This window comes from Rhizobium sp. WYCCWR10014, from assembly GCF_001657485.1.
Lineage (GTDB): Bacteria > Pseudomonadota > Alphaproteobacteria > Rhizobiales > Rhizobiaceae > Rhizobium.
On sequence record NZ_LXFU01000037.1, the window covers coordinates 1 to 224,324 of the forward strand.

Genomic DNA, 224,324 nt, shown 5'->3' on the forward strand with positions numbered 1-224,324 from the left:
GCTTGCAACAAATCGCTCATAAGCACGGTGAATCATCGACGATCATCACCGTCAAGACTAAGTTAGCGCCTATGGGGCTTGTCCCGAGCATCTGCCCACGTCGATGCGCAGCAGATCCTCGGCACAAGGCCGAGGATGACGTCGAGTGAAGGGCGCAGTTTACCAACAAACTGAGAGGGTTACGCCAACTCCTCAGATCTTGTAGATCCGCTTGCGTGTGCCTTCGAGGCGCGTCAGGATCGCCTTGCGCCGGTCGGGTTTGGCCATGAACTCCTGGAAGCCGACGAGACCGGCCTGCGCCATGTCGGGGTCGCTGTCGCGGTCGTAATATTGCGACGTGCCCTGCACCGTCTTCATCGTCTCGACAGCGACGTTGACCAGCGGGTCCTTGCTTGGCGGCAGGTCGTGGCGCGGCGGCACGTTGCCGCCTGGCTCCAGATAGGCCGCCAGATTCTCGGGCTTGTAAAAGTAGGCGAGGAATTCGCGCGCGCCCTGCTTATTCTTGGCCTTGGCGGGAATGTGGATCGAATTGACCGAGAATTCCTCGTAGTGGCCGACCTTCGCGTCGAGCACCGGGAAGGTCGCGTAAGAGAGCTGCGGCAGATCTTCGGCGGTGAAAGCCGAGCGCAGGAAAGCGCCGAGGTTCATCATGCCAGCCTTCTTCTGCGCCAAGAGCGCGGCGGCCTCCTGCCAGCCGAAGGACGTGTGGTTCTCCGTGAAGAACCCCTTCGAAATCATCGCCTCCCACTGATCAAAAACAGCCGTCAGCGAGGGATCGAGATAGCTCATCTCGCCGTTCATCAGCGCGATATGCTTGTCGAGGCCGTTGATGCGAAGGTTCATCTGGTCGAACCAGCCGGCCGCCGGCCACAATTCCTTGGTGCCGATCGCAACCGGCGTGATGCCCGCGGCCTTGCACTTGTCGCCGTAGGCCATGAACTCTTCGGCCGTCTTCGGCACGGTCAGGCCATGCTGCTCGAACACATCCTTGCGATAGAACATGCCCCAGAGTGTGCCGCCTGTGGGAAGGCCGTACTGCTTGCCGTCTTCGGTGACGGCCCCTGCCGTCGCGCCGAGCACGTCCTTATATTTCTCTTTCTCGAAAAGGTCGGAGATATCGTCGAACAGGCCGCGCTTGACGAAGGCGCGCATGCGGTTGCCCGAAAACCAGGAGCAGACGTCGGGCGCGCCGGCGACGAGATAGTTGCGAATGGCCGTCTTGTGGGCCTCGTGGTCCATATTGTTGATGACGACGTTGACGCCGGCTTCCTTGCTGAAGCCCGCGGCAATCGCCTTCAGCGCATCGAGTGCGGCACCATTGTTTTCGGCCGAGATCATCGTGACCTCCTGGGCCTGCGCGATCGCCGGGATCGGAAAGCTGCCGGTGACCGCTGCGGCGGAAACGAGCCCCGCGCCCTTCAGGAAGCGTCTGCGGGTGGTCGACGGAAATTGCTTCAAAAATGTCATTGAATTCCTCCCAGTTGATCGATCAACATCTCCCGACCGTCGCCTCCTCCATGAAACGACCGACCAGGCATTCAACGCTGCGATCCGCTCGGCGATTCCAGCGATAATCCGCCTGGCTGAGTTGATCCGCGGCCGAACTTATGCATAGATCTTTGCAGCCCGCAATAATTAATTTACAAAATTAAGGAACGCATCGTGAAGTTAAAAGGCGACCAAACCACGGCAAGAGCCATGAACCGACGCCTCATTCTCAACCTCCTCCGCCGCGAGGGGCCAAGGAGCCGCGCCGATATCGCCACCGTCATCGGCCTCAGCCCCGCCGCCGTCACCTTCGTCGTCGCCGACCTTCTGGAGGAAGGCATCGTCATCGAAGGGAAGACCGTACCCGGCCTCACCGGCCGCCGCCCGATCCCGGTAGATATCAACTACGAACACGCACTCGCCGTTGGCTTCAAACTGATGGTCGACTCGGTGGAGTGCGTGGCAACCGACCTTGCCACCAACCCCGTCGCCGCCATGCGAGTAAACCTCGACGGCCACGACCCCGATAAGGTCGCCGACCTGCTGGCGGGCACCGTTCCCGAACTGGTGAAGCTCGCCGGCCGGCCAGATGCGAAGCTCGCCGGCATCGGCATCTCCATGCCCGGTGTCATCAATCACGAGCAGACGGCTTGCGTGCGCAGCTACCGATTCAAATGGGACAACGTCCCCCTCGCCTCGCTCGTTGCCAGCCGCGTCCATGTGCCGGTCTGGCTGGAAGACGACACCAATGCCTATGCCATTGCCCAGCAGCTCTTCGGGCTCGGCCGCCAGCATCGCAACATGGCGGTTCTGGCCGTCGGCGTCGGCATCAGTTGCGCCCTCGTCATCGACGGTAAGCTCTATCGCGGCGCCAACGGTGCTGCTGGCAAATTCGGCCACACCCTCTACGAGGAGAACGGCCGGCTCTGCGAATGCGGCAAGCGCGGCTGCCTGATGGCCTATCACTCCGAAGCCTCGATGCTGAGACGCTGGCGGGAAGCGACCGGCCGCGACGAACTGGGATTGCCTGAATTGTCGGCTGCGCTCGCATCGGGCGATGCCGCCGCCCTCGCCCTCGTCGCCGATTCCGGCCGCGGCATCGGAACCGCCCTTGCCAATCTCGTCAACATCACCGATCCCGAAGTCATCGTCGCCGGCGGCGAAGCCGTCTCCCTCGGCGAGCCTTTCCTAACGCCACTGCGTGAAGCCCTCGCCGCCCGGACCTTCCGAACCGCCCCGCCCCTCTTGCCCGACTGGGAGGACAATTCCTGGGCTCGGGGTGCCGCTGCCCTCGTCACCCAGAAAATATTCGACTTCGAATCCTCCGGCGGCATCACGGACATCGCCAATCTCGCCGGCGTCAGACCCGTAGACTCGTCGTCGGCGGCGTAGTGATACACTGGATTACAAAAATGGGGGTTTTCGGACACATCCCTGGTTCAATCCTCGGGTGAAATCCGGACACGACCCAATGGTCGAGATTGGTTTAAATCCAGGAAGGATGACCACATGAAAATGATCCAGGCTATCGCGCTCGCCCTTGTTCTCGGCGGCGCAGCAACAGCACATGCAGAACAGCAGCTGCAGCGCAGCGATCTCATCAAAAGCGATATCGACGTGCCCGGCCACGAGGCCGTCCAGGTGCGCGTCGATTTCGCTCCGGGCGTTCTCGCCCCCAATCACTCGCATCCCGGCGAAGAGATCGCCTTCGTCATCGAAGGAACGCTGGAATACCAGTTGGAAGGCAGACAGCCGGTTACTCTTAAAGCCGGCCAATCCCTCTTCATTCCCTCCGGCGTTGTTCACTCGGCGAAGAACGTCGGCAGCGGCAAGGCTTCGGAATTGGCAACTTACATCGTCCGCAAAGGGGCGCCGCTCGTCGTGCCTGCCAAGTGAGCGGTTCATAGATTGGGAGCTTCGGCGGCAGGTCTCGGATCAAGGGACTGCCCTCGCATGGCAAGTCCCCTCGCTCCGCTTACGGAGAGAGGTTCAGGGCGAGGGGCGCCATCGAGCCGAACGGCGACGGACACCCACGCCGCTTGCGTTGGAGCCGCCGTTTCGCCCTTGCGGTCGGTTTCCATTCACGGCAGCATGTCCGTGTCCTCAATCACCTGAACCTCTCACATCAGGAGGATTACCATGGCAACGTCGGAGCGCCCCTCCTTTGTCGTCCATTGGAGCGAGATCGAACGGCCGGACGACTCGCACTATGACGATGACGACGAACTGATGAGCATTGGTGCGCCTTTCGGACGATATTTCAGCCTGGCAAAATTGGGCATTCATCACGAGCGATTGCCGCCTGGCCGGCGCACCTCCTTTCCGCATGCGGAGAGTGCCGAGGAAGAATTCGTCTACGTTCTCGAAGGCGCACCCGACGTTTGGCTCGATGGCCATCTCTATCGGCTGAAGCCCGGCGACGCCGTCGGATTTCCGGCCGGCACCGGGATCGCCCATAGTTTCCTCAACAATACGCAAGCCGAGGTGCATCTCCTAGTCGTCGGTGAGCGCCACAAGGCCGAGAACCGCATTTTCTACCCGCTCCACCCTCACCGCCGACCGCTGCATAATGATTGGTGGGATGACCATCCCAACCATGCCCTCGGTCCGCATGACGGGATGCCGGACCTGGTGCGGGAAGCAAAGGGCCGAGAAAACAGCGAATAGATCAGCCAGGGTGATTGCTTGTCGCAATGTCGGCGTCGCGCAAAGCGGAGACCAACGCCTGCTTGGAGCTTCGACGGGTCATAGCGGTGCCTCCGTCTGAATTCAGCAGGTGGATGGTGATCTCGCGAGAAATGCCGCGATCACCGCCATCGCAGTTTGCCACGGTCGACGAAAACTGGTGAGCGAAATTGTCGAGGCCAGCACCTGCCGCTGGCAGACCTGGCCTGGGGCCATAGCCATAAGAGCAACTCTTGCGCTTTCCCGACATTGAGAGAGCACGAGGACCCAGGTTACCGTCACAATGGATCGCTGACACCTATCAAAGAGAACTTGTCGAACCATGATGGATGGTATTCAGTCCGAAGCTCCGGCGCAGCCATGGCGGAACGGCATAGAGCTGTCATGGCAGGTGGATGACTCACGATGAGGGGCAATCCGCCGCGCCTAAGATTGCTCGCTTTCGCAGTGTGCCGACAGCAGTCATTGCGATCGCGGCGATAAGCCACACACATAGCAATCAATCGGAGCTCAGATGTCCACCGCCGCTTTGCCTGAACCGCCATACTATATGGTCAGTTTTTCCTCTCAACGAACAAAGCTTGACAACGGCTATGGCGAGATGGGTTATGCGATGACGGAACTTGCAAAACAGCAGCCAGGTTATCTCGGCTTCGAAAGTGCTCGCGGGGCAGACGGTTTCGGCATACTCATCTCCTATTGGAAGGATGAGGATAGCATTCGAGCCTGGAAATCAGTCGTCGATCACATTCAGGCGCAAAATCGCGGTCGGTCAGACTGGTATACTCGGTACGAAATCCGTGTCGCGCTCGTCACGCGAGCCTATGGATTCAATATTGAGGAGACATGAGTTGGCTTGTTGAAGAATCTTGCCCCCTAAAACGTATCCTCTGTAAAGCGACGGACAAGCCTACCGCGCAAACCTGCGGGCGCCGGCGACGCAGAGGATGACGGCGACCGTGACGGCGAGCATGGCCCAGGTCACGGGCTCGTGCAGCAGGGTTGCGGCAAGCGCCAGGCCGAAGAACGGCTGGAGCAGTTGCAATTGCCCGACGGCGGCGATGCCGCCCTGCGACAGGCCGCGGTACCAGAAGATGAAGCCGATCAGCATGGAAAACAGCGAGACATAGGCAAGGCCGAGCAGCGCCGGCGTTTCGATGCCGGTGAAGGTTGCCGGCCGATGGACAAGCGCGACTGCTACCGTCAGCGGCAACGACAGGACGAGCGCCCAGGAAATCACCTGCCATCCGCCGAGCGTGCGTGAAAGCCTGCCGCCTTCGGCATAGCCGAGGCCGCAGACAACGACTGCTGCCAGCATCAGCAGATCGCCGACCGGCGAGGCCGTCAGGCCCTGCGTCAGTGCGAATCCCGCCACCAGCGCGCTGCCGAGGACGGAAAATAGCCAGAAAGCCGGCTTCGGCCGTTCTCCCCCACGGACCACGCCGAAGATCGCCGTTGCGAGTGGCAGCAGGCCGATGAAGACGATCGAATGGGCTGACGTGACATGCTGCAGCGCCAGCGCCGTCAGCAGGGGAAAGCCGACCACGACTCCCAGCGCCACGACCGCCAGGGAGAGAATGTCACTTCGGCTCGGCCGCTTCTCCCTAAAAGCAATCAGCAGGCCAAGGGCGAGAAAGCCGGCGATCGCCGCGCGCGCCACGGTGAGGAAAACCGGATCGAACTGCATCACCGCCACGCGCGTCGCCGGCAACGACCCGCTGAAGATCACCACCCCGATAAAACCATTGATCCACCCCGATGCCATGCGGTCCATGATGCGCTGCACTCCTTCATTCTCTCACTCTTATCGGCCAACACGGATGGTCATTACAGTGACAGTCTGATACGATTTCGCGAAACTGTAATGGTCCAGGAAACAATACAGATGAACGAAGGACGCACACGCGTGGAGATGGTCGCCGCGACGATCAGGCAGCGCATCGCCGGGCGCAGCCTGACGCCGGGCGCAAAGCTACCATCTGTGCGGGGGCTGGCTGGGACGTTGAAGCTCTCGACTTCGACCGTCGTCGACGCTTATGAGCGGTTGGTCGCCGAAGGCGCGATCCTGGCAAGGCCAGGCTCGGGATTCTACGTCGCCAACCAGACAGCGCCCTTTGCGCTTGCCGAGACCGGGCCGAAGCTCGACCGCGCGGTGGATCCGTTCTGGATATCGCGGCAATCGCTGGAGGCCGGCGAGGCCGACCTGAAGCCCGGCTGCGGTTGGCTGCCGCCCTCCTGGTTGCCAGGAGACGGCATGCGCCGCGGGCTCAGGACGCTTGCCCGCGCCGACGGGCCGGCGCTCGCCGACTACGGCTCGCCGCTCGGCTTGCAGCAACTGCGCCAGCTGATTTCCCGCCGCATGGGTGAACGGGGGATCGAAGCGTCCCCGGATCAAATCATGCTGGCCGATTCCGGCACGCAGGCAATCGATCTGCTCTGCCGTTTCCTGCTGGAACCCGGCGACACGGTGCTGGTCGATGATCCTTGCTATTTCAATTTCCATGCGCTGCTACGCGCCCATCGGGCAAAGATCGTCAGCGTGCCCTACACCGCGTCCGGTCCCGATATCGAAGCGTTTGCGCAAGTCGTCGCCAATGAGCGTCCGCGGCTCTACATTACCAATTCCGCCATCCACAATCCGACCGGCGCGACGTTGTCTCCTGTTACCGCCCACCGCGTTCTAAAACTCGCCGACCAGTTCGACTTGACCATCATCGAGGACGATATCTTCGCCGATTTCGAATATACGCCGGCGCCCCGCCTTGCCGCCTTCGACGGGCTCGAGCGGGTCATCCATATCGGCAGCTTCTCGAAAACCCTGTCGGCCTCGGCCCGCTGCGGCTTCGTCGTGGCGAAACCGGAATGGATCGACGGCCTGACAGACCTCAAGATCGCCACCTCCTTCGGCGGCGGCCGGCTGACGGCGGAACTGGTGCTGAGTGTCTTGAGCGACGGCAGCTATCGCAAACACATGGAGGCGCTGAGATACCGGCTCTCTCGGGCGATGAGCGAGGTCTCGGCCAAGCTGAAGGGCTTAGGGATAACGCCCTGGCTGGAGCCCCAGGCGGGAATGTTCCTCTGGTGCTTGCTGCCCGACGGCATCGATGCAACTGATGTGGCGCGCGCCGCACTGGAAAAGAGGATCGTTCTGGCTCCCGGAAACGCATTCAGCCTGTCGCAATCGGCAACAAATTTCATGCGTTTCAACGTGTCTCAGACGCTCGATCCAAGGGTGTTCGAGGTGCTGAGCGATATCCTGGCACGAAGAGGATGATGGAAGGTGGGCGGAGCGGATCGAGCGCGCTCTTCTCGCTGCGTCCAACCCCTCTTTTGAGGGCGTCATCCACCAACGATGATTGGTTATGGGCGGCATTCACCAACGACCCTCATCCTGAGGCGCGTAGCCCACGGGGCGAAGCCTCGAAGGACACGCCGCAGCGCTGCTCCTTGCATCCATCTGACGTTTGCGCACCCGCCTCGCCCTTCGAGGCCCCTCAGGGTGAGGCTCTCTTGATCCCGCCGACAACCATCAGAACGACCGGTGAACCGCCTTGTCGTTGGCAAGGCGCGTCACGCAGCCTTCGAGCTTGGCGAGCAGCAGATCGAAGTCGAGCGGCTTCGTCAGATAGTCCGCCGCTCCGCCGCGCAGGCCGGCCAGCGTGTTTTCCCGGTCGGTCAGTGCCGTCAGCAGAATGAAGGGGATGTTGGAAAGCTCGGGGTGGTTGATCTGAATTTCCGCCAGAAGCTGGTGCCCATCCATGACCGGCATCGAAATGTCGCTGATGACGATATCGGGCCACTTCGACAGGATCATTTCCAGTCCCTCGGCGCCGTTCGAGGCCTCGAGCGTCTTGTAGCCGGCTTCGCTCAATTCTTCGACGAGGAGGTTCCGGATCTCGACTTCGTCTTCTATGCACAGAACTGTAACCATGAGCTCTTCCTTAAGCTGCGACTTGTTGATCCGACAATAGAAACTCCATTGGCAGAAGAATGGTGAATGTTGTGCCTTTGCCGAGCTCGCTCGTCACCTCGACGGTGCCGCCATGCAATTCGACGACCTGCTTGACGACGTTGAGGCCGATGCCCGTCCCGGCAATGCCCGTCGCGCTGCGGGCGCGATAATAGGGCTGGAACAGCTTCGGCAGATCCTCCGCATCCATGCCGATGCCGCTGTCGGAGATGGCGATCTCCACCGTCTTGTCGTCGGCCCGGGCGCGAACATGAATGTCAGGCGCGTTGGGTGAATATTTGACGGCGTTCGAAATCAGGTTGGTGAAGACCTGTTCCATGGCGCTGCGGTCGAACGTCAATATGTCAGGTATGGGCTCGAGATCGAGGTGGAACACATGCGAGCGGCTGAGGTGGCGCTGCCTGTCGCAGCAGCTGACGAGTAGGGCTTTCAGATCGCCTTCGCTCCGCTTCAGTGTGATCTGTCCGGTTTCGAGCCGGCCGCTGGCGAGGATGCTCTCCATCAGATCGACCATGCGCACGACAGCGCTGCGGATCACCCCGGCCTTTTCGTGAACGTAATCGCCGCTGACGTTGGTCGTCGAGCGGCAAAGCCGCTGAGCGGCGGCGTCGATGATGGCGAGCGGCGTGCGAAACTCGTGCGAGGCCATGGCGACGAACTGGCGCTGGAGCGCATTCACCTGGCGTTCGTGCACCAGCAGGCGGTCCAGTTCCTCCCTTTGCCTTTCGATCTCGGCCGTTCGATCGGCCACCATCTCTTCGAGATGGTTGCGGTGATGGGTGAGCTGCGCCTGGCTGTCCAGCAGGGTCAGCGAGGTACGATGCAGACCTCGTCCGAGCCAGAACACGACGGCGATCAGCAGCGCCAGGCAACCGAGCCCTGCCGGCGCGATCTGCTGCAGCAGCATGAAGCCGGGCCGGATAGGCGGCCACACGAAATAGCCGATCGTGCCGCCGTCATTAGACAACACCGGCACTTGCGCCCGCTCATCTTCACTTTTCGAAGACGCGAAATACAATCCTTCAAGCCGCGCATGATGGCCGATGTTTTCGGCAGCCTTTCCATCGATGAACTTGACCGAGATGGCGATGAACTCCCGGCTTGCCTCGATCTGCATCCTGGCCGAGCTCGGCAGAATGGGACGCGCGCTTGTTATCGCCGGCCTGTTGCCGATCATGATCGTCCGAACCGTGGCCAGTTGGCCAATCGCCTCGGCGCCCGGCTCTGCAGCCCGCTCGACGAGAGCGGCGCGCATCTCTTCGGCAAGAGCCGTCATTTCTTGGCCGTCGTCGTCACCAAGCCGCGGCGGCATGGCATCCGCGCCGTCACGGAAGGCGAACATCAGGCGATTGGTATCGTCGAAGATATAGGTTCTGTCGTGCCCGAAATACTGGCTCGTCCACCGGCCGACATTATCGAGCAGCCATTCATGGTTTCGCTGCTTGGCATAGAGGAAGGCATCGTCCCATTTGGTGACGCTTTCCTGCTCTCGGGGAAGTGCCGCCATCTGCTCTTCCAGTCCCTGCCGAATGAAGTCGGCCTGCCGACGGAGCGAGAGATCATCGACCTTCATGGCGGCGAGCCACGCAAATCCGCATAGCAACACAGCCGCCGCGCAGGTGAGCGTCACCAGGACGAATGTAATGTGGGATGTGAGCCCGACCTTCAATACCTGCAACCTTTTGATGCCGCCCGCTACCGAGAAATTGACACGCAAAGGTTGACGGACCGTGAATTATGCGCTCCCGTGCGGGTCTGCGGCAGGTCTCCCATAGGCATCGCAATCGTTGAAGGAGAAGCACATGGATGCAGCATCGTCGGATACGTCAGGCATCAGGATCGAGCCGATCGCTGCCGCCCACATCGACAGCTTTCATCATGCGCTCGACGTGGTCGCGCGGGAGAAAAAATACCTATCCATGCTGGAAGCAGCTCCTCTGCCGCAGACGCGTGAGTTCGTGATGGGCATGATTGCAAAAGGCAATCCGCAATTCGTTGCCACCGCTCAAGACCAGGTTGTCGGTTGGTGCGACATCAGCCGGCATTTTTTCCCGTCGCACGCCCATCGCGGAAACCTCGGCATGGGAATCCTTCCCGCCTATCGGGGCAAGGGTCTGGGACGAATGCTCATCGAGACGACCTTGAGAGCCGCACAAAAAAGCGGCTTTGCCCGGGTTGAACTCGATGTTTATGAAGACAACGCCCGTGCTATCGCTCTTTACGAAAAGATGGGATTTGCCCGCGAAGGCATCGTCCGGCGTGCGGCTCGCATCGACGGTCGGTTCATCGATGCGATCAGCATGGCGCTTTTGTTCGAGGAGCGCGGTGCGGCATAGATCCTGGTATCGTCGAGAATTTTGAACGAGTCCAGCTGACTCCCGTGCCCTGGACGCTCATCATTTCCACCGGGAGTTGGAACAAATGTTCTTTCACGCGATTAGTCCGATGCGAATCCGCCGCCATGCATCCGGCTCAGCGCGGAGGCAGCCATGCACATCACCTCTGGCGCGCCAAATCCCCCGCGAATGACCATGTGCTTTTCGGCTACGTGCGCATCCGCGCCGACACTTTTCCTGACATCGTGGCCGAGGGAAAACGCCTGGTCGATCAATCGAAGACGGTGCTGATCGACGTCAATCCCAGCCTCACCCTGTCGACCACCAAGTTCAAGAACAGCGATATCAAGCCCGTCTTTGCAGCTTTGACACCATCCGATCACGACGAGCTCAAAACCATCCTCTCGACATCTCCGGCAAAGGGAGCGATCGAAAAGCTTTCCGGTTTCGAGGCGAGCCTGCTGCTCATCGGCGAAGGGCAACATGTCTTCGGCCCCGACACACCGAGCATCGGCCTGGCGCTTGCAAATTACGGCGTATCGATCGGGCGCGACGTGAAGACGCTTGCCGCCGACGGCGAGATGCGGACCCTGCAGAAGCCGCTGACCCTGGAGACGGTCAATTCCGTCGGCTCCGACTCCATCAGCTATCTTCTCGACCTGCGCCGCCGGATCGGACCGATCGGCGCCTATTTCGACGAACTCTACAAGGCTCGAAATAGCGCAGAGATCGCAGGCCTGGGGGAGGAAATCACTGCCAAGGGTATCGTGACGCCCACCGATCTCACCGATGCGGACAAGTTGCGCGCGCTTCTGATCGGGCGGATCGCGAATCTGCCGGCAGGCACGAACGCTTTCATCATCCTGCCGATCGGCCTTTTGAACGGTCCTTACAGCATTCTCGGCGAACTCCGCTCCCGCGGCACCGAGGTGTCGGCAATCGGCTGAACCCGGTCTTGAGCATTTCCGGGGATCGCGACATGATTGCCCAGGCTCCTTTCACCTGACCGCCTCCCCTATCGGGCGAAAGCCTCGAACGGATTGTCGTGGGTCAGCCGCATCAGGGTGCCGTCGTCTATGCCCCGCCGTTTCAACTCGGGCAGCAAGACCGTGGAAAGATGGGTGTATGGCTTGGGTATCCCGCCCTTCGGCTGTGCCGGATCGAACCAGCCACGGTCATGGCTCAACAACAGGCGATCGCCGCAGCCCGCCTCCAGCGCCTTGATCACCAGCTCCGCCACCTCGTTATCCCCGCCCCGGCCGACATGGTCATACTCGATCCAGGCGCCTCGCTCGGCGACAGCGACATTAAGGGCGAAGTCCTCTTCTTCCTGCGTATGGATCGAGATGAACCTGTCGGCCCTGTAGCCCTCTGCCTCTATTACATCGAGCTGATCCATAACGACCCGTCCCCTGATCGTATGACTGCCGATAACGGCGTCCGTCTGCGCCGCCGCACGCGCGGCCGCCCGCAGGATTTTCGTCTCGAGCGCCGTCATGCCGTCATCGCCGGCGCTGAGCTTGATCCAGCCCGCCTGGAACCCGGTCTCGTCGATCTGCTCCGTCAGCTCGCGAAGCATCCACGCCTCCAGCTCCTTCTCGGAAGCATGGCGGACCCATTCGGGAATCCAGGGTTCACGGTAATTGCCGGTGGGCACGACGATCGGAAAATCCGTCGCGAGCGACACGGCAAGATCAATATCCGCACGGCGTCCAACGCCGCCCGTCGAGCATTCGACCAGCGCCGTCACCCCGAGCTTCTTGATCCGCTCGATTTCGGGGGCCATCAGACGGACGACGTCGTCGATGTCTGCCTCGGCATAACCGGGCTGGTCCGGCGTCCTGAGGTCGACGAAAACGTGCTCATGCGGGAGAATCATCCCGAGTTCGGATTTGCTCTTCGGTCCGAGCGTCGTGCGCAGATATTTCAAAGTCTCTCCCCCACGATCATACCGGCTTTGCGTAAAGGCCTCGACCGACACTGCCGCGAAAGTAGATCGTCACGTACCGAAATCAATCGCACGCTCGGTTGAAATTCCCACAACTTGCCCCTTGGTGTCGACTTCCAACTTAGCGCCCGGATTGTTGGCGAACTGACTGTCACTGGGAAGAGATATGCCGCCTCGGCCTCTTCGGCGTCGCATCGGCTACTTACCCTTCCCCTCCTTGCCCTGCGCCGGCCGGGTGATCGCGCGGACCTTGCCGCTGGCGCCGCCACCGCAAAAGAAGCAGTCCGCGCCGTCGGATTCGAGGCCGGAGACGCCGGTACCCTCGGGCATCTCCAGCCGCTCCAGCACCTCGCCGGTTTCGGGGTCGATGCGTCTGACGTCGCTGTCATCGCCCTCCCAGGTTCCGTGCCAGAGCTGGCCGTCGACCCAGGTGACGCCTGTCACGACGCGGTTGGATTCGATGGTGCGGAGGATCTTTCCGGTTTCCGGGTCGATCTGATGGATCCTGCGGCCGCGGTGTTGGCCGACCCAGAGCGAGCCTTCGGCCCAGGCAAGGCCGGAATCGCCACCATTGCCCGGCGCCGGGATGGTGGAAAGGATACGTCCGGACTTCGGGTCGATCTTGTGAATGACATTCTCGGCGATCTGATAGAGGAACTCTCCATCGAAGGCCGTGCCGGCATGGGATGCGACCTCGATCGAGCGCACCACCTCGCCGCTTGCTGGATCGAGCGCGTTCAGCCTGTCGCCCGAGGCGAACCAGACATGCTCACCGTCGAAGGTGACGCCGTTGACGCGCTCGGCGCCGGGAAAGGGTCCATATTCACGGATGATCGTCGCAGCCGATTTTTTCATCTCTTCCATCCTGTTCGCCCGTAGGGCCATCCTCATCAGTCAGGCCATACTAATCGCTCGGCAAGGGTCCCGGGAGTAACAAGATCGTCGGGAAACCGGGTAACGGCGGGCTCATCCAGCGTCGCGCCCGCCCGCGCCCGAAGGATTGCGTCTTGCCTTCATCGGCGAGCGAATCTAGCGCCCGCTGCACGGTGCGCGGACTGGCGCCGAGCGCAATCGCCAGCGCCGAGCTCGACCAGGCCTCGCCATCGGCGAGAAAGGCGAGCACCGCCCCGTGCTGGCCTTCGACCAGCGGCGCCAGCACGGCGGTCTCTCCGGCCCGACGCGGCGAAAGCGCAAAGCCGCGTTTCGTCGCCGAAACCTCCGCCAGTCCCCGCAGTTCGGCGCGCAGCCGGCCGATCTCGACGCGCAGCCGGGCACGATGCGATTCATCGGCATGTTTGCCGCGGAAGGCGCGCGCGATGAGCGTGCCGCGTGCCACATCCGCCGGCCAGGCTTCGGCAAGCGTCCGGGCGAGCGTGAAGAGCACGGGCCGTGTTGCCAGCGACACCGAAAGCTGATCGTCGCGCACGACATGGCGGCAGGCATCGACGACGAGCGTGCCCGAACCCAGCAGCTCTTCCACCTCCTCGAGCAGCAGCGGGCTTTCCCGCCAGCGCGAGATCAGCCGCGCCACCGGCGCGCTGAGCACGTGGGCGGCATTTTCCACCTCCGCCGTCAATACCGGCATACCGGCCTCGCGCGCAGCCTGCCTTGCCCGGTCGAGAGCCTGGTGCGCCGCATTCGTCTGCAGGCGCCGGATCGCGATGCCCGCGACCACCAGCTCATGAGCGGCCCTCGCCGCCGGCGGCAGCGGCGTTGGATCGAGCGTTTCCAGCGCCCGCTCGGCCTCGTCGAGCCGGCCGATCAGCACCAGCCGGCGAAGCTCGACATTCCTGGCATGGGCGGCATTGACCCTGTCGCCATGCGCTTCGAGCACCTTGCGCGCCGCCTCCAGCGCCTTGGGCGGCCAGGTAAGATCGCGCGAGACCAGCGCGATCTCGGCCTCGGCGACAAGGCAGCGGGCCCGGGCCACCGCCTCGCGCGGGCCGAAAGCACGCGCCGCACTCTTCAACAGCGCCTTGGCACGGACGAGATCGCCGAGCTGCGCCATCGCAATGCCGCGCAGAGCCAGCGCCGGCGCATCGTCGCGCAGCGCCACTCGCTTCAGCGCGCCGAGCGCATCTCCCACTGCCAGCGCTCGCGCCGCTGCCGTGATCAGCGAGTCCATTCAAATCCCGTCACACTTGTCACTCCCGCCATTTCCCCACCCGGCCTTAGATTTGTCGTCGACCGGCAAGCAAGCCTGCGCCGGATGCTACGACGAGAGACAGGCAAAGGAGAAGACCCATGACGGCACAGCTGAACGCAACACGCCAGCAGTGGCTGGCAGCAAGGCTCGATCTGCTCGAGGAGGAGAAGGAACTGACCCGGCAGAGCGACGCGCTGGCGATGAAGCGCCAGCAATTGCCGCGAGTGAGGATCGACAAGCAATACCGCTTCGACACCGACGGCGGCAACGTCTCGCTGAAGGACCTCTTCGGCGGCCGCTCGCAGCTTCTCGTCTATCACTTCATGTTCGGGCCGGATTATACCGCGGGATGCCCCTCCTGCTCGTCGATCGCCGATGGCTTCAACGGCTTCTTCGTTCACCTGGAGAACCACGATGTGGCCTTTTGGGCGGTCTCCCGCGCGCCGTTGTCAAAGCTCGAAGCATTCAAGCGGCGGATGGACTGGAGCTTTCCCTGGGCATCGTCCTTCGGCAGCGACTTCAACGGCGACTTCAGCGTCTGGTTCAGCCCCGACCAGCAGCGCCGAGGCGAGATCGAATACAACTATCGCCGCGAACCGCCCGCCCCCGAACCGCTCGCAGGCAAGACGGTCGCGGAGTGGCAGAGCCGCGACAGCGAGGCGCCGATCACTCAGATAGCCGCCATGACCGGCACCGATGTCCCCACCTATACCCGCGACCGGCCGGGTGTCAGCGCCTTTGAGCTCATCGACGGCGCCGTCTACCATAGCTATTCCAGCTATGCGCGCGGGCTGGACGGGTTATGGGGCATGTACCAATGGCTCGACCGCGCCCCCAAGGGCCGCAACGAAACCGGCATCTGGTGGCGCCACCACGACCGGTACGGCAGGGAGTGACGCCGATGCTGCTCTCCGCCCACCCTCCAGAGAGAGGCGACGGCAACGTCGCCGAATGGCTCTCGCTGGCCGCCTCAGCAGACGGATCAGCTGCTAAGCCGAGCGGTGGCATGGCTAGCCCAGGCAACCGGATCACCGGCCGCGCCGCCGATTGGCTGTCGCTCGCCGCCGCTCCGACATTCGCGCTCATGGCGCTGCTGACGGCCACTACCGGCAGCGCCGACATGATCTGCACGACGACGCCGGATGCCTTCCCGATCGGCGGAATGGTGCCCATGTACTTACTGATGAGCGGCTTCCACCTGGCGCCCTGGCTGCGGCTCGCCGCCGGCTGGAGGGGCTTGAGCCCCCGATAACGCTCCGCGACGCCGGCACCTCTTCTCCCCCCGGGAGAAGAGGAAGCAAGGCGCACGCCCGCTCGGGCGCCTCCGGTTTTACGGCCGTACGAAAGCGCCCAAATTCATGCCCTCACCTCGATAAAGTCGATCGGCCCGCCGGCAATCTCGTCATCGAAGACCGCGCAGGAAAGCTTGCCGCCGAAAACGCAGCCGCTGTCGATGTTGGTGCGGTTTCCTGTCGTCACCGGGTTGGAGAGCGACGGCGTATGGCCGTGGACCAGGTGCTTGCCCCAATAATCGCTGGACTCACCGGGAGAGAACCGTAGCCAGAGAAGATCGCGCTTGGTCTGCCGTTCCAGCGGAAATTCCGGAACAACACCGGCATGGACAAAGATGCGATGCCGATCGACATGCATGAGGGAACGATCGGCAGCCCATTGCAAATGCTGAGGCAGAACCCTGCCGTCATAGGACATTTCGGTTTCAAGTCCGCCGTTGCTGATCCATACGTCTCTGCTGTCGCCGTCGGCATAGGCAGCGACCATCATGTCCTCATGATTGCCTTTCAGGCAGATCCATCGCCACGAGTCCGATGGACCGGCGATGATCCGGTCGAGGACACTTTTGCTGTCAGGCCCGCGATCAATATAGTCGCCCAGGAAGACGACGGTCCCTTCAGACGCATAAGCCTCGATCTGATCGATCATCCTGTTCAGCGGATCGATACAGCCGTGGATATCACCTATGGCGAATGTGTAGCGCATGTTTCAAGCTTCTTGGTTGCAATGCGACGGCCCGCGGCCAAGGTTGAGACGCGAGGACTTGTGCGGAGGCTCACGCCGCTCGCCGTCCACCTCATCATAGCAAACGAAAGCCCGCCGCCATTGCGAAAACCGACTCATTCTCCAGCATTTGTGGCCATTGGCTCTCATCTGGCTTGAGTTCGGATATGATCATCGCACCAACCACTGAAGATGCCGATCCGCGGACGCGTGCGACCTTGCATTGTGCAATCGCCAACGGCTATGCCTTCATCATCATGAAGAAATACGGACGAACCTATCACCTACCGATTTCGCCCGGAGCGACAAGCGACGATAAGGTAATGGCGAAGCTTGACGGGCTGATGATTGGCGATCTTGTCATCACCGAGAAAATGGATGGTGAGAACACGACCATTCATCGGGGCGGGTCTCATGCCCGTAGTCCCGATAGCCGTTACCATCCATCCCGCGATTGGCTTAAGGCTTTTGCTGCCGGCATCAGTCCGCAGCTGGCAGATGGCGAACGCATCGTGGGCGAGAACCTCTATGCCCGGCACTCGATCGGCTATGATGATCTTCCGTCATACTTCCTTGGCTTTGCTTGGATTGTCGACGGCGAAGTTCAATCCTGGGATCTAACTCTGGCTCGATTCGAAGAACTGAGCATCGTTCCGGTGTCGACTCTGTATCGGGGGCCATACAAAACCGACCTGTTCGAGGATACCGCGGCCTCGCTGGATAGGACCAAGCAGGAGGGGTTTGTCGTTCGGATCGCTGATGCGTTCCTGGAGGCCGAAATGCCAGTTCGGATGGGCAAGTATGTGCGGGACAACCACATTCAGAGTGAAACGCATTGGATGCAGTCTGAACTCATCCCCAATCGCTTGGTAAATTCCTGACGGCCGCTCGCCTCTCCTCCGTCATTCCTGTGACAAGCACAGGAATGACGGAGGGTGGGGTGGCGCTTCTGCCAAACTTCACGCCGGCGCAATGCCGAAAAACAACCGCTATCACCCCTCCGTAAAACTCCGGCGGATCGCTTCCCAACTCTCGGCATCCGGTGCCAAGAGCAGCCGGCCCTTGGTCATCGTAGGACGATAGGCTTCGCCGTTGAGCAATGCCCCATAGCCGCCGGCTTCGTGATGGATCAGCACGCCGGCGGCGTGGTCCCAGGGTTTGAGCTCGGCGTTGAGCGAAAAGCTCATCGCGCCTGTCGCCACCGCCCGGTATTCATAGGCCGAGCAGCGCCATGTGGTGGTGCGGGCAAAGTGCAGCAGGCTCTGAGCGTAGACCGGCTGCTCCTCGGCAGGGAACATATGCAGCGGCACGAAGCCGTGCATTTCCCCGATCGGCCCCGGCGGCGCAGCGCCAAGCCTGGTCCGCGTGCCATCGCCGGCGATATGCCATGCCCCTCGCCCCAGCCGCGCGGCGAGGAAATCGCCGGTGACGGGATAGTGGATCAGCCCGGCCACGGTTTCTCCGCCGGAAACGATCGCCACGATCATGCCGAACAGCGGCAGGCCGTGGGCGAAATTCCAGGTGCCGTCGACAGGATCGATGATGACGGCGAAATCGGCGTCACCAAGCCGCGTCAGAATCGAGGGATCGGCGGAGACCGCCTCCTCGCCGACCAGCAGCGCCTCAGGAAAGTGCGCCGACAGCGCTTCAGTGAGCCGCCGCTCGGCTCCGAGATCGGCATCGGTCACCAGATCGTCGGGAGCGGTCTTGGTGCGAATGCCCTCGGCGGTGACACCAAGGAAGCGGGGCAGGATCTCTGCCTCCGCTGTCCGGCGCATATCATCCATCACGGCGGAGAATATGTCGTCCGACACTTCCCTCATGCCCGGCGCGCCTCGATATAGGCCTTGAGCGCCGCCGGCTGGTCGGTCTGGATGACGCTGATGCCGGCCGCCATCATCCGTCCCCAGATCGCATCGGGATCGGCAAGGGCGGCACTATCGGTCAAGCCGCAGCAGGAGACCGGATCGAGCGTGTTGACCCAGAGCGAGATTCCGGCGTTGCGCAGACGCTCATGCTGGCCGGCCAGCGTCTCAAGCTCATCGAACTTGGCTTCGCACATGAAGGGGCGCGCGGCGATGACTGCCTTTGCAGTCTCTTCGGCGCTCCCGATCCTGAAGAACGCCTGGCCCATGAACGGAATGCCGTCGATCCCTTTTTGCCTGGCGAGCCAAGCCAGCGCCTCCGGCGTGCCGGCACGGGCCTTGAGATCGACCTGGTCGGCCATGCCCATCTCTTTGACCTTGGCCGCGACGATGCCCATCATCTCGAGGTCCTTAAGATCGAGATCGACGAAGATGCGGCCGCGCACGGTTTCAAGCACCTGTTCGAGCGTCGGAACGGTCTGCGTCGTGAAAGGTTGTTCCCGCCCGCCATCGGCCATGCGGAGCCGCAGGCTGGTGATCTCGGCGATCGGCATCTCCTCGGGGATGCGATCGATGCCGGCCATGCGCTCGAGCGTGTCGTCGTGCAGGATGAACAGCACGCCATCGGCGCTCTGGCGGATATCCACCTCGACGATGTCATAGCCGCCGGCAATCGCGTTCTCGATCGCGGCAAGGCTGTTTTCAGGAGCATGATGCCAGGCACCGCGATGGGCGACGATGGCGCAGGAACGCGACGGGTCGGCAATGTGGTCGATGTATTTCATGGGGCTTCCTCTAGAATAATTCCAGCAAAATTGCGCAGCGATTTCGCGTCAGGAATTGTGTTAAAACAAATAGATAGAACATTTCCGTGTTTCGGAGAAAAAGCGGAAATTTTCTAGTTTGCGCCGAATGCGCCTGGTATGGCCTTGCCGCTCTCCGCATCGAAGAGATGCAGGCGGGAGGCAGGGAAATTGAGAGAGAGTTGGCTGTGATCCGGTATCTCGACACCGAAGGGCGTGGCGATCCTGACGACCGAGCCGCCAAGCTCGGCTGCCAGGATCGCGTGCGAGCCGAGATCCTCGCGAAACCGCAGAGCTGAGGTGACCACCTGTCCGTTAGCCGTGCCGCCGATCAGGATATCCTCGGGGCGGATGCCGAGCTGATAGGCGCCGGTAAGCCGGGCTTGCGCCACCACCTGCCCGTCCGCGAGCCGGAGGACGGCGCCGTCGCCGGTGACGGGCAGGATGTTCATTGGCGGCGCGCCGATGAATTTGGCGACGAAGACCGAAGCCGGCTGGTGATAGATCGCCTTCGGCGTGTCGAACTGCTCGATCCGCCCCTTGTTGAGAATGAGGATGCGATCAGCAAGCGTCATCGCCTCCACCTGATCATGGGTGACGAAGACGGTGGTGGCGCCGATGCGCCGGTGCAGCTCGGCGAGTTCGACGCGCATGTCATGACGCAATTGTGCATCGAGATTGGAGAGCGGCTCGTCGAACAACAGTACGCCGGGCTCGCGCACGATGGCGCGGCCGATCGCCACGCGCTGGCGCTGGCCGCCGGAAAGCTGCCCCGGTTTGCGGCCGAGGAAGTCCGACAGCCCGAGCATCTTCGCCACCGCACCGACCCGCTCGATGCGCTCGGGCTTCGCCATGCCTGATACCTTGAGGCTGTAGGCGATGTTGTCGAAGACGCTCATATGCGGATAGAGCGCATAGTTTTGGAACACCATGGCGCAGCCGCGATGTTTCGGTTCCAGATCCTGCACCTGCCGGCCACCGATGACGATCGTGCCGCCGCTCACCCGCTCCAGCCCTGCGATCATCTGCAACAGCGTGGACTTGCCGCAGCCCGAGGGACCGAGCACGACGGTGAATTCGCCGGCCCTGAGCTCGACATCCATCGGCGGAATGACGACGGTCTCGGCGTCATAGGCCTTGGTGACGCCTGACAGCGTGATGTTGGCGGCAGCGGCGCGGATGGCCATGTCGATGGCGTTCATGGCTATTTCTCCGTGAGAGCGAGGCCCTGGACGAGATAGCGCTGCAGGAGCGCGATCATCGCGAGTGGAATGATGGAAACGATGACGGCGCCGGCCATGATCATCGGGAAATCAGGGATCTCTCCCTCCGAATCCGGCACAAGCCGCGCCAGCCCGACGACGGCGGTCTGCATGTCTGACGTCGAGGCTGCGACCAGCGGCCAAAGATATTGCGTCCAGCCGCTGAGGAAGGTCAGCACGAAAAGCGCGGCGAAGCTTGTGCGCGACAGCGGCAGCAGGATGTCGAAAAGGAAGCGGATCGGCCCTGCCCCATCCATGCGCGCCGCCTTGAACAGATCCTTGGGCAGGGTGAGGAAGAACTGCCGGAACAGGAAGGTGCCGGTGCCATGCGCCACAAGCGGCGCGATCAGGCCGAAATGCGTGTTCAGCACGCTCCATTCGAGCTTCACCGGCGCGCCGAAATATTCGGCGATCACCACGTTCAGGCCGGTGACGTCGAGCAGCGCATTGACCGGCGAAAACACGTTCGACGCCATCTGGTAGGTGGTGATGACGCGGATCTCGATCGGCAGCATGATCGTCGCCAGGATCAGCGCGAAGGCCACGCCCGCCCAGCGAACACGGAAATAGACGATGGCATAGGCCGACAGAAGCGACAGGACGCAGGTCGCGAATGCATCGCCAAAGGCGACCACCAGACTGTTGAACATCTGGATCGGGATGTGCGTCTCGGTGAAGATGTGCGCCGCATTGGCGAAAAACTGGTCGCCGGGGTACCAGGCGAGCCCGTTGCGCAGCATGAATTCATAGGATTGCGAGGCTGTCGCCAACGTTAGGTAGAGCGGCCCGAGGATATAGACGATGCCGACGATCAGCACGAGGCCGGCTACGATGTTGAGGGAACGTGCGTTTTCGATCATGGGGTCACCGCTCGTAGTTGATGCGCCGGCCGAGAAAGAGGAACTGGGCGGCGGTGAGGAGGACGACGAAGACCATCAGGATCGCCGTCTGGGTCGAGGCGCCGGACAGATCGTATCCGCTGAAGCCGTCGGTGTAGATCTTGTAGACGAGCAGCGTCGTCGCGCCGCCCGGACCGCCATGGGTGATCGTATCGATCAGCGCGAAGGCCGAGGTGACGCTTTCGGTGAACTCGAGCACCAGCGTCAGGAAGAGCTGCGGCATGATAAGCGGCAGCTGCACGTCGAAGATGCGCCGCCACGGCCCTGCCCCATCCATCGCCGCTGCCTGGTGCATGGTCTTCGGGATCGATTGCAGGCCGGCGAGCAGGATGACGAAATTGAACGGGATGCCGCCCCAGACATGCGCTGCAATCAGCGTGATGAAGCCGTCTGTGCCGTTGATGCCGGGCGCCCAGATGCCGGGAAAGGCTGAGTTGAGTGGCGCGAGCACGCCGACGAAGGGATTGAAGATGAAGGCGAAGACAACGCCGATCGAGGCGCCGGCAACTCCCTTCGGCCAGACGAGCACATTGCGCGCCGGCAGCGACAAGCGGATCTTCCGGTCGGCCGCGACCGCAAGGATCAGAGGGACCACCACCGCGAGCGAGGAGGCGGTGAGCATGAAGACGATAGTGCGCCAACAGGCCTCCCAGAACTCCGGATCGGAGAACACGCGGGCAAAATTACCCCAGCCGACGAACATCGAGCCACCGCCGAAGGGGCGCTCAAGGAAGAACGACCAGTAGAAAGCCTGGAAGACAGGCACGTAGAAAAAAAGCGCGATCAGCAGCATGAGCGGCGCTACCAGCAGAAGCGGCAGCCAGCGATGGCTGAAGAGAGAAGATTCCGACATCATGGAAAAGCCCTGCATTAAAAGACCGGCACGGGCGTATGGGTCCCATGCCTGACGCACGGGAGCGCTTGGGACGCGCCCCGTGCGTGGGACACGCGGGACGTTCAAACGTCCCGCGCGTGAGATGTCGAGATCACTGTATCTTCACGCCCTTGTAGGTCTGCTCGAAGCGGCGCAGCAACTCGTCGCCGCGCTTCTTGGCGTTGTCGAGCGCCATCTGCATGGTCTCCTGGCCGGCAAAGGCCTTCTGCGTCTCTTCCATGAACACTTGACGGAACTGCACATAGAAGCCCAGACGGATGCCACGGGTATCCGGCGTGCGCGGCTGGTTCATCGACTCGATGCCGACGGCGGCTGTCGCATATTTCGGCGAGTTCGCCTCGCCGCTCTTGGCGATCGCATCCATCACGTCGTTGGTGACGGGCACGTAGCCGGTGGCGGCGGTCAGGAACATCTGTTGCTCGGGACGGCGCAGGAAGTCGAGGAAGGCCTTGGCGCCTTCGACCTCGGCCTTGTCGTGGCCCTTCATGATGTAGATCGAGGCACCGCCGACAAACGTGTTGTGGCGCTCGTAGCCCTCATACATCGGCGCCAGGCCGACTGACAGTTCGTATTTGCCTTCGAAAGCCTTGGCCGAGGCGGTATAGGAACCCGAGGAATTCTCCATCATGGCGCATTCGCCGGTGTTGAAGGCGGCGGTGAAGTTGCCGGCCTTGGTATCGGCATTCAGCTTGACGAGGCCTTCCTGGCGCCAGTCGATCAGGTTCTGCAGATGCTTGGCGGCGAAGGTCGTGTTGAACACATATTCGGCGTCGAGACCGTCATAACCGTTATGCTTTGAGGCGATCGGCAGGCCGTGGCGGGCGGAAAACTGTTCAAGCACGCGCCATGTATCGCCATCGGTGGTAAAGGGGCAGGCATGACCTGAAGCCTTCAGCTTGCGGGCGGCCTCGATGATCTCTTCCCAGGTCGCAGGCGTCTTGGTGATACCGGCTTTCTCGAGCTCGGTCTTGTTGGTGTAGAAGAGCAACGTCGAGGCATTGTAGGGCTGCGCGAAAAGCGCCCCGCCGGAGGTTTCGTAATAGGCCCGGGCGCCTGCGATATAATTGTCCCACTTGACCTCGGGCAGTTCCTCCTGGACAGGCACGACGGCATCAGACAGCATCAGGTCCAGCGTCCCGGCGTCGAAGAACTGGATGAGGACGGGGTGGTTGTTGGCACGGAAGGCAGCGATTGCCTTCTGCATCGACACTTCGTAGCTGCCCTGGCCGACGCAGGTGATGTGATGCTCCGATTGCGCGGCATTGAAAGCGCTGCACTGGTCCTGGATCGCCTTTTCGACGACGCCCGTATTGCCGTACCAGAATTCGATATTGGCAGCCTGCGCCGAACACGCGCCCGACATCAGCGCGGCCGCAGCCGCCAGAATGGAAATCTTCATTTTGCCCTCGCCTGATTTGATCGGCCGGCTTCAAGCCTGGCACCGGTGACGGCAATTTATTACACGTAGCGTGTAACAATTTAGTGACGACCGCAAGACACTTGTGACACGACAGGGTGGCTGCTATAGGACCCGAAAGGAAGTACCCGAGGCGACAGCAATAATTACTACACACCTCTGGTAATTATTGGCGACGGAAGTGTTGATATGGCCTATTTCCCGGAGCCGCTTATCGCCCAGCACTTCCTTCGCGAAGGCGGCGGCGTCGTCTCGTCGAACGAACGCGATCTGCTGAGATTGATCTGGCGTCATCCCGGCCTCTCGCGCTCTGAAGTCACCAGCCACACCGACCTCACCCAGCAATCCGTCTACCGGATCATCGACCAGTTGGAGGAACGCGGCATCATTTCCTTCGGCTCGCCGAAGCCCGGGGCCGGTCGAGGCCAGCCGAGCCCGACGCTCCGGCTGAATGGCCGCTATGCCTATTCCTGCGGCATCTCGGTCAATACCGACGTGATTGGCATCTGCCTGATGGATATATCAGGCAAGGTACTCGCCGAAAGCAGCATCACCTTGCGGGAACGATCGATGGCCCAGTCGCTCGATCTCGTCCTGAATCAGTTGGTCGAACATCAGAGGGAGAACGACCTCTCCGAGGAGACTTTCTTCGGGATAGGCTTTGCCATCGCCGGCTTCCACGTCAGCGGCACCCGCTACAATGCCCCGCTGCCGCTGCACGAGTGGTCGCTCATCGAACTCGGGCCACTCTTGACGGAATTCTTCGGCAAGCCGGTCTGGGTGCACAATGGCGGCAAGGCGGGAACGGTCGCCGAATCCATGTTCGGCGCCGGCCGCTACATCAAGCACTTCGCCTATCTGAGCTTCAACTACGGCTTTGGCGGCGGCTTGGTCAGCAACGGCGAGCTGCTGCATAACGGCATCGGCAATGCTGGCGAATTCTCGGGCATGTATGACGCCGAGGAGAATAAGCGTCGGCCGGCTTTGCAATATCTGATCGAGAATCTCAACCGCAATGGCGTCGACGTTCCCTCGATCAGCTACATGCGCAAGCAATTCGATGCCAAATGGCCGGGCGTCGTGGAATGGGTAGACGAGGTGACACCCGCCTATAGCCGCCTCATCAACGCGATCTGGGCGATCTTCGATCCGCAGGGGATCGTTTTCGGCGGCCAGATTCCGCCCGCCTTGGCGCAGATGCTGATCGACCGCACCGAGATCTTCGACCGCCCCCGCTACGGCGTGCCGCGACCCCGCCCGAAGCTGATCATCTCCGAGATAGCAAGCGACGCATCGGCCATGGGGGCCGCCATCGCCCCATTCAAGTCGGCCTACTATTGATTTCGGGCGCTTCGACGGCTCCGCCGAGCCAGAAACTGACTCGCGCTCAGCCGCTTACGGCTATTCCCTCTCCTTCCGCTTGAGGAAATCGACGCATGTGGCGCTGGGCGGGAGATGCCCGTTTTTCGCGCCGAAGCGACGCAGGCGATTTTCGCCCGGCCGGTCCTGCGCTATGATCTGATTCTGGCGCAGCCCACGCCTCCCCCCTCCATCGGGAAAGCAGACGTCATGTGGGGCCATCTGACACCGAACCGACTGTTCGAGCATCTTGCATAAGGAGGGATTGCGGAAACCGCTCGCAATAGGAGGTTTATGAATGAAGATGTCTGCGCCTATCTATCACCTGAAGCGTAAAGCCAGAAAGCTCTCCCGAGCCGAGAATATACCCTTGCACCAGGCGCTCGACCGCATAGCCCTGGACGAAGGCTACAGCGGCTGGAGCCTGCTTGCGGCAAAAGCAGCGGCGGAACCACCCGCCGGCAAGCTGTTTCAGCAATTGCTGCCCGGCGATCTCCTGCTCGTCGGTGCCCGGCCCGGCCACGGCAAGACCCTGATGGGCCTCGAACTCGCCGTCGAGGCGATGAAGTCAGGCCGTCCCGGTGTGTTCTTCTCGCTGGAATATACGGAAGAGGATATTGCCGATCGCTTCCGCGCCATCGGGGTGGATCGGGCGCAATTCGAACACCTGTTCGAATTCGACGGCTCTGACGCCATCAGCTCCGCCTACATCGCCGAGAGACTAGCGTCCGCGCCGCGCGGCACGCTTGTCGTCATCGACTACCTTCAGCTGCTCGACCAGAAGCGGGAGAACCCCGAGCTCTCCATCCAGGTCCGCACCTTGAAGGCTTTCGCCCGCGAGCGGGGCCTGATCGTGGTCTTCATCTCCCAGATCGACCGATCCTACGAGCGATCGCAAAAGCCCCTGCCTGATATCGCCGATATCAGGCTGCCAAACCCGCTTGACTTGAAACTGTTCGACAAGACCTGTTTCCTGAACAACGGCCAGGTGGCGTTTCAGGCGGCGCGATAGACACGACGATGAGCGCCCGGTCGCGAGTCTCTCCCATGACCCGCGACCGCGATCGCGCCCAACCCAAGCAACGTATTTTGTCAGATCGGCTTGATTTCGCCCCAGACAATCCTGGTACCTACAATGAAACTCAACTGATCCTCATCCGAATGGGAACGCAGCAGTTCGGAAAGTTCTGCGTCAAAGCTTGCGATGCGGTCGCCAAGTTTTGACGGTGCAAAAGTATCCCGCGAATGCTGGCAGGAGATGAAATCCGCGACGCTCTGCTCGAAGGGACGCTCTGATACGAAGTGTTCGCTGCCGCAGAGGTCGAGATAGCTCTGGTAGCTTCGCATGCCCTCGGACTTTTTGTCGTGATCGAAAGGCTGACCCGTCACCTCTGGCACCCACTTCCCCAGGAAAGAATGCCAATCCGATTGCCATGGAGGCTCGAACGGCTCGTCTCCGGAAATCACGGCCATGACATGGCCTGGCGCGGCGTTTGCCTGAAGATGCGGAAACAGTCTGCTATGATCCATCCAGTGAATGCTTGCTGCCGCGACCGTCAGATCGAAAGGTCCACCATTGGTCGAGAACTCCTCGGCGAAACTTTCTATCCACCGGATATTCCGCGCGTTACCGCCCGGCAGCGACCTGCCGAGAGCGATCATATGCTCAGAGGGATCAACTGCCGTAACACTTGTAAACGCACCCGCCAGCGGGCGAGAGATTTTTCCAGGCCCGCAACCAATATCCAGGAGATGCTGTAATCGCGGCGCAATTGCCAGAAGCTTTCGAAATACGGCATCGGGATAAGGTGGGCGATACCGGTAATTTGCGACAACGTCGGTTTCCGAAAAGGAGGAGCCCCTGCGCTGGTCCATCAAAACTCCATGCTCTCGCCGCATGAGCCGAGGCTGTAACACACGTTTATGTCAATGGGTTTTCATCGGTCCGGCCATCCGGTTCCGATTGTCTTCCAGGCCGAAACTGTGCCATGACCCATCGACCAAAGACACAACGGATCAAGGTGCGGCATCGGCATGAAGAAGATCGGTTTCCTCTCGTTCGGGCACTGGACGCCCTCGCCCCAATCACAGACGCGTTCGGCCGGCGATGCGCTGCTGCAGTCGATCGACCTTGCCGTCGCGGCCGAAGAACTCGGGGCCGACGGAGCGTATTTTCGCGTGCATCATTTCGCCCGCCAGCTGGCCGCGCCCTTCCCGCTGCTATCGGCCGTCGGCGCTAGAACCAATCGGATCGAGATCGGCACCGCAGTCATCGACATGCGCTACGAGAACCCGCTCTACATGGCCGAGGATGCGGGTGGAGCCGACCTCATCGCCGGCGGCCGTCTGCAGCTCGGCATCAGCCGCGGTTCGCCCGAACAGGTGATCGATGGCTGGCGCCATTTCGGCTATGCCCCGCCCGAAGGCCAGAGCGAGGCCGACATGGCCCGCCACCACGCCGAAGTCTTCCTCGAGGTGCTGCGCGGTGAAGGTTTTGCCAAACCGAACCCGCGGCCGATGTTTCCAAACCCGCCCGGCCTTTTGCGCCTCGAGCCGCATTCGGAAGGCCTGCGCGAGCGGATCTGGTGGGGCGCAAGCTCGAATGCCACCGCCGTCTGGGCGGCCAAGCTCGGCATGAACCTGCAGAGTTCGACGCTGAAGGACGACGAGACGGGAGAGCCATTCCACGTCCAGCAGGCCGACCAGATCCGGGCATACCGCGCGGCCTGGAAAGAAGCCGGCCACTCGCGCCAACCGCGTATCTCGGTCAGCCGCAGCATCTTCGCGCTGGTCGACGACCGCGACCGCGCCTATTTCGGCTACGGCAACGACGAGGGCGACAAGATCGGCTTCATCGACGAGAAGACCCGGGCAATCTTCGGTCGCAGCTATGCCGCCGAACCCGATGCCCTGATCAAGCAGCTCGCCGAAGACGAGGCGATTGCCGAGGCCGACACGCTGCTGCTCACCGTCCCGAACCAGCTCGGCGTCGATTACAACGCCCATGTCATCGAAGCGATCCTGACCCACGTCGCGCCTGCGATGGGTTGGCGCTGACGCGCTGTCATTGCTGCCGGGATCTCAAACCCGCGGATATCTCGCACGGAATTCGCGAGGGCTGCAGCCCTCGCGTTCGTGAAAGACCCGCGAAAAATAAAACGGGTCATCCAGGCCGATCATCGCAGCCACCGTTTCGATCTTTTCGTCGGTGGTTGCCAAGAGCTGTTTGGCATGGTCCATACGCGCCCGAAGCTGAAATGCCTTGGGAGGTAGTCCGGTTTCGAGCGTGAACCGCCTGCGCAGCGTGGCCGGCGACATGCCGTGCTCGGCGGCAAAGGCTGCGATGTCCAACGGTTGCATCGCCCGCCGCCGTAGCGTTTCCACGATGTCGGCCATATCTCGCCTTTCCTGGCGCCGATCGGCCGCACCGCTTGCCTGTCTGGCGGCTGATATGACGATGTGATGCAGCATCAATGCCGCCGACGCCTGCCCGAGGTTGGTGTCGTCAAGCAAATCGGCATGAAGCCTGCCGAAGAGCCGCACCATCTCATCGAGATGATGCAGGGCCACGACCGGATGTCGCTCCGCGATGATCCTCAGCCTCACGAAGTCCCGCGTGAACGACCCTTCGAAAAGCGCCCAGCGCTCATCCCAGCCGCCTTCGTCGGGGCCATAGGAATGCACACGGTTGGCAAACAGCCAGAACAGTGCAGGTCCGGTCAGGCTCAAACGGCCGCTGGCGGCGGTTTCCAGCCAGCCCTGCCCGCGCTCCACCAGCACGACGGCGAAACTCGGTAGTTTCCGGTCCGTCACCGTACGGCGGGCATGCTGCCTGCCGCTGCCGGTGACTGCCAGTCCGCCGGCAGCGGCATGCGGCGTTCTATAGATGGCTTCGGCGTCTCTCATGATGAGCGAAAAGTCCAGTTACGAATTTCCTCTATGTCAGTTGGCCTGTCGCATCAGGTAATTGATGACAAGCCAACTCAAGCCACGGAGGAGTGAAATGTCAATTGCTGCGGAGGTCATGCAGGTCCGAAAGCCCGAATTTCCCCTTGCCGCCCATGGCAAAACCCTAGCTGCGGAGCGGATTGGCTGGCTCACGCCGACCGATCCCGCCATCGGGGTCGACGCTATCCGCCGCCGTTACCAGGACGACGGCTATGTCTGGCTGAAAGGTCTTCTGGCGCGGGCCGATGTCATCGATTTCCGCCGCTGGGTCTTCGAGCATCTCGCCGAAACCGGACTGATCGACCCTGGCAGCGATTTTTCCCTTGGCATCGCGTCTGCCGGTGGCTTCGACAGGAGCCTGGCGGATCGGCGCCTGATGTCGCTCGTCCGATCTGCCGCCTATGAAGGCTTCTGTGCGCAACCGCCGCTCGCCCGCTTCATGGACGATTTCCTGCAGGGCATCTCGTATCTGCACAAGCGCAAGCTCATGCGTTTCGTCCAACCGGGATCACCGACGGCCACGCCCGCCCACTATGATCTCGTCTATCTCCGCGGCGGCACCAGCCGCCTGGTGACGGCCTGGATTCCAATCGGCGACATCCCCACCGAGATGGGCGGCCTGGTTTACCTCGAAGGCTCGCACGCGCTGGGCGTCAAGATGGAAGCCGAGTTCCGGGCCACAAGCGGCGATCTTTCTCCGGAAGAGCGAATCAATGCCTATAACAGCCACATGGCGGAAGGCGGCTGGGTCTCGAAGGATCTGCCTGAGATGGCGGAGCGCTTCGACACCCGCTGGCTCGCCGCCGATTATGAGGCCGGTGACGTGGTCCTCCACTCGCCCTACATGATCCACGCCTCGACCATCAATCAGGACCGCAGCCGGCGGCTGCGCCTCTCCACCGACATAAGATATCAGAATGTCGACGACGAGATCGACGTCCGATGGAACAACCACTGGAGCCTCGGCGATATGCTGTAGCCCGGCTTTCCGGTGCCCATCTTTGACCTGCGATCCGGTGCGATGGCTGCTATAGCAGGTTGATTGGCGAAGGGACGTCTACATAAAAGCGAAGCGTGGGGACCTTACTGCCGCGATGGGCGTTGATGGTCCGGGCCTTGAACGATCCCATGACTGCCCGACTTATTGACGTAGCCGAACCTCTCGAGTTGCCTCATGCCGCGTACGAACCTGAACGATATCCTGATCTTCATGGCCGTCGTGGATGCGGGGAGCTTTATCGCCGGAGGCCAGGCCATGGGCCTGTCCCGTTCGGCGGCAGGCAAGGCCGTCATCCGCCTTGAAGACCGGCTCGGCGCGCGCTTGCTCAACCGCACGACGAGGACGTTGAGCCTGACCGACGAAGGCCGGATGTTTTACGAGCGCGGGCTGCAGATCCTTGCATCGGTCGATGAGGCGGAGGCGAGCGTGGCAGGGCAGAACAGCACGCCGCGAGGCGTTCTCAGGCTCACCGTTCCCGATGCCTTCGGGCGGCTCGTCGTGCTGCCCCTGCTCGAAAAATATCTTCGGGCCTGGCCCGACATTCAGGTCGAAGTGAGCTTCACCGATCGCCCGGCCGACATCGTCGAGGAAGGCTTCGATCTGGCGATCCGGATCGGCGCGACGGCGATGGCGTCGGACACTCGCCTGGTCTCGCGCGTGATCGCCACCTATAAGGCGCGGCTCTGCGCCTCGCCATCCTACCTCGCCGAGCGCGGCGAGCCGCGCGATATCGACGGTCTCGCGGTCCATGACTGCCTGATCTTCGCCAGCCGCAATCAAAGACAGGGCTGGCGCTTTCGCGGTGAAGGCGGTCCCTGGGTCAAAGCGCAAGGGCGCAGCCGTCTGAGGCTCGACAGCGCAGAGGCGATCCGTGACGCAGCCCTGGCTGGGTTGGGCATCGCGCTGCTTCCCGATTTTCTCGTCACCGACGATCTCGCCGCCGGCCGCCTCCGGCAAATCCTGCCCGACCTCGAAACTGACGACGCAAAGATCGTTACGCTCTATCCCGATAAGCGCCTGCTGGAACCGCGTGTCCGCCGCTTCATCGATCTGCTGGTCGAGGAGCTTGGGCGCGACTAGAGCTGGACGCTTCAGGCGAGGCCCTGTCAAACCCGCGAAAGCTCTTCAGCGCCAGCGGCGCAAGCGTTGCCGCAAGATAGGCAATCCCCATCAGGAACAGCGCCGCGGCAAGGCCGAGCGCGCTGATCAGCGCGCCGCCGGCGAGGCCGCCGAAGGGGATGAGGGCGAAGCAGAGGGCGGTGTTCAATGCGGTGACGCGGCCAGTCAGCGGCTTGGGGATGCGCTCGAAGATGACAGCCGACAGGATCGGGTTGAGGAAGCCCGACGCGAATCCTGCGATGGCGAGCGTCGCAAAGACGAGACCGATGGGCGCGTCCAGCGCCGGAACGAGAAAGCGCGGAAAGCCGGTCAGGAGGAAGGCCACCGTATAGACCATCAGTCGCGGCATGCGCTCGCCGATTGCCGCAGCAATCGCCGCGCCTGCGATCGAGGCGCCGGCGAAGGCGGCGAACATCGCACCGAGCAGCTCCGGGCCATGGCCGGCATCCCGTGTCCAGACCGGCAGCAGCACGGCATGATAGGCCTGGTCGAAGAGATTGGTGACTGCCACCATGGCGACGATGCTGACGAGCACGGCATCGCCGCGCAGAAAGCGCCAGCCTTCGCGCAGATCCTCGAGATAGGACGCCCGTTCGACCGGTCGAGTTTCGGGCGCAGGCGCGCGCCGCGTCCCGGGTATGCCCGCGGCAACGATCAGCGCGGCGGCGGCGAAGGTGGCGGCATTGACGAGCAGCGCCTGGCCCGGGCCGATCAGCCCGATCAAAGCGCCGGCGCCGGCCGCACCCGCCGTCGAGGCCAGCCGCTCGATGGCGCTCGCAACGCCGGTCACTCGTTCGAGCGGTACATTGGCGAGTGTGGCGATATCGGGAACCATCGCCTGCTTGGCCGCATCGGAGGGGCCGCGCAGCACGCCCATGGCAAAGACGAGCGGCAGCAGCACCTGCATGCCAAGCATGCCGAAGAGATCAAGAAGCGGCACCAGAGCGACCACGAGCACCGAAGCCGTGTCGCAGATGATGGCGATGCTCTTGGCGCCGGCGCGGTCGATCAGCGGTCCGCCGAGCGCCTTAGCGATGACATAGGGCAGCATCTCCATCATTGCCGTCAGCCCTGTCAGCACCGGGCTGCCAGTCGTGCTCAGCACCAGCCAGGGAATGGCGATGGTCGAAAGCCGCGTGCCGGAGAGCGAGAATGTCTCGGCAGCCGCGAGCGCCAGGAACGGCCCGCCCCGTCTCACGGCTTATCCTCCCCTTCGCGATGCGGAACGCGGCCCGGATAGGGAAAGGCGTGCAACATGACATAGAAGGGAACCATGCCGGATTCCTGCGACGCCGCCTCCCCGAGCGGCGGGGCCGCCCGCATCGCCTCCAGGATGATGTCGCTCAGCCGTTTCGTCAGGGCCTCGGCCTGTGCCGCCGTCATCGGGATGATGATGTCGTCGGCAGCCGTCGCCTTGCGCCATTCAGCCGGCAGCTTGGCATATTCCTCCAGCGCCTGCTGCATCTGGCCGACCTGCAGCGAGAGTGCGGCCTGGTTGAAGGCGATGTCGAGATCGAGCGCCTCCCCTTCGGCTTCACTTGGCGGCACCGAGGTCAGCTCATGGCTGGCGCGCCACCAGCGGTCGCGCCGCGAGGCATGCGGCGCCTCCTCGATGAAGCCGTACTGGGCAAGCTGGCGCAGGTGATAGCTCGTCGCGCCGCTGTTCAGGCCGAGCCGCGCGGCAAGCTGCGTCGCCGTGGCAGGCCCATCGATCCTGAGCATGCCGAGCATGCTCAGCCGGACAGGATGCGTCAGCGCCTTCAGCGCGGTCGGATCGGGCACGACCCGGCTGAGGGTGCGGGGTGCGGTGAGGGATTGAGCAGGTTGCGGGCGCGGATTTTTCATGCCAGCAGCCTACTATTGCAAAGATATCTTTGCAAAGCTTTCTTTGCATAAACGAAGGCCGCTCACGGCGCCCTGCCTTGCGGCTCAATTCTCCGGCAGGGTGAAGACCGCGCAAGGCCGGGTAATGCCGCGCAAGCTGTGCTCTCCGAGCGGCACGAGCACCGTCGCCGTATTCGCCGCAACCGCGCCCGAGATCAGCACGCTTCGGCCGAGCGGCTTGCAGAGCCCTTCCAGCCGGCTGACGAGATTGACGGCGGGGCCGATGGCGGTAAAGTCCAGCCGGTCGGCTGCGCCGATATTGCCCCACAGGATCTCGCCGAAATGCAGCGCCGCGCCGAAGGGCAGCGGCGCCAGCCCCTGCGCCTGGCGTATCTGGTCGAGATGGACCATGCCGGCACGGCTGGCAGCAACCGCCCTGAGGGCTGCCTCGCAGGCTTCCCGGTCACCGCGGCCCACCCTTCCCGCGTCGTCGGAAGCGCCCATGACCGGAAAGATCGCCAGCACGCCGTCGCCCATGAATTTCAGCACCTCGCCGCCGAAGGCGTGCACCGCGCCTGCGACGCGGTCGAACCATGCGTCGAGCGTCGCGATCATCGCGTGCGGCTCCGTCACCTCCGAAAGTGCGGTGAAATCGCGCAGATCGGCGCAGAGAAGAGCGGCACGTATCGTCTCGCCGGTGCCGCGGGCAAGCTCGCCGGCCTGCACCCGGGCGGCACTGCGGCGGCCGAGATAGGCTTCGAGCAGGGCTGCCCGCGCCTCCCGCGCCTCGAGCGCTGCGAGCGGTGCGGCGGCAAAACGCGCGACCTCACGCAGCCGATCGGCTTCGGCCGGAGCGAATGCGCCGGCCCCTGCCCGGTTATCGATACCCGCCCAGCCGAGCATGGGACCATCCTGCGAAGGCCCTATTCGCTCCTCCCATACTGGCCCGAGCCCGGCCAGCCAGTCGCGCCCGGCCTCGCTCTGCGGAGCCGCGGCAAAGGCCAGCGCCTCGATGACAGCACCGGTCTCGGCCCGCCACAGCCAGGTGCGCCGCGCAATGATCGGATGCGGCACCGAAAGCGTCAGCGTGCCGCCGGAAAGCGGCAGTCCGTCGGCCAGCAGTCGGCGCCCGAGCTCGGCCAGAAACCGTTCGGGACCATGCGAGGCTCCGGCCTCGTCAATCAGCCAGGCAAGGGGAGACGGCAAATCCATGGCTTAACATCGCACGCTCCCCGGGGCGGCCGCAAGGACATCCCCGGAGTGACCGCTTGCGGTCATCCCCGGGTTCGAAAAAGGGACGTCCGCATCGCCTGTCGAAAACCATTCGGCGCGGTGGAAAACAAAAAATACACACTTTAAACTTGCGCGACTTTGATTCCATTATAGGGCCGTTCGTCATCGTGTGATTGAGGGGTACGATGGGCACGATATTCTGGCCGAAAGATCCGCTGGATGGGAATGACATGACGCTGCTGACGTCGATCCTTCGGCGATGGTGCGAAAGATATCAGGTCGAGCTGACGGCAGAGGAGAGCAGCCGCAAGGCGAAGGAACTCGTCGAATGGTTCGAATTCGGCGTCAAGGATCCCGTCGAACTCGAGGAGCTGATCGACGACAAGCACTGGCTCGTCGGCAGGATCTGACCCTCTCGGGCAAATCGGGAGAACGCTGGCTGTCAGCGTCGGCGAAGCTGTTTCATTAGAAAAGGCCGGGCGAAAATCGCTCCGGCCCTCGACCATCTCCATCTAAGCAAGACCCTTAGTCATCCCGCCAACGACGGTCGCGATCCCAACGCCGCTCATGGCGCCAGCGCGGGCCATCCCAATCCCGGTGACGCCGCTCCCAGCCCCAGCGGGGCGGACCACCGTAGAAAGCGACCGGCGGCGGGCGGCGCCAGTTTCGCCGGCATTCGCCCCAGCGCGTCAAATGCCAGCCGCGACCGCAGGCGTAGTCGACCGTTGTGATATTGCTCTGAACATTGATTGTCCCCATCGGCATCGCCTGCGCTGTGCCGAACGAGAGGCTGCCAGCGAGCAAGGCAGCCGCGATAGAAAGTGCCTTCATCGAGAACTCCATTTCAATCCAGCCGTCCACACCTTACGGCCGCCAAATTGAACTGGAGATGAACTGTGCGTTCATGTTTGCGGGAGAAAAAGAAGCGCTTCCGCACGGCCGGTCTGAGCGCTCGCCGACCGCTGTTGTCACAACGGCAAGGGCTTCGGAGCCGCGCCGCCGCCGCCAAAAATTGTTCATGTCCTGCCGTAAAAAGGATCGGGACCCGGATCACCCCCGGCGGCGACTTCGGTCAGCCGCCCGAGGTAATGGGCCCAGCCTTCCGCATGGCCGGCGCATTGATCGGCGCTGGGCAGACCGCTATGGGTGAGCCGCAACAGCGTTCCGCCTCCCTGTTCGATCAGATCGATCTCGACCAGGCTCGACCCCGGCGGCACCACCTCGCTGCCGTCCCAACCGAAGCTGTAGGCAAGGCGATGAACCGGCACCACCTCACGAAACGAGCCGCGCGCGAAGCGGGCGCCTGTAACGTTGACGAGATAGAGCCCGCCTGGCTGCGGCTCGACCTGCGCCTCCGTTCCCATCCAGCGCAGGATCTTTTCCGGGTCGGTCATCAACGCGAACACCGCGGCCGGCGGTGCGGCGATATGCGCCTCGCGGTGAACGACGAAAGATTCTGGCATCACTCTCTCCCATGGTTGTCACGGCCCCGCCCGGGCGGAGACAGCGCGTCCTGTCTTGTCGTGCTTCTGACGTGCATATCCTTACCGAGAGCATGTAGGCGCAAGCCCCTCCTCCGCAAGAGGGATTGCCCGTCGCCATCGACGAACGAGCGAAATCGCCGCTTGGGGAGCCCTGATCTAGCTCCGGCCGCGAAATCATTTCGACCTATTGCCAGCCCGTCACCTTCCCCCTATTGTTCGCGCCGTTCTCAGGGCGGGGTGCAAGTCCCTACCGGCGGTATGCAATTTAGATTGCGAGCCCGCGAGCGCCTTCTCCGGAAGGGTCAGCAGATCAGGTGAGATGCCTGAGCCGACGGTCATAGTCCGGATGAAAGAGAACGTGCGTTCCTGCCGCCCTTGCGGCTGTCGGGGACGTTCGTGATCGCCTTGGGTGATGTGTCTGTTCGCCAAAGGAGATTACTGTGACACCCACCCGCTACGCCTTCGTCAAAGCCAGCTGGCACGCCGACATCGTCGACCGCGCCCTTGACGGCTTCCATCAGCTTATTCCGCCCGAACAGGTCGACGTGTTCGATGTTCCCGGCGCATTCGAGATGCCGCTGCTGTCGCGCGATCTTGCGGCAAGCGGACGCTATGCCGCTGTCATTGCCGCCGCCTTCGTCGTCGACGGTGGAATCTACCGCCACGAATTCGTCGCCCAGGCCGTCGTCGATGGGCTGATGCGCGCCGGCATGGATACCGGTGTGCCGGTGCTGTCGGTTTCGCTGACGCCGCATCAATATCAGGAAACCGAGCACCACAAGCAGATCTACCGCGCACATTTCGTCGAGAAAGGCCGCGAAGCAGCAAAGGCGGCTCTGACGATCGGCAAAACCCGCGCTGCTCTCGCCGCGTAGGAACTTCCCGCAGGTGGCGGGGAACAGGCCCCGCCGCCTCATCGGATCGAGCTGACTTTTAGCAACCCGCGCGGATCGAGAGCGACGCGCCTTGCGTCGCAGCGCAATCCGCCAACACCGGCCAAATCAGACAGAATAATTGATTCGACGGCCTCACCGCGCTGTGGTCCACTGGCCGGCGACATGTATCGCCATTCTTAACGCATCCAAAACGCCAAGGAGCTGAAGATGAGCAATGCCATGCGCAGTGAACCCCCCATTGAGACCCCGAGAACACAGCCCGTCGACACCAAGCTCGAGGTGGTCGTCATCCCCGTTTCCGACGTCGACCGCGCCAAACGTTTTTACGACGGCCTGGGCTGGCGGCTCGACGCCGACTTCGCCAATGATGCCGATTTTCGGGTGATCCAGTTTACGCCGCCGGGTTCCGGCTGCGCGATCATCTTCGGCAAGAACGTCACGGCCGCCGCCCCCGGCTCCGCCCAGGGCCTCTACCTCGTCGTCTCCGACATCGAGGCCGCCCGCCGCGATCTGATCGCCCGCGGCATCGAAGTCAGCGAAGTCTTCCATGATGCAGCCGGCGTCTATGCCGGCAAGGACGAACCATACCTGTTCGGGCGGCTCCGCATTGCCGGCCGCGATCCCGATCACCGCAGCTATCGCTCCTTTGCCTCCTTCAAGGATCCCGATGGCAACGGCTGGCTGTTCCAGGAAGTCACCACGCGCCTGCCGGGACGCATCGACGCCGACGGGACGACATTCACCACCTCGACCGATCTCGCGTCAGCCATGCGCCGTGCGGCGACCGCGCACGGCGAACACGAGAAGCGAAACGGCGGCAAACACGACGAGAACTGGCCGGACTGGTACGCCGAATACATGGTCAGCGAACAGGCCGGCAAGCAGCTGCCCTTATAAGCAAGGGCGGCGGCATCACCCAGACGGTGACATCATTTGAGAAGCGTCTCGGCGGGCAACGGCGTGGCGCTTCATCGCGCCTTCTAGGCACACAGCGGTCACGCGTCGAGCCGATCCCGGTGACCGTTGATCGTCGAATTGGGCGTGGCACTGGCCGGCTTCTTGCCGGTTTGGCGACTTGTGTCTCCTGGGGCAGGCCCGAACGCGTCCCCCCGACAGATCTTCGCGAAGCCAAACATTAGACATCGAGCCATTAGACATCGACCGCGGCGGGATCTCAGCCGCCATACCACATCCGCCGCAACAGGTGATCGCCGCAGACAAACTGGTGATAGAGCGCGGCGCCGGCATGGAAAACCAGCAGGCCGACAAGCAGGAAGGCGCCGAACCCATGCGGGCCACGCGGCGGATAGGCGGTGAAATCAGGCAGCGTGGCGCCGGCTGCCCCGAAAACGGCGGAAGCAGCACCGCTGAGGATCATCATTCCGATGCCGCTGGCGACCATGCCAAGAATGAAGATGTAGAAGGCGACGTGAACAAAGCCCGCCAGCCGCTCCTGCCAGCGAGGCGATGCCGGCACCGGCGCAGGCTTGCGATCGAAACGCCACCACCAGACAATGCGAAGAACCGTCAGAAGCAGGATGACGAGCGCCACCGGAATGTGGAAGCGCAGCAGCCCGACCTTGGTCGCGGCATCCATGGCGTTGGCAGCCCGGAAGCCGGAGCCGAGCAGCGCCAGGATCAGAACCGCATTCAGCCAGTGGATCGAGACCGCTATTGCGCCATAGCGATCAGGCCTGCTCTTCAACATCTCCATTTCCTTCCAGTTTGCTGCGCAGCGCCCTCATGACGGCATGCGTGGTTTTGAGATCCTCGACCTGAAGCCCTTCCGCGAGCATGTCGACCCAGGGGGCCTGCAGGCGCATGGCGGTTTCATATGCCTGCTTTCCCCTGTCCGTCAGCACGACGAGCTGTGCCCGTCGATGGTGCGGGTTGGGCTGGAACGCCAGAAGCCCTTCCTTCTCCAGATCGTTGACGATGCGCTGCACGTTCTGGCGGTTGGCCCCGATGTCGCGCGCCAGCCATGCGACCGGTTGTGGCCGGCCTGATGTGATGACGGTGCCGAGGACATGCCAGCGGGCGCTCGTCAGGCCGAGCCCTTCGACGAGCTTGTCGCCCGCGTTGATCATCCGGTTATTGAGCCGGAAGAGATCCAGAATGAGGTCGGTCAAAGCTGTTCCGGCCGAGGTCCGTTGGGGTTCGCGCATTTGTCACCATGTAGCTATATTGACATCATAATGTCAAATTGAATATGTATCTGCATCACCAGATTGACATCATGTAACCAAATCAGATGGAGTCGACCATGTCGCTTATGCGCCCGATGGACCCTGCCTTCCCGATCGATCGTCAAATCGTGATCGATGCCTCCGCCATCGTCCTTATCAACCTCTTCACGCTCGACAAGGCCGACGAGCAGGCCTTCCTTGATGCCTGGCAGGCCGATGCGGCCTTCATGAAACGGCAGCCTGGCTTCATTTCGACCCAGATGCATCGCGCCATCGGCGAAAGCCCTGCTTATCTCAATTATGCCGTCTGGGAATCGACCGCCGACTTCCGGGCGGCATTCTCGCATCCGGAGTTTCGGGCGAAGCTCTCGGCCTATCCGTCCTCGGCAGTCGCCTCACCGCATCTCTTCCAGAAGGTCGCCGTGCCGGGCATCTGTGTGGCGTAAGCAAAGCGGCGGCGGTGGAGCATGACGGAGGAGTTCCCTTACCCAACGGGCTAAAGGGCAGGAACCCTGACGCCCGAGTCCTTGAGCGTCGGGGGGATCTCGGCCTGCGGCTCGCCGGAAGCCGTCATTGAGATGCGGGAGGAATCTGCGACGTTATCCAATCGGAAAATGCGAGCATGGCCGCTGTTGGCGGTCTCGATTGCAGTCGGGTTAGCCAGTAGCTCCCCAACGATATGGTCGCAGGAAAAGGCTGTTTTATAGCCCCCGAGGATAGATGTGTGGAAAACATCGACGGCGGCGCCAGAGCGATCCCCAGTCCTTGCAAGGCGGCCTCCATCATGGCGAGGGAAGAGTCGAAGACGATACCGGCGTTTATCTGCGCCGCCGGCGGAACGTTCGCTGCCGCAAACCAGGTGCTCCACTCGTCCGCCCTATAGCTCCGCAAAAGCGTCGCCTCGACCAGGTCTGCAGGCGACCTTAAACGCTCCCCCAATTTGGGCGTGCACAGAGGAGAGAGCGGAGCGTCGAACAGACGCAGCGCCTCTGTGCCGTGCCAGGAGCCGCTGCCGAAGCGAATGGCAAAGTCCAGTCCCTCGGCCGCCATATCGACGCGATTATTGTTTGTCGAAACGCGCACATCGATGAACGGATGCTGCTGTTGAAAATCCGAAAGCCTTGGCAACAACCAGCCGACGGCAAACGTCCCCACCACGCCCAGGAACAGCAATTCCCGAACCTGCCCGGCTTCAATCCGGTCCAGCGTGATCGCCATCTGATCGAAGGAGTTGGTCAAGGTCGGCAAAAGAGCTTCGCCTTCTGCAGTAATTTTCAAGCCTCTTGGGAGACGCTGAAAAAGGGCAGCCCCCAATCGCTTCTCCAGGCTTTTGACCTGTTGGCTTACGGCAGCCTGGGTAACGCAAAGCTCGATCGCGGCCCGGGTGAAGCTGAGGTGTCTTGCCGATGCTTCGAAGGCCCTCAAGCCATTCAAAGGGAGGAATTGCCGAACCATCTTAGCCCTAGATTCTCTTGGATCTCCTCCGAGATATCATCGTTTGCTGCCGCAAAACAGTGCCATTAAATGCCATCCTCATGCGCCTTTGCGCTGATGAAGCTGCTTTTAGAGGATGAAGAAATGAAGCGTGATTGGATAGGAATTCTATCGGCCGCACTGGTCTCGACATGCATTTCCACAAGTGGCTTTGCGGCTGACGAACTGAAACTGAAAACCATCTCGGACGCCGCGATAAAACCAATCATGGACAAATACGGCATTCCGGGCATGGCCGTTGCCATCACCGCTGACGGACAGAACCACATCTTCAACTACGGCGTCGAGTCGAAGGACACCAACAGGCCCGTCACGCCGGCGACCATGTTCGAACTGGGATCGATCAGCAAAACCTTTACAGTCACCCTCACCTCCTACGCGGATGTGACCGGCCGGCTTTCGCTGTCGGACAAGGCAAGCAAATATCTTCCGTCGATGAAGGGAAGGCCCTTCGGCGATGTCGTGCTGATGAATTTGGGCACGCACACGGCTGGCGGATTTCCGCTCCAAGTTCCCGATGAAGTCAAAACCGAAAAGCAACTGATGGAGTATTTCGCAAGCTGGAAACCATCATATGCCGCCGGAACGCACCGAACATACGCCAATCCAAGCATCGGCGCGCTCGGATATATAACGGCAAAAAGCATGGGCAAAGACTTCGCAGCTCTTATGGAAGACCAATTGTTTCCTTCTCTCGGGCTGACGAGCACGTATATCAATGTGCCGAAATCGAGAATGGCCGATTATGCCCAAGGCTACAAGCGAAGCGGTGAGCCGGCTCGGATGACACCCGCCACTCTTTCGTCCGAGGCCTATGGAGTGAAATCCACAGCAGGCGACATGATCCGGTTCATCGACGCGAACATGGGTCTGGTCGAGTTGGACGAGAAGCTCCGGCAGGCGATCACGAACACGCACACGGGATACTTCGATGTCGGCGCGATGACCCAAGACCTTATTTGGGAGCAGTATTCCTATCCCGCGACATTGACGACGTTGATGGACAACAATTCCAGCGCGATGCTCAAGACCATTCCCGTCAAGCAACTGACGCCCGCAATGCAACCCCGCGACGATGTGTGGATCAATAAAACCGGCTCAACGAATGGTTTCGGCGCCTATGTCGCGTTCGTCCCGAAAGAGCGGCTCGGCATCGTCATCTTGGCCAATAAAAACTATCCCAACGAGGACCGCGTCTCTGCCGCTTACCAGATACTGACCGATATAACTTCGGCGCGCTGACCCGGTAGAGCATGATGCCGAAAAGTGTGCGCGGTTTTCGGACGACATCATGCTCTAACTATCCAACTATGTAATTTAGAACAGGATTGAGATTTTAGGCCGACCCGGCCTAAAATCATCCTGTCCGGGCATCAGCGGTCGAAGATGTCCCGCCACTGCTTCTCACCGATCAGGCAATCAGTGCCCGCCTCAGCACCAGTGATCTTCTGCACCGTCGCCGGCGGGGATAGGTCGCTGATCTCCAGCACCAGCTTGCGGCGCACGGCAACGGCGAAATCCTCGATCTTGCGGACCGGCAGCACGAAGGCGCCGGGACCGCCGATCACGCAATCCGCATAATATTTGTCGAGCCCGTTCGGCGCATCGGAGGGCCGCAGCATGATGGCGAGGCCGTTGATGATCATGCCGGCTTCTATCGCCTTGTCGCGGGCGGGGGTGACGGGATCGCCGGAATTGTTCGGCCCATCGCCGGAGACATCGATCACCTGCCGCCTGGACTGAAACGGACTGGAAACGATCATGCTGGCGCCCTGGGCGATTGCGGTGGAGATCGATGTGCGCCGCTGCGTGGCAATCGGCCGGGCTTCGAGTTTATCGGCAAAAGCAATTGCATCCTCTTCCGTCTCGATCACCTGCCAGTCGATGACGGAATCCTGGACGACATAGCCTGCCCATTCGAAATAGCTGATGGCGATGCGGCCGGTCAGCCCGCCCTTCACCGCGTCGATGAATTCCTTGTGCTTGAGCGCTTCGACATAACCTTCGCGCTGGATGCCGATCTCCTCGAAGTCCATCGACCGCGAAGTGTCGACGGCAAGCACGAGGGTCACATCGACCTCGCTTCCCCCCGCCTGCGCGGCCGGGGTAATGCCTGTAAGCCCCATAAGCACCGCAAGTGTCGTCAGCATTGGCAATCCAATCCCTGCGCCATCCAAGCCAGCGAACTCTAACACAGCTTGGCCGAGGGAGGACGCTCGCCCACGCGCACGGCTTCAATTTTCGGTGATGGAATCGGAAGCTTTCAATGCAAGGGAAGCCACAAGGGGGTCTTCCATGCTTTCAACGCCTCGAGAAAGACCTGCAATCGGGCGGGCAGGAAGCGGCGCGTGGGATAGACGGCGTGCACGAAAATTTCCTCGGACGACCAGTCCGGCAGCAGGCGGACGAGTTCGCCTCTTCTGATCTGTTCGTCGCAACAAGTCGAAGGCAGCAGGCCGATGCCATGTCCGCGATAGGTGAAGGCGCTCACCGCATCGAAATCCCGGCTCGATACTGGCCCCGACACATGCAGGCGAACCGATTTGCGACGGCTCACGAGATGCCATTCCGCCTCGCTGTTGCGGCCGTTCAAGAGCACGCACTGATGGTCCTTCAGGTCTTCGGGCTTCAAGGGAAGCACCCTGCCCTTCAGATAGTCCGGTGCGGCGACCAGATAACGAACGCTCTTGCCGAGCCGCTGCGCCACGATGGAGGAATCCTTAAGTTCGCCGAAGCGGATGCCGAGATCGACATTCTCGGCGATCAGATCGAGAAACAGGTTGGTGACGAAGAGATCGATCTGGATATTGGGATAGGTCTTCAGGAAGGATGAGATGAATTCGTAGAAGACCTCCTGCCCGAAGATCACAGGCACCGAGATCTTCAGCAGACCTTCCGGTTTTCTCTGTGTCTCGGTGAGCGCCTGCTCGGCGTCAAGGAGATGGGCGAGCGGTTCGCTGCACCTGTCGTAATAGGCCCGGCCCTGCGCGGTCAGGCTCAGTTTGCGGGTCGTCCGCTGCATGAGCGTCACGCCGAGCTGCTCCTCCAGCGACGTCACCTTCCGGCTGACGGTCGATACCGGCATGCCGAGGGACTGGGCAGCGCGGCTGAAGCTGCCATACTGCGCCACCTTCACGAAAACGGCGATGTCATTCAGATCGGCCATGCACTCATTTTTGCATGCATGCAAAAGAGAATCCAGATATTTCCATCTAATCGGGTAATGGAGTTTTCGCCATATTCATCTTGCGAAAACAACCACAACCGATGGAGGCGCATTCGCAGCAGCCCCATCTCGAGCGACCCCGCCTTTGTAACCGCAAGGCCCGCGTTGCCCGAACCAGATTATGGAGATCAGCATGACTACGAGAAAAACAGTCATCGTCACCGGTGCCTCCCAGGGTATCGGAGCCGGCCTCGTCAACGCCTTCATCCAGCGCGGCTACAATGTCGTCGCTACCTCGCGCCAGGTCAGCGCCTCGGAGGCTTTCCAAGCCTCGGACAGACTGGCGCTTGTCGATGGCGACATCGGCGATGCCGAAACCGCAGCGCGGGTGGCAAGGACTGCAATCGATCGCTTCGGCTCGATCGACGCGCTCGTCAACAATGCCGGCATTTTTCTAGCCAAGCCATTCGTCGAGTTCACGATGGCCGACTTCGAGAAACTGTCCTCGACCAATCTCGAAGGCTTCATCCACTTGACCCAACAGGTCGTCAGGCAGATGCTCGCGCAGAAAACAGGCGGCAGCGTCGTCAGCATCACCACGCCATTGACCGATCATCCGATCGCCGGCTTCTCCGCCTCAGTTTCGATGATGACAAAGGGCGGCATCAACGCCATCTCCAAGAACCTGGCGATGGAATATGCGAACGAGAAAATTCGCTTCAACATCGTCGCTCCCGGCGTGGTGGACACGCCGTTGCACAAGGACAATCCGAAGGATTTCCTGAAGACGCTGTCGCCGATGGCAGGCATATCAAACGTCGAGGAGATCGCCGACGCAGTCGTCTTCCTCACCGAAGCGCCGCGCGTAACCGGGGAGGTGCTGCACGTCGACGGCGGCGCACATCTGGGCAAATGGTAGACCATGCGAAAGCCGAGGCAGCCGGCGCGGAACGGCGGCTGCAGGAACTCGGCATCACGCTTCCCCCGCCGCCCACACCCTTCGGTGCCTATGTCGAAGCGATAAGGACCGGCAATCTGGTCTTTTTCAGCGGGATGCTGCCCGTCGTCGGCCATGAGCCCCGCTATATCGGCCGCGTCGGCGGCACCTTGACGGCCGAAGACGGCCGGAAGGCCGCCGAAACGGCAACGCTGAGCGCGCTCGCGGCCGCCAGGGACTATCTGGGCTCGCTGAGCAGCGTCGTCAGGGTCGTCAAGCTCGGCGTCTACATCGCGACCGAAGGCGATTTCCGCGACCACCCGAAGGTTGCGGACGGAGCATCCGAAATGCTGCTTGCGGTCTTCGGCGAGGAAAAGCTTTCCGGCCGCGTCGTGCTCGGCGTCGCTAGCCTGCCTTTGGGTGTGCCGATCGAACTTGAACTTGTTCTTGAGGTCGACGATTAAAAGTAGCCGGGCACGTTTCTGCGTGCCCGGCGAAAGCATGCCTCGTCCTTCGGGCCCTTGCGGGCCAGCCTCTGGGCGAGGCTCTCTTGAGCCATATTGCGCTCACACCGCCACCAACAGCAGCACATAGGCGATCACACTCACCATCAGCCCGCGGAATGCGAAACTGACGCAGCGGTATTTGCTGCGGGCGATGGCCGAGAGGATGTTGGCGTTTTCGAGATATTGGTCGAAGAGATAGCGTTCGTCGCGCCGCAGCGCCGCCTCGAAGAACAGGTCGCGGTGGCTCTGCCAGGCGCCCCAGAACAGCGATGTTGATGTGTCGAGACGGCGCGGCAGCACGACGAGGATCGCCGACAGGATGGAAAAGACCGAAGCGGCGGCAAGCAGGCCGGAGAACAGCATGCTCCCTGGTGTCCCGCTCGCGTAGCGCGCCGGACTGAAGACTGCTCTGACCTCGCTTGAGCTCACCAGGAAGGCCAGCATGAAAGTAAAGATATAAGCGGCCTTCTGGTCGGAGATCTTGATCTGATCGTAGAATATGTCGTTGATTTTCTTGATATGGTCGAAATACCCGGAGCCAATATCGCCTGTCGACGGTTCGCTTGGCATAAGTTCAGTTGCACTCTCGAATTCGCTCACGTGATTACTCCACCCCACAAGTGTTTCCCTGATATTACACTTCACGGAGAATTCAAGAACACGTGTGCAATGTGCTTGACTTTTCTTTTCTACATGGACAAAGGGGAAGCGGGAGTTGGGGTTGGGGTCATGCTGGGTCGCTGGAAAAACATCTGTCGCGCCGGGGTGGCGCTTGCGCTTGTCCTTCCGGGCTTTTCGCCGGCGGCGGCCGACCCGGTGCAGCGTGCAACACCGGTGGCCGGTTCCGTCATCGCCCGCAAGACCGGCGAAGAAGTCCGCTTCATCGACGTGTCGAACTGGCGCGTCGTCGACATCAATCAGGATCTGCTGACCGGCGACGTGCTGCGCACCAACGCCAACGGCCAGCTCGCCATCGTCTTTTCAGATCACACCCAGGTTCGCCTCGGCCGCAATTCCTCGCTGCAGGTCAAGAAGATGGCCGCGAGCGGCGACACGACGCTGGAACTGCAATCAGGAACGATCTGGGCCCGCGCCGAGCGCGGCGGCCAGGGCCTGACGGTGGAAACGCCTGCGGCCGCAGCTGCCATCCGCGGCACCGACTGGACCATGACGGTCGAGGGCAACAAGACTTCGATGATTGTGCTCGAAGGCCGCGTGGCGCTCAGCAACCCGCAGGGCAGCGTCGAGGTGAATGAGGGCGAAGGGGCGGTCGCGACCATCGGCCAGGCGCCGAGCAAGATCATCAGCGTCAATCCCGATGACCGCGAACAGATGCTTTTCTATCTGGACTTGCGCGACGGCTTCGACCTGATGCCGACTTCGCCGCTACGGGCCGACCGCATGGCGACCGAACGCCGCCGCCTGCTAGCGCTGCCGCCGGAGCGCCGCACCACCGAAGACTGGCTGGAACTTGCCGAAGTGCAGAGCGCCTTCGACGGACGCCAGGCTGCAGCCGCAACGCTGCAGAATATCCGCGGCCGCAAACTGACGACGGCCCATCAGGCGCGCGTCGACCTGATCGACGCCACCATCGCCGGCTCCGAAAAGCGCTATGGCGATGCCGCCAAGCTCTTCCAGAAGGCCCTGCCGCATCTCGACCCGACACGCCGCAACATGGCCCAATATGGCGGCTATTTCGCCCGTTCGCTGGCCGACCCCGCCCATGCCGAACAGCCGCCGGCCAACACCACCGGCCCCTATGGCGCGATCATGGAGGCCTATACGACAGGCTTCCTAAAAAACCCGCGCGCGGCGCTCGAGATCATCAAGAAAGCAGAGCAGCGCTATCCCGATGATCCGACCCTGCCGGCGGTCCGCGCCCAGTTGGCGGAGCTCACCGACGACCGTGAGCAGATGAAGGAAGCGATAGAACGCTCGCTGTCGCTCGACCCTGATCATCCGATGGCGCTGTCGGCCCGTGCGGGTTACAAGGCAAGCTATGAAAGCGATATCAACGGCGCGCTTGCGGACCTGAACCGCGCCATCGCGCTTGCCCCCGGCGCATCAGGCACGCTGAATTCTCTCGGCCTGCTGCAAAGTTCGCGCGATGCCAATGGCGAAGCGGAAAAGGCCTTCAAGAAGGCGATCGAGCTCGATCCGCAGGACCCGCTGCTGCACGCGAACCTGGCGATCCTCTATCTCGATCAGGCGCGCATGAAGGAAGCCAAGCGCGAAATCGACACCGCGATCGCGCTTGATCCGTCCTTCGATCATGCCCTGCTTGCCCGCGGCCGCTATTACCTGCAGTCCGGCGAGCGCGACAAGGCGCTGCAAGATCTGCTTGCCGCCAGCACCGCCAATCCCGCGCATTCGCAGTCGCAGTTCATGCTCGCCGCCGCCCATTACGAAAAGGGCGACCGGCTTCCGTCCGAACAGGCGCTCGAAAACGCCAACCGGCTCGACGATGATGATCCGGTCATCTCGTCCTTCCGCACCGCGATCGATATCGATGATTACGATTCGGATGGCGCGATCCGCAACGCCCAGGAATTCCTGCGCCGCTCGCGCGCCCGAGGCGGCGATTACAATGGCCTCGGCGCCAATGCGAGCGCCGGCTCGACACTGAACGACGCCTTCCGCCTGCAGGGTCTGGATGCCTGGGGCCGCTATTACGGCGATGCCGTTTTCGATCCTTTCAACGGCACCGGATATATCGATCAGTCGATCAAGGGCAGCATCTTTCCTTTCGTCAACGCCACCAACTTCAGCGACGACAATATCATCCAAAACCGCGGCAACGCGTCGAGCTACTCATCCTTCATCCAGGGCCTGTTGCTTTCGCCGCACATGCTTTCCGGCCGCTCGCGCTCGGTAACGCTGTTCGACGTGCCCTTCATCGAAGGCTCACTCGGCGGCGGCATCAACAGCGTCGACGGCCATACGAGACGCATCGGCGAAGCCGATATCCAAGGCTATTCCAACGAGACCATCCCGATCAGCTTCTATGGCAACCTGACCTGGGAAGAGCTGGCGCTCGACCGCGACTATCGGGATTTCGGCGGTGTCCAGACGGATAACAAGCTGCTGAGCGCCAACGGTTATCTGACGGCAACGGTCACGCCTGATGATCGCGTGGTAGCCTTCGTCAACCACGGCAAGAATGACGGAACTCTAAACGCGTTATCGTCAAACACCGGGTTCATGGAACTCGTGTTCCGTGTCCCTATCCCGCTGCCTCTCTACACAACAGAGGAGACTGTACGAGAAAGCACATATGCCGGCATCGGCTTGAGCCACACGTTTGCCTATGAAAACGTGTTGAATGGAGCACTGCTTTATTCAGGAAGCAAATCGAATACGAGCAGCGTGCTTGATGTCGACCTGGACCCAGTGTTTATCGGCAGAGGGGTTCCCTTCATCATACCCTTTACCAACGTCACTCAGGAGACCGAATCCCAAACCTACATCGGCGCTTTGAGCCATTCCATAGGTGCCGGACCGCTGACATTTCGCTACGGCATCGAAGGCGGCTGGATGGATGCCAGCAGCACCGTCGATGCGACGCTCCTAGGCTTGACAGCTCCTACCGATCGTACCGAGAACACCATCGATATCGGCCGCGGCTATATCGATGTGCTGCATGAGATCACGCCCGACCTCAAGGGCGAATACGCCTTGTTCGCCACGCGCCTGGAGGGCGACGGCATCGACATCACCCGGCTGGAGCCGCGCTTCGGCCTCGCCTGGGCGCCGGTTCAAAACCACTGGCTGCGTGCTGCCTTCATGCGTCAGAGCTTTGATATTGGAATTCCGACCCTTGCCCCCATCGGCGTCCTCGGGCTTCAGGCCAACCAGTTTTCCGCCAATCCGCAGGGCTACACGGATACGGTTGCGCTGCAGTGGGATGCCGAATGGACGGATCGATTCTTCACCTCGGTCGAGTATCAGCACCAGGAACTGCATGATTTCTCGATCGATTTTCCGCTGATCTCGCTTCCCTCAGACACCAGCCTGCCGATCTCCCGCGGCAGCATCGATCGCGCTGCCGTCACAGCAAACGTCGTGCTCGGCCATGGTTTCGGCCTTTCGGCTACCTATGCCTATATGGATTCGGAAAACCGGGATCCGCTCGAGCCGATTTATGGAGGCCCTCTTCCGTTCATACCGCAGAATTCCGGACAGATTGCGCTGACCTGGGTCAACGAAGCCAAGGTCAAGGCGACGGTCGCCGCTAACTATATCGGCGAGCGCGACGGCGATCGGTTTGGCACCAAGCTCGACGATTACTGGAGCCTTGACGCTCACCTGGTCTGGGAACCGTTCGACAAGCGCATCGAGCTGGAGGCAGCCGCCTATAACCTGCTCGACGAGGACTTCGAGATCACCCCCGGTGTGCCCGGCTGGGGCCGCGCCTTCAAGGGCACGTTCAAAGTCCGCTTCTGATGCGGGTGCGGGACAATCCACGGCAGGCCAGGCAGATCAGGAGCCGCCATCTGAGGCTCTTGGTGCTGTCGTTGACGACGTTGATCGCCATCTCGCTGCTGTCGCGCCTGCCCGCCTGGTCACTGTTGGAGCTCCGAAGCTTCGACTATCTCTCGACCGTGGACGACCCCCGTCCGCCTCCCGGCGGCCCCGTCATCGTCGCGATCGACGAACCCTCGCTTGCCGATATCAACGCGCAATGGCCCTGGCCGCGCAGCCTTCATGCCCAACTCGTCACCCAGTTGCGCGCCGCCGGCGCCCGCGTCATCGGCCTCGACATCATCCTGGCCGAACCCTCGACCCCGGAGAACGACAACGCGATCACTCGCGCCGTCGGCCCGGATGTCGTTCTTGCCGGCGACGAGACGTTGATCGAGACGCCGCAGGCCTCGCAACTGATCCGCGCGACACCGCTGCCGCAGCTGACCGCGGCAGGTGCCGTGACTGGCATCGCCTCCGTCGAACTCAGCGGCGACGGCACCTTCCGGCGCATTCCGGGCTATGAGGACGGCTTTGCCGCCATGCTGGCCAAGGTCGCCGGCGCGGCCCCCGAGACTCTGCCCGCCGGCCGGCTCATCCAGTCCTTCGGCCCGGCCCGCAGCTATCCCACCGTCTCCTACTACCAGGCGCTCGACCCGAAGAACCTGCTGCCGCCGGATTATTTCAAGGACCGTGTCGTGCTGGTCGGCCTCAGCCTGCAGAATGCGCCGGCGATCGACAAGGGTGGCGTCGATGCCTTTGCGACGCCCTACACCGTTCATACCGGCAAGCTCGTCTCCGGCGTCGAGATCCAGGCGACGATCTACGACAATATCCGCAGCGGCCTGTCGATCGCGGAAGCCCGGCTGCCGACGGTCGCTGCCTGCATCCTGATATCGGTGCTGCTGGCCGCCACCACCGTCTGGCGCTCGACGGGATGGCTGACGATCGCGACGAGCGCGGCGGCCCTGCTTGCCTTCGCCGCCGTCAGTGCCGCCGGTATGCGGCTAGCCCATATCTTCGTCTCGCCGCTTGGCCCGACGGTCGCCTATATCTCTGTCGTCTTCGGCCAGGCCGCCTTCGATTTTGCCGAGGAGCGCCGCAACAAGCGCCAAATCACCCGCGCCTTTGCCCAATATATCTCGCCCGATCTTGTCAAGCGCCTGTCGAGCGATCCCTCGCAACTGAAGCTCGGCGGCGAGCGGCGCACCCTCTCGGTGCTTTTCTCAGACGTACGCGGCTTCACCACCATCGCCGAGACGCTGAAGGACGACCCAGAGCAGCTGACCGGCCTGATCAACCGGCTGCTGACGCCGCTTTCCGACGTGGTGATGGACCATGGCGGGACGATCGACAAATATATGGGCGATTGCATCATGGCCTTCTGGAACGCGCCGCTCGACGATCGCGATCATGCCCTGCACGCCGTCAAAGCCTCGCTTGCCATGCAAGCGGCGATATCGAGCCTCAACCGCGAGCTCGAGCAAGAGGCGGCGATGCGGGGCGGCAGGCCGCATGTGTTGAAGATGGGCGTCGGCATCAACACCGGCGAATGCATCGTCGGCAATATGGGCTCGACCCGCCGCTTTGACTATTCCTGCCTCGGCGACAGCGTCAACCTCGCCTCCCGCCTCGAAGGCGCCTCGAAGAATTATGGGGTAGCCCTGCTGCTCGGCGAGGAGACAGCAAGTCTGGTCGCCGGCACCTACACCGTCGTCGAGCTCGACCGCATCATCGTCAAGGGCCGCACCGTGCCCTCGCCTGTCTATACCGTCGTGCACGATGCCGACGTCGAAGCCCTTGACGCCCATCGGGCTTTCACGCAAGCGAAATACGCCGGCACGCTTGCGCCATCCGACCCAGCCTTCGACAGGCTGGCCGCCGATATCCCCGAACTGGCCCCCTATTACGCGATCGTCCGCGAGGCGCTGGCCGAATCCGGCGAGGAATGACCATCATTTTCAGGGAGCGAATGCCACCCGGCAGCTCTCCGTCCTAAGGGCGGCAAATCAGCTCGCCAAGGTCAGGCCGCCATAACGACTGACTTCATTTTCGATTTCGGCAACCAGCGTATCGAGCGCAGGATTTCGCGCCTTACGGGCCCGACGCACCACATAGGCCAGGGCGGGAGGCGTGGGCAGGCGGTTAGTGATGATATCCATCCCGGGGCGCAGATGGCGCCCGTTCAGAAGCGCCACACCCAGGGCTGAGGTGACCGCCGAGACGATTCCTGCGGCGCTGGCGCACTCAAACACCGTCTCGAGCAGCGTGTCGTCATCCTGGCCGATATCGAGTGCCCATTGGCGATAGAAGCATTCGTCGTCGAAAGACAGGAATGGAATCGGACCACTCGGTGGCAGAGCCAGGTCGGAATGTTTGACCCAGTAGAGCTGCTCCCGGAAAAGCACGATATCGGTCGGGCGAACCTCATGGGCAAAGATCTGCACGATCGCAGCGTCGAGCTCTCCTTGCTCCAGCATCGCCCGAAGAACCAAACTCATCCTGACCTTGGTGCGCACGGCGACATCAGGATGGAGGCGGCGAAACCGGCCCAATATGCGGGCGAGATCGGTACAGGTCGTGTCCTCGGTCAGCCCGAGGGCGATGCGTCCTGCGAGCGGCGTTTTCGTCAGGCTGAGAAGCGCTTCGTCATGGAGGCCGAGGATACGCTTGGCGTAATCCAGCAAATCCTCGCCGGCGGCGGTGAAGACAGGCGCTCCCGGCTTGCGGCTCAGAAGATCACAATCGAGGCTGACTTCAAGCCGCTTGATCTTGTGGCTGACGGCCGATTGCGACAGACCCAGCGCCTCGGCAGCGCGGGTGATGCCGCCATGACGGCGAACGGACCACAGGACCCGCAGCGCGTCTATTTCCAATCGTCGGCTGTTGACTTCGGTCAAGGCAGGCACTCTCCGCTGACTATGTTGCAAAGCCTATGCATGGATGTGGTGATGCTGGCAAGCCATCATCGATAAATCAATCATCCTGTCATGTGCTCATCGAAATTTGTCATGTGCGATGTCGATCTATTCGACCTATGGCTGAGCAGAACGAAATCAAAACGAGTATTGCATGACGGATGAAGTTCTCGCTCGGCCTGCGCCGCATCACCGTTTCCTATGGCCCGTGCTGGCGACGCTTCTGGTGATCAGTTGGAGTTCCGGTTTCGTCGGCATTCGCTACGCCAGCGAGGAGGCGAGCGTCATCCTGGTCTTGTTCTGGCGCACCCTTCTATCGGGAACAATACTGCTACCCTTCGCCTTGGCCATCGGACCGCGGATGCACCTGCGCGGCGTGCTGGGACAGATGCTGTTCGGCGTGATGTCAGTCTTCCTCTATCTCGGCGGATTCGCTCTCGCCATCGAGCAGCGCGTGCCGACGGGACTGGTCGCACTGATTTCCGACCTCTTGCCGCTGGCGATTGCGTGCCTGTCGCAACCACTCCTGGGCGAGCGGCTGACGCGGCGACAATGGCTGGGGACGGCGATCGCCGTGGCGGGCGTCCTGCTCGTTTCGCTCGAAAGCCTGAGTTTTGGCGAGGCCCCGCTCTGGGCCTACGGGCTGACGGCCGGCTCGATGCTGGTTTTCGCCCTCGCCTCCGTTCTCTACAGACGGCGGCGCACGGAGCATATGCCTGTCCACCAGAGCCTTTGCATCCAGACCCTAACCGGCTCGGCCTTGTTTTCGTTCTGCGCCTTCATGCAGGGCAACGTGATCCCGCCGATGACCGTCGATTTCGCCATCGGCATGACATGGCTCGTGCTGATTGCGACCTTCGCCGCCTATTCAGTCTACTACACCAGTCTTCGACTGTTCCCCGTGGCGCAAGTCAGCGCCGCGATCTACCTCAGCCCGCCGATCACTATGTTATGGGCCTGGGCCTTGTTTTCCGAGCCGCTGACTGCAACGATGTTCATCGGGCTGGCGGTGACACTGGTGGGCGTTTGGATGACCTCGCGAGCGTGAACGCTTGTGCGGATGCGATCAGCGTTGCCACTTAAATCCGGAAACTGCCGGTGGCGTACATGTTGGTCGGCGCCCCGTGCAACATCACCTCGCGCTCGAAGATGAAGCCACATTTTTCTAGAATGCGTTTCGAAGCGGCGTTGGCGGTGCGAACCAGTCCGATTACCCGATCCGCCTGCAGATCATCGAAAGCAAATGTCAGGGATTCCCTGACCAATTCCGTGGCATAGCCATGCCCCCAGCTTTCAGGTTGCAGATGATATGAAAGGTTGAGGCCGTCGAATTCCTTGGAAACGGTCACACCGCCGAACCCTATCAGCGCACCGCCCGACTCGACCGCCCAACGCCCGAACCCGTGATCTTTCCAATGCCCGATGTCGCGTGCAAGCCGCGCTGCGCTTTCCTCCGGCGCATCAGACCGGGGCACCGGTCGGTGTGCGACCAATTCCGGCCGTGAAAAAAGTAGGGTCAGGAAATCGGCATCGCCTTCCACGGGAGGCCTGAGGCGCAATCTGGCGGTGCGCCTTACTGCAGACTGCGAGGCACCCTTGAATTCATTCTCAAGCATCTTCCATCCAATTTTGAAAACGCGGCAATGTGACTGATAACAAATTATTCCAGGCGGCGCGCTTCCAGCGGCGCGTCCTGCCTGTATCCCTCGAAATAGCGGCCGCCATGGACGGCAAGCTCCCGATCGGCCAAAGCCAGAAATCTAGCGCCGTCGCCCGCTGCCGCCAGTATGAACGCCGCGTCGAATTCCGCTGCCAATTGTGCATCGAGCTTCCGCATCACGCGCGGCGCCCACTTCCCGCGGCCGGCCCATGCGCCGCGCCCGAGCAGGATCAGGTCGGTGAGCTTCTGGTAGAGCAGCGCGGCGATGGCGGCGATCTCTTCGGGCGAGCGGGTACCGCGCAGATCATCGGCCAGATCGGTGACCTGGTAGCGCAGCATGTCATAGCTTGGACCGCCGAGAGGCTTGGGTCCTGCCGCCAACATCTCCGTCGCCTTTGTCTGGATTGCGCGGGCGCTGTCGATATCCGATCCCAGGATTCTGCCCGTCGCAACCATGTTGGCCATGATGGGATAACCGCTGTCGGCGTCCTGATGGAGATAATGCGCCAGCGTCTGCGGATCATGGACGAAGGCCTCGACCGGGAAACCGCCTTCGGTGAACGATTCCCGCCAGGCTCTTTCGAGGGACGGGAACACGACGACCAGATCGATATCCGAAAAGGCGCTCCCTTCGCCGCGCATGATGGAGCCGGCGACATAGGCGAATGCGGCCCTGGGATAGCGGCTGGCGATGCAGTGGCGGGCGACGGCCAGCGCCCGCTCCGCAAGAACATGTTTCTGGATATCGTCCACGATCTCGTCCTCGAATACGGGAGACGAGCGGGAACAAAAAACCCGCTCGTTTCCGGCGGGTTGGTTCAGCAGCAATGAACGGAATTCAGTTCACGCGTCTACCACCCACCGCGGCGCGGTGGTCGTAGACATCGTCGAAACTGCAAAAGTCCTGTTCATGGCTAAGGTTAACCCGCGACGGTGACAGCGTCAATGCGCCGAAGCCGGACGCCAAGGACGGCTTTCCCGGCGCGATGTTTTGCGTCTAAGATGGGGCAAGACTCGCAAACAGGAAGAACCCGCCATGCCCCATCCCGCCACCGTCATTCCGCGTCCCGCACCGGTTTTGCTGCCGGTCGAAGGCAGTGACGAGCGCTTTCCGGTGCGCCGTGTCTATTGCGTCGGGCGTAATTATGCCGATCACGCAATCGAGATGGGCCATGATCCCAGCCGCGAGCCGCCCTTCTTCTTCCAGAAGAATGCCGACAACCTGCTGCCGGCGGGCAAGGCCTTTCCCTATCCGTCTCTGTCGAACGACGTGCACTACGAGGTCGAGTGCGTACTGGCGCTGAAATCAGGCGGCGCAAACATCGAGGCGGCGGACGCGCTCGACTGCGTCTACGGCTATGCCGTCGGCATCGATTTCACCCGCCGCGACCTCCAGGGCGAGGCAAAGAAGCTTGGTCGTCCCTGGGAGGTCGGCAAGGCCTTCGAACATTCCGCTCCTATCTCGTCAATCGTTCCGGCCAGCCGCCTCGGCCACCCCGCGGAAGGCAGGATCTGGCTGGAACATAACGGCAAGCGCGTGCAGGACGGCGATCTTAACCAGATGATCTGGAAGGTGCCGGAGATCATCGCCGAACTGTCGAAGCTCTTCACTCTGGCACCCGGTGATATCATCATGACCGGCACGCCCGCCGGCGTCGGCGCGGTCGGCAGAGGCGATCGCATCAACTGCGGCATCGATGGCGTGGCGACGCTATCGGTCGAGGTCGTCTGAGGAGAGAGCCATGTCCATCTACGCGCTTGGAGGATTGACGCCGAAACTGCCCGCCGCCGGGCTCTATTGGATCGCCCCGGATGCCCATATCATCGGCCAGATCGAACTCGCCGAGAATGTCGGTATCTGGTTCGGCGCCGTGCTGCGCGGCGACAACGAGCCGATCATTGTCGGCGAAGGCAGCAATATTCAGGAAGGCGTCATGGCCCATACCGACATGGGCTTCCCGCTGACGATCGGAAAAGGCTGCACCATCGGCCACCACGCCATCCTCCACGGCTGCACCATCGGCGACAATGCGCTGATCGGCATGGGCGCGACGATCCTGAATGGTGCGAAGATCGGCAACAACTGCCTCGTCGGCGCCAATGCGCTGGTGACCGAAGGCAAGGAATTCCCCGACAATTCGCTGATCGTCGGAGCACCGGCCCGGGTCGTGCGCACGCTCGACGATGCGGCAGTCGCGGCCATCCGCCGCTCGGCTGAAAGCTACATCGCCAACTGGCAACGCTTCGCCAGGGATCTCAGGCAGATCGGGTGATTGGGTAAACTCAGCGGCGGGTGGCGAAGCACTCTCTCCGCTCACCAGACTCCCGGAATCCAGCGCCAGCGCACACGCGCCATATACTCCGCATAGCCTTCGAGGCCCTTGCGCAGTTCGGCTTCCTCGCCGAGCGTGCGGCCGAAGAGGACGACGACGAGCAGGCCGGCGGGGATCAGCGCGTAGAGCGATCCAAGCGACAGCGCCATGCCGGCACTGAGCACGATGGCGGTTGCGTATCCGGGATGGCGGATTACGGCGTAGGGTCCGATGTCGATCACCTTGTGGTCGCGGTCGGTTTGAATGCGCACTGTCGGCTCGAAATGGCGGTTGACCGATTGCGCCCCGGTCAGGCCGAGATAACCTGATGTCATCAGGAGATAGCCGATAAACACGACCCAATCGGGCTGCGGCGCCCAGTGGAAACGTCCGTCGTCGAATGCGCCGACCGGAAGTATGGCGGCAAAGAGAATGATCGTCAGCGTCGCCACCACGGCGTCCCAGGGCTTGGTACCCTTCTGGTATCGGCTGCGCGCCGCAAACAGCTCCGGATTCGTCCGCCAGATCCAGATGATTGCGACAACAGTCAGCACAAGGAACAGGCCGAGAAAAATCCAGCCGCGCGGCCAGTCGAGCGTGCCGGCCGGCCAGAACAGCGCGGCAAACATGAGGGCAATGGTGATGGCGAGCGATCCGAGCGATGGCGCCGCGGCGAAAGAGTGACCAGGCCGGATGTCCCGCTGCGTCATGATCGCTCTCCGTTCCATTACAGCGCCGCGCGTCCTTTTAGACGCGCAGAAGGACGCTGCACATGGCGGATTTCATTGAAAAAATCGCCTTACTCGGCGGCTTCGAGAAATTGGCTGTTTCGTGAAGATGAGGCAAGAGCCTGAACCCTCGCTTCCGCCTTGGCGATCAGCTGATAGAATTCGTCTTGCGCTTCGACATCCAGCTGAATGACGGCATTGACGTCGTCGGGCGTATCGCAAACGCAGGCGACCGCAGAAATGGGACAGATACCGCCGGGATAGCGTCTTCCGGTGCCCGTATAGGCGCGACGTCCCCAACGCTCGGAATAGACCGTCTCTTCCCGCTCAAGCTGCAGGATCGTTCCCTTGCAGGCAGTCACGATAGCCGCCTTGCCGTAAGCGAACCAGTGATAGTTCAGCCTCCGGAGAATATATTTGCCGGTGATATCTTCGCCAGCCAGTTCGGCAGGGTTTTCAATCATTCTAATCATGACGGCTTCCTCAACGTCTAAACAATATCCGTCATGTCTTCGCGCGCAGCAAGTCAAAAAACGCTGCTTTTGGAGACACTTAGTCACAAAGTGTTTCCGATTCTTACATTAACCACGCGTCGAGCATCCCCTTATGCACACAATTCTTCGTCGAATTTCCCGCAACCTGCTACCGATTTCGTCATTGTCCGAGGTAGCAGGCACGTCAATGTACCCTTGTGTTTTTCGGCGCAGGCTCGATATGTCTCCCTGATTGGTCCGAACACCGCGCCGTTTTTCATCCCACGAAACGGCCGGCTGTTTCGCCAGTTGGTCACCGCAGGAGGATTTCATGGTCGACGCGATCAACCCCATCTCCGCCACTGCCCCGTCCGAACCCACCAAGGTCGGCACCAGCACGTCGATTGGCTCCGAACCGGACAATGCCTGGGTCGCCGCCCGGCAGTCGCAGATCACCGCCGATCAGCTGGCAGCGAAGAAGGCCGTGGAGAAGGAAGCGGCAAGCGATCTCATCCCGCACGCGAATCTGATCGTCGACGACGAGGCGCATCCGCAAAAGGGGCACGGGCATACGGCATCGGAAGAACGGGAAGAGGCCGGCGGACAGCCGGAACAGCCGGTCTTGTCAGGCGAAAGCGATCGGATTGGCACCCGGAATTTCGACGACGATACGCCCTTCGGCGAGCGCGTCGCCATCGTCTGATCGAAACGCAGACAGGAAACCGTCCACGCGGTCAATTCGACCCCGCAAGCTGGGCTTCGATTGCCACTTTGTCGATGACCGACCAGACCTCGACGATCTTGCCGCCGCGAAATTCGTAGATGACATTCTCGGTGAAGGAAAGGCGCCTGCCGTTCACATCGAGGCCGAGGAATTTTGCCCTCGGCCTACAATCGAAGCCGAGCCGGCAGGTAATGTATGGCGGATCGCAAAGCAGCATCAGCACCTTGAAATAGAGATCGGGAATCTCATCGAAGTCCTGCTCGAGCATGGCGACGTAACCCGGCAGCCCGAGCCGCCGGCCGTTATGAACCGCATCGTCGCCGACGAACTGCCCGAGATTGGGCCAGTCCTGCCTGTTCAGGCAGGCGATGTAGCCGCGATATATCTCCGCGAGTTCGGTTTTCGTCACGCGATCGTCCCTGGCTTTAGTTCTGCGGCAAAGATAGCGCCGGGATCTGCACTTGCCAGCGGCGAGCGTGCCGCCTCGAGAGTTTCAGTTCAAGAGAACTCAGCCTGCACGCCAGGCAAGGGCGGCAATGACGGTCCCGGCAAGGGCGGCTCTGGATCTAAGCCGGACGAACCCGATCGCTTTGTGATCGCGTCTAATACCGTCGGGACCCGGCGGGCTCTGCCATCGCAATAGTCCGCGAGGCGATCGTCTAGCGAACACGAGGAAGCTTACGCCGCGCAGGCCTCACACAATCCGCGGATCTCGATCGTCGTCTTTTCAGGCTTGAACTTCTGCCCGCGCACCCATTCCATCAGCCGGTGGTCGACCTCGTGGTCGTGGAACTCCGTCACCTGGCCGCAGCTTTCGCAGATGGCGAAGGCGACGATGCCGTGGCTGTGGCAGTCGTCGCCCGGATGGGCGCAGGCGACGAAGGAGTTGATGCTTTCGAGCCGGTGCACCACGCCATATTCGAGCAGCTTTTCCAGCGCGCGGTAGACCTGCAGCGGCGCGCGAAAACCGTGGTCGCGCAGCTTGTCGAGGATGGTATAGGCGCTGAGCGGCCCTTCGGCCTTTTCGAGCACGTCGAAGACCAGCGACTGGTTCTTGGTCAATTGCGGTGTCGTCATGAGCCTTGTCCTTGCATGATCGCGCGGTGGCGCCTGACGGGAAGCAGACTGAGAATGAAGAGGATCAGTGCCGCGACCACGATCGAAGGGCCGGAGGGCGTGTCGTAGGTGAGCGAGCCGAACAGACCGCCGACGACGGCCGCCGCCCCGATCAGCGAGGCGAGCACTGCCATGATCTCCGGCGTCGGCGAGAAGCGCCGCGCCGCAGCCGCCGGAATGATCAGCAGCGAGGTGATCAGCATGATGCCGACAATCTTCATGGCAATCGCAATGACGACGGCCATCAGCAGCATGAAGAACAGCCGCGCCCGCTCCGGCTTCAGCCCTTCGGCCTCGGCGAGCTCGGCATTGACGGTCGCAGCCAGGAGCGGCCGCCAGAGCCGGGCCATCGCCACGAGCACGAACAGGCCGCCGCCCCAGATCAGCGCGATGTCGGTGGTGGAAACGGCAAGGATATCGCCGAACAGGAAGGCGATGAGATCGATCCGCACCCAACTCATGAAGGCGACCATGACGAGGCCGATCGCCAGTGTCGCATGCGAGAGGATGCCGAGCAGCGCATCGGCCGACAGCGCCTGGCGCTTCTGCAGGAAGAGCAGCAGCACCGACACAAGGGCGGCGACGGCAAAGACAGCCAGTGTCAGATTGAGTTCGAAGAGCAGCGACAGTGCGACGCCGAGCAGCGCCGAATGGGCGATCGTATCGCCGAAATAGGCCATGCGCCGCCAGATGATGAAGCAGCCGAGCGGCCCCGTCGTCAGCGCCAGGCCGACGCCGGCAAGGATGGCGCGCACGAAAAAATCGTCAAGCATGGCGCTCTCCCGCTTCATGCGCGTGCGGATGGGCATGGTCTGGATGGGCATGGTCAGGATGATCGTGACCATGTTCGTGACCGGCATGCCCATGCTCATGCGCGTGATGGCCGTCGTCGGGGTGGCAATGATCGGTCACCGTGCCGTCGGCATGCTGCACGCGTCCATCAGGCAGATGCGTATGATCGTGGTGATGGCTGTAGACGGCCAGCGTCTGCGCCGCCCGGCTGCCGAACAGGCGCACATATTCCGGGCTGCGGCTGACGGATTCAGGTGTGCCGCGGCAGCAGACATGTCCGTTGAGGCAGATGACCGTGTCGGTTTCGGCCATGACGACATGCAGGTCGTGCGAGATCAGCAGGATGCCGCAGCCCGTCGCATTGCGGATCGACTTGATGAGGTCGTAGAGGGCGATCTCGCCGGAAAAATCGACCCCCTGCACCGGCTCGTCGAGGACCAGCAGATCGGGCTTGCGGGCAATCACCCGGGCCATCAGCGCCCGCTGGAATTCGCCGCCGGAGAGGTGCTGGACCTCGGCATCGAGCATATGGGCGATGCCGGCGGATTCGAGCGCCGAGAGCATATCACGCTCCGGAAGCGGTCCGGTCAGCGTCATAAGCCGGCGCACCGAAAGCGGCAGCGTCCAGTCGATCGTGAGCTTCTGCGGGACATAGCCGACCTTGAGGCCGGCTTTGCGCTCCACCCTGCCCTCGTCGGGCTTCAACACACCGATCGCCGCCTTGGCGCTGGTCGATTTGCCCGAGCCGTTCGGCCCGATCAGCGTAACGATCTCGCCGCGCGAGACGGAAAAATCGACACCGCGCACCAGCCAGCGGCCGTTGCGCAGAATGCCGACATCTTCAAGCGAAACCAGCGGTTCGGCCCTGATACCAGCGGGGGCCTTTGCGGGAGAGAGCATCAAATTTTCCGAAAGTGCTGTTGCGTCCTGCTATTGCACACGTTATAGCATAACGCAATTGATGTAATAACATAACAATTGCAATTCAAGCGGAGCATATTGATGAAACGCGCCTTGGGGCCCGCCCTCAAAATCTTGGCCCTCAGAATGCCGGCCCTCGCAATCCCGGTCCTGGCGATCCCCACCCTGCTCTTTTCCGGCACCATGCGGGCAGCCGATGCGCCCATCGTCGTCACCTCGATCAAGCCGATCCATTCGCTGGTTTCGGCGATCATGCAGGGTGTCGGCGAACCCGAATTGATCGTCGATGGCGCCGCCTCCCCGCATACCTACAATCTGAAGCCATCGAATGCCCGCGCCCTGCAGGACGCCAAGGTGATCTTCTGGGTCGGCCCCGGTCTCGAGGCCTTCCTCGAAAAGCCGTTGCAGGCGTTGGGCCGGGATGCCAGCATCGCGGCCCTCGACGATGCGCCCGGTCTCGTCAAGCTGCCCTTCCGCGAAGGCGGCGCCTTCGAGCCGCATGATGACGCCCCGGTGCACGAAAGTGCTTCCGGTCAGCACGACAGTGCTTCCGCCGCCCCGGAGCACGAACACGATCACGCCGAAGCTGACCACGACCACGGCGCCTTCGACACGCATCTCTGGCTCGACCCGATGAATGCCAAGGCCATGGCGGCAATGATCACCACGACGCTGGTTGCCGCCGACCCCGCCAATGCACTGACCTATCAGGGCAACGCCAAGGCGCTGGACGACAAGCTGGATGCGCTCGATACCGAGATCAAGGGCATGGTCGCTCCCGTCAAAGACAAGCCCTTCATCGTCTTCCACGACGCCTACCAGTATTTCGAGCACCGCTACGGCATCCGCGTCGCCGGCTCGATTACCGTCAGCCCGGAAACTATTCCCGGCGCCGAGCGCGTTTCGGAAATCCACCGCAAGGTCGGCGAACTCGGCGCAACTTGCGTCTTTGCCGAACCGCAATTCGAGCCGCGCCTCGTCAATGTGATCATCGAAGGCACGCGCGCCAAATCAGGCGTGCTCGATCCAGAAGCGGCAACACTGAAGGCCGGTCCCGATCTCTACTTCAACCTCATGCGCGGCATCGCCAACAGCATGAAGGACTGCCTCTCCAGCGCATGACACTCATGCGCCGCTCCGCGCGTCCTGCCGGACACGCGACGCTCCAGGAGAGCTGAGGCGGAAAAAGGCGGACAACCCCGTTCCGCCTTTTTTCGACACATCAAATGTAATGATATAACATTAAATACGAATCTGATGAGGTTCCCATGGACAACAGACTTCCCGTCACGGTGCTTTCAGGCTTCCTCGGCGCCGGCAAGACGACGCTGCTCAACCACGTGCTGACCAATCGCGAAGGTTTACGCGTCGCGGTTATCGTCAACGACATGAGCGAGGTGAATATCGATGCCGCCCTGGTGCGCGACGGCGGCGCCAATCTCTCCCGCACCGAGGAACAGCTCGTCGAGATGACCAATGGCTGCATCTGCTGCACGCTGCGCGACGATCTGCTGAAGGAGGTGCGCCAGCTCGCCGATCAGGGCCGCTTCGATTACCTCTTGATCGAATCGACCGGCATCGCCGAGCCCCTGCCCGTCGCCACCACCTTCGAATTTCGCGACGAGAATGGCCGAAGCCTTTCCGACGTCGCAAGGCTCGACACCATGGTGACCGTCGTCGACGCCGCCAATCTGCTTGCCGATTATGCCTCGGCCGATTTCCTCGCCGACCGCGGAGAAACGGCCGGCGACGGCGACAACAGAACCATCGTCGACCTGCTGGTCGAGCAGATCGAATTCGCCGACGTCGTGGTGCTGAACAAGATCGGCACGGCAACCAATGAAGAACGCGACGCCGCGCGCAAGATCATCACCGGCCTCAACCCGGATGCGAAGCTGATCGAGGCGGATTTCGGCAAGATCGCCCTGAAAGACGTGCTCGGCACCGGCCGCTTCGATATCGACAAGGCCGAGACCCATCCGCTCTGGTACAAGGAATTGCACGGTTTCCGCGATCACGTGCCGGAGACCGAGGAATATGGCATTCGCTCCTTCGTCTATCGCGAGAAGCGGCCCTTCCATCCGGCAAAGCTGCAGGCCTTCCTCGATCGGACATGGCCAGGCGTAGTGCGCGCCAAGGGCTTCTTCTGGCTGGCGACGCGCCCGCACCATGTCGGCGAGATCAGCCAGGCGGGCGCGATCGTGCGCACCGGTAAGATGGGTCTCTGGTGGGCGGCCGTACCCCGCGAACAATGGCCTGAGGAACCGGCCTTCATGCGCGCCATCGGCCCTTACCTCGACCCCGTCTGGGGCGACCGCCGCCAGGAAATCGTCTTCATCGGCGCCGATCCGATGGACGAAGCCTGGATCAGGAAGGAACTGGACGCCTGTCTTATCAGGACAGACGCCTTCGCGCCCGAGCGTTGGCGCCACCTGCCTGATCCTTTCGCCAACTGGAACAGGCAGGCGGCATGAAGGCGAAGGCAATCAAACGCTATCTCTGCGTCTGTACCGAATGCGAACCGCTGCCGCCGATCGAAGGGCTTCATCCGCTGACGCACGAGGAGGATACCGACGCTGAAATCGGAAGACCAAGAGGTTTTCTCGACATCATTGCTGAACGGGTCATGCCTTCACGCAGGCAATCCTAAAGCAGGTCATAACCGCCGCCGGCCCTTCCTCCTCCCTTTCATTCCTATGCTCGTCACAGGAATGAAGGAGGAGGAAGGGTGCGAAACGGCTACACGCCCTCCCAGAGTCAAAAAGGGCGGCCGAAGCCGCCCTTTCCCGATCTATCGACCGATCAGCGTCCGGCAATAATGCTGGAGATGATGCCGCTGGTGACGCCGATCAGCAGGTAGTCATTGTCGGCCCGCACCCAGCGATAACCGCGCGGCGGAGGCGCCAGCCGGTAGCGGCGGTAGTCGTTGACATTGGAGAACCGGCGACGTTCGCTGGCATTGACGCGGTATCCCTTCTTCCAATGCGACCGGACGACCGTCTTCTTGACGACCACCTTCTTCTGCACGACGACCGGCGGACGGCGATGATCGTCGGCGCTGGCCTGGGAAACAACCATCGGAGAAAGAAGGAAGGAGGCGGAAAGAAGAGCTGCAAAAATCTTTTTCATGTGGGGGTCCTCATGTTGGGCACGTGACCAAACTAGGGCCGAAAAGATGAACCGAAACTGAAATAAAAATTAAACTTTCGTAATGGAATCCAATAGCTACGGCTCGAAGCTTGTACTTTAGATTAAACTTATACTCAGCGCTCGAGGTTTTGGCGCCACCGGTTGGCTTCGTCTTCTGAAGCCCTTCGGCCTCTGCTGCTCATCGCCTGGAAGGCGCCGCCGTGGAGGGTTGTCCTGCTGCTGGCGGCAGGCGGCATCCTCTCTATTCGATCTAGTCTCGCCCAAAGGTGCTCAGCGCGCCAAGAGATGCATAAAAATTTGAAACGGGCGCATAATCGAGTTTCGAAGCGACGCATCTCGGGAACAGGAGAATTCTACATGTCCCGTGAGGGGACGATCAGATCAAGACAACGACGACCACAATGGAGGAAAACATGCCCGGTATCAGCATGCGCTACATCGTCGACGACGTCGACGCCGCGGTGGAATTCTACACGAGACATCTCGGCTTCTCCGTCGCGCTTCGTCCCGCACCGAGTTTCGCCATCCTGACCAGGGACGGTTTTCGTCTGTTCGTCAGCGGCATGACGGGACCGGGCGGAGCAGCTCAAGCAATGCCCGACGGGCGAAAGCCGGAGCCCGGCGGATGGAATCGTATCCAGATCGAGGTCGGAGACTTGGAGGCGAAAGTCACCGCCCTGCGCCAAGCCGGTGCGCGCTTCCGCAACGAGATCGTGCAGGGCATCGGCGGCAAGCAGATCCTGGTCGATGATCCGGCCGGAAACCCGATCGAGCTCTTCGAAGCGCCCAAGAGGTGAATGGGGCGACGTCGGTCGTGCGGTTCACCACGCGTTTTACGCTTCGCATCGCGGTTTGCCACGCATTTTGCGGCCAGCATCGCAACCCGACGCAGTATTTCGATTACGGCAGCCCGGCTTCGGCATCTCTCGCCCCAGGACTAGCCGGAACGCCTTGCCACCGGTGTGCGAGCGTGTAGTTTCAGATTCCCATCAATTCGAAGGCAGGGAAAACATGTCCGATTCCGCCGGCGGGCTCTCCGACTATGTTGGGATACTAGCCGTGTTTCTTCTCGTCGCCGCCAATGGCTTCTTCGTTGCCGCCGAATTCGCCCTGGTGTCGGTCAGGCGTAGCCGCGTCGCCGAACTCGCTGCGGCAGGCCGCATGAACGCCTCGGCACTTCAGCGCGCCGTCGACAATCTCGACTCCAACCTTGCAGCCACCCAGCTCGGCATCACCATCTCGTCGCTCGCCCTCGGCTGGGTCGGCGAACCGGCGCTTGCCCACCTGATCGAGCCGCTGCTGTCCTGGCTGCCCGGGCAATGGGCGACGGCGGGCGCGCATACTGTTGCCGTCGTCATCGCCTTCATCATCATCACGGCCCTGCATATCGTGCTCGGCGAGCTCGCACCGAAGAGCCTGGCGCTTCAGCGCAGCGAGGCCACTTCGCTTGCCGTGGTGCGCCCGCTCGGTCTGTTCCTGGTGCTGTTCAAGCCGGCGATCTTTGTCCTGAACGGCATGGGCAACATGGTGCTGCGGGGCGTCGGTCTTCGCGCCGGAACCGGGGAATCGTCGTTCCATTCGCCGCAGGAGCTCAAGCTGCTGGTCGCCGAAAGCCAGGAGGCCGGCCTACTCAACCAGGTGCAGCAGCAGCTCGTCGAGCGGGTGTTCAACATCGGCGACAGGCCGATCTCCGACATCATGACCCCGCGTCTCGACATCGAATGGTTCGACGCCGATGACAGCGAGGCCGAGATCCTGAAGACCATCCGCGAATGCAGCCACGAACAACTGCTGGTCGCCCGCGGCTCGATCGACGAGCCGATCGGCATGGTGTTAAAGAAGGATCTTCTCGACCAGGTTCTCGACGGCGGCAAGGTCCGGCCGATGGAGGTGATCAAGCAGCCGCTGGTGCTGCATGAGGGCACCTCGGTCGTCCGCGTGCTCGACAGCTTCAAGGCCTCACCCGTTCGCCTCGCCATCGTCATCGACGAATATGGCAGCCTCGAAGGCATCGTCACCCAGACCGACCTGCTCGAAGCCATCGCCGGCGACCTGCCGGGATCCAACGAAGAGCCCGACATCGTCGTCAGGGAAGACGGGTCGCTCTTGATCGATGCGATGATGCCGGCCTTCGACGCCTTCGAACGGCTGGGCCTGCGCGATCGTCCGGATGCCGATTTCCATACGCTGGCGGGCTTCGCGCTGCATCAACTCCAGCACATCCCCGAAGCCGGCGAAACCTTCGTCTTCGATAACTGGCGCTTCGAAGTGCTCGACATGGACGGCATGCGTATCGACAAGATGCTCGCGACGCGCATTTCCACGGATGGGGCGGAGGCCTAGCCGACCGCCAGGGTCCAGAGCATTCCCGCGGCTGCGCAGGCTAGCAGCGTCGCGATCACGGAAGCCTTGAAGCGGAAGATCGCTATCGCCGCGGCGGCAGACAGCGCCATTGCCGCCGGCACGGCCGATTGCAGCACGGGAATATCGAGCCGCAAGCCGCCAAGGCGGACGGTCGCAACCTCGGCAAACAGCGTGTGCAGGGCAAACCAGATAGCAAGGTTGAGGATGACCCCGACTACCGCCGCCGTTATGGCCGACATCGCGCCGGCGAGCGCAATGTTGCCGCGCAGTTTTTCGATGAACGGCGCGCCGAGGAAGATCCACAGGAAACAGGGCACGAAGGTGACCCAGCTCGTCAGTATCGCAGCAAGGGTTGCAGCAAGCATCGGGTTCAGTGCTCCCGGATCCCGGTAGGCGCCCATGAAGCCGACGAACTGAACGACCATGATCAGCGGCCCCGGCGTCGTCTCGGCCATGCCGAGACCATCCAGCATCTCGCCGGGTTTCAGCCAGCCGAAATGCTGCACGGCCTCCTGCGCGACATAGGCAAGCACGGCATAGGCCCCGCCGAAGGTGACGACCGCCATCTTGCTGAAGAACAGGCCGATCTCGGTAAAGACATTGTCAGCACCGAAGGTTGCGTAAAGCGCCGCAAGTGGAGCGAGCCAAAGGGCGATCAGCACGGCCGAGATGCGCAGCGACCAGGCGAGATTCGGGCGCGCATGCGCCGGTATGCCTTCGCCGAGCGCCGACTCGGCATCCGACAGCACCGGGCCGCTCCCGGCCTTGTGGCCGCCGCCCGTCTGGAAGGCGGCAACCCCGAACCTGCCGCCGAGGAATCCCGCAATGCCGGCCGCGAGTACGATCAGCGGGAACGGTACATGGAGAAAGAAGATGGCGATGAAGGCCGCGGCCGCGATACCGACCATGACGCGATTCTTGAGCGCGCGGCCGCCGATGCGGATGACGGCCTGCGCGACGACGGCAAGCACCGCTGCCTTCAGCCCGAAGAACAGGCCGGCGACGATGCCGACATTGCCGTAAGCCGCGTAGATGTAGCTGAGACAGAGGATCGACAGGAAGCCCGGCAACACGAACAGCAGGCCGGCGACGAGACCGCCCACTGTCCGATGCATCAGCCAGCCGATATAGATGGCGAGCTGCTGCGCCTCGGGTCCGGGAAGCAGCATGCAATAGTTCAGCGCATGCAGAAAACGGTGCTCGCCGATCCAACGCTTCTCATCGACGATGATCCGGTGCATGACCGCGATCTGGCCGGCGGGCCCGCCAAAACTCAGGGCGGCAACACGCAGCCACACCCTGAAGGCTTCGCCAAACGAAACGCCGTGATGATGCCCCGCGTCTTCCTCCGCCATTTTGCTGCCGGACGCATTATCCGTCATCTCGACCATCTCATGCTCTCTTCTTCGGCACCGGCCAGTTGTGGGTTTCCTCAGTCGCATCGCGGCACCAGCGGAAGAAGGCGTCGTAGAGAAGCATCCCGGCTTCGAGCTGTTCCAGATCGTCGGAATACATCCTGGAGAGGCCGAGCGAGGCGGCCAGCAGGCCCGCCGCCTCGGGCGCGAGATCGAGTCTTGCGGTATCCGCCGCCCTGACGATCCGCGCCAGGCGCAGGAGCGGCTCCGATGCCAGCCCGAACTCCTCGACCATGACATCAAAGGTGCAGAGTTCGCCGCGATGGCTCCAGAACACGTCATCGATATCGAAGGGCACCGCCCCGAAGCGCTCGCCGACGGCCAAAACCTCGGGCGCCGGCACGAACAGGAACACGGCGCTCGGATCGACGAAGCGCCGGATCAGCCAGGGGCAGGCGATGCGGTCGATCTTCGGCCGCGCCCGCGTCACCCAGACGGTGCGTCCCTCCGCGTCGCGGCGCGGCAGCTTTTTCTCGGGCACAGCCAGTCCACCTGTGATCCAGCCTTCGAAGCCGCCTTCGAGGCTCTCGGCGTCGATCCCGGCATGGCGGAGATAGGCGGCGACGCCATGGCTGAGCTTGCTGCCCTTCTGGCAGACCACGACGACGGAATCGCCATCGACGCTGCCCGCCCAGGACCCGACCTCGGCATGGCCCCGGCGGATCGAGCCAGGCACCAAACGCGGATCGAGCGCGAAGTCCTCCTCGGTGCGAACGTCGATAATGCAAGGCGCACCGGGGGTTCCAATGAGGCGGTTGAGCTTGTCAGGGGAAATTTCGAGAAATGACGGCATGACGCGTCCCTCCGTTGATCGGTTTTACTGGACGCGATTCTTCAGCATGACGCCTCGTGGGGTGATCGCGACCCCATGCAGAAATCATTCGCAAACAGACCCTGTGGTGTCAAGCGCATTGCGCCATGGCGGCTTGCTGTCCGATCAGCCGACAGCTCTACCATCGGGTCTCTGCCGGTCGACCGCAAGCAGATGAGGAGTGAACGGCAAAGCCCGCGAATGCACGGAGCGCCAGTAAAGCGAGAATAGTGAGTACGAAAACCCAGTCAGCACAAGCGCTTCGGCCCAGAACGGAACAAAATGCCCACTTCTGCATTCTTCTGTCACCGAAAGAGGAGAAAGTACCATGACGTACGACCCCAATAATGCCAACGACCCGAACCGCCCGCTGAACCCAAATCTGGATCTGCGCACCACGCCGAGCGCGCGCAGCAGTAATACGTGGGTCGTCTGGGTCGCTGCATTGGCCGTGATCGCTGTCGCTGCATTCGCCTATTCGCAGTGGAGCACCCCCGGCACATCCCCGGACACGACAGCCTCCACAACCCAATCAGAGCCGGCGCCGGCCAAGCCGATCGCTCCGACTGACAACAGTGCAACGCCGGCACCGGCACCGGCACCAGCACCGGCCACTCCGCCGGCTGCCCCTGCACAGCAGTAATCGCTGCTCGGTCAGAAGAAGCCGGCCCTGTGCCGGCTTCCTTTCTGCTGCGAGCTCTTGAAGATTTTTTAAGCAAACCCTATTTAAGGGATACTAAATCTGTCTCTGACGGCTGACCACGGAGGTACTGGCAGCCGTTATCGAGACTGATCGAGGAAGGTCGGTGCGAGTTTCGCCCGGCCTTTTTTCTTGACCTCGTCATCCATGCCGAACAGGCTGCTGGCAACGCCTGGATCGGGTATTATTTGGGAATCCTGTTATAGAAGGACTGCGGATCGTACACGCACTCGTAGTCGAGGAGGCAAAGCTTGCCATTGGCATCCCTCACCCTTGCGGTGTCGTACTTGTCGCCGAGATTGCACCTGGCCGGCGGATAACGGAAGCTGCGGCCACCAAAGCCCATCCGCACAAAAACCGCCTTGTCCTTGCGGATGATCTGCGCAAGCTCTTCGCAACTGTGGTCCCTGGCATTGATCTCTACCGCCTCGACGGCAAGAGCCACGGACGGAAACAACAGTGCGACGGCCAGAACAACGCTTTTCATGGAAACTCCTGAATGTGAGAGAGCGAAGTTAGGGCATAGCACCCCATGCCGCCAGTCCGGAAACCCTCCGAACTGTACGCCTGAGCGCCGCCGCATGCACTTCCCGCTCGCTCCCTGTCTCAACCGGAAGCGCTTAGAACGCCGTGCGTCCTTTCGAACGCACAAAACACGATGCGCTAGGGAAAATTATAAGGCGACGCAGGGTCAAAGACGCAGGCATAATCGAGAATGCACTGCTTTCCCTCGGCATCGCGCAAACTGGTCGTGGTGCGCTTATCCCCCATGCTGCATTGGGCGGGCGGATAACGGAAACTGCGGCCGCCGAAACCGACGCGGACAAAGACCTTTTTGTTCTGGCGGATGATCTGCGTAAGCTCGCTGCAGCTATGCTCGCTCGCTTTGACGTTCATGACGCCTGCGCCAAAGGCCGGTAACGGCAGAGACAAGGCAACGATTAGAATGACGCCTCTCATGGGACCCTCCCAGTGTGTGTGAGGGAAACTAGAGCGCGCAGATCACTGCGGCCAACCCTTTGGGCAAGGCTAGCGATGCCGCCTGCTTCCAGCAGGCCGGAAAATCCGGCCTGTATTCGAATACATCAATCTTTTCAAGAGATTTGGTGGGTGATGTAGGGCTCGAACCTACGACCCGCTGATTAAGAGTCAGCTGCTCTACCAACTGAGCTAATCACCCGTTCGCGCTTGGCTGCGCGGTGTGACGGGGCGTATAAACAGGATCGGCAGGCTTGTCCAGCGCATAGGCGAAATTTCTTTGGTTAATCGCGAAGATTTTTCGGCATGGCTGAAATGCAGCACATAACCCCGAAAATCGGAATCGATTTTCGCGAAGGATTATGCGCCAATTCAAAGTGATAGCGCGTCCTGTCGGACGCGCGGCGGTCTGGTGAAATCAAAGGTCGAGCGTGCCGCTGGCCAGCCGCACTGCCTGGCCGCCGATCCGCGCGTTGGAGATCGCCCCGCCTTCGACATCGATATGCAGGTGGATAAAGGATGGGCGGCCCATCTCGACGCCCTGCTCTATCATGATCGGGTGATGCCCGTCTGTCAGCCGGTCGAAATGGTGGATCGCGCCGGAGAGTGCGGCCGCCGCCGAGCCGGTGGCCGGATCTTCGACGATGCCCATGCCGCTTGCGAACATGCGCGCATGGAACTTTGCCACGTGGTTGACGCCGCCGCGGCAATAGACATAAGCCGAGGCAAGCGCGCCATCGACGAAGGGCACGATCTTTTCCCAGAGCTGCGGATCGAATTCCACCCGCTGCGTGGCTCCGACATCGTGCACCGGAATGAGCAGGAAGGGAACGCCGGCGCTCCAGACCGACGGGACGTGATTTTCGAAACCGATCTCGGTCACCTTCAGCGATAGCGCATCGGCGATGCCGAGCTTGTCGAGCGGCATGATGGCCGGCTGCGATTTGCGCGGCAGGTCGAATTCGGCAAAGCTCGCCTCGCCCTCTCTCAGCCGCACCGCGCAACGCACCGGCCCGACATTTTCCTCGAGCACCGTGACGAGATCGCGTGTCGCAGCACCGTGCGCTCGTTCGGCCAGCGCCACCGCCGTGCCGACCGTGGGATGGCCGGCAAACGGCAGCTCGCGCCCGGGCGTGAATATCCTCAGACGCGCCGCATAGGCGGGGTTGGTCGAAGGCTGCACGAAGACCGTCTCCGAGAGATTGATCTCCCGGGTGATCGCCTGCATTGCCTCGTCGCTGAGATTGTCTCCGTCGAAGATCACTGCCAGCGGGTTGCCCGCAAGCTTTCGATCGGTGAACACGTCATAGACGCTGTAGCTTCGCGCCACATCGGCCTCCTTGAATCGTCATCGCGGCCGCCAACCTGCCCGACCGGGCGAGCGAGTGCAAGGCGCTAAAACGCATCACGTCAACCGGATTCACATGACGCGCTTTCGATCTTTACGTGATGCATGTCGTTATCCCAAAACGCTACAGGGTTTTAGGCGGTATAGATCAACGCCGGTCGGCCTTGCCGAAATACCAGTCGATCACAGGCAGCATGGCGTTATTATAGGGGTGCGCCGAGTGATCGGCCGAGCGGATTCCCGCCGCACCCGCGATCTCCTGGTCCTCGGCGACGAGCATATGCCGCTCGATCCGCTCGATCATCTCGTCCGCCGTCATGTCGAAGCGGAAGAGCCGCAGCAGTGTCACCGTGCGCTTGTTATGGGTGGCGAACAGCCCCTCGCCCGCGACGGATTCGGCAAGATCGAGCCCGGTCTCCTCATGGACCTCGCGGCGCATGTTCGCCTCGATGTCGCAACGCCCGTCGACGATATCCTCCGGCTCCAGCGAGCCGGCAGCAAAATAGACCTGGCCGGGATTGGCGGTATGGGCGCCCATGCGGATCGCCACCAGTGCGCCGTCGGAGGTCTCGAGCACCGGATAAGCGAAGATGTGAATGCCGCCCTGGCGCTGCGGCTGCCGGCGCCACCACATGAAAGCGGAAAAGGGAATGACGTGGCCCTCGCCGGCAATCCCGTCTTCACCGAGCGATACCAATCGCTGGAATACCATGCGCCCGTCGAACAGCGCCGGATTGGCAGCAGTCTCCCTGCCCCAGTTCTCCCGGATCGCCGCTTCCTCGGCGGCGACCAAAGGATGAGGACCGGGCAGAATGCGCAGATCCACGCCGGCAATCGGGAAGACCGTCGCCTCCGGCGGCCAGCCGGCAAAATCATCGGAAAAATTGATGTTGGTGAAATTCGCGTTCAAATTTGCATTCATGGGAGATCCAGTGTCATGACGACGGGGCAGTGATCGGACGCCTTCGGCCTGTCCCAGCCGGTGCGCGGATAACGCTCCACCTCCTGCCCCGGCGGGAAGATGGTGCGGTAGGGCTGGCCGCTGCGGATGATTTCGGGCAGGCGGCCGGCATTATGGGCGGCAAGTGCTGGCGAAAGCCAGAGATAGTCGAGTTGGCAAAGCCACTGCTCCTGTGGCCCGCGGGCGTGATAGAGCGTCCAGCGGTCGAGGGGCTCACGGCGGCGCACGACATTTTCGGCAAAGCCGTCGCTACTGAAAACGTCGAGCGCGCTTTCGGCCTCGTTCTGATGTTCGAAGCGATAGCCGGTGCCCCGGCGGCCGATGACATCGACACGCTCCTGATAATCGTTCATGTCTCCGCAGATGGCGAAGCTCTTCGTGCCGGCTTGATCCGCACCGAAGCGATCCTCGATGATGCGGCGCACGGCGCGCGCCTCGGCGCGGCGGATCGGCATGGTCGATTGCCGCCCGTCCAGTCCGTCGCGCGGATTGCCCATCGACTTGAAATGCACGACGTAGAGCGAAAACGGCCGGCCGCCGATCAGAAGGTCGAGCTCCAGGCAGTCGCGCTTGAAGATCTTGTCGTCGATGCGGTTGGTGAGTGCCAGCTCCTCATTGAAGAGATCGAGATCGCGATAGGTCGTCATCGCATGGCTTCTGATATCCCGGAGTTCGATCTTCTGGCCGTCGCGCGTTTCCTCGCGCATCAGGACGGCAACATCAATGCCGCGGCTGTCATTGCCCTCGACCAGATATTTCTGGCGGTAGCCATTTCCGACCATGCGGAACAGATAGCCGTATTCGAAGGCCTGAAGGGCAGCCATGTTGTCGATTTCCTGCAGGCAGAGGATATCAGCGTCCGCGTCGGCGATCGCAAGGGCCGACATCTGCCGCGTGTCGTCGGTCGCAGCGATCACCCGCGCCTGCTCGAGCTGCTGGTACACACCCTCGCTCGACACTTGGAAAAGCTTGATGACGCGGTCCTGGCGCAGCTGGTTTCGGAAGCCGGTGAAATCGAAACGGGTGAGAAGATTTTCGACATTGAAGGTGGCGAGGCGAAGCGACATGGGAAGGATCCGGTTGCGGGCAGTACCTTATCCGGCAATAGCCGCGGGAAAAGATGGCAGGGCCGAGAAATATGCGAATAATCACTCCTCTTGGAGTCCCAGAGACGATTGCTTGTGACTTGGGCCGCAGACATTCCGCCGCAAGCCTCGGATAGTTCTCCGCAGAGGACAATCGTCGTTCCGGCGCGGGGGGCATTTCATGAAGCGGATTCTTGCATCGTTTGCGGTTCTGACGTCCCTCGCCGGCGTGCCCCTTGCCGACACCCACGGCGCCATCGCTTACTCGCCGTCGACCAGCGCCATCGGCTGGTCCTATGCTCATGCCAACCGCGGCGACGCCGAAACCGTTGCCCGGCGCAATTGCGACAGCAGCGCCAACGATTGTCGAATCGCTATCTGGTTCCGCAATGGCTGCGGCGCGGTAGCCGTCGGTCATCGCGGCGGCTGGGGCTCCGGCTGGGGTTATGATGGCCGCCAGGCCCAGCGCCAGGCAATCCGCAGCTGCAGAAAGCAAACCGGCAGCTGCCGTGTCATCCGCTGGCAGTGTTCGGAGAACGAATAAGCCGGCCAAGCCAAAGCAACGGCTATCCGAGCCACAAGGCAAGGCACGCCGGCGAACAGGTCGCCTCGACGCGTTTTTCAGCGGCGCTTAGATCCCGCCGGGCGGGCTTGAGGTGGCGCCATCGTGAGGTTGGCTGTGCCCGCCATCAGAACTGCTCGACGAGCTCCCGTTGCTCGAACTGCCATGTAATTCACTTGGCCTAAAGGTTCGGGTTTTCCATTCGTCGCCCCGTTTCTGCCGCTCTAAAGATGGGCAGCCCTGAAGAACGCTCCCGGCAGTTAAAAGAACTGCTGAAAGGACGAAAACGGATCGGATACGCCTTACTTGGATTGGCATGCGAGTATGGTCCCTCAATAAATGATTGTCGCGCGGGCTTTATTTGACCCATAGCGCTCGTCGTAATTTAACCGGTTGCTTCCATCACGGATTACCAGACCGGGGATATTCAACTTTTTGGCGATTCGAAAGAAGGCACCGACGACTTTCAACCTCATATCGTCGGGCTTCAACTGGTGTCACCGTGGAAGTCTAGCGCCTTCCTCAAAGCCGCCACGCGGTGCGGATGACAACACGAACCGCCTCGCCCGGCACGACAGCCACGCGGCTGAAGGCGCGCAGCGTTTGACTGTTGCCGAGCGTGAGTTTCACAGCATAACGCTCGCCCTCGAAAAGCACGGATTCGACGGTCGCGCGCGCGCCCTCGCCGCCGATGATCACATCTTCCGGCCGCACGAGAATATCGGCGCCATCGGTGTTGGCCGCCTGCAGCGTGTCCTCAAGCTCGTCCCATTCCAGATGGCGCTCGATGCCCATCACCGGCAGCGTCAGGATCGCGCCCCGCCCGATCAGGCCGCCGACGATGCGCCCTTCAGGCCGCGCATAGATCTCGGCGGGCGGCGCCACCTGCAGCAGCCGACCCTCCGACATGACGGCGACGTCGGTCGCAAGCGCCATCGCCTCGCTCTGGTCGTGGGTGACGTAGATCATCGTCGCGCCCGAGCGCTGGTGGAACTCGCGAAAAGTCTCCTCCATCTCCTGTTTCAAGTGCCGGTCGAGATTGGCAAGGGGCTCATCGAGCAGCACCACGTCAGGCGATGTCACCAGGCAGCGGGCGAGCGCCACACGCTGGCGTTGGCCGCCGGAGAGATCGGCCGGGCGCCGTTCGGCGTAGTCGGCGAGCCGGACGGTGCCGAGCGCGTCGCGCACTTTCGCCCGGTAGGCCTCGCCCGAGATGCCGCGCACTTTGAGAGGATATCCGACATTGTCGGCAACACTCATATGCGGCCACAGCGCGTAGGACTGAAAGACCATCGCCATGTTGCGCTTTTCCGGCGGCAGCGATTGCGCGGCATCGGCAAGCAATCTCTCGCCGAGATGGATCGAGCCGTCGCTCGGCGTCTCGAAACCGGCGATCATCCGCAGCACTGTCGTCTTGCCGCAACCGGAAGGCCCGAGCAACGCCAGGAAACCGCCCTCGCGTACATCGAGCGAAAAACCGCTGACGGCGGCGCGCCCGGTGCCGAAATCCTTGCCGAGCTGGTTGAGGATCAGCCTCGCCATGGGACCACTCCTTTCGGCAGTCGTTTTGCCAGAAGTTCGAGCAGTAGCATCAGCACGACGACCATAAGGACGACGAGCACCGAGAGCGCCGAAGCAAGGTCCGAGCTGCCGCTGTCATCGAGATTGTAGATGGCGACGCCGAGCGTCTGGGTGCCGGCAGACCAGAGCAGCGCCGAGATCGTCAGCTCGTTGCAGGCGATCAGGAAGACCAGGATGACCGAGGCGCCGGCGGCCGGCGCAATCAGCGGCACGATGATATCGGCAAGCCGGCGGAAGAAGCCGGCCCCGGAAAGCCGCGCCGCCTCTTCCAGCGCTGGATCGAGCTGGTGAAAGGCGCTGACCACGGGTTTCAGGCTGACGGCGAAGAACGAGGAGAAATAGGCGATCAGGATTATCCAGATCGTGCCGTAGAGCGAGACGTGGAGGATGGGGATCGGTGCAGCGAACACCAGGATGAAGCAGACCGCCATGACTATGCCGGGCAGCGAATAGGGTATCTCGATCAGACTGGAAACGATGCGGGAAGCTGCATCCTTGCGCCGCGTCAATGTGTAGGCCGCAAGCACTGTCACCACGAGGAGACCAAGCGCAGTCGCGGCGGCAAGCGACAGTGAATTGATAAAGGCGGTGCGCGTTACCGCCTGCCGGAATAGGATCTCCTCGAAGGCATGCAGCGACATGGTCTTGAAGGTGAGCGGCACGCCATATGCCGGCACCAGCGCGCCGGCGACAAGCGCGAAGAAGGGTGCGGCCAGCATGAAGAACAGGATCGTCCAGACGAGTGGTGTGAAGAAGAGGCGCCAGCCGCCGAGCTCGAAGGCCGCGCTCGCGCCAGATAGCCCGATGACGCGGTAGTCGCGACCGCGCAGCGCCCGGTCCTGGATCATTAGGCCGGCGACCGAGATGATGGCGATGATCGCCGAGAGCACGGCGACGTCGCCGAAGGTGCGGCTGGTGAAAGCGGAAAACTTCGTGAAGATCAACGTCGGCAGCGTGTAGATCGAGGCCGGAATGCCGAGAATGGCGGGAATGCCGAAATTGCCGGTGCAGGAGACGAAGGAGATTGCCGCACCCGCGATGATGCCGGGCAGCGAGAGCGGCAGGATGATGTCACGGAATACCCGCAAGCTGGAGGCGCCGGAAAGCCGTGCTGCCTCGACGCCGTCGCGCGGCAGCGTCATCAGCCCGGCCCGAAGCGCCAGATAGACCAGCGGCGCATGCTGCACGCCATAGAGCAGCGCGATGCCACCCACCGAATAGAGCGGCTGCGGCGAGCCGAGCGGCGGGGCGATATGCAGCGCCTTCAACAGCGGACTGGAGGGGCCTGACATCTGCACCCAGGCCAGCGCCGTCACCTGCGGTGGGATCATCATCGGCAGCACGAAGAAGAAGCTGAGCAGCCCCTTGGCGCGGATATCGGTCAGCGTCAGCAAGAAGGCAAAGAGACAGCCGATGACGAGCGAGATGATCGTGCCCAGAATGGCGGTGACAACAGTGTAATAGGTCGCCGACCAGAGCGAGGCTTCGCCGAGAACCGTCATCACCCCGCCATCGGCGAAGGCCGCTATCCCGACCATGGCGAGGCGGGCGAGCGGCAGCACGCTGAGGATCAGGACGATGATGACGACAAAAGGAAACAGCCAGGCGGGCTGGCTGTTTCCGGTTTTGATGTATCCGTGCATGAAAGGATCAGTTCGAGCCGTAGATGCCCGAGAAGGTCTTGAGATCCTGGTCGGTATTCTTCAATGCTTCGGCCGCCTTGATCGGCAGGAGTTTGATGGTGTCGCGCGCCGGAAAGCCTTCCGGCAGCTTCATGCCGTTGCGGGCCGGGATGTAGCCAAGCTTCAGGAATCCCTCCTGGCCCTTTTCGGAGAGCACGTAATCGACGAACTTCTTGGCGGCATCGGCGTTCTTCGTGCTGGCGAGGATGCCGACCGGCTCGGTGACGGCCGAAACGCCTTCGCTCGGGAAGACGAACTCGACGGGAGCGCCCTTGGCCTTCTCACGGATCGGCAGGTAATCGACAACCATGCCATAAGCCTTTTCGCCCGAGGCAACGGATTTCAACACAGCGCCATTGCCGCCGGCAGCGATCGCGCCATTTTCCGCAAGCGACTTGTAAAAGTCCCAACCGAGTCCGGGAACCGCGGCAAGCGTCTGTGCATGGATGAGGGCCGCACCCGAGGCAAGCGGGCTCGGCATGGTGACGAGGCCCTTGGCTTCCGGCTTGGTCAGGTCCTTCCAGCTCGTAGGCTTCGTCGCGGCCGAGGTGTTGTACATGATGCCGGTGGTGATCAGCTTGGTGGAATAGTAATAGCCGTCGGCATCATAAAGGGCGGCGTCGTACTCGGCAGCTTCCGGCGACTTGTAGGCCAAGAGCTTGCCGTCTTCCTTGAGACGCTCCAGCGTCACCACGTCCGCGATGAGGAGAATGTCGGCAACCGGGTTGCCCGCCTGGATTTCAGCCTGGAGTTTCGCCATGATCTTCGGCGTGCCGTCGCGCACCCAATCAACCTTGATATCGGGATTGGCGGCCATGAAGCCATCGACCGTCGCCTGCGCGTCTTCGTTCGGCTGGCTGGTGTAGAGAACGAGATTTGCGGCCGAAGCCGGAATGGCAAACAGGCTCGCAGCGACAAGTGCTGCGGCAGAGACGATCGTTTTCATGGGAGGGGTCCTCGATATTGCGTCGCCCTCCCATATTAGGAGTCGTTGACAGAGATGTGACAGGGCGCGGCGATTGGTCCACGCCCTGCACGACTACTTTGCCACCGACTGGTCGTGACCTCGCCACCCTCGCCTCGGTTGGTTCACTGAGGATCAACTAAAGCAGATGGCTGATCAGCGGGTACCTCCGCCGATACGTCGTGCAGGCAAAGCCGGTCATGGCCCGCGGACAAAACCTCCGCGGCGGCCGGCCACGGCGCTCACGCGCCGTGGCCCCTCGGATCGAATACTACTTTGCGGCCTCTTCGATCAATTCCGCCACCTTCTCGGGATGCGACACCATCACGACGTGGGAGGCGCCATCGACCACGACGGTCCGCTTGGAGCCTGCCCGCTCGGCCATGAAGCCAAGGGCTGCGGCCGGGATGTTCTTGTCGCCGGTGCCGTAGACAAACCACGACGGCAGTTTCTTCCAGGCGGGCTCGCCGGATTTTTCGGTCAGGGCAGCCTCGGTGACCGGACGTTGGGCAGCCGCCATCAGGGCCGCCTGTTCCGCCGGCACGTCGCTGGCGAACTGATCATGGAACTTGGCCTGATCGATATAGAGATCGACACCGCCGGCACTGAGCTTCACCGGGGCCGCAAGCGCTCCGCTCAGCGTACCGCCCGGAAACTTGCCGGCGAGATCTGCGACCGATTCTCCGGCATCCGGCGCGAAGGCCGCGACATAGACCAGCGACCTGACGTTGTCGTGGCCGTTGGCCGCGGTCGAAATGACCTGGCCGCCATAGGAGTGACCCACAAGGACCACGGGGCCGGCGATGCTGCCAACCACGTCGGAGACATAGGCAGCGTCGTTAGAAACGCTGCGCAGCGGATTGGCGGCTGCCACGACAGAAAAGCCGTCCTTGCGCAGGATTTCGACGACGCCGTTCCAGCTGGATGAATCGGCAAAGGCGCCATGGACGAGGACAACGGTCGGCTTGGCCGGCTGGGCCACGGCAGCACCGGAAAGAAGAGCGCCCGCCAGGGCGACGGCAGCAGCAAACTTGAACATTGGGTTATTTCCTTTCGTCGGTTGAGTTTCAAAGGAGCCGAATTGGGAGCCACAAGGGAATTTCACCTGCTTGCGCATCTGTTGATGCAGCAAACCACTCCAGCTTCCCGTGTTCGGTATATAATTTGTCAGCGATTTCTTTGTACACGATCTAATTAGGTCGCTTCCCGCGCCGAGTCAATAGCTTGCAAACAGATCGCGCACAAATTATATTGAGATCGAAGGAGAGCGTGATGAAAGACACCACATCAAATGATCTGGCTGACGTGCCCAAGATCGATGAAATGCTTTGCTTTTCGATCTATTCGGCAAGCCACGCCTTTAACCAGCTTTACCGTCCCCTGCTCGACGAGTTGGAACTCACCTATCCGCAGTTCCTTGTCATGACCGCCTTGTGGGCGCGCGACGACCGCACAGTGAAGGATCTCGGCGAGACGCTTTTTCTCGACTCCAGCACCCTCACTCCGCTGCTGAAGCGGCTGGAAAATGTCGGTTTCGTCACCCGCAACCGAAATCCCGCCGATGAGCGCCAGGTGCTCTTGCGCCTGACGCAGAAAGGACTGGCCCTCAAGAGCCGTGCCTCCCATGTGTTCGATTGCATCGGCAAGGCTGTCGATCTCGACGCCGAGGCTGTGAGCAAGATTCGAGACACAATCGCTTCGCTTCGCGACAACATTCACAAGAAAGACAAACACGAGAGCTGACGTGGCCTCCACCACGTCGACGCTGCGCCGAGACAATTTCCGTCGACAAGCCGATGACATATTGTACGATCTGCCGCTCGGCCCGGGATCGGCTATAGCCGCTAGATGGCCGGAAGATGCCGGCGCTCAGTATCTCGCCTAAGCCTCACGCAGCCGTGAATACGCACCCATTGCTATCTCGGAGCGTTGAGGTACGTCAGTCTTGTTTAAAGGGAGGAATTTCAATGGAATACCGTCTGCTCGGCCGTTCCGGCCTGAAGATTTCGACTTTGACCATGGGCACGATGACCTTCGGCGGCGTCGGCTGGGCGAAGACTGTCGGCGACCTCGGCGTTTCCGAGGCGCGCAAGATGATCGATATGTGCATCGATGCGGGCATCAATCTGATCGACACCGCCAATGCCTATTCCAACGGCGAATGCGAAAACATCATCGGCGATGTGCTCTCCGGCAAGCGGCCGCAGGGCGTGTTGCTCGCCACCAAGGCCCGCTTCAGCATGGGCGACGGCCCGAACGACCAAGGCCTGTCGCGCTACCATCTGATCCGCGAATGCGAGGCGAGCCTCAAGCGCCTGAAGACCGATGTCATCGACCTCTACCAAGTGCATGAATGGGACGGCCAGACGCCGCTTGAAGAGACGATGGAAGCCCTCGACACCCTGATCAGGCAGGGCAAGGTGCGTTATGTTGGTTGCTCGAACTATTCCGGCTGGCACATCATGAAGGCGCTTGGCATCGCCAACGAGCAGAGATACCAGCGCTTCGTCAGCCAGCAGATCCACTATACGCTGGAGGCCCGCGACGCCGAATACGAACTGCTGCCGATCTCGATCGACCAGGGCCTCGGCGTGCTGGTCTGGAGCCCGCTCGCCGGCGGTCTGCTCTCCGGCAAGCATCGCCGCAACCAGGCGGCGCCCGAAGGTACACGCCAGTTCGCCGGCTGGACCGAACCGCCGATCCGAGACGAGAACCGCCTCTGGAATATCGTCGAGACGCTGGTCGCGATCGGTGAGGAACGCAGCGTTTCCGCCGCACAGGTGGCGCTCGCCTGGCTGATCGGCCGCAAGGCGGTGACCTCGGTCATCATCGGCGGCCGCACCGAGGCCCAGTTCCGCGACAACATCGCCGCCGCCGAGCTGAAACTCACGGACGAGGAGCGCAAACGCCTCGACGCGGTCAGCCTGCCGCCGGTGATCTATCCCTACTGGCACCAGCTGAACACGGTGAGCGACAGGCTTAGTGAAGCCGATCTCGAGCTTTTTGGCCCGCATCTCCAGCGATAGGCGATCATGAATTAAGCATTGCGCGGCGAAAGAAAGGCGTCACAAAAGATGCACTTTCGCCGTGTTACCGTAAGGTCCCGCCACCCCTGCGAGGTTCTCCATGCTGAAGAATTACAAGGTCCTGAAGGGTACGGCGAGCGCACTCGCCCTCGACGACGACAACGATCCCCATATCGAAATCCGCATCGAGGCAAACGGCATCAGCTACCGTATCGCGCTTAACGTCCGCTCCAAGGAATCGCCGCACGACCTGCTCTACGCCAATATCGTCGATTTCAAGCACCCGGCGCTGACGGAGGCGCTCGAAGCCCTGCCGATGGGCCTGACCGATATCCGCAAGGACCGTCCGGAGCTTGCGATCGACTATGTCCGCGGCGGAATGATCGAACGCGAGGACATGAATGTCGCACCCTTCCAGCTATCCGGCCCGAAAAACGACCTGCGTGATTTCATCGAGCCGATCGTCCAGGAAGGCATTGCCGATTCCGACGTGCATTTCTACGCCTTCGGCGAGGCCTGGGGCCCCGAGAACAACAAGCCGGACCAATATTTCGACTTCGAACCGGGCAACGGCATCCACGACATCCACATGAACCAGGGCGACGGCGGCAGCTTCAAAGCCACCAACGGGCCGAACCAGGATGGCGCCCTTCTCGTCCATTTCAACGATACCGACGAATGGGCGGCGATCTTCCTCTGCTTCCAGTCGCAGAACTGGAATACCGATGCGGCAACCGGCCATCCGGTTTCCGACAGCCGCGGCGGCCAGGGCCGTGGCGAAGGCACGCGCCGGCCGCAGCCGATCGTCGCCTCGTCGCTGCGCATTGTCGCCGCGCTGATCAACCCGGTCAACGGCGAAGGCGGCACCGAGGCCGAAACGGTGACGATCATCAACCGCTCCGACATGGAGGCATCGCTCGAAGGCTGGAAGCTGGAGGACGAAAACGGCAGGACCCAGACGCTGTCGGGATCGCTGAGCGCAGGCGAGCTGCGCACCATAGCGCTCGATGCCGCAGCCGGCGGCCCGCAGCTTGCCAACCGCGGCGGTGACATCATCCTGCGTAATGCCGACGGTGCCGTTGCCGATCGGGTCGGCTACGGCAAGAGCGAGACGGCGAACGAAGGCTGGACGACGATCTTCTGATCGGCGCCTGGCCTTGATCTGCCAGCCGGGCGGCTGGAATCAGCCGCCGATTTCGGCCGAGATCAGCGCGCTCAGGCGGCCGATGCCATCCTCGATCATCTGCTCGTTGGCGCAGGAGAAGCTGACGCGGAAGGTGTTGGCGCCGGAACCGTCGGCGAAGAACGCCTTGCCGGGCACGAAGGCGACCTTGGCGGTTTCGAGCGATTTCGCCAGCAGCTTGGCGCCGTCCATGCCCTCCGGCAGCGTGATCCAGATGAACATGCCGCCTTCCGGCTTCGTCCAACTGGTGCCTTCAGGCATGTATTTCTCAAGCGCGGCCAGCATGCAGTCGCGGCGTCGGCTGTAGGCGGCCTTGATCTTGGCGACCTGCGCGTCAAAGCCGCGCTCGGCGACATCTGCGATTGCCATCTGGTTGATCGTCGAAGAATGCAGGTCGGCCGCCTGTTTCATCAGCACAAGCTTGCGGATGACGGGCGCATTGGCGACGATGAAACCGACACGAAGGCCGGGCGCCAGCGTCTTCGAGAAGCTGCCGCAATAGATCGTGCGCGTATCGTTGATATGGCCCTTCTCGGCGATTTCGAGCGCCAGGATCGGCGGGATCGGATCGCCGTCATAACGCAGCGACTGGTAGGCCGCATCCTCGATGACGGCGATGTCGAGATCTTCTGCCAGCGCCAGGACCTTCCTGCGGCCGTCAAGATCGACCGTTTCGCCGGTCGGATTGGAGAAGTCGGTGGAGAGATAGGCGAACTTCACCTTGCCGCCGGCAGTGGAAGCGGCCGCGCGGTAGGACTCGGGCGTCCGGTTGCCGTTCGGCGTCAGTTGGTCGTAGGCCGGTTCATAGGCGTTGAAGGCCTGCAGCGCGCCGAGATAGGTCGGCCACGTCACGAGCGCGGTGTCATGAGGCGACAGGAAGAGCTTGCCGAGATAATCGAGACCCTGCTGCGAACCGGACACGATGAAGACATTGTCGAGCTCGCAGGGGATGCCGAGAGCCGCCATCTGCCCGACCAGCCATTCGCGCAACGGCTTGTAGCCCTCGCTGACCGAATATTGCAGCGCCGAATTGACGGCGGCGCCGTCGAAGATATCGGCATAGGCCTGCTTGAATTCCTGATCCGGAAACAGCGCCGGATCAGGAATGCCGCCGGCAAAGGAGATGATGTCGGGCCGGTCGAGAAGCTTCAAAAGCTCACGGATCTCGGATGCGCGCATGCGCGACGAGCGCGACGCAAACATGGTGTCCCAGTTCAGCATGGGGTTTCCTCGTATTTTTCTATTCCCCCAGCAGACCATGTCGGAGAATTTATGTCAACAATACTGACCTATTTTCTTGTCCCTGTGACAAGTTTGAAGGTCTTATATTCCAAGCCTTGGTGGGAGATGAGCGAACGTCTTCGACAAGAATGAAACTTCCCGAACCAATCGAATCCGTTTGAGTGCCGCTGATATTCGGGATTTCACTGGAGGTGGATGCCATCCAATGTCGAAGGCGCTCAATCCGATTTTGCTGCTCGACGTCAGCTACATCAGGCGATTATTCCTCTGATCGATGCCGAAACCGGCTGATTCAGGCCTTTCCAAAACCAGCCCGGCGGCAGTAGTGTCGCCGCCACTATTCAATGTACTATCAAGGTGCCAGCAATGACCGCGACGACGACCTCTCCTGAAATCAAAATCGAATTGCACAAGTCTCCCGTCTCCGACGCCGACCGCATCCAGGCACTGGAGACGCCCGGCTTCGGTAAGGTCTTCACGGATCATATGGTCCTGGCACGATGGACTGCCGACAAGGGCTGGCACGATGCGAAGGTTACGCCGAGGCGCCCTCTGGAGCTCGATCCTGCAAGCGCCGTGCTACACTATGCTCAGGAAATTTTCGAAGGCATGAAAGCCTACAAGGCAGATGATGGCCGGATTCTGCTCTTTCGGCCCGAAGAGAACGCCCGCCGCTTCGCGCAGTCGGCGACCCGCATGGCTATGCCTCCTGTGCCCGAAGAACTCTTCCTGAAGGCGGTCGAAGAACTGGTCCGCGTTGACAAGGCCTGGATTCCATCCGGCGACGCCAGTCTCTACCTTCGTCCCTTCATGTTCGCCAACGAGGCGTTCCTGGGCGTTCGTCCCGCTCAGGAATATGTCTTCTGCATCATCGCCTCTCCGGTCGGCGCCTACTTCAAAGGCGGGGCGAAGGCGGTCTCCCTATGGGTCGAGACCGAATACACCCGTGCTGCCGCCGGCGGCACCGGCGCTGCAAAATGCGGCGGAAACTACGCAGCCAGCCTCGTGGCGCAAGCCGAGGCGGCGAAGAAGGATTGCGATCAGGTGGTCTTCCTGGACGCAGCAGAGCATCGCTGGGTCGAGGAACTCGGCGGCATGAACGTCTTCTTCGTCATGAATGACGGATCGGTGGTGACCCCGCCTCTTGGCGGCACGATCCTGCCGGGCATCACCCGTGCCTCGGTGATCGTGCTCGCTGGAGAAAAGGGCTTGCGCGTCGAGCAGCGTCCCTACTCCTTCGCGGAATGGCAGCAGGACGCAACCAGCGGCAAGCTCGTCGAAGCCTTCGCTTGCGGCACTGCCGCAGTCCTGGCGGGCATCGGCCTGGTTCGACATGCCGGTGGCGAGTTTCTGGTCGGAGACGGACAGACCGGCAAATTGACCAGCGATCTGCGCCAGCAGCTCGTCAGTCTGCAGAAAGGCGTAACGAACGATGAGCGCGGCTGGACGCGCCTTATCCCGGCCTGACCTCGCACATCCCACACGAACGGCGGCGTCAACACCGACATGGTGGGGGCGCCGCTCTCCGGCTCGCCGGCAAAGCCGCCGGGCTGGCGATCTATTCCGCTTGAGCTGTCCAAATGGCTGGCACGCGAAAAGGACGAGGAAGCCGTCGACAGCTTTATCGCTTATACCGCGACATGCATGGTTGTTTCTCTCGACACGACGCTTGCTCGCCGTGCCGCCGAAATATCGGCAGCCCACAAACTCGCCACCGCCGATGCGATCATTTATGCGACCGCGGAGCGCCACGATGCCGATATCCTGACCTGCGACGCCCATTTCAAGGATCTCGAACGCGTCATCTATATCGATAAAAAAGACTGATCCGCATGTGACCCAAGCCCTCGACGGCGCGGCACAACGCTTCTATCACAAACTGGGAAATGATAATCTGGCATCTGGAATGGCTGAAAACCGGCATGTGCAGGCGGCACCGAATCCAATGGCGAAAATGACGATCTCGCTTCCGGATAATCTGGCGGAATACGTCGAAAACCGTGTCGCAAGCGGCAGATACAGCAGTGCCGGCGCATTCCTGGCGGAGCTTATTCTGAAGGATCAGCTCCATCACAAGCTTGACGACGAAGAACTGCGCAACATTCTGAGGCAGGCTGAGGAAAGCGGCCCGAGCGAGCGACGCATTCCCGACATCCTGTCGGAAACGAAGGCAAAGCTGCGTGACAACCACCTATAGGCTGACCCGAACCGCGGACGCCGTGCTATCAGGCATCGACGAATATGCTTGCCTCAACTTCGGCGAGGCGCAGGCAGACGCCTATCTTCTCGACTGGGATAGGATTTTCGTGCTTCTTTCCCACGCTCCCTCCATGGGAGAAGAGTGCGACGAACTCGGCGCTGGCCTTCGCCGCCTCCTCCACATGCGCCACGTCGCCTTCTACCGGGTGACATCGGAAGGGATTGTCGTCATTGACATCATCGACGCCGACCGGCTCCCTGAAAGGTATCTTCAATCCAACCGACGCCCACGATCGGCCGAACAGCATGCCTCCTGACTGCACCTCCGCCTTCTATCAGGAAAATGCCGAGACATACGCCAAGCGGGCGCGCAGCCTGCCGAAGCAGCAGCTCGATGCCTTCCTCGCCGGGCTTGCGCCGGGTGCGGCAATCCTCGAACTCGGCTGCGGCGGCGGGCAGGACAGCGCCTACATGCTGTCGCAGGGTTTCGACGTGACGCCGACGGATGGCTCGACCGAGCTTGCAAGACAAGCGGAAGCTTTGATCGGCAGGCCGGTCAGGGTCATGCTGTTCCAGGAGCTCGACGCCGACAGCGCCTTCGACGGCGTCTGGGCGCATGCGAGCCTTCTCCATGTTCCTAGATTTGAACTACCCGACGTCTCCGCCCGCATCCGCCGCGCCCTGAGGCCGGGCGGCGTCCTTCATGCGAGCTTCAAGGCAGGCGATGCGGAAGGCTATGACAGCTTCGGGCGTTATTACAACTATCCCTCCGCCGAATGGCTTTCGGAGCTTTTGACGAAAGGCGGCTGGCGGAACATCGCCATAAGCGAATACGATGGCGGCGGCTATGACGGCAAGCCGACCCGCTGGCTCACCATCGGCGCAGAACGGTAAAGGCCGGAGCTTTCGCCCCGGCCTTAAACTATAACAGCTCAAAAACCGCTTAGTTGACCGACTTGTCGACCAGCTTGTTCTTGCCGATCCAGGGCATCATGCCGCGCAGCTTGGCGCCGACTTCTTCGATCGGGTGGCTGTCGTTCAGGCGGCGGATGCCCTTGAAGCGCGAGCCGCCTGCCCGGTATTCCTGCATCCAATCGGACGTGAACTTGCCGGTCTGGATGTCCTTGAGGACGCGCTTCATCTCGGCCTTGGTCTCGGCAGTGATGATGCGCGGACCGGAGACATATTCGCCCCACTCGGCCGTGTTGGAGATCGAGTAGTTCATGTTGGCGATGCCGCCTTCATAAATCAGGTCGACGATGAGCTTCACTTCGTGCAGGCACTCGAAATAGGCCATCTCAGGCGCGTAACCGGCTTCGGTGAGCGTTTCGAAACCGGCGCGGATGAGCTCGACGAGACCGCCGCAGAGAACGACCTGTTCGCCGAAGAGGTCGGTTTCGCACTCTTCGCGGAAGTTGGTTTCGATGATGCCCGAACGGCCGCCGCCGACGCCGCAGGCGTAGGAGAGAGCGAGTTCAAGCGCATTGCCGGAAGCGTTCTGGTGAACGGCAACGAGGCAGGGAACGCCGCCGCCCTTCTGGTATTCGCCGCGAACCGTGTGGCCCGGGCCCTTCGGTGCGATCATGACGACGTCGACCGAAGCCTTCGGCTCGATCAGGCCGAAGTGAACGTTGAGGCCGTGAGCGAAGGCGATGGCTGCGCCATCGCGGATGTTGCCGGCGATATCGGCCTTGTAGATGTCGGCCTGCAGTTCGTCCGGGGTCGCCATCATCATCAGGTCCGCCCAGGCGGCAGCTTCGGCAACCGTCATGACCTTGAAGCCATCGGCTTCGGCCTTCTTGACGGTCGGCGAACCGGCCTTGAGCGCGATGACGACGTTCTGGGCGCCGCTGTCCTTGAGGTTCAGTGCATGGGCACGGCCCTGCGAACCATAGCCGATGACGGCGACCTTCTTGGCCTTGATGAGGTTGAGATCGGCATCACGATCGTAATAGACGCGCATTTGAAGTTCCTTCCCTTTGCTTGTCTTGTTGACTGTCATTAAAGCGGAATCAGCCGAGAACCGGCATCTCCGCCAGAACCTTGTCCGTGCCATAGAGCCTGAGGAAGGCGGTCACCGCCCTCTCCGCCTGGCGAGCGGTATCCTTGAGGCCTGGTTCGCCGAGCAGCATGCGCACGTGCAGGTCGGAGACAACAAGGCCGTAAAGCGTGTGATAAGCCTCGTCGGCATCGGCAAAACGCAGGAGCCCTGCCCTTTTGCCGGCATCGATCAGCGCCATGGCGCGCCGGTCGATCTGGCGACGGCCGCGCTCGAGCAATAGTTTGCCGAGTTTCGAGCCGTCGCGGTTCGACTGGCCGATCGCCAGTCGGTTCAGCGCCAGCGAGACGTCGCCGGCAAGCACCTCCAGCAGGTCACGCGCAAAAATGACCACATGGTCGTGCAGGCTCGCCGCCGTCAACCGCTCGCCGTTGCGCTCGAAGGTGCGCACCTTGCTGGCCTGATAGGCGATCATCGCCGATAGCAGTCCGTCGCGATCGCCGAACCACTTGTAGAGGCTTTCCTTCGAGCAATTGGCGGCTCGCGCCACACCCGAGGTCGTCAGCGCCTTCTCGCCGCCATCGACGAGCAACTGCAGCGCCTGCTCCAGAACAGCGTTCTGGCGCGGCGAAAATTCGCTCGGCTCTGCGGTATCGACGGACACGGTTGCGGCTCCCATTCTACGTACCGTACGGTACGGTTCGCGAGGTTTATGCGATAAACCGATCAGGTCGTCAAGAAGGTTGGCTGGATTTTTTTAATACGTGAAACCGCGATGAAACACCAGAATTGGATAGGCGCGAATCCTCGGCGACCGCATAATGTCGCGCTACCATTTGCCCGGAGGCTTCGATTGTCACGCCTTTCTGCAACTCTTCTTCTGCTTGGAGCAATCCTCCTTGGCGACTCAAGCGCTCTCGCGCAGTCCGACAGCGACGTTTATAACCGCATCGAAGAGCTGCACGGCGATGCCGCGGGCTTCGACCGACCGCTGCGCCAGCTTGTCAAGGCGATGCGCTCGGACGAAGCCGAGACCATCGCCGGGCTTGGCGAATACCCGCTGACGGTCAAGGCCAATAATGAGACCTACGACGTCAAGAACGCCGAGGATTTCATCGACAATTTCGACGATCTCGTGACGCCGCAAACGCGCCGCGCCGTCGGACGCCAGCAATACAAGGATCTTTTCGTCAACAGCGACGGCGTCATGCTGGCCGGCGGCGCCGTCTGGATGGGCGCGGTCTGCGACGACAACGCTTGCGAGGCGAGCCATTGGGCGATCATCGCGATCAACAACTGATATCTGTCGAGGGGAAAAGGCAATGAGATACCAGATAGCCGCCGCGGTCATGACCGCAGCTCTTGTCGTCGCAGCCAATGCACGGGCCGCAGAGACCCGCTGCGGCTGGATCGAAAATCCGACGCCCGCCAACTGGTGGCTGGAGGACGCGGAGAACACTTGGACGATCATGACCCAGGGCGACGATGCCGGCGAGGTGGAAGGCATGGAGTTGATCTCCGACATCTCCGAACATGAGTATGTGAGAACCAACGGCAATTACGGCTATGCCTGCGCCTGCATGAGTGTGGAAACCGATGGCAAGCACCGCATCACCCGCATCCTCTCCTTCCGCCAGCTAAAGCTCGCCAAATGCCGTGCCGACAAAGCGCTGAAATTCCCCGGCTGACCAACTGATCGCCCGCATACCGGATGGTGGCCGCGATCATGACCCAATCTTCCAGAGGCAGTCGGTCCGCGAAGAGCCGCAGCCTATGACGCCCCGGCGCAACCAGAGGGGATCGAGAGAGGCTCCGCTGGCATCGTCTTGTCGATCGCGTAAAGCTTCGCAAAACCCGCATCTTCGACCAGCGTCAGGCCCGCCGGCATCAAGTTGCCGACATAGCGGTCGGGGATATCGGCATTGGCGACGAGGACGAAATCGAAACGTCTGCGCCAATCCGACAGATAAGGCGTGAAGTTTCTATATTCCTGCATCATTGCCGGGCATGAAAGTACGCCGATCGACACTAGATTGCCCTCAGGAACTGCGATCTCCGACCACGGCGGCAGAACGGAGAGCGGCTGCTTGCCTTTTGCCGTGAAAAGCGTCGGCACGAAAGCATGCGAGAAGGGCACGGCAAGCGTCGGCAAGTGCCGGAAAGTATCCAACCCCCAGGCAAAATGCCGGTTGGAGTGGGCAAGACCGCTCACTGTCTCGGGTTCATGGCCCAGAGGCAGCACGGCTGCACCGGCCGGCACTTTTTTAAGCGCAGTCTCGATGGCGGCAACATCCTTCTGCGCCAACCACCAGTTCCAGCCGATCCAGCCGGTGCGGCCGAAGACCGCGAGATTGATGGTGAGCGCCAGCAACAGCGCTTGCCGGCGCGTGAGATTGGCGAAGGGACACACCATCGCCATGGCGACGAGCGCTGCCATGATCGGAAAGCGCCAACTGATCCATCCGGTGCCGAGCATGTGGCGAGGCGAAACACAGGACAGAAGCAGCAGGCCGCACGCGGCGACGGCAAGCCCCGCATGGATGCGGATGTCGCCCGCGCGTACGGCACGCGTGCAGACGAGGATCAGTGGCAGAACCAGCACGACATCCACCACCGGCACATAGGTCGTGATGGCGGAGAGCAGATTTAGGGCGATCAGGACGATACCGTCGTTCCAGGCAAGGCCGAGACCGTTGCCACCGGCATTGGGCAAAGCCGCCGTATGGAGATAGAGCGCGAGCGGCGGCAGGACGCAGGCGCTAAGGGCCAGCGCCAACCGGCCGGCGAGCCGCATCAGACCGGCCTTCGATCGCACGATGTTAATGCGCCAGGAAAATTCGAGGCCGCAGACGATTGCCATATAGAAGCCGAGCGAGAAGATGTGCATCACCGTCAGCAGCAGCGCGGCGACAAGCCGCCAGGCAAAGACCACGGCGGGATTTCCGCCCTGCAGCCGCAGATCGACGCAGGCAAAGGCAAGCGCCATGCCGAGGCCGATCTGGAAGTTGATGAAGCCGCCGATCATGGTGGCGCACCAGCTAAGCGACAGCATGGCGGTCTGCCAATGGTGCCGGCCGCCGAAAAGCGCGCGGTGCAGGCCGATTGCCCCGAGCGGGGGCAGCACGATCGCCAGGAAAAGCAAAGTCCGCGCAAGCCTGTCGGCCCCGACGAGCGGCCCCAGCCAGGTGGCCAGAACGTCGATCCCGACATTGGTGAAGGTGCGGTTCCAATCGACCACATACATCTCAGGAAACGGCTGCTCGGCGATCCCGCCGGAAAGGAGCCAGATACGGGCGTAATGATTGGCGTAATCGAGAACTGGCGGAAAGGGAAACAGGAGAACCAGAGCCGCGGCAAGTCCGACGAATGCGACGATCGCAACGGTGGAATCCTGCCTGGCGATCGATTCCTCAGGCCCGGCTGCGGCCACAGCAGGCGCGGCAATCCGGTCCATTATCCGATCCGGCTGTTCTTTTGCGAGCGCGGCGGCTCTTCGGATGCAAAGGCCGCATCCAGCGCGGCGCGCTTGTCGCTGGCGCTCATCTCCGAGAAAGCGATCGACAATTCTGCGTGTTCACTGCCGCGCACGATCGTCTCGACCATGAACATCGGCCGCTTCTTGCTCTCCTGTACCAGACGGCCGAGATACTCGCCGATGATGCCGATGCAGATCAGCTGGATAGCGCTGAAGGCGCTGACCGCGGCCATGATCGACGACCAGCCGGTCACGGTCTCGCCCTGCAGCCAGCGAACGAAGGTGTAGACGAGCAACGCGATCGCGACGCCCGCGCTCATCATGCCAAGCCAAGTGCTGATGCGCAGCGGCGTCGTCGAAAAGCTCGTGATCGCATCCAGAGCGAAATTGATCATCTTTCGCAGAGGATATTTCGTCGTGCCGGCAAAGCGCGCGTCACGTTCGTAGGGGAGAGCCACCTGCCTGCCGCCGATCCAGCTGACCATCCCGCGGATGAAGCGATCGCGCTCCGGCATCGCCAGCAGGATATCGACGACGCGCCGGCGCATCAGCCGGAAATCACCGGTATCGCGCGGAATGGTCACGGAAGCGAGCTTGGACAAAGCGCGATAGAAAAGCGAAGCGGAGGCCAGCTTGAACCAGCTTTCGCCCTGGCGGCGCGTGCGCTGGCCGTAAACGACGTCGGCGCCGCGCTCCATGATCGGCATCATCATCAAAAGCAGCTCGGGCGGGTCCTGAAGATCGGCATCGATCAAAAGCACGCGCTCGCCCCGCGACGCGGAAAGGCCCGCCGTCGCTGCCAGCTGGTGGCCATGATTGCGCAGAAGACGAACACCGAGCACCTGCGGCACATCTGCCGCCAGAGCCGAAATGATCTCCCAGGTGCGGTCGGACGAGCCGTCATCGACGAGAATGAGCTCGAAGGCGTCGCCGGCGACACTACGACCGGCAGCGGCAGCGCGGCGGCAGAACTCGCGCAGCCCTTCTTCCTCGTTGTGACAAGGCGCGACGATGGAAAGAAATGGGACTTGCGCCATGCTGACGTCGGTGCCTGCTTGATGTTTGGCGCCAGACTAACGACGAAAGGTCAAACATCCTTTAACGATTGTCGTCGCTTTGCTTTTCGCCGATCGGACGACAACACCGTCCTTAGACGCGCGTTGCTCTATTCCGCCGCCATGATATCGCGGGCGCCGTCAACATCGCGGGCCGGCGAGGCGCCGTAGAGGCGGCTGTATTCGCGGCTGAACTGCGACGGGCTTTGATAACCGACGCGGTGGCCGGCCGTGCCCGCATCCAGGCGCTCCACGAGCATCAAGCGGCGCGCCTCATGCAGGCGGAGCTGCTTCTGATACTGCACCGGCGTCATCGCCGTCACCGACTTGAAATGATGATGGAAGGACGACACGCTCATGCTGACGCGGTCGGCGAGGTCCTCGATGCGCAGTGGCCGCGCGAAATTCTCCTTCAGCCATGCGACGGCGCGCGCGATCCTGTTGCTGTGGCTGTCTGCAGTAGCGATGTTGATCAGCCGGGCGCCATCCGGCCCGGTCAGCACCCGGTAGAGGATTTCCTGTTCGATCAGCGGCGCCATGGCAGGAATGTCGCCTGGACGATCGAGCAAGCGCAGCAGGCGGACGGCAGCATCCAGGAGCTCTGGCGGCGCGACGTTCACCGCCATCCCGCGCTGCCCGTCGGTATGGGCGGCCGGGCTCGGAATATCGATGCGACTGAGCAACTCCAGCAGCTTTTCCGAGTCGATTGCCAGCCCCAGGCAGAGATGCGGAACCTCAGGGCTCGCCTCCGTGACGCGCCAGGCGACAGGCAGGTCGAGCGAGGTCAGCAGATAGTCGCCAGTCCCGTAGCTGATAAGTTCCGTGCCGAGGCGCAGGCTCTTGGCTCCCTGCAGCACAAAGGCAAAACAGGGCCGGTAGCTGCTGTGCAGCGGATCGCTAGGCTTGGACCGACGGCTGATGTGAAGATTGCCGATATCAGTCGAAAACTCGCCGTCACCAGCCGCGAAACGCATCGCGATATCGACAATTTCCTGATAGGGGCTGAAGGGCAAAGTCATGCGGCAACTCTTTCTGTCAACTGTCTGACGCCGGCGATACCGCTCTTATCTAGAGTGCCTTGGCCATTTCACAAACAGGCCGGCGCCTCACTTTTGCAGGATCGTGCAAAAAGCTTAGAGGATCGCTCTAACCCTCTGACGCAGTTCCGGGCAATAGTCCACCATCTCTTTCAACCCCCACCACAATCGAAAAGGATGGTTCCCATGCCTATTGCAAGAGGCTACGCCGCGACCGACGCTTCCAAGCCGCTGACGCCTTTCACCTTCGAACGCCGCAACCCGAACCCCGACGACGTCGTTATCGACATCAAGTTTGCCGGCATCTGCCATTCGGACATCCACACTGTCCGCAACGAATGGAAGAACGCCGTCTATCCGATCGTGCCCGGCCATGAGATCGCCGGCATCGTATCGGCTGTCGGTTCCGATGTGACCAAATTCAAGGTTGGTGATCGCGTCGGCGTCGGCTGCTTCGTCGATTCCTGCATCGGCTGCGCCGAGCGCGACCTCGATCGGGAACAGTATATGCCGGGGCTCGCTGGCACCTACAACGACTTCGAAGCCGACCGCAAGACACGGACCCAGGGCGGCTATTCCGACTCGATCGTCGTCAGGGAAGGCTATGTCATGTCCATTCCGGACAATCTGCCGCTCGATGCCTCCGCGCCGCTGCTCTGCGCCGGCATCACGCTCTATTCGCCGCTGCGCCACTGGAATGCCGGCCCCGGCAAGAAGGTCGCGATCGTGGGCATGGGCGGTCTCGGCCACATGGGCGTCAAGCTCGGCGCCGCCATGGGCGCCGATATCACAGTTCTCTCCCAGAGCCTTTCCAAGAAGGAAGATGGGCTGAAGCTCGGCGCCAAGGAATATTACGCCACCAACGACCCGGAAACCTTCACGAAGCTCGCCGGCACATTCGACCTGATCATCTGCACGGTCAGTGCCGAGATCGACTGGAATGCCTATCTCGGCCTCCTCAAGGTGGATGGTTCCTTCGTGGTGGTGGGCGCGCCGGAAAACCCGATCCCCGTGCACGCGTTCTCGGTCATCCCAGGCCGCAAGAGCATTTCCGGTTCGATGATCGGCTCGATCAAGGAAACCCAGGAAATGCTCGACTTCTGCGGCGAGCACAACATCGTCTCCGAGATCGAGAAGATCAACATCCAGCAAGTCAACGAAGCCTATGAACGCGTCCTGAAAAGTGACGTCCGCTACCGCTTCGTCATCGACATCGCCTCGCTGGCAGCGTGAGAAAATGAGAGGCGGCTCGCGAGAGCCGCCTTTTTGCTAACGGCATCCTCCATCCGTCCTCATGCTGAGGCTCTCGTGGACTGCAGCCGCAGCAGATATTCGACTGGTTTGAACGGATCGGGGCCCGAGCGCTGCCGCGAACGTGGCAGGCCGGCCAATGGGGCATAACGGTCGAAAGAGGTTTCCATCGTCCCCGCCCCGCTTGTCAGGCCCGGCAATTGCTGCTGGACGCTCTGGATCATCGCGGACGCCATGGTGCCTTCCAGCCGAGCCATATCGTCGGCAACCACGGAATCCGTCACCGTCGCGGCAGATTTCGCAAGCAGGGTCAGCAAGCCGCTCAAGCTCTCCGCGGGCGCTTCGAGATGAAAGCGGTCGATCGGTTCGCATAAGACGGTTTGCGCGGCCGACAGCGCATCTGCCAGCACCCAAGGCGTCAACTGCCGGAAATCGGCGGCGGTGCTTGCAGGCGAGCTGTGCCGGGCTGCCGTCATCGCCACATGGCAATCGGTGACCTGCCAGCCGAAAATACCCTGCTTCAGCGTCTCGAACACAGTTTCTTCGACCGCCCTGTAAAAGCTGGCGGGCATCTGGCCCACGTCCACTTCAAGTGCAAAGCTGTTGCCTGCCCCTTCTCTACGCGGTTCGACCCGGAGGCCGACGGTAGCGAGAAACGGATTGGGCTCCTTGAAGAGGATCTGCAGGCCTTCCCCGGTTCCCACAAGCCTTTCCACTAAGATGACCGTGCTTTCCTCGAACTCAGCCTCGATACCGAAATCCGTCAGCAGGGTCGATTGGACGACCTCCTTCTGCACCTCGCCATAGAGCGATACGAAGACTTCCTCCGCATCATCGTCCCGGCGCAGATTGATCAATGGGTCCTGCTCGGCCATCTGGTTCAGAGCCAGCCAGAGCGCCGCCTTGTCGGAGGGCCTTCGGGCAAGGACGCGGGTTTCGAGACTGGGCGGGGCAAACTGCGGCCGCCCGCCCGCGAGCAGGTCGTCGCCCACTGCATCCCCGATGCGTGCGCCGGCAAGGCCGCTTACGCGCGCGATCTGCCCGGCACGGAAGCTTGCTGCGCCATGAACCCGGCCGGCCTCGAAAACGTCGATCGCGGTCACCCTATCCGGGCCCTTGGGTAAATCCAGATATTGCCGGACCCGGACCGTGCCTGACGTCAGATACATATAGGCCAGCTTTTCGCCACCCCAGCCGCGTTCGATCTTGAAGATTGTTCCGGCAATCGGTCCGTCCGGATCGAGGCGCCGGCCGGGCAATATCGTCGCAATGGCCGATGTGAGAGCCGGCACGCCGACGCCGGTCGTTGCCGCACCTGCGAAGACAGGATGCACCAGACCGCTCGCGACCTGATCGGTCAGGCAGCGTCCAAGCCTATCCGCCGTCAGCCGATCGGGCGCCAAGACGTAATCGTCGAGCAGCGCCTCGTCATTCTCCGCGAGCGCTTCGCAGAGCGGCGTGAAAAGTGGTTCGCATCCGGGAGCCAACGCCTCCACCCTGGCAAGCCTGTTGCCGGCATCGATCACGGAAGACACGGCGATGGGGCGAACTGGCAATTGGGCGGCAAGGGCCTTCAGCACATCCTCATATCGGGCGCCGAGACGATCGACCTTGTTGACGAAGAAGATGAAGGGAACGCCAAGCCGCCGCAGCGCCCGCACCAACACCCGCGTCTGGGCCTGCACGCCTTCGACGGCCGAAACGACGACGACTGCGGCATCCAGCAGTGCGAGCACCCGCTCGACCTCGGCGATGAAATCCGGGTGACCGGGCGTGTCGATGAGATTGACGATCTTGTCGCCGATCGTGAACGACACTACCGCGGCTCTGATCGTGATGCCGCGTTGCCGCTCGAGTTCGAGAGTGTCCGTCTGTGTATTGCCGGTATCGACGCTGCCGAGCTTGTCGATAACGCCGGCATCAAAAGCAGTCTTTCGGTAAGGCTAGTCTTGCCTGCATCCACATGGGCGAGGATGCCCAGATTCAAAGTGCGCATGAACCACCAACTTCTCAGAATTTCGAATGTGATTTTCGTGAGAAGTGAATCGGCGCATTGGAACCTCTACCCGCTGATAGCTACGGCTGGATGCGTAACCCCCAGTGGTCTCCGGAAGACGCCGGGCAAACCCTAAGGGCGGATCCGAAGATATGTCAAGCTTGGCTATATCGCTGCTTCGAGGCTTAGCCTTTGAGGACGGGCGAAGAGCTACTCCTCCTCCCGCATCGTCTCCCTCTGGGTGATCAGCCGGGCGCTGTGCTGGCCGCTCAGATAGATCCACAGCCAGCTCCAGGCGACGGAGAAGCGCGAGCGGGTGCCGATCAGGAAGTAGATATGGGCAAGACCCCAGATCCACCAGGCGATCCAGCCCTTCAGCTTGATCCGGCCGAAATCGATGATCGCGGCACTCTTGCCGATCGTCGCCAGGCTGCCCTGATGCCAGTAACGGAAAGGCGCCGGCGCGGGTTTGCCGGATATGCGGGCGCGGATGACCTTGGCGACGTAACCGCCCTGCTGCTTGGCGGCAGGCGCAATGCCGGGCACCGGCTTGCCGTCCTCGCGCATGACGGAGGCGGTATCGCCGACGACGAAGACGTCGGGCAGACCAGGCGCGCTCAGATCCTTCTCGACCACGACGCGCCCTGCCCGGTCGGCTGCAACATCTAGCCACCGCGCTGCCGGCGAGGCGGTGACGCCGGCTGCCCAGACGATCGTCCGGCTGGCAACGAAAGTCTCGCCGATCTTTACGCCGTCGGCGTTGCACTCAGTCACCGGCTTACCGAGATGGATTTCGACCCCGAGTTTCTCCAGCGCCTTCTGAGCATAGGCCGAAAGCTCTTCGGCGAAGGTCGGCAGTACCCGTGGGCCAGCCTCGACCAGCACAACGCGGGTCTTGCGCGTATCGATGTTGCGGAATTCCTTGGGCAGCGTGAAATGCGCAAGCTCGGCAATAATGCCGGCCAGCTCGACACCGGTCGGCCCGGCTCCGACGATGGTGAAGGTCAGAAGCGCATCGCGCACGGCAGGATCGGCCTCCATCTCCGCCTTCTCGAAGGCAAGCAGCACGCGCCGACGGATCGTCGTCGCATCCTCCAGCGTCTTCAGGCCGGGCGCCACCGGCTCCCATTCGTCGTGGCCGAAATAGGCATGCGTCGCTCCGGTCGCCAACACCAGCGTATCGTAACCAAGAGTCATGCCGTTGCGTAAGGAAACAGTCTTCGCGCCGCTGTCGACGCCGGTGACCTCTCCGAGCAGCACCGTCACGTCAGGCCGGTCGGCATAGAGGCGGCGGATCGGCCAGGCGATCTCCGAGGTGGAAAGAATGGTGGTCGCCACCTGATAGAGCAGCGGCTGGAAGAGATGGTGATTGCGCCGGTCGACCAGCGTGATCTTGACGCCGGCGCCCTTCAACCCGTTGACGAGCTGTAGCCCGCCGAAACCGCCGCCGACAACGACGACATGATGATCGCTCATGACCTACCCCTTTGCGCCACTTCGCTCAAAGCCAATGTGGCCTTCGCCGCGAAGGTTGCAACTGCCGTTTCGGCATACCTCCCCTGCATGCCGGTCGGTCGAGCTTGCTCAATCGGCATATCCAACGGGGATCGCCGTGCCGCCCTTCAGAAGCTCCATCGAGATCGACGCTGAAACATCGAAAAGCTCGATCTTCCGCACGATCTGCTTGTAGATCACATCGTAATGTTCGACGCGCGGCAGCACGATCTTCAGGATGTAATCGTGATTGCCGGTCAGACGGTGCGCCTCGACGATCTCGGGAATGTCGCTGATGATCCGGCGGAAGGTCTCCGTCCATTCGTCGGAATGGTGCGCCGTCTTGACCAGCGCGAAGACCGTCGTCGGTACGCCCATCTTTTCCCGGTCGAGCACGACGATGCGCCGGGCGATATGGCCACTCTCCTCCAGCCTTTGGATGCGCCGCGAGCAGGCCGATATCGAAAGCGCCACGCGCTCGGCAAGATCGGTCACGGATATGCCCGCATCCTTTTGCAATATATCGAGAATGCGCCTGTCGCGATCATCAAGCATGTGTCGAGCATATACCTCTCGCGTCTTTTTTGCAGGATTTCATAAAATGACGCAAAATCCTATCACATATATGACGCGAGAGACAAACAAAGCAAACACGTCGCGTCGGGATTGCGGCATCATTTTCGAAAGTTCAGAAGCATGGAGAGCATGAAGAGATGGAAACGATCGGCCTTATCGGCGGCATGAGTTTCGAAAGTTCGGCGGTCTATTATCGTGTCGTCAACGAGATGGTGCGTGACCGCAAGGGTGGCCTCGCCTCTGCCGAACTCATCCTGCATTCGGTCAATTTCGAGGAGATCGTCGCGCTTCAGAAGGCCGGCGACTGGGATATGGCTGCCCGCCGCCTCGCCGACGTGGCGCTGCGCCTGCAGATTGCCGGCGCGGGCTGCATCCTGATCTGCACCAACACCATGCATCTGATCGCCGACAAGGTCGCGGAGAAGATCTCCGTGCCACTGATCCACATCATCGACGAGACGGCGAAATCGCTGCATGCGGCCGGCCGCAAGCGCCCGCTGCTGCTCGCCACTCGCTACACGATGGAGCACGGCTTCTACAGCGACCGGATGAAGAGCCTTGGTGTTGATATCATGGTGCCCGATGCTGGCGACCGCACGACCGTGCATGACATCATCTTCAACGAACTCTGCGCCGGCAAGGTGCTCGACAGCTCTCGCGACAAGCTCATGGCGGTGATTGCACACGCCATCGACAACGGCGCCGACAGCATCATTCTCGGCTGCACCGAGATCTGCCTGATCCTCGATCCCGACCATTTGCCGCTGCCGGGCTTCGACACCACAGCGATCCATGCGCGGGCGGCGGTCGATTTCGCGCTCGGTGCAGACGAGACCGCGGAAGAAGAAGCGGCCTGACATCAGCGAATTAGTTGACTCAGTCCATTAAATGCAGGACAAGAACTCCATCTGGAGATTCTTGTCAGCTTGTTGACAAACCTCGTTCTTGACTCGGCGTCATCCTCGGCCTCGTGCCGAGGATCTGCTGCAGATGCTCGGGACAACCCCGAGCATGACGAGAGAGTAGTTGGCCGACTTTATCAGCGGTCTGACAAGATCTCCATTTGGAGATCATCATGTCTAACCTATCGCTCATCGAAACCGCCCGCGATTTCAACCGCTTCTATACGAACTTCCTAGGCCTCTTGAACAAGGCCTATCTCGACACGCCCTTCACGCTGACCGATGCCCGCATCCTCTTCGAGATTGGCTCGCATGGGGGCATCAGCGCTGTAACGCTTGCCCGCGACCTGCAGCTCGACCCGGCCTATCTCAGCCGCATCCTAAAGCGTTTTCGCGCCGAAGGGCTGATCGAAACCAGCCCCGACCCGGTAGATCTTCGCAGCCAGGTCATCACTGTCACCGATCGGGGACGAGAGACGTTCGAGGAACTCGGAAGACGCTCCAATGCGCAGATCGCCGCTCGTTTCGATCGCTTGGCGACTGGCGAACCGGAGGCCGCCGTCTCCGCCATGCACACGATCCGCGCCCTGCTCGACCCGGCGGCGAAGCCCGCCCCGGCCATCATCCGCGCCCACCGAGCCGGCGATATCGGCTGGATCGTTCAGAGCCAGGGCCGCTTCTACGCAGAAGAATACGGCTGGGATCTGCGCTTCGAGGCGCTGGTCGCCGAGGTCGCCGGAAAATTCCTCGCCAATTTCGATCCGGCCAAGGAATATTGCTGGATTGCCGAACGCGGCGGCATCAATGTCGGTTCGGTCCTCGTCACCAATGGCGGCGACGGCATCGCCAAGCTCCGCCTGCTCTATGTCGACAAATCAGCCCGCCGCCTCGGGCTCGGCAAACTGCTGGTCGACGAATGCATCCACTTCTCCAGGCAGAAGGGCTACCGCCAACTCTCGCTCTGGACCAACGACATGCTGGAGACCGCCCGCGCCATCTACGTCAAGGCGGGCTTTCGCGTTGTCTCCGAGGAGAGACATAAGATGTTCGGCCCCGAGGCGAACGGCCAGAACTGGGTGCTCGATCTCTGAATTTGCCGCGTCGCAAAATTTCACTTGATTTGGAAACGATCATTCCCTAATTAGGCACCATGACCGTTGCCACCCTCACATCAGAAGCAAAGCCCCGCAGCCGTGGCCGTCCGCGCGAGTTCGATATGGACGCAGCACTCGATGCGGCGCTGCGCGTCTTTTCCGAACGCGGCTACCACGCCGCCGCCATCAGCGAATTGACCGAAGCAATGGGCCTTGCTTCGGGGAGCATCTACAAGGCATTCAAGGATAAGCGCGGTATCTTCCTAGCTGCTTTTGCCCATTATCGAAAACTCGGCCGACGGCGCCTGGAAGCAATGATCGCGTCTGCAAAGACGGGTCGCGAGAAGGTCTTCCAGATGGTGATGTATTATACCGAGCTCTCCTATGGTGAAGCCGGCCGCAAAGGCTGTCTTGTCGTTGGCGGCGCCAACGACTTCGCCCTGCTTGACGAGGAAGCCGCTGCCCACGTCGTGACGGCTTTTGCCGCGGACGAAAAGCTGATGGCCGATCTCATCCGCACCGGCCAGGCAGACGGCACCATTCCGAAGACGGTAGACCCGGATGCCGCCGCCCTCGCCTTCCTCTGCTTTACCAAAGGCCTGCGCGTCATCGGCAAAACAGGACGCAGCAGGGAAGAGATGCTGTCTGCGGCCGAGGCCGCGATGAAGCTCGTGACCTGAAAAGTCCGCACCATGGACGAGAGAATACCGGCATTCGGTCAAAGATCGGGTGGCCGCAGCTAGCATATTTGCATTCATTCCTTCCAATCTTTGAATACCGGAGTTTCCGATGAGCATTTCGGCCACGACACCCGATACGGCCATTCCTAGGGCGCTATCCCCCTGGCTCACCTTCCTTTTTGCTGCCGCCTGCGGGTTAGTGGCCGCCAATCTCTATTACGGCCAGCCGCTCGCCGGCCCGATCAGCGCCGATCTCGGCTTCACACCTGCCGCCACCGGCTTGATCGTCACGCTGACGCAGATCGGCTACGGCCTCGGTCTGCTGCTGATCGTGCCGCTCGGCGACCTCACCGAAAACCGCCGTCTGGTGCTGATGCTGATCGCCGTATCCGCAGTCGCGCTCATCGGCGCGGCGTTGTCGTCGACGCCCACGGCCTTCCTCGTCGCCTCGCTCTCTATCGGTCTTTCATCGGTCGCAGTTCAGGTCCTGGTTCCCTTCGCTGCCAACATGGCGCCGGATGCAACGCGCGGCCAGGTCGTCGGCAACGTCATGAGCGGCCTTCTCTGCGGCATCATGCTCGCCCGCCCCTTCGCGAGCTTCGTCGCCGAAGCCTCTTCCTGGCATGTGGTTTACTATGTCACTGCTGGCGTCATGCTTGTGCTCGCCGTCGTGCTCCGCGCCAGCCTGCCGGTCCGCCGGCCGACGACCAGGCTACGCTACGGCGAACTGCTCGCCTCCATGGGCCATCTGGCGCTCACCTCGCGGGTGCTGCAGCGTCGGGCGCTCTATCAGGCCGGCATGTTCGGCGCCTTCAGCCTGTTCTGGACGACGACGCCGCTGTTGCTCGCAAGTCCCGCCTTCGGCCTGACGCAGAATGGCATTGCCCTCTTCGCGCTCGCAGGTGCTGCAGGCGCCGTCGCTTCGCCGATCGCCGGCCGGCTTGCCGACCGCGGCATGACGAAGATCGCCTCGACGCTTGCCATGCTGCTCGGCATGGCTGCCTTCCTGATCGGCCATTTCGCCAGCGATGGCTCGCTTGGCGCATTGCTGCTCTTGACGGCAGCGGCGATCCTTCTCGATTTCGGCGTAACGACCAATCTCGTCTGCGGCCAGCGCGCCATCTATGCGCTGAATCCGGAACACCGCAGCCGGCTCAACGGTCTGTTCATGGCAACCTTCTTTGCCGGCGGCGCGCTGGGCTCGGCGCTCGGCGGCTGGGCCTATGCGACCGGCGGCTGGACGATGACGGCTTGGATCGGCTTCTGCTTCCCGGCGCTGGCCTTCCTGCTGTTCCTAACGGAAGGACGCGGCAAGTAAGGCACCATTTGAATCCAGGATCGAACATCTAAAACCTTGACAGAGCCAACTTATAGATGTCGCTTCCAGGAAGCAGCGTATTCATCCGTTTGAGAGCTGCAGAATTTTCGGCTTTTTGCATGGGATTCCGACATGGAGATAGACGAAGAGAAAATCGACAATGCCGTTCTCGCATTGTTATGGCTGACGTTGCATGACGGGGATCGGGCCTGGAAGAGTTTTGACTGGGCCGTAATGGACCGTTTGAATCAGAAGGGTCTGATTGCAAATCCCGCAGGCAAGGCCAAGTCCGTCGTTCTGAGCGACGAAGGTTTGCGACGATCGGAGGAACTGTTCCGCGCTCTGTTCACGCGATCGACATGATGGTCGCTCTTCCGATTTATCAGCGGCACTAGCTGTTGTGAGAATCGAACTGAGAACGGGCGGCGCGAACGGCATCATGGTTCGCTTCCGCCCAGTTCAGAAGCTGCGACAGCGGCTGGTAGAGCGAACGTCCGAGTTCGGTCATCGAATATTCGACGCTCGGCGGCTTGGTCGGGAATACCTCGCGGTCGATATAACCATCCCTTTGCAGGTCGCGCAGCGTTTGCGTCAGCATGCGCTGCGAAATATCGGGGATCATTCGCCGCAGCTCGCCGAAGCGATAGGGCCGATCCGCCAGCACCTCGAGTAGCAGCGTCGACCATTTGCCGCCGATCTGCTGCATCATGTCCCTGACCGGGCAATTGCCGAAATCGAGGCCGGCGAGATCGATCTCGCGCCGCGCCCCCGGCACCCTGTTCTTCAGACTGACAACCGCACCGCTCATCTGCTGGTTCCCTTTTGGTAACGTAGAGCTGAAAAACTGCCTCCTTTACACCGCCAAGTCAATTCCTATTCTAGTGTTACTCTCTTTTCGAGACTACCTGCGCAACCCAGCGAGCAAAACACAGAAGGAAACGACGTATGAGCGAAACCATCCTGGTCACCGGCGCTGCCGGGCAGCTCGGCCAGCGTGTCATCCATCACCTCATCGAGACCTACAAGGTCGCCCCCGGCAACATCGTTGCCGCGACGCGCAGCCCGGAAAAGATCTCCGAACTCGAAAAGAAGGGCGTCGTCACCCGCAAGGCCGATTTCGATGACGCGGCAGGTCTGGAGAAGGCTTTCGCCGGTGTCGACCGGCTGCTGATCATCAGCACCGATGCGCTCGACACTCCCGGCAAGCGCCTCGCCCAGCACAAGGGCGCCGTTGCAGTGGCCGTGAAGGCTGGCGTCAAGCACATCGCCTACACCTCCATGCCGGCGCCGGAAGATTCGCTCGTCACCTTCGCGCCCGATCATCTCGGCAGCGAAAACGCCATCAAGGCAAGCGGCATCGCCTATACGATCATCCGCGATGCCTGGTATCACGACAATTACCTGCACGGCATGCCGCACAACCTGCAGGGCGGCAAATGGTATAGCGCCACGGGTGACGGCAAGGTCTCGACCATCTCGCGTGACGACTGCGCCCTGGCGATCGCCGCAGCCCTTGCCTCCGGCACCTCGACCAGCGCCACCTATACGCTGACCGGCGCGCAATCGCTGAACAACCGGCAGATTGCTGCCATCGTTTCCGACGTCGCCGGCAAGCCGCTCGAAGTGATCGACGTCACCGACGAACAGCTCGGCCAAGGCATGCGCGGCGCCGGCCTTCTGGGTTTCGTCGCCGACATGCTGGTGTCTGCCGACGCCAACACCCGCGCCGGCAAGTTCGACATCGTCACCGAAGACTTCACCAAGCTGACCGGCAAACAGCCGCAGCCACTGAAGGATTTCTTCGTCGAACACAAGGCGGCCCTAACCGCCTAAGGCGGGATAAGGCCGCCTGGAAAGCCCGCCTCGCACATCAGGGGCGGGCTTTCTTCAATGATCAAACCGCCTGCCCGCAAGCCCGGCAGAAGCGACGCACCGTTTCCGCCATGCCGTATTCCAGCGCATCGGCGGTCAGCCCGTGGCCGATCGAAACCTCGGCCAGAGCGGGAATGCGCTTCACCAGATCAGGCAGGTTTTCGACCGTCAGGTCATGGCCGGCATTGACGGCGAGGCCGATTGCGAGGGCCGCATCCGCGGTTCGTCCGAGCGCTTCTAGAATCGGGCTCGCCCGCTCCGGCGCGTCAAAGCAGCCGCCATAGGGACCGGTATAGAGCTCGATCCGATCGGCGCCCACCGCCTTGGCGATCTCGACCGCTTCTGCATCCCCATCGCCGTCGGCAAACAGCGACACCCGGCATCCCATCGTCTTCAGCCGCGCGACGGCATCGGTCAGGAACGCTTGGTGCTTGCGAAAATCCCAGCCGTGATCGGAGGTCGCCTGGGCGGGATCGTCGGGCACCAGCGTCACCTGCTCGGGTGCCGCCCCGGCGCAGAGTTCGAAGAATTCCTCGGTTGGATAGCCCTCGATATTGAACTCGGCCCTGGGGAATTCGTCGTCGATCAGGTTGCGGATGACAGGCAGGTCGGAAAAGCGGATGTGGCGCTGGTCGGGGCGCGGATGTACCGTCAGCCCGCTCGCACCGGATTTCAGCGCGATACGCCCGAGCGCTTCGACGCTCGGCCAAGGCAGGTCGCGTCGGTTGCGCAGCATGGCGACGGCGTTGAGGTTCACGGAGAGCTTGGCGGGCATGGCGAGATCCATCGGTCACGGAAATGGGAGGCCCTGCTTTTAAGCCAAGTGCTCCGCGATGGCCAACGAGATTCACAAATGAATGCGATGCCAATCGCTGATGGGCACCGAAATTACGCTGAGCATTTGCTGCACGCGTACCGCTGATAGTAAATCCCGTCACCTTTGAAGAGGACCGCCAGATCCCGCAGTGCAGCACATGTTTTTGTGCAACACACCCAAGAACCCGGCAAAATATGCCGGTAAAGTTGCTATCCCATTTAAAAGAGATTATTTTTAGCACTTATAAAAAAGATCGTTCACGCATAACGTGGACATCGTATCGCGTAGAGTACGCCGCGTACTGCTTCTTTCCCACTGAGAAGAACGCCTAGAGGAAACCCCACTCGTCGCGCATGGGAAGCAACTGGCAAAGCCGCATGAGGTGCAACAACATGCCCCAGGAGGGTTCATGCCAGACGGTTCCAAACGCCTGTTTGCCACCGCCGGTATCGCTTCGGAGGCCCGATCGAAATATCGGTTCCTGCCTTCAGCCGCGCTACCGCCGGATCTACCGGACGGTCCGGTGCCCATTGCCGACATGGCAAACGCATTCGGCGTCACGCACAGGACACTGCATTTCTATGAAGAGAAAGGGTTGATTTCAGCCAACCGCATCGGCCTGATGCGGGTCTACGGCCAGGACGATGTGATGCGCATGGCCGTCATTACAGTCTGCCGCGATACAGGCATGCCGATCGCCGTCATCCAGGAACTGATGGACGAACTCCGCAACGCCGATTCGCAGGAAACGGCCGAAGCGATGTTCCGCGAGGCCATGCAGGTACGCAAACGCGAACTGACGGCCGAGATGTCGACGCTGCATCGCCAGCTTCAGCAGGTCGGCGACCTCCTGGACTACGACGGCAACATCGAGGAACCGCCGTTAAACGACAATCAGGACAGTGCAAGCCTGACCCCGCAGGAGCGGCGTTGCCTGGAGCTCATGGCCGAGGGCTATTCCACCCAGCGGATCGCCCGGGCACTCGACCTGAAGCATGACGAAACCCGTGACCTGGAAGCCGGAATCATCCTGAAGTTCCGCGCCAACAACCGCTTTCAGGCCATCGCCAAGGCAGTTCTGCTCGGCATCGTGCAGGCCTGAATCACGCCCCTGACGGCCGCCACCGTCTCCTCTTTTTTCTGTCCGATTAGATGCATCTGGTCGCGGGTGCGACCGGGATCCATGGATGTAATCGGATCAGCGAACGATCGTCAGCGTCTCTGCCGCGCGCGTGATCGCGGTATAGAGCCAGCGTTCCCGCGTGTCGCGAAACGCCCAGCTCTCGTCGAAGAGCACGACATCATTCCATTGCGAACCCTGCGCCTTGTGAACGGTGAGCGCATAGCCGTAGTCGAACTCGTCATAGCGCTTGCGGGTGTTCCAGGGGATCTCGCCCTCGACGTCCTCGAAGGCCTGTTTCAGCAGCTTGATCTTGGCAGCCCCGCGATCCATGTCATCGTCTTCGGGACGGACGAGCAGATTGATGCCGGGCTTCGTCGTTTCCTTGGATGAGGTCATCACCTGCCAGAGCGAACCGTTGAGCAGGCCCTTGGCTGGATCATTCCGCAGGCAGACGAGCTTGTCGCCGGTCTGCGGATAATCGGCATTGAAGCCTTTCAGCTCGCGCAGGCGCTGATTGTAGCGCCGACGCGTCCTATTGGTGCCGACGAGCACCTGGTCGGCATCGAGCACGAGCTGCTGCGTCACCTCGTTCTTCGAGATCACCTTTGCCGTGCCGTAGTCACCGTACATCACCTCATTGCCTTCGCGCACCTGCATGGCGAGCTTGATGATCGGGTTGTCGCGCGCCTGCCGGTGGATATCGGTGAGCAGGTAGTCCGGCTCCTGATTGGTGAAGTAGCCGCCACCGGTCACCGGCGGCAACTGGCCGGGATCGCCGAGCACCAGGATCGGCGTGCCGAAGCTCATCAGATCCTTGCCAAGCGCCTCGTCCACCATCGAGCATTCGTCGACGATGATCAGCGCGGCTTTAGCGACCGGGCTTTGCCGGTTGATCGAAAACATCGGCGCGATCGAGGTCTTGCCCGTTTCCTCGTCTTCCACCGCCTCCTCGCCGCGCGGCCGGTAGATCAGCGAATGGATCGTCCGGGCGTTGGAGGCGCCGCGCGAGCGCAGCACCTGCGCCGCCTTGCCGGTGAAGGCGGCAAACAGCACGTCGCCATCGACATTTTCGGCAAAATGCTTGGCAAGCGTCGTCTTTCCCGTTCCGGCATAGCCGAACAGGCGAAAGAGCGGCGAGCGCCCTTCCTTCAGCCATTTCGAAACAGCCTTCAGGGCTTCGTCTTGTTGCGGCGCAAATTGCATGATCGCAGGACTTGGCAGGATTCGCGGGCTTTAGGCAAGGTGGAAAACGGCAAATCGCCCGGCCGGACGATCATCAGTTCCACTGCCGGTCCGCGCCGCTCGCGCACATCGACGGGTCCTGCGCCATAGCGTCAGTGAGAAAATCCAGAACCGTCTTGACGCGCAGCGGCATGTTGCGCCGCGAGGGATAGACGACGGTAACCGGCAGCCGGCTCGGCTGAAAATCCTTCATCACGGGGACCAGCCGGCCGGCGGCGATATCGGGCATAGCGATGATATGCGAAAGCACCGCAAGACCCGCTCCAGCAAGGGCTGCCCGGTGAATGGCGACGGCATTGCAGGCGGTCAGCCGCGGCGAGATCCGGACCAATATGTCCTCCGAACCGTTCGAGAAGGACCAGGTATTGGCCTCGCCTGCCCTGTTGTAGCAGAGGCATTCATGGTCCTTGATCTCCTTCGGTGCGCGGGGAGCCGCCCTGCGCGCGAGATAGGCGGGAGATGCAACGAGGAAGGCGGTCGTCCAGCCGATCCGCCGGCAGACGAGGCTGCTGTCGGCGACCTGGCCCAAGCGCACTTCGAGATCCAGGCGCTCCTCGATCATATCCGAGCTCTGCTCCCTGAAGATGAGTTCGACCGCGAGCTTCGGATGGGCGGCAAGAAGATCGCCGAGCCGCTCGCTGAGATAGAGGCCGAGTGGTGCTGGAACGCTGAGCCTGACCTTTCCCGAGGCCATGACTCCGTCCGATTCTGCCGCATCGCCAAGCTCCTCAACCGCTTCGAGAATCCGCAGCGCCATCGGCAGCATCCGCTCCCCCTCTGCCGTCAGCGACAGGCCGCTCGTCGTGCGATGCAGGAGGCGGGTGTTGAAATGGCCTTCGAGGGCTGCGACCTGTCGCGAGACCGCCGGCTGCGTCACATTGAGATCGTGCGCCGCCGCCGAGAACGAACCCGTCTCCACGACGCGCTGAAAGGTCCGCAATGCCGAAACGATATCCATCCCCCTGCCCCTCATACTTTTGTGCATAGGCCTTATGCAGCCAAACTAAGCGAGAATGGCTTTACAGTCCAGCAATTAAGGATATCTTTTATCCATAAGGATACTTAATATCCTTAATTGAAGGAGAGACACATGACCCAGCGACTGAACTACGCACAGCAGTCCCCCGAGCTTTTCAAGAAATTCATGGAATTCAGCATGGCGCTAAAAAGCAGCGTGATCGACGAGAAGCTGCAGGCCCTCGTCGAGATCCGCGCCTCGCAGATCAATGGATGCGGCTTTTGCCTCGATATGCATGTGAAGCAGGCAAAGATCCACGGCGAGACGGAACTGCGGCTCTACCACGTCGCCATCTGGCGGGAATCGAACCTGTTCATTCCACGCGAGCGCGCAGCCCTTGCCTGGACCGAAGCACTGACCAAGCTTCCCGAGGGCGGCGTTCCAGACGAGATTTACGAACGGGTGCGCGGCCAGCTTTCCGAGAAGGAAATCTCGGACCTGACTTTCGTCGTCATGGCGATCAATGCCTGGAACCGCGTCAATGTCGGCTTCAAGACCGTGCCCGGCACGGCCGACAAGGCCTACGGCCTCGATAAGGCCGGCCTGAACTAAACCACGCAATTCATTGAGAAGATTCACCTTTGACGCTGCCGCACCGCGGCAGCGAACGGAGATCCATTATGAAAATCGTTGTCATCGGCGGAACCGGCCTCATCGGTTCGAAGACTGTCGAACGCCTGCGCAAACGCGGCCACGAAGTGATTGCCGCATCACCGAACTCCGGCGTCAACACAATCACCGGAGAAGGATTGGCGGAGGCGCTCTCAGGCGCCAGCGTCGTGCTCGACCTCGCCAATTCGCCGTCCTTCGAGGATAAGGCCGTGCTCGAATTTTTCGAGACCTCGGGCCGCAATCTTCTCGCTGCCGAAAAAGTGGCCGGCGTCAAGCACCATATCGCCCTTTCCGTCGTCGGCACCGAGCGTCTGCAGGAAAGCGGCTATTTCCGCGGCAAGCTTGCCCAGGAAAAACTGATCAAGGCATCAGGCATTCCCTACACCATCGTGCATTCGACGCAGTTCATGGAATTCCTCGGCGGCATCGCCCAATCGGGAACGGTCGGCCAGACGGTCCGTCTGTCGCCGGCCTATGTGCAGCCGATCGTTTCCGACGACGTCGCCGATGTCATGGCGGATGTGGCTCTCGCACCGCCCGCTAATGCGACGATCGAGATCGCTGGTCCGGAACGGGCGCGCCTCAGCGAACTCGTCGCCCGGTATTTGAAGGCCATGAGAGATCCGCGCACCGTCGAGGCCGATGCGGAGGCGAAATATTTCGGCGCGAGACTCAACGATCAGTCGCTCGTTTCTGACAACAACCCGCGGCTCGGCTCGATCACCTTCGAGCAGTGGTTCGCAAAGTCCGCCCAACCAAAGTGATCCGACTTGCCCTGAGGACGCGGCCACTCGGGCGCATCCTGCCCCAACCCTGCAACCATGGAGATTCCGATGATCAGAACATCATTCCTCGCCGGTGCGCTCGCCCTTCTGGCAGCCACGGGCGCTAGCGCCGACGAGGGCAGCAAAGCTGCCAAGGTGACGCTCGTCTATGAACACGAACTTCCGAACGTACCGGGCAAGAGCATCAAGGGCGTGCTGGTCGAGTACGGCCCAGGCGGCTTCTCCGACGGCCACACCCATCCCGATACGGCCTTCATCTACGCCACCGTGCTCGAAGGAGCGATCCGCAGCCAGGTCAATGACGGCCCCGTCAAGGTCTATCAGGCAGGAGAGAGCTTCTCCGAAATGCCGGGCGACCGCCATGGCATCAGCGCCAACGGCAGCAAAACGAAGCCAGCCCGCCTGCTCGCCGTCTTCGTCGTCGACACCAAACAGAAAGAGTTGACCTATCCGCTCAAGAAGTGACGATCCGCATTACAGCGCCGCGCGTCTTTCAGACGCGCAAAGGACGCAGTAACAATTTGAATCTACGCATCGTGCTTTCCGAAAATCGGTTCCGATTTTCGGGCCGATGCGATACCGCCCGCGCATGCCCAATGCTTGCGCGGGCGGCCGAGATGCTGAATCATGTACGGCTCGCCCCATTCCGGAGACAGAGAAATGATTGACGACGCGCTCTTCGGCAAACCTCTGATATCCTTGATAACAGTCGGATTCGCCGGAATCGTCGTCTGGCATCTTCTCTCCCGCCAACGGCCGACGACGCGACTGGTGGTGCAAATCCTCTTCTTCGCGGCAATGACGTTGATCCTCGTCGTCAGCGGCATCGAACCCCACCGGTTTCAAGGATATGAGTCCGAAGATCCGCAGGCTTTGCTCGTCATCGTCGCGAAATCGCTCTGGTGGATCCATCTGGCATGGGCCGTCATCGGTTTCATCAGGCTCTATCTGGTGCTGGAGGGCAGTCCGCGAGAGGCTCGGCTGCTCCAGGATCTCGTCATCGGCGTCGTCTATATCGGCATGGCCCTGTCGGTTCTGGCCTTCGTCTTCGGCGTGCCGATCGGCACCCTGGTCGCGACCTCGGGCGTGGTCGCCATCATTCTCGGCCTGGCGCTGCAGAATACGCTGGCCGACGTCTTCTCCGGCATCGCCCTGACACTCGGCCGGCCATACATCATCGGCGACTGGATCCTTCTCAGCGACGGCACGGAGGGGCGCGTCGTCGAAAGCAACTGGCGCGCGACACACATCCTGACCAGCGCCAACAATGTCGTCGTTCTGCCGAACAGTTTTCTGGCAAAGCTCGGCCTGACGAATGTCAGCCGGCCGGACGAGACCCATCTCCTGGTCCTCACCATCCGCATCGCCCCGACGCGCATGCCGGCATCGGTCCGCCAAGTCATGGCAACGGCGCTGGCGGGCTGCAATTCGATCGTGCGCGAGCCGCCGCCGGTCGTAGCACTCAAGGGGCTGGATGCCACGGCGCTTGAGGTCGAGCTGCAGTTTCGGGTGACAAGCCCGAGCCAGCGGGTGCCAGCGCGGAACGAGGTGCTCGATCTCGTCTATCGCCATTGCAAATCCGCCGGCCTGCTGTTGGCCATTCCGCCGTCGGCGACGGTGCTGACCGCCGATCTGCCGACAGAAGAAAGCGCAAAGCCGCCGAGCGTAACGCCGCTTGCACTGATCGAGGCCATTCCGGTCTTTACGACGTTGACATCAGATGAAAAGCGCAGGCTCGCCGAAACCACGGCTGTCCGGGAGTTCCGCAAAGGCGATGTGATCGTACAGGAGGACGAAATGCTCCCCTCACTGATGATGGTGCGCGCCGGCATCATCGCGGCTAGGAACGCAGGCGAGGAACGCGGACGCCTCGCGCCGGGCGATTTTTTTGGCGAGACCGGACTGCTCGCCGGCATGCAGGAAGTCTGCACCCTGGAGGCTCTGACCCCCGTGACCGCCTATGAGATCGACCAGGAGGCCTTCGCGCCGCTGCTAAGCGAACGCCCGGCGCTGGCGGAAGAAATCGCCGAACACCTCGCCAGCCGCGCAGAGCGTTTCCGCAACGGCGCCTCCTTGCCCCCGGAACATGCCCGCAGTGCGCATGCCATCCTGAAGACCATCAGGACCATCTTCAAGGCGTAGAGATCGGCCCCCCGCTCAGCCGGCGCGCTTGAGCACCCATTCGAAGGTGCTGCGCCAAATGTCGGCCGGCACTTCCTCGGACAAGGTGCTGACCAGGTCGGAAAGCCGGACGCGCCTCAGCGTATCCCGCCAGGCCTCGTCGGCCTCCCACATGATGCGCGCGACGGCGCATGGTTTGCTGTCGCAATATCCTTCCGGCCGGCAGGGATTGTTCGCCCGGATGTTCGTACAGGTGAAGCTGCGGGCCTTCCCCTCGACCGCCTCGGCGATTTCGAGAAAGTTGATATCCGAGGGGGTCTTGGCAAGCCTGTAGCCGCCACTCGGACCGAGCGTGGTCTCGACCAGCGATGCCTGCGAAAGGCTCTGCAGTGCTTTGGAGAGATATTCCTTCGGCAGACCATGAAGCTCGGCGAGCGCCTTGGTGGAAAGATACCTGCCCTCTGGCAGGCCCGCGAGAATGGCGCAACAGTGAAGCGCCCACTCGACCTGGCTTTTCAGGATCATTCAGCAACTCGTGTGATGGCTGGCTCAGCCAATGGAATTAAGGACATATCATATCCGAAAACCGACACGATGTAAATGCGCTGCAAAAGCAGCGTGTTGTTGCTTGAACGGCGATGCGGGCTCCGATCTCCCCTCAGCCCGCCTTCTTGTCCTCTCCCCGCGCCTGCTCATTTTCAATTCCGGCGATCAGCTTGCGCAGCAGCGCAGCGAGCGCCTCGCGCTCCTTTCCGTCAAGAGCCTGCATAAACAAAGATTCGCTCGCCATGTCGGTGCGGAAAGCCTTTTCGGCGAGTGCCGCACCCGCCTCGCTCAATGCCACCAGCACGCTGCGCCCATCGCGTGGTGATTTCTCCCGGCGGATCAAGCCCACCTTCTCCAGCCGGTCGAGCCTGTGGGTCAGGCCTCCCGAGGAGATCATCAGCGCCGAATACATCTCCGTCGGGGTCAGGCGGTAAGGTGGTCCGGAACGGCGAAGCGTTGCGATCACGTCGAATTCGCCGCGGTCGAGGCCAAAATCGGCAAAGGTCGCCTCGATGCTGGGGCGCACCAGGTTCGACAGCCGAAAGGCCCGGCCCAGGATCGCCATCGGCTCCGTGTCGAGGTCGGGCAGTTCCACCGCCCATTGCCGGCGCAGCCGGTCGACATGGTCATCCCCAGGGCGGTGCGCGTCCCCCGGTCGGTCGCGGTCCCCTTCAGTTCCATTCATCATTCTCTGCCTCATATCAACACAAGCGAGACATACACCTTCCACCCCAGTCACGGAAGATATCTTGACAAGAAGATAGTTTTAAGAATATATCTTCTTGCGAAGATAGTTTGCGTTTATAAACAGAACGAGCGGGAGGCACGTGATGTTCAGGATTCTTCGCCACCAGGAAGTACGACCCGATCAGAGCCGCACTGTCCGCTTCGAAGGCCGCGACCATGGCGGCGAGATATCGCTCTTCCTCGTCGACAACGAGCCCGGCCAGGGGCCTGACCTGCACGTCCATCCCTATTCCGAGACATGGGCGGTCAGGAAGGGCGAGGCCGAGTTCACCGTAGGCGACGCCAAAAGCCGCGCCTTTCCCGGCGATATCGTCGTCGTAGCCGCCAACATTCCCCACCGTTTCGAGAATGTCGGCACTGGACGGCTCGAAATCGTTTGCATTCATGCCAGCGATACGATCGTGCAGGAGTTTGTGTGAGGCAAAGCCGCCTCCTGGAAGACAATCTCCGGAAGACAAAGGAAGAGGAGAGAACCGCAATGCCCAAGATGATCTTCGTGAACTTGCCGGTGAAAGATCTTGCCGCTGCGACCCGCTTCTATGAAGCGATCGGCTGCAGCAAGAACGAACAGTTCAGCGACCACCAGGCGTCGAACATGGTCTGGGCCGACGCCATCTTCTTCCATCTGCTGACACGCGATTTCTTCGCGACCTTCACGCCCAAACCCGTTGCCGAAGCGCAGAAGACGAGCGAGATGCTGATCGCGCTCACCATGGACAGCCGTGAAGAAGTGGATGCTATCGTCGAGGCGGCCGCAGCCGCCGGCGGCAAGGCCGATCCGCGCGCGCCGACGGACATGGGCTGGCTCTATAACCGTGCTTTCGAAGATCCCGATGGCCATATATTCGAAGCGGTCTGGGTCGAAATGGCGGTGGCGACCGCCACCGGAGAATAGCCGGCAAGGCGCCCGACGCGGCGTGCGAAACTGGCTTCGGCCCACCTCGCCCGGCATGAAAACTTTTGATGCGCCTGGAATAAAACCACCGCGCCGCGTGTCTCATCTCAGGTATCGCAAGATTGCGTGCCCAATCTGAGGAGAGACATCATGAAACCCGTGAAATTCCTGTCCGTCGTGGCCGCCGCCGCCCTTGCCGCGACCGCTGCTTTCGCCGCTGCTCCCGTCAAGGAAGTCGACTCCGCCAAGGGCAAGGTTCTTGCCGGCGAAAACGGCATGACGCTCTACACCTTCAAGAAGGACGTCAAAGGCGTTTCCAACTGCAACGACGATTGCGCCAAGAACTGGCCGCCGCTGATGGCCGCTGGCGATGCCAAGGCTGATGGTGCATATTCGATCGTCGATCGCAAGGATGGCACGAAACAATGGGCCAAGGACGGCATGCCGCTCTATTTCTGGGTCAAGGACACGAAGGCCGGCGACATCACCGGCGATGGCGTCGGCGGCAACTGGGATCTCGCCAAGCCTTGATCGCGAAGCCCCCGATCACAAGCGAGTTGCCGGCGTGAAAACACCTGCACCCGAAACCTTCGAGGGCCAGATCCTGGCCCTCCTGCCCTCGCTCAGGCGTTATTCACGCAGCCTGACGCGCTCGGATGCCGATGGCGAGGACCTGCTCCAGGATTGTGTCGAAAAGGTTCTCACGCGCCGCGGCCAATGGCGCGGCCTCAACCTGCGCGGCTGGGTCCTGACCATCATGACCAATCTTTACCGCAACGGCCGACGCGGCAAGGCGCGCGACGACCTTTTCGAGCTCGGTGCCGCAGAGCAGCTGGCCGCGCCCGAACCGCCGGCCGATCCGCTGGAACGCGCCCGGCTGGACGATGCGCTGAACAGCCTTTCGGAGGAACACCGCGCCGTGCTGATGCTCGTGGTCATCGAGGGATATACCTATGGCGAGGTTGCCGCCGCGCTCGATATCCCGATCGGCACCGTCATGTCCCGCCTGTCGCGCGCCCGCCGGCGCGTCGCCGAGCGGCTGAAGGCCGACAACATCATTACGCTTCGGAGACCGAAATGAACGAGACCAATCCGAGCGTCACCGAAGCCGACCTTCACGCCTATGCCGACGGCCAGCTGCCGGAAACGGCGCGCGCCCGCATCGAGACCTTCCTGGCCGACAATCCCGACGAGGCGGCGATGGTCGCCGAATGGCAGGCGCAGAATTCAGGCATCCGATCGCTGTTTGCCGGTTATGAGAAGGCGAAGGAGAACGATCCTCTGCTCGTCGTCCCCCCGCGCGTCGTTTCATCGGCCCCAAATCGCTGGGCGATCGCTGCATCAGCCCTCCTCGTCTTCACGCTTGGCGCCGTCAGCGGCCATTATGGCCCTGCACTTCTGGAAAAGCCGGAGCTGCAGCTTGCCGGCTCCGAAAGCCTGCCGAAACAGGCCCAGACCGCCTTCACGGTCTATGCCGCCGAGGTTCGCCACCCCGTCGAGGTCTTCGCCGACGAGGAGGCCCATCTTGCCACCTGGCTCGGCAAGCGTCTGGCAATCCAGAACCTCAAAATCCCGACCCTGCAGCCGCTCGGCTTCAAGCTGGTTGGCGGCCGCCTGCTGCCGGTCGACGGCAGGCCAGGCGCCATGTTCATGTACGAGAACCAGGCTGGCGAGCGCCTGACTGTCCTGGTCGGCCGCAACACGGAAAATAGCACGACGAGCTTCCGCTTCGCCTCATCAGGCAATATCGAGACCTTTTACTGGATCGACGGAGAACTCGGCTATGCCGTCACCGGCGAAATCTCCCGCGAGACGCTGCGGGAGGTAGCCGAGGAGTGCTACAGGCAGTTCCCGTCCTAGAGCAATTCCAGGAAAAGTGCGAAGCGGTTTTCCCAGGCAAAGCGCGAAGCGATTTTGCCGGGAATTACGTAAAAAAACAAATATTTAGAGCGGTTCTGCGCTTCTGTGAAAAGCTGAACCGCTCTAAGGATCAGCGTGAGGGATCGTTGCTGAGCTCGATCGGCCGTCCATGCGGCGTCGCTTCCGCCGCCCGCTGCCAGCTCTGCTGCAATGCCAGGATCGTTTCCGCATCGGCGATGCCGTTGTCGACGATGAGGTCGGAGAGTGCCGCCACCCAGCAGTCGAAATAATCGCTGCCATCTTCGGCCCGGCCAGGTTTGTGCAGTTGCGCGGAAAGCGTTTCAGCCCATTCGTTCCAGCTGAACAGGCCTTTTGCGTGCAGGTGCACGGTCATGGCAAAGGCTTCGGCCGCCCATGGCTCGGGAAAAACCGGCTCGCCCTCCGGCGACCTCGGCAGCCCGCACGATTGGGCCAGCGGCGATGTCTCATGCCGGCTCAAGATAGCTCTCCCAGGCATCGATCGACACGGTCAGCGTGGGATCGGCATCTCCGCCCCAGATCTCCGCGCCGTCGAAAACGATCGTATAGAGCCATTGCGGGTTTTCGCCCTTGCCATGTGCATTGTCGTCGGGAAAGACGAAGGCACCCTGCACTGCCTCGACCACGCCTGTTTTGGCACGGGCATAACGCGGCAGGCGCGTATGTGTTACCGGATTGAAATTCTTCGTCTTCACCATCTCGCCGACCGCAAAGAGCGGCGCGGTCTTAACAGGACGATCGCAAGGGCCGCCTTTCGCCAGAACGCCAGGCACCATGTCCGCCTTCAGCACCCGCTTCGGCACCGCGCCGTCTTGCAGTTTCCGCCCAGAAAGCAGCTCCTCATGCGTCGCAAAGCCGTGCCGTTCGAGCAGCTTGTCGATACCGCGGATCCAGATCTCGTAATAGCTGGCGGCGAGGTAATCGGCCGGCGAAATATTCTCGCGCGCATGCCGGCTTTCATCGATCGTCCATGCGCCGAAAGCGCCGCAGGAAAGGGTAATTCCGAGCGCCCGCTTTTCCCATTCGGCATGGAAATAGGGCTCGTCCTTTTCCGGCGCGACAGCACCGAAGCCCATCTGCCCGCCGAGATCGTGCGGTCCGTTCATGTGGCGCTCTCCGGCTTGCGGGCAACGGCCGTGCCGATCATCGCATCGCGGCTGACGAGGTCGGCGAGCGTCTGCTCGTCCATTCCCTCTGTCCCTTCGGGCCGCTCGGGAATGACGAGATAACGCAGCTCCGCCGTCGAATCCCAGACGCGGACCTTCTTGTCCTCAGGCAGCGTCAGCCCGAATTCAGCCAGCACGCCGCGCGGATCGATGACGGCGCGTGAACGATAGGCCGGCGCCTTGTACCAGACCGGCGGCAGGCCGAGCACCGACCAGGGATAACAGGAGCAGAGCGTGCAGACGACGAGGTTATGGGTCTCGGCGGTGTTGAAGACGGCGCGCATGTGCTCGCCCTGCCGGCCGGTGTAACCGAGGCTTGATATCGCCGCCGTCGCATCGCGTTTCAGCCAGTCGGCGAAATCGGCATCGCTCCAGGCTTTGGCGACGACATAGGCGCCGTTTCTCGGTCCCACCTTCGTCTCGTAGGTCTCGACGATCGCATCGATCGCCGCCGGATCGATCAGCCCCTTCTGCGTCAACAGCGTTTCCAGCGCCTTCACACGCGCCTGCATGTCGGAATAATGATTGTCATGATCATGCCCGTGGGCGTGCTCATCTCCGTGAGCATGGTCGTCGTCATGGTCGTGCAAGGCGAAGCCCTCCCGAAACTGCCCGCTCTTTCTAACATATGCCGCAAGCCCGCCAAGCCCTTCTATGTCTCACCCGCTTTTCCGCTAATCTCCTGCCATGAACATCCTGATTCTCGGCGCAACCGGCTTTATAGGCTCCGTCGTCGCGGCCCGGCTCGTCGCCGACGGCCACGTCGTAACCGGACTCGGCCGCAATCCCACGCATGCACGCCTGAAACAGCCGGCGATCGACTGGCGGCGCGCAGATCTCTCGCGCATGACGAAACCGGCGGATTGGGACGAGATCGTCAAGGACCAGCATGTCGTCGTCAATTGCGCCGGCGCCCTGCAGGACGGCCTGTCGGATGATCTGTCGGCCACCCAGGCAGAGGCGATGCTGGCGCTCTACTCCGCAGCAAAACGCTCGTCGCGCCCGCTGATTGTGCAGATATCGGCAAGGACGGCGGGAGCCGCTGGCGATCTTCCCTTCCTCGTCACCAAGCGGCGAGCCGACGAGGCGCTGGCGGCAAGCAGCCTGCCTTACCTCATCCTGCGACCTGCCCTCGTTCTCGGCCGCAATGCCCATGGCGGCTCGGCACTGCTGCGGGCGCTTGCCGCCTTTCCCTGCGTGCTGCCACTGGTCCTTGCCGAAAGTCCGGTCGAAACACTTTCGGTGGACGATGTGGCAGAAGCCGTGTCGCGGGCGGTCTCCGGCGGCATCTCCGGAGACATCGATCTTGCCGCCAACGAAGTACTTACGCTCGCCGATCTCGTCCGCCTTCACCGCCAGTGGCTCGGCCTGCCGCCCGCCCGCGTGTTTTCCCTTGCCCCCTGGCTTGCCAAGCCGGTGACGTGGCTGGCCGATATGGCAGGCCGGCTCGGCTGGCGTTCGCCGCTGCGCTCGACGGCGATGACTGTCATGTCCGAAGGCGTGCGGAGCTCGAAAACAGGGAGCGGCCTTGCCACGACACCCGCGGCAGTGACGCTCTCGGCCAGTCCGTCCGGCGTACAGGATCTCTGGTTTGCCAGACTCTATCTTCTGAAGCCGCTCGTCATATCGGGCCTATCCGCTTTCTGGCTGCTCTCAGGTTTGATCCCGCTGCTGACGCTGGAGAAGACGTCCGCGCACTTCCTGCCGTTCATGCCTGAAGCCGCAGCAACGGCGCTGACGTTTGCAACCTGCCTGATCGACATCGCTCTCGGCGTAGCCGTCCTCCTTCGCCCGCTGGCGAAACGTGCCCTTCTCGGCATGCTGGCCGTGTCGTTCGCCTATCTTGCCGGCGCCAGCCTGCTCGAACCGGCACTCTGGCTCGATCCGCTCGGTCCACTCGCCAAGGTGCTGCCATCGATCTTGCTGACGCTCACCGCACTTGCCACGCTGGATGAACGCTGATGCTTGAGGAATGGCTGCTGCTTGCCCATGTCATCGGCGCGACCGTGCTCTTCGGCACCGGCGCCGGCATCGCCTTCTTCATGGTGATGGCCCACCGGACACGCGATCCCCGTCTGATCGCCCATGTCGCCGGCACGGTTGTCATCGCCGACACCCTCTTCACCGCCACCGCAGCCATTCTTCAGCCGGTGACCGGCTATCTGCTGGCCCGGTCGATCGGTTGGGACCTGTCGGAGGGATGGATTGCGCTGTCGCTGCTGCTTTATGTCGTGACCGGCCTGTTCTGGCTGCCGGTCGTCTGGATCCAGATCCGGCTGCGCGATCTCGCCCGCGCCGCAGCCGCGGCGGGAAAAGCACTGCCACCAGCCTATTTCAGCCTCTACCGTATCTGGTTCGCCTGCGGTTTTCCGGCCTTCTTCGCCGTCATCGGCATTCTCTGGCTGATGCTCATGAAGCCGGCGATCACTCTATTTTAGCATCGGCCAGAGGCTCAGCACCAACAGCACCGCCATGCTGATATTGAACCATTTCAATCGCACCGGATCCGAAAGCCATTCCCTCAGCGCCGAGCCGAAGCCGGCCCAGGTCGAAACACTGGGCACATTGACTGCCGCAAAAGCGAGCCCGACGATCAGCACGCTGACGAGGTAGAGTTGCGGATTGGTGTACGTCGCCATCGCGGTGACCGCCATGACCCAGGCTTTCGGATTGACCCACTGGAAGGCGGCCGCCGCGAAGAAGGACATCGGCTCGACGCCGCTCCTGCCTTCGCTGAGCGAGCGCGACGAGGCGATCTTCCAGGCGATCCAGAGGAGATAGGCGCCGCCCGCAAATTTTAGCGCCGTATAGACCACGGGCACCGTGTGCAGCAGCGCGCCGAGCCCAAGGCCGACGCCGATGAGCAGCGAGAAGAAACCCACGCCGATGCCGAACATATGCGGGATCGTCCTGCGGAAGCCGAAATTCACGCCCGATGCGAAGAGCATCATATTATTCGGTCCCGGCGTGATCGAGGTCGTGAAGGCGAAGAGAACGAGGGCGAGAAATGTATCCAGCGGCATGCGACCTCCCGAAGCCAACTTTTCTGCGGCCTGTTTATTTAGGTCAGCATAACTGTCCTAAACTGCCGGTGCCATGACATCATTGTCATGGTGACAGGATTACTTGAAAGATGGCGACCCGGCCCAATCTCCTATCGAAGGGATAGAAAACCATGCAGGACGATCCGATTCCATCGATCACATTTCCGAACGGCACTGAGGTGCCGGCGCTCGGCCAGGGCACCTGGGCCATGGGCGAGGATGCCGGCCATGCCAAGGCCGAGATCGAAAGCCTCAAGGCCGGCATCGATCTCGGCATGACGTTGATCGACACTGCCGAAATGTACGGCGACGGCGGCGCCGAGGAGATCGTCGGTCAGGCGATCAGGGGACGACGCGACGAAGTCTTCATCGTCAGCAAGGTCTATCCCTGGAATGCCAGCCTGAAAGGTACGGTCGAAGCCTGCGAGCGCAGTCTCGAACGGCTGGGCACCGACCGCATCGATCTCTATCTGCTGCACTGGCGCGGCAACTATCCACTTACTGAGACTGTCGCAGCCTTCGAAACACTCAAGGCATCGGGCAAGATCGGCGCCTGGGGCGTCTCCAACTTCGACACCGACGACATGGAGGAACTGCTCCGAGTACCCGACGGCGCCAATGTCGCCGCCAACCAGGTGCTCTACAATCTCTCCCGCCGCGGCATCGAATTCGATCTGCTGCCCTGGTGCCAGAATCGCGGCATTCCCGTCATGGCCTATTCGCCGATCGAACAGGGAAATATCCTGCACCATCCCGAACTGATCCGCATCGCCAAGGCCTATCAGGCGACACCTGCCCAACTGGCGCTCGCCTTCCTACTGGAACGCGATGGCGTCATCGTCATTCCGAAGACCTCGAATGCCGAACGCACGGCAGAAAACCGCGACTGCGTCTCGCTCGATATCACCGACGACGACTGGAATGCCCTCGACGCCGCCTTTCCGCCGCCCACAAGGAAAAAACCGCTGGAGATGCTCTGATCTCCAGCGGCTTTCCCAATTATTGCAGCATCGGGCTCAGATGCCTAGGCGGTGATCTTTACATGCCCGGGCTGTAACATTTACATGCCCGGGCTGTACTATTTACATGCCCTGCACGCCGCGGTTCATCGCCGCAATGCCGGTACGGCAGACCTCGATGAGGCCGAGCGGCTTCATGATCGCCACGAACTGATCAATCTTCGACGATTTGCCGGTGATCTCCAGAATGAAGTGACCGACCGTCGCATCCACCACCTTGGCATGGAAGGCATCGGCAAGGCGCAGGGTCTCGGCGCGCATCTCGCCCTCGCCGATCACTTTGACCAGTGCCACTTCGCGCTCGATCGGCCGGTCCTGGCCGAGTTCGCGGGCGCGCACCGTCAGGTCGACGACGCGATGCACCGGCACGATGCGCTCGAGCTGCGCCTTGATCTGCTCCAGCACCTGCGGCGTGCCGCGTGTGACGACCGTGATGCGGGAAAGATGCGCCTGATGCTCGGTCTCGGAGACCGTCAGGCTCTCGATATTGTAGCCGCGGCCGGAGAACAGACCGATGACCCGGGCAAGAACGCCCGGTTCGTTGTCGACGAGAACGGAAAGCGTGTGGCTTTCGACGGCCGCCGTTTCCGGCGAAATGAAGTAAGCGGAGCCCGTGGGCTGTAGGTGAGCGTTCATTATCCTGGTTCCTCTTCCCTTTTTAGACGAGCGCGCGGCCCTTGGCGTCGATCGCATTGGCGACCGCTTCGTCGGTGGCTTCGTCCGGCAACAGCATTTCGTTATGAGCCTTGCCCGAGGGAATCATCGGGAAGCAATTGGCGAGATTGGCGACGCGGCAATCGAAGATGACAGGCTTTCTGACCTCGATCATCTCCAGAATGGTGTCATCAAGCGCATCCGGCTTTTCGCAGCGCAGGCCGACGGCGCCATAGGCCTCCGCCAGCTTGACGAAGTCGGGCATCGCCTCGGTATAGGAGTTCGACAGGCGGTTGCCGTGCAGCAACTGCTGCCACTGGCGCACCATGCCCATATATTGGTTGTTCATGATGAAGATCTTGATCGGCGCATCGTGCTGGATCGCCGCCGACATTTCCTGGATGCACATCTGGATTGAGGCATCGCCGGCAATGTCGATGACGAGGCTGTCGGGATGGGCGATCTGCACACCAAGTGCGGCCGGCAGGCCGTAGCCCATCGTGCCGAGGCCGCCCGAGGTCATCCAGCGGTTCGGCTGCTCGAAACCGAAAAACTGTGCCGCCCACATCTGGTGCTGGCCGACTTCGGTGGTGATGTAGGTATCGCGGTCCTTGGTGTGGGCGAAGAGCCGCTCCAGCGCATATTGCGGCATGATGACGTCATTGCTCTTCGTATAGGCGAAGGAGTTGCGTGCCCGCCAGCGGGCGATATCGGTCCACCAGTCGTCCAGTCGGCTCTTTTCCGGCTTCTTCGGCAGCGCCCGCCACAGGCGGACCATATCTTCGAGGACATGGCCGACATCGCCGCGAATGCCGATATCGACCCGGACGTTCTTGTTGATCGAGGACGGATCGATATCGATATGGATCTTCTTCGAGTTCGGCGAAAAGGCATTGAGACGGCCAGTGATGCGGTCGTCGAAGCGGGCGCCGATGCAGACCATGACGTCGCAATCATGCATCGCCATATTGGCCTCGTAGGAACCGTGCATGCCGAGCATCTTCAGCCAGTTCTTGCCCGAAGCGGGATAGGCGCCGAGGCCCATCAGCGTCGAGGTGATCGGGAAATCGGTGAGCTCGACCAGCTCGCGCAGCAGCTTGGAGGCCTCGGGGCCGGAATTGACGACGCCGCCACCGGAATAGATGACGGGACGGCGCGCATTCGCCATCAGCTCGATCGCCGCATGGATCTGGTTGAGGTCGCCCTGGACCTTCGGCTGGTAGCTCTTCTGGATCGAGTAATCTGCCGGCGGCGTGTAGGTGCCGGTCGCAAACTGCACGTCCTTCGGAATATCGACGACGACTGGGCCCGGACGGCCGGACTGGGCGATGCGGAAGGCCTCGTGAATAACGGCGGCGAGCTCGTTGACGTCCTTGACCAGCCAGTTGTGCTTGGTGCAGGGCCGGGTAATGCCGACCGTGTCGCATTCCTGGAAGGCGTCGGAGCCGATCAGCGAGGTCGGAACCTGGCCGGTCAGGCAGACGAGCGGGATCGAATCCATCAACGCGTCCTGCAGCGGCGTGACCGCGTTGGTGGCGCCCGGACCCGAGGTCACCAGCATGACGCCGACCTTGCCGGTGGAGCGGGCATAACCTTCGGCCGCATGGCCTGCCCCCTGCTCGTGGCGGACGAGGATATGCTTGACATCCTCCTGCTGGAAGATCTCGTCATAGATCGGCAGGACCGCGCCGCCGGGATAGCCGAAGATATGTTCGACGCCATTGTCCTTCAGCGCCTTGAGAACGATCTCCGCTCCCGTCATCCGATTGCCTGCCGCCTGATTGTCCGTGCTCATCTGTCTGTTCCGTTTGATGCTGGGATTGCGTTTGTGGCCGGAAGCCCGAATTTCGGGCATAAAAAAAGGCCCCTGAGGAGCCTGTCATCTAGCGCATGGGTGGCTATCGCCGGATGGTTACACCATCCTGCCCATGCGCTTTCCCACCACGATAAGAGCCGTTGCGATTTTCATGGTCGGAAGTGATAGACAGAAAATTTCGCAGCGTCAACGCATGCCGCAATAAAAAACTCCCGGCTGCCCGCATCCCTAAAATCCATGGCCGGAAGGATTTGTTAAAGGAAGGGCTATATTCTCGCTTCCCATTGCAGGAGTAGGCCCTTTGCTTAACAACGACTTGCACGCGTCTGGTAAGGCGGGTGAACAGGATCGCCGCGATGGCCATACACCGGGGAACCGCTTTCTCGGCCGCGTCGTTGCATGCAGCGGGTCGCGGGCGACCATCGCCGCCGTCGCCGAACAGGGCGGCACCGATCTGACGGAACTGTGGTCCGTGGGCCGGCTGATTTCGATCAGCGTCGGCCGCAACCGCGTCGTCGCGCTCGTCTATCAGATGAACACCGGCAGCCATGCCTGGGGCGAAGGCGAGGACAATACTTTCAGGATCGAGACCGAGCTGCTCGGCGAAGTCCGTGTCGACGAGGACGGGCGCGAGGAATTCTCGACCGGTATCTCGCGTTATCCCTATCTCGGCGCCATCGCCCACCGCATCCGATCCGCCGACCTGATGCGCATCTACGATGCCGGCCAGGGCACGACCGCCGTCATCGGCAAGCTGACACAGGACGAAAGCATCGACGCGGCGATCCATATCCCCTCGATGCTCTCCAAGCATTTCGCCGTCGTCGGCTCGACCGGCGTCGGCAAGTCGACGGCCGTGTCGCTGCTGCTGCACAAGGCGATTGCGGCGGACCCGAAGCTGCGTGTACTGATCCTCGATCCGCATAACGAATTCGCCGCCGCCTTTCCCGAGCACGCCGTCACCATCGATACCGATACGCTCGACCTGCCCTTCTGGCTGATGCGGCTGGAGGAGTTCGCCGAAGTCGTCTTTCGCGGCCGCCCGCCGGTGCCCGAAGAACTCGACATGCTGCGCGATATCCTGCCGGAAGCCAAGCGCGCCTTCCGCGGCAGCGACAACTCGCTGGTGCGCCGCACGACGGAAAAAAGCTCGATTACCGCCGATACGCCGGTTCCCTACCGCATGGCCGATCTGCTGGCGCTAATCGACGAGCGCATCGGCCGCCTGGAAGGCCGTTCGGAAAAGCCCTTCCTGCGGTCGCTGAAGATGCGTCTCATCGCTGCGATCAACGATCCGCGCTATCACTTCATGTTCTCCAACAACACGATCAGCGACACGATCACCGAAACCATCGCGCAGATCTTCCGAATCCCCGGCGAGAACCGGCCGATCTGCACCTTCCAGCTTGCCGGCATTCCCTCCGAGGTCGTCAATTCTGTCGCCTCCGTGCTCTGCCGCATGGCCTTCGAGGTGGCGCTGTGGAGCGACGGCGCCATCCACATGCTCGTCGTCTGCGAGGAAGCGCACCGCTATATCCCCTCCGATCCGAGCCTCGGCTTCGTGCCGACGCGCCAGGCGATCGCCCGCATCGCCAAGGAGGGCCGCAAATACGGCGTCTCGCTCGGCATCATCACGCAGCGACCGGGCGAGCTCGACCAGACGATCCTGTCGCAATGTTCGACGCTCTTTGCCATGCGGCTTGCCAACGACCGCGACCAGGAAATCATCCGCTCGGCCATCCCGAACTCGTCGATATCGACGACGAGCTTCATCTCCTCGATCGGCAATGGCGAGGCGATCGCCTTCGGCGAGGCGATCAGCGTGCCGATGCGTATGCGTTTTTCCCGCGTCGACGAAAACCTCCTGCCGAAGGCGAGCAGCGCCAACAGCAAGCAGAGCGAGGAAGATCCGGATACGGTCGATCTGCGCAAGATCGTCACCCGCATGCGGGCGGTGACCGTCGGACCCGACATTTCGAATTTCCAGCAGAATTATGCCGCGTCCGTCGCAGGTTTCGACGAGGCTGATGCAGCCGATGAGGATCTCGACGCGAAGCCCTACACGCCGCCCGCCTCTTCCGCCGCGCCGCTCGAATCCTACCGCCGCGAACTGCTGCCGCAGACGCCGCGGCTGGACCCGGCCACGTCACCCGCGATCGATCCCCGGCTGGACGCGCTCCGCCGTGAGATGCGCCGCGACGAGCCGGTCTTTCCCCGGCCGACACCCCCGGCGGACCAGCCCGCGGTCTCCCGTCGGGAGCCTGGCACGTCGCTGCGCGAAAGCATCCTGAAAAAACCGCTGAGCAGCCTCTACAACAAGGATTGACGCTTCAGCTCCCTCTCCAGAGCGATCAGAGGCTCGACGGCCTCGAGCACCCGCTGCCGGTCCGTCGGTCCAAGCGGCAAGAGAGGGCGTGGAAGCTCTGCCCTGGCGAGTGAGAGAAGGTCGAGCAGCGTGTAGATCACGCGAAGGCTTCCGAACGCCTTGAACGTTTGCCAGAGCGGCTCGAAAAGACCATCGAGCCGACGCACTTCGCCGTCCTCGCCCGCAATCGCGGCCTTGGTCAGGGCAAGGGCGACGTGCGGAAACACGCCACCGATGACGCTGTACCAGGCGTCGGCACCTGAAAGCAGCGCATCGGCCGCTCCCCAGTCGCCGCTGTAGCCGATCGCAAACCTGGTCTTCTCTCGCAACGCCGCCAGCTCGCCTGCGAAATCGCCGTCAACAGGCAGAGGCATCTTCACCGCCCTGATCGTCTCGATATCGGACAGGCGCTGCAAAAGATCCCGGCTGAAGGCGAAGTGGGTCGTGCCGGGATTGTTGTAGATACAAAGCGGCAGCTTCGCCGCCTGCGTGACCGCAAGGAAATGCTCATAGGCTTCGTCCTGGGTGAGCGGCGTATAGGACACCGGCGCAAGCAGAAGGGCATCTGCACCAGCGGCCTCGGCATCCCTCGCCAGGGTCCGGGCATGGTCTGTCCTCAGAGCACCGACCCCGACGACGAGAGGAATACGACCGCGAACGCACTCGACCGCAGCCTCGACGGCTCGCCGTCGCTCCTCGCGCGTGAGAAAGGCGTAGATCCCGGTGCTGCCGAGAAGGCCTATCGAAGCGACGCCTGCATCACACAAGCGTTCCAGCAGGCGGCCGAGAGCTTCGGTGTCAACCCGGCCATCCCTATCGGCGGGCGTGGGCGGAAAGGCCGAAAGACCATGAAACGGAGAAGCGACAGACATGATGCGATCCTGAAAATCCGGTCAATGTGAGAACAGCAGGCGCGATCCGGCGCCCGCGAAAAAGACGGCGAGACTGCCCTCGATCCACCGCCGCGCACGGGCGTAGCCGCGCACCATCGGTGCCGTGGAGAAGAGCACGGCATAGCCGGCAAATATCGAGATCCCCAAGAGCACGCAGCCGCCGAAAGCCGTGACGGCCATCTCCGGTGAAGCGCCGGGCTTGAGGCCGAGCGACATGATCGCCACCCAGGCCAGAACCGCCTTCGGATTGCCGAGATGCATGAGAACGCCGCGACGATAGAGCGCGCCGAATCGCGCGGCGGGTCGAACGACCTCGCTTGCCGGCATGTCCGACGCAACTGCCGAGCGGGCCGCCCTCCAGGCGAGCCAGAGGAGGTAAAGCCCGCCTGCGACTTTGAGGAACAGCAGCGCATGGGCATACCGGACCAGGAGTGTGGAAATGCCGGTGACAGCGACCAGCCCCCAGCATGTCGACATTGTTATGACCCCGGCAGCAAGGGCGAGCGCCGGTCGACGCCCTTGCCGCATCGCCACGTTCATGATGGCCATATTGCTCGGTCCGGGACTGCCTGCAGCGATTGCATAGGCGACGTAGACGACGAGAAGATCCTGCATTTGCGTTTTCCAGAAGTTTGCACCCGCGCACGGCACGACCCCGAAGACGAAGAATGCGCCTTTGGGAAGCCGCCAATCCGCTTCCTTTTCCTCGAAAATTGGTTCACCATGAAGCGCCATTTTTGAAGAAACTATATGGACCATTTTGCGATGTCCAAACGGCGCAGCATCATCGAGATACCATCGCTCAACGCGATCGATCGAACGGCCAATGTCGGTCGCCAGCTTGCACAGGCCCTGCGGAACGCAATCGCTCGCGGTGAGCTGAGGTCGAAAGAACGCCTTCCTTCGACGCGTAGCCTTTCGGCTTCGCTGAAAATCGCGCGCGGCACTGTCGTCGAGGTGTTCGATCAGTTGACCGCCGAAGGCTATCTCGAAGCGCGGGTCGGAGCCGGAACCCGTGTTGCCGCCGATCTGATGGACGCGACGCCGGCGTCCCTGCCTGCTCCGGCAGTGCCGTCTACCGCGGATGCCGTCGATCTGCCGTCCCAGGCTGCCCGGCTGATCGCTATCGCCCGTGCGCTCACCCCTCACCCGCCCGTTCCCTTCGCCATTGCCGTCCCGGCTTGCGGCATTGCGCCCGACGACAACTGGCGCCGTCTCGGCAACCGCGTCCGCGCATCGAGACAGGCCGCACCCTCGGGTTACCACGACCCCATGGGTCTGCTCGAGCTCAGGCTTGCCATTGCCGACCATGTCCGCCGGGCGCGGGCCGTTCATTGCGAGCCGGAACAGGTCATCGTCACGTCAGGCACTCAGCAAGGCCTCTATATGGCGGGCCGGGTCCTTCTCTCGCGTAACGATCCTGTATGGGCCGAGGACCCGGCCTATCCCGGGCTGGCGGCGGTGCTCGATGATCTCGGCGTCCAGACGCACCGCCTGCCGGTCGATGCACAGGGAATGAACGTCGAACGCGGCCTCGAGCTATGTCCACAGGCGCGCGCCGCATTCGTCACCCCTTCGCACCAATATCCGATCGGCATGCCGCTCAGCATGGCGCGGCGCAATGCCCTGATCGCCTGGGCCGACCACAATCGCGCCTGGATCGTCGAGGACGATTACGACAGCGAGCTGCGTTATGCCGGACACCCGTTTCCCTCAATGCAGGGATTGCGTCCGTCACGTGTCATCTATCTCGGCACGTTCAGCAAGGTGCTCTTTCCTTCCCTGCGCCTCGGCTACGTCATCGCCCCTCCTCGGCTCGCAGAAGCCTTTGCCGGCGCCCGCGCCATTCTCGACCGGCATTCGCCGATCGCCGAACAGCACGTTCTGGCGGCCTACATGCGGGAAGGCCATTTCGAAGCGCATATCCGGCGCATCCGCGGCCTCTATGCCGAACGCCGCGCTGTTCTGCTTTCGGCGCTCGAGCGGGCGTTGCCTGAGGGCTGCCGCGTCCAGGAGAGCGACCAGGGCATGCATATTCTTCTATGGCTACCCGAAGAGGTCGACGACGTGCAACTCGCAGCCCGTGCCCTGTCGGCCGGCCTCGCCATGCGTGCGATATCCCCGATGTATGCCGCCCAGCCGGCGCGCCCCGGCCTGATGCTGGGCTTCGGCGGATTTCTGGCGGACCAGCTACAGGCGGCGGTTGGCGAACTTGTCAAACTGTTGAGCCAGCAGATGTCTCAAGCAGGAGGCCCGCAACAAACTGAAACCTAAACTGTCAGCCGTTCCCAGCTATCGTCCATCTGGTTGCGGAACCATGTCATTTGCCGCTTGGCATATTGCCGCGTGGCCGCAGCTCCCTTCTCCAGCACCTCGTCGCGCGTCATCTCACCCCTGACCATCGCCGTAATCTGCGACACGCCGATTGCCTTCATCACAGGCGCCTCGGCCGGCAGGTCGAGTGCAAGCAGCGCCCTCACCTCGTCTTCCGCGCCTTGCTGCAGCATCTTTTCGAAACGCCCGTTGATGCGCTGATGCAGCACAGCCCGGTCCGGCAGCACAACGATCTTGCGGGCCTCAGCCGCGTCAATGATCACCGGTCCCGACCGGCCCTGGAAATCGGCGATCGACCGCCCCGTCGCCTTCATCACTTCGAGCGCCCGGACGATCCGCTGCCCGTCCTGGCGATTGAGGCTTGCCGCCATGGTGGGATCGGCCGCGGCGAGTTCGGCATGGAGCCCGTCAGGCCCCTCCTCCAGCAGCCGCGTCCTGAGTTTTTCCCGCAGCACCTCCGGTATCTCCGGCATATCCGAGAGACCGCCGGTCAGCGCCTTGAAATAAAGCCCCGTGCCGCCGACGAAGACCGGCAGCCGTCCCGCGTCCCTCAGCGCCGGCAGCAATGCCGAGACATCCCGCAGCCAGGCGCCGGTTGAATAGGCAGCACCGGCCGGTACATGGCCGTAGAGATGATGCGGCACGCCCTGCATCTCCTCTTCCGACGGGCGCGCGCTCAGCACCCGCAGCGTGTCGTAGACCTGCATGCTGTCGGCGTTGACGACCGCGCCGTCATGGCGCCTGGCTAATTCGACGGCGAGCGCGGACTTGCCGCTGGCGGTCGGCCCGGTTATCAGGATCGCATTCACTGTGCTCAGAAGGTTTTCCATCATGGCCCTCGTTGCCACGCTTGTTGCCAATCCGTCAAATCCCGTGCTGACCCCGGAAATCGCCGAACGGGCGGCCGAGGCCGTGAAAGCGTCCGGTCTCTACTGGCTGGCCGACGGCATCGCCTGTGACATCGCCCTACGCGACGGCACCGACGCGCAAGCGGCCGAGGCGAATATCCTTGCCGTCATATCAAGCGCGCCGATCGACCTCGTCATCCAGGAGCAGGAGACCCGCCGCAAGAAGTTGCTGATCGCCGATATGGATTCGACGATGATCGGCCAGGAATGCATCGATGAACTCGCCGCCGAAGTCGGCCTCAAGGAGAAAGTGGCGACCATCACGGCTCGCGCCATGAACGGCGAGATCGCTTTCGAGCCCGCTCTGCGTGAGCGTGTCGCCCTGCTGAAGGGGCTGCCGATATCAGTCGTCGACGAGGTCATCGCCAAGCGCATTACGCTCACCCCGGGCGGTCCGGAACTGCTTGCCACCATGAAGTCGAAAGGCCATTACACCGCGCTTGTCTCCGGCGGCTTCACCGTCTTCACCAGCCGTATCGCCGCCACCCTCGGCTTCGACGAGAACCGCGCCAACACGCTGCTCGAAGACGGCGGCATCCTCTCCGGTTTCGTCGCCGAGCCGATCCTCGGCAAGCAGGCGAAGGTCGATGCGCTGAACGAGATTGCGGCAACTCTCGGCATTTCGCCGGAAGAAGCGATCGCCGTCGGTGACGGCGCCAACGATCTCGGGATGCTGCACCTCGCCGGCTCCGGCGTCGCCCTCCACGCCAAGCCCGCCGTTGCCGCCGAAGCGCAGATGCGCATCAACCACGGCGACCTAACCGCACTGCTCTACATTCAGGGTTACCGGAAGACGGATTTCGTGACGGCATGAAGACCGACGGGGTACACCCTCTCTACCTCATTCCTGTGCTTGTCACAGGAATGAGGTAGAGTTGGAGACCACGGCGGCTAATTCGACCGCGCTAGCCCCCTTATTCCATCGGCACCGCCACAAACCGCAGATCGCCATTTGCCGATGCGATCATCAGTTGGGCGTTGCGGCGGCCCTCCTGTTTCAGCGCCTGCACCTTGGCGGCGACAGCATCCGGCGACTTCATGAACTCCTGCGCCACCTCGACGATCACGTCGCCGGGCTTCAGCCCCTTTTCGGCGGAAGCGGAGCCAGGCGTCACCTCTGTCACGACGACGCCGTCGACGCTCTCGGCGATGCCGAAAGCCTTGCGAGTCTCGGCGCTCAACAGTGACAGTGACAGCCCGAGCACGTTCTTCGGCGTTGCCGCATCCGGCGACACCTGGCCCTTATGCTGGTCGGGTGTATCAGGTGCGGGCTTTGCCTGATCGCCAGTGTCAGGCTGGTCCATATCCTGATTTTCGCCCGGGTCCGGGGTGATCACGCCGTCGTCCTGTGAACCATCTGGCGCCGCATCGTCGGATGCAGCCGCCTGATCGCTGTCCTCAAGCCGGCCAAGTTTCACTTTGACGGTCTGCTCCTTGCCGTCGCGCAACACCACCACGTCGACTTCCTTGCCGACCGTGCTTTCCGCCACGACGCGCGGCAGATCGCGCATTTCGCTGACGGTCTTGCCGTCGAATTTCAAAATGACGTCGCCCGCCTTGATCGAGCCGTCGTCGACCGGTCCACCCTTGATGACGCCGGCGACCAGCGCACCCTTTGCAGTGTCGAGCCCGAGGCTGTCGGCGATATCGTCGGTCACCGGTTGGATGCGCACGCCGAGCCAGCCGCGCCGCGTCTCGCCATATTCGCGCAGCTGGTCAACGACGCCGGAGGCAAGCTCCGACGGCACCGAGAAGCCGATGCCGATCGAGCCGCCGCTCGGCGAAATGATCGCCGTGTTGATGCCGATCACTTCACCCTTCATGTTGAAGAGCGGGCCGCCGGAATTGCCCTTGTTGATCGCCGCATCCGTCTGGATGAAGTTGTCGTAGGGGCCGGCATTGATGTTGCGGCCGCGCCCGGAAATGATGCCGACCGTCACCGAACCGCCAAAGCCGAACGGATTGCCGATCGCCATCACCCAATCGCCGATGCGCATCGTGCTGGAATCGCCGAATTTCACGGATTTCAGCGGCGCCTTCGGCTCGACCTTCAGCACCGAAAGATCGGTCTTCGTATCGGTGCCGATCAGCTTCGCCTTGAGCTTCGAACCATTGGCAAAATTGATCTCGATATCGTCGGCACCCTCGATCACATGGTTGTTGGTGACGATATAGCCCGCCGGATCGATGACGAAGCCGGAGCCAAGCGAGCTGACATTGTGGTTGCCGCCCTTGTTGCCCTGCTGCTTGTTGAAGAAGTCGTTGAAGAATTCCTGGAAAGGCGAGCCGTCGGGGGCGCGCGGCGCCGGGCCTGCGCCCTCGTCGTCCTTCACATTCTGCGAAGTCGAGATGTTGACCACGGCGTCGAGCAGCCCCTCGGCGAGATCGGCGACGGAAGCCGGGCCGTTGTTGGGCATTCCCTGGATCGGAGCGGTCTGCTGCGGTGCGGCGGGTACGGGAGGCGTAGGAGCGGGAGCAGCCGTTTCCGGAGCAGCGGGTGCCGCAACCCCAGGTGCCGTCGTCTCAGGAGCGGTTTGCGCATAGGCGACCCCGTTCATGCCGGCATGCGCAAGAATTGCAGCGCTGGCCATAAGCGCGAGCGTTCGTCTGAAGGGCGAGCGAATCGTGGGGGCCATCAAGCTTCCTCATAAGGGTGCATGCGCACATTGAGCATCAGCATAAGGCGGAATGATGGAGGGTGAAATCACCTTTTCGCGAAATCCCCGTGCAATGTGACGTGGCCTCGCAAAAGCCGGATCGTCTCAATCATTCCACGAAAAAAGGGCCGGCGCTCGGGCCGGCCCTTCCAGGATTATCGGGTTCGTTTCACTGCCGTCAGTTCGTCGGCTGGGCCGGTGCTGCGGGAGCAACTGCGCCGGGAACTGCCGGAACTGGTGCGGCCGGATTTGTCGGCTGCAGAGTGCCGGCTGCATTGTCGAAATAGCGGAAGAATTCCGAATTCGGCGACAGCACCAGCGTCGTATCCTGCGACGAGAGAGCGGAGGAATAGGCCGCCATCGAGCGATAGAACTCGAAGAAGGCTGGATCCTTGCTGAAGACTTCGGCGAAGACGCGGTTGCGTTCCGCATCGCCTTGGCCTCGAAGGATTTCCGCATCGCGCTGGGCGCCCGCGGTGAGTTCGACAACCTGACGGTCGGCAATGGCGCGCCGCCGCTGGCCTTCCTCATTGCCCTCGGCACGGATACGCTCGGCCTCGGCAAGGCGTTCCGAACGCATGGCATTATAGGTGTTCGGTGCAACCTCCGGCGAAAGGTCGGTGCGGCGGATGCGAACGTCGTCTATATGCAGACCGAGATTTTCGGCATCTGTGCGCAGATCGTCGCGAATCTCCAGCATCATTGCGACACGCTCTTCGGAGAGCGCGGCATTGTAGTCACGCAGACCGTAGACGCGGCGAAGCGATGAATCGAGCTGCGCTCTCAACCGCGCTTCCGCGGCTTCGCGATCGCCCGATACCGTTTCGCGGAAGCGGCGAACATCCGAGATGTTATAGATCACGAAGGCATCGACATCGAAGGTCTGGCCGTCCTGAACCTGAACGCGGATATTGTCGAGATCGAGCCTCAACGCCTGCTTTTCGACCAGCTGAACGCGGTCGGCATCCATAAAGCCAAAGGGCAGCTTGAAATAAATGCCAGGCTCGGTCTTGACCGACTGGATCTGGCCGAAACGGACGACGATGGCTTGCTCACGTGCATTCACCACGAAGATGGACGAATAGAGCCCGACCAGCACGATGGCGAGGATGATGAAAATGATGGGAAGTCTGTTCGATGTCATGACTCAACCTCCCTGTTGCGCCGGTTTGCCGAGCTCATTGAGCGGCAGATAGGGCAGGACTCCCTGCTTCTCGTCGATAATGACCTTCCGGGAATTCTTCAGCACCTGCTCCATCGTTTCGAGGTACAACCGCTTGCGGGTCACGTCGGGCGCCTTGGAATATTCGTCGTTGATCGCCGTGAACCGCTGCGCTTCACCTTCCGCCTCCTTCACGACACGGTCCTTGTAAGCGGCTGAATCTTCGCGGATTCTGGCCGCATCGCCTCGCGCCTGGCCGAGCTTCTGGTTGGTATAGCGATTAGCCTCTTCGATCGTGCTGTCGCGGTCACGGCCGGCACGCTGCACTTCTTCGAAAGCATCGGCGACTTCCCGCGGCGGTGCCACGTTCTGGATCGTCACGCCGGTCACGGTCACGCCCGCGCCATAGCGGTTCATGGTGTCCTGCAGGATATTGAGCACATCCACTTCGATCGGCTGACGATTGCTGCGGAAGGCGTCCTGCGCCGGACGCCGGCCGACGATTTCACGCATGGCACTGTCGGAAACCTGCTGCAGCGTCTCTGCCGGATTCTCGACGTTGAAGAGATAGGCCTTGGGATCGCTGACGGTGTAGAAGACAGCGAATTGCACGTTGATGACGCTCTTGTCGCTGGACAGCATCAGGCCGTTCGAAGACGAGGCCGAAGTCGCCCCGATATTTAGCTGCTGCACGGTCACCTTGACCGTCTCCACTGTTTCCATCGGCCAAAGATGGAAATGCAGGCCCGGCATGGAAATCTCGTCCTTCGGCTTGCCGAACCGCAGTTCGACGCCGCGCTCGTCCGGCTGCACGACATAAATGCACTGGATCAGCCAGAAGACGGCGACGATCGCCACGACGATCACTGCCACGCCGCCATTGAAGCCGCCGGGAATGATGTTGCGCAGCTGGTCCTGGCCGCGCCGGATGATATCTTCCAGATCAGGCGGTCCGCCCTTGCCGCCGCCACCGCGCGGCCGGTTCGGCCCCTGTCCCCATGGTCCCTGATTATTACCGCCGCCGCCGCCCCAAGGGCCGCCGCCGCCATTCTGATTGCTCCAGGGCATCAAAACCTCGTTGTTCGTTAAGTCTCCACGCATCCGAAACCGTGGGGGCTGACCGGCGGACGCGTTGGTGACCGTTATAGGTATCACCGCATCGGCTTTCAACGCAGCGTGAGAAACTTGGTCAATTTAATTGGAAAATAGTTCATTTTCAGGCGTGACGGCGTTCGTAAACGATGAAACGCGTGGGATAACTGTCCTTTTCGCCGGCCGGAACCGCGATCGCCTCCCCCGCCTGCCAGATGTCGGGATCGATCGCGGGAAACGACGTGTCTCCGTCGAGATCGACCTCGACATGCGTGATGCACATCCGGTCGGCAAGACCGATCGCCTGGGCATAGATCTGCCCGCCGCCGAGAATGCAGATCTCGTCGACGCCGGCTTCGAGCGCCAGCCTTTCGGCCGCCGTTATCGCCTCGGACAGCGAATGCGTCATGCTGACATCAGCATGGTCTATCGCCGCCTGTCGCGAGATGACGACGTTCGGCCGTCCCGGCAGCGGCTTACCGATCGAATCGTAGGTCTTGCGGCCCATCACCACAGGTTTTCCCAATGTCAGCGCCTTGAAGCGCTTGAGATCGCTCGAAAGCCGCCACGGCATGTCGCCGTCCCGGCCGATAATGCCGTTGCGGGCAACGGCGGCGATAATGGTCCTGCGGATGTCGGCCATGGAATATCCCGGATCAGACGGCGATCGGCGCCTTGATGCTGGCATCGGCCTCGTAGCCGATCAGCTCGAAATCGTCGAAGGTGAAGCCGAAAATGTCCTTCACATCAGGCTTGATGCGCATGAACGGCAGCGGCTTCGGCCGGCGCGCCAGCTGCAGCTTCGCCTGGTCGAAATGGTTGTGATAGAGATGGGCGTCGCCGAGAGTGTGGACGAAGTCGCCGGGCTTCAGCCCGGTCACCTGAGCCACCATCATCGTCAGCAGCGCATAGGAGGCGATGTTGAACGGCACGCCGAGGAAGATATCGGCCGAGCGCTGGTAGAGCTGGCAGGAAAGCTTGCCGTCAGCCACATAGAACTGGAACAGGCAATGGCAGGGCGGCAGCGCCATTTCGTCCACTTCGGCCGGATTCCAGGCCGAGACGATGTGGCGGCGCGAATTCGGATTGTTGACGATGCCTTTGACGAGGTTGGCGATCTGGTCGATATGGCCGCCGTCGGGCGCTGGCCAGGAGCGCCACTGGGCGCCGTAGACCGGCCCGAGATCGCCGTTTTCGTCGGCCCATTCGTCCCAGATCGAAACGCCGTTCTCCTTGAGATAGCGGATATTCGTCTCGCCCTTCAGGAACCAGAGAAGCTCGTGGATGATCGAGCGCAGATGCAGCTTCTTCGTGGTGAGAACGGGGAAGCCCTCTTCGAGGTCGAAGCGCATCTGGTAGCCGAAGACCGAGCGCGTGCCGGTGCCGGTGCGGTCGCCCCGGTCGGAGCCCTTTTCCATCACATGATTCAAGAGATCGAGATACTGCTTCATGTCGCGCTGATTCCGTTTCGGCCAATTTAAGCCTTCGGAACTGGGAAACCAATCACCGGCGGGCATTTTCCCAATGTTTCTGATAGGTCGCATAACGCTTTTATGACGTTTGCCCTTTCCTTGGGCTGAGGAAACCACTATATCACCCATGCCGGCTTTCGGGCCGGCTATGGCGATAAATGAGCGGTGTAATAAACCTATTGGACCCGGGGGCGGTACCCGGCGCCTCCACCAAAAACCGGCGGTCTCGAAGGCCGGCTTTTGATGGGGGCGAAACAGGATCGACAAGGGTGTAAAGATCGTCTTTTTGCTCGGCATTGTACCGCCGTTATCGGGCTAAAATTGTAGTTGCAAACGACAACTATGCGGAAGCTCGTCTCGCTGCTTAATCGCGGTGTGACACTTCAATCAAAGTCCTAGTGGTTCGCACCTCTAGGCGGGGTCCGAAGGCACCTGGCAACAGAAGCCTTCACCTTCTCCCTGCCGCCGAAATCATGTATGCTGCTGAAAAACGTGACTCGGCTCCGGTCTTTCCCAAGGCGCCCGGACGTGGCATACAACCTTGTGAAAAGACTCCGAACCGACGAAAGACAGGAAAAGCATGGGGCAGGATCATATCCGCTACGACATTCTGGCACAGGATGCACTTCGCGGCGTCATCCGCAAGGTATTGGCGGAAGTCGCAGCCACGGGCCGCCTGCCCGGTGATCATCACTTCTTCATCACTTTCCTCACCGGCGCCACCGGCGTGCGCATCTCCCAGCACCTGAAGTCGAAATACCCCGAGCAGATGACCATCGTCATCCAGCACCAGTTCTGGGACATGAAGATCACCGAGACGCATTTCGAGATCGGTCTTTCCTTTTCAGACGTTCCGGAAAAGCTGGTCATTCCATTCAATGCCATCCGCGGCTTCTACGATCCCTCCGTCAACTTCGAGCTCGAATTCGACGTGCCGCTCGCCGATGGCGAGGAATTGCCGTCCGGCGAAATCACCGCCTATCCGGTGGATGCGGCTGGAAAGCCCGATGACGCCGCAGGCGCAAAACCCGCCGACGGTGAAGAGAAGAAACCGGGCTCCGTCGTCTCGCTCGACTCCTTCCGCAAGAAGCAGTGATTTGAAGGGAGGCCAAGCCTCCCTTTTTCATAGGGAATCCAGGTAATCGCATGAGCGCCGAAATCATCAATCTGCGCCAGTTCCGCAAGAAGCAGGCTCGCTCCGAAAAGGAGAGGCAGGCCGAACAGAACCGCATCTCCTTCGGCCGCACCAAGACCGAAAAGCAACTGACCCGCAGCCTGAACGACAAGGCCGACAAAGCCCATCGCGACGGCCGGATCGAGACGGATGACGACGGCGCGTGACGCTTTCACGCAAAGCGTGAAAAGCTGGAATGGATTCTGCGATCAGCCACTTGCGCCCTTTCCTTGAATCGATCTGCCAACCCACGCTTAATTTCATAGAACGTCCTGAGCGCGTCGTCTCGGCCGCGCTGTGCTCCATCCGGGATGTGAAGGCCCCATGATTCGCAAGCATTCGGCGACATTGCACGGCCATCGCACCAGTTTCTCGCTGGAGGATGAGTTCTGGACCGAGCTGAAGACGATTGCCGCAGCCCGTTCTATGCCGCTCGCCGCCCTGATCTCCGAAATCGACGACCACCGCCCACCGGACAGCAACCTGTCCTCGGCGCTGCGCTTGCATGTGCTTTCCTGGCTGAAGGCGGGCGCTGTCCAGCCTTGATGCATGTTGCTCAAAATCGCCTAGAGCAATTCTAGGAAAAGTGCGAAGCGGTTTTCCGTCCGGAATTGCGTAAAAACAAAAGGCTAGAGCGGTCCTGTGCTTCCGTTAAAAGCTGAACCGCTCTACGATTTGGGACGACATCAATGAAAACAAGGACCTGAAGCGTCTTGCATGAATCAAATTCTATGCGCTTTCACTGCGCCTGAACGCCCGGCAGCTGATCGAAATTGAGCGGACCGGGCTGCGCTTGCCCGCTGCGCCGTGCTGCTTCCGCCTCGGCCGCGGCTCTCGCCTGCGCATCCGCATCCGCCTTCGCTTTGGCTTCCGCCGCGCGTGCGGCCTCCGCCTCGGCAACAGCCTTCTCAGCGGCTGCTTTCTGCGCCAGCGCGCGCAGCCGCTCTTCCTCCGCCTGCCGCTGTTGCTCGATCTCGGCCGCCTTGACGCGCTCGGCGGCGTTGAACCGGTAGAGCGCCACCTCGCGGCGCAGCCGCTGTTTTTCGAGCACGATCGCCTGCAACCGCTCGACGCGCCGGCGCTCGCGCTCGAAGGCGCGCAGCGACAGATAGCTGGTGATATCGGTCACATCCATCGTCTTGCCGGGCGACGGCAGCATGCCGGAAAAATTCAGCCGGAGCGCCGGCTCAGCGCCGGAAAGCGCTTCCGTGCCAGGATTGAACCCGACACCCAGCGTCGCGCTGATCCGCTCTTCCGGCAGCGCGATCTGCGCATCGGCGGTGATGCGGGCGAGATCGTTGGCGACGGTGACATTCTGCACCCTCAGCGTCCCGTCGGCGATGTTGAAGGGGATGCCGAGTGGTGGCAGCTTCGCCTCGCCGTTGCTGAGCAGCGTCTCGATGATCGGATGCACCTTGCCGGCATTGATCTGCTCCTGCATCGTATCGGTCGCGGCAAGCAGCGGCGGCAAGATGGCAAGGTTCAGCCCGCGTATACTGGTTTCGCCGAGCTTCAGTTCGCCCGAACCATTGAGCGAGCTGGCGATCTCGCCGATCGTCTTGCCCGAGGCCTCCATCGACAGCGACAACCCGAACTTGCCGTTGGCGATCGGCGCGCCGTCGCGCAGCCAGACGACGCCGGAAAGATCGGAATCGGCAAGCGCAAGCTTCGTCTGCAGGAAACCAGTGCCGCTGGCATTGGTGAAGAGCAGGTTGCCGGAGAGCTTTCCGCCGTCCCAGTTGCCGGCCATGTCGTTGAGCTGCAGCTCGTCGCCCTTGTAGGCGACGTTGCTGGTGAAGTCCGACACCGCCGTATCCGGCAGGCCGGGCCAGAACTCCTTGGCCGCCAGCTTCACGTTGACGTCGAGATCCTTGAAGATGGGCAGCCCCAGCGGCGCCGTCGTCAGCTGACCGTTGGCGGGATCGACGATCTGGCCGAACACCGCCTCGCCGAGCCAGCCTGCGTCGGCCTTGGCGAGTGTCAGCCCGCCGCTCGCGGTCGTCTTCGCAGCCTTCCGGTCGAAGGTCAGCGCACCGAAAAATTCGTTGTCGGCCGCATGCCCCTTGAGATCGGAAAAGACGATCTTGTCGCTGTCGACGGCGGCATTGACCTGCAGACCTAACGGCAGCCCGGTTCCGGTCTGCGGCAGGGCGATGCCGTTCATGATGAGATAGGGGTCGATATCGGCGCTGTCGAGCGAAAGCGCGATCTGGCCGTTCATGAAGGTCTCCGGCCGGACGTCGACCTTGCCGTTGGCCATGAACGAGGTCCGGTCGGTCGCAAAGGTCAGCGCCGCGTCGGCGGGATCGTTGCCCGATGCCTTCACCTTCAGCGTCAGTCGGCCATTGGCGCCAACATCGACCGGCAGCGGGTCGAGCCCGGCCTGGCCGAACAGGACTGATGGCACGGCGTTTTCGAGCGTCGCCTCGAGGTCCGTCGTGCCGTTGCCGGTCAGCGCCAGGAGGTCGGACATGCGGTAATCGAGATTAACGCGGCTGCCGTTCGCCACACCGGCAAGCGTCACCGTCAGCGCATTGCCCTCGTCGCCGCCGAGCGTCAGCGCGCCGCGGAGAGCCGTATTGCCATACCAGCCGGCATTGCGCACCAGCCGGTCGAGCACCGGGTGATGCGGCAGGTGCTCGCGCAGCATGGTGAAGAAGCCGCCGGGATCGGCCGATTTGAAGGTGATCTCGCCCGCGCCCTTGTAATCGAGCAGCGAGCCTTCCGCCCTGCCCGTCGCCGTCAGCTCGGCGCCGGCGATATTCTTGATCGACAGCCGGTCGACGGCGAGCGCCCCATCGGCGATCGTAAACGTGGTCTCGACATTCTCGGCACTGACGCCGAAGGCGGTGAACTTGTCGGCCTTGAGCTGGGCGGCGATCTTATGGTCGAGCACGTTGTCGCCGGCATCCTGGCCGGTCATCAGCCCGCTCAGCGCCTGCAGCGCGTCGAGATCGAGCGTATCGCCGTTCAACGCCACCGATAGCGTCGGCGTCTGGCCGGATATCGCCTGGCGCTCCAGCCGGCCCTTCAGCGTCGCCGGTCCGATGGCAATCTCGAGATTTTCAAAACGCTGCAATTCATGCGTCAGGTTGACATTGGCGGAAAAGCCCGCCTGCCGCAATTGCCGGATGGCCGGATCCACCGAGCCGGCAAGCCAGGAGGCAAGTCCCGTCGGCTGGCTGGATGCCACCACGATCTGGCCGTTGAACGAAGGTTCGCCCTGAAGCAGGAGCTTGCCCTTGCCTTCCACCTGAGTGCGCCCCGGCAGCGTGCCGGTGGCGCTGTCGATCATCCAGCCGGTCCCGGCCGGTTCGAGCTCCAGCTGCACGTCGCGCAGCGTCGTATCGCCGGCCACGATCGCCGGCAGCTTGACGCTCGCCTTGCCCGGGACCTGCGGGATCGGCACCTGCGCGACGATATCGATCAGCGAATTCAGCCGCTGGCGCGCCGAAACAGCGGCATCCCGCGTCGTTTTGCCGGACGCCCCCTGATTGCCGATGCGGTTGACGTCGATCTGCTGCCCATCGGCGGTCAGCAGGAATTCCGGCGCATTGCCGGTATCGAGCGTCGCCTCGCCGGTTATGACATACGGATCGTCCGTCGGGCCGATCTCCATCCGGTATTCGGGAATGCGAATGCGTTCATTGGTGAGCTCGAAGCGGCCCTTGACGCGCGGTGGCTGCTCTTTCTTGTTGGCGGGCTTGGCGCTGTTGCGGATCTCGACCGCTGCCGAAAGCTGGCCCTGATAGTTCGGCTTGCTGTCGACGAGCTTCAGCTCGCCGTCGAGATCGACGCTGACAGGGTGCTTGTCCGGCGAAAGCCTCGTGCGCATGCGCAGCACGCCCTTCTCGTCCGGCTGACTGCTCGAGATCGAGAAGCCGCCGTGCTCGCCGTCGAGCGCAGCGTCGCCCTCGATGCGCCAGGGGCCTGCCAGCGACTTTGCCGACATTTCCGCGTTGAGGCCGGTGATGCGACGCGAGCGACCCGACTGATCGTCGATGAATTCGACCTCGCCGCCGCTGACATGCACGTTTTCGAGAACGACGGTCCTCGCCGGTATTTCCGCGCGGCTGCCACGCATCCAGTCGAGCGTGCCGTCCTTGAGCAATCTCAAGCGCACCTTGGGATTGACGACGCGCATGTCGAAGATCAGCGCTTCGCCCGACAGGAAAGGCGCGAGCTCCGCATCCATGGAGAACTGCTCGACCTTGACGATCGGCGTGCCGTCCGCTTCCTGACCGACGCGCACGTCATGCAGTGTCACCGACGGGAACGGCAGCAGGCGCGCATCCACCGTGCCGTAGACGGTAACCTTCTTGCCGATGATGCGGCTTGCCTGATCCTCGAAATTCTTGCGGAAATCCGTCCAGTCGATGAACAGCGGCGCAAGCAGCGCCACAAACAGCACTACGACGATCACTCCCCCCAGAAAGACGAGGAACCGGCCTACCAATGCAAAGCGTCTCCATTCGGGATTCTGTTGCCGACACTAGAGCATGATGCCGAAAAGTGTGAGCGGTTTTCGGACGACATCATGCCCTAACTCTTTAATTGAGAACAGGATTCAGATTTCAGGGCGAGCCGGCCCGACATCATCCTGTTCTAGCGCTATTCATGCCGGGGGCAAGACCCAACTTCATGAGAATGTTCCGTTTTCAGCCATGGTGGAAAATCTTGCCGGGATTGAAGATATCGTCCGGATCGAGCGCCTGTTTCACCTGTCGCATCAGATCCACCGCGCCGCCGAGCTCCTGTTCCAGAAACGCCATCTTGCCTTGCCCGATCCCGTGTTCGCCGGTGCATGTCCCGTCCAGGTCGAGCGCCCGCTGGTTGAGTCGCTGCACGAAGCTCTCAGCCCTGGCGATGTCTTCGGCACTTTTGTCGTCGAACAACAGCAGCACATGGAAGTTCCCGTCGCCGGCATGGCCGACGATAGGACCCAACAGCCCGTGCTCCTCGATATCCGCCTGCGTTTCGGAAACACAATCTGCGAGCCTCGATATCGGAACACAAACATCGGTCGAAAGTGCGGCAAGCCCGGGCGCCAGCGCCCTTGCAGCCCAATAGGCGTCGTGGCGCGCCTTCCAGAGCTTCGTCCGCTCCTCGGCATTGGCGGTCCATAGGAATTCGCCGCCGCCGCATTCGGCGGCGATCTCGGCAAAGGCAGCCGATTGCAGCGGCACGGTCTCGTCGGTGCCGTGGAATTCGAGGAACAGCGTTGGGCTTTCGGCATAGGAAAGCTTGGAATAGGCGTTGCAGGCCCGCATCTGCACCGTGTCGAGAAGCTCGATGCGCGCCACCGGAATGCCCATCTGGATCGTCATGATGACGGCATCGCAGGCGGCCTTGATGCTCGGAAAGGCACAGGCCCCTCCGGCAATCTTCTGGGGGATCGCCTGCAGGCGCAGCGTCACCGAGGTCAGAATGCCGAGCGTGCCCTCGGCGCCGACGAAGAGCCGCGTCAGATCGTAGCCTGCCGAGGATTTACGGGCGCGCCGGGCCGTGCGGATCTCCTCGCCATTGGCGGTGACCGCAGTGACGGCAAGCACATTGTCCTTCATCGTTCCGTAGCGCACGGCATTGGTGCCTGAGGCCCGCGTCGAGGCCATACCGCCGATCGAGGCGTTGGCGCCGGGATCGATCGGGAAGAACAGCCCGGTATCGCGCAGGTGGATGTTCAGCGCCTCGCGTGTGACACCCGGTTCGACGGTGCAGTCGAGATCTTCGGGATTGACCTCAAGCACCCGGCTCATGCGGCTGAAATCGATCGAAATGCCGCCATTGGCGGCGTTGACCTGCCCCTCCAGCGAGGTACCGACACCGAAACCGATCACCGGCACCTTGTGGGTCGCACAGGCTCTGACTGCTGCCTTCACATCCTCGGCGCTCTCGGCGAAGAGCACGCCGTCGGGCAGTTGCGACGGGATATAGGTGGTCGTATGGGCATGCTGTTCGCGAAAGGACTGGCCGGTCTGGAACCGCTCGCCGAAGCTCTGCTTGAGAATGCCGAGCACCGCGGCAATTCCCACCTCGTTGCGTGTGCCCGCCTTCGCGTCCTTCAGCGCCATCCCGTTAATCTCCCTGCCATTCCGCAGAAACCATATCGTGTTCCGCAGGCTACAGCGCCGCGCGACTTTTCAGACGAGCAAAGGACGCTGTAGAACCCTAAAATTACTGCATAATTTCATCCTTAAATCGATTCCGATTTAAGGAATTATGCAGCAGGCTGGGTATGCGGCAAGTCAAAGCGGCTGTCCAGTTAAGTTTGGCAGAAGATTTCATTCCCACTTTGTTATAGCCGGCTGCCATAGACAAATCCGCCGTCCCCGGCACTCAGACGATCGGCGGATTGAGCCGGGCAAAACCCTCCTGCCTGCGATAGGGAAAGTAGGGATAGGGCGCCGTGACAGTGCTTATGGCGTCGAGCCTTTCGATCTGCTCCCTCGACAGGCTCCAGCCGACCGCGTCGAGGTTCTGCCGGAGCTGTTCCTCGTTGCGGGCGCCAATGATGACGCTCGATACCGTCGGCCGGTTAAGCAGCCAGTTGATGGCGATCTGCGGCACCGTCCGGCCGGTCTCACCTGCAATGGCGTCCAGCACCTCGACGATGTCGAATAGCTTTTCGTCGTCGACAGGCGGGCCGTATTGCGCCGTCTCGTGCAGCCGGCTTGCCTTGGGCAGCGGCTGGCCGCGGCGGATCTTGCCGGTCAACCGACCCCAGGCGAGCGGGCTCCAGACGAGGGCTCCCACACCCTGGTCGGCGCCAAGCGGCATCAGCTCCCATTCGTAGTCGCGCCCTGCCAGCGAATAATAGACCTGATGGGCGACATAACGCGGATAGCCGTGGCGCTCGGCGGCCGCGAGCGACTTCATCAGTTCCCAGCCGGCAAAATTGGAAACGCCGACATAGCGGATCTTGCCTGCGGCAACGAGCCCGTCGAGCGTCGACAGCACCTCCTCGACCGGCGTCGAGGCATCGAAGGCGTGAAGCTGCAAGAGGTCGATATAGTCGGTCCCGAGCCTGAGCAGCGCATCCTCGGTCGCGCGGATCAGCCGCGCCCGCGACGTTCCCCAGTCCTGCGGCCCCTCGCCCATCGGCAGCGCCGTCTTCGTCGAGATCAGCACAGCGTCGCGCCGGCCGCGGATCGCCTGGCCGAGCACCTCCTCGGAGGCGCCGGCCGAATAGACGTCGGCCGTGTCGAAGAGATTGACACCGGCTTCAAGGCAGATGTCGACCAGCCGCCGCGCTTCCTCGGCATCGGTATTGCCCCAAGCGCCGAACAGCGGCCCGCTGCCGCCGAATGTGCCCGCGCCGAGGCTCAAGACCGGCACCCTGAGGCCGGAGGCACCGAGATTTCGATAGTCCATGGATCTGTCTCCCGTATTTCCTATGAGATAGACCGCGGGCATTCGATGATATAGATTGCCTATCAGCAAATCATCTGTGACTTGAATTCATCATGAGCCGTCAGGACATCAACCGCTCCGGCGAAATGGAAGTCTTCGTCAGCGTCGTCGAGCGCGGCGGCTTTTCTGCGGCGGCCACGGCCCGGCGCATGACGCCGTCAGCTGTCAGCAAGCTCCTCGCCCGCCTGGAGACGCGCCTCGGCGCCCGCCTCGTCAACCGCTCGACCCGCAAGCTGCAATTGACGCCGGAAGGCTGCGCCTTCTACGAGCGCTGCATCACCATCCTTGCCGATATCGCCGAGGCCGAACGTCAGGCATCGACGGGCGAACAGGCCTCAGGCCGCATCCGCATCAACACCAGCGGCTCTTTCGGCAACCATGTGCTGGCGCCGCTCGTGCCTGCGTTCATGGCGCTTCATCCGGCCGTGACGCTGGATATTTCTCATACCGACAGGATAGTCGACCTGATGGAGGAGCGCGCCGATGTCGCGATCCGCGCCGGCCCCTTGAAGAATTCCAGCCTGATCGCCCGCAAGCTCGGCGCCACCAGGAAGATCATCGTCGCATCGCCGGATTATCTCTCGCGTCACGGCAAACCACGCTCGACCGCCGATCTCCGCCGCCATTGCCGCATCGGCTTTTCCTACGCCCGCGCCATCGAGGGTTGGCCGCTGCGAGAGCACGGAGAAACGGTGATGATCCCGCTCGCTCCGGGCCTGCAGGTGGGAGACGGCGAAGCCATGCGTCACCTCGCTTTGTCAGGCGCCGGCCTTGCCCGGCTCGCCGTCTTCACCGTGCGCGCCGATATCGATGCCGGGCGCCTAGTGCCGGTGCTTGAAGAGGCCAATCCCGGCGATCTCGAGGAGTTCTACGCCCTCTATATGGGCCAGGGTGGCCATCTGCCGGCGCGTGTACGCGCCCTGCTTGATTTTCTCGCCAGCCATGTGCGTTTCTGACGGCACTCCGCCCCAAACCGTGCAGCGGCTTCGGAGGTCGACATGCGTAAAAACAATGGCTTAGAGCGACAGCATGAATCAAATTCGCATCTTAAGGCGCCGAGAGGCAAAATTTCGCAATTGACCGCTCGTCTTCCACCCGCCTATACCGGACCCGCGCCAGCCGGCTCCTGCAGCCGGCCTTTCTTCGTCATGCCGGAGCCCCCTCCCACCTTCAGCCTCAGGGCTTGGCGCCGGCCAGGAAAGACACGGGGATCATGTCACTCAGCGACGCAAGCCGCCTGCTGCGGGATGCCGGCCTGCCGAAATGGGCGCTGCTGTTGGCGCTTTCCACAGCTCTCGTCGTCTTCCTCGAACTCTTCGCACTGCCGGCCTCGCTGCTGATCGGACCGATGGTCGCGGCAATCGCACTGGCGCTGACCGTCGGCAAAGGAAAGCTTCGCGTGCCCTTCTGGCCGCTGCAGTTCGGCCAGGTCCTCGTCGGCCTGATGATGGCGCGCACCATCACCCCTGACATTCTCGGCACCATGGCGAAGGACGCACCACTCTTTCTGCTGTTCATCTTCTCGGTGATCGCCATCGCCACCGGCCTCGGCTGGCTTTTGACGCGCTGGCAGGTGCTGCCGGGAACGACGGCGGTCTGGGGTTCCTCGCCGGGCGGCGCCTCCGCCATGGTCATCATGTCGGAAGCCTATGGCGCCGATGCCCGTCTCGTCGCCTTCATGCAGTATCTGCGCGTTGTCTTCGTCGCCGTCGGTGCCTCCGTGATCTCGCGCCTGTGGGTGGCAGCCGACGGCGCCGAGCCGCCGCCGCTTGTCCTCTTTCCCGAGATCGACTGGCCGGCCTTTGCAGCAACGATGGCTTTTGCCGCCTTTTGTGCCTATGGCGTCTGGCGCCTGCGCCTCCAGGGCGGCACGATCATCGTGCCGCTCTTTCTCGGCGCCTTGCTGCAGGGCATGGGCCTGCTGAAAATTGAGCTACCGATGTGGCTGCTCGCCATCGCCTATGCGCTCGTCGGCTGGAGCATCGGCCTGCGTTTCACCCGCTCAATCCTCAAGCACGTGGCGCGTGCCCTGCCGAGAGTATCGGCCTGCATCGTGCTGCTGATGGCGCTCTGCGGCTGCATGGCGGTAGCGCTTCACGTCTTCGCCGGCATCGATCCGCTGACGGCCTATCTCGCCACCAGCCCCGGCGGCGCCGATTCCGTCGCCATCATCGCCGCCTCCAGCGATGTCGACGTGCCCTTCGTGATGGCAATGCAGACCGGCCGTTTCCTGGTGATCCTGATGATCGGCCCGATGCTCGCCCGTTTCATCGCGCGCCGTTCCGGCCTTGCGGAAAATCCCGTCTAGCGCCCTGCTTAGGGTTGTGCGCGAGTGCCGCCCATTGGCCGGGAGTCATGCCGTAGGCTTTCTTGAAATGGCGGTTGAGATGGCTCTGGTCGGCAAAGCCGGTCGCCGCCGCCACATCGGAAATCCCCTCACCCGCACCGATCATCGCCCGCGCCCGCTGCAGCCGCCGCATCAGGAGATAGCGATGCGGGCTGGTGGCGAAGGCCGCCCGGAAATGCCGAGACAACGCAAAACGGTCCAGACCCGTCACCGCCTCAAGCTCGCCGGAATTCACTGCCCGGGTCGCATATGCCTCAAGATAATCCCGTGCTGCCCGCACCTGCCGCCACGCGACGAGGCCCAGCGGCCGCGGCGGCATGCGCGCATGCCGTGACAGCCCGCCCGTCACCTGCGATACGAAATCGTCGACGAAAAGCGCGTCCAGTTCGCGGTCGAGTTCGCCAAGTGCTGCCAGCAGCACGCCCGCTAGCGCGGGATCGCCGATCACGGGTTCATCGACAAAAGGCAGGCCGACGCCATCCGCCTTCAGGCATTCAAGAAGCAGCGACGGCTCCAGATAGAGCATACGGTATTGCAGCCCATCCTCCGTCCCCGCCCCACCGTCATGCTCCTCATCGGGGTGCAGCACGATCACCTGTCCCGGCAGGCTGAAGCGCCGCTCGCCGCGATAGCGGAAGGTCTGAACCCCCTTCAGGGTAACGCCGAGTGCGTAGGTGTCGTGCCGGTGCGGCTCGAAAGCATTGCCTGAGAACTGCGCCTCGATGCGCTCGATGCCGGGAAAGGCCGGCGCAGCCAGAATGGCGTTGCCGGATGGTCCCGCGCACAAACGTTCAAGACCTTCGAAGACCTGCGGATGTAAGTCCTGATTCAACGCGTCCGATACTCCATAACCCGTAGATAGGTGAAAGACCGTCCGATGTTTGATACCAAAATTGCCGTCGTCCTGCGAAACAATCTTGCCGGCTGGCAGAAGCTGAACGTCACCGCCTTCCTGATGACCGGCGTCGCCGGCGGACACCCCGAAATTATCGGTGAGCCCTACAAGGATCGTGCCGGAAACCTCTACAATCCGTTATCGGTCCAGCCGATCATCGTGCTCTCCGCCGACGAGGCGACGATGTCGGCCATCCACCGCCGCGCGCTGGAGCGCGATGTCACCGCTTCTCTTTTCATCGAGGAGATGTTTACGACCGGCCACGATGCGGCCAACCGCGCCGTCTTCGCCGAGTTCGCGCCCGAGGATGCGAAAGTGGTCGGCATCGCGTTGCGCGCCGAAAAGAAAATCGTCGATAAGATCACCAAGGGCGCGACAATGCAGCACTGATCAGATGGCGTATCGCCGACCGCCTTGCCCTGTCCACAGCCGAGGGGAGCAACTCATTCATCGACGATCTTGAGTTGAAATTTTTGGGAAAGCGGTGAAAGGTCCCTCCATCGGCGACGGAGGAATCAATGACGGAAGTGGAACTGGCGGTTGTAACGATCCTGACGTGTTCGGTGGGAGGGGCTCTCGGCGCAAAGAATGCCAAGGCTGAAGCCTGGAAAGGCTTCGTCATCATCGCGGTGTCGATGATCGTGACGATGGTCATATTCACATTGCTGAACATCGACAATGACGTCGTCGTGAGCCTCGCCAGTATCGTCATCGCGGGCGTCGTCGGCGCAATCTTGAAAATGTCGCCGCGTCAGACTTCTCTCGTAATCATCGGCGGCTTGCTGTTTGCCGTGGTCGCCGCCGTTCTCATCAGCCTCATCAGTTGATCGCCGTCAACTCGAGCGTCTTGACGCTCGGGTCCCATTCGATGGGTGGCCGGGCAAAATGACCCGGCCTTCCCTATTGAATTGATCAGCCCTGTGTAATCGGCGCGATCTGGATCTCGACGCGGCGGTTCTGTGCGCGGCCGGCCTCGCTCGCATTGGAGGCGACAGGTTGGGACGGGCCGAAACCGACGGCGGAGACGCGGCGCTGGTCGATGCCCTGGCCGCCGAGATAATCGGCAACCGACAGTGCGCGGCGCTGCGACAGGTCCTGATTATGCTGCAGACTGCCGGTCGAATCCGTATGGCCGTTGACGTCGATCAGTGTGCGGTTGAACTTGCGCAGTACGATAGCCACCGAATTCAGCGTCGGATAGAAGCCCGGCTTCACAGCGTCCTGATCGACGTCGAAGGTGATGTTCGACGGCATGTTGAGGATGATGTTGTCGCCGTTGCGGGTCACCGAAATGCCGGTGCCTTCGAGCTGGGCGCGAAGCTCGGATTCCTGCTGGTCCATGTAATTGCCGATCGCACCGCCTGCGAGAGCGCCGACGCCTGCGCCGATCAACGCTGCATTACGCTTGCCGTGGCCGCCGCCGCCGACAGCCACGCCGACGAGAGCGCCGCCGAGAGCGCCAAGCGCCGCGCCGCCGGCTGTGTTGGAAACCTTCTGTTCACCGGTATAGGGATCGGTCGTCGTGCAGGCGCTGAGATAGCTTGCGGCAATAGCTAGAAGTACGAATTTCTTGATCATGGACAGGATGGTCTCCGTTCGACTGATGCGAGCAAATGGCAAGGATTGCGGCAAGAAAATGAAGATGTTCCCTTGATAGGGGAATTTCAGACGCCAAAACAGCAGCCATGTTGCAGCGATGCGCTGATATCACCAGCTTTCGCGAATGGGCAGCGCTCGGCGTCCCGCAAGATGCGGCAGGGTACGACGATCAGCCCTCATGGTGAGGAGGCCCAAGGGCCGTCTCGAACCACGAGGGCGAGTGGCTGGATGACACGCATCTTTAAAAATTCTGGAAGAGCTGCCGCACGGTGTCGTAACTGGCGTTGGCGATGTTCAGCGACTGCAGGCCGAGCTGCTGCTGCGTCTGCAATGCCCGCAGCCTGCTCGACTCCTCCTCCATGTCGGCATCGACCAGCCGGCCGATGCCGGTGGTGATGTTGTCGTGCAGTTTCGTGGCGAAGTCGTTCTGCAGGTTGATGCGCTTTTCCAGCGCGCCGAAGGCCGAACCGACCGTCGTCAGCTGTGTCAGCGCGGCATCGACGATGCTGATCATCTGGCCGATCTGGCCCTGCGTCGTGCTTGATGTCACCGAGATCACCACCTGCCCGGTGGTGGTGCCGTTCTTGCTCGTCATCAGCACGTAATTTTGCGCAGCACCGAGTTCGGTGGCGAAAGAGGCCGATGTCAGCACCCCGTATTCGCCGGAACCGGTGGCACGGTCGTCGATCAGGTAGCGCGCGTCCTTGGAGGTCGTCGCTCCCACCGGCGTATTGTCGATATGGTAGCTCAGCATGCCGATCGAGATCGTTCCGTCGGCGTTGCGGATGAACGAGGCCGGGATCTGGCGCGGCTGCGTCGGCGTCGCATCGTTGGTGAGGACCACCCAGTTGTCGCTGTTGAAGGTCGCCGATTCCGAAACGCTACGCAGTTGCTCCTGCAGCTGTTTGATCTCTTCGTTGATCTTGTTTTTGTCGATGCCGTCTTCGGTTGCGGCAACCAGCTTTGCCTTGATTTCGGAGACGACGTCGATGACGCTCTGAACGCCGGTATAGGCCGTTCCCATCGTCGCCGCGGCCATGCCGAGCGCATCCTGGATGGCCGAAACGGCTTTATTGTCGGTCCGCGCGGTGGTGGCGACCGACCAGTAGACGGCGTTGTCGCTGGCCTTTTCGACACGCATACCCGTCGTGATGTGGTTCTGCGTGACCGTCATATTCCGATTGATATCGCGCAGCACATGAAGCGCCGCATCCACGGAGACGCGCTGATAAATACTCACGGGACTAAACTCCAAAACACAACAGACGCAAACTGAACTAAAAATGAACCGTGCCGCACGGACATTCATGTCCGGGGTCGCTGAAACTCCAGCGCATTGCAGCCTTCAAGAAACGAAGAAGACCAGTCGGTTACTAGTCACAATCATTGCCGTTTATGCTTAACAAACGACTAAACTTCAGAAGTAATTTAGCTAATTTCGCAAGGTTCAAACACCATAAGAAACGCCGCCGGACGAAGTTGGCCGGCGGCGTTTCGTAATTGGATAAAACCTTATTCGGCGGCCTGAAGCTGCTCGTCGTCGGGTGCGGCGCGCGGCCGCGTGGCGACGGACATCTCTTCGTGCAGGCGCGCTTCCTCGTGGGCGTGCGGCTTGGCGAAGCGGGCAAGCAGCAGATAGGCGACCGGCGTGATGAACAGCGTCACCAGCGTCGCGAAACCGAGACCGCCGACGATCACCCAGCCGAGCGCAACGCGTGCTTCGGCGCCGGCGCCATGGGCAAAGACCAGCGGCACGCCGCCGAGGATAGTGGCGATCATCGTCATCATCACGGGGCGAAGGCGCAGCGCGCAGGCCTTCTCGATCGAGGGCCGCACATCCTCGCCCCGGTCGCGCAGCTGATTGGCGAATTCGACGATCAGGATACCGTTCTTCGCCATGACGCCGACGAGCAGCACCAAGCCGATCTGGCTGTAGATGTTGAGGCTGGAGCCGGTGATAACAAGTGCGAAGACGGCGCAGGCAAGACCAAGCGGCACCGTCGACATGATGATCAGCGAGGACAGCACGCTTTCGAACTGCGCGGCCAGCACCAGGAAAATGATGACGATGGCGAAACCGAAGGTCAGCGCCATGCCGCTCGAATTCTCTTCGAGCGTCGCCGCCTCGGCGAGCGGCAACAGGCGGGAGCCTGGCGGCAGCAGCGGCTCGGCGAGATCAGTCACCTGCTTGACGGCATCCCCGAGCGACATGCCGTTCCTGAGGCCGGCGGTGATCGCCACGGAGGCGAGCTGCTGCTCGCGGTTGAGCTGCGGCGCGACCGACCCTTCCTTCATCGTGGCGATGACCGACATCGGCACGATCTTGCCGTCGCCGGTCTTCAGGAACACGTTCTCGAGGTCGGTCGGATCGTCGATCGGCCGCGTCGTCGAGGTCAGAAGCACGGGATAGGATTCGCCGTCGACGAAGACGTCGACCACCGAGCGCCCTTCGAGCAGCGATTGGATTGCCGTCGAAAGCCCGGTTATGTCGATGCCGAGATCCGAGGCGCGCTCGCGATCGATCGCCACCGACACCTGCGCCTGGCTGGGCTCGTTGGTCAGGCGCGGCGTATCATACTGGCCGGTGGCCTCGAGCGACTGAACTAGCTTGGCGGCCGCCGCCGTCAGCGCTTCGTGATCATTGCCGATCAGCGCCATCTGCAGACCACTGCCGGCGCCCCGGATGCGAAGGCTGTTCGAGGAGATGGCATTGCCGCGCAGGGCCGGCACCCTGGAGGCTGCCTGGTTGATATCGCCGACGATCTCCGTCTGCGTCCTGTTACGCTCTCCCCAGGGGGCGAGCGTCAGCACCATGAAGCCGCTATTCAGCGAACCGCCCTGCCCGGAGATCGAGAAGATATTGCGGATGTCGCCGCTGTCGACCAGCGGCTGCAGATATTCCTCGACGAGTTGCATCTTGTCGCGGGTATATTCGAGGCTCGATCCCTGGGGCGTCGTCAGCCGCATCATCACCATCGACCGGTCCTCTTCGGGCGTCAACTCGCTCTTCACTGTTGAGAAAGCGACGAGTGCCGCACCGGCAAAGATCACCGAGAACAGGATGACGATGAAGGGCGCGTTGAGACAGCCATGCAGAGCCCATTTGTAGAGATCGGCGAGCGCGCCGCCGAAGCGGCCGAGCATGCCGTGATCTTCGAGCATAGGCTTGGTCAGCATGCGCGAGGCAAGCATCGGACACAGCGTAAGCGCCACGATCGACGACAGCCCGACCGAGAAGGCGAGCACGAAGCCGAATTCGCGGAAGAGGCCACCGACCTGTCCCGGTAGGAAGGAGAGCGGAATGAACACCGCCGCCAGCGTCGCCGTCGTGGCGATGACGGCGAAGAACACCTCGCGCGTTCCGAGCACGGCAGCTGCGCGCGGTCCCATGCCTTCGGAGCGCCGGCGTACGATATTTTCGAGCACCACGATCGCATCGTCGACGACGAGGCCGGTCGCCAGCACGATCGCGAGCAGCGTCAGGATGTTGATCGAAAAGCCGACCATGTAGATCGCCGCCAGCGTGCCGATCAGCGCCACCGGCATGCTGACTGCCGGGATCAGCGTCGCCCGCCAGTCGCGCAGGAAGAGGTAGATGACGGCGGTGACGATGACGGCGGCGAGCACCAGCGCCAGCACCACTTCGTGGATCGCACCCTGGATGAAGACTGCGTCGTCGCTGGTGATGGCGATCGTCGTGCCCTCGGGCAGCGTCTTCGACAGTTGGTCGACGGCCGCCTTGATGCCGGTCGAGATGTTCAGCGTATTCGACTGCGCCTGGCGGATGATGCCGAGGCCGATGCCCGGTTTGCCGTTGGAGCGCAACGCCGTTTCGCCGTCGCGTGGCCCAAGCATCACCGTCGCGACGTCGCCGAGCCGGACGCGGTCCTGCAGGATGACGTTGGAAAAATCCGCCGGAGTCTGCAGGTTGGCGGTGGCGCGCACCACGATATCCTGCGTATTGCTCTTCAGCGAGCCGGCGGGCACGTCGAGAGCGGCATTGTCGAGCGCCTTCGTCAGGTCGCCGATGGTCAGTCCGCGGCTGGCAAGCGCGCCCTGGTCGACGTCGACGCGGAAGACCTTCTCCTGGTCGCCATATTCCTCGACGTCGGCAACCCCGTCGACGGAGGCGAGGCGATCGATCACCTCGTTTTCGACGAGCTGGGTCAGATCGTCCATGTTGAGATTGGTGGAGGTGACGGCAAGGCGCATGATCGCCGAGGAATCCGAATCCGCCTTGACGATCTGCGGCGCATCCGCTTCGTCGGGCAGGTTCTGGGTGATGCGGCCAATCGCGTCGCGCACGTCGTTGGCGGCGACCGAGAGATCGATCGCATCCGAGAATTCCAGCGTCACCCGGCTCTGACCGAAGGACGAGGTCGACGAAATCGATTTCAGGCCGCTGACGCGCGCCACCGCCCCCTCGATCACCTTGGTCAGTTCCTGGTCGATCGTCTGCGGCGATGCGCCGTCGAAGGTGGTGCGCACGGTGACGACGGGACGGTCGACATCGGGCAGTTCGCGCACCTCGACGCCGACATATGCCGCAAGGCCGGCAACGACCATCAGCGTGTTGAACACCAGCGCCAGGATCGGCCGGCGAACGAAAAGTGCGGTGAAGCTCTGCTTGCCCGCCGCCCTGTCGTGATGAATCTCGGTCACGTTCATTGGGTGGCGACCTCCGCAGTCGCGGCGACATCGGCGCTCACACGCACCGCCCCGCCCTCACGCACGCGCTGCAGGCCCTGCGTCACGATCACGTCGCCATCCTTGAGATCGGCTTTGACGAGCACGAAATCCGGGTTGCGTTGCACGATGCTGACCCGCACCTTACGCGACTTGTCGTCGTTGACCTGCCAGACGAAGGAGCCCTGCGAATCCCACTGCACGGAGACCGGGTCGACAGCCGGATATTTGTCGCCAGGAAATTTCATGCTGACGCTGAAGGACATGCCGGCGCGCAGCTCGTCGGAACTGTTGTCGATCCGGGCGCGTAGACGAAGCGTACGGCTTGCCGCATCGATCCGATTGTCTACGGCTTCGACCACGCCCGAAAACACCTGTCCCGGCCTTGCCACCGACATCGCCTCGACCGGCTGGCCGACCGACACCGTATTGGCGAAACGCTCCGGCACCCAGTAGTCGACGAGGATTTCCGAACGGTCGTCGAGCGTGACGATCGGAATGCTCGTCGTGACGTTGTCGCCGATATTGACCGGCACGATGCCGACGATGCCGTCTATCGGCGCGGTGATGTTGCGCCGTGCGAGATTGAGCTCGGCGGCCTGCAGTTGCAGCCGTGCGCCCTGCTCGGCGATCTCCGAATCGAACACGTCCATGCGCGACACGCTGGACTTGATGTTATGATAGAGATTGGACTTCTCGACGGCGGACTTGACCGCCACATCGGCCTGGCCGCGGGCGATCACCTGCTCCTCGCTGTCGAGCTTGGCGAGCACCTGGCCGGCCTTCACCCTGTCGCCCGACTTGATGAGGATTTCGCGGATCGTGCCCGATGCCTGCGGCGTGACCGCCACCGAGCGGATCGCATCACCGGTGCCGATGGCGTTCAGCCGGTCGTTGACGACGCCCTGGACGACGGCCTGCGTCGCGACGAGAACGGTATTGTTGCGCCCGCCGCCATTGCGGCGGTTCCCCTGTCCCTGCCCCTCACCACGTTGCCCTTGCGCCCGGGCCGGAGCGTCGGCATCGGCCGTCTCTTCGGCCTTCGGCGCGATCTTGGAAACGATGCTGTCTGGAATGCCTGCATCGCGCATCGTATCGCCAGCGCCGGGCACAAAGAAAACCCACGCGGCAAAGCCGGCAATAATGACGATGAGCGAAAGTACAAACTGCTTCCAAAAGGCCATTCACGTCTCCGGAGGGACTCGAGGTTGGACCAGGGTCGGTCGAAAGAGGCGCTGCGGGTCCGAGATTCCCGTCTGATGCGACAATATCGCGCGTTTACAGCTTACCGGCAAGCATAAGCAGCCGGCATTACCGATTTGTAATATCAGCAAAGAATGGAAATAACCCGCCCGCTCACTTTTGCTTGAATGAACACTCGCCCGTGTCTTTGACACCGCTGATTTTCGGGCAAATTTCTGAAGATGCGGGTTGGATGCTTATCGACGCATCGACCACCGCACGCCCATCACGGCCGCAATCCCCAGTATCGGCCACACCGCCCAGAACTGCCCCGTCCAGGTGAAGAGGTTGATGCCGGCAAGGCCGAGCCCCACGATCGCCAGCGAGGTGATCTTGCGGTTGAACAGGGTCTGGCCGCGGTTCCAGGCGAGCGCCGCGACGACGGCAAGCGCGAGCACAGGAAACCGCGCCCAGAAGACGCCCTGCCACGACAAAAAATTGATACCGATCAGGACGGCGGCGATGACGCCGAGCACGCCATACAGCCTGCGTCCGCCCGGTACTGGGGTTATCTCGGCCTTAGCTGCCGCCATAACCGGCGCCGGCTGCGGCCCCGCAGGGCCGGATCGTTCGGCAGCCGGCGTCTCGTCCCTGGCATCGCCAATCTTCACCGCGTAGCTCGGCACGCCTTCATCGACATTCTTCACCATCAGCGGCCCAAGAAACTCGAAGCCGACCGCCACCTTGTTGCGGACCTGGTCATAGACGGTGCTCGATATCACGATGCCGCCTGCCGCAGCCGACGTCTGCAGGCGCGCGGCAATATTGACGCCGTCGCCATAGATGTCGTCGCCCTCGACGATTACGTCGCCGAGATTGATGCCGATGCGGAAAAGCATGCGACCGTCGGCTGGGCGGCGGGCGTTGAAACCCGCGAGTTCGTTCTGGGTGTCGACGGCCGCACGCACCGCCTCGACCACGCTCGGGAAATCGGCGATCAGCCCGTCGCCCCAGGTATTGATGACGCGGCCGCCATGGCTTTCGATCAGGCGCCCCATCGCCTCCCGGCAGCGCTTCAGGCTTGCAAGCGTCCCCTCCTCGTCAGCCCCCATCAGCCGCGTATAGTCCTGCACGTCAGCACAGAAGATCGTCGTCAGCTTGCGCCGCGTTTCACTCATGGTCTTTCGTCTCCGCGCTATCCGCCCCAGGAAAGGTCACTGCAAAGGCCGAAACTGGTCGATTGGAGATCATGGGCTATTGCAGCGGCGGTAAGTTACTAAGCCTTTGTGTTCGTTACCACCGGTAATTGCTGATCGTCGACCCGCGCTTTCCGGGCATGAGAGGCGGCGTGGACGATTCAGCTTCCTTCATTTGCCCAGTCATCGACCTTCAAAGGCTCCGAAACGCAAGCAAAAGCCTTGTCGCGCGTAACGAGGGTTGCGGCAGTTGCAACGGCATGAGCGGCAATCATCATATCGAGGGGCGCCAGAGTCACACCTTTGGCTTCGCAGGCAGCGCGAAGGTCGCCATAAGTTCGCGTGACATCGTGATCCCAAGGGAGAACGTCGACCCGAAGCAGGAATTGGCGGATCCGTTCCGACAGCGCCATCGGATAGCCTCGCTTGGCAAGACCGTAGAACAGCTCCCCTTCGGTGATCGATGAGATGACGATGTCTTCCATCGGAAGCGCGGCCAATTTTTCGATGATCTCCGGCCGATCGCCCTTGATGACATGGCTCACTATATTGGTATCGAGCATCCAGGCCGTCATTCCTTCCAGCCCTCGAATGGATCACGATCATGCGAAGGCTGGCTGCGGTCGTCTGGCCCCAGGAAATCGTCCGGAACCTGATCCTTGCCATAAAGTTCAAAGAGACCATCCCACGAATCCGGCTTGCGTGACAGAATGACATCGCCGGTCTTCGGATCACGACGGACGAACACCTCACTCTCCTCGAAGCGGAACTCCGCAGGGAGCCTGACTGCCTGGCTGCGGCCGGTCGTAAAAATCTTGGCTGTTCTCGTTGCCATGATGGCCTCCGCATTGCGATAGCTATCATGATATATACCGATAGCCAGCGGCGAGCAAGAAGTCCGGCGCCTCAAGAAAAAAACTGGATCATTGAACGATCTTGCGCGGGCTCGCCGCGTGTTCTCTCGCCACCGTGCTGGAACTGTCGATTTCCTGAAGCAACACGTCATAGCCCCAGAGATCGGCGAGATGCTGCAGGACGAGCTTCGTATCATTTTCCTGAAGATAGCAGCCATTCATGACGATGTGCTGCAGCAATAGGCGGCGGTCGCCGGCGAGGTCGACATCGACGATATCGATTGCCGGATCGGTCCAACCGATATCGTATTCGCGGGAGAGCTGGCGGCGGATGCGCAAGTATCCGCGCTCATTATGGATCGCCGAAACCAGTACCCCCTCGGTCTGTTCCGGATCGTCGTAGAGATGGAACAACCGCAACTGCCGGATCAGGTTCGGGCTCAGGAACTGGCTGATGAAGCTCTCGTCTCGGTAATTGGCCCAGATGTCGCGCAGGACGGCCATTGCATCGCCTCGTCCGGCGATATCGGAAAACCATGCGCGGTCCTCTTCCGTCGGCGTCGTAACGATCCTCTCGATGTCCTGCATCATCGCAAAACCAAGCGCATAGGGGTTGAAGCCCGAGAACCGCCGGTCGTCATAGCTCGGCTGGAACACGACGTTGGCGTGCGACTTCAGGAATTCGAGGAAGTTTCCGTCGCTGATCTGCCCCCGCTCGTGAAGCCGGTTCATGATCTGGTAGTGGACGAAGGTGGCGGTTCCCTCGTTCATCACCTTGGTCTGCCGCTGGGGATGGAAATATTGTGCGACATGGCGGACGATGCGAAGGATCTCGCGCTGCCACGGCTGCAGCCGCGGCGCTGATTTTTCAAGAAAATAAAGGATGTTGTCCTGCGGAAGACCGAGGGCGGCGCGGCGTTTTTCCAGGCCGATGTCACCCGCCTTCCGGGCCTTGCCGACGGGAACCGTGCGCCACAGATCGTTGAACATCTGCTCTTCGTGGGCGCGACGCTCCTGCTGTCGCTTCTCCTCCTGGCGAAGGTCGATCGTGGTCTTGCCCGCGTATCGATGCACCCCGTGCGACATCAGCGCATGGGCTGCGTCGAGCGTACGCTCGACGGCCGTCTCGCCGTAACGTTCTTCACAGCGGGTGATATAACCCTTGGCGAAATCGAGGTAATCGAGGATGCCCTCCGCATCGGTCCAGAGCTTGAAGAGATAGTTGTTCTTGAAGAAATGGTTGTGGCCGAAGGCCGCATGCGCGGTGACGAGCGTCTGCATCGCCGCCGTGTTCTCCTCCATCAGGTAGGAGATGCAGGGCGAGCTGTTGATGACGATCTCATAGGCAAGGTCGCGCATCCCGCGGCGGTAGAAGGTTTCGTGATGCGCGAAGTGCTTGCCGAAGGACCAATGGCGATAGAAGAGCGGCATGCCGGTCGAGGAATAGGCATCCAGCATCTGCTCGGAGGTGATGACTTCGATCTGGTTCGGATAGACGTCGAGGCCGAGTTCGCCGATCGCGATCTCCTCGCAGGCGTCGTGGATGCGCTGGAGTGTTGAAAAGTCCCAGTCGGCACCTTCGAACAACAGCCGCTCTCGTGGCCTCATCGTCATGGTCATGGCGTCACCTTCGACTGTGCGTCACGTTTCTGGAAGAGATCATGGAAAACAGGGAAAATTTCGTTTCGCCGGCAGACCTTGCGCATCGAAAGCGGCTGCAGCTCGGAACGGATCCCGTCATAGAGCATCCAAAGCGGCGAGCGAGATACTGAGGAGTCACCGCCTTCTTCGCCCACCTCGATATAGGCGAAATACTGGCACACCGGCAAAATCTCGCGCAGCAGCTGTCCGCTCAGGTTCCCGTCGGAATGGGCGTTGTCACCGTCCGAGGCCTGGGCGCCATAGATATTCCATTCCGCCGGATCGAAACGCGCCGCGATGATCGCCCGCATTGCCGCTAGCGCACTGGAAACCAGCGTACCGCCCGTTGCCGGGCCATAGAAGAAGGTTTCCTCGTCGACTTCCTCGGCCTTGTCGGTATGGCGGATGAAGACGATCTCCACTTTCTTGTAGCGCTTCGACAGGAAAAGGTAGAGCAGCAGGTAAAACCGCTTCGCCAGGTCCTTCATGTGTTCCGACATGGAACCGGAGACGTCCATCAAGCAGAACATCACGGCCTTCGCCACAGGCTTCGGCTCGTTTTCGAAGCGGCGATACCGCACGTCGAGCGGATCGATATAGGGAATGCGCCGGCTTTTTTCCGTCAGGGATTTGAGTTTTGCCTCAAGCGCCAGCCGGCTCTCGTCTTCCTCGCATTCCTCGATCTGCCGCTGCAGGGCTTCGATTTCTTCGCGGCGCGGACGGCCAAGCGCGACACGGCGCATCATCGCGAGCCTGGTCGTGCGACCGACGGCGATATTGGACGGCGATCCCGACACGGAATAACCGGCACGGAACGGAGTTTCCTCCTCGGTTTCGGCCAGGCGCCGCTTGGCAAGGTCAGGCAGTTCCAGATCGTCCAGGAACACATCGAGGAATTCCTCGCGCGTCAGCACGAAGCGGAAGCCGTCCTCGCCATCGCCCTCACCGGCATCCTTGGGTTTTCCGCCCCTGCTCCCCGGCGGGCGCGGAAGAATGTCGCCTTCGACGAAGGCCCTGTTTCCAGGCAGGATATGGTCGCGGATGCCGCCGTCGCCCCTTCTCAAGTTCGGTTCGGCCATTCCATCGATCGGCAGGCTGATTTCCCCGCCGTCGAGCACATCGCGAATGTTGCGGTTTTGCAGAGAACGTTTTACCGCCTGCTGCACGGCGCCTTTCATGCGCCGAAGAAACCGCTGCCGATTTTCCAGACTTTTACCGCGCGGATTTAGCCGACGGTCGACAATGTGCATATTGGCTCCACATTAACTTGCCTGTTTGACGCGCATGTACCATTCGACGAGGCGCCGAACCTGCCTCTCCGTGTAGCCCCGCGCGGCCATGCGCGAGACGAATTCGCTGTGCTTCTTTTCCGTTTCGGAATCCTTCTTCGATCCGAAGGAAATGACCGGCAAAAGATCTTCGACCTGCGAGAACATTCGCTTTTCGATGACTTCCCGGATTTTCTCGTAGCTCGTCCATGACGGATTCTTTCCGCCGTTGGCTGCCCGCGATCTCAAGCAGAACTTGACGATTTCGTTGCGGAAATCCTTCGGATTGGCGATTCCCGCCGGCTTTTCGATTTTCGTCAGTTCCTGGTTGAGGAGCTCGCGATCGAGAAGCTGGCCGGTATCGGGATCCTTGAAGTCCACGTCTTCGATCCAGGCATCGGCATAATCAACGTAGCGGTCGAACAGATTCTGTCCGTAATCCGCATAGGACTCAAGATAGGCCTTCTGGATTTCATTTCCAATGAACTCTGCGTAACGCGGCGCAAGATCGGCCTTGATGAATTCCAGATATCGCTTCTCGACATCGTCGGAAAACTGCTCGCGCCGGATCGACTGCTCCAGCACATACATCAGATGAACCGGATCGGCGCCGATATCCGTGGTGTCGTGATTGAAAGTGGAGGCGAGCACCTTGAAGGCGAAGCGGGTCGATATGCCGTCCATGCCCTCGTCGATGCCGGCGGCATCCCGATATTCCTGGACACTGCGGGCGCGCGGATCCGTCTCCTTCAGGCTTTCGCCGTCATAGGTGCGCATCTTCGAGAAGTATGTCGAATTCTCATGCTTGCGCAGACGCGACAGCACGGAGAAGCGGGCCAGCATTTCGAGCGTCGCGGGGGCGCATGGCGCATCGGCGAGTTCCGATCCCTCGATCAGCTTCTCGTAGATCTTCTGCTCTTCCGTGACGCGCAGGCAATAGGGCACCTTGATCACGCAAATACGGTCGATGAAGGCCTCGTTGTTCTTGTTGGCCTTGAAGGTTTGCCATTCCGCTTCGTTCGAATGCGCAAGCACGATGCCGGTGAAGGGTATGGCGCCGATGTTCTCGGAGCCGATATAGTTCCCCTCCTGCGTCGCCGTCAGCAGCGGATGCAGCATCTTGATCGGCGCCTTGAACATCTCGACGAACTCGAGCACGCCCTGATTGGCGCGATTGAGGCCGCCAGAATAGCTGTAGGCATCGGGATCGTTCTGGGAATAGGTCTCCAGCTTGCGAATATCAACCTTGCCGACCAGCGACGAGATATCCTGATTGTTCTCGTCTCCAGGCTCGGTCTTGGCGATCGCAATCTGGCGCAACCGCGAAGGCTGTACTCTGACGACACGGAAGCGGGAAATATCGCCGCCAAAATCATCGAGCCGCTTCAGGCACCACGGGCTCATCAGTCCGCTTAGGCGTCGCAAGGGAATGCCGTATTGCTCCTGCAGGAGCGATCCCATCGTGTCCGGGTCGAAGAGGTTGAGCGGACTTTCGAAAACGGGGCTGATCTCGTCACCGGCCTTCAGCACGTAGATCGGATGAAGCTCCATCAGCAGCTTCAGCCGCTCGGCCAGCGATGACTTGCCGCCGCCGACCGGGCCGAGCAGATAGAGAATCTGCTTGCGCTCCTCGAGCCCCTGCGCCGCATGGCGGAAGAAGGAAACGATGCGTTCGATTGTCTCTTCCATGCCGTGGAAGCCGACAAAGGCCGGATAAATCCGGATGGTCCGGTTCATGAATATCCGACCGAGGCGCGTGTCCCTGGCGGTGTCGACCATCTGTGGTTCGCCTATCGCGGCGAGCAGGCGCTCGGTCGCATTGGCATAGGCAAGCGGTTCCTTTTTGCAAAGGTCGAGATACTCCGCGATCGACATATCGGTTTCGCGACGCGCATCATAGCTGCGAGTGAACGCATCAAATACGGATTCGCTCAGCATGGGCCCTCCATTCAAGGTTAATGCCACAGGCTCTAGGTCGTCATACCAAAGGAGATGGCCACGACATTCCTAAGAATCAATAGTTTCGCAGGTATATTCCACGCTCACCGGCTGTTTCTGGCAATGCACAAAAACGTGCATGCACCGGTTATTTTTTTACTCTACGAAACTGTTACTTATTGTAGTTGAGAAGGGTGCATTGCGGTATCAGCACATTTCGCGACGTGACAGAAAGATGAAAAGGGTGTGCAATGTCGCCCGTGATTCGAGCACTGGAGAAATCGACGATTTGGCGGTCAATCTGCCCAAAGTCGATGCGGGACAGCATGTGCCGATCCGCTCCATACATGTTAGAAAACGGGCGCATCCTAGCCATGCGCCCCGCATCGTGATCATGCGCCCACCCGCGCGACTCAGCCGTTGAATGCCTTCTCCAGTGCGGCGACATCGATCTTGACCATGCCGAGCATCACTTCGGTCACGCGCCTGGCCCGCTCGCGATTGCTGTCGGCGATCATCTCGGACAGCATGCGCGGCACGATCTGCCAGGAAAGGCCCCAGCGGTCCTTCAGCCAGCCGCAGGCCTCCGGCGTGCCGCCATTGGCGAGGAAAGCCTCCCATATCCGATCGATCTCGGCCTGGCTTTCCACAAGAATCGCGATCGAAAAGGAATGATTGAAGCTATCGAGCGGGCCGGCCTTCATCGCCAGGAAGGCCTGGTCGGCGAGGGTGAACTCGATCAGTTCGACACTGCCGGGAGGCCCGCTCGGCGTTTCGGCCGGCAATATGGTGGTCCGGCCGATCCTGGAGTCCGGGATAACAGACACGTAGAATTCGACGGCTTCGCGCGCTTCCTCGGCGAACCAGAGATTTGAAACGACCTTCGGCATGAAACGGCCTCCTTGTTGACGGGTGTTGATCCGGACTTGCTGTCCGATGACCCAAGGACGCCCCACCGGCACCAGTTCCGACACGCCGCGATCGAAATTTTAGCTCCGCCGGCCCGCATGGCGACCACAGCCGGGCTCGGCGGCGGCATTGCCGCCGGCAACCTACCGCTTGGAATAGCGCCGGCTCGGGAATGAAAGCAGAACATCTTTTCTGGTCTTTCCTTCCCGAATCACTACATTACGCGCCATGAGCAATAGTTTCGACGATATGCCCTTCTTCGACGAAGAGCCGGGCGAGACGGCGCGCAAGCCGCAGCCGCCTGCCGCACCCGCCGAAAGGGCGCCCGCCGCCGGTGGCGGCATCGCCGCCCGCGCCTTGGCGGCTCGCGACGGCGGCAAGCGGCCGGATTACCTCGCCGGGCTGAACCCCGAGCAGACCGAAGCCGTCGAAACGTTGGAAGGCCCCGTTCTCGTGCTGGCCGGCGCCGGCACCGGCAAGACGCGCGTACTGACGACCCGCATCGCCCATATCCTCAATACCGGCCGCGCCTTCCCCTCGCAGATCCTCGCCGTCACCTTCACCAACAAGGCCGCCCGCGAGATGAAGGAGCGCATCGCGTTGCTCGTCGGTGGCGCCGTCGAAGGCATGCCCTGGCTCGGCACCTTCCATTCGATCGGCGTCAAACTTCTGCGCCGCCACGGCGAGCTCGTCGGCCTGCGCTCCGATTTCACCATTCTCGATACCGACGACGTCGTCCGCCTGATCAAGCAGATCATCCAGGCCGAAGGCCTCGACGACAAGCGCTGGCCGGCCAAGCAGTTCGCCGGCATGATCGACACCTGGAAGAACAAGGGTCTCGGCCCTGCCGATATCCCCGAGGGCGATGCCCGCGCCTTTGCCAATGGCCGCGGCCGCGATCTCTACTTTGCCTATCAGGCGCGCCTGACGACGCTGAACGCCTGCGACTTCGGCGACCTGCTGATGCATCCGATCGCGATCTTCCGCAAGAACCCGGATCTCTTGAAGGAATATCACGGCCGCTTCCGCTATATCCTGGTCGACGAGTACCAGGACACCAACACCGCCCAGTACATGTGGCTCAGGCTTCTCGCCCAGCGCTCCAAGGGCGAGCTGCAGAACGTCTGCTGCGTCGGCGACGACGATCAGTCGATCTATGGCTGGCGCGGCGCGGAGGTCGACAATATCCTGCGCTTCGAAAAGGACTTCCCCGGCGCCAAGGTCATCAAGCTCGAGCGCAACTACCGCTCGACCGAACATATCCTCGGGGCCGCCGCCCATCTGATCGCCCATAATGAGGGCCGCCTCGGCAAGACGCTGTTCACCGACCGCTCCGATCCGGACGACGCCAAGGTGCAGGTCCACGCCTCCTGGGATTCGGAGGAGGAAGCCCGCGCCATCGGCGAGGAAATCGAGCAGCTCCAGCGCGGCAAGCATCTCTTGAACGACATGGCGATCCTCGTGCGCGCCTCCTTCCAGATGCGCGAATTCGAAGACCGCTTCGTCACTCTCGGCCTCAATTACCGCGTCATCGGCGGCCCGCGCTTTTACGAGCGCTTGGAAATACGCGATGCCATGGCTTATTTCCGCTTGGTCGCGCAAGCCTCCGACGACCTCGCTTTTGAGCGCATCATCAACACGCCGAAGCGCGGCCTTGGCGATACGACGGTGCGCGCGTTGCACGACTATGCCCGTGCCCGCGACATTCCGATGCTTGCGGCAGCCGCCGACATCATCGAGACGGACGAGTTGAAGCCGAAGGCGCGAAAAGCCCTCTTCGACGTGATTCAATCTTTCCGCCGATGGCAAGAACTGCTTGAAAATACACCGCATACCGAGCTTGCCGAGCAGATCCTCGAAGAGTCCGGCTATACCGACATGTGGAAGAACGACAAGAGCGCCGAAGCACCCGGCCGCCTCGAAAACCTCAAGGAACTGATCCGCTCGATGGAAAGCTTCGAGTCGATGCGCGGCTTCCTCGAGCACGTCTCTCTCGTCATGGACGCCGAGACCAACGAGAACCTCGACGCCGTCTCGATCATGACGTTGCACTCGGCCAAGGGCCTGGAATTCGACACCGTCTTCCTGCCCGGCTGGGAAGAAGGCCTCTTCCCGCACCAGCGCTCGCTGGATGAGAGCGGCCGCGCCGGCCTGGAAGAAGAACGCCGCCTCGCCTATGTCGGCATCACCCGCGCCAAGCACCGCTGCCACATCTGGTTCGTCTCCAACCGCCGCATCCATGGCCTCTGGCAATCGACCCTGCCCTCGCGCTTCCTCGACGAACTGCCGGTCACCCATGTCGAGGTCGCCGAAATGGAGCAGAGCTACGGCGGGTACGGCCGCGGCGGCTATGGCCAGTCCCGCTTCGACAAGGCCGAACCCTTCGCCAATTCCTATTCCACTCCCGGCTGGAAACGCGCCCAGGCCAACAAGACCGACGCCACACGCGACAATTGGGGCACCCGCTCCGGCCACGCCGTCGAACGCATCGGCTACGGCGAAAGCGGTCCAAAGGGGCGCACGATCGAAGGCGAACTGGTGGCGAAATCGACCTCGTCGGAACCATCGAGATTCACGCTCGGCGACCGCGTGTTCCACCTCAAATTCGGCAACGGCAACATCACCGGCATCGAAGGCAACAAGCTGACGATCGAGTTCGACCGCGCCGGACAGAAGCGGGTATTGGACGGGTTCGTCGAGCGCGTGTGACCTCGCGTCAACACGGCGCGAAAACGTTCACCCGAGCATCCGCATCCTTCCGAGCCCGAGAATATCGTTGATCAGGGCGATGCCTATTCCCGCGGCGACGATTCCCAATCCGATGAGAAACAGCCGGCGAGACCGGTCATATTTGGCGGCAAACAGGGAGTCCCGCGCCAGCAAATCGGCAAAGACTTTCACCTGGACGGCGATGCCGACGACGAGGAACAGCATCGGCAGAATATCGATGCGGCTCCAGTCATTGGGGTTGGAGACCCAGACGCTGATGAAATTGAGCGAGAAACCGAGGATGATCCCGGCCGCCGTCAGCGACCCGTTGCGAAACGTCGCATCGATCTTTTCGTCGGGGTCCGGCTGTGACATGGCTTCGGTTCCGGCTTGCTTCTGAGTAAGAAAGGCAGAAATCATGACTCGGAGCAAGATCGGCCTGATGTTGCCCCTCGCGGAAAGCAGACAAAATGTCGCAGCCGCGCAAACCCGGTCACTCCGGCCACACCTCCTCCGCACGCTGCGTTACGGCAATTTCGGGCCAACGCCGGCATGAATTTAATCGCGCCCAAACAAACTGGCTGCCAAAAAAAACCAATAAATTCAATGAAAAATCTTTGGCAACCGAAAGGTTGATGTGCGTTGCCTCACGTCGTCAATCACACTCCTGCCCTGTCAAAACGTCGCTTTGACGCCTTGCGCAAATCAGCTTAGCCCAGAGGCTGCCCGCCCATGAAAGGCAGGCTTCACGACGAACTTTTCAAAGGAGGTTCCAGTGACCAGTGTTTCATCTCTCGGCAGCACAGTGACCCAGTACCAGTCTCCGCTGTCCAGCCTCGACAAGAATGGCGACGGCGTCATATCGGCGGACGAGTTGGCCGCCGCCTCGCAGTCCTCGACATCGGGCACGGCGTCGACCCACAGCTACGACAGCAGCACCGACATCGTCAAAAAGATCACCGCCGACATCCTGTCGCTGATGCTGTCCATGCAGAAGACCGATAGCAGCGACGATCAGGGCGACGGCAGCGATCAGGGCGACGACGACACCAAGGGCGTCTTTGCCGCGATGGATACGAATGGCGACGGCAAGTTGACCGAGTCCGAATTCCTCGCCGCCGATCCGAACAGCATCAAGACTTCAGGTGATAGCGATCCGCTCCTCACCAAGGTGCTGAGCGATATGCAGACAGCCCTTCAGGCCTACCGCAATACCTACGGCGCTTCCGCCGCAGCAGGTGATTCCGCAGCCGAAGACGTGGCGGCGGTCTAGCCGGCCGAGATCCGGGCTCTGCCGGGGGAGCCTCGATCCATCGATGCCGCACAAGAGCGTCCTACGCAGGCAGATCGATTTGCCGGCAATTGTCACCGTCGCGGGCCGTGTCTGCGATCCGGAAATGATGCACGAGCCGTCCCCGTCCCCCTCCCCCTCCGCTCCATTTCAACACGAGAACCGTCGCCAGCTATCGTAATGATTGCATTAGAGCATTCTGTTTCGACGACTTACTACCGCTAGTGCCAGAATTAACACTTGCGCGTCCGCGCCTGGAAATCCACTAGTTGATCCATTCAGTGTGCTTGGCGTCTTACACTGCAATAAAGCGAAGGGATTGGCCTTGATGAAAGCGCTGCTGCTCGTCGATATTCAGAACGGCTTCTGTCCGGGCGGCAATCTGCCGGTGCCTGACGGCGACAAGGTGGTTCCGGTCGCAAACAGACTGATCGACAGCGGCAAATACGATTTGATCGTCGCCTCGCAGGACTGGCACCCGCCGGGCCATGGCAGCTTTGCCTCCGCCCATCCCGGTGCCGCCCCCTTCGAGATGGGGGAACTGTCGGGCAAACCGCAGATGATGTGGCCCGACCACTGTATTCAGGGTACGCTCGATGCCGAACTGCATCCCGAACTCAAATCCGAAGAGATCGACCTGATCCAGCAGAAGGGCGAGGATCCTGATATCGATAGCTATTCGGCCTTCCGCGACAATGACCGCGATGCCTCGACTGGCCTTTCCGATTTCCTCGAGGATCAGGGCGTCACCGACCTCGACGTCTGCGGGCTTGCGACCGACTATTGCGTCAAGTTCTCCGCGCTCGACGCCCTGGAGATGATGCCTGACGTTCGCGTGCGTTTCATCGAGGATGCAAGCCGCGGCATCACCCCCGAAGGCGTCGCCGCCGCCATCGAGGAAATGCGGGCGCATGGCATCGCAATCATCGACAGCGCCAAGGTCCTGTCCGGCTGATTGAGATCAGCGATAAAAGACAATGTGGTGGATGTCGGATCGGCACACGTCCATCCGTCCTTGGCTCTGAACACACCAATCATGGGAGTTGAGAGATGAGAAAGCTTGTTACCGCAGCCTTCGTGAGCTTGGATGGCGTCATGCAGGCGCCGGGCGCGCCGCAGGAGGATCCGACCGGCGGCTTCACCCTTGGCGGCTGGACCGTCAATTACTGGGATGAGCCGATGGGCGGTTTCATGGACGGGATTTTTACCGACCCCTTCGCGCTGCTGCTCGGCCGCAAGACCTATGAGATCTTCGCAGCGCACTGGCCCTTCGTCGGCAAGGACGATCCCATCGGAAAAGCCTTCAATGCCGCGACCAAATATGTCGCAACCACCTCGAAAGAGCCGCTCACCTGGGAAAATTCCGTTGCGCTGCGCGGCGATGCCGCCGCCGAAATCGCCCGCTTGAAGCAGCAGGACGGTCCCGACCTCCTGACTCAGGGCAGCAGTGGCTTGCTGCAAACCCTGCTGGCGCACGACCTGATCGATGAACTCCGGCTCCTGACCTTCCCGCTCATCCTCGGCCCCGGGAAGCGCTTGTTCGGCAAGGGCGCCAGGCCGGAGGCGCTGAAGCTCACGGCCAATTCGGTATCGACGACCGGTGTCATCATGAGCGTCTACGAGCGCGCCGGCGAGGTCGAAACCGGCAGCTTCGGAATGCCCGAGCCCTCGCAAGCCGAGATCGCACGCAGAGAACGGATGAAGCGCGAGGGCTGAGACGCGCCGGCGCGTTCCTCAGGGACTACGCTTCATCGAGGATGCCAGCCACGACAGCGTGGACGTGTTGCGCAAATAGGCTGCTAGGTGGCGTCTTATTTCAATACGTAGGCGTCGAACGTCTCATCGCTTCCGGCAACCCGGCCGAAGCGCTTGACGAGGCTTGTCGCGTTCTGGAAGGCAGAAATGTCTTCCGGCGTCATAGACAACCGCCAAACATAGCTTTCACGCAGGGAGACGGGCGCGGTAATCTGATCGAGCCGCTGCGAAAGAAGAATGACAACAGGCACATGCTCACTCTGCTGCAATCGATGTGCCGTTTGCAAAATATCGGCAAGGCTGAGCGAAAGCCGCGCGTTCCGAGTATATCGCACGATGGCGCCGAACCGCTCCTCCCGCAGAAGATAGGTGCGATTGGAGACGTAATAGGGCAAGGCTTCCACGAGATAGTCGGGATCCGCCATGATGACCGCGTCCTTGAGATCAGGGCGCGATTGCATGAACGCACCGAAATCCTTGCTTCGGCTCAGGGGTATTTCGGCTATGAAGGCCTGATTGATCTTTTCGATACCGGACACGACCTGTAGCGCCAGCAATATCAGGAAGCACAGGCGCCCGAACTTTACGATCCCGCCAGCAGTTTCGATGCCGGAAGCGCCCGCCCGCTCGCGCTGAGTATGCGTGGTCAAGGCGGTGATCGCGATCATGAAAACCAGCCAGAGCGCCTGATGTCTGTATCCGCCGGGATAGACAAGCGTAAAAAGCAGCGAAAGCCCTAAGAGAACCAGTCCCGCTGCGATCATCGCCGGCCGCCGGTTCGCCAGCGCCAACAGGCTGGCGTAGATGAGTACGGACATCAACGCCCCGAAAATCCGGGAGGCCAACGGATATGCCACGACCAATTCAAGGACGCGGTTGGGATAGAATCCCATAAAGTGCGAACTGGGCGCGGCAAGTGCACCAAGGGCAAGCAAAGCGAAATTCTTGCCACTGAGATCGTTCTGTCCCGTATCATTGAAGGTCGGATAGACTGTTACGAAACATAGAACAATTCCAACCGCGGCAATGGCGGCGGCTGTCGCAAAGGACCGATATTCCGTCAGAACAGGCCTTGGCCGCGCCAGAATTAAATCGAAAAACCAATAGGCGAGGAAGCCGCCGACGAGAACGACCGAATGGACGTTGGTATTTGCCAGCAAGGCAAACAACAGACCGAGCAATATCCCGTTGCGTGTTCCTTTCTCCCAATTCAGGACGATGAGGAAAATCACCAGCATGCTGATGCCGTAATTTCGCGACATCGCGGCGTAGTCGAAAATCGAAAAGCTGCTGAACAGCGACAGCAGCATAATCGAAAGCGGCAATTTCAACCTGACAACAAGAAGATAGGCCGCCGCCGCCGCAATCGTCAGAGCGACGACCTTCAGAACGACAGGTGAGCCGACCACGACATAGGCGGCGCGCAGCAGAATATACCAAAGAGCAGGATGACCCTCGCCATGCAGCTGGCGAAGCATATCGATGAAATTATCCCCCTGGAGGGCGAGTGACAAAGCACGAACCTCGTCACGCCAGACCGTTTCGGACCAGCAAAGCGCAGACGCCAGCGCAAGCCAGATCACAAAGATCAACGCCTTGCCCAGCTTGGCGGATCGAGGTTCATCGATAGCAGAGACAATCACGGCCAAATAACACGCAACCCGGTGAACGAAAGCGTCACGACCATATCGGCGCAGAAATAATTTGGCGTTAAGTGAAGGCCATCTTTTGATTTCAGGGGCGCTGAAGCATGTCGCACAAAATTGGGCAGCGGTTTAAACGCGACAAGCGAATCTGAAAGATCGCGACGCGCTTTAGAATTTTTCCTCCCGCTCAAGCAGATGGATATCCTCGGATACGTCGTCCATTCTCTGCAATAATGCGGCCTGGGCATCTCTTAGCCCTCGATTGTAAAAGTACGGCCCGATCTCCTCGGCGAAGAAGTCAAGCAGGAATTCAGCCGGCAATGCACCGATGGGATCGAGTTCCCGGTCGAAATAGGCGCGGATGCGCGAAACGATCTCAGCCTTTTCTTCCTTCGAAAATTCGATCTTCTTCATGGTTGCCTCTTTACCGAATGAGATCAGAACTTTGATGGTTCAGCGAAATCGATTGGTCAATCAATGAAATTCAATTGCCGTTGCAAGCCGTAGACCATAAGGGGAAATCTGAATTCCAACAGGAAAGATCCCATGAATCGCGCCGACTTTGCTGAAGGTTTGCGGGGCGGCTCCGCCGTTGCGCTGGCATCGGCGCCCTTTGGCGCCCTGTTCGGAGCGCTTGCGGTCGAAAACGGCATGTCGCTCTCCGAGGCCGCCTTCATGAGCGCCACCGTCTATGCCGGCGCCAGCCAGATGGTCGGCATCGAACTCTTCGGTCACAAGGTCCACGCTTGGCTGATCGTGCTGTCGATCCTTGCCGTCAATTTCCGCCACGTGCTCTATTCGGCCGCGCTGGCGCGCTACATCGGCCATTTCACGCCGGTGCAGAAATTCTTCACCTTCTTCCTGCTCGTCGATCCGCAATTCGCCGAAGCGGTAAAGCGTGGCGAGTCCGGCCGGCAACTCACCTTCGCCTGGTATTTCGGCTTCGCCATCATCATCTACATTCCCTGGGTGCTGATCAGCGTCGCCGGCGGCATGCTCGGCGGCTTCATTGGCGATCCCAAGGCCATCGGCCTCGACATCCTGCTGCCGGCTTATTTCCTTGGCATCGTCCTCGGCTTCCGCAAGCGAGACAATTTCCTGCCGGTGGCGCTCGTCAGCGCGGTGGCTTCCGTGATCGCCTACCGCTACGTCGGCTCGCCCTGGCATGTCAGCCTCGGCGCCGCCGCCGGCATCGTGCTCGCCGCTGTGCTGCCTTCGCCGCCGCAAGAGCCTGATCTCGAAGCCGACGCCCTTCAATCCGAAGTGCACGAGGTCTGAGCCATGGAATTCGATCTTCACATGGCGCTCGTCATCCTCGCCGCAGCCGCCGCCACCTTCGCCACCCGCATCGGCGGCTATATCCTCATCACCCGAATGAAGAGCATTCCCCCGCGCATGGAGGCGGCGCTGAATGCCGTGCCGGCCGCCGTGCTGACGACGCTGGTCGCCCCCGCCTTCTTCATCGGCGGCTGGGAATCGAAGCTGGCGCTGATCGTCGCCCTCTTCATTGGCCTGCGCTTCAGCCATACATGGATGCTGGTCGCCGCCTGGATCGTCGTGATGACCTGGCGCCATGCCGGCGGGCTCTGAACACCGGCCCGGGGCCGGCGCCAGACATCTTAGTATTCCAGCGGCAGCGTCGCGTTTTCGAGCCACGCCCTGACATCGTGATCATGGATGAGCGGCATCAGCGCCTCATATGTGCGGCGATGATAGTCGTTGAACCAGTGCAGTTCGTCATTGGTCAGAAGCGCCGGAATGACGAGGCTGCGGTCGATCGGGCAGAAAGTCAGCGTCTCGAATCCGAGCATCGGCGCATCGCCGCCCTCGATCTCTTCGGCCCCGCGCACATAGATCAGGTTCTCGATGCGGATGCCGAAGCTGCCGGGCCGGTAATAGCCAGGCTCATTTGAAAGGATCATGCCGGGCAGCAGTTCCTGCGTCGAAAGCCTGGAGATGCGCTGCGGGCCCTCATGCACAGAGAGATAGGAGCCGACGCCGTGGCCTGTGCCATGGGCGAAATCGGCGCCGGCCCGCCACAGCGCGATGCGCGCCAACGGATCGAGATCGCAGCCGCGTGTGCCCTTCGGGAAACGCGCGGTGCTGATGTCTATCATCCCCTTTAGCACCAGCGTGAAGAACCGGCGATGCTCTTCCGAAACCGTGCCGATGCCAACGGTGCGGGTAATGTCGGTCGTCCCATTGATATATTGCGCGCCCGAATCGATCAGGAAGAGTTCGCCGGCCTCGATCATCCGGTTGGTCTCGGTCGTCACCCGGTAATGCATGATCGCCGCATGTTCGCCGGCGCCCGAAATCGTGTCGAAAGAAATGTCCTTCAGCGGGTTCTGCATGCTCTGGCCGACGCGGGCGCGCGCCGCTTCGAGATGCTCGGCAGCTAGGATCTCGCTCACCGTGCCGGGCTTCGTCTGCGACAGCCAATAGAGGAATTCCACCATCGCCGCCCCGTCCTGCAGATGCGCGGCCGCCGAGCCATTGATCTCGACGTCATTCTTCACAGCACGCGGCAGCTTGGCGGGATCGGCGCCCTCCACCACTTCGCCGCCCGCCTTGCGGATGATCTCAGCCAACGCATAGGCGGCGATGTCAGGGTCGATCAGCACGCGGCCGCCATCCCTCGAAACGGCAGCCAACCTCTCCTCCAGCGCCGAGGGCGGCAGTTGCGTGCAGATCTGCGCGAGATAGGCCTCCGGCTCAATGCCGGTCTTGCGCTTGTCGAGGAAGATCTCGGCCCGGCCGTCGGCATGGATGATGGCGCGCGCCAGCGGATGCGGCGTATGCGGCACGTCGGCGCCGCGAATATTGAAGGTCCAGGCGACCGAAGAAGGATCGGCGATCAGCACCGCCGCAAGGTTCTTCTTCGAAAGATCGGCGGCAATTGTCGCGATCTTCTCCCTCGCCAGTACACCGGCCTGCGCGACGTTCTGGATGCTGACCGCGCCGAGCGGCTCGGCCGGCCGGTCAGCCCAAAGCCTGTCGAGTGGATTATGCGGCAGAAAGACCAGCGTGCCACCGATCTCCGAAAGCGCCTTTTCCAGACGACGCACCTCGGCCCCTGCATGCAGCCAGGGGTCGATGCCGAGCCGCAGGCCCTTGGCTCCGTTTGCGGTGAGCCAGACATGCGGCGGCTCGTTGACGAGATCGCCGCCCGAAAAGACCGAACCGTCGACCTGTTCGGCAAGCTGCGTCACATAACGACCGTCGACGAAGACGATCGCCTGCCCGCGCAAGATCAGCGCAATGCCCGCCGAACCGGTGAAGCCCGTCAGCCATGCGAGGCGCTCGGAACCTGCAGGAACATATTCGCCATTAAATTCGTCGGCGCGCGGCACGAGGAAGGCGTCGATGCCGAGCGAATCGAAACCGGCGCGCAGCGCCGATACACGATCCCTGCCGAATTGCGGCGTGGAGGTAACCTCGAAAGACTGGAACATGCTGGAGACCCGAGTGATTGAGACGAATCCGGTTAATGGGATGCTGGCCATGTTAGCGAAATTTCAACCGATGGGGAGAAAAAGCGACAAAACGAGTCGAAACCCCTGAGGCCGCTCAACATTTTGACAGAACTGTGACGCCAAAAGTTAATTTGGCACGCTTTATGCATTGGCCGCATGGCTCCCATGAGCAAAACCCTCTGCCTCCGCTTTTCAGAATAGCTATATAGGCGTCATCGAACGGTTCGCGATGAACCTATAAACAAAGGAATTCTTGAAATGACCGCCTCTCTCTCGCGCTTCGCATATAGCAGCCCGGTGCAGGCTGGCGAACGCCAGACCGTGCGTCACGTGATCGGCGGCCGCCGCCCGCAGAATGAGGACAGCCTCAAGCTGCTCGGCGCCGGCCAGCGGGCCACGCGCCACAAGGGCGCCCCCAGCTACGCGTTCTAAGCCTGAAAGCCAGTCCGTCTCCTCCCTCCCGGACCGGCCTATTGGAATGCAGTAGAGCCCGCTCGAGCGCTCCTCCCCTTGAGCTCGCGGGCATTGACCGGATAGACCGGTCCAAGGCGGTGCCATCGGCACCGCCTTTTTTGTTGTTTTAGGAAAAAGGCTTTCTTGCCCTTAGGGCAGCGCAAGAAGCTGCTTCGTTTCGATAGGTGCGCAGACCTCTCCCCACCCTCATCCCTGTGCTCCTCACAGGGATCCAGTGCCCCCCAGGTCCTTGGGCGCGGGAAACTTTCTTCAAGCTCGTATGGAGTCATTCACCGCGCAGAGGCGCGGTGGCTGGATCCCTGTGACGGCACAGGGAGGAGGCGCGTTGCCTTAAGCAAGGCATGCGTTACAGGAGAAATCACCTGCTCACAGCCTTGAAAACTCAAGGACGATCGAGATGAATAGTCACCCAGCCATTGCGCCAGATGGTCCTGACATGGCGAAGCCGCGCACCACTATAGGCGGCGATGACCTTCCAGCGCTGCGCAGCCAGAATACCCGAAAGAATCACCGATCCGCCAGGCGCAAGATGCGTCGTAAGCTTCGGCGCCATGCGGATCAGCGGCCGGGCGAGAATGTTGGCGATGATGAGATCGAAAGGACCATGCTCGGAAAAGGCCGTCGAATGAAAGCCCGGCGCGGTCCTGGTGACGATGCCCGAGGCGATGCCGTTGCGGCGCACGTTTTCGGCCGCTACCTTCGTCGCGACCGGATCGATGTCGGTCGCCAGCACCGGTATGTTCCTGAGCTTGCGCACCGCAATCGCCAGCACGCCGCTGCCGGTACCGAGATCGAGCGCGTTGCGGACCGGGCGCGAGCGCACCACGCTATCGATCACCTCGAGGCAGCCGGCCGTCGTGCCGTGATGGCCGGTGCCGAAGGCCTGGCCGGCATCGATCTCGATCGCGATGTCGCCGGAACGGACCTTGTCGCGGTCATGCGAGCCATGCACCAGGAACCGCCCAGCCCGGACGGGCTTCAGCCCCTCCAGCGATTTCACCACCCAGTCGATCTCGGGGATGACTTCCCGCTCCAGCCGGGCATCAGCGAAAGAGGCCTTCAATGCGTCCTCGACGCGGGATTGCACTTCAGCCTCGTCCTCGGCCATCATGTAGATCGAGGCTTCCCAGATATCCTTCTTCTCATCGATCTCGGTGGTGCCGATGGCAAAGTCTTCTTCACCGAAGACCGCGCTCAGAAGGTCGAGGATCTCTTCGGCCTTGGCTTCGGTCGTCGTCACGTAAAGGCGGATTTCACTCACGATAGGCGGTCTTTCCCGTTTCCGTTGCCCGCCGCCGGTCGAGCCAACGTCCCATCACGCTGAAGCTGTCACCCCTTGTTGACGAGATTCTCCAGCTTCTTTACCGCCGTGTCCGGGTTTTCGCCATAGGCGATTGTTCCGGAAAACCGCCCGGCCGAATCGAGCAGGAAGACCGAAGCGGTATGATCCATCGTATAGTCACCGTTCGGATCCTTCTCGTCGACCGGCACTTTCTTGGCGTAGACGCGGAACCCCTTGACGACCTCGGCGATCTTATCCGGCGCACCTGAAATGCCGGTGATGCGCTTGGAAACATTGGAGACGTATTCGTTCATGATCTCGGGCGTGTCGCGCTCCGGATCGACGGTCACGAAATAGGCCTGCAGCTTATCGCCCTTCGGATCGACCTTCTCCATCCAGCCGTTCAGCTCGAAAAGCGTCGTTGGGCAGACTTCCGGGCAATGGGTGAAGCCGAAGAACAGCGCCGTCGGCTTGCCGCGCAGCGCCTGCTCGGTGATCGGCTGCCCGCTCTGAGAGACCAGGGTGAAGGGCACGCCAAAAGGCGCTTCCGCCACGACATTCTTCGACTTCGTCAGATAGAGCGTGTACCCGCCAAGAAACCCGGCAAGTATCAGGACACCGACCCAGACGGCGATGCGGAATGTCTTCATTGGCATGATCCTCGATTCAGGCGGATGTGCCGCCCGCCCCTGCTGGCGTGATTATAGCCTCGACCGGAGGCGCGCAATTCAAGAATATGTTTTCGAACCCGTGTTGAATTGTCTCACCGGGAGAAACTGCCACGGCAACGAAATCCGCCCTCAGGAATCTGCACGGATCAAAAATGCATGTGTTTGAATAGCTTACCTCTAAAGCGACTGCCAATCCGAAAATACATATCGTTAGGAAAGACTTAAGCCGTCACATCTATATTTAACGGCGGTTCTACATCGCCTCTCCCGCTGGGGACAACTGGGAAGAATTCTGACCATGAACAACAATAACGCCATCAAGCAGTCGGGCGCTTATCTCGAAATCGTTTCGTTCCACCTGGGCGATCAGGAATTCTGCATCGACATCATGGCCATCCGCGAGATCCGCGGCTGGGCGCCGGTGACGCCGATGCCGCACACCCCGCCCTACGTCTTGGGTCTCATCAACCTGCGCGGCGCCGTGATCCCCGTTATCGACATGGCCTGCCGCCTCGGCATGAAAATGACCGAGCCCTCCGAGCGCTCGGCGATCATCGTCACCGACATCGCCGGCAAGCTGGTCGGCCTGCTGGTCGAGCAGGTTTCCGACATGATGACCATCAAGAGCGAAGACCTGCAGCCGCCGCCGGAAATCATCCCGGAAGCCCAGCGCGCCTTCTGCCGCGGCATCGTCGCGCTCGAAAAGACCATGGTCTGCTTCTTGAACCTCGACACGGTCATTGCCGACGAACTGACACAGGCCGCCTGAGGGCTATTCATATCTGGAATTCGAAGGCCCGGCTCGTCCGGGCCTTTTTGTTTGGTACGATGCGCGAGCGGCATGGTTCAGCCTTTACGATAACCCCTCCCCACCCCCTCCCCACAAGGGGAGGGACTAACTCGAAGCGCCCGCCTCGCTCCTCCCGAAACGTTAAAGATCTGGAAAGCGGGTGCGGCAGTTTAAGCCCCTCCCCCTTGTGGGGGTCCGCAGGACGGGTCGAGACCCGTGGCTCGACCCCGGACGGGTTTGGGGCGGGGTCTTCAACAACGAGCACAAGAGATCCCGAAACCTCCCGCCTTATTGCGGCTTCCCATTCTTCCACACAACGTTCTGCCCATAGAGCGGAATGGTCGAGATCGACATCTTCGCCGAACCGTCCGTCAGTTCGCGCGAATGGGCGAGATAGATCAGCGTGTCGTTCGTCTTGTCGTAGATGCGGTTGACGACCAGCGTCTTCCAGATCAGCGACATGCCTTGGCGGAACACCTCGCTGCCATCCTTGGACAGGTCGATATTGCCGATTTCGATCGGCCCCGTCTGCCGGCAGGCAATGGAATTGTTGGACGGATCCTCGAACCAGTTGCCGTTCTTGAACCGATCGATCAGGCTGCGGTCGAAATAGGTGACGTGGCAGGTGACGCCCTTGACCTCAGGGTCGGAGACCGCATCGACAATGATGTCGTTGCCGATCCAGTCGACCCCGACCTTGCCGACGACTTCGGCTGAGGCAGCACCCGCGGAAAGGGCGGCGAAAGAGAAGGCGGCGAGGAGAAGATTGCGCAGTTTGGACATGGCGGCTCCCTGGATAATCCGCATTCTAGATAAGCATGCACCCATGCTTTGCAAGAAAACGACGTTTGCGGAAAGGGATCAGCCTTTTCGGCAGGTGCAGGGCTCATAGGCCTGCGCCGTCAGCCGACCGGGCTTCATGCCGATGAGCGCCGGTATGGCGTGGACGGCGTGGGCCTTGACCGCCCTTGCCATCTCGATGGCGGCCGCTGCGCAGACGGCGGCATCTTCGGCGGCGTTGTGGTGCACGAAACGCAGGCCGAGATGCTCGGCGATCAGGTTCAGCCGGTGCGAGAGGAAATGCGGCCAGATCCGCTGCGCCATCTTCAGGCTGCAGAGATAGGTTAGCTCCGGATAGGATTGCCGGTAGAGATCGAGGCTCGCCCGCCAGACGCTGAAATCGAAGGCGGCATTGTGCGCGATCATCGTCGCGCCGCGAAAATCCTCCTCGAACTCATCCATTACCTCGGGAAACTCGAGCGCATCTTCGACATGCTCCGGCCGGATGCCATGGATCGCAATGTTCATGCCGGAAAAGCGCATGTCCCGCGGCCGGATCAGCCGCTCCTCGACGCGCGTCACCCTGCCATCCTCGATCCAGGCAAGGCCGACGGAACAGGCGCTGCCGCGCTGTTCGTTCGCCGTCTCGAAGTCAATCGCGATAGTTTTCAATGCCGCAGTCCGAATCGTTTCTTCCAGCACAGGAATACCGCCCCGCTTCCTGCCGCGCAAATTCGACACGACGCCCGGTTGACTTTTTAACGCGCATATCGAAACTTGCTGCCATGATCGGTTCCGTGACCATGGCAGCGCTTATTCATCACACCACGACCCTTGAAGGGTACGCGGGAGCGATGGCGCGTTAGCAGCGATCCGATCATCCCGAAAACCCTGCCGAGGTGAGCAGGGTTTTCGCAAAGCCGGCTCTCCTCCCGAAACAAACGGAGAGCATGAATGTCCGAAAACGAAGAGAATGAACCTCGCGGCCGAGCGCGCCTGCCGGATGGCGTGCTTGTGCGCGCCGTCCGTCTGTCCGATGCGGAGGAGATCACCGATCTCATAAATCTGCCGGGCTACCGGGCCGGCACCTTGCGCCCGCCGTACCAGCGGATCGAAGAGGTTCGCAAGTACATGGAAAATCCGTCGCCGGGCGCGCTCAACCTCGTCGTCACCAAAGACGGCAAAATCGTCGGCAATAGCGGCCTCAACCGTCTTTCCGGCCGCAGGCACCACGTCGCCAGCATCGGCATGGGTGTGCATGACGACTTTACCGGCCACGGCTTCGGACGGATCCTGCTCGGCGCGATGGTCGACGCTGCTGACGACTGGCTCGATATCAAACGGCTGGAACTGACTGTCTACACCGACAACGATGTCGCCATCGGCCTCTACCGGAAATTCGGCTTCGAACAGGAAGGCCTGCTGAAGGCCTTCGGCTTTCGATCCGGCGAGTATGTCGACGCCTATACGATGGCGCGGCTCAGGCTATGAGCGAATGGGAGGCTGGCGGCTCGCCGTCAGCCCTTCACCCGCTGATCAGTGCTAGCCATTCGTCCTCGTCCATCGTCTGCACGCCAAGCTCGCGTGCCTTGTCGAGCTTGGAGCCGGCGCCGGGGCCGGCGACGACGATATCGGTCTTCTTCGAGACCGATCCCGCCACCTTGGCGCCGAGACTTTCCGCCCTCGCCTTCGCCTCGTCGCGGGTAAACTTTTCCAGCGAGCCGGTGAAAACTACAGTCTTGCCGGCGACCGGGCTGCCTGCCGTCACCGGCTGTTCGGCCTCCTCGGGCGTCACTTCCTCGATAAGCCGGGTGATCACCTCGACATTGCGCGGCTCCTTGTAGAATTCGACGATAGCCCGCGCCACGACCTCGCCGATGCCCTCGATGGCGTTGAGATCGTTCCAGGCGTCGCCGGCAAGCGTCTCGGCCTCCCGCATTGCGGTTTCAAAGGCTGCATAGGTGCCGTAGGAGCGCGCCAAGAGCTTCGCCGTAGTCTCGCCGACATGGCGGATGCCGAGCGCGTAGATGAAGCGGTGGAGCGCAATGCTGCGCCGTTCGTTGATCGCTGCATAAAGCTTGCCGACGCTGACCTTGCCGAAGCCATCGATATTTTCCAGCTTGGTCAGCGATTGCTGCTGACGCTTCTCCAGCGTGAAGATATCGGGCGCAGTGCGAATCTGCAGCGACGCGTCCTCGTTTTCGAAGAAGAAGTCGATCTGCTTCGAACCCAGCCCTTCGATATCGAAGGCGTTGCGCGAAACGAAATGCTTCAGATGTTCCGTCGCCTGCGCCCTGCAGATGAAGCCGCCGGTGCAGCGGGTGACCGAATCGAGCTTGCCGGTCTTCTCATGTCTTTCACGCACGGCATGCGAACCGCAGACCGGGCAGGTCTTCGGAAATTCATAGGGTCTGGCATCGGCCGGCCGCTTCTCCATGACGACGTCGAGGACCTGCGGAATGACGTCGCCGGCGCGCTGCACGATAATGGTATCGCCGATGCGGATATCGTGCTCGTCGTCGCGGATGCGCTCGCCGCTATTGCCGATGCCCCTGATGTAATCCGCGTTGTGCAGCGTCGCATTGGTGACGACCACGCCGCCGACGGTGATCGGCGTCAAACGTGCGACCGGTGTCAGGGCGCCGGTGCGGCCGACTTGGATGTCGATATTCTCGACGATCGTGAAAGCCTGCTCCGCCGGAAACTTGTGCGCCGTCGCCCAGCGCGGCGAACGCGAGCGGAAGCCGAGACGAGCCTGCAGCTCGAGACTGTCGACCTTGTAGACGACGCCGTCGATGTCGTAGTCGAGATCCGGGCGCTCGAGGCCGATCTCGTCATAATGCGCCAGGATGTCGGCGACCGAGGTCAGTCGCTTCATCAGCGGATTGACCGGAAAACCCCAGTCCTTGAAGGTCTGCACCATCCCAAATTGCGTATCGGCGGGCATTTCCGACATTTCGCCCCAGGCGTAGGCGAAGAATTTCAGCTTGCGGCTCGCCGTCACCTTGGCGTCGAGCTGGCGCAACGATCCAGCCGCAGTGTTGCGCGGATTGACATAGGTCTGCTTGCCCTCCGCCTCCATCTGCCGGTTCAGCGCCAGGAAGTCGCTCTTGGCCATATAGACTTCGCCGCGGATCTCGACGACCTCGGGAACACCCTTCGGCAACTCGTTGGGGATCTCGGCGATAGTGCGAATGTTGGCGGTGACGTTCTCGCCCGTCGTACCGTCGCCACGCGTTGCAGCCGTCACCAGCCTGCCGTTCTCGTAACGGATCGACATCGAGAGGCCATCGATCTTCGGCTCGGCGGTGAAGGCGATCGACTGGTCCGGCAGCCGGCCGAGGAAACGATAGACGCCGGCGACGAAATCCTGCACGTCCTCCTGCGAGAAAGTGTTGTCGAGCGACAGCATCGGCCGCGCATGGACGACAGGCGAGAACGTGACGGAGGGCGCTGCACCGACATGCCGCGATGGACTGTCTTCGCGGATCAGCTCGGGAAACCGCACTTCCAGCGCATCATTGCGGCGCTTCAGCGCGTCGTAATCGGCATCCGAAATCTCCGGCCGGTCCTTGCCGTGATAGAGCGCATCGTGATGCGCAATCTCCTTTGCCAGCCGTTCAAGCTCGACGGCAGCCTCTTCGATCGTCAACGTGTCGACGGTGAAACCTTCGGTGGACATGGAACATCACTCCAGAGAATCTGGCCAGAAAATCTGGATTGTTTTTAGAGCAAAATTGCCGGATGAAAAGAGAGGCTGGATATCCTGCATCGGGAAGATTGGTCTACCGACCTATTCCCAATCCCTGGCGTTACGCAACCGGATGCCGCTGACATGCAAGCTGGTGTTCCAGAGGTTCTTCAACGGCCGCAGGCTATCGACCACCCGAAGCTCCACCCTGCGCGGCGCAAACTCCTGGTCGAGCCGCGAGATGGCGGTCCTCTCCAGGGGAATGACGCGTCTGCGGGCTACCCACATGCCGGCATCGTTCAGATCCTCGAAGCTCTCGGCCGGCATCTCGTAACGGTGGATCGTCTCCGCTTCGAGCCTTTCCAGCCAATGGCGCTCGACGCAGGCGACGGCCCGCCAGTCGCCGAGCCAGCGCCGCCGTTCGGCCTCGGGCGTATCGGCTGTCGCCCAGAACAGGATGCGGGGGCAATCGCGTGGAAAGAGATACATGAAATCATGATCGGCATCAATTGCCCAGGCGGACCGTTCAGCCATTCTCGGCCAGGCGAACGGGCAGACGGGACGCGAACCGGGCGTGGTTCGAACGCCGCAATACCGGAATCGTCGCTGAAATGGAAAAGCCGCATGGCATGAGCTCGTCGCCGATCGGGAAGCTTCAGCGCATATCGCGCCGCGGGATGATTGTCATCCCGCCGGCCCGAGCGGAAAGAGCATCGGAAGAAAAATCAGCCGTTGCCGGCGAGCAGCCGCTTTGCCGCCGCCCTCGCCTCTTCGGTGACCGAAGCCCCGGCCAGCATACGGGCGATCTCCTCGGTGCGGTCCTTCTGCGCCATCGTCGCGACGCGGGTGGCGATCTTTTCGGAACCGTCGGCCGACGGTCCTTTGGAAATCAAAAGATGCGTCGCGGCCCGTGCCGCGACTTGCGGCGCATGCGTGACCGACAGCACCTGCACCCGCTCCGACAGCCGCTTCAGCCGCTGGCCGATCGCATCGGCCACCGCGCCGCCGACGCCGGTATCGATTTCGTCGAAGACGAGCGTCGGGGCCGATCCGCGATCGGCGAGCGCCACTTTCAGCGCCAACAGGAAACGCGACAGTTCGCCGCCCGAGGCGACCTTCATGATCGAGCCCGGCCGCGTGCCCGGATTGGTCTGGACATGGAACTCGACGACGTCGATACCTTCGGCCAGCGCCTCTCCCGCATCCGTGGTGATCTCGACCATGAAACGGGCGCGTTCAAGCTTCAGCGCCGGCAGCTCGGCCATGACGGCCTCAGCGAGTGCGGTGCCGGCATGATGGCGCTTGTCGGACAGCGAGCGCGCCGCCGCATCGTAATTTTCCCGCGCCAGGCCGACCTCGGCGTCGAGCCGAGCAAGCCGCTCCTCACCCGCGTCGAGATCGGCAAGATCGGCGATCATGCGCACGGCAAGCGCCGGCAGTTCGGTGACGGGCACGGAATATTTGCGCGAGGCGGCCCTGAGCGCGAAAAGCCGCTCCTCCACCCGCTCCAGCTCTCTCGGATCGTATTCGGTCTTGCGCAGCGCCGCCTCGACTTCCATCTGCGCGTTGGAAAGCTGATCGAGCGCGGCATCGAGCAGCGTCACGGTGTCTTCGAGCAGTCCGGGCGCCTCATGGCTCTTGCGCTCCAGCCGGCGCACCAGCGAGGCGATATGGGGCACCGGCGAGGCATTGCCGTTCAGAAATTCGGACGCCTCGGCGATATCGCCGGCGATTCGCTCGGCCTTCATCATCTTCTGCCGGCGATCGGCGAGCTCTTCCTCCTCGCCATCCTGCGGCGAGAGCTTCTCGAGCTCCTCGACCGAAGAGCGCAGATAGTCGGCTTCGCGCGCCGCACTTTCCACCTTCTCCCGGTGCTTCTTCAGCGTCCGCTCGCTGTCGCGCCACAGGCGATAGAGCCTGGAGACCTCTGAAACCTCGTCAGTGAGGCCGGCAAAGGCATCGAGCAGGGTGCGATGCGCATTGGTGTCGACAAGGGCGCGATCGTCGTGCTGGCCGTGGATTTCGACCAGCATCTGACCGGCCTGGCGCATCAGTTGCACGCTGACCGGCTGGTCGTTGACATAGGCCTTGGTGCGCCCGTCCGCCGATTGCTGGCGGCGGAAGATCAGGTCGCCCTCGTCGTCGATACCGTTTTCACGCAGGAGTGTGCGGGCGCCGTGTTCCATGCCGACGTCGAACACCGCCGTCACCTGGCCCTTGTCCTCGCCATGGCGCACCAGGTCGCCGTCGCCGCGCCCACCCAGCGCCAGCGACAGGCTGTCGAGCAGGATGGATTTGCCCGCCCCGGTCTCGCCCGTCAGCACGGAGAGGCCGGTCTCGAAGGCAAGATCCAGCCGCTCGATCAGGACGATATCGCGGATCGAAAGCTGGATCAGCATTGGCCTCAGGAACCGAGAAGAAGTTTCTTGCCCGCTGCGGCGATCCACGAGCCCTTGTTTTCACGCGGCTCGGCACCGCCGCTCTGCAGCAGCTTGTAGGAATCAGCATACCACTGGCTGTCGGGGTAATTGTGACCGAGAACGGCAGCGGCTGTCTGCGCCTCGTCGACGATGCCCATGGAGTAATAAGCTTCAACGAGACGCGCCAAGGCCTCTTCGATCTGGTTCGTGTTCGGATATTTCTCGACGACGATGCGGAAGCGCGAGATCGCGGCGAGATATTCCTTCCGCTCCATGTAGTAGCGGCCGATCTGCATTTCCTTGCCGGCGAGCTGGTCGCGCGCAAAGCGGATCTTGGCCTGTGCATCGTCAACATATTCGGAGTTCGGATAATTGTCGATGACGGCCTGCATCGCCTCGATCGTCTTGGCCGAGGCGCGCTGGTCCTGCGTCACGTCGACGATCTGCTTGGAATAGGTGAGACCGATGAGATACTGCACATAGGCAGCATCCTGGGACTTCGGATATTGCGACATGTAGCGGTTGCCGGAAGCAAGCGCATCGTCCAGCCGGCCCTGGCGGTATTTGACGAAGGTGCTCATCACAAGCGCCTTGCGCGCCCATTCGGAAAATGGGTTCTCGCGGTCGATCGCGTCGAACTTGCGCGCCGCTTCCGCCATGTTGCCGGCCTTCATATTGGCAAGGCCCTGAGTGTAGAGCACATCAGGCGGATCGGTTTCGAGACCGAGCTTGGTGATGTCGATATCGGGATCCGACTGGCAACCGGAGATCGAGGCGCCTGCGCTGAGCACCAGAAGCGATGCGAACAAAGCGCGCGCTGTCTTCATCATACCTTCAGATCCTGCATAACCCATTCGAAAGAACCCCACTGCTGCCGCTCTCTCCACGGCAGCCACGCCTCGCTGGCGTTTCTAGCCACAAATGTGCATCAAGAGCAACGCAATGATAAGGCATTAACGCATTTTTGTGGCAGCAGCCGCAGAATGATCGGCTTTTCAACTTCTTCCCGACCTGTGGCGGCCAAGCATCGGTCTATTGCCCAGACACGCCGGACATAAAAAAACCGCCTCCGGGAAAGAGGCGGCCTGGTCTTGAGAATATGCTGGAGGTCATGCCGACCAGGGAGCGAATTCCGAAGCACTGACCGCGATCAGTTCACGGGCAGCGACGCGCTGGCGCGGCGTCGACGTCTCGACCACCTCGTAGGCGGAGGAATCGGCGAGCAGCGCCTTCAGCGCATTGGCATTCATCTTGTGACCGCCGCGATAGGAACGGTAGCAACCGATGAACTGGACGCCGGCAAGCGAGAGATCGCCGACGGCATCGAGCGTCTTGTGGCGGACAAATTCGTCCTTGGCGTAACGCAGCCCTTCGACGTTGATGACGGTGTTGTCGTCCGAGATGACGACGGAATTTTCAAGCGAGGAGCCGAGCGCGTGGCCCGACGCCCAGAGACGCTCGACATCGCGCATGAAACCGAAGGTGCGGGCGCGGGAAAGCTCGGTCTTGAAGACCGCGGCGGTCATGTCGCCGGCCCACTTCTGCCGGCCGATCAGCGGGCAATCGAAATCGATCTCGACTTCGAAGCGCGTACCGTCATACGGGCGGAATTCGCTCCAGGAGCCGCCATGCTCGATTCGCACCGGCTTGGTGATACGGATATAGCGGCGCTTGACGCCGAGCGAGACGAGACCAACCTGCTCGATCGCCTCGACGAAGGGCAGCGAACTGCCGTCCATGATGGGCATTTCGGAGCCCTGCACTTCGATCAGCACATTGTCGAGGCCGAGAGCATAGACGGCGGCCATGACATGCTCGATCGTCGCGACCGAATGGGCCGGTGAGAATCCGAGGACGGTGCAGAGGTCAGTATTGCCGACCTGCGAGGAGACGGCTTTGAGTTCGGTGATGTCGCCATTGTCATGCAGGCGCTGGAAAACGACGCCGGTGTCCGATTCGGCCGGGTTCAGGGTGATCGAAACGTCAGCGCCCGAATGGACCCCGATGCCCGAAAGCGTCACGGGACGCGATACCGTCGTTTGAAACCCCAGCAAGCCAATAGCCATAAATTCTGCCTTTTATTCTTCCGTACCGGCGGTCTGTCCGATCGGCACGGTCATCATTCATTCTGCAGAAGGAGCCGTCGAAAAGACTCCTAGGGCAGTTTCCTTGCGACCATACTTACGTGCGCCGACGCTCCAATCCAAATCACTGTTTCTTTCGCTTTGTTACGAAGTCACACGATTGAAATCGCTTGCGAATCGCAGGCTGAAAAACAGCAATGCCCGGGACCTTGATCCCGGGCATAAACGGTGCCGAAGCACGCACTCAGTTCGACTGGCGACGCAGGAATGCCGGGATTTCCAGCTGGTCGTCTTCCTGCATCATCCGGGCCTGCGGAACCGCGCGGCCCTGGTCGTCGAGGTTGCCGCGTCGCGGTGCATAGAGGCTTGCCTCAGGCGACAGCGGACGGCGCTGCTGCGAAGCGGCCGGCGGTGCGGCGGTCATGTCGGCGGCAACGGCATCGTCGTCGCGGCGGCCAAGCGAATTGGTGATTCGCTTGAGCAGGCCCATCGGACCGCGCTCCTCCGCCGCATGCGCGGAAGCCGGCTGCGTGCGGTGGTCGAGTTCGGCCTGAACGACCGGCGGGAAATCCTCGACCTTCGGCATGCGCATCGGTTCGGGCGCCTGACGGATGATCGGCTCCTGCCGGATCGGCTGCTGCTGGACCGGCTGGCTGATGACAGGCTGGCTCATGGCGGGCGCCGGAGCCTGCTGCTGCACCGGTGCCGGACGCATTGCCGGAGCTTCCGGCGCAGGCGCGAAGATCTTGCTCTGCGGACGGAAAGTTTCCTGCTGTGGAGCCGGCTGCTGCAGCGGTGCGGCAGCACGCGGGGCCGGAATTTCGAGCTCGCGTTCCATCTCGGCTTCGCGGATGGTCTGCGCGATCGGATCCATGGCCTTCGGTGCCTGCATCACGGGGGCAGGCTGGACTGCGGCCGCTGCCGGAGCAACAGCCGCGGAGGGACGGATAACCGGCCTTGCTGCCGGCTGGAGGTTCCGTTCGGCGGCTTCGTTCATCGCCCGGTCGATGCCGGTTGCGACGACAGAGACGCGGATGATGCCTTCGAGCGATTCGTCGAAGGTGGCGCCGAGGATGATGTTGGCGTCAGGATCGACTTCCTCGCGGATGCGGGTCGCGGCTTCGTCGACTTCGAAGAGGGTGAGGTCGCGACCGCCGGTGATGGAGATCAGCAGGCCCTGGGCGCCCTTCATCGAGGTTTCGTCGAGCAGCGGGTTGGCGATCGCAGCCTCTGCAGCCTGCAGCGCGCGGCCGGAGCCGGAGGCTTCGCCGGTGCCCATCATCGCGCGGCCCATCTCGCGCATCACCGAGCGGACGTCGGCGAAGTCGAGGTTGATGAGGCCTTCCTTGACCATCAGGTCGGTGATGCAGGCAACGCCCGAATAGAGAACCTGGTCGGCCATGGCGAAGGCATCGGCGAAGGTCGTCTTGTCGTTGGCAATGCGGAAGAGGTTCTGGTTCGGAATGACGATCAGCGTATCGACAGACTTCTGCAGTTCCTGGATGCCCATCTCGGCCAGGCGCATGCGGCGCCCGCCTTCGAAATGGAACGGCTTGGTGACGACGCCGACTGTCAGGATGCCCTTGTTGCGGGCTGCCTGTGCGACAACCGGAGCAGCACCCGTACCGGTGCCGCCGCCCATGCCGGCGGTGACGAAGCACATATGCGTGCCGTTCAGGTGATCGACGATCTCGTCGATGCACTCCTCGGCGGCCGCGCGGCCGACTTCCGGCTGCGAGCCGGCACCGAGGCCTTCGGTGACGTTGACGCCGAGCTGGATGATGCGCTCGGCCTTCGTCATCGTCAGCGCCTGCGCATCCGTGTTGGCGACGACGAAGTCGACGCCCTGGAGGCCGGCGGTAATCATGTTGTTGACGGCATTGCCGCCACCGCCGCCAACGCCGAACACGGTGATGCGCGGCTTCAGCTCTGTGATGTCAGGCTTTTGCAGCTTGATGGTCATGGTACCTGTTCCTTCTCTCTCTGGCCGCATCGCCACGCCGGCCAATTACTCAATTTCAGAAACTTTCCTTCAGCCACTGGCCCATGCGGGCTATGCGGCTGTTATTTCCCCCAAGCGACATGAGCAGACCGCTCTGTGACGCATGTGTCTCCATGTCCGCGACCTGCGGATAGATCATCAGGCCGACGGCCGTCGAAAAGGCCGGGCCCTTGGCCGCCGTCGGCAACCCCGAGACGCCCATCGGACGGCCGATGCGGACGTTGCGGGCAAGGATGCGCCGGGCCACGTCGGCAAGGCCGGTCAACTGGCTCGCTCCGCCGGTCAGCACGACGCGCTTGCCGACGATCGGGCTGAAACCGGAGCGCTGGATACGGTCGCGGATCAGTTCCATCGTCTCTTCGATACGGGCCGATACGATGCGCGAAACCAGCGCCCGCGGCACCTGCGACGGCTGGTCGCGATCGTCCTCGCCGATTGGCGGGATTGAGATCAGCTCGCGCTCGTCGGAGGAATTCGAAAGAGCCGAGGCATGCACGACCTTCAGCCGCTCCGCATCCTCGATGCGGGTCGAAAGGCCGCGTGCCAAATCGGTGGTGACGTGATGACCGCCAAGGCCGACGGCATCCGTATGAACGAGCTTGCCCTCGGCAAAGACCGAGATCGTCGTCGTGCCGCCGCCCAAGTCGATCGCCGCGCAGCCGAGCTCGACCTCATCGTCGACGAGAGCCGCAAGACCCGATGCATAGGGCGTCGCGACGATGCCCTCGACCGACAGATGCGCACGATTAACGCTAAGTTCGAGGTTCTTCAGTGCCGAGCGCTCCGCCGTCACGACATGCATGTCGACGCCGAGCGCGTCGCCATACATCGCCAGCGGATCGCGGATGCCGCGCTCGCCGTCGAGCGAAAAGCCGGTCGCCAGTGAATGCAGCACCGAACGGTCCTGGCGCAGCGACTGCTGGCAAGCGGCCGACAGCACCTTCTTCAGATCGTTGAGCTCGACTTCCTGGCCGCCGAGATCGATCGTTGCGGTGTAGATATCGCTGCCGAGCCGGCCGGCCGTCAGATTGACGATCAGGCTCTCGACGGTCAGCCCCGCCATGCGCTCCGCCGCGTCGACCGCAAGGCGGATGACGCCTTCCAGCGCGTCGAGATCGGCGATGACGCCGGTCTTGATGCCGCGGGAACGCTGGTGGCCGATGCCGATGATCTCGATATTGTGCGTGCGGCCCGGCAGGATCTGGCTTTCCTCGCGCGGCGTCAGCCGGCCGATCATGCAGACGACCTTGGTCGAACCGATGTCGAGCACCGAAACGACATGTGACCGCTTCGACGAAAGCGGCTTCAGGCGCGGCAATCCGAAATGGGATGAACCGAACAAGCTCATATATTCTGCCCCGCCTTCTTCAATTCTTTCGTACGCTCCGTCACTGCCGTCTGCCTGCGGATCGCCGCCTCCGGCGTCAGCTGGATCGCGGTTCTGTCGGACAGTCTGAGATCGACTGCGGCAATGTCCCGCTCCAGGAGCTGGTGCTCCTTGTCGAACTTCGAAAGCGTCGCCAGTGCCTGGTCGATACCGTCTTCCGGCAGCTTGACGACGACGCCGTTGTCCATGTGCAGGTCCCAGCGGCGGCCTGATATCCAGACATAGGCCTTCACGCGGGCCTTCACGTCAGGCCACTTCGAGAAGGCGTCGTCGAGCGAAGCCGCCGCCGTTTCGGCATCGCGGCCGACGACGAGCGGCAGCGCCGAAAACTTGTTGTCGCGCAGCGGCGCAATGACGCTGCCGTTCTTCTCGATCAGGGAAAGCTCCTGCCCGTGCTGCCAGATCGCATAGGCCTGGCGCTCCTTGAGCTTCACCTCGATCGTCTTCGGATAAATCTTGCGGACCTCGACATTCTCGACCCAGGGAAGATGCGCGATCTTCCGGCGGGCAGCATCGACGTCGAGCGCGACCAGCGAGGTCGTGCCATCAAGGCCGATCAACTGCAGGATCTCGATTTCGGAGGTCTCAGAATTGCCGGAGACCTTGACGTCCTCGATCGCAAAACCCGCGGCCGTCGTCGTTGCCTGCGCCACAGCTTCGGTGTGACCGCCGAGCGACATGCCGTAAAGCCCCGTCGCACCTAAGAAAGCGAGCGCCGAGACCGTGCCCGTATGAACGGGAATATAGATTCGGCCGCTGCAGAGGCTGATCAGGAAGCGCGTGATCCGGCGCAGCGGGCGCGGCAGCACGAACCGCTCTTCGGCTTCCATGATCGGAAGCACGGCATGATGGCTGGGGCGCCCAATCCTCTTGACTGTCAACGCAAACAAGACGCGTCCTCCACCATCCACCGGAGAAACTGACCAAATGAATAGCCGGCATGACCGGCCATTTCGGGCACGAGCGAGGTTGGAGTCATGCCTGGCTGGGTATTGACCTCCAGCCAGATAATTTCGCCGTCTTCGGAGAAACGATCGTCGTAACGAAAGTCGGACCGACTGACGCCGCGACAACCGATTGCCTGATGCGCCCTTAGGGACAATGTTTGTATTTTTTGGTAAATATTCGGTGAAATTTTCGCGGGGATGACGTGTTTTGAACCGCCCGCCGCATACTTGGAGTCGTAATCATAGAAATTGTGTCCCTGCGGCACCACTTCCGTGACACCGAGCGGAGTTTCGCCCATGACACCGCAGGTGAGTTCGCGACCGTAAATATAGCGCTCGACGATCACTTCCTCGCCGTAACGCCACTCAGGCGAGCTGACGATCTGCGGCGGATGCGCCTGATCCTCCGTGACGATGACGACGCCGAAGCTTGACCCCTCACGGACGGGCTTGACGACATAGGGCGGCTTCATCGGATGCGTCGAAGGAAAAGCGAAACGGTTGACCACCTGCGATTCGGCGACCGGAATACCGGCGGCGGCGGCAACGAGCTTCGCCTTATCCTTGTCCATCGCAAGCGCCGAGGCAAGCACGCCCGAATGCGTATAGGGGATCTCGAGATATTCGAGGATGCCCTGAATGGTGCCGTCCTCGCCGAATGGGCCGTGAAGCGCATTGAAGACGACATCGGGCTTCAGCGCGGCGAGCTTCTCGGAAACGTCGCGCCCCACGTCGATGCGCGTCACATCGAAGCCCTCTGCCTCGAGAGCTTCTGCGCAAGCCTTTCCCGAGGAAAGGCTGACAGGCCTTTCCGAGGAAAATCCGCCCATCAGGACAGCGACATGCTTGCGACTCATCAACACCCCCAAAAATAACTTCCATTTTCGAAATCGACGCTTGCGCGAAGCTGTCTGCGCCGTTTCGGGCCTTTGTCCGACCTGGGTGCATTAGAGCATCATTATGGTTAATGAAGTGTTTACTTTCGTTAACTTCGTATTGCCGCGCCCTTGATTTTTTAACTTTCTCGTCTTCGGGATTGCCAGATCGAAGATGCCGCCGATCCGCGAAAACAGAAAAACCCGCACGGAAAAACCGCGCGGGCTCAATGGGATAGCTCGGTATCTTGCAGTCAGTCGGCGTCGTCGAGGAATTTCCATACGAGCCCGCCGAGCGCTCCGCCTGCGAGCGGCGCAATCCAGAACAGCCAGAGCTGCTGCAGCGCCCAGCCGCCGACGAAAAGCGCCTGGCTGGTGGAACGGGCCGGATTGACCGAAGTGTTTGTGACGGGGATAGAGACGAGATGGATCAGCGTCAGCCCAAGGCCGATCGCAAGTGGCGCGAAGCCCGCAGGCACCCGGCTGCTGGTCGATCCCAAGATGATGATCAGGAAGAACATGGTGAGCAGCACTTCGATCAGCAGTGCCGAAAGCAGCGAATAACCGCCTGGAGAATGGTCGCCATATCCGTTGGCGGCAAAGCCGCCGAGTTCGAAACCCGCCTTGCCGCTGGCGATGAGATAAAGCAGCGCCGCCGCGGCGATGGCGCCGACAACCTGAGCGACGATATAGGGAATGAGGCGCGCCGCCGGAAACCGTCCGGCAACCGTAAGGCCAAGCGAGACGGCGGGATTGAAATGACCGCCCGAAATGCCGCCCACGGCATAGGCCATGGTGAGCACGGTCAGACCGAACGCAAAGGCCACGCCGACAAAACCAATCCCAAGCTCGGGATAGGCCGCGGCCAGCACGGCGCTGCCGCATCCGCCGAAGACCAGCCAGAACGTGCCGAGAAATTCGGCAACAAGACTCTTTTGCATGGATATCTCCTCTGCCCTCAACCAGAGGGTTAGCAATGAATCCGTTACAATTCGATTCCGGTCAAGCGCGTGGGCGCCGCCACGGCAAGCTTCACGCAAGGCAGCAAAACCCAAGGATTTGAGATGACGCCGGGGGACTCGAGCCGGCAATGCATGCGAGCCGCGTCCCCTGTACCGACTGCATGTTTTGACGTTTTCTCGGATCTGAAATTGCGTTAAGACCCCGCCAGCCTGCCAAGGCGCTCCCTAGAAATACTGGATTGGAATGAAAATGACTGACGCGATCTCCGCATCGCCGACTCCTGCCTCGAACAGCACGCAAGTCAATTCTCCGGCTCGCGTCCTTATCGCCAGCCTTGTCGGCACCACCATCGAATTCTTCGACTTTTACGTCTACGCGACGGCAGCCGTCCTCGTCTTCCCACACCTCTTCTTCCCGGCAAGCGATTCGAACGCCGCAACGCTGCAGTCGCTGGTCACCTTCTCGATCGCCTTTTTCGCCCGCCCCATCGGTGCCGTGGTTTTCGGTCATTTCGGCGACCGCATCGGCCGCAAGGCGACGCTCGTCGCCGCGCTGATGACGATGGGCCTTTCGACCGTGCTGATCGGCATGCTGCCCGGCTATGATGCGATCGGCATTGCCGCACCGCTGTTGCTGGCGCTTTGCCGTTTCGGCCAGGGCCTCGGCCTCGGCGGCGAATGGGGTGGCGCCGTTCTCCTTGCCACCGAAAACGCTCCTCCCGGCAAGCGCAGCTGGTACGCCATGTTCCCGCAGCTCGGCGCGCCGATCGGCTTCATCCTCTCCTCCGGCTTCTTCCTCATCCTGGCGGAAACGATGAGCAACGAGGATTTCCTCGACTACGGATGGCGCATTCCCTTCATCGCCAGCCTCGCCCTCGTCGCCGTCGGCCTCTATGTCCGCCTGAAGATTGCCGAGACGCCGGAATTCCGCAAAGCCGTCGAAAAGCACGAGCGTGTCGCCGTGCCGATCGAGGTCGTCTTCCGCAGCCATCTGCGCAGCTTGATCCTCGGCACCTTCATCGCCGTCGCGACCTTCGTGCTGTTCTACCTGATGACGGTCTTCACGCTCTCCTGGGGTACGACATCTCTGGAAAAGGGTGGGCTCGGTTATACGAGAGAGCAGTTCCTGGTCGTCCAGCTTGTCGGCGTCGTCTTCTTCGGCCTGACGATCCCGCTCTCTGGCTGGCTCTCCGATCTCTATTCGCGCCGCATCATCCTGACGCTGACGACAATCGCCATCGCCATCTTCGGCTTCTTCTACGCGACGCTGTTGACCAGCGGTCTCACAGGCGCTTTCCTGTGCTCGATCATCGGCCTCGCCTTGATGGGCTTCACCTATGGTCCGATCGGCGCTGCCCTGGCCGCCCCCTTTCCGACCACGGTGCGCTATACCGGCGCCTCGATGACCTTCAACCTCGGCGGCATCTTCGGCGCTTCGCTCGCCCCTTATATCGCCACCTGGCTCGCCACCCATTACAGCCTCGACTATGTCGGCTACTACCTCACCGCCTCGGCAGTGATCTCGCTGGTCTGCATCCGGCTGTCGGGCCGCGAGGAAGTCTGAGCTTCGAGCAGCAAGCAAACAACAAGCCGCGACGGCTAGCGCATCGGCCCGAAAATCGGAATCGATTTTCGGGCCGATGCGTAGGTTCAAACAGTTAGAGCGTCCTTTGTGCGTCCGAAAGGACGCACGGCGCTCCAATGTCGCGGCTTTTTTATTGATGCCGTCAGCAGTTCCGGTTAACCCGAACACTCGCGGTAAAACGGGAACAGATCATGCGATGCCTCATTACCGGCGCAGCCGGCTTTGTCGGTGGGCCTCTCGTCGAAAGACTGCATAGAGAGCGGATATGCGAGCTTGCGGTGACGACGCGATCTGCAGCCGCCAGCTTCCCGACATCTGTGCGGCATTTCCCCATCGAGATAACAAGCGAAACCGATTGGACAGTGGTTCTCGAGGGTATCGATGTCATCGTCCATCTCGCCGCTCGTGTTCACATCATGAACGACCGCGCAGCCGATCCGCTTGCGGAATTTCGTTTGATCAACACCGCCGCCACGTTGAACCTCGCCGAACAGGCCGCCCGCGCGGGCGTAAAAAGGTTCGTCTTCATCAGCAGCATCAAGGTCAATGGTGAGGAGAACGATCGGCCCTTCCGGCACGACGATACGCCAATGCCGATCGATCCCTACGGCATTTCGAAGCTGGAAACCGAAATCGGGCTGCATGAAATCGCCGCCCGAACAGGCATGGAAGCCGTCGTCATTCGCCCGCCGCTCGTCTATGGATCCGGTGCGAGGGGCAATTTCGCCCTGCTCGTCGGACTTGTCCGGAAGAGGATACCGCTCCCCTTCGCGTCGCTGAAGAACCGCCGGACACTGGTCGCGCTTCCAAATCTCGTCGATCTGATCATCACCGGGATGAAGCATCCGGGTGCTGCCGGCCAGACTTTTCTCGCCGGCGATGGAGAGGATCTTTCGACTCCCGGTCTTATCGAAGGGATTGCCGCAGGGCTGGGTGTCAAACCGATGCTGCTCCCCTTCCCCCCAGCACTGTTGCAGATGGGCGCGAGAGTCACCGGAAAGGACGCCGTCTACCAGCGTCTTTGCGGTTCCCTGCAGGTCGATATATCCCATGCCCGCGACGTGCTTCGCTGGTCGCCCCTCGTCACCCCGCGCGAAGGCCTGAAGCTTGCGGTGACGTAAACCGTTATTCGCTTGTCACACCGTGGAACGGACGCACCTCACGGCCGGGCATGAAGACGCCGAGGCGTTTGATTTCCCATTCGAGCTTGATGCCGTCTTTTTCAAAAACCTCGCGACGCACCTGTTCGCCGAGATATTCGAGGTCGTAGCCGGTCGCCTGCCCCATGTTGATCATGAAGTTGCAGTGAAGCGACGACATCTGCGCTCCGCCGATGACGAGGCCACGGCAGCCTGCCTCGTCGACCAGTTTCCAAGCCGAATGGCCGGCCGGGTTCTTGAAGGTCGAGCCACCGGTCTTTTCGCGCACCGGCTGCACCGTCTCGCGGTGATTGCGCACGGCGTCCATCTCGGCACGGATCTTGGCGCGCTCTTCCGGATAGCCCTCGAACAGCACGGAGGTGAAGATCAGATCTGTGGATGCGGTCGAATGCCGGTAGGAATAGCCCATCTCGGCATTGGAAAGCACATGCTTGTCGCCCTTGCGGTCGACCGCATGGACCTCGATCAGCCGCTCACGCGTCTCCACGCCGTTGGCACCGGCATTCATGCGCGCCGCGCCACCGATGCCGCCCGGAATTCCGTAGAAGAAATGGAAGCCGCCGATGCCGTTGTCCATCGCCATCGCCGCCACATGTTTATCAGGGCAGATGGCGCCGGCCAGGATGCGGTTTTCGCCGGCAAGTTCGACGAAGCCGAACCCCTTGGCCGACAGGCGCAGCACGACGCCGGGAATGCCGCCGTCGCGTACCAGGATGTTGGAGCCGACGCCGACCACCGTCAGCGGCACCTCTTCCGGCAATATCTTCAGGAAGGCGATGAGATCGTCGACGTCATGCGGCTGGAACATCAGCTCGGCCAAGCCGCCGGCCCTGAACCAGGTGACACGGTCCATCGGGGCATCCGGCGTGATACGGCCGCGGATATCCTTTACACCGTCTCCGAGAGACGCGAGAAGCTTTTCCCCATTCACCTGTTTCATACGGACTTTCCCGATAGGCCTTCCAGTTGCTTGGGCAGCGCCGCCGCCCAGGATGTGATGCTCCCAGCCCCCAACAGAACCACGAAATCGCCTGGCTTTGCAACCTCCGCGACCATCTGCGGCAGAAGCTCCGCCGAGCTTAGAAAGCGGGCGTCGCGATGGCCACCGGACTTTATGCGCGAGACCAGCGACACGGAATCGATGCCCTCGATCGGATCCTCGCCCGCCGCATAGACGGGTGCCAGGAAGATGCTGTCGGCATCGTTGAAGCAGGCGGCGAATTCCTCGAACAGGCTCGCAAGACGGCTAAAGCGATGCGGCTGGTGGACGGCGATGACACGCCCCTTGCAGGATTCTCGAGCGGCGCGCAGCACCGCCTTGATCTCGACCGGATGATGGCCATAATCGTCGAAGATCTGCACGCCATTCCACTCGCCGGTCAGCGTGAAGCGGCGCTTGACGCCACCGAAAGAGGCAAGCCCCTTGGCGATATCTGCGCTCGATATGCCGAGCCGGTTGGCAACGGCGATCGCCGCCGTTGCGTTGGAAATATTATGCCGTCCGGGCATCGGCATGACCAGCCCCTTGAGCTCGATCACCTGGCCGGTGCGGCGGCGGCGGATTTCGACGTCGAAGATCGAGCGCGTGCCGTCGATGCGCACATTCTTGAAGCGCACGTCGGCCTGCGGGTTCTCGCCATAGGTGATGATCTTGCGGTCCTCGATGCGGCCGACCAGAGACTGCACCTCGGGATGGTCGAGACACATGACGCCGAAGCCGTAGAACGGCACGTTCTCGACGAACTGCCGGAAGGCGGCGCGCACGGCGTCGAAATTGCCGTAATGGTCGAGATGTTCCGGGTCGATATTGGTGATGACCGCGACATCGGCCGGAAGCTTCAGGAAGGTGCCGTCCGATTCGTCGGCCTCGACCACCATCCACTCGCCCTCGCCCATGCGGGCATTGGTCCCGTAGGCATTGATGATGCCGCCATTGATCACGGTCGGGTCCAGCCCGCCGGCTTCAAGCAGCGTGGCGACCAGCGAGGTGGTCGTCGTCTTGCCATGTGTGCCGCCGATGGCGATCGCATTGCGGAAGCGCATCAGCTCGGCGAGCATTTCGGCACGGCGCACCACTGGCAGCAGCTTTTCGCGCGCGGCGATCAGTTCCGGATTGCTCTTCTTGATTGCCGTCGAGACGACGACGACTTCAGCATCGCCCAGGTTTTCAGCCCGGTGGCCGACGAATACCTCGATACCCTTGTCGCGCAGGCGCTGGACATTGGCACTGTCGGCCTGGTCCGATCCCTGCACCTTGTGGCCGAGATTGTGCAGCACCTCGGCAATGCCGCTCATACCGATGCCGCCAATGCCGATGAAATGGACGAGACCGATCGTCTTCGGCAGTTTCATGCGCGTGTCCTCTTGAATTCCGCAATTGTCCGTCTGGCGGCAATAGCCTCAACCATGTCGGCAAGCAAGTTCGCGGCATCGGGTTTCCCGGCGAGTTTCGCCGCCGCCGCCATGTGCGAAAGCTTTTCCGGATCGTTCATCACAGCCGTCAGGATCGCCGCAATCTTCTCCGGCGAAAGCTCCGACTGGGCGATCACCTTCGCCCCGCCGGTCGCAGCAAGTGCTGCGGCATTCGCCGCCTGGTCGTGATCGAGGGCGTGCGGGTAAGGCACGAGCACGGCAGGCCGGCCGATGACGGAGATTTCCGAGACCGTCGAGGCGCCCGAACGGCAGATGACGAGATGCGCCCTGGCCAGCCTCTCGGCCATATCGTTGAAGAAGGGTGCGATATCGGCTCCCATCTCCAGCCTGGCGACGCAGCCGCTGACCATCTCCATATCCTCGGGACGCACCTGCTGGGTGATGCGCAGGCGCACGCGAAGCGCGTCGTCGAGCAGGCTGATCGCCGTCGGCAGCGCCTTGGAGAAATATTGCGCGCCCTGGCTGCCGCCGAAGACGACGAGGTTGAAGGCCTCGCCTGGATGCGACGGCGTGTAAGGCACCTCAGCTGCGGCGATGATTGCCGGGCGGACGGGATTGCCAGTCGTCACCGTCTTGTCCGGAAAGGCAGCGCCTCCCTCCGGCAGGAAACCGCCGGCGATGGCCTGCACGCGGGTTGCCAAGGCCTTGTTGGCACGGCCCATCACGGCGTTCTGCTCGTGGATCATCGACGGCACGCCGAGCCGGGTGGCGGCAAGCAGCGGCGGCACGGTGGGATAACCGCCGAAACCGACAACGATGACAGGCTGCAGCCGTTGGATCAGCTTCTTTGCCGCCCGCATGCCGCTCCAGAGCGTCCACAGCGAGCGGGCGACGGCAACCGGGTTCTTCGAGCCGATCGTCGCCGACGGCACGACATGGATCTCCTCGGCCGGAAACTTGCCGGCATAACGCTCGGCCCGGCTGTCCGTGACGAGATGCACCGTATAGCCGCGCTCCTTCAGCTTGAAGGCCAGCGCCTCCGCCGGGAACACATGGCCGCCGGTTCCCCCGGCGGCAAGCAGCACGATGCCTTTGCTCATGGTCTTCTACTCCGCCGGCATGCCGTGCGGGACGCGGAAGAGGCTCCGGTCCTGCGCGCGTTTTTCCGGTCGATGGCGCGTCAGCGCCAGAATGAAGCCGGCGGTGACGCAGATCGCCACCATTGACGAGCCGCCATAGGAAATCAGCGGCAGCGTCATGCCCTTTGCCGGCAGCAGCTCGAGATTGACGCCGATGTTGATGATCGACTGGATGCCCATCTGCAGCACCAGGCCGGCGACGGCGAAGCGGTTGAAGTCGTTGCGCTCGCGATAGGCATGCGAGAGGCCGCGCAGCACCAGCACGGTAAACAGCGCGACGAGCGCCATGCAGAAGACGATGCCGAACTCCTCGGCCGCGACCGAGAAGATGAAGTCGGTATGCGCGTCCGGGATGATGCGCTTGACGATGCCTTCGCCCGGTCCCTGGCCGAACCAGCTACCGCGGATGATCGCCTCGCGCGCCGTGTCGATCTGAAAAGTATCACCCTCGCCGGTCATGAACTTGTCTATTCGGCCGGCGACGTGCGGGAAGACGTAGTAGGCGCTGAGCAGGCCGCCGGCACCGCCGATGCCGAGCAGCATGATCCAGATCCATGGCATGCCGGCCATGAAGAACATCCCGCCCCAGACGGCCGTAGTCAGGATGGTCTGGCCGAGATCCGGCTGCGCGACAAGAAGGGCCGCGACGATGCCGAACAGAATGATGGCAAAGAGATTGCCGGGGATCTCCGGCTGGCGCGCATGTTCGGCAAACAGCCAGGCGCAGACCACGACGAAAGCAGGTTTCATGAATTCCGACGGCTGGATGGAAAGGCCGGCGATCCAGATCCAGCGCCTGCCACCCTTGACCTCCTGCCCGACGAACAGCACCAGCACCATCATCGCGACCGAGATGATCAGGATCAGGATCGCGGTTCGCCGCACCTGGCGTGGCGTCAGGAACGACAGCCCGAGCATGACGCCGATCGAAGGGATCATGAAGGCCGCATGGCGTTTGACGAAATGGAAGGGCTCGAGCCCGATGCGTTCGGCGACCGCAGGAGATGCCGCAAACGACAGCATGAAGCCGATGCCCATCAGGAAGATGAACATTGCCAGGAAGAAGCGGTCGATGGTCCAGAACCAATCGGCCAGAGGCCCACGTTCCGCGCGGCTTACCATGTCATTTCTCTCCTGTTGCCGGACCGATCAGCATCGTAATCCCGTCAAGCGCCGCCACGTGGCCGACGAAGGCTTCGCCCCTGACTTCGAAATTCTTATACTGGTCGAAGCTTGCGCAAGCCGGGGATAACATCACGGCCGAAGCAGCGCTCTCGTCGCGTTCGGCATCGGCGGCCGCATGCGCGACAGCGCGCTCCAGCGTGTCCGAGATCTCGTAAGGCACGGCCTCGCCGAGCGTCGCGGCGAATTCCGCCGCCGCCTCGCCGATCAGATAGGCCTTGGCGATGCGCGGAAAATAGGGAGCAAGCGTCGTGATCCCGCCAGCCTTCGGCAGACCGCCGGCGATCCAATAGATGCGATCATAGCTCGAAAGAGCGGGTGCTGCGGCATCGGCATTGGTCGCCTTGGAATCGTTGACGAAAACGACGCGGCCACGCTGACCGACCGGCTGCATGCGGTGCTTCAGTCCGGGAAACGAGGCAAGGCCGGTGCGGATGTCGTCGGCGGAGACCCCGACCGCAAGGCAGGCGGCGACGGCGGCTGCAGCGTTCTGCGCATTATGGCTGCCGCGCAGCGTCTGGATGCCGTCGAGATCGGCGAAGGGCAGCATAGCGCCGCCGGCGGCTTGGATGAGTTTGGTGCCCTCGACATAGATGCCGTCGGCCAGCACGTTGCGGCGCGAAATACGGACCACCTTGACGCCTGCCCGCTCGACACGATCGGCAATCAGTGCCGAAAGGCTGTCGTCGACGCCGACGATCGCGACATCGCTGCCGGCGACCAGCCTTTCCTTGATATCGGCATAATGCTGCATGGTGCCGTGACGGTCGAGATGATCGGGCGTCAGGTTGAGCAGGATGCCGGCAGACGGGTCCAGCGTCGGCGCCAGATCGATCTGGTAGGAGGAGCATTCGACGACATAATAACGCTCGGCCTTCGGCGGATCGAGCGTCAGCACGGCCGTGCCGATATTGCCGCCGAGCTGCGTGTCGTAGCCTGATGATTTCAGGATATGGGCGATCAGCGCCGTCGTGGTCGACTTGCCGTTGGTGCCGGTTATGGCGATGAAGGGGCAATCCGGCGCGTGGGCGCGGCGCTCGCGCACGAAGAGTTCGACGTCGCCAGCGATATCGACGCCGGCGGCCCGCGCCAGATCGACGGTCCAGTGCGGCTTCGGATGGGTGAGCGGCACGCCGGGCGACAGCACGAACAGCGCCTGCTGGCTCCAGTCGATGTTGTGCAGGTCTTCCGTCCTGATGCCTTCGGCAGCGGCCTTGGCGACACTATCGGGATTGTCGTCCCAGGCGGTCACATCGGCTCCGCCTGATATCAGCGCCCGGGCGGTGGCAAAGCCGGAGCCGCCGAGCCCGAAGAGCGCGACCTTCCTGTCCTTGAGCGTCGTGACCGGGATCATCGCTGCCTCACCGGAGCTTCAGCGTCGAAAGGCCGAGCATGGCGAGGCCCACGGCGACGATCCAGAAGCGGATCACCACCTGGCTCTCGGTCCAGCCCTTCTTCTCGAAGTGATGATGAATCGGCGCCATCAGGAAGACGCGCCGGCCGGTCATCTTGAAGAAGCTGACCTGGATGATGACGGACAGCGTCTCGATGACGAAGAGGCCGCCGATGATCGCCATGACGATCTCGTGCTTGGTGGCGACAGCGACGGTGCCGATCGTGCCGCCGAGTGCCAGCGACCCCGTGTCGCCCATGAAGATGGCAGCCGGCGGTGCATTGAACCAGAGAAAGCCGAGGCCGGCGCCGATGACGGCGCCGAGAACGACGGCGAGTTCGCCGGTACCGGGCACGAAATTGATCTGCAGGTAGTTCGCAAACACCACATTGCCGGCGAGATAAGCGATGACGCCGAAGGAGGCGGCGGCGATCATCACAGGCACGATGGCAAGCCCGTCGAGACCGTCAGTCAGATTGACGGCATTGCCGGCGCCGACGATCACGAAGCCGCCGAAGACGACGAACATGATGCCGATATTGATCATGAAGTCCTTGAAGAAAGGAAAGGCGATCGAGGAGCCGAAGGTCGAGCCGGCAATCCCCGAGGCAAGGGCGGTACGCATCATGAAATAGACGGCGATGCCGGCGATGACGAATTCGATGCCAAGACGCGCCTTGCCGGAAAAACCCATATGGCTCTGCTTCGTGACTTTAAGATAATCGTCGTAGAAGCCGATCGCACCGAAGCCCAGCGTCACCAGCAACGTGGCGACGACATAGACGTTGGAAAGATCGGCCCAGAGCAGCGACGCGCCGACGATGCCGGCGAGGATCATCAGCCCGCCCATGGTCGGCGTGCCGGCCTTCTTGAAATGCGTCTGCGGCCCATCGGCGCGGATCGGCTGGCCCTTGCCCTGCCGGATGCGCAGCGAATTGATGATCGTCGGCCCGAACAGGAAGACGATCAGCGCTGAGGTGAAGAGAGCGGCCCCCGTACGGAAGGTAATGTATCTGAACAGATTCAGAAATTTGAAATATTCCGACAGTTCGACAAGCCAGATCAGCATTCAGGGCCCCTTGTTTACCCGATCAAAATTCGCGTTGCGTGTCGGCAAATGGCGGGAACTTGTCAAGGAGCGCGGCGACGATCTTGCCGAAACCGATGCCCAGAGACGATTTCACCATCAACACGTCGCCTGGCGCGACCGAGTTCAATACATAATCCGTCAATTCGTCCGTGTTCTCGCGATATTCGACATGGACGCTTTCCGGCAGCGATTCCTTGAGCGCAGCCATCTCGGCTCCGGCGAGCCAGACATGTTCGATGCCGGCCGCAAGCAGCGGCACGGCAAGGTCGGTATGGACCTTTTGCGCATACTCGCCCATCTCAAGCATGTCGCCGAGCACGGCGATACGGCGTCCGCGGCCGGTCGGCTCGGAGGCCGCCAGCAGCGCGATCGCCGCGCGCATCGAGGCCGGATTGGCATTGTAGCTCTCGTCGATCAGCGTGAAGTTGCCGCCGCCGATGACAAGCCGGTGGCGCTTGCCCCTGCCCTTTTCCGGCTTCAGCGTCGCAAGCGCTTCGATCGCCTTCTGCATATCGGCGCCAACGATCTTGACGACGCCCAGCGCTGCGAGCGCATTCTCGGCGATATGGCGGCCTGGAGCGCCGAGCGCGACCTCCAGCGTCTCGCCGCCGATCGTCAGCCACAGCGTCGAATTCTCGTCAGAACCATTGAATTCTGCGAGCCGGAATTCGGCCTTGGCATGCTGGCCGAAAGAATGGATATGCTCGATGCCGAGCGACTGCGCCGTGCGGTCGAGAAAATTGAACTGGTCGTTGTCGCGGTTGAGCACGACATGGCCGCCGGGTTCGAGCCCCTCGAAGATCTCGGCCTTGGCAGCGGCGATTTCCTTGATGTTCTTGAAATTGCCGAGATGCGCCGGCGCGATCGTGGTGATGATGGCGACATCCGGACGGATCATCGCCACCAGTGGCCGGATCTCGCCGGGATGGTTCATCCCGACTTCGAAGACGCCATAATCCGTATCCTCAGGCATGCGCGCCAGCGTCAGCGGCACACCCCAATGATTGTTGAAGGAGGCGACGGAGGCATGCACCTTGCCGGAGGGCGCCAGCACATGCCGCAGCATTTCCTTGGTGGTCGTCTTGCCGACCGATCCTGTCACTGCGATGATCTTGGCCTGCGAGCGCTCGCGCGAGGCAAGGCCGAGCCGGCCAAGTGCCGCGAGCACGTCTTCCACGACGATCATCGGCACCGTCAGGCGACCCATGGCCGGAAGTCTCGCCTCGCTGACGACGAGAAGGGAGGCGCCGTTCGCCATCGCCATCGAGGCGTAGTCGTGGCCGTCGACGCGGTCGCCCTTGATCGCAAAGAAGGCTGCGCCTGGAGTAATCGAGCGGCTGTCGATGGAAATGCCGGTGATGCCTTCGGGCAGCGTGCCGAAAGGGCGCCCCGCCATCGCTGCGATCATGTCTTCCGTCGTCCAGAGCCAGCTCAAGATTTCAACTCCTCCAAGGCGTTGCGCACCTCCGCATGATCGGAGAACGGTAGGGTGACGCCGCCAACCGTCTGCCCTTCCTCGTGCCCCTTGCCGGCGACGATCAGCGTATCGCCGGATCTCAGCATGCCGACAGCCTCGCGGATCGCCATGGCGCGATCGGCGATTTCCGAGGCGCAGGCAGCCGCCGTCATGATCTCCGCCCGGATCGAGGCCGGCTCCTCAGAACGCGGATTATCGTCGGTGACGATGACGACGTCGGCAAGACGGCAGGCGATTTCGCCCATGATCGGCCGTTTGCCGCGATCACGGTCGCCGCCGCAGCCGAAAACGACGATGACGCGGCCGGTGGTGAAGGGTCTGACCGAGCCCAGCACGTTTTCTAGCGCATCCGGCTTGTGGGCATAATCAACATAGGCGAGCGCGCCGTCTTTCGTATGGCCGACGAGTTCGAGACGGCCGGACGCGCCGACGAGCTTCTCGAGCGCGGCCATCGCAACCTTCGCCTCAACGCCCGTCGACATGGCAAGCCCTGCGGCGACCAGCGCATTGGCCACCTGAAAATCGCCGGCCAGCGGAATGTCCACCTCAAAGATCTCGCCGCCGATATGTATCTCGGCCATCTGTTTGTGGCGGAAGTGCTCGACGCGCTTCAACGAAAGGTAATCACCCTTTCGCCCGACGGTCCGAATGTCGTGACCGGCATCGGTCGCGGCCTTGATCGCCTGCGCCGACCACGGATCGTCGGCAAAGATCACCGCCGGCGACCCCTTCGGCAACAGCGTATCGAAAAGCCGCATCTTGGCGGCCATGTAGTCCTCGACGGTCGGATGATAATCCATGTGGTCGCGGCCGAGATTGGTGAAGGCGGCGGCCGTAAGCCTGACACCGTCGAGCCGGCACTGGTCGAGGCCGTGGCTGGAAGCTTCCATCGCGGCATGTGTCACGCCTTCTCCGGCGAGTTCGGCCAGCAGCTGGTGCAGAGACACCGGATCGGGCGTCGTCAGCGCGCCATATTCGTTGCGCGTCGGCGAGACGACGCCCGTCGTGCCGATCATCGCGGCCGCGTGGCCCGCATGCGCCCAAATCTGCCGGGTGAAAGAAGCGACGGAGGTTTTGCCGGCCGTGCCGGTGACGGCGACCATGGTGTCGGGCTGCCTGCCGTGGAAACGCGCGGCGGCGATGGAGAGGAAACGGCGCGGCTCCTTGACCGCAAGTACGGGGATCGAAGCATTAACGGATTGGGAGGCGATCGCGACGGCAGCGCCGCGGCCGGCGGCATCCGCGATGAAGCCCGCGCCGTCCGCCTTAGTGCCGGCGACCGCGACGAAGACATTGCCCGGCGTCACTTTACGGCTATCCGAAGACAGGCCTGAAATATCCAGCAGGCCTGCTGGGCCTTCGAGCTGTGCTTCAAGTTCCGGAAACTGATCTCCGGCCAGGTCTCGCAATTTCATCGAATGCACTTTTCTCTCTTGAAGCCGGTTCACCCCTCGCGAATCGGCGTCGATATTCATTCACACTCAATAAGACACCAGCAAGGCCGATCCGCCCTCCCCGAATTTCGGCTCGATACCGAGAATGGGGGCCGCGCGGCTGATGATTTCGCGGGCGATCGGGCCGGCGGTACCGGCAGAGATCGTTCCGCCATAGGCTTTCTCGCCGGTCTTCGGCTCGTCGCAGAAAGTGATCACGGCATATCTGGGATCGTTGATGGGGAATGCAGCGATGAAGGAATTGAAATTCAGGGTTGCCGAATAACGCCCATTCACCACCTTATCAGCCGTGCCGGTCTTGCTGCCGACGCCAAAGCCCGGCACGCGGGCGACACGCCCGGACCCCTTGTAGCCGTTGAAGTCGAGCAAATAGCGGATCTCGTCGCTGGTGGTCTTCTTGATCACCTGCGTGGCGATCTCATCAGCCTGTTCGCGTGTGCGCGGCAGGAATGTCGGCTCGATCAGCTTGCCGCCGTTAACGAGAGCGGCAGCCGCCACCCCTGTCTGCAGCGCCGTCGTCGAAACGCCATGGCCGAAGGAAATCGTAATCGAGTTGATCTTCTTCCAGACGCGTGGCTGGCTCGGCATCTTCACTTCGGGCAGCTCGGTCTGCATCTTCGTCAACAGGCCGAACTTGGTGAGATAGTCCTTCTGCGCGTCGATACCGACGATGTCGATGACGCGCGCCGTACCGATATTCGAAGAATACTGGAAAATCTCGGGAACGGTGAGCCAGCGGCGCTGCCCGTGAAAATCGTGAATGGTGAAGCCGCCGATATAGATCGATTTGCTGGCATCGAAACTGTCGGTCATCTTCACCTTGCCGCTATCGAGCGCCATGGCCAGCGAAAAGGTCTTGAAGGTCGAGCCCATTTCGAAGGTGCCGTTGGTCATCCGGTTGAGCCAACCCTCCTTGGCGCCTTCCTGCGGATCGTTCGGATCGAAGTCCGGCGCCGATGCCATCGCCAGCACTTCCCCCGTATGTACGTCGATGACCGCGGCACCGGCGCCCTTGGACTGGAAGTTGTTGACGGCGTTGACGACCGCGTCCCGGACGATGTTCTGCACGCGCAGGTCGATCGATAGCCGCACCGGCTCGAGAGGCTGGTCGCTGGTCATGCCGACGGAGGCGAGATCGGCAAGCCCCTGGTCGTCGATAAATTTCTCCATGCCGGCGACACCGCGGTTGTCGATGTTGACGTAACCGAGGATATGCGCGGCGGTCGCCCCGCCCGGATAGAAGCGGCGCTTCTCCGGACGGAAGCCGATGCCGGGAATGCCGAGCGCCAGGATCTGGCTCTGCTGCTTCGGCGTCAGTTGCCGGCGCAGCCAGGCGAAATGCGAGGTCTTGACCGAGAGCTTCTTATAAGTGTCTCTGACGTCGAGCTCGGGCAGCACCGTTGCAAGCTTCTCGACCGCCTCGTCGGCATCGACGATCTTGTTCGGTTCGGCAAACAGCGAGACGGTGCGAATGTCGGTCGCCAGCACCTCGCCGTTGCGGTCGAGAATGTCGGGGCGCGAGGCCATCAGCCGGTCGGGTGGCAGGATGCTGGAGACGACCTCCTGATCCTTCATCGCATATTCGACGAGACGGCCGCCGATGACGGCGTAGACACCCATGAAGCCAAGGATCAGCAGGCCGACGCGGCTTTTCGCCTGACCTGATTTCTTCTTGCGCGATCCCTCGATCGCCAGGCCGGCGGGGGAAGGACCGCCGAACCGGTTATAGACGCCGGCGGAAAAATGCGCCTGGCTCTTCAAAACCATGATGCGGGAAAGAAACGACATTATTCCTCCACGGATCCGGTTTCGATCTGGTCTGCATCCTCTGCCTCGCCGCGTGGCGCAGGCATCGGAATGGGCTGTGCCTTGGCGGTGGCTTGCGCGCCCTTGGTGTCTGGTGCGCCCTTGGCGCTGGCCACGGTCGCGCTCTTGGCGCTGGCCGCGGTCGCGCCTTTGGCGCTGGCCTCGGTCGCGCTCTTGGCGCTGGCCTTTGCCTCCGTCACGTCAGGCACGGGAACCTCGGATTTCAGCATCGGCAATTCCTTGGCATGCACGAGCGCGGTCGATTCCGTCGGCTGCAGCTTCAATTCTTCATTATAGGCCTTGACCAGCCGCTCCAGCCGGTTCGGCTGCGATTGCAGCGCCCAGTCGGCCTTGAGAAGGTCGATCGTGTCCTTCTCAAGCTTGATCTCGGCTTCGAGGCGATGAACCTCCTCGAGCTTCAATTCGGCACGGTGCTTGATCGTGTAGGTCACGGCCGCGGTGGCCGTCATGACGCCGATGAGCACGAGATCAAACGTCTTCAGCATCTCAACCTCCAAGCTTTCCGAGACTGGCAAGATTGGGAAACCCGAAGAGCGACATATCCGCGGCTTCGGCGGCAGCGTCTGTCCTCAGGCCGGCGCGCAGCTTGGCGGAGCGGGCGCGCGGATTGACCTCGGCCTCCGTCTCGCTTGCCGAAACCATCGGCCTGCCGATCGCCGCAAAGGTTGCCGCCCGCTCATGCGCGACCGGCAGATGCCGCGAACCCGATGCCTTGCCGGCGCGGTCGGAGAAGAATTTCTTGACGATGCGGTCTTCGAGCGAATGAAAGGTGACGACGACCAGCCGCCCGCCTGGCTTCAGCGCCGTTTCCGCCGCAAACAGCGCCTGCGCCAGTTCGCCGAGTTCGTCGTTGACGAAGATGCGCAGTGCCTGGAAGACGCGCGTTGCCGGATGGATCTTGTCCTTCATCTTGCGCGGCGTGACGAGCTCGATGAGACCGGCGAGATCGCGTGTCGTCTCAAATGGCTTTTCGGCCCGCCGCTTCTCGATCGCATGCGCGATGCGCGGCGCCTGGCTTTCCTCGCCGAGAAAATGGAAGATGCGGATGAGATCCGCGACCTTGGCGCGATTGACGACATCGGCGGCCGAAACACCTTCGGCCGACATGCGCATGTCGAGCGGTCCGTTTTTCTGGAAGGAGAAGCCGCGCTCGGCCTCGTCGATCTGCATGGAGGAGACGCCGATATCGAGCACGACGCCATCGAGCCCGCCTTGCGGCGCATGGTCGGCAAGATGCGAGAATTGCGAATGGACGAGCCTGAGATGACCACCGTGGGCGGCGACCATCGCCTGCCCCGATGCAATCGCCGTCGGATCGCGGTCGAGCGCGATCACCTCGGCGCCGGCCGCAAGGATGGCTGAACTATAGCCGCCCGCACCGAATGTGCCGTCGAGGATGAGTTTGCCGGGTGCGGGCGCCAGTGCCGCAAGGACTTCTTCGAGAAGAACAGGAATGTGGCGAACCGATCCGCCACCGGCGTCAGTTGAACCTCCGCCAGGATTCGCCACCATTCCGTTCCCTCGTTCTTTCAGGAACGCTTGCCCGCCAGCTTGCGCTCCCCTCTTGCCTGCGCCTGCGCCGCCAGAAATGCCTGCGGCTGCCAGAGCTGAAAATGATCCGCCCGACCGACGAAGGTCACTTCGTCCGAGATACTGGTGAAGTCGCGAATGAAATCCGTGACCATCAGCCGCCCCTCGGCGTCGAGCTTCATGAAGACCCCGCCTCCATGAATGAGAAGCGACATCTCGTTCGCATCCGGCGAAAACGGATCCTCCGCAGCAATCTGCCGTTCGAATCTTTCGAGAAGATCCGGACCGCCGACGCTGATCGCCGGAAACACAAAGTCCTGGAAGCAATAGAGCTCCTGAACATTGCGCTGCGCCAGCACGGAACGGAACACAGAAGGCACGGAAACCCTGCCCTTGGCATCGATCCTGTTGGTCGCGTTCGAAAGGAAGCGGTTCATGACACGAAACATCCGTTCCCGCAGGGATCCGGACCAAAAGACGCCCGAAACTCCCGATATCAGGCACAGCTTCGCAAGTCGGATGAGCAAAAACCCCTCCGACGCTTCCGGTTAGGAAGACGCCTTTGCTTTGCGATGAATGGGCAGGTGATTGCCCTGGTGCAGTGCGCATTTGGGATAGCATGGGACCATATGGGCGTCAATGGGATGCGCCCATTTTGCAGTGGACGCGTGATCAAAAATTTATAAGCCGTTAAGTTTAACAAAGGGTTAGGATCACTCTCTCGCAAGAGGTGCGCAACCACGTTTCCGCAAAAAGAATTTCCGCCGGAGGAATGCATCAGCGCCCGCTTGAAAGCGTTCGATTCCAGTGACTTATGTCGAAATGATCCGTAAATCGGGGTTTTGTCGCGCCACAAGAGTTAATCGCCAGTTGGCCTGTAAGCCGGGTTCTGTATGGCTCCGGCGTGAACCGGAACGTGGCAGCCATTCCTCTGGGACAGCGTTCGCACGCTGCCTCACGCAACCCACCCGGATGACTGGCCTGGAAACCGGCCGGAAGGCCTTTCGGCCTACCGCGTCATCCCTATTCGGTCTTGCTCCCGGTGGGGTTTACCGTGCCATTTCCGTTGCCGGAGATGCGGTGGGCTCTTACCCCACCCTTTCACCCTTACCTGCGCGAACGCAGGCGGTTTGCTTTCTGTGGCACTTTCCCTGAGGTCGCCCTCGCCGGACGTTATCCGGCACCGTGTTTCCGTGGAGCCCGGACTTTCCTCACCCTACCGCCTTTCGGCATTGGTAAAGCGCGGCTGCCCAGCCAACTGGCAGGGCTCCCATAAACGAGAGAGATCGCAATTGCTATCGAAATAAATGATATTGCTCAGAGCAATTCCAGCAAAACTGCGCAGCGGTTTTGCGTCCGGAATTGCGTAAGAACAAAAAGAGCGCACACATCCGTGATTCGGAGAAAAACGGAAATGCTCTAGCGAAATTGCGGTGTGAAATCCGTCGAGTAGCCCTGTCCGCTGATTCCGCCTGACAACAGCAGCTCGGCCCCAAGCCGGCCGATTTCGTCCGAGCTCTTGGCCGACGTGCCGGCGCAGCCCGTCAACACTGCGATCTCGGGCGATGAGCTATAGCCAATCATCGGATAGCCGCTTTCCGTCTGCGACACGACGCAGGCGGCCGTCGAAATCGAGAGCGGCACCATATCGGGCACGAGACCTTCAACGATGCGTTTGAGATGTACGCGCACCGTATCGCGCCCCTCGGTCTTGAACCAGGCGCGCATTTCCGTGTCGTCGCTGAGCGCTAGATCGTCGGGATCGCCGCCGATCTTCAGGTAGAATTTGCCGTCGGGATACCGGATCGGCGGCAGCAGGTAGATATCGAAGCAGGGCGCCCTGAGAATGAGCGACGGCATCGCGGCCAGGCGCGCCGCGTCGGCATCGCTTACCTCGAAAAGCGTCACGGTCCGGGCATAAACCGTCATGGCAACGGGCCGCGGCAACAGATTCTCCGCAATGGAAAATCCGCCCGCCGCCAGCAGCACCTTTTCACCGCGATAGGTGCGGCCACCGGCTGTCTCGACGACAGCCGATCCACCTTCGCTGCGGATCGAGACGACATGATCGCGGATGACCGTGGCGCCGGCCTTTTCCGCCAGCAGCGATTGGGCTTTCACAAGCTTGCGCGGACTGATATGGCCTGCCCCCCTCGCCTCGAAGACGCCCGTGCTCCCATCGGGAAAGGCGAAGAAGGGAAAGGCGGCCTTCAGCCCGGCCTCATCGAGAAGGCTGGTTTCGACGTTCAGCGAAATGGCGGCCCGCCGGGTCTTCTCGATATAATCGCCTCCCGTCGGCGCGACGGCGACGCAGCCCACCTCCCGATAGAAATCGATACCGCTGTCGCGGGCGATCTCGCCATAACGGCCGATCGAGCGGTTGGCGAGCAGTGCCCAATTGCGGTCGGGATCGATGGTACGAGTGATGCGCCCCTCGTCATAATGGCTGGCGAAGACGCCCCGATGCGCCTTGCGATCATCCGGCTCGTCCGGCCCAATCACCGCGACACCGTCCACTTGGCGCGCCAGATGCCGCGCCGCCGCTGCCCCCATCAGCCCGCGGCCGACCACGATGTATTTGAAATCGACTGCCATAACATTTCCCCTCAACCAAAGACCGGCGTCAGCTCGCCGCCGAAATCCTGATCCCCGAGCCTTCCTTCCGCCAGAAGCACCGCTCCCAGCCGCCCGAGCTCGTCGGAGGATTTGGCCGCGACGAAATTGCCGCCGGTCAGCACCGCGATGCGCGGCGACTGCGTAAATCCAGCATAGGGATAACCGGTCGGCGTGAAATTCGCCACACAGGGCGCCGATGTGACAGGGCAGCCGGCAAGCTCCGGCATCAGCTGCAGGGCGACACGCGCGAGATGATCGCGCTCGGAAGCACTGCCGTCGGAACGGAACCACGCGCCGGCATCCTCCAACTGGCTGAAAGAAAGCGCCTCAGTGTCGCCACCGAGCTTCAGATAAGTCTTGCCGTCGGGATAACGCACCGGCGGCAAGATATAGATGTGATCCTCTTCTCGGTCACCGAGCACGATCGTCGACGGCATGCCGCCGAAAACCGCCATCTCGCGCTCGCCGAGTTCGTAGAAGGCGACCGTGCGCGCCATCACCCTGGTATCGACGGGACGCGGCAGCAGGGTATGGAAATTGCTAAATCCGCCGGCGGCCACCAGCACACGTTCGGCGCTGTAGCTTCTGCCGCCGGCCGTCACTTCGACATGGGAACCGGTATGGCGCACCGATGTCGCGGTTGCCTCGATCAGCGAGACGCCGCCCTGTTCGGCAAGCCTGGTCTGCGCCCGCACCAGCGCCCGCGGGTTGATGTAGCCCGCGCGCCTGCGCTCGAAATACCCGCTGAAATCCGGATCGACGGCAAGATAGGGAAAACGCCGGCGAAGGTCTAACGGCGCGATGGTCTCGATATCGCTGCCGAGTGTCCGGCTGACGGTCAGCGCCCTTTTGATATAGTCCTGCTCGCCCTTCTCAGGAGCGGCAAAGAGACAGCCGACCTCCGAATAGAAGGACATGCCGCTCCTTGCCTCGATCTCGCGGTAGCGGTCGAGCGCGCGGGCGGCGAAGGTTCCCCAGGCAAGATTGCCATCGAAGGTGCGGGTGATGCGCGCTTCGTCGTAGTGGCTGGCGAAGACGCCGTGATGGGCCTTGCGCTCCTCCGGCTCACGCGGGCCGATCAGTGCGATGCCGTCGGCCATCGAGGAGAGATGCCGTGCGGCGGCGGCACCCATCATGCCGCGTCCGATGATGATGAACCTGAAATCGACCGCCATATCCCACCTCGTTTCAAGGTGGGATATCACGGTAATCATCCTGATTCATATCGCAAAAATGCCGCAAGGAGATTTCGCCTCGGCGCCATTGGCCATGCTCAGTCGAGCATCGCCAGGACCTTGCCGCAATAGGTCTTCGACACCGGGTTCATGCGGGTGGCGCCATGGCCGGCATTATATTTCAGGATGGTGTTGCAGGTCTGCCCGCCGCCGAGATCATGGGCGGCAGCCAGATATTTCATGCCGTACTTGATGTTGGTTTCCGGATCGAACAGGCCCTTGGCGCTGCCGGAATAACCCATCATGCGGGCAGTTGCAGGCTTTATCTGCATCAGGCCGATTTCACCGTGGCTGCCTCGCGCATTCGGATTGAAATTGCTTTCGATGCGGATGACCGCGGACGCAAGCGCAACCGGTACATCATATTGGTTCGCATATTTGCTGATCAATGCGGAATAGGAATTGCCGGAAACATTGGGGACGGAATAACCGCTCTGGCGCTCGACCGTCTTTAGCGGGCGTTCCGCCGTCTTCAGCGGACGCTTCGCCGGCTTGGCCGAACGCTCCGCTTTCTTCAACGGACGCTCTGTCTTCTTCGAAGGACGCTCGACTTTCTTCACCGGCGCATCGGCTCGCACACCCCAATCATTCGCAAAGGCAAAGCTATTTCCCGCCAGCACCATGCCAACGCATGCTGCAGCAACAACAATCAGTTTTCTCATGTAGTCTTGAACACTCCGACCCAAAGAATTTCCGGACGGCGCGCCTCGCTGTCACAATGAATACCAGATCAAAGACCGATCTGTATTCGCGGTAATTCTTATAGTTTCACATAGCGCCCTTGGTTTAACTCGAAAACAACCCCGAGCACCGCTTGGCGGACGTTCTTAGACCATCGCAATGAGGAGATAATAGGGAAATGATGTGGCAGGCCGAATTTCGCGCTGCAGTGCGAAATTCGGCCTTTCAGTAATTGTCCAGGAATCAGGAATAACGCGGCAAAGCCGACAGCAGCCGGTGCAACGTGTCGATCGTCGAGAAATCGGCGATGCCATCCACCCGTTCGGGGCGAAAATGGCGCTGGAAAGCTTCGACGTCACCCGCCACCTTTTCCGAGAATTCTCCTGTGATTTCAGTGCCGTAACCATAAAGCGACAGCATCGACTGCAGCGCTTCCACAGGTTGGCCGGTATCGCCGCGCTGGAAGAAGCGCCCGCCAGTGATCGGTGCCGGCTCGACCCAGTGCCCGATGCCCGCTTGGTGGAGCGCGGCCCAGGGGAATTTCTCGCCCGGATCGACCTTGCGGATCGGAGCGACATCGGAATGCCCAAGCACCCGTTCCGGCGTGATCGACCAACGTTTGACACAGTCGCGACACAATTCGATCACCGCGGCGATCTGCTCTTTCGGATAATCAGGGAGCCCGCCGGGATGGCCGGCATTGGCGATCTCGATGCCGATCGACAGCGAATTGATATCGGTCTCGCCGTGCCAGCTGCTTTTTCCCGCATGCCAGGCACGCTGCATTTCCGGCACGAGCTGCACGACATCGCCATTCTCATGCACGAAATAATGGCTGGAAACCTGGCTCTCGGCGCGACAGAGCCAGTCGAGCGCACCATCTGCGGTCGGCATGCCGGTATAGTGCAGCAGGATCATATCGGGACGGCGCCCATCCGCCCGTTCGCCATAGTTCGGCGAAGGCTGCACACGGGCACGTCTGCAGTCGGCCTCGAAAGAGGTCATGCGGCGCGGCGTTCCTTCTCGATCGCCTCATAGGCCGCGTTCAGCGCCGCCATGCGCTCATTGGCGATCACATGGAATTCCTTCGGCACGCCGCGCGAGATCAGCCGGTCGGGATGATGTTCGCTGACGAGGCCGTGGTAGCGGCGGCGGATGGTCGGGAAATCATCCGACGGCGAGACGCCGAGCACCTTGTAGGGGTCGCCGCCTGACGAGACGTGGCGGGCGGCGATCTGCTCGAAGCGGGTCTCGCTCATCTGGAAGATCTCGCCGATATGGCCCAGGAAATTCAGTTCCTTCTCGTGGATCAGTCCGTCGGCCTTGGCGATGTGGAAGAGCCCGTCGAGCACGTCTTCCAGCACCGGGCAATTGGCCGCACAGGTAACGCAGAGCTTGGAGAGCCGTTCGGCATAGGCTTCGTAGCCGGCGACGTCCTGCCGCGCGAGGTTGTAAAGCCTGGCGACATTCTTCGCCTGATCCTGCGGAAACTCGAAGATTTCCCGGAAGGCTTCGACCTCCTTCTCGCTGACGATGCCGTCAGCCTTGGCCATCTTGGCCGACAGCGCGATGATCGCCACGGAGAAAGCCACCTTACGCCGGGTCTCGGGATCGCCTTCAAAAACCGTGCGGATAGCCTCGACCACCGCAGACAGCGCATTGCCTGCGGTATTGCCAATGGCATTCAACAGTTTTTCCCAGAAGGACATCGAAAATCTCACACAGGTGTCAACTTATAGAGAAACAGCTTGACCAAAGAATCGTAGCCTTTGCAAGGCGACTATTCGTCGTAGGGCCGAACACAGTTTTCACGATTTGGTAATTGTCGCACCGCAGCAAACGATTCTTCACGCCCGCTTTCATCCCGCGCGAGGGCATGGACGGCGGTCGCCGGCATTGCCTGGGCACTTGGGTTCCGGAGCGCGCGGCGGAAATTTTCACGGCAGTTCCCGACAAGCAGACCGGGTTGAAACGATTATATCAGCGCTTCCCGTCGCCTTTGCGGTCCAACACGGCAGAAAGGCGCATTTTTCGTAAATTCTTTACTTTACAGGGCCGTTTCCCTGCCGCATCCATGCGCTAGCTAACGCTGCCGCACCGAAACACCATAGGAGGGATCATGGCCAAACAGAAAGTCGCAATGCTGACCGCCGGAGGCCTGGCGCCCTGTCTTTCGTCCGCCGTCGGCGGCCTTATCGAACGCTATAGCGACGTCGCGCCCGAGCTCGAACTCGTCGCCTACAAGTCCGGCTACCAGGGTGTGCTCCTCGGCGACAGCATCGAGATCACCCGCGCGATGCGCGAAAAGGCGCCGCTGCTGCACCGCTACGGCGGCTCGCCGATCGGCAACAGCCGCGTCAAGCTCACCAATGCCGCCGACTGCGTCAAGCGCGGCCTGGTCAAGGAAGGCGAGAATCCGCTGCGGGTCGCCGCCGAACGCCTCGCCAATGACGGCATCACCATTCTCCACACCATCGGCGGCGACGACACCAACACCACGGCCGCCGACCTTGCCGCCTACCTCGCCGCCAACGGCTATGATCTCACCGTCGTCGGCCTGCCGAAGACTGTCGACAATGACGTCGTGCCGATCCGCCAGTCGCTCGGCGCCTGGACGGCCGCCGAAGTCGGCGCGCATTTCTTCGACAATGTCGGCAACGAGCAGACGGCTGCCCCCCGCACCCTCGTCATCCATGAAGTCATGGGCCGCCATTGCGGCTGGCTGACTGCCGCCACCGCCCGCGCCTATCTGCAGCGCACCAGCCGCAACCAGTATGTCGACGGCCTGATGATGGACGCGCACCTGAAGAGTATCGACGCCGTCTACCTGCCTGAGATGGCCTTCGACCTCGATGCCGAGGCCGCCCGCCTGAAGGAAAGCATGGACCGCAACGGCCACGCCACGGTCTTCGTCTCGGAAGGCGCCTGCCTCGACGCCATCGTCGCCGAGCGCGAAGCCGCCGGCGAAACCGTCAAGCGCGACGCTTTCGGCCATGTGAAAATCGACACGATCAATGTCGGCGCCTGGTTCCAGAAGCAGTTCGCCAATCTGCTCGACGCCGAGCGTTCGCTGGTGCAGAAATCAGGTTATTTCGCCCGCTCGGCGCCCGCCAACGGCGATGACCTCAGGCTGATCCAGAGCATGGTCGATCTCGCCGTCGAAAGCGCGCTCAATAAAGTCTCCGGCGTCACCGGCCATGATGAAGGCCAGAACGGTAAATTGCGCACTATAGAATTCCCGCGCATCAAGGGCGGCAAGGCTTTTGACCTTTCGACAGCATGGTTTGCCGAAGTCATGGACAATATAGGCCAGAAATACAAAGAAGCGTGATTGACGGATGGTTAATATGATGTCTTTGCTTGTTCCCGAGGAATAGGAGGAGACACCATGTCACTTGAAGCTTGGCTCGCTTTTGCGGCGGCATCCGCCATCATGCTGGCCATACCGGGGCCGACGATACTGCTCGTCGTTTCCTATGCGCTCGGTCATGGACGCAGGACGGCGTTTGCGACGGTGGGCGGCGTGGCGCTTGGTGACTTCACGGCGATGACGGCCTCTCTCTTCGGTCTCGGCGCCGTCCTGGCCGCTTCTGCGACCCTCTTCACCGTCTTGAAGTGGATCGGCGGCGCCTACCTGATCTGGCTGGGAATCAAGCTCTGGCGGGCTCCTATCATCGGCGAACCGATTGCCGACAACGACAACCTGCCGGAAGAGAAGTCGCTCAAGATCTTCCTCCACGCCTATGTCGTCACCGCCCTCAATCCGAAGAGCATCATCTTCTTCGTCGCCTTCGTGCCGCAGTTCCTCAATCCGGCCCTGCCCTTCGTCGGGCAGATGGCGATCATGGAAGCGACCTTCCTCGTGCTGGCGATCCTCAACGCTTCCACCTACGCCTTTCTCGCCCATAGCGCGCGCGGATTGATTCGCAAGGCGAGCATCCAGCGCGCCGTAAACCGAACCGGAGGCACTCTGCTGATCGCTGCAGGGGCCGTAACGGCGGGGTATCGCCGTATTGCAGCCTAGTAATATTCCGTGGTTGCCGGAATGCCACGAATAGGTTAATGGGGTCACCAGGGCTTAAGGCTTTTGGTAACTTTTATACGCTGCCGGGGCGGCGCGATTTCACGAAAGTGGCGGAATGGTAGCGATCGGATTATCCGGCCTGAAACGCAGTCTTGTCGTCTCGACGATACTCTGCGGCGTGATGACGGGATGTACGAGCGTCGAATACACGTCCCAGGCCGAACTGACAGCCGCCCAGACCATCGTGCCGATGCCGAAACCCGGCGAAGATGCAACACTCGCCGCGATCCCGACAGCCGAAGGCGCAGCCGGTCAGGCGGTTGCAGGCGCCACCATTCCCGCGGCATCTCCCTCCCTGACCGCAACGGCGATGCCAGCCGTGACAGCTTCTCAGCCTAGCGATCTTACCATGCAGCCGGCAGCCTATGCGCAGATTCCGCTGACGCCCGAGATGACGGCGATCCAGTCCGTGGTGCCGACGCCGCGTCCGGGAACGCCGGCACAGCCAACGACGCAGCTTGCCTTTGCCGCAACACCGCAAAACAGCGCGCTTGCAGCACTTGCCGCCGTCGACACCACGCCGCGTGCCAGCATGGATTACGGTTTCGACGAATCCGGGCCGATCGATCCGCCGACCGCACCCCCGATGTTCAGCGACGACGACAAAGACGATGCGCCGACCGTCGAGAAGAGCTTTGTCACCAAGCTCATCCAGAAATATTCGAAAATCTACGAAATTCCCGAGACCCTGCTCCATCGCGTCGTCCATCGCGAGAGCCGCTATAATGCGAAGGCCTACAACAAGCGCGGCTATTTCGGCCTGATGCAGATCAAGTACAACACTGCCAAGTCCATGGGCTATGACGGTGCCCCGGGCGGCCTCTTCGATGCCGAGACCAACATCAAATATGCCGCGAAATATCTGCGCGGCGCCTGGCTCGTCTCCGACAGCAAGGAAGACGACGCCGTTCGCCTTTACGCGCGCGGTTATTATTACGACGCCAAGCGCAAGGGCATGACCGACATCGCCCAGGGTAACTACTGACACCAGGCATTGTTGAAACGGCGATCGCAGCACCAGCCTATGGCTGCGGCTGCGCCTGTTGCGGCGATCCGGCCTGCTGTTGCGTCGCCCCCGATGTCGGCAGGGCCGCCAGGATCGCCTTCAGCAGCGTCTGCGGCTGGTAGTCGAGCCAGCTCGGTGTCAGGCCAAGCCTGACCACCACCAGATTGGCGGATGGCACGATCGCCACGCTCTGCCCGTCGTGCCCCGTCAGCCAGAACGTATCCTCAGGCAGCCCGGTCCCAGCGTTCGAACCGCGGCCGGGCGCCAGCCAGGCCTGGCCCTGCGAATACCGCCCGCTCGAAGCCGCCGTCGGGGTGCGCATGGCGCCGACGAAACCCTCCGGCAACAGACGCTGGCCGTTCCACACGCCATCCTGCAGCAGGAACTGCCCGAAGCGCGCCCAGTCATGCGCCGTCGCATAAAGATAGGAGCTTCCGGCGAACGTGCCGCGCGCATCGAGTTCGAACACGGCGCTGGTCATGCCGAGCGGGGCAAACAACGCATCGTGCGGATAGGAAAAGGCCGCCTGCGGATTGCCAACCCTGTCCATCCAGATGCGCGAGAGCAGCATGGCCGTGCCGCTCGAATAGCGGAAGCGCTGGCCGGGTGCCGCCTCCATCGGCGCATTGGCCGGCAGCGATACCATGTCGGGATCGAGATAGAGCATGCGTGTCACATCGGCGACGTCGCCATAGTTCTCGTTGAAGGCAAGGCCGCTCTCCATGCCGAGCAGATCGGCAACCTTGATCTTGGCACGCGCATCGTTCTTCCACTGCGCCAGCAGGTTATCGTCGTCGAAGGAGATCTTGCCGCCGAGCATCAGCCGACCGAGGATCGTCGCATTCACTGTCTTCGTCATCGACCAGCCGATCAGCGGCGTCTTCGCCGAGAAGCCGGGGCCATAGGCCTCGGTGACGATGCGGCCATTGCGCACCACCACGATCGCCCGCATTGCCGGGCCGGCAAACCTGGCATCGGCCAGCAGCGCGGCGATCTTCCCGTCCGCCGGATTGCCGGTCCCCTCGCCCTCCGGCCACAAGGCGTCATTCGCCTGCATCTTGGCCGGCGGGTCGAAGGGTGCAGCCTTCGCGGCCGCCTCGAAATTGCCATCCGGCACGCTCGTACAGCCGAAAGCACCGCGATAGAGCGCATAACTCGGCGCAAACAACCCCATGAAGCGCGCCGTCACACGGTCATTGTCGCGGTCGACGCTGACGCGCACCAGCCGCAGCAGCGGATTTCCAGGCGCCTGGACATCGTCATGGAGCACATCCTCGGCCTCGCGGCCGGCAATGAAGACGTTGGAACAGACGATCTTTGCAGCATAGCCGTCGCCGACCCGCAGCAATTCGGGCGGCTGGGCGAAGAGCCAGCCGCCGGCGCCGATGACGACGAGGACGAGAAGGAGAGCAAGCGCCTTCAAAATACGCAGGACAAATCGCATGGCATTCCTCCATGACGGGAGAAAAGCAGGAATCGCACGCGCCGGAAAGGGGGCGAAGCGAAGAAGAGCGATCCTCCCGATCACTTTCCCAGGAGAGCCATCCCGGTCGCTTTCCCGAGGAGGTCGAAGCCCCAGGAACGGCTCGCCCACAGCCCGCGTCATCAAACTGTAGCAGTGGCGCGCTACACGCCCTGAACGCTAAAAAGGTGACAGACTCATGTCAGAATTTGCACCGGATGCCGGCTTCCGCAAGAACCGGAAACTCAAGGACGCCCTTCTTCGCCATAAGGCTTTTTCGAAGGATGGCTTTTCCGAGCGTCTCTTCGGCCTTCTCTTCTCCGGCCTCGTCTATCCGCAGATCTGGGAGGATCCGGATCTCGACATGCAGGCGATGGAGCTGAAGCCAAACCATCGCATCGTCACCATCGGCTCCGGCGGCTGCAACATGCTTGCCTATCTCTCCAAAGCGCCGGCCTCGATCGACGTCGTCGATCTCAACCCGCACCACATCGCGCTGAACCGCCTGAAGCTTGCCGCCTTCAAGCACCTTCCCGGCCATGCCGATCTCGTCCGCTTCCTGGCAATGCCGAACGAGAAGTCGAACAGCCGCGCCTACGACCAGCATCTCGCCGCCCGTCTCGATGAAGCGACCCGCAGCTACTGGAACGGCCGTAAGTTCGGCCGTCGCCGCGTCACAGTCTTCGACCGCAACATTTACGAAACGGGCCTGCTCGGCCGCTTCATCGGCGCCGCCCACCTTCTTGCCCGCCTGCATGGCGTCAAGCTGCGCGAGATGACCAAGACCCGCTCGGTCCGCGAGCAGCGCCAGTTCTTCGACGAGCAGATCGCGCCGCTCTTCGAAAAGCCGGTCGTGCGCTGGATCACCGGCCGCAAGAGCTCGCTCTTCGGCCTTGGCATTCCGCCGCAGCAATATGATGAACTCGCAAGCCTTGCCGCCGATCATTCGATCGCGCCGGTGCTGAAGCACCGCTTGGAAAAGCTCGCTTGTCATTTCCCGATGAGCGACAACTATTTCGCCTGGCAGGCCTTCGGCCGCCGTTACGGCACCGAAGCGGAAGGCCCGCTGCCGACCTATCTGAAGTCTGAGCACTATCAGGTGATCCGCGCCAATGTCGACCGCGTCAACGTTCACCACGCAAGCTTCACCGAGCTTCTGGCCCGCGAGCCGGCCGCCTCACGCGACCGCTACATCCTACTCGACGCACAGGACTGGATGACGGACGAGCAGTTGAACGACGTCTGGACGGAAATCACCCGCACGGCGCGCGAAGGCGCCCGCGTGATCTTCCGCACCGCCGCCGAAAAAAGCATCATTGAAGGCCGCTTGGCTCCGGCGATCCGCGACCAATGGGATTACTTCGAAGAGAAGTCGCGTGAACTGACTGGGCTTGATCGCTCGGCAATCTACGGCGGCTTCCACATTTACGGGAAGAAGGCGTGAGCAAGGTCGGCACTGAGACGGCAGGACAGAGCGATGAACATGCCAGCCTCATGGATGGCATGTACCGCTACCAGCGCCATATCTACGACCTGACCCGCAAATATTATCTTCTCGGCCGCGACAGCACGATCCGCAAACTCGACGTGCCCGAAGGCGGCACGCTGCTTGAAGTCGGCTGCGGCACGGGGCGCAACATGGCTTTCGCCCATAGGCATTTCCCGACCGCCAAGCTGTTCGGCCTCGACATTTCCCAGGAAATGCTGATTTCGGCGCGCAAGACCTTCGCCACCAAAGCGACGATCCCGGAATTTCGCGTCGCCGACGCCACGGCGTTCACACCGCGCGAATTGGGCGTCAGCGGCTTCGACCGCATCTTGATTTCCTATGCCTTGTCGATGATCCCGGACTGGGAGCGCGCCGTCGATGCATCGATCGCCGCCCTCAATCCCGGCGGCCAGCTGCACATCGTCGATTTCGGCCAGCAGGAAGGCTTGCCGGTCTGGTTCCGGCGCATGCTGCAGTCCTGGCTTGCGAAATTCCACGTCACCCCGCGCGCCGATCTGCGCGAGGTCCTGGAAGCGCAAGCCCATGAGAACAACGCGACATTGTTGTTCGATACCATCGGCGGCGGTTATGCCTGGCGGGCAGCCATTATCAGCAAGCGCTGATAATTCGCTTGAAACTAACCGATTTTTTACGTTGATATGATGAAAAGAGGGTTATCCTCTGCTGACTCGTCTTTTTCGAAGGTCAGGTTGTGGGGCAAAAAGATCATTCGAGCTACGACGGGACGCCCATGCGCCGGCTTTTGTTTTGCGTTTTGCCCTTGGCCGTCCTTTTGGCCGGCTGCAGCTCCTCCGGTTATGACTATCTCGAAACGGCGTCGATCAAGCCGAAGACGCGCTTCAAGGATACCGATCCGCAGGATTTCGGCCCAAAGCATCCGCAGCAGAACCAGATCCACGGCATCGATATCTCCAAATGGCAGGGCGATATCGATTGGCGCACGGTGAAGAATTCTGGTGTCGCCTTCGCCTTCATCAAGGCAACCGAAGGCAAGGACAGGGTCGATCCGCGCTTCGACGAATACTGGCGTGAAGCCCGCGCCGCCGGCATCCCGCACGCTCCCTATCATTTCTACTATTTCTGCTCCTCCGCCGATCAGCAGGCCGACTGGTTCATCCGCAACGTGCCGAAGGAGGCCATGCGCCTGCCACCGGTGCTCGACGTCGAGTGGAACGCCGAATCGAAGACCTGCCGCTACCGTCCCGACGCTGAAACCGTGCGCGCCGAAATGCAGCGTTTCATGGACCGGCTGGAGGCCTATTACGGCAAGCGCCCGATCATCTATACCTCGGTCGATTTCCACCGCGAAAATCTCGCCGGCTACTTCCAGGATTATCATTTCTGGGTCCGTTCGGTGGCAAAACACCCCGAGGTGACCTATTCCGACCGCCGCTGGGCCTTCTGGCAATACACCTCGACCGGCGTTATTCCCGGCATCAGTGGGCCGACCGATATCAACGTCTTTGCCGGCAGCGCAAAGAACTGGAACAATTGGGTCGCGGCCGTTTCCAAGGATAGAAATTCTTAGTAACGTCTTGCGATGTTTCTTGCTTCCGTCACATTCGTCTGTGAAAGCGACGGCAATCTGTTTGATATAAGGACCTCATCCATGCACCGCTCGCTCGCAAGCCGCTCTGCACTCGCCCTTCTGTTTGCCCTCGCCCTCGCAGGCGGCGCAGCCGCCCAGCAGGCGCCGGGCGCAGCCCCGGCAGCGCCCTGCGGCGGCGATCTGGCAGCCTTCCTCGAAGGCGTGAAGAAAGATGCTGTCGCAGCCGGCGCCAGTGCGGCAGCCGCCGACGAGGCCT

At 61.7% G+C, this 224,324-nt stretch carries 220 protein-coding genes, 1 tRNA gene, 2 other RNA genes, 2 pseudogenes and 1 riboswitch (1 of these 226 running past the window's edge); of the genes and pseudogenes, 94 read left to right on the forward strand and 131 right to left on the reverse strand.

The genetic code is table 11. The features are described 5' to 3' along the window. Positions 1–192 precede the first annotated feature (192 nt). Positions 193–1,467, reverse strand: a complete 1,275-nt coding sequence (locus tag A6U98_RS16800) for an ABC transporter substrate-binding protein (protein WP_064651585.1) — start codon at positions 1,465–1,467, stop codon at positions 193–195. Between the two features lie 195 nt (positions 1,468–1,662). On the opposite strand from A6U98_RS16800, the gene A6U98_RS16805 reads away from it, so the two are divergent. From A6U98_RS16805 to A6U98_RS16820, 4 genes are all read left to right on the forward strand, one after another. Beyond that, positions 1,663–2,880, forward strand: a complete 1,218-nt coding sequence (locus A6U98_RS16805; protein WP_064651587.1) for an ROK family protein — start codon at positions 1,663–1,665, stop codon at positions 2,878–2,880. 117 nt (positions 2,881–2,997) lie between these two features. Continuing rightward, a complete protein-coding gene (locus tag A6U98_RS16810; protein WP_064651589.1) occupies positions 2,998–3,384 on the forward strand; it encodes a cupin domain-containing protein in 387 nt (128 codons plus the stop codon). A gap of 243 nt (positions 3,385–3,627) precedes the next feature. Next, complete coding sequence (locus A6U98_RS16815) at positions 3,628–4,155, forward strand: cupin domain-containing protein (RefSeq protein WP_064651592.1); 528 nt, start codon at positions 3,628–3,630, stop codon at positions 4,153–4,155. Positions 4,156–4,687: 532 nt separating this feature from the next. Next, positions 4,688–5,023, forward strand: a complete 336-nt coding sequence (locus A6U98_RS16820; RefSeq protein WP_018242693.1) for an antibiotic biosynthesis monooxygenase — start codon at positions 4,688–4,690, stop codon at positions 5,021–5,023. 60 nt (positions 5,024–5,083) lie between these two features. Here A6U98_RS16820 and A6U98_RS16825 read toward each other — a convergent pair whose 3' ends face one another. Further along, complete coding sequence (locus tag A6U98_RS16825; protein ID WP_064651593.1) at positions 5,084–5,947, reverse strand: DMT family transporter; 864 nt, start codon at positions 5,945–5,947, stop codon at positions 5,084–5,086. A 90-nt stretch (positions 5,948–6,037) separates the two neighbouring features. Between A6U98_RS16825 and A6U98_RS16830 the strand changes: the two genes are divergently transcribed. Next, complete coding sequence (locus A6U98_RS16830) at positions 6,038–7,447, forward strand: PLP-dependent aminotransferase family protein (RefSeq protein ID WP_064651595.1); 1,410 nt, start codon at positions 6,038–6,040, stop codon at positions 7,445–7,447. A gap of 255 nt (positions 7,448–7,702) precedes the next feature. Here the strand turns inward: A6U98_RS16830 and A6U98_RS16835 are convergent, their stop codons facing one another. Beyond that, positions 7,703–8,104: a response regulator gene (locus A6U98_RS16835; protein WP_003560657.1), complete on the reverse strand. Its 402-nt coding sequence runs from the start codon at positions 8,102–8,104 to the stop codon at positions 7,703–7,705. Between the two features lie 10 nt (positions 8,105–8,114). Then, on the reverse strand, positions 8,115–9,860 hold the full coding sequence (locus tag A6U98_RS16840; protein WP_064651598.1) for an ATP-binding protein: 1,746 nt from the start codon (positions 9,858–9,860) through the stop codon (positions 8,115–8,117). Between the two features lie 85 nt (positions 9,861–9,945). Between A6U98_RS16840 and A6U98_RS16845 the strand changes: the two genes are divergently transcribed. Both A6U98_RS16845 and A6U98_RS16850 read left to right on the forward strand, forming a co-directional pair. Continuing rightward, positions 9,946–10,479 carry a GNAT family N-acetyltransferase gene (locus tag A6U98_RS16845; protein WP_064651599.1) on the forward strand — a complete coding sequence of 178 codons (534 nt, stop codon included), beginning with the start codon at positions 9,946–9,948 and terminating at the stop codon, positions 10,477–10,479. 197 nt (positions 10,480–10,676) lie between these two features. Further along, entirely contained in the window at positions 10,677–11,426 is a 750-nt protein-coding gene (locus A6U98_RS16850) for a hypothetical protein (protein WP_245304534.1), read from the forward strand. Positions 11,427–11,494: 68 nt separating this feature from the next. Here A6U98_RS16850 and A6U98_RS16855 read toward each other — a convergent pair whose 3' ends face one another. From A6U98_RS16855 to A6U98_RS16865, 3 genes are all read right to left on the reverse strand, one after another. After that, positions 11,495–12,409, reverse strand: coding sequence for an esterase (locus A6U98_RS16855; protein ID WP_064651602.1), 915 nt, complete (start codon positions 12,407–12,409; stop codon positions 11,495–11,497). Positions 12,410–12,625: 216 nt separating this feature from the next. Continuing rightward, a complete protein-coding gene (locus A6U98_RS16860; RefSeq protein ID WP_064652242.1) occupies positions 12,626–13,282 on the reverse strand; it encodes a PQQ-binding-like beta-propeller repeat protein in 657 nt (218 codons plus the stop codon). Positions 13,283–13,331: 49 nt separating this feature from the next. Then, complete coding sequence (locus A6U98_RS16865) at positions 13,332–14,552, reverse strand: hypothetical protein (RefSeq protein ID WP_064651604.1); 1,221 nt, start codon at positions 14,550–14,552, stop codon at positions 13,332–13,334. A 119-nt stretch (positions 14,553–14,671) separates the two neighbouring features. On the opposite strand from A6U98_RS16865, the gene A6U98_RS16870 reads away from it, so the two are divergent. Both A6U98_RS16870 and A6U98_RS16875 read left to right on the forward strand, forming a co-directional pair. After that, the gene (locus tag A6U98_RS16870; protein ID WP_064651605.1) at positions 14,672–15,469 is read left to right on the forward strand and encodes a DUF899 family protein; all 798 of its coding nucleotides are present in this window, start codon (positions 14,672–14,674) and stop codon (positions 15,467–15,469) included. Between the two features lie 5 nt (positions 15,470–15,474). Further along, entirely contained in the window at positions 15,475–15,825 is a 351-nt protein-coding gene (locus tag A6U98_RS16875) for a hypothetical protein (protein WP_064651607.1), read from the forward strand. A 104-nt stretch (positions 15,826–15,929) separates the two neighbouring features. Here A6U98_RS16875 and A6U98_RS16880 read toward each other — a convergent pair whose 3' ends face one another. After that, the gene (locus A6U98_RS16880) at positions 15,930–16,571 is read right to left on the reverse strand and encodes a metallophosphoesterase family protein (RefSeq protein WP_064651609.1); all 642 of its coding nucleotides are present in this window, start codon (positions 16,569–16,571) and stop codon (positions 15,930–15,932) included. 275 nt (positions 16,572–16,846) lie between these two features. Between A6U98_RS16880 and A6U98_RS16885 the strand changes: the two genes are divergently transcribed. Beyond that, a complete protein-coding gene (locus tag A6U98_RS16885; protein ID WP_064652243.1) occupies positions 16,847–17,470 on the forward strand; it encodes an RNA ligase family protein in 624 nt (207 codons plus the stop codon). 111 nt (positions 17,471–17,581) lie between these two features. Here A6U98_RS16885 and A6U98_RS16890 read toward each other — a convergent pair whose 3' ends face one another. The 6 genes from A6U98_RS16890 to A6U98_RS16915 all read right to left on the reverse strand — a co-directional run bounded on the left by A6U98_RS16890 (position 17,582) and on the right by A6U98_RS16915 (position 23,712). Next, positions 17,582–18,412, reverse strand: a complete 831-nt coding sequence (locus tag A6U98_RS16890) for an inositol monophosphatase (RefSeq protein ID WP_064651610.1) — start codon at positions 18,410–18,412, stop codon at positions 17,582–17,584. Further along, positions 18,409–19,239, reverse strand: a complete 831-nt coding sequence (locus A6U98_RS16895; protein ID WP_064651611.1) for a glycerophosphodiester phosphodiesterase family protein — start codon at positions 19,237–19,239, stop codon at positions 18,409–18,411. The genes A6U98_RS16890 and A6U98_RS16895 overlap by 4 nt, the downstream gene beginning before the upstream one ends. 113 nt (positions 19,240–19,352) lie before the next feature. After that, positions 19,353–20,459: a sn-glycerol-3-phosphate ABC transporter ATP-binding protein UgpC gene (gene ugpC, locus A6U98_RS16900; protein WP_064651612.1), complete on the reverse strand. Its 1,107-nt coding sequence runs from the start codon at positions 20,457–20,459 to the stop codon at positions 19,353–19,355. A 2-nt stretch (positions 20,460–20,461) separates the two neighbouring features. Continuing rightward, positions 20,462–21,379, reverse strand: coding sequence for an ABC transporter permease subunit (locus tag A6U98_RS16905; protein ID WP_064651613.1), 918 nt, complete (start codon positions 21,377–21,379; stop codon positions 20,462–20,464). Positions 21,380–21,383: 4 nt separating this feature from the next. Beyond that, positions 21,384–22,274, reverse strand: a complete 891-nt coding sequence (locus tag A6U98_RS16910; RefSeq protein ID WP_064652244.1) for a sugar ABC transporter permease — start codon at positions 22,272–22,274, stop codon at positions 21,384–21,386. Positions 22,275–22,404: 130 nt separating this feature from the next. Then, positions 22,405–23,712 carry an extracellular solute-binding protein gene (locus A6U98_RS16915; RefSeq protein ID WP_064651614.1) on the reverse strand — a complete coding sequence of 436 codons (1,308 nt, stop codon included), beginning with the start codon at positions 23,710–23,712 and terminating at the stop codon, positions 22,405–22,407. Positions 23,713–23,919: 207 nt separating this feature from the next. Here A6U98_RS16915 and A6U98_RS16920 point away from each other — a divergent pair, with 207 nt between their 5' ends. Together A6U98_RS16920 and A6U98_RS16925 are read left to right on the forward strand one after the other, a co-directional pair. Then, positions 23,920–25,071 (forward strand): ROK family transcriptional regulator, encoded by a 1,152-nt coding sequence (locus A6U98_RS16920; RefSeq protein WP_064651615.1) that lies wholly within the window; start codon positions 23,920–23,922, stop codon positions 25,069–25,071. 316 nt (positions 25,072–25,387) lie between these two features. Continuing rightward, positions 25,388–26,101, forward strand: a complete 714-nt coding sequence (locus A6U98_RS16925; RefSeq protein ID WP_064651617.1) for a DNA helicase — start codon at positions 25,388–25,390, stop codon at positions 26,099–26,101. 80 nt (positions 26,102–26,181) lie between these two features. Here the strand turns inward: A6U98_RS16925 and A6U98_RS16930 are convergent, their stop codons facing one another. After that, positions 26,182–26,964, reverse strand: coding sequence for a class I SAM-dependent methyltransferase (locus tag A6U98_RS16930; protein ID WP_064651620.1), 783 nt, complete (start codon positions 26,962–26,964; stop codon positions 26,182–26,184). Positions 26,965–27,123: 159 nt separating this feature from the next. Here A6U98_RS16930 and A6U98_RS16935 point away from each other — a divergent pair, with 159 nt between their 5' ends. Beyond that, complete coding sequence (locus tag A6U98_RS16935; RefSeq protein ID WP_064651622.1) at positions 27,124–28,146, forward strand: LLM class flavin-dependent oxidoreductase; 1,023 nt, start codon at positions 27,124–27,126, stop codon at positions 28,144–28,146. Between the two features lie 24 nt (positions 28,147–28,170). Here A6U98_RS16935 and A6U98_RS16940 read toward each other — a convergent pair whose 3' ends face one another. Further along, positions 28,171–28,995, reverse strand: a complete 825-nt coding sequence (locus A6U98_RS16940) for an AraC family transcriptional regulator (protein ID WP_064651624.1) — start codon at positions 28,993–28,995, stop codon at positions 28,171–28,173. 97 nt (positions 28,996–29,092) lie between these two features. On the opposite strand from A6U98_RS16940, the gene A6U98_RS16945 reads away from it, so the two are divergent. Then, on the forward strand, positions 29,093–30,016 hold the full coding sequence (locus A6U98_RS16945; protein WP_064651626.1) for a phytanoyl-CoA dioxygenase family protein: 924 nt from the start codon (positions 29,093–29,095) through the stop codon (positions 30,014–30,016). Between the two features lie 195 nt (positions 30,017–30,211). Next, the gene (locus tag A6U98_RS16950; RefSeq protein WP_064651628.1) at positions 30,212–31,117 is read left to right on the forward strand and encodes a LysR family transcriptional regulator; all 906 of its coding nucleotides are present in this window, start codon (positions 30,212–30,214) and stop codon (positions 31,115–31,117) included. On the opposite strand, the gene A6U98_RS16955 is transcribed toward A6U98_RS16950, so the two are convergent. From A6U98_RS16955 to A6U98_RS16965, 3 genes are all read right to left on the reverse strand, one after another. Then, the gene (locus A6U98_RS16955) at positions 31,080–32,354 is read right to left on the reverse strand and encodes an MFS transporter (protein ID WP_064651629.1); all 1,275 of its coding nucleotides are present in this window, start codon (positions 32,352–32,354) and stop codon (positions 31,080–31,082) included. The two genes, A6U98_RS16950 and A6U98_RS16955, sit on opposite strands and share 38 nt — an antisense overlap. After that, complete coding sequence (locus tag A6U98_RS16960; protein ID WP_064651631.1) at positions 32,351–33,001, reverse strand: helix-turn-helix domain-containing protein; 651 nt, start codon at positions 32,999–33,001, stop codon at positions 32,351–32,353. Before A6U98_RS16960 ends, A6U98_RS16955 begins: the two co-directional genes overlap by 4 nt. 84 nt (positions 33,002–33,085) lie before the next feature. Further along, on the reverse strand, positions 33,086–34,192 hold the full coding sequence (locus A6U98_RS16965) for an adenylate/guanylate cyclase domain-containing protein (protein ID WP_064651633.1): 1,107 nt from the start codon (positions 34,190–34,192) through the stop codon (positions 33,086–33,088). 206 nt (positions 34,193–34,398) lie between these two features. Between A6U98_RS16965 and A6U98_RS16970 the strand changes: the two genes are divergently transcribed. Next, positions 34,399–34,623: a hypothetical protein gene (locus tag A6U98_RS16970; RefSeq protein WP_064651636.1), complete on the forward strand. Its 225-nt coding sequence runs from the start codon at positions 34,399–34,401 to the stop codon at positions 34,621–34,623. A 115-nt stretch (positions 34,624–34,738) separates the two neighbouring features. Here A6U98_RS16970 and A6U98_RS16975 read toward each other — a convergent pair whose 3' ends face one another. Both A6U98_RS16975 and A6U98_RS16980 read right to left on the reverse strand, forming a co-directional pair. Beyond that, a complete protein-coding gene (locus A6U98_RS16975) occupies positions 34,739–35,044 on the reverse strand; it encodes a hypothetical protein (RefSeq protein WP_064651638.1) in 306 nt (101 codons plus the stop codon). A 185-nt stretch (positions 35,045–35,229) separates the two neighbouring features. Then, positions 35,230–35,676 (reverse strand): SRPBCC family protein, encoded by a 447-nt coding sequence (locus tag A6U98_RS16980; protein WP_064651640.1) that lies wholly within the window; start codon positions 35,674–35,676, stop codon positions 35,230–35,232. A gap of 240 nt (positions 35,677–35,916) precedes the next feature. Further along, positions 35,917–36,059, forward strand: a riboswitch (FMN riboswitch). Positions 36,060–36,137: 78 nt separating this feature from the next. On the opposite strand from A6U98_RS16980, the gene A6U98_RS16985 reads away from it, so the two are divergent. Both A6U98_RS16985 and A6U98_RS16990 read left to right on the forward strand, forming a co-directional pair. After that, entirely contained in the window at positions 36,138–36,572 is a 435-nt protein-coding gene (locus A6U98_RS16985) for a 6,7-dimethyl-8-ribityllumazine synthase (RefSeq protein ID WP_064651642.1), read from the forward strand. A gap of 228 nt (positions 36,573–36,800) precedes the next feature. After that, positions 36,801–37,490 (forward strand): VOC family protein, encoded by a 690-nt coding sequence (locus tag A6U98_RS16990; protein ID WP_064651644.1) that lies wholly within the window; start codon positions 36,801–36,803, stop codon positions 37,488–37,490. 277 nt (positions 37,491–37,767) lie between these two features. On the opposite strand, the gene A6U98_RS16995 is transcribed toward A6U98_RS16990, so the two are convergent. Both A6U98_RS16995 and A6U98_RS17000 read right to left on the reverse strand, forming a co-directional pair. Beyond that, positions 37,768–38,301 carry a cytochrome b/b6 domain-containing protein gene (locus A6U98_RS16995; RefSeq protein WP_082933924.1) on the reverse strand — a complete coding sequence of 178 codons (534 nt, stop codon included), beginning with the start codon at positions 38,299–38,301 and terminating at the stop codon, positions 37,768–37,770. Then, positions 38,282–38,758 carry a MarR family winged helix-turn-helix transcriptional regulator gene (locus A6U98_RS17000; protein WP_064651646.1) on the reverse strand — a complete coding sequence of 159 codons (477 nt, stop codon included), beginning with the start codon at positions 38,756–38,758 and terminating at the stop codon, positions 38,282–38,284. Before A6U98_RS17000 ends, A6U98_RS16995 begins: the two co-directional genes overlap by 20 nt. 98 nt (positions 38,759–38,856) lie before the next feature. Between A6U98_RS17000 and A6U98_RS17005 the strand changes: the two genes are divergently transcribed. Then, entirely contained in the window at positions 38,857–39,225 is a 369-nt protein-coding gene (locus A6U98_RS17005) for an antibiotic biosynthesis monooxygenase family protein (protein ID WP_184500608.1), read from the forward strand. 124 nt (positions 39,226–39,349) lie between these two features. Here A6U98_RS17005 and A6U98_RS17010 read toward each other — a convergent pair whose 3' ends face one another. Further along, a complete protein-coding gene (locus tag A6U98_RS17010; protein ID WP_064651650.1) occupies positions 39,350–40,234 on the reverse strand; it encodes a LysR family transcriptional regulator in 885 nt (294 codons plus the stop codon). Between the two features lie 123 nt (positions 40,235–40,357). On the opposite strand from A6U98_RS17010, the gene ampC reads away from it, so the two are divergent. After that, positions 40,358–41,515: a class C beta-lactamase gene (gene ampC / locus A6U98_RS17015; protein WP_064652248.1), complete on the forward strand. Its 1,158-nt coding sequence runs from the start codon at positions 40,358–40,360 to the stop codon at positions 41,513–41,515. A 131-nt stretch (positions 41,516–41,646) separates the two neighbouring features. Here ampC and A6U98_RS17020 read toward each other — a convergent pair whose 3' ends face one another. Both A6U98_RS17020 and A6U98_RS17025 read right to left on the reverse strand, forming a co-directional pair. Beyond that, positions 41,647–42,423, reverse strand: coding sequence for a DUF1194 domain-containing protein (locus A6U98_RS17020; protein ID WP_064651652.1), 777 nt, complete (start codon positions 42,421–42,423; stop codon positions 41,647–41,649). A gap of 113 nt (positions 42,424–42,536) precedes the next feature. After that, positions 42,537–43,439 (reverse strand): LysR family transcriptional regulator, encoded by a 903-nt coding sequence (locus A6U98_RS17025; RefSeq protein ID WP_064651654.1) that lies wholly within the window; start codon positions 43,437–43,439, stop codon positions 42,537–42,539. A 193-nt stretch (positions 43,440–43,632) separates the two neighbouring features. On the opposite strand from A6U98_RS17025, the gene A6U98_RS17030 reads away from it, so the two are divergent. Continuing rightward, positions 43,633–44,358 (forward strand): SDR family oxidoreductase, encoded by a 726-nt coding sequence (locus A6U98_RS17030; RefSeq protein WP_064651656.1) that lies wholly within the window; start codon positions 43,633–43,635, stop codon positions 44,356–44,358. Continuing rightward, positions 44,352–44,840 carry a RidA family protein gene (locus A6U98_RS17035; RefSeq protein WP_064651658.1) on the forward strand — a complete coding sequence of 163 codons (489 nt, stop codon included), beginning with the start codon at positions 44,352–44,354 and terminating at the stop codon, positions 44,838–44,840. The genes A6U98_RS17030 and A6U98_RS17035 overlap by 7 nt, the downstream gene beginning before the upstream one ends. A 102-nt stretch (positions 44,841–44,942) precedes the next feature. On the opposite strand, the gene A6U98_RS17040 is transcribed toward A6U98_RS17035, so the two are convergent. Next, complete coding sequence (locus tag A6U98_RS17040) at positions 44,943–45,482, reverse strand: Pycsar system effector family protein (protein WP_064651660.1); 540 nt, start codon at positions 45,480–45,482, stop codon at positions 44,943–44,945. A gap of 129 nt (positions 45,483–45,611) precedes the next feature. Between A6U98_RS17040 and A6U98_RS17045 the strand changes: the two genes are divergently transcribed. Together A6U98_RS17045 and A6U98_RS17050 are read left to right on the forward strand one after the other, a co-directional pair. Next, on the forward strand, positions 45,612–49,325 hold the full coding sequence (locus A6U98_RS17045; protein ID WP_064651662.1) for a FecR domain-containing protein: 3,714 nt from the start codon (positions 45,612–45,614) through the stop codon (positions 49,323–49,325). Beyond that, complete coding sequence (locus A6U98_RS17050; protein WP_064651664.1) at positions 49,325–51,295, forward strand: adenylate/guanylate cyclase domain-containing protein; 1,971 nt, start codon at positions 49,325–49,327, stop codon at positions 51,293–51,295. The genes A6U98_RS17045 and A6U98_RS17050 overlap by 1 nt, the downstream gene beginning before the upstream one ends. A gap of 57 nt (positions 51,296–51,352) precedes the next feature. Here the strand turns inward: A6U98_RS17050 and A6U98_RS17055 are convergent, their stop codons facing one another. After that, positions 51,353–52,243, reverse strand: a complete 891-nt coding sequence (locus A6U98_RS17055; protein ID WP_064651666.1) for a LysR family transcriptional regulator — start codon at positions 52,241–52,243, stop codon at positions 51,353–51,355. A gap of 172 nt (positions 52,244–52,415) precedes the next feature. Between A6U98_RS17055 and A6U98_RS17060 the strand changes: the two genes are divergently transcribed. After that, a complete protein-coding gene (locus A6U98_RS17060; RefSeq protein WP_064651668.1) occupies positions 52,416–53,309 on the forward strand; it encodes a DMT family transporter in 894 nt (297 codons plus the stop codon). A gap of 31 nt (positions 53,310–53,340) precedes the next feature. Here A6U98_RS17060 and A6U98_RS17065 read toward each other — a convergent pair whose 3' ends face one another. Both A6U98_RS17065 and A6U98_RS17070 read right to left on the reverse strand, forming a co-directional pair. Further along, positions 53,341–53,877 (reverse strand): GNAT family N-acetyltransferase, encoded by a 537-nt coding sequence (locus A6U98_RS17065; protein WP_064651670.1) that lies wholly within the window; start codon positions 53,875–53,877, stop codon positions 53,341–53,343. A gap of 44 nt (positions 53,878–53,921) precedes the next feature. Then, on the reverse strand, positions 53,922–54,674 hold the full coding sequence (locus tag A6U98_RS17070; RefSeq protein ID WP_064652249.1) for a nucleotidyltransferase domain-containing protein: 753 nt from the start codon (positions 54,672–54,674) through the stop codon (positions 53,922–53,924). A gap of 283 nt (positions 54,675–54,957) precedes the next feature. On the opposite strand from A6U98_RS17070, the gene A6U98_RS17075 reads away from it, so the two are divergent. Beyond that, positions 54,958–55,653 (forward strand): fumarylacetoacetate hydrolase family protein, encoded by a 696-nt coding sequence (locus A6U98_RS17075; protein WP_064651672.1) that lies wholly within the window; start codon positions 54,958–54,960, stop codon positions 55,651–55,653. Positions 55,654–55,663: 10 nt separating this feature from the next. After that, a complete protein-coding gene (locus A6U98_RS17080) occupies positions 55,664–56,194 on the forward strand; it encodes a gamma carbonic anhydrase family protein (protein ID WP_064651674.1) in 531 nt (176 codons plus the stop codon). 41 nt (positions 56,195–56,235) lie between these two features. On the opposite strand, the gene A6U98_RS17085 is transcribed toward A6U98_RS17080, so the two are convergent. Both A6U98_RS17085 and A6U98_RS17090 read right to left on the reverse strand, forming a co-directional pair. Then, a complete protein-coding gene (locus A6U98_RS17085) occupies positions 56,236–56,943 on the reverse strand; it encodes an isoprenylcysteine carboxylmethyltransferase family protein (RefSeq protein WP_197496401.1) in 708 nt (235 codons plus the stop codon). A gap of 89 nt (positions 56,944–57,032) precedes the next feature. Then, positions 57,033–57,434, reverse strand: a complete 402-nt coding sequence (locus A6U98_RS17090; RefSeq protein ID WP_032992435.1) for a hypothetical protein — start codon at positions 57,432–57,434, stop codon at positions 57,033–57,035. 331 nt (positions 57,435–57,765) lie between these two features. Here A6U98_RS17090 and A6U98_RS17095 point away from each other — a divergent pair, with 331 nt between their 5' ends. After that, positions 57,766–58,137 carry a hypothetical protein gene (locus tag A6U98_RS17095; protein WP_064651677.1) on the forward strand — a complete coding sequence of 124 codons (372 nt, stop codon included), beginning with the start codon at positions 57,766–57,768 and terminating at the stop codon, positions 58,135–58,137. Positions 58,138–58,168: 31 nt separating this feature from the next. Here A6U98_RS17095 and A6U98_RS17100 read toward each other — a convergent pair whose 3' ends face one another. From A6U98_RS17100 to A6U98_RS17115, 4 genes are all read right to left on the reverse strand, one after another. Beyond that, positions 58,169–58,567 (reverse strand): ester cyclase, encoded by a 399-nt coding sequence (locus A6U98_RS17100; RefSeq protein WP_064651679.1) that lies wholly within the window; start codon positions 58,565–58,567, stop codon positions 58,169–58,171. 269 nt (positions 58,568–58,836) lie between these two features. Continuing rightward, positions 58,837–59,235: a Fur family transcriptional regulator gene (locus A6U98_RS17105; RefSeq protein ID WP_011652680.1), complete on the reverse strand. Its 399-nt coding sequence runs from the start codon at positions 59,233–59,235 to the stop codon at positions 58,837–58,839. Further along, complete coding sequence (locus tag A6U98_RS17110) at positions 59,232–60,047, reverse strand: iron chelate uptake ABC transporter family permease subunit (RefSeq protein WP_064651681.1); 816 nt, start codon at positions 60,045–60,047, stop codon at positions 59,232–59,234. The genes A6U98_RS17105 and A6U98_RS17110 overlap by 4 nt, the downstream gene beginning before the upstream one ends. Continuing rightward, positions 60,040–60,966 carry a metal ABC transporter ATP-binding protein gene (locus tag A6U98_RS17115; RefSeq protein WP_064651683.1) on the reverse strand — a complete coding sequence of 309 codons (927 nt, stop codon included), beginning with the start codon at positions 60,964–60,966 and terminating at the stop codon, positions 60,040–60,042. The genes A6U98_RS17110 and A6U98_RS17115 overlap by 8 nt, the downstream gene beginning before the upstream one ends. 102 nt (positions 60,967–61,068) lie before the next feature. On the opposite strand from A6U98_RS17115, the gene A6U98_RS17120 reads away from it, so the two are divergent. The 3 genes from A6U98_RS17120 to A6U98_RS17130 all read left to right on the forward strand — a co-directional run bounded on the left by A6U98_RS17120 (position 61,069) and on the right by A6U98_RS17130 (position 63,637). Then, positions 61,069–62,109 (forward strand): zinc ABC transporter substrate-binding protein, encoded by a 1,041-nt coding sequence (locus A6U98_RS17120; protein WP_064651685.1) that lies wholly within the window; start codon positions 61,069–61,071, stop codon positions 62,107–62,109. A 146-nt stretch (positions 62,110–62,255) separates the two neighbouring features. Further along, on the forward strand, positions 62,256–63,461 hold the full coding sequence (gene zigA, locus A6U98_RS17125; protein WP_064651687.1) for a zinc metallochaperone GTPase ZigA: 1,206 nt from the start codon (positions 62,256–62,258) through the stop codon (positions 63,459–63,461). Next, positions 63,458–63,637 carry a hypothetical protein gene (locus A6U98_RS17130; protein WP_064651689.1) on the forward strand — a complete coding sequence of 60 codons (180 nt, stop codon included), beginning with the start codon at positions 63,458–63,460 and terminating at the stop codon, positions 63,635–63,637. The genes zigA and A6U98_RS17130 overlap by 4 nt, the downstream gene beginning before the upstream one ends. A gap of 152 nt (positions 63,638–63,789) precedes the next feature. On the opposite strand, the gene A6U98_RS17135 is transcribed toward A6U98_RS17130, so the two are convergent. After that, positions 63,790–64,116, reverse strand: a complete 327-nt coding sequence (locus A6U98_RS17135) for an RcnB family protein (RefSeq protein WP_025395191.1) — start codon at positions 64,114–64,116, stop codon at positions 63,790–63,792. Between the two features lie 434 nt (positions 64,117–64,550). Here A6U98_RS17135 and A6U98_RS17140 point away from each other — a divergent pair, with 434 nt between their 5' ends. Together A6U98_RS17140 and A6U98_RS17145 are read left to right on the forward strand one after the other, a co-directional pair. Next, complete coding sequence (locus A6U98_RS17140; protein ID WP_064651691.1) at positions 64,551–64,934, forward strand: VOC family protein; 384 nt, start codon at positions 64,551–64,553, stop codon at positions 64,932–64,934. A gap of 214 nt (positions 64,935–65,148) precedes the next feature. Further along, positions 65,149–66,480 carry a hemolysin family protein gene (locus A6U98_RS17145; RefSeq protein ID WP_064651693.1) on the forward strand — a complete coding sequence of 444 codons (1,332 nt, stop codon included), beginning with the start codon at positions 65,149–65,151 and terminating at the stop codon, positions 66,478–66,480. Here A6U98_RS17145 and chrA read toward each other — a convergent pair. Further along, positions 66,477–67,892 carry a chromate efflux transporter gene (gene chrA, locus A6U98_RS17150; protein WP_064651695.1) on the reverse strand — a complete coding sequence of 472 codons (1,416 nt, stop codon included), beginning with the start codon at positions 67,890–67,892 and terminating at the stop codon, positions 66,477–66,479. The genes A6U98_RS17145 and chrA overlap by 4 nt on opposite strands. Position 67,893: 1 nt before the next feature. After that, positions 67,894–68,709: a sulfurtransferase/chromate resistance protein gene (locus A6U98_RS17155; RefSeq protein ID WP_064651697.1), complete on the reverse strand. Its 816-nt coding sequence runs from the start codon at positions 68,707–68,709 to the stop codon at positions 67,894–67,896. Between the two features lie 346 nt (positions 68,710–69,055). Here A6U98_RS17155 and A6U98_RS17160 point away from each other — a divergent pair, with 346 nt between their 5' ends. Further along, on the forward strand, positions 69,056–69,370 hold the full coding sequence (locus A6U98_RS17160; RefSeq protein WP_017961164.1) for a hypothetical protein: 315 nt from the start codon (positions 69,056–69,058) through the stop codon (positions 69,368–69,370). A 241-nt stretch (positions 69,371–69,611) separates the two neighbouring features. Here A6U98_RS17160 and A6U98_RS17165 read toward each other — a convergent pair whose 3' ends face one another. From A6U98_RS17165 to A6U98_RS17190, 6 genes are all read right to left on the reverse strand, one after another. Beyond that, a complete protein-coding gene (locus A6U98_RS17165) occupies positions 69,612–69,914 on the reverse strand; it encodes a hypothetical protein (protein WP_064651699.1) in 303 nt (100 codons plus the stop codon). Between the two features lie 176 nt (positions 69,915–70,090). Beyond that, entirely contained in the window at positions 70,091–70,387 is a 297-nt protein-coding gene (locus tag A6U98_RS17170; protein WP_064651700.1) for a hypothetical protein, read from the reverse strand. Positions 70,388–70,531: 144 nt separating this feature from the next. Continuing rightward, a tRNA-Lys gene (locus A6U98_RS17175) sits at positions 70,532–70,607 on the reverse strand. Between the two features lie 216 nt (positions 70,608–70,823). Next, on the reverse strand, positions 70,824–71,735 hold the full coding sequence (locus tag A6U98_RS17180) for a PhzF family phenazine biosynthesis protein (protein WP_027683847.1): 912 nt from the start codon (positions 71,733–71,735) through the stop codon (positions 70,824–70,826). A 166-nt stretch (positions 71,736–71,901) separates the two neighbouring features. Next, positions 71,902–72,675, reverse strand: a complete 774-nt coding sequence (locus tag A6U98_RS17185) for a hypothetical protein (RefSeq protein WP_064651701.1) — start codon at positions 72,673–72,675, stop codon at positions 71,902–71,904. Beyond that, positions 72,672–73,781, reverse strand: coding sequence for an endonuclease/exonuclease/phosphatase family protein (locus A6U98_RS17190; protein WP_064651702.1), 1,110 nt, complete (start codon positions 73,779–73,781; stop codon positions 72,672–72,674). The genes A6U98_RS17185 and A6U98_RS17190 overlap by 4 nt, the downstream gene beginning before the upstream one ends. Positions 73,782–73,980: 199 nt before the next feature. On the opposite strand from A6U98_RS17190, the gene A6U98_RS17195 reads away from it, so the two are divergent. Then, positions 73,981–74,343: a DUF4189 domain-containing protein gene (locus A6U98_RS17195; protein ID WP_064651703.1), complete on the forward strand. Its 363-nt coding sequence runs from the start codon at positions 73,981–73,983 to the stop codon at positions 74,341–74,343. A gap of 540 nt (positions 74,344–74,883) precedes the next feature. On the opposite strand, the gene A6U98_RS17200 is transcribed toward A6U98_RS17195, so the two are convergent. The 4 genes from A6U98_RS17200 to A6U98_RS17215 all read right to left on the reverse strand — a co-directional run bounded on the left by A6U98_RS17200 (position 74,884) and on the right by A6U98_RS17215 (position 79,627). Then, the gene (locus A6U98_RS17200) at positions 74,884–75,903 is read right to left on the reverse strand and encodes an ABC transporter ATP-binding protein (RefSeq protein ID WP_064651704.1); all 1,020 of its coding nucleotides are present in this window, start codon (positions 75,901–75,903) and stop codon (positions 74,884–74,886) included. Further along, a complete protein-coding gene (locus A6U98_RS17205) occupies positions 75,891–77,585 on the reverse strand; it encodes an iron ABC transporter permease (RefSeq protein ID WP_064651705.1) in 1,695 nt (564 codons plus the stop codon). The genes A6U98_RS17200 and A6U98_RS17205 overlap by 13 nt, the downstream gene beginning before the upstream one ends. Positions 77,586–77,592: 7 nt before the next feature. Beyond that, the gene (locus A6U98_RS17210) at positions 77,593–78,570 is read right to left on the reverse strand and encodes an ABC transporter substrate-binding protein (protein ID WP_064651706.1); all 978 of its coding nucleotides are present in this window, start codon (positions 78,568–78,570) and stop codon (positions 77,593–77,595) included. Between the two features lie 289 nt (positions 78,571–78,859). Beyond that, positions 78,860–79,627, reverse strand: coding sequence for an alpha/beta hydrolase (locus tag A6U98_RS17215; protein ID WP_011652698.1), 768 nt, complete (start codon positions 79,625–79,627; stop codon positions 78,860–78,862). Positions 79,628–79,860: 233 nt separating this feature from the next. On the opposite strand from A6U98_RS17215, the gene A6U98_RS17220 reads away from it, so the two are divergent. The 3 genes from A6U98_RS17220 (at position 79,861) to A6U98_RS17230 (ending at position 82,758) form a co-directional block, all read left to right on the forward strand. Beyond that, positions 79,861–80,331, forward strand: a complete 471-nt coding sequence (locus A6U98_RS17220) for a MarR family transcriptional regulator (protein WP_064651707.1) — start codon at positions 79,861–79,863, stop codon at positions 80,329–80,331. A gap of 224 nt (positions 80,332–80,555) precedes the next feature. Further along, a complete protein-coding gene (locus A6U98_RS17225) occupies positions 80,556–81,614 on the forward strand; it encodes an aldo/keto reductase (protein WP_064651708.1) in 1,059 nt (352 codons plus the stop codon). Between the two features lie 100 nt (positions 81,615–81,714). Then, entirely contained in the window at positions 81,715–82,758 is a 1,044-nt protein-coding gene (locus tag A6U98_RS17230; protein ID WP_064651709.1) for a DUF2278 family protein, read from the forward strand. 39 nt (positions 82,759–82,797) lie between these two features. On the opposite strand, the gene A6U98_RS17235 is transcribed toward A6U98_RS17230, so the two are convergent. Beyond that, the gene (locus A6U98_RS17235) at positions 82,798–84,018 is read right to left on the reverse strand and encodes a PLP-dependent aminotransferase family protein (RefSeq protein WP_064651710.1); all 1,221 of its coding nucleotides are present in this window, start codon (positions 84,016–84,018) and stop codon (positions 82,798–82,800) included. Between the two features lie 387 nt (positions 84,019–84,405). Between A6U98_RS17235 and A6U98_RS17240 the strand changes: the two genes are divergently transcribed. From A6U98_RS17240 to A6U98_RS17260, 5 genes are all read left to right on the forward strand, one after another. Beyond that, entirely contained in the window at positions 84,406–85,506 is a 1,101-nt protein-coding gene (locus tag A6U98_RS17240; RefSeq protein ID WP_064651711.1) for a branched-chain amino acid aminotransferase, read from the forward strand. 39 nt (positions 85,507–85,545) lie between these two features. Continuing rightward, positions 85,546–85,866 carry a type II toxin-antitoxin system VapC family toxin gene (locus A6U98_RS17245; protein ID WP_064651712.1) on the forward strand — a complete coding sequence of 107 codons (321 nt, stop codon included), beginning with the start codon at positions 85,546–85,548 and terminating at the stop codon, positions 85,864–85,866. A gap of 118 nt (positions 85,867–85,984) precedes the next feature. Next, positions 85,985–86,236 (forward strand): hypothetical protein, encoded by a 252-nt coding sequence (locus A6U98_RS17250; protein ID WP_064652251.1) that lies wholly within the window; start codon positions 85,985–85,987, stop codon positions 86,234–86,236. Next, positions 86,220–86,555: a type II toxin-antitoxin system RelE/ParE family toxin gene (locus A6U98_RS35945; protein WP_082933925.1), complete on the forward strand. Its 336-nt coding sequence runs from the start codon at positions 86,220–86,222 to the stop codon at positions 86,553–86,555. Before A6U98_RS17250 ends, A6U98_RS35945 begins: the two co-directional genes overlap by 17 nt. Then, positions 86,545–87,132 carry a class I SAM-dependent methyltransferase gene (locus A6U98_RS17260; protein WP_064651714.1) on the forward strand — a complete coding sequence of 196 codons (588 nt, stop codon included), beginning with the start codon at positions 86,545–86,547 and terminating at the stop codon, positions 87,130–87,132. Before A6U98_RS35945 ends, A6U98_RS17260 begins: the two co-directional genes overlap by 11 nt. Before the next feature lie 49 nt (positions 87,133–87,181). On the opposite strand, the gene ilvC is transcribed toward A6U98_RS17260, so the two are convergent. Continuing rightward, complete coding sequence (ilvC, locus tag A6U98_RS17265; protein WP_003560822.1) at positions 87,182–88,201, reverse strand: ketol-acid reductoisomerase; 1,020 nt, start codon at positions 88,199–88,201, stop codon at positions 87,182–87,184. Positions 88,202–88,250: 49 nt separating this feature from the next. Beyond that, positions 88,251–88,916: a TetR/AcrR family transcriptional regulator C-terminal domain-containing protein gene (locus tag A6U98_RS17270; protein ID WP_184500644.1), complete on the reverse strand. Its 666-nt coding sequence runs from the start codon at positions 88,914–88,916 to the stop codon at positions 88,251–88,253. A gap of 174 nt (positions 88,917–89,090) precedes the next feature. Between A6U98_RS17270 and A6U98_RS17275 the strand changes: the two genes are divergently transcribed. Then, complete coding sequence (locus tag A6U98_RS17275) at positions 89,091–89,537, forward strand: hypothetical protein (protein ID WP_064651715.1); 447 nt, start codon at positions 89,091–89,093, stop codon at positions 89,535–89,537. 22 nt (positions 89,538–89,559) lie between these two features. Further along, entirely contained in the window at positions 89,560–89,925 is a 366-nt protein-coding gene (locus A6U98_RS17280) for a DUF4087 domain-containing protein (protein WP_064651716.1), read from the forward strand. Between the two features lie 83 nt (positions 89,926–90,008). Here A6U98_RS17280 and A6U98_RS17285 read toward each other — a convergent pair whose 3' ends face one another. The 3 genes from A6U98_RS17285 to A6U98_RS17295 form a co-directional block, all read right to left on the reverse strand. Next, a complete protein-coding gene (locus A6U98_RS17285) occupies positions 90,009–91,691 on the reverse strand; it encodes a hypothetical protein (protein ID WP_064651717.1) in 1,683 nt (560 codons plus the stop codon). After that, positions 91,691–92,749 (reverse strand): glycosyltransferase family 2 protein, encoded by a 1,059-nt coding sequence (locus tag A6U98_RS17290; protein ID WP_064651718.1) that lies wholly within the window; start codon positions 92,747–92,749, stop codon positions 91,691–91,693. The genes A6U98_RS17285 and A6U98_RS17290 overlap by 1 nt, the downstream gene beginning before the upstream one ends. A gap of 128 nt (positions 92,750–92,877) precedes the next feature. Then, a complete protein-coding gene (locus tag A6U98_RS17295; RefSeq protein ID WP_064651719.1) occupies positions 92,878–93,786 on the reverse strand; it encodes an AraC family transcriptional regulator in 909 nt (302 codons plus the stop codon). A gap of 204 nt (positions 93,787–93,990) precedes the next feature. Between A6U98_RS17295 and A6U98_RS17300 the strand changes: the two genes are divergently transcribed. Then, on the forward strand, positions 93,991–95,037 hold the full coding sequence (locus A6U98_RS17300) for an NAD(P)-dependent alcohol dehydrogenase (RefSeq protein ID WP_012758194.1): 1,047 nt from the start codon (positions 93,991–93,993) through the stop codon (positions 95,035–95,037). A 59-nt stretch (positions 95,038–95,096) separates the two neighbouring features. Here the strand turns inward: A6U98_RS17300 and A6U98_RS17305 are convergent. From A6U98_RS17305 to A6U98_RS17315, 3 genes and pseudogenes are all read right to left on the reverse strand, one after another. After that, positions 95,097–97,051: pseudogene (locus A6U98_RS17305) on the reverse strand (translation factor GTPase family protein). A 210-nt stretch (positions 97,052–97,261) separates the two neighbouring features. Then, a complete protein-coding gene (locus A6U98_RS17310; protein WP_064651720.1) occupies positions 97,262–98,527 on the reverse strand; it encodes an NAD(P)/FAD-dependent oxidoreductase in 1,266 nt (421 codons plus the stop codon). Between the two features lie 108 nt (positions 98,528–98,635). Then, positions 98,636–99,100: an Lrp/AsnC family transcriptional regulator gene (locus A6U98_RS17315; protein WP_064249561.1), complete on the reverse strand. Its 465-nt coding sequence runs from the start codon at positions 99,098–99,100 to the stop codon at positions 98,636–98,638. Positions 99,101–99,258: 158 nt separating this feature from the next. Between A6U98_RS17315 and A6U98_RS17320 the strand changes: the two genes are divergently transcribed. The 5 genes from A6U98_RS17320 (at position 99,259) to A6U98_RS17340 (ending at position 103,478) form a co-directional block, all read left to right on the forward strand. Continuing rightward, positions 99,259–99,978: an aspartate/glutamate racemase family protein gene (locus tag A6U98_RS17320; RefSeq protein WP_064651721.1), complete on the forward strand. Its 720-nt coding sequence runs from the start codon at positions 99,259–99,261 to the stop codon at positions 99,976–99,978. A gap of 218 nt (positions 99,979–100,196) precedes the next feature. After that, positions 100,197–101,114: a bifunctional helix-turn-helix transcriptional regulator/GNAT family N-acetyltransferase gene (locus tag A6U98_RS17325; RefSeq protein WP_064651722.1), complete on the forward strand. Its 918-nt coding sequence runs from the start codon at positions 100,197–100,199 to the stop codon at positions 101,112–101,114. 59 nt (positions 101,115–101,173) lie between these two features. Then, positions 101,174–101,797, forward strand: coding sequence for a TetR/AcrR family transcriptional regulator (locus tag A6U98_RS17330; protein ID WP_064651723.1), 624 nt, complete (start codon positions 101,174–101,176; stop codon positions 101,795–101,797). A 109-nt stretch (positions 101,798–101,906) separates the two neighbouring features. Next, positions 101,907–103,115: an MFS transporter gene (locus A6U98_RS17335; protein ID WP_064651724.1), complete on the forward strand. Its 1,209-nt coding sequence runs from the start codon at positions 101,907–101,909 to the stop codon at positions 103,113–103,115. 132 nt (positions 103,116–103,247) lie between these two features. Then, positions 103,248–103,478, forward strand: coding sequence for a DUF6429 family protein (locus A6U98_RS17340; RefSeq protein WP_064651725.1), 231 nt, complete (start codon positions 103,248–103,250; stop codon positions 103,476–103,478). A 28-nt stretch (positions 103,479–103,506) separates the two neighbouring features. Here A6U98_RS17340 and A6U98_RS17345 read toward each other — a convergent pair whose 3' ends face one another. Beyond that, a complete protein-coding gene (locus tag A6U98_RS17345) occupies positions 103,507–103,923 on the reverse strand; it encodes a helix-turn-helix domain-containing protein (RefSeq protein ID WP_064651726.1) in 417 nt (138 codons plus the stop codon). Between the two features lie 137 nt (positions 103,924–104,060). Here A6U98_RS17345 and A6U98_RS17350 point away from each other — a divergent pair, with 137 nt between their 5' ends. Beyond that, complete coding sequence (locus tag A6U98_RS17350; protein WP_064651727.1) at positions 104,061–104,948, forward strand: SDR family oxidoreductase; 888 nt, start codon at positions 104,061–104,063, stop codon at positions 104,946–104,948. A 61-nt stretch (positions 104,949–105,009) separates the two neighbouring features. Here A6U98_RS17350 and A6U98_RS17355 read toward each other — a convergent pair whose 3' ends face one another. Beyond that, positions 105,010–105,762 carry a pyridoxine 5'-phosphate synthase gene (locus A6U98_RS17355; protein WP_064652253.1) on the reverse strand — a complete coding sequence of 251 codons (753 nt, stop codon included), beginning with the start codon at positions 105,760–105,762 and terminating at the stop codon, positions 105,010–105,012. A 451-nt stretch (positions 105,763–106,213) separates the two neighbouring features. On the opposite strand from A6U98_RS17355, the gene A6U98_RS17360 reads away from it, so the two are divergent. Beyond that, positions 106,214–106,906, forward strand: a complete 693-nt coding sequence (locus A6U98_RS17360) for a MerR family transcriptional regulator (RefSeq protein WP_064651728.1) — start codon at positions 106,214–106,216, stop codon at positions 106,904–106,906. A 96-nt stretch (positions 106,907–107,002) separates the two neighbouring features. Here the strand turns inward: A6U98_RS17360 and A6U98_RS17365 are convergent, their stop codons facing one another. Continuing rightward, positions 107,003–108,130: an ATP-dependent RecD-like DNA helicase gene (locus tag A6U98_RS17365; protein WP_018074216.1), complete on the reverse strand. Its 1,128-nt coding sequence runs from the start codon at positions 108,128–108,130 to the stop codon at positions 107,003–107,005. Positions 108,131–108,203: 73 nt separating this feature from the next. Next, positions 108,204–109,127: a LysR family transcriptional regulator gene (locus A6U98_RS17370; protein ID WP_064651729.1), complete on the reverse strand. Its 924-nt coding sequence runs from the start codon at positions 109,125–109,127 to the stop codon at positions 108,204–108,206. A gap of 132 nt (positions 109,128–109,259) precedes the next feature. Between A6U98_RS17370 and A6U98_RS17375 the strand changes: the two genes are divergently transcribed. From A6U98_RS17375 to A6U98_RS17390, 4 genes are all read left to right on the forward strand, one after another. Beyond that, positions 109,260–109,739 carry a carboxymuconolactone decarboxylase family protein gene (locus A6U98_RS17375; protein WP_003560866.1) on the forward strand — a complete coding sequence of 160 codons (480 nt, stop codon included), beginning with the start codon at positions 109,260–109,262 and terminating at the stop codon, positions 109,737–109,739. Positions 109,740–109,807: 68 nt separating this feature from the next. After that, the gene (locus A6U98_RS17380) at positions 109,808–110,563 is read left to right on the forward strand and encodes an SDR family oxidoreductase (protein WP_064651730.1); all 756 of its coding nucleotides are present in this window, start codon (positions 109,808–109,810) and stop codon (positions 110,561–110,563) included. 69 nt (positions 110,564–110,632) lie between these two features. Beyond that, positions 110,633–111,049 (forward strand): cupin domain-containing protein, encoded by a 417-nt coding sequence (locus A6U98_RS17385; RefSeq protein WP_064651731.1) that lies wholly within the window; start codon positions 110,633–110,635, stop codon positions 111,047–111,049. Between the two features lie 195 nt (positions 111,050–111,244). Beyond that, a complete protein-coding gene (locus tag A6U98_RS17390; protein WP_064651732.1) occupies positions 111,245–112,726 on the forward strand; it encodes a cyclic nucleotide-binding domain-containing protein in 1,482 nt (493 codons plus the stop codon). 15 nt (positions 112,727–112,741) lie between these two features. On the opposite strand, the gene A6U98_RS17395 is transcribed toward A6U98_RS17390, so the two are convergent. Together A6U98_RS17395 and A6U98_RS17400 are read right to left on the reverse strand one after the other, a co-directional pair. Beyond that, positions 112,742–113,230, reverse strand: coding sequence for an Rrf2 family transcriptional regulator (locus A6U98_RS17395; RefSeq protein ID WP_064651733.1), 489 nt, complete (start codon positions 113,228–113,230; stop codon positions 112,742–112,744). A gap of 133 nt (positions 113,231–113,363) precedes the next feature. Further along, positions 113,364–113,939, reverse strand: a complete 576-nt coding sequence (locus A6U98_RS17400) for a MarR family transcriptional regulator (protein ID WP_064651734.1) — start codon at positions 113,937–113,939, stop codon at positions 113,364–113,366. Positions 113,940–114,081: 142 nt separating this feature from the next. Here A6U98_RS17400 and A6U98_RS17405 point away from each other — a divergent pair, with 142 nt between their 5' ends. The 5 genes from A6U98_RS17405 to A6U98_RS17425 all read left to right on the forward strand — a co-directional run bounded on the left by A6U98_RS17405 (position 114,082) and on the right by A6U98_RS17425 (position 116,753). Beyond that, complete coding sequence (locus A6U98_RS17405) at positions 114,082–114,417, forward strand: cupin domain-containing protein (RefSeq protein ID WP_064651735.1); 336 nt, start codon at positions 114,082–114,084, stop codon at positions 114,415–114,417. A 59-nt stretch (positions 114,418–114,476) separates the two neighbouring features. Further along, positions 114,477–114,893: a VOC family protein gene (locus A6U98_RS17410; protein ID WP_064651736.1), complete on the forward strand. Its 417-nt coding sequence runs from the start codon at positions 114,477–114,479 to the stop codon at positions 114,891–114,893. A 150-nt stretch (positions 114,894–115,043) separates the two neighbouring features. Further along, entirely contained in the window at positions 115,044–115,424 is a 381-nt protein-coding gene (locus A6U98_RS17415; RefSeq protein ID WP_064651737.1) for a hypothetical protein, read from the forward strand. Between the two features lie 34 nt (positions 115,425–115,458). Next, positions 115,459–115,974, forward strand: coding sequence for an RNA polymerase sigma factor (locus A6U98_RS17420; RefSeq protein ID WP_064651738.1), 516 nt, complete (start codon positions 115,459–115,461; stop codon positions 115,972–115,974). Beyond that, positions 115,971–116,753 carry an anti-sigma factor gene (locus tag A6U98_RS17425; protein ID WP_064651739.1) on the forward strand — a complete coding sequence of 261 codons (783 nt, stop codon included), beginning with the start codon at positions 115,971–115,973 and terminating at the stop codon, positions 116,751–116,753. The genes A6U98_RS17420 and A6U98_RS17425 overlap by 4 nt, the downstream gene beginning before the upstream one ends. Before the next feature lie 130 nt (positions 116,754–116,883). Here A6U98_RS17425 and A6U98_RS17430 read toward each other — a convergent pair whose 3' ends face one another. The 3 genes from A6U98_RS17430 to nthA are packed head-to-tail and all read right to left on the reverse strand — an operon-like array spanning position 116,884 to position 118,548. Beyond that, a complete protein-coding gene (locus tag A6U98_RS17430) occupies positions 116,884–117,252 on the reverse strand; it encodes a nitrile hydratase accessory protein (RefSeq protein WP_064651740.1) in 369 nt (122 codons plus the stop codon). Next, complete coding sequence (gene nthB / locus A6U98_RS17435) at positions 117,239–117,898, reverse strand: nitrile hydratase subunit beta (protein ID WP_064651741.1); 660 nt, start codon at positions 117,896–117,898, stop codon at positions 117,239–117,241. The genes A6U98_RS17430 and nthB overlap by 14 nt, the downstream gene beginning before the upstream one ends. After that, the gene (nthA, locus tag A6U98_RS17440; protein ID WP_064651742.1) at positions 117,895–118,548 is read right to left on the reverse strand and encodes a nitrile hydratase subunit alpha; all 654 of its coding nucleotides are present in this window, start codon (positions 118,546–118,548) and stop codon (positions 117,895–117,897) included. Before nthA ends, nthB begins: the two co-directional genes overlap by 4 nt. 97 nt (positions 118,549–118,645) lie before the next feature. Here nthA and A6U98_RS17445 point away from each other — a divergent pair, with 97 nt between their 5' ends. After that, entirely contained in the window at positions 118,646–119,920 is a 1,275-nt protein-coding gene (locus A6U98_RS17445; protein ID WP_064651743.1) for an SDR family oxidoreductase, read from the forward strand. Further along, a complete protein-coding gene (locus A6U98_RS17450) occupies positions 119,920–120,396 on the forward strand; it encodes a DUF2269 domain-containing protein (RefSeq protein ID WP_064651744.1) in 477 nt (158 codons plus the stop codon). Before A6U98_RS17445 ends, A6U98_RS17450 begins: the two co-directional genes overlap by 1 nt. Here the strand turns inward: A6U98_RS17450 and A6U98_RS17455 are convergent. Then, the gene (locus A6U98_RS17455) at positions 120,388–120,981 is read right to left on the reverse strand and encodes a LysE family translocator (protein ID WP_027668578.1); all 594 of its coding nucleotides are present in this window, start codon (positions 120,979–120,981) and stop codon (positions 120,388–120,390) included. The genes A6U98_RS17450 and A6U98_RS17455 overlap by 9 nt on opposite strands. 152 nt (positions 120,982–121,133) lie before the next feature. On the opposite strand from A6U98_RS17455, the gene A6U98_RS17460 reads away from it, so the two are divergent. Next, a complete protein-coding gene (locus A6U98_RS17460) occupies positions 121,134–121,982 on the forward strand; it encodes an aldo/keto reductase (RefSeq protein ID WP_064651745.1) in 849 nt (282 codons plus the stop codon). 102 nt (positions 121,983–122,084) lie between these two features. Here the strand turns inward: A6U98_RS17460 and ilvN are convergent, their stop codons facing one another. Further along, on the reverse strand, positions 122,085–122,657 hold the full coding sequence (gene ilvN / locus A6U98_RS17465) for an acetolactate synthase small subunit (protein WP_003560902.1): 573 nt from the start codon (positions 122,655–122,657) through the stop codon (positions 122,085–122,087). A 22-nt stretch (positions 122,658–122,679) separates the two neighbouring features. Beyond that, complete coding sequence (locus tag A6U98_RS17470) at positions 122,680–124,470, reverse strand: acetolactate synthase 3 large subunit (RefSeq protein ID WP_082933926.1); 1,791 nt, start codon at positions 124,468–124,470, stop codon at positions 122,680–122,682. 322 nt (positions 124,471–124,792) lie between these two features. Between A6U98_RS17470 and A6U98_RS17475 the strand changes: the two genes are divergently transcribed. After that, positions 124,793–126,817 (forward strand): ATP-binding protein, encoded by a 2,025-nt coding sequence (locus A6U98_RS17475; protein ID WP_064651746.1) that lies wholly within the window; start codon positions 124,793–124,795, stop codon positions 126,815–126,817. Here the strand turns inward: A6U98_RS17475 and A6U98_RS17480 are convergent. Continuing rightward, positions 126,802–127,728, reverse strand: coding sequence for a dihydrodipicolinate synthase family protein (locus A6U98_RS17480; RefSeq protein WP_064651747.1), 927 nt, complete (start codon positions 127,726–127,728; stop codon positions 126,802–126,804). The two genes, A6U98_RS17475 and A6U98_RS17480, sit on opposite strands and share 16 nt — an antisense overlap. A 21-nt stretch (positions 127,729–127,749) precedes the next feature. Next, on the reverse strand, positions 127,750–128,364 hold the full coding sequence (locus tag A6U98_RS17485) for a LysE family translocator (RefSeq protein ID WP_064652257.1): 615 nt from the start codon (positions 128,362–128,364) through the stop codon (positions 127,750–127,752). A gap of 150 nt (positions 128,365–128,514) precedes the next feature. On the opposite strand from A6U98_RS17485, the gene A6U98_RS17490 reads away from it, so the two are divergent. Beyond that, positions 128,515–130,023, forward strand: a complete 1,509-nt coding sequence (locus A6U98_RS17490) for a PLP-dependent aminotransferase family protein (protein ID WP_197496412.1) — start codon at positions 128,515–128,517, stop codon at positions 130,021–130,023. Here A6U98_RS17490 and miaA read toward each other — a convergent pair. After that, on the reverse strand, positions 130,020–130,916 hold the full coding sequence (miaA, locus tag A6U98_RS17495) for a tRNA (adenosine(37)-N6)-dimethylallyltransferase MiaA (RefSeq protein WP_082933927.1): 897 nt from the start codon (positions 130,914–130,916) through the stop codon (positions 130,020–130,022). The two genes, A6U98_RS17490 and miaA, sit on opposite strands and share 4 nt — an antisense overlap. On the opposite strand from miaA, the gene serB reads away from it, so the two are divergent. Continuing rightward, positions 130,915–131,805, forward strand: a complete 891-nt coding sequence (gene serB / locus A6U98_RS17500; protein ID WP_064651750.1) for a phosphoserine phosphatase SerB — start codon at positions 130,915–130,917, stop codon at positions 131,803–131,805. The genes miaA and serB overlap by 2 nt on opposite strands. Before the next feature lie 100 nt (positions 131,806–131,905). On the opposite strand, the gene A6U98_RS17505 is transcribed toward serB, so the two are convergent. The 5 genes from A6U98_RS17505 to A6U98_RS17525 all read right to left on the reverse strand — a co-directional run bounded on the left by A6U98_RS17505 (position 131,906) and on the right by A6U98_RS17525 (position 137,353). Further along, the gene (locus tag A6U98_RS17505; RefSeq protein ID WP_064651751.1) at positions 131,906–133,627 is read right to left on the reverse strand and encodes a Do family serine endopeptidase; all 1,722 of its coding nucleotides are present in this window, start codon (positions 133,625–133,627) and stop codon (positions 131,906–131,908) included. 199 nt (positions 133,628–133,826) lie between these two features. Beyond that, positions 133,827–134,792 carry a protease modulator HflC gene (locus A6U98_RS17510; protein WP_064651752.1) on the reverse strand — a complete coding sequence of 322 codons (966 nt, stop codon included), beginning with the start codon at positions 134,790–134,792 and terminating at the stop codon, positions 133,827–133,829. 3 nt (positions 134,793–134,795) lie between these two features. Further along, positions 134,796–135,878, reverse strand: a complete 1,083-nt coding sequence (gene hflK / locus A6U98_RS17515) for an FtsH protease activity modulator HflK (RefSeq protein WP_064651753.1) — start codon at positions 135,876–135,878, stop codon at positions 134,796–134,798. A gap of 148 nt (positions 135,879–136,026) precedes the next feature. Then, a complete protein-coding gene (locus tag A6U98_RS17520) occupies positions 136,027–136,545 on the reverse strand; it encodes a dihydrofolate reductase (RefSeq protein ID WP_064651754.1) in 519 nt (172 codons plus the stop codon). A gap of 13 nt (positions 136,546–136,558) precedes the next feature. Next, positions 136,559–137,353 (reverse strand): thymidylate synthase, encoded by a 795-nt coding sequence (locus tag A6U98_RS17525; protein WP_012758237.1) that lies wholly within the window; start codon positions 137,351–137,353, stop codon positions 136,559–136,561. A 111-nt stretch (positions 137,354–137,464) separates the two neighbouring features. On the opposite strand from A6U98_RS17525, the gene ssrA reads away from it, so the two are divergent. The 4 genes from ssrA (at position 137,465) to A6U98_RS17545 (ending at position 139,094) form a co-directional block, all read left to right on the forward strand. Further along, positions 137,465–137,827, forward strand: a transfer-messenger RNA (tmRNA) gene (gene ssrA / locus A6U98_RS17530). Between the two features lie 127 nt (positions 137,828–137,954). After that, positions 137,955–138,470: an SspB family protein gene (locus A6U98_RS17535; protein ID WP_003541317.1), complete on the forward strand. Its 516-nt coding sequence runs from the start codon at positions 137,955–137,957 to the stop codon at positions 138,468–138,470. Positions 138,471–138,520: 50 nt separating this feature from the next. Next, entirely contained in the window at positions 138,521–138,715 is a 195-nt protein-coding gene (locus tag A6U98_RS17540) for a DUF4169 family protein (RefSeq protein ID WP_064651755.1), read from the forward strand. A 157-nt stretch (positions 138,716–138,872) separates the two neighbouring features. Further along, complete coding sequence (locus A6U98_RS17545) at positions 138,873–139,094, forward strand: ribbon-helix-helix domain-containing protein (RefSeq protein ID WP_064651756.1); 222 nt, start codon at positions 138,873–138,875, stop codon at positions 139,092–139,094. Between the two features lie 193 nt (positions 139,095–139,287). On the opposite strand, the gene A6U98_RS17550 is transcribed toward A6U98_RS17545, so the two are convergent. From A6U98_RS17550 to A6U98_RS17560, 3 genes are all read right to left on the reverse strand, one after another. Then, complete coding sequence (locus tag A6U98_RS17550) at positions 139,288–143,004, reverse strand: AsmA-like C-terminal region-containing protein (RefSeq protein WP_064651757.1); 3,717 nt, start codon at positions 143,002–143,004, stop codon at positions 139,288–139,290. A 202-nt stretch (positions 143,005–143,206) separates the two neighbouring features. After that, positions 143,207–144,619 carry an FAD-linked oxidase C-terminal domain-containing protein gene (locus tag A6U98_RS17555; RefSeq protein ID WP_064651758.1) on the reverse strand — a complete coding sequence of 471 codons (1,413 nt, stop codon included), beginning with the start codon at positions 144,617–144,619 and terminating at the stop codon, positions 143,207–143,209. Between the two features lie 265 nt (positions 144,620–144,884). Then, positions 144,885–145,919, reverse strand: coding sequence for an aldo/keto reductase (locus A6U98_RS17560; RefSeq protein ID WP_064651759.1), 1,035 nt, complete (start codon positions 145,917–145,919; stop codon positions 144,885–144,887). Between the two features lie 92 nt (positions 145,920–146,011). Between A6U98_RS17560 and A6U98_RS17565 the strand changes: the two genes are divergently transcribed. Next, on the forward strand, positions 146,012–146,914 hold the full coding sequence (locus A6U98_RS17565; protein ID WP_064651760.1) for a LysR family transcriptional regulator: 903 nt from the start codon (positions 146,012–146,014) through the stop codon (positions 146,912–146,914). A gap of 257 nt (positions 146,915–147,171) precedes the next feature. Continuing rightward, positions 147,172–148,266 (forward strand): AbrB family transcriptional regulator, encoded by a 1,095-nt coding sequence (locus A6U98_RS17570; protein WP_064651761.1) that lies wholly within the window; start codon positions 147,172–147,174, stop codon positions 148,264–148,266. On the opposite strand, the gene A6U98_RS17575 is transcribed toward A6U98_RS17570, so the two are convergent. After that, a complete protein-coding gene (locus A6U98_RS17575) occupies positions 148,226–149,137 on the reverse strand; it encodes an AraC family transcriptional regulator (protein ID WP_064651762.1) in 912 nt (303 codons plus the stop codon). The genes A6U98_RS17570 and A6U98_RS17575 overlap by 41 nt on opposite strands. A gap of 45 nt (positions 149,138–149,182) precedes the next feature. Here A6U98_RS17575 and A6U98_RS17580 point away from each other — a divergent pair, with 45 nt between their 5' ends. Further along, entirely contained in the window at positions 149,183–149,590 is a 408-nt protein-coding gene (locus A6U98_RS17580; protein ID WP_064651763.1) for a DUF2000 family protein, read from the forward strand. A 128-nt stretch (positions 149,591–149,718) separates the two neighbouring features. Then, on the forward strand, positions 149,719–150,027 hold the full coding sequence (locus A6U98_RS17585) for a hypothetical protein (RefSeq protein ID WP_064651764.1): 309 nt from the start codon (positions 149,719–149,721) through the stop codon (positions 150,025–150,027). 85 nt (positions 150,028–150,112) lie between these two features. On the opposite strand, the gene A6U98_RS17590 is transcribed toward A6U98_RS17585, so the two are convergent. From A6U98_RS17590 to A6U98_RS17640, 11 genes are all read right to left on the reverse strand, one after another. Next, on the reverse strand, positions 150,113–150,778 hold the full coding sequence (locus A6U98_RS17590; protein ID WP_012758248.1) for an OmpA family lipoprotein: 666 nt from the start codon (positions 150,776–150,778) through the stop codon (positions 150,113–150,115). A 262-nt stretch (positions 150,779–151,040) separates the two neighbouring features. Next, positions 151,041–152,039, reverse strand: coding sequence for a flagellin (locus A6U98_RS17595; RefSeq protein WP_064651765.1), 999 nt, complete (start codon positions 152,037–152,039; stop codon positions 151,041–151,043). 272 nt (positions 152,040–152,311) lie between these two features. Continuing rightward, positions 152,312–155,467, reverse strand: a complete 3,156-nt coding sequence (locus tag A6U98_RS17600; protein ID WP_064651766.1) for an efflux RND transporter permease subunit — start codon at positions 155,465–155,467, stop codon at positions 152,312–152,314. Further along, complete coding sequence (locus tag A6U98_RS17605) at positions 155,464–156,669, reverse strand: efflux RND transporter periplasmic adaptor subunit (RefSeq protein ID WP_064651767.1); 1,206 nt, start codon at positions 156,667–156,669, stop codon at positions 155,464–155,466. Before A6U98_RS17605 ends, A6U98_RS17600 begins: the two co-directional genes overlap by 4 nt. Positions 156,670–156,924: 255 nt before the next feature. After that, on the reverse strand, positions 156,925–157,845 hold the full coding sequence (locus A6U98_RS17610; protein WP_064651768.1) for an adenylate/guanylate cyclase domain-containing protein: 921 nt from the start codon (positions 157,843–157,845) through the stop codon (positions 156,925–156,927). Between the two features lie 179 nt (positions 157,846–158,024). After that, the gene (locus A6U98_RS17615) at positions 158,025–158,438 is read right to left on the reverse strand and encodes a type II toxin-antitoxin system VapC family toxin (RefSeq protein ID WP_064651769.1); all 414 of its coding nucleotides are present in this window, start codon (positions 158,436–158,438) and stop codon (positions 158,025–158,027) included. Beyond that, positions 158,435–158,698 (reverse strand): AbrB/MazE/SpoVT family DNA-binding domain-containing protein, encoded by a 264-nt coding sequence (locus tag A6U98_RS17620; protein ID WP_064651770.1) that lies wholly within the window; start codon positions 158,696–158,698, stop codon positions 158,435–158,437. Before A6U98_RS17620 ends, A6U98_RS17615 begins: the two co-directional genes overlap by 4 nt. Before the next feature lie 88 nt (positions 158,699–158,786). Beyond that, positions 158,787–160,337: a SpoVR family protein gene (locus tag A6U98_RS17625; protein ID WP_064651771.1), complete on the reverse strand. Its 1,551-nt coding sequence runs from the start codon at positions 160,335–160,337 to the stop codon at positions 158,787–158,789. Continuing rightward, positions 160,334–161,608, reverse strand: coding sequence for a YeaH/YhbH family protein (locus tag A6U98_RS17630; protein WP_064651772.1), 1,275 nt, complete (start codon positions 161,606–161,608; stop codon positions 160,334–160,336). The genes A6U98_RS17625 and A6U98_RS17630 overlap by 4 nt, the downstream gene beginning before the upstream one ends. Positions 161,609–161,620: 12 nt before the next feature. Continuing rightward, positions 161,621–163,564, reverse strand: coding sequence for a PrkA family serine protein kinase (locus tag A6U98_RS17635; protein WP_064651773.1), 1,944 nt, complete (start codon positions 163,562–163,564; stop codon positions 161,621–161,623). Between the two features lie 413 nt (positions 163,565–163,977). After that, complete coding sequence (locus A6U98_RS17640) at positions 163,978–164,454, reverse strand: VOC family protein (protein WP_018242832.1); 477 nt, start codon at positions 164,452–164,454, stop codon at positions 163,978–163,980. Between the two features lie 247 nt (positions 164,455–164,701). Between A6U98_RS17640 and A6U98_RS17645 the strand changes: the two genes are divergently transcribed. Continuing rightward, positions 164,702–167,182, forward strand: a complete 2,481-nt coding sequence (locus A6U98_RS17645) for a UvrD-helicase domain-containing protein (protein ID WP_064651774.1) — start codon at positions 164,702–164,704, stop codon at positions 167,180–167,182. Between the two features lie 27 nt (positions 167,183–167,209). Here A6U98_RS17645 and A6U98_RS17650 read toward each other — a convergent pair whose 3' ends face one another. Beyond that, positions 167,210–167,557 (reverse strand): hypothetical protein, encoded by a 348-nt coding sequence (locus A6U98_RS17650; protein WP_064652259.1) that lies wholly within the window; start codon positions 167,555–167,557, stop codon positions 167,210–167,212. Positions 167,558–167,957: 400 nt separating this feature from the next. On the opposite strand from A6U98_RS17650, the gene A6U98_RS17655 reads away from it, so the two are divergent. From A6U98_RS17655 to A6U98_RS17665, 3 genes are all read left to right on the forward strand, one after another. Further along, the gene (locus A6U98_RS17655; protein WP_064651775.1) at positions 167,958–168,455 is read left to right on the forward strand and encodes an EF-hand domain-containing protein; all 498 of its coding nucleotides are present in this window, start codon (positions 167,958–167,960) and stop codon (positions 168,453–168,455) included. 346 nt (positions 168,456–168,801) lie between these two features. Further along, positions 168,802–169,428, forward strand: a complete 627-nt coding sequence (gene pncA / locus A6U98_RS17660; protein ID WP_064651776.1) for a bifunctional nicotinamidase/pyrazinamidase — start codon at positions 168,802–168,804, stop codon at positions 169,426–169,428. Positions 169,429–169,523: 95 nt separating this feature from the next. Next, positions 169,524–170,189, forward strand: a complete 666-nt coding sequence (locus tag A6U98_RS17665) for a dihydrofolate reductase family protein (RefSeq protein WP_064651777.1) — start codon at positions 169,524–169,526, stop codon at positions 170,187–170,189. 95 nt (positions 170,190–170,284) lie between these two features. On the opposite strand, the gene A6U98_RS17670 is transcribed toward A6U98_RS17665, so the two are convergent. Beyond that, entirely contained in the window at positions 170,285–171,877 is a 1,593-nt protein-coding gene (locus tag A6U98_RS17670) for a hypothetical protein (RefSeq protein WP_064651778.1), read from the reverse strand. A gap of 165 nt (positions 171,878–172,042) precedes the next feature. After that, the gene (locus A6U98_RS17675) at positions 172,043–172,288 is read right to left on the reverse strand and encodes a DUF2164 domain-containing protein (RefSeq protein WP_064651779.1); all 246 of its coding nucleotides are present in this window, start codon (positions 172,286–172,288) and stop codon (positions 172,043–172,045) included. A gap of 132 nt (positions 172,289–172,420) precedes the next feature. On the opposite strand from A6U98_RS17675, the gene A6U98_RS17680 reads away from it, so the two are divergent. Next, positions 172,421–173,152 (forward strand): AzlC family ABC transporter permease, encoded by a 732-nt coding sequence (locus A6U98_RS17680; RefSeq protein ID WP_064651780.1) that lies wholly within the window; start codon positions 172,421–172,423, stop codon positions 173,150–173,152. A gap of 3 nt (positions 173,153–173,155) precedes the next feature. Continuing rightward, positions 173,156–173,464 (forward strand): AzlD family protein, encoded by a 309-nt coding sequence (locus tag A6U98_RS17685; RefSeq protein ID WP_064651781.1) that lies wholly within the window; start codon positions 173,156–173,158, stop codon positions 173,462–173,464. A gap of 29 nt (positions 173,465–173,493) precedes the next feature. On the opposite strand, the gene A6U98_RS17690 is transcribed toward A6U98_RS17685, so the two are convergent. Next, a complete protein-coding gene (locus A6U98_RS17690; RefSeq protein ID WP_064651782.1) occupies positions 173,494–175,329 on the reverse strand; it encodes an aminopeptidase P family protein in 1,836 nt (611 codons plus the stop codon). Positions 175,330–175,608: 279 nt separating this feature from the next. Between A6U98_RS17690 and A6U98_RS37185 the strand changes: the two genes are divergently transcribed. Next, a complete protein-coding gene (locus A6U98_RS37185; protein ID WP_168273096.1) occupies positions 175,609–175,782 on the forward strand; it encodes a hypothetical protein in 174 nt (57 codons plus the stop codon). A 424-nt stretch (positions 175,783–176,206) separates the two neighbouring features. Here A6U98_RS37185 and A6U98_RS17695 read toward each other — a convergent pair whose 3' ends face one another. Both A6U98_RS17695 and A6U98_RS17700 read right to left on the reverse strand, forming a co-directional pair. Beyond that, positions 176,207–177,085, reverse strand: a complete 879-nt coding sequence (locus A6U98_RS17695) for a 50S ribosomal protein L11 methyltransferase (protein ID WP_064651783.1) — start codon at positions 177,083–177,085, stop codon at positions 176,207–176,209. Between the two features lie 68 nt (positions 177,086–177,153). Continuing rightward, positions 177,154–177,756: an SCO family protein gene (locus A6U98_RS17700; RefSeq protein ID WP_064651784.1), complete on the reverse strand. Its 603-nt coding sequence runs from the start codon at positions 177,754–177,756 to the stop codon at positions 177,154–177,156. A gap of 319 nt (positions 177,757–178,075) precedes the next feature. Between A6U98_RS17700 and A6U98_RS17705 the strand changes: the two genes are divergently transcribed. Then, the gene (locus tag A6U98_RS17705; RefSeq protein WP_003541378.1) at positions 178,076–178,546 is read left to right on the forward strand and encodes a chemotaxis protein CheW; all 471 of its coding nucleotides are present in this window, start codon (positions 178,076–178,078) and stop codon (positions 178,544–178,546) included. A gap of 309 nt (positions 178,547–178,855) precedes the next feature. Here the strand turns inward: A6U98_RS17705 and A6U98_RS17710 are convergent, their stop codons facing one another. From A6U98_RS17710 to A6U98_RS38020, 3 genes are all read right to left on the reverse strand, one after another. Then, complete coding sequence (locus A6U98_RS17710; protein ID WP_064651785.1) at positions 178,856–179,350, reverse strand: CreA family protein; 495 nt, start codon at positions 179,348–179,350, stop codon at positions 178,856–178,858. A gap of 78 nt (positions 179,351–179,428) precedes the next feature. Continuing rightward, positions 179,429–180,019: a 3'-5' exonuclease gene (locus tag A6U98_RS17715; protein WP_064651786.1), complete on the reverse strand. Its 591-nt coding sequence runs from the start codon at positions 180,017–180,019 to the stop codon at positions 179,429–179,431. Beyond that, complete coding sequence (locus tag A6U98_RS38020; protein WP_280950241.1) at positions 180,000–180,134, reverse strand: hypothetical protein; 135 nt, start codon at positions 180,132–180,134, stop codon at positions 180,000–180,002. The genes A6U98_RS17715 and A6U98_RS38020 overlap by 20 nt, the downstream gene beginning before the upstream one ends. Positions 180,135–180,301: 167 nt before the next feature. On the opposite strand from A6U98_RS38020, the gene A6U98_RS17720 reads away from it, so the two are divergent. Continuing rightward, positions 180,302–180,838: a GNAT family N-acetyltransferase gene (locus A6U98_RS17720; RefSeq protein ID WP_064651787.1), complete on the forward strand. Its 537-nt coding sequence runs from the start codon at positions 180,302–180,304 to the stop codon at positions 180,836–180,838. A 34-nt stretch (positions 180,839–180,872) separates the two neighbouring features. On the opposite strand, the gene ligA is transcribed toward A6U98_RS17720, so the two are convergent. The 10 genes and pseudogenes from ligA to aqpZ form a co-directional block, all read right to left on the reverse strand. Then, positions 180,873–183,029 carry an NAD-dependent DNA ligase LigA gene (gene ligA / locus A6U98_RS17725; RefSeq protein WP_064651788.1) on the reverse strand — a complete coding sequence of 719 codons (2,157 nt, stop codon included), beginning with the start codon at positions 183,027–183,029 and terminating at the stop codon, positions 180,873–180,875. A gap of 111 nt (positions 183,030–183,140) precedes the next feature. Further along, positions 183,141–183,664: pseudogene (locus tag A6U98_RS17730) on the reverse strand (DUF6886 family protein). A gap of 99 nt (positions 183,665–183,763) precedes the next feature. After that, on the reverse strand, positions 183,764–185,437 hold the full coding sequence (gene recN / locus A6U98_RS17735) for a DNA repair protein RecN (protein WP_064651789.1): 1,674 nt from the start codon (positions 185,435–185,437) through the stop codon (positions 183,764–183,766). A gap of 5 nt (positions 185,438–185,442) precedes the next feature. Then, complete coding sequence (locus A6U98_RS17740; protein WP_018242851.1) at positions 185,443–186,312, reverse strand: outer membrane protein assembly factor BamD; 870 nt, start codon at positions 186,310–186,312, stop codon at positions 185,443–185,445. A 255-nt stretch (positions 186,313–186,567) separates the two neighbouring features. After that, on the reverse strand, positions 186,568–187,524 hold the full coding sequence (gene lpxC / locus A6U98_RS17745) for a UDP-3-O-acyl-N-acetylglucosamine deacetylase (protein WP_064651790.1): 957 nt from the start codon (positions 187,522–187,524) through the stop codon (positions 186,568–186,570). 262 nt (positions 187,525–187,786) lie between these two features. Next, positions 187,787–189,505, reverse strand: coding sequence for a cell division protein FtsZ (gene ftsZ, locus A6U98_RS17750; RefSeq protein ID WP_064651791.1), 1,719 nt, complete (start codon positions 189,503–189,505; stop codon positions 187,787–187,789). Between the two features lie 55 nt (positions 189,506–189,560). Next, positions 189,561–190,892: a cell division protein FtsA gene (gene ftsA / locus A6U98_RS17755; protein WP_012758279.1), complete on the reverse strand. Its 1,332-nt coding sequence runs from the start codon at positions 190,890–190,892 to the stop codon at positions 189,561–189,563. Continuing rightward, the gene (locus A6U98_RS17760; protein ID WP_064651792.1) at positions 190,889–191,821 is read right to left on the reverse strand and encodes a cell division protein FtsQ/DivIB; all 933 of its coding nucleotides are present in this window, start codon (positions 191,819–191,821) and stop codon (positions 190,889–190,891) included. The genes ftsA and A6U98_RS17760 overlap by 4 nt, the downstream gene beginning before the upstream one ends. Beyond that, positions 191,809–192,735, reverse strand: coding sequence for a D-alanine--D-alanine ligase (locus A6U98_RS17765; protein ID WP_064651793.1), 927 nt, complete (start codon positions 192,733–192,735; stop codon positions 191,809–191,811). Before A6U98_RS17765 ends, A6U98_RS17760 begins: the two co-directional genes overlap by 13 nt. Before the next feature lie 272 nt (positions 192,736–193,007). Then, a complete protein-coding gene (aqpZ, locus tag A6U98_RS17770; protein ID WP_064651794.1) occupies positions 193,008–193,694 on the reverse strand; it encodes an aquaporin Z in 687 nt (228 codons plus the stop codon). 271 nt (positions 193,695–193,965) lie between these two features. On the opposite strand from aqpZ, the gene A6U98_RS17775 reads away from it, so the two are divergent. Both A6U98_RS17775 and A6U98_RS17780 read left to right on the forward strand, forming a co-directional pair. Then, positions 193,966–195,279 (forward strand): MFS transporter, encoded by a 1,314-nt coding sequence (locus A6U98_RS17775; RefSeq protein WP_064651795.1) that lies wholly within the window; start codon positions 193,966–193,968, stop codon positions 195,277–195,279. Between the two features lie 212 nt (positions 195,280–195,491). Further along, positions 195,492–196,421, forward strand: coding sequence for an SDR family oxidoreductase (locus A6U98_RS17780; protein WP_064651796.1), 930 nt, complete (start codon positions 195,492–195,494; stop codon positions 196,419–196,421). Positions 196,422–196,425: 4 nt separating this feature from the next. Here A6U98_RS17780 and murB read toward each other — a convergent pair whose 3' ends face one another. The 18 genes from murB to A6U98_RS17870 all read right to left on the reverse strand — a co-directional run bounded on the left by murB (position 196,426) and on the right by A6U98_RS17870 (position 216,166). Further along, a complete protein-coding gene (gene murB, locus A6U98_RS17785) occupies positions 196,426–197,400 on the reverse strand; it encodes a UDP-N-acetylmuramate dehydrogenase (protein WP_064651797.1) in 975 nt (324 codons plus the stop codon). Further along, positions 197,397–198,812, reverse strand: a complete 1,416-nt coding sequence (gene murC / locus A6U98_RS17790) for a UDP-N-acetylmuramate--L-alanine ligase (protein ID WP_064651798.1) — start codon at positions 198,810–198,812, stop codon at positions 197,397–197,399. The genes murB and murC overlap by 4 nt, the downstream gene beginning before the upstream one ends. Continuing rightward, positions 198,809–199,933 carry an undecaprenyldiphospho-muramoylpentapeptide beta-N-acetylglucosaminyltransferase gene (gene murG / locus A6U98_RS17795; protein ID WP_064651799.1) on the reverse strand — a complete coding sequence of 375 codons (1,125 nt, stop codon included), beginning with the start codon at positions 199,931–199,933 and terminating at the stop codon, positions 198,809–198,811. Before murG ends, murC begins: the two co-directional genes overlap by 4 nt. 6 nt (positions 199,934–199,939) lie before the next feature. Beyond that, positions 199,940–201,094 carry a putative lipid II flippase FtsW gene (gene ftsW / locus A6U98_RS17800; protein WP_017988955.1) on the reverse strand — a complete coding sequence of 385 codons (1,155 nt, stop codon included), beginning with the start codon at positions 201,092–201,094 and terminating at the stop codon, positions 199,940–199,942. Between the two features lies 1 nt (position 201,095). Further along, positions 201,096–202,508, reverse strand: coding sequence for a UDP-N-acetylmuramoyl-L-alanine--D-glutamate ligase (gene murD, locus A6U98_RS17805; RefSeq protein ID WP_064651800.1), 1,413 nt, complete (start codon positions 202,506–202,508; stop codon positions 201,096–201,098). 7 nt (positions 202,509–202,515) lie between these two features. Next, positions 202,516–203,616: a phospho-N-acetylmuramoyl-pentapeptide-transferase gene (gene mraY / locus A6U98_RS17810; protein WP_064651801.1), complete on the reverse strand. Its 1,101-nt coding sequence runs from the start codon at positions 203,614–203,616 to the stop codon at positions 202,516–202,518. Positions 203,617–203,638: 22 nt separating this feature from the next. Beyond that, a complete protein-coding gene (locus tag A6U98_RS17815; protein ID WP_064651802.1) occupies positions 203,639–205,072 on the reverse strand; it encodes a UDP-N-acetylmuramoylalanyl-D-glutamyl-2,6-diaminopimelate--D-alanyl-D-alanine ligase in 1,434 nt (477 codons plus the stop codon). Next, positions 205,069–206,589, reverse strand: coding sequence for a UDP-N-acetylmuramoyl-L-alanyl-D-glutamate--2,6-diaminopimelate ligase (locus A6U98_RS17820; protein ID WP_064651803.1), 1,521 nt, complete (start codon positions 206,587–206,589; stop codon positions 205,069–205,071). The genes A6U98_RS17815 and A6U98_RS17820 overlap by 4 nt, the downstream gene beginning before the upstream one ends. A gap of 6 nt (positions 206,590–206,595) precedes the next feature. Continuing rightward, entirely contained in the window at positions 206,596–208,356 is a 1,761-nt protein-coding gene (locus tag A6U98_RS17825; protein WP_064651804.1) for a penicillin-binding protein 2, read from the reverse strand. After that, the gene (locus A6U98_RS17830; protein ID WP_064651805.1) at positions 208,356–208,880 is read right to left on the reverse strand and encodes a hypothetical protein; all 525 of its coding nucleotides are present in this window, start codon (positions 208,878–208,880) and stop codon (positions 208,356–208,358) included. The genes A6U98_RS17825 and A6U98_RS17830 overlap by 1 nt, the downstream gene beginning before the upstream one ends. Before the next feature lies 1 nt (position 208,881). After that, the gene (gene rsmH / locus A6U98_RS17835) at positions 208,882–209,907 is read right to left on the reverse strand and encodes a 16S rRNA (cytosine(1402)-N(4))-methyltransferase RsmH (protein WP_064651806.1); all 1,026 of its coding nucleotides are present in this window, start codon (positions 209,905–209,907) and stop codon (positions 208,882–208,884) included. A 17-nt stretch (positions 209,908–209,924) separates the two neighbouring features. Continuing rightward, entirely contained in the window at positions 209,925–210,362 is a 438-nt protein-coding gene (gene mraZ / locus A6U98_RS17840) for a division/cell wall cluster transcriptional repressor MraZ (RefSeq protein WP_064652261.1), read from the reverse strand. Positions 210,363–210,787: 425 nt separating this feature from the next. Beyond that, an RNA gene (gene rnpB / locus A6U98_RS17845) (RNase P RNA component class A) lies at positions 210,788–211,187 on the reverse strand. 157 nt (positions 211,188–211,344) lie between these two features. After that, entirely contained in the window at positions 211,345–212,520 is a 1,176-nt protein-coding gene (locus A6U98_RS17850; RefSeq protein WP_064651807.1) for an FAD-dependent oxidoreductase, read from the reverse strand. Between the two features lie 11 nt (positions 212,521–212,531). Next, positions 212,532–213,716: an FAD-dependent oxidoreductase gene (locus A6U98_RS17855; RefSeq protein WP_064651808.1), complete on the reverse strand. Its 1,185-nt coding sequence runs from the start codon at positions 213,714–213,716 to the stop codon at positions 212,532–212,534. A gap of 98 nt (positions 213,717–213,814) precedes the next feature. Then, positions 213,815–214,438, reverse strand: coding sequence for a lytic transglycosylase domain-containing protein (locus tag A6U98_RS17860; RefSeq protein ID WP_064651809.1), 624 nt, complete (start codon positions 214,436–214,438; stop codon positions 213,815–213,817). Between the two features lie 262 nt (positions 214,439–214,700). Beyond that, positions 214,701–215,462, reverse strand: coding sequence for an N-acetylmuramoyl-L-alanine amidase (locus tag A6U98_RS17865; protein ID WP_064651810.1), 762 nt, complete (start codon positions 215,460–215,462; stop codon positions 214,701–214,703). Further along, positions 215,459–216,166, reverse strand: coding sequence for a DnaJ family molecular chaperone (locus tag A6U98_RS17870; RefSeq protein ID WP_064651811.1), 708 nt, complete (start codon positions 216,164–216,166; stop codon positions 215,459–215,461). The genes A6U98_RS17865 and A6U98_RS17870 overlap by 4 nt, the downstream gene beginning before the upstream one ends. Positions 216,167–216,576: 410 nt before the next feature. On the opposite strand from A6U98_RS17870, the gene A6U98_RS17875 reads away from it, so the two are divergent. The 3 genes from A6U98_RS17875 to A6U98_RS17885 all read left to right on the forward strand — a co-directional run bounded on the left by A6U98_RS17875 (position 216,577) and on the right by A6U98_RS17885 (position 219,526). Next, entirely contained in the window at positions 216,577–217,788 is a 1,212-nt protein-coding gene (locus tag A6U98_RS17875; protein WP_064651812.1) for a pyrophosphate--fructose-6-phosphate 1-phosphotransferase, read from the forward strand. A gap of 57 nt (positions 217,789–217,845) precedes the next feature. Then, a complete protein-coding gene (locus A6U98_RS17880; protein ID WP_020050849.1) occupies positions 217,846–218,481 on the forward strand; it encodes a LysE family translocator in 636 nt (211 codons plus the stop codon). A 115-nt stretch (positions 218,482–218,596) separates the two neighbouring features. Next, positions 218,597–219,526, forward strand: coding sequence for a lytic transglycosylase domain-containing protein (locus A6U98_RS17885; RefSeq protein ID WP_064651813.1), 930 nt, complete (start codon positions 218,597–218,599; stop codon positions 219,524–219,526). A gap of 37 nt (positions 219,527–219,563) precedes the next feature. Here A6U98_RS17885 and A6U98_RS17890 read toward each other — a convergent pair whose 3' ends face one another. Continuing rightward, positions 219,564–220,991, reverse strand: a complete 1,428-nt coding sequence (locus A6U98_RS17890) for a serine hydrolase (protein WP_064651814.1) — start codon at positions 220,989–220,991, stop codon at positions 219,564–219,566. Between the two features lie 217 nt (positions 220,992–221,208). Between A6U98_RS17890 and A6U98_RS17895 the strand changes: the two genes are divergently transcribed. The 4 genes from A6U98_RS17895 to A6U98_RS17910 form a co-directional block, all read left to right on the forward strand. Beyond that, complete coding sequence (locus tag A6U98_RS17895) at positions 221,209–222,453, forward strand: DUF3419 family protein (protein ID WP_064651815.1); 1,245 nt, start codon at positions 221,209–221,211, stop codon at positions 222,451–222,453. Then, positions 222,450–223,121, forward strand: a complete 672-nt coding sequence (locus A6U98_RS17900) for a class I SAM-dependent methyltransferase (RefSeq protein WP_064651816.1) — start codon at positions 222,450–222,452, stop codon at positions 223,119–223,121. Before A6U98_RS17895 ends, A6U98_RS17900 begins: the two co-directional genes overlap by 4 nt. A gap of 128 nt (positions 223,122–223,249) precedes the next feature. Then, positions 223,250–224,047: a GH25 family lysozyme gene (locus A6U98_RS17905; protein WP_064651817.1), complete on the forward strand. Its 798-nt coding sequence runs from the start codon at positions 223,250–223,252 to the stop codon at positions 224,045–224,047. An 81-nt stretch (positions 224,048–224,128) separates the two neighbouring features. Then, on the forward strand, positions 224,129–224,324 hold the beginning of the coding sequence (locus A6U98_RS17910; protein ID WP_064652263.1) for a lytic murein transglycosylase. Its footprint extends 1,022 nt past the window's final position; the window shows 196 of its 1,218 coding nt (coding positions 1–196); its start codon is at positions 224,129–224,131; its stop codon lies beyond the right edge, outside the window.

What these genes read in the sequence shown, in the direction of transcription:
- A6U98_RS16800 (WP_064651585.1), bottom strand. Translation starts at nt 1,467, where the DNA reads ATGACATTTTTGAAGCAATTTCCGTCGACCACCCGCAGACGCTTCCTG.
- A6U98_RS16810 (WP_064651589.1), top strand. Translation starts at nt 2,998, where the DNA reads ATGAAAATGATCCAGGCTATCGCGCTCGCCCTTGTTCTCGGCGGCGCA.
- A6U98_RS16815 (WP_064651592.1), top strand. Translation starts at nt 3,628, where the DNA reads ATGGCAACGTCGGAGCGCCCCTCCTTTGTCGTCCATTGGAGCGAGATC.
- A6U98_RS16820 (WP_018242693.1), top strand. Translation starts at nt 4,688, where the DNA reads ATGTCCACCGCCGCTTTGCCTGAACCGCCATACTATATGGTCAGTTTT.
- A6U98_RS16825 (WP_064651593.1), bottom strand. Translation starts at nt 5,947, where the DNA reads ATGGACCGCATGGCATCGGGGTGGATCAATGGTTTTATCGGGGTGGTG.
- A6U98_RS16830 (WP_064651595.1), top strand. Translation starts at nt 6,038, where the DNA reads ATGGTCCAGGAAACAATACAGATGAACGAAGGACGCACACGCGTGGAG.
- A6U98_RS16835 (WP_003560657.1), bottom strand. Translation starts at nt 8,104, where the DNA reads ATGGTTACAGTTCTGTGCATAGAAGACGAAGTCGAGATCCGGAACCTC.
- A6U98_RS16845 (WP_064651599.1), top strand. Translation starts at nt 9,946, where the DNA reads ATGGATGCAGCATCGTCGGATACGTCAGGCATCAGGATCGAGCCGATC.
- A6U98_RS16860 (WP_064652242.1), bottom strand. Translation starts at nt 13,282, where the DNA reads ATGAAAAAATCGGCTGCGACGATCATCCGTGAATATGGACCCTTTCCC.
- A6U98_RS16865 (WP_064651604.1), bottom strand. Translation starts at nt 14,552, where the DNA reads ATGGACTCGCTGATCACGGCAGCGGCGCGAGCGCTGGCAGTGGGAGAT.
- A6U98_RS16870 (WP_064651605.1), top strand. Translation starts at nt 14,672, where the DNA reads ATGACGGCACAGCTGAACGCAACACGCCAGCAGTGGCTGGCAGCAAGG.
- A6U98_RS16875 (WP_064651607.1), top strand. Translation starts at nt 15,475, where the DNA reads ATGCTGCTCTCCGCCCACCCTCCAGAGAGAGGCGACGGCAACGTCGCC.
- A6U98_RS16880 (WP_064651609.1), bottom strand. Translation starts at nt 16,571, where the DNA reads ATGCGCTACACATTCGCCATAGGTGATATCCACGGCTGTATCGATCCG.
- A6U98_RS16885 (WP_064652243.1), top strand. Translation starts at nt 16,847, where the DNA reads ATGAAGAAATACGGACGAACCTATCACCTACCGATTTCGCCCGGAGCG.
- A6U98_RS16890 (WP_064651610.1), bottom strand. Translation starts at nt 18,412, where the DNA reads ATGAGGGAAGTGTCGGACGACATATTCTCCGCCGTGATGGATGATATG.
- A6U98_RS16895 (WP_064651611.1), bottom strand. Translation starts at nt 19,239, where the DNA reads ATGAAATACATCGACCACATTGCCGACCCGTCGCGTTCCTGCGCCATC.
- ugpC (WP_064651612.1), bottom strand. Translation starts at nt 20,459, where the DNA reads ATGAACGCCATCGACATGGCCATCCGCGCCGCTGCCGCCAACATCACG.
- A6U98_RS16905 (WP_064651613.1), bottom strand. Translation starts at nt 21,379, where the DNA reads ATGATCGAAAACGCACGTTCCCTCAACATCGTAGCCGGCCTCGTGCTG.
- A6U98_RS16910 (WP_064652244.1), bottom strand. Translation starts at nt 22,274, where the DNA reads ATGATGTCGGAATCTTCTCTCTTCAGCCATCGCTGGCTGCCGCTTCTG.
- A6U98_RS16915 (WP_064651614.1), bottom strand. Translation starts at nt 23,712, where the DNA reads ATGAAGATTTCCATTCTGGCGGCTGCGGCCGCGCTGATGTCGGGCGCG.
- A6U98_RS16920 (WP_064651615.1), top strand. Translation starts at nt 23,920, where the DNA reads ATGGCCTATTTCCCGGAGCCGCTTATCGCCCAGCACTTCCTTCGCGAA.
- A6U98_RS16925 (WP_064651617.1), top strand. Translation starts at nt 25,388, where the DNA reads ATGAAGATGTCTGCGCCTATCTATCACCTGAAGCGTAAAGCCAGAAAG.
- A6U98_RS16930 (WP_064651620.1), bottom strand. Translation starts at nt 26,964, where the DNA reads ATGGACCAGCGCAGGGGCTCCTCCTTTTCGGAAACCGACGTTGTCGCA.
- A6U98_RS16935 (WP_064651622.1), top strand. Translation starts at nt 27,124, where the DNA reads ATGAAGAAGATCGGTTTCCTCTCGTTCGGGCACTGGACGCCCTCGCCC.
- A6U98_RS16940 (WP_064651624.1), bottom strand. Translation starts at nt 28,995, where the DNA reads ATGAGAGACGCCGAAGCCATCTATAGAACGCCGCATGCCGCTGCCGGC.
- A6U98_RS16945 (WP_064651626.1), top strand. Translation starts at nt 29,093, where the DNA reads ATGTCAATTGCTGCGGAGGTCATGCAGGTCCGAAAGCCCGAATTTCCC.
- A6U98_RS16950 (WP_064651628.1), top strand. Translation starts at nt 30,212, where the DNA reads ATGCCGCGTACGAACCTGAACGATATCCTGATCTTCATGGCCGTCGTG.
- A6U98_RS16960 (WP_064651631.1), bottom strand. Translation starts at nt 33,001, where the DNA reads ATGAAAAATCCGCGCCCGCAACCTGCTCAATCCCTCACCGCACCCCGC.
- A6U98_RS16965 (WP_064651633.1), bottom strand. Translation starts at nt 34,192, where the DNA reads ATGGATTTGCCGTCTCCCCTTGCCTGGCTGATTGACGAGGCCGGAGCC.
- A6U98_RS16970 (WP_064651636.1), top strand. Translation starts at nt 34,399, where the DNA reads ATGGGCACGATATTCTGGCCGAAAGATCCGCTGGATGGGAATGACATG.
- A6U98_RS16975 (WP_064651638.1), bottom strand. Translation starts at nt 35,044, where the DNA reads ATGAAGGCACTTTCTATCGCGGCTGCCTTGCTCGCTGGCAGCCTCTCG.
- A6U98_RS16980 (WP_064651640.1), bottom strand. Translation starts at nt 35,676, where the DNA reads ATGCCAGAATCTTTCGTCGTTCACCGCGAGGCGCATATCGCCGCACCG.
- A6U98_RS16990 (WP_064651644.1), top strand. Translation starts at nt 36,801, where the DNA reads ATGAGCAATGCCATGCGCAGTGAACCCCCCATTGAGACCCCGAGAACA.
- A6U98_RS16995 (WP_082933924.1), bottom strand. Translation starts at nt 38,301, where the DNA reads ATGTTGAAGAGCAGGCCTGATCGCTATGGCGCAATAGCGGTCTCGATC.
- A6U98_RS17000 (WP_064651646.1), bottom strand. Translation starts at nt 38,758, where the DNA reads ATGCGCGAACCCCAACGGACCTCGGCCGGAACAGCTTTGACCGACCTC.
- A6U98_RS17005 (WP_184500608.1), top strand. Translation starts at nt 38,857, where the DNA reads ATGTCGCTTATGCGCCCGATGGACCCTGCCTTCCCGATCGATCGTCAA.
- A6U98_RS17010 (WP_064651650.1), bottom strand. Translation starts at nt 40,234, where the DNA reads ATGGTTCGGCAATTCCTCCCTTTGAATGGCTTGAGGGCCTTCGAAGCA.
- ampC (WP_064652248.1), top strand. Translation starts at nt 40,358, where the DNA reads ATGAAGCGTGATTGGATAGGAATTCTATCGGCCGCACTGGTCTCGACA.
- A6U98_RS17020 (WP_064651652.1), bottom strand. Translation starts at nt 42,423, where the DNA reads ATGCTGACGACACTTGCGGTGCTTATGGGGCTTACAGGCATTACCCCG.
- A6U98_RS17025 (WP_064651654.1), bottom strand. Translation starts at nt 43,439, where the DNA reads ATGGCCGATCTGAATGACATCGCCGTTTTCGTGAAGGTGGCGCAGTAT.
- A6U98_RS17030 (WP_064651656.1), top strand. Translation starts at nt 43,633, where the DNA reads ATGACTACGAGAAAAACAGTCATCGTCACCGGTGCCTCCCAGGGTATC.
- A6U98_RS17035 (WP_064651658.1), top strand. Translation starts at nt 44,352, where the DNA reads ATGGTAGACCATGCGAAAGCCGAGGCAGCCGGCGCGGAACGGCGGCTG.
- A6U98_RS17045 (WP_064651662.1), top strand. Translation starts at nt 45,612, where the DNA reads ATGCTGGGTCGCTGGAAAAACATCTGTCGCGCCGGGGTGGCGCTTGCG.
- A6U98_RS17050 (WP_064651664.1), top strand. Translation starts at nt 49,325, where the DNA reads ATGCGGGTGCGGGACAATCCACGGCAGGCCAGGCAGATCAGGAGCCGC.
- A6U98_RS17060 (WP_064651668.1), top strand. Translation starts at nt 52,416, where the DNA reads ATGACGGATGAAGTTCTCGCTCGGCCTGCGCCGCATCACCGTTTCCTA.
- A6U98_RS17065 (WP_064651670.1), bottom strand. Translation starts at nt 53,877, where the DNA reads ATGCTTGAGAATGAATTCAAGGGTGCCTCGCAGTCTGCAGTAAGGCGC.
- A6U98_RS17075 (WP_064651672.1), top strand. Translation starts at nt 54,958, where the DNA reads ATGCCCCATCCCGCCACCGTCATTCCGCGTCCCGCACCGGTTTTGCTG.
- A6U98_RS17080 (WP_064651674.1), top strand. Translation starts at nt 55,664, where the DNA reads ATGTCCATCTACGCGCTTGGAGGATTGACGCCGAAACTGCCCGCCGCC.
- A6U98_RS17085 (WP_197496401.1), bottom strand. Translation starts at nt 56,943, where the DNA reads ATGACGCAGCGGGACATCCGGCCTGGTCACTCTTTCGCCGCGGCGCCA.
- A6U98_RS17090 (WP_032992435.1), bottom strand. Translation starts at nt 57,434, where the DNA reads ATGATTAGAATGATTGAAAACCCTGCCGAACTGGCTGGCGAAGATATC.
- A6U98_RS17095 (WP_064651677.1), top strand. Translation starts at nt 57,766, where the DNA reads ATGGTCGACGCGATCAACCCCATCTCCGCCACTGCCCCGTCCGAACCC.
- A6U98_RS17105 (WP_011652680.1), bottom strand. Translation starts at nt 59,235, where the DNA reads ATGACGACACCGCAATTGACCAAGAACCAGTCGCTGGTCTTCGACGTG.
- A6U98_RS17110 (WP_064651681.1), bottom strand. Translation starts at nt 60,047, where the DNA reads ATGCTTGACGATTTTTTCGTGCGCGCCATCCTTGCCGGCGTCGGCCTG.
- A6U98_RS17115 (WP_064651683.1), bottom strand. Translation starts at nt 60,966, where the DNA reads ATGCTCTCTCCCGCAAAGGCCCCCGCTGGTATCAGGGCCGAACCGCTG.
- A6U98_RS17120 (WP_064651685.1), top strand. Translation starts at nt 61,069, where the DNA reads ATGAAACGCGCCTTGGGGCCCGCCCTCAAAATCTTGGCCCTCAGAATG.
- zigA (WP_064651687.1), top strand. Translation starts at nt 62,256, where the DNA reads ATGGACAACAGACTTCCCGTCACGGTGCTTTCAGGCTTCCTCGGCGCC.
- A6U98_RS17130 (WP_064651689.1), top strand. Translation starts at nt 63,458, where the DNA reads ATGAAGGCGAAGGCAATCAAACGCTATCTCTGCGTCTGTACCGAATGC.
- A6U98_RS17135 (WP_025395191.1), bottom strand. Translation starts at nt 64,116, where the DNA reads ATGAAAAAGATTTTTGCAGCTCTTCTTTCCGCCTCCTTCCTTCTTTCT.
- A6U98_RS17140 (WP_064651691.1), top strand. Translation starts at nt 64,551, where the DNA reads ATGCCCGGTATCAGCATGCGCTACATCGTCGACGACGTCGACGCCGCG.
- A6U98_RS17145 (WP_064651693.1), top strand. Translation starts at nt 65,149, where the DNA reads ATGTCCGATTCCGCCGGCGGGCTCTCCGACTATGTTGGGATACTAGCC.
- chrA (WP_064651695.1), bottom strand. Translation starts at nt 67,892, where the DNA reads ATGGTCGAGATGACGGATAATGCGTCCGGCAGCAAAATGGCGGAGGAA.
- A6U98_RS17155 (WP_064651697.1), bottom strand. Translation starts at nt 68,709, where the DNA reads ATGCCGTCATTTCTCGAAATTTCCCCTGACAAGCTCAACCGCCTCATT.
- A6U98_RS17160 (WP_017961164.1), top strand. Translation starts at nt 69,056, where the DNA reads ATGACGTACGACCCCAATAATGCCAACGACCCGAACCGCCCGCTGAAC.
- A6U98_RS17165 (WP_064651699.1), bottom strand. Translation starts at nt 69,914, where the DNA reads ATGAAAAGCGTTGTTCTGGCCGTCGCACTGTTGTTTCCGTCCGTGGCT.
- A6U98_RS17170 (WP_064651700.1), bottom strand. Translation starts at nt 70,387, where the DNA reads ATGAGAGGCGTCATTCTAATCGTTGCCTTGTCTCTGCCGTTACCGGCC.
- A6U98_RS17185 (WP_064651701.1), bottom strand. Translation starts at nt 72,675, where the DNA reads ATGAATGCAAATTTGAACGCGAATTTCACCAACATCAATTTTTCCGAT.
- A6U98_RS17190 (WP_064651702.1), bottom strand. Translation starts at nt 73,781, where the DNA reads ATGTCGCTTCGCCTCGCCACCTTCAATGTCGAAAATCTTCTCACCCGT.
- A6U98_RS17195 (WP_064651703.1), top strand. Translation starts at nt 73,981, where the DNA reads ATGAAGCGGATTCTTGCATCGTTTGCGGTTCTGACGTCCCTCGCCGGC.
- A6U98_RS17200 (WP_064651704.1), bottom strand. Translation starts at nt 75,903, where the DNA reads ATGGCGAGGCTGATCCTCAACCAGCTCGGCAAGGATTTCGGCACCGGG.
- A6U98_RS17205 (WP_064651705.1), bottom strand. Translation starts at nt 77,585, where the DNA reads ATGCACGGATACATCAAAACCGGAAACAGCCAGCCCGCCTGGCTGTTT.
- A6U98_RS17210 (WP_064651706.1), bottom strand. Translation starts at nt 78,570, where the DNA reads ATGAAAACGATCGTCTCTGCCGCAGCACTTGTCGCTGCGAGCCTGTTT.
- A6U98_RS17215 (WP_011652698.1), bottom strand. Translation starts at nt 79,627, where the DNA reads ATGTTCAAGTTTGCTGCTGCCGTCGCCCTGGCGGGCGCTCTTCTTTCC.
- A6U98_RS17220 (WP_064651707.1), top strand. Translation starts at nt 79,861, where the DNA reads ATGAAAGACACCACATCAAATGATCTGGCTGACGTGCCCAAGATCGAT.
- A6U98_RS17225 (WP_064651708.1), top strand. Translation starts at nt 80,556, where the DNA reads ATGGAATACCGTCTGCTCGGCCGTTCCGGCCTGAAGATTTCGACTTTG.
- A6U98_RS17230 (WP_064651709.1), top strand. Translation starts at nt 81,715, where the DNA reads ATGCTGAAGAATTACAAGGTCCTGAAGGGTACGGCGAGCGCACTCGCC.
- A6U98_RS17235 (WP_064651710.1), bottom strand. Translation starts at nt 84,018, where the DNA reads ATGCTGAACTGGGACACCATGTTTGCGTCGCGCTCGTCGCGCATGCGC.
- A6U98_RS17240 (WP_064651711.1), top strand. Translation starts at nt 84,406, where the DNA reads ATGACCGCGACGACGACCTCTCCTGAAATCAAAATCGAATTGCACAAG.
- A6U98_RS17245 (WP_064651712.1), top strand. Translation starts at nt 85,546, where the DNA reads ATGGTGGGGGCGCCGCTCTCCGGCTCGCCGGCAAAGCCGCCGGGCTGG.
- A6U98_RS17250 (WP_064652251.1), top strand. Translation starts at nt 85,985, where the DNA reads ATGGCGAAAATGACGATCTCGCTTCCGGATAATCTGGCGGAATACGTC.
- A6U98_RS17260 (WP_064651714.1), top strand. Translation starts at nt 86,545, where the DNA reads ATGCCTCCTGACTGCACCTCCGCCTTCTATCAGGAAAATGCCGAGACA.
- ilvC (WP_003560822.1), bottom strand. Translation starts at nt 88,201, where the DNA reads ATGCGCGTCTATTACGATCGTGATGCCGATCTCAACCTCATCAAGGCC.
- A6U98_RS17270 (WP_184500644.1), bottom strand. Translation starts at nt 88,916, where the DNA reads ATGGGAGCCGCAACCGTGTCCGTCGATACCGCAGAGCCGAGCGAATTT.
- A6U98_RS17280 (WP_064651716.1), top strand. Translation starts at nt 89,560, where the DNA reads ATGAGATACCAGATAGCCGCCGCGGTCATGACCGCAGCTCTTGTCGTC.
- A6U98_RS17285 (WP_064651717.1), bottom strand. Translation starts at nt 91,691, where the DNA reads ATGGACCGGATTGCCGCGCCTGCTGTGGCCGCAGCCGGGCCTGAGGAA.
- A6U98_RS17290 (WP_064651718.1), bottom strand. Translation starts at nt 92,749, where the DNA reads ATGGCGCAAGTCCCATTTCTTTCCATCGTCGCGCCTTGTCACAACGAG.
- A6U98_RS17295 (WP_064651719.1), bottom strand. Translation starts at nt 93,786, where the DNA reads ATGACTTTGCCCTTCAGCCCCTATCAGGAAATTGTCGATATCGCGATG.
- A6U98_RS17300 (WP_012758194.1), top strand. Translation starts at nt 93,991, where the DNA reads ATGCCTATTGCAAGAGGCTACGCCGCGACCGACGCTTCCAAGCCGCTG.
- A6U98_RS17310 (WP_064651720.1), bottom strand. Translation starts at nt 98,527, where the DNA reads ATGAGCGATCATCATGTCGTCGTTGTCGGCGGCGGTTTCGGCGGGCTA.
- A6U98_RS17315 (WP_064249561.1), bottom strand. Translation starts at nt 99,100, where the DNA reads ATGCTTGATGATCGCGACAGGCGCATTCTCGATATATTGCAAAAGGAT.
- A6U98_RS17320 (WP_064651721.1), top strand. Translation starts at nt 99,259, where the DNA reads ATGGAAACGATCGGCCTTATCGGCGGCATGAGTTTCGAAAGTTCGGCG.
- A6U98_RS17325 (WP_064651722.1), top strand. Translation starts at nt 100,197, where the DNA reads ATGTCTAACCTATCGCTCATCGAAACCGCCCGCGATTTCAACCGCTTC.
- A6U98_RS17330 (WP_064651723.1), top strand. Translation starts at nt 101,174, where the DNA reads ATGACCGTTGCCACCCTCACATCAGAAGCAAAGCCCCGCAGCCGTGGC.
- A6U98_RS17335 (WP_064651724.1), top strand. Translation starts at nt 101,907, where the DNA reads ATGAGCATTTCGGCCACGACACCCGATACGGCCATTCCTAGGGCGCTA.
- A6U98_RS17340 (WP_064651725.1), top strand. Translation starts at nt 103,248, where the DNA reads ATGGAGATAGACGAAGAGAAAATCGACAATGCCGTTCTCGCATTGTTA.
- A6U98_RS17345 (WP_064651726.1), bottom strand. Translation starts at nt 103,923, where the DNA reads ATGAGCGGTGCGGTTGTCAGTCTGAAGAACAGGGTGCCGGGGGCGCGG.
- A6U98_RS17350 (WP_064651727.1), top strand. Translation starts at nt 104,061, where the DNA reads ATGAGCGAAACCATCCTGGTCACCGGCGCTGCCGGGCAGCTCGGCCAG.
- A6U98_RS17355 (WP_064652253.1), bottom strand. Translation starts at nt 105,762, where the DNA reads ATGCCCGCCAAGCTCTCCGTGAACCTCAACGCCGTCGCCATGCTGCGC.
- A6U98_RS17360 (WP_064651728.1), top strand. Translation starts at nt 106,214, where the DNA reads ATGCCAGACGGTTCCAAACGCCTGTTTGCCACCGCCGGTATCGCTTCG.
- A6U98_RS17365 (WP_018074216.1), bottom strand. Translation starts at nt 108,130, where the DNA reads ATGCAATTTGCGCCGCAACAAGACGAAGCCCTGAAGGCTGTTTCGAAA.
- A6U98_RS17370 (WP_064651729.1), bottom strand. Translation starts at nt 109,127, where the DNA reads ATGGATATCGTTTCGGCATTGCGGACCTTTCAGCGCGTCGTGGAGACG.
- A6U98_RS17375 (WP_003560866.1), top strand. Translation starts at nt 109,260, where the DNA reads ATGACCCAGCGACTGAACTACGCACAGCAGTCCCCCGAGCTTTTCAAG.
- A6U98_RS17380 (WP_064651730.1), top strand. Translation starts at nt 109,808, where the DNA reads ATGAAAATCGTTGTCATCGGCGGAACCGGCCTCATCGGTTCGAAGACT.
- A6U98_RS17385 (WP_064651731.1), top strand. Translation starts at nt 110,633, where the DNA reads ATGATCAGAACATCATTCCTCGCCGGTGCGCTCGCCCTTCTGGCAGCC.
- A6U98_RS17390 (WP_064651732.1), top strand. Translation starts at nt 111,245, where the DNA reads ATGATTGACGACGCGCTCTTCGGCAAACCTCTGATATCCTTGATAACA.
- A6U98_RS17395 (WP_064651733.1), bottom strand. Translation starts at nt 113,230, where the DNA reads ATGATCCTGAAAAGCCAGGTCGAGTGGGCGCTTCACTGTTGCGCCATT.
- A6U98_RS17400 (WP_064651734.1), bottom strand. Translation starts at nt 113,939, where the DNA reads ATGATGAATGGAACTGAAGGGGACCGCGACCGACCGGGGGACGCGCAC.
- A6U98_RS17405 (WP_064651735.1), top strand. Translation starts at nt 114,082, where the DNA reads ATGTTCAGGATTCTTCGCCACCAGGAAGTACGACCCGATCAGAGCCGC.
- A6U98_RS17410 (WP_064651736.1), top strand. Translation starts at nt 114,477, where the DNA reads ATGCCCAAGATGATCTTCGTGAACTTGCCGGTGAAAGATCTTGCCGCT.
- A6U98_RS17415 (WP_064651737.1), top strand. Translation starts at nt 115,044, where the DNA reads ATGAAACCCGTGAAATTCCTGTCCGTCGTGGCCGCCGCCGCCCTTGCC.
- A6U98_RS17425 (WP_064651739.1), top strand. Translation starts at nt 115,971, where the DNA reads ATGAACGAGACCAATCCGAGCGTCACCGAAGCCGACCTTCACGCCTAT.
- nthB (WP_064651741.1), bottom strand. Translation starts at nt 117,898, where the DNA reads ATGAACGGACCGCACGATCTCGGCGGGCAGATGGGCTTCGGTGCTGTC.
- A6U98_RS17445 (WP_064651743.1), top strand. Translation starts at nt 118,646, where the DNA reads ATGAACATCCTGATTCTCGGCGCAACCGGCTTTATAGGCTCCGTCGTC.
- A6U98_RS17450 (WP_064651744.1), top strand. Translation starts at nt 119,920, where the DNA reads ATGCTTGAGGAATGGCTGCTGCTTGCCCATGTCATCGGCGCGACCGTG.
- A6U98_RS17455 (WP_027668578.1), bottom strand. Translation starts at nt 120,981, where the DNA reads ATGCCGCTGGATACATTTCTCGCCCTCGTTCTCTTCGCCTTCACGACC.
- A6U98_RS17460 (WP_064651745.1), top strand. Translation starts at nt 121,134, where the DNA reads ATGCAGGACGATCCGATTCCATCGATCACATTTCCGAACGGCACTGAG.
- ilvN (WP_003560902.1), bottom strand. Translation starts at nt 122,657, where the DNA reads ATGAACGCTCACCTACAGCCCACGGGCTCCGCTTACTTCATTTCGCCG.
- A6U98_RS17470 (WP_082933926.1), bottom strand. Translation starts at nt 124,470, where the DNA reads ATGAGCACGGACAATCAGGCGGCAGGCAATCGGATGACGGGAGCGGAG.
- A6U98_RS17480 (WP_064651747.1), bottom strand. Translation starts at nt 127,728, where the DNA reads ATGTCTGTCGCTTCTCCGTTTCATGGTCTTTCGGCCTTTCCGCCCACG.
- A6U98_RS17485 (WP_064652257.1), bottom strand. Translation starts at nt 128,364, where the DNA reads ATGCAGGATCTTCTCGTCGTCTACGTCGCCTATGCAATCGCTGCAGGC.
- A6U98_RS17490 (WP_197496412.1), top strand. Translation starts at nt 128,515, where the DNA reads ATGTCCAAACGGCGCAGCATCATCGAGATACCATCGCTCAACGCGATC.
- serB (WP_064651750.1), top strand. Translation starts at nt 130,915, where the DNA reads ATGGCCCTCGTTGCCACGCTTGTTGCCAATCCGTCAAATCCCGTGCTG.
- miaA (WP_082933927.1), bottom strand. Translation starts at nt 130,916, where the DNA reads ATGATGGAAAACCTTCTGAGCACAGTGAATGCGATCCTGATAACCGGG.
- A6U98_RS17505 (WP_064651751.1), bottom strand. Translation starts at nt 133,627, where the DNA reads ATGGCCCCCACGATTCGCTCGCCCTTCAGACGAACGCTCGCGCTTATG.
- A6U98_RS17510 (WP_064651752.1), bottom strand. Translation starts at nt 134,792, where the DNA reads ATGACATCGAACAGACTTCCCATCATTTTCATCATCCTCGCCATCGTG.
- hflK (WP_064651753.1), bottom strand. Translation starts at nt 135,878, where the DNA reads ATGCCCTGGAGCAATCAGAATGGCGGCGGCGGCCCTTGGGGCGGCGGC.
- A6U98_RS17520 (WP_064651754.1), bottom strand. Translation starts at nt 136,545, where the DNA reads ATGGCCGACATCCGCAGGACCATTATCGCCGCCGTTGCCCGCAACGGC.
- A6U98_RS17525 (WP_012758237.1), bottom strand. Translation starts at nt 137,353, where the DNA reads ATGAAGCAGTATCTCGATCTCTTGAATCATGTGATGGAAAAGGGCTCC.
- A6U98_RS17535 (WP_003541317.1), top strand. Translation starts at nt 137,955, where the DNA reads ATGGGGCAGGATCATATCCGCTACGACATTCTGGCACAGGATGCACTT.
- A6U98_RS17540 (WP_064651755.1), top strand. Translation starts at nt 138,521, where the DNA reads ATGAGCGCCGAAATCATCAATCTGCGCCAGTTCCGCAAGAAGCAGGCT.
- A6U98_RS17545 (WP_064651756.1), top strand. Translation starts at nt 138,873, where the DNA reads ATGATTCGCAAGCATTCGGCGACATTGCACGGCCATCGCACCAGTTTC.
- A6U98_RS17555 (WP_064651758.1), bottom strand. Translation starts at nt 144,619, where the DNA reads ATGGCGCTGAAGGACGCGAAGGCGGGCACACGCAACGAGGTGGGAATT.
- A6U98_RS17560 (WP_064651759.1), bottom strand. Translation starts at nt 145,919, where the DNA reads ATGGACTATCGAAATCTCGGTGCCTCCGGCCTCAGGGTGCCGGTCTTG.
- A6U98_RS17565 (WP_064651760.1), top strand. Translation starts at nt 146,012, where the DNA reads ATGAGCCGTCAGGACATCAACCGCTCCGGCGAAATGGAAGTCTTCGTC.
- A6U98_RS17570 (WP_064651761.1), top strand. Translation starts at nt 147,172, where the DNA reads ATGTCACTCAGCGACGCAAGCCGCCTGCTGCGGGATGCCGGCCTGCCG.
- A6U98_RS17580 (WP_064651763.1), top strand. Translation starts at nt 149,183, where the DNA reads ATGTTTGATACCAAAATTGCCGTCGTCCTGCGAAACAATCTTGCCGGC.
- A6U98_RS17585 (WP_064651764.1), top strand. Translation starts at nt 149,719, where the DNA reads ATGACGGAAGTGGAACTGGCGGTTGTAACGATCCTGACGTGTTCGGTG.
- A6U98_RS17590 (WP_012758248.1), bottom strand. Translation starts at nt 150,778, where the DNA reads ATGATCAAGAAATTCGTACTTCTAGCTATTGCCGCAAGCTATCTCAGC.
- A6U98_RS17600 (WP_064651766.1), bottom strand. Translation starts at nt 155,467, where the DNA reads ATGAACGTGACCGAGATTCATCACGACAGGGCGGCGGGCAAGCAGAGC.
- A6U98_RS17605 (WP_064651767.1), bottom strand. Translation starts at nt 156,669, where the DNA reads ATGGCCTTTTGGAAGCAGTTTGTACTTTCGCTCATCGTCATTATTGCC.
- A6U98_RS17610 (WP_064651768.1), bottom strand. Translation starts at nt 157,845, where the DNA reads ATGAGTGAAACGCGGCGCAAGCTGACGACGATCTTCTGTGCTGACGTG.
- A6U98_RS17615 (WP_064651769.1), bottom strand. Translation starts at nt 158,438, where the DNA reads ATGACGGCCTGGATGCTCGATACCAATATAGTGAGCCATGTCATCAAG.
- A6U98_RS17620 (WP_064651770.1), bottom strand. Translation starts at nt 158,698, where the DNA reads ATGGCAACGAGAACAGCCAAGATTTTTACGACCGGCCGCAGCCAGGCA.
- A6U98_RS17625 (WP_064651771.1), bottom strand. Translation starts at nt 160,337, where the DNA reads ATGACCATGACGATGAGGCCACGAGAGCGGCTGTTGTTCGAAGGTGCC.
- A6U98_RS17630 (WP_064651772.1), bottom strand. Translation starts at nt 161,608, where the DNA reads ATGCACATTGTCGACCGTCGGCTAAATCCGCGCGGTAAAAGTCTGGAA.
- A6U98_RS17635 (WP_064651773.1), bottom strand. Translation starts at nt 163,564, where the DNA reads ATGCTGAGCGAATCCGTATTTGATGCGTTCACTCGCAGCTATGATGCG.
- A6U98_RS17640 (WP_018242832.1), bottom strand. Translation starts at nt 164,454, where the DNA reads ATGCCGAAGGTCGTTTCAAATCTCTGGTTCGCCGAGGAAGCGCGCGAA.
- A6U98_RS17645 (WP_064651774.1), top strand. Translation starts at nt 164,702, where the DNA reads ATGAGCAATAGTTTCGACGATATGCCCTTCTTCGACGAAGAGCCGGGC.
- A6U98_RS17650 (WP_064652259.1), bottom strand. Translation starts at nt 167,557, where the DNA reads ATGTCACAGCCGGACCCCGACGAAAAGATCGATGCGACGTTTCGCAAC.
- pncA (WP_064651776.1), top strand. Translation starts at nt 168,802, where the DNA reads ATGAAAGCGCTGCTGCTCGTCGATATTCAGAACGGCTTCTGTCCGGGC.
- A6U98_RS17665 (WP_064651777.1), top strand. Translation starts at nt 169,524, where the DNA reads ATGAGAAAGCTTGTTACCGCAGCCTTCGTGAGCTTGGATGGCGTCATG.
- A6U98_RS17675 (WP_064651779.1), bottom strand. Translation starts at nt 172,288, where the DNA reads ATGAAGAAGATCGAATTTTCGAAGGAAGAAAAGGCTGAGATCGTTTCG.
- A6U98_RS17680 (WP_064651780.1), top strand. Translation starts at nt 172,421, where the DNA reads ATGAATCGCGCCGACTTTGCTGAAGGTTTGCGGGGCGGCTCCGCCGTT.
- A6U98_RS17685 (WP_064651781.1), top strand. Translation starts at nt 173,156, where the DNA reads ATGGAATTCGATCTTCACATGGCGCTCGTCATCCTCGCCGCAGCCGCC.
- A6U98_RS17690 (WP_064651782.1), bottom strand. Translation starts at nt 175,329, where the DNA reads ATGTTCCAGTCTTTCGAGGTTACCTCCACGCCGCAATTCGGCAGGGAT.
- A6U98_RS37185 (WP_168273096.1), top strand. Translation starts at nt 175,609, where the DNA reads ATGACCGCCTCTCTCTCGCGCTTCGCATATAGCAGCCCGGTGCAGGCT.
- A6U98_RS17700 (WP_064651784.1), bottom strand. Translation starts at nt 177,756, where the DNA reads ATGAAGACATTCCGCATCGCCGTCTGGGTCGGTGTCCTGATACTTGCC.
- A6U98_RS17705 (WP_003541378.1), top strand. Translation starts at nt 178,076, where the DNA reads ATGAACAACAATAACGCCATCAAGCAGTCGGGCGCTTATCTCGAAATC.
- A6U98_RS17710 (WP_064651785.1), bottom strand. Translation starts at nt 179,350, where the DNA reads ATGTCCAAACTGCGCAATCTTCTCCTCGCCGCCTTCTCTTTCGCCGCC.
- A6U98_RS38020 (WP_280950241.1), bottom strand. Translation starts at nt 180,134, where the DNA reads ATGGCAGCAAGTTTCGATATGCGCGTTAAAAAGTCAACCGGGCGTCGT.
- A6U98_RS17720 (WP_064651787.1), top strand. Translation starts at nt 180,302, where the DNA reads ATGTCCGAAAACGAAGAGAATGAACCTCGCGGCCGAGCGCGCCTGCCG.
- ligA (WP_064651788.1), bottom strand. Translation starts at nt 183,029, where the DNA reads ATGTCCACCGAAGGTTTCACCGTCGACACGTTGACGATCGAAGAGGCT.
- recN (WP_064651789.1), bottom strand. Translation starts at nt 185,437, where the DNA reads ATGCTGATCCAGCTTTCGATCCGCGATATCGTCCTGATCGAGCGGCTG.
- A6U98_RS17740 (WP_018242851.1), bottom strand. Translation starts at nt 186,312, where the DNA reads ATGGGTTATGCAGGATCTGAAGGTATGATGAAGACAGCGCGCGCTTTG.
- lpxC (WP_064651790.1), bottom strand. Translation starts at nt 187,524, where the DNA reads ATGGCTATTGGCTTGCTGGGGTTTCAAACGACGGTATCGCGTCCCGTG.
- ftsZ (WP_064651791.1), bottom strand. Translation starts at nt 189,505, where the DNA reads ATGACCATCAAGCTGCAAAAGCCTGACATCACAGAGCTGAAGCCGCGC.
- ftsA (WP_012758279.1), bottom strand. Translation starts at nt 190,892, where the DNA reads ATGAGCTTGTTCGGTTCATCCCATTTCGGATTGCCGCGCCTGAAGCCG.
- A6U98_RS17765 (WP_064651793.1), bottom strand. Translation starts at nt 192,735, where the DNA reads ATGAGTCGCAAGCATGTCGCTGTCCTGATGGGCGGATTTTCCTCGGAA.
- aqpZ (WP_064651794.1), bottom strand. Translation starts at nt 193,694, where the DNA reads ATGCAAAAGAGTCTTGTTGCCGAATTTCTCGGCACGTTCTGGCTGGTC.
- A6U98_RS17775 (WP_064651795.1), top strand. Translation starts at nt 193,966, where the DNA reads ATGACTGACGCGATCTCCGCATCGCCGACTCCTGCCTCGAACAGCACG.
- A6U98_RS17780 (WP_064651796.1), top strand. Translation starts at nt 195,492, where the DNA reads ATGCGATGCCTCATTACCGGCGCAGCCGGCTTTGTCGGTGGGCCTCTC.
- murB (WP_064651797.1), bottom strand. Translation starts at nt 197,400, where the DNA reads ATGAAACAGGTGAATGGGGAAAAGCTTCTCGCGTCTCTCGGAGACGGT.
- murC (WP_064651798.1), bottom strand. Translation starts at nt 198,812, where the DNA reads ATGAAACTGCCGAAGACGATCGGTCTCGTCCATTTCATCGGCATTGGC.
- murG (WP_064651799.1), bottom strand. Translation starts at nt 199,933, where the DNA reads ATGAGCAAAGGCATCGTGCTGCTTGCCGCCGGGGGAACCGGCGGCCAT.
- ftsW (WP_017988955.1), bottom strand. Translation starts at nt 201,094, where the DNA reads ATGGTAAGCCGCGCGGAACGTGGGCCTCTGGCCGATTGGTTCTGGACC.
- murD (WP_064651800.1), bottom strand. Translation starts at nt 202,508, where the DNA reads ATGATCCCGGTCACGACGCTCAAGGACAGGAAGGTCGCGCTCTTCGGG.
- mraY (WP_064651801.1), bottom strand. Translation starts at nt 203,616, where the DNA reads ATGCTGATCTGGCTTGTCGAACTGTCGGAATATTTCAAATTTCTGAAT.
- A6U98_RS17820 (WP_064651803.1), bottom strand. Translation starts at nt 206,589, where the DNA reads ATGAATATCGACGCCGATTCGCGAGGGGTGAACCGGCTTCAAGAGAGA.
- A6U98_RS17825 (WP_064651804.1), bottom strand. Translation starts at nt 208,356, where the DNA reads ATGTCGTTTCTTTCCCGCATCATGGTTTTGAAGAGCCAGGCGCATTTT.
- A6U98_RS17830 (WP_064651805.1), bottom strand. Translation starts at nt 208,880, where the DNA reads ATGCTGAAGACGTTTGATCTCGTGCTCATCGGCGTCATGACGGCCACC.
- rsmH (WP_064651806.1), bottom strand. Translation starts at nt 209,907, where the DNA reads ATGGTGGCGAATCCTGGCGGAGGTTCAACTGACGCCGGTGGCGGATCG.
- mraZ (WP_064652261.1), bottom strand. Translation starts at nt 210,362, where the DNA reads ATGAACCGCTTCCTTTCGAACGCGACCAACAGGATCGATGCCAAGGGC.
- A6U98_RS17850 (WP_064651807.1), bottom strand. Translation starts at nt 212,520, where the DNA reads ATGGCAGTCGATTTCAAATACATCGTGGTCGGCCGCGGGCTGATGGGG.
- A6U98_RS17855 (WP_064651808.1), bottom strand. Translation starts at nt 213,716, where the DNA reads ATGGCGGTCGATTTCAGGTTCATCATCATCGGACGCGGCATGATGGGT.
- A6U98_RS17860 (WP_064651809.1), bottom strand. Translation starts at nt 214,438, where the DNA reads ATGAGAAAACTGATTGTTGTTGCTGCAGCATGCGTTGGCATGGTGCTG.
- A6U98_RS17865 (WP_064651810.1), bottom strand. Translation starts at nt 215,462, where the DNA reads ATGACCTCTTTCGAGGCCGACTGCAGACGTGCCCGTGTGCAGCCTTCG.
- A6U98_RS17870 (WP_064651811.1), bottom strand. Translation starts at nt 216,166, where the DNA reads ATGTCCTTCTGGGAAAAACTGTTGAATGCCATTGGCAATACCGCAGGC.
- A6U98_RS17875 (WP_064651812.1), top strand. Translation starts at nt 216,577, where the DNA reads ATGGCCAAACAGAAAGTCGCAATGCTGACCGCCGGAGGCCTGGCGCCC.
- A6U98_RS17880 (WP_020050849.1), top strand. Translation starts at nt 217,846, where the DNA reads ATGTCACTTGAAGCTTGGCTCGCTTTTGCGGCGGCATCCGCCATCATG.
- A6U98_RS17885 (WP_064651813.1), top strand. Translation starts at nt 218,597, where the DNA reads ATGGTAGCGATCGGATTATCCGGCCTGAAACGCAGTCTTGTCGTCTCG.
- A6U98_RS17890 (WP_064651814.1), bottom strand. Translation starts at nt 220,991, where the DNA reads ATGCGATTTGTCCTGCGTATTTTGAAGGCGCTTGCTCTCCTTCTCGTC.
- A6U98_RS17895 (WP_064651815.1), top strand. Translation starts at nt 221,209, where the DNA reads ATGTCAGAATTTGCACCGGATGCCGGCTTCCGCAAGAACCGGAAACTC.
- A6U98_RS17905 (WP_064651817.1), top strand. Translation starts at nt 223,250, where the DNA reads ATGCGCCGGCTTTTGTTTTGCGTTTTGCCCTTGGCCGTCCTTTTGGCC.